General features: G+C 45.8%; 143 protein-coding genes and 9 pseudogenes (2 of these 152 running past the window's edge). 102 read left to right on the top strand and 50 right to left on the bottom strand.

Annotated elements, in window-relative coordinates; all coding sequences use genetic code 11:
• The 14 genes and pseudogenes from AADZ70_RS04420 to AADZ70_RS04485 form a co-directional block, all read left to right on the top strand.
• A protein-coding gene (locus tag AADZ70_RS04420) for a competence/damage-inducible protein A (protein ID WP_342007776.1) crosses the window boundary here: on the top strand, positions 1-1,131 show its 3' portion. Its footprint begins 120 nt before the window's first position; the window shows 1,131 of its 1,251 coding nt (coding positions 121-1,251); the start codon falls outside the window, past its left edge; the stop codon is at positions 1,129-1,131.
• Positions 1,132-1,302: 171 nt separating this feature from the next.
• Positions 1,303-2,346 carry a recombinase RecA gene (gene recA / locus AADZ70_RS04425; protein ID WP_016936063.1) on the top strand — a complete coding sequence of 348 codons (1,044 nt, stop codon included), beginning with the start codon at positions 1,303-1,305 and terminating at the stop codon, positions 2,344-2,346.
• Positions 2,347-2,512: 166 nt separating this feature from the next.
• On the top strand, positions 2,513-3,694 hold the full coding sequence (locus AADZ70_RS04430) for a serine hydrolase domain-containing protein (protein ID WP_016936062.1): 1,182 nt from the start codon (positions 2,513-2,515) through the stop codon (positions 3,692-3,694).
• Between the two features lie 292 nt (positions 3,695-3,986).
• Positions 3,987-5,546: a ribonuclease Y gene (gene rny / locus AADZ70_RS04435; RefSeq protein WP_016936061.1), complete on the top strand. Its 1,560-nt coding sequence runs from the start codon at positions 3,987-3,989 to the stop codon at positions 5,544-5,546.
• Between the two features lie 60 nt (positions 5,547-5,606).
• Positions 5,607-6,401 (top strand): TIGR00282 family metallophosphoesterase, encoded by a 795-nt coding sequence (locus AADZ70_RS04440; protein ID WP_049628495.1) that lies wholly within the window; start codon positions 5,607-5,609, stop codon positions 6,399-6,401.
• 200 nt (positions 6,402-6,601) lie between these two features.
• Complete coding sequence (spoVS, locus tag AADZ70_RS04445) at positions 6,602-6,862, top strand: stage V sporulation protein SpoVS (protein WP_003154135.1); 261 nt, start codon at positions 6,602-6,604, stop codon at positions 6,860-6,862.
• Positions 6,863-7,118: 256 nt separating this feature from the next.
• Positions 7,119-8,165 carry an L-threonine 3-dehydrogenase gene (gene tdh / locus AADZ70_RS04450; RefSeq protein WP_269775067.1) on the top strand — a complete coding sequence of 349 codons (1,047 nt, stop codon included), beginning with the start codon at positions 7,119-7,121 and terminating at the stop codon, positions 8,163-8,165.
• Between the two features lie 12 nt (positions 8,166-8,177).
• On the top strand, positions 8,178-9,356 hold the full coding sequence (locus tag AADZ70_RS04455) for a glycine C-acetyltransferase (protein WP_095240705.1): 1,179 nt from the start codon (positions 8,178-8,180) through the stop codon (positions 9,354-9,356).
• Positions 9,357-9,497: 141 nt separating this feature from the next.
• Complete coding sequence (gene miaB / locus AADZ70_RS04460; protein ID WP_003154116.1) at positions 9,498-11,027, top strand: tRNA (N6-isopentenyl adenosine(37)-C2)-methylthiotransferase MiaB; 1,530 nt, start codon at positions 9,498-9,500, stop codon at positions 11,025-11,027.
• A gap of 2 nt (positions 11,028-11,029) precedes the next feature.
• Positions 11,030-11,461: a RicAFT regulatory complex protein RicA family protein gene (locus AADZ70_RS04465; RefSeq protein ID WP_016936057.1), complete on the top strand. Its 432-nt coding sequence runs from the start codon at positions 11,030-11,032 to the stop codon at positions 11,459-11,461.
• A 255-nt stretch (positions 11,462-11,716) separates the two neighbouring features.
• On the top strand, positions 11,717-12,262 hold the full coding sequence (gene cotE / locus AADZ70_RS04470; protein ID WP_016936056.1) for an outer spore coat protein CotE: 546 nt from the start codon (positions 11,717-11,719) through the stop codon (positions 12,260-12,262).
• Positions 12,263-12,379: 117 nt separating this feature from the next.
• Positions 12,380-14,965 (top strand): DNA mismatch repair protein MutS, encoded by a 2,586-nt coding sequence (gene mutS / locus AADZ70_RS04475; RefSeq protein ID WP_099744063.1) that lies wholly within the window; start codon positions 12,380-12,382, stop codon positions 14,963-14,965.
• Positions 14,966-14,980: 15 nt separating this feature from the next.
• Entirely contained in the window at positions 14,981-16,861 is a 1,881-nt protein-coding gene (gene mutL, locus AADZ70_RS04480) for a DNA mismatch repair endonuclease MutL (RefSeq protein WP_342007777.1), read from the top strand.
• Positions 16,862-16,943: 82 nt separating this feature from the next.
• Positions 16,944-17,165 (top strand): annotated as a pseudogene (locus tag AADZ70_RS04485) (tyrosine-type recombinase/integrase); the annotation flags it as partial.
• A 395-nt stretch (positions 17,166-17,560) separates the two neighbouring features.
• On the opposite strand, the gene AADZ70_RS04490 reads toward AADZ70_RS04485, so the two are convergent.
• Positions 17,561-17,770: a hypothetical protein gene (locus AADZ70_RS04490; RefSeq protein ID WP_064778929.1), complete on the bottom strand. Its 210-nt coding sequence runs from the start codon at positions 17,768-17,770 to the stop codon at positions 17,561-17,563.
• 741 nt (positions 17,771-18,511) lie between these two features.
• Between AADZ70_RS04490 and AADZ70_RS04495 the strand changes: the two genes are divergently transcribed.
• The 13 genes and pseudogenes from AADZ70_RS04495 (at position 18,512) to AADZ70_RS04555 (ending at position 89,506) form a co-directional block, all read left to right on the top strand.
• A complete protein-coding gene (locus AADZ70_RS04495) occupies positions 18,512-19,189 on the top strand; it encodes an MBL fold metallo-hydrolase (protein WP_327814262.1) in 678 nt (225 codons plus the stop codon).
• 314 nt (positions 19,190-19,503) lie between these two features.
• The gene (fabD, locus tag AADZ70_RS04500; protein ID WP_342007778.1) at positions 19,504-20,373 is read left to right on the top strand and encodes an ACP S-malonyltransferase; all 870 of its coding nucleotides are present in this window, start codon (positions 19,504-19,506) and stop codon (positions 20,371-20,373) included.
• A gap of 134 nt (positions 20,374-20,507) precedes the next feature.
• On the top strand, positions 20,508-21,482 hold the full coding sequence (locus tag AADZ70_RS04505; RefSeq protein ID WP_342007779.1) for an acyltransferase domain-containing protein: 975 nt from the start codon (positions 20,508-20,510) through the stop codon (positions 21,480-21,482).
• Position 21,483: 1 nt separating this feature from the next.
• Positions 21,484-23,724 carry an ACP S-malonyltransferase gene (gene fabD, locus AADZ70_RS04510; protein WP_342007780.1) on the top strand — a complete coding sequence of 747 codons (2,241 nt, stop codon included), beginning with the start codon at positions 21,484-21,486 and terminating at the stop codon, positions 23,722-23,724.
• 67 nt (positions 23,725-23,791) lie between these two features.
• A complete protein-coding gene (locus tag AADZ70_RS04515) occupies positions 23,792-24,040 on the top strand; it encodes an acyl carrier protein (RefSeq protein WP_016936047.1) in 249 nt (82 codons plus the stop codon).
• Between the two features lie 51 nt (positions 24,041-24,091).
• Entirely contained in the window at positions 24,092-25,354 is a 1,263-nt protein-coding gene (locus tag AADZ70_RS04520; RefSeq protein WP_342007781.1) for a hydroxymethylglutaryl-CoA synthase family protein, read from the top strand.
• Complete coding sequence (locus AADZ70_RS04525) at positions 25,351-26,124, top strand: enoyl-CoA hydratase/isomerase (protein ID WP_342007782.1); 774 nt, start codon at positions 25,351-25,353, stop codon at positions 26,122-26,124. The genes AADZ70_RS04520 and AADZ70_RS04525 overlap by 4 nt, the downstream gene beginning before the upstream one ends.
• A 9-nt stretch (positions 26,125-26,133) precedes the next feature.
• Entirely contained in the window at positions 26,134-26,883 is a 750-nt protein-coding gene (locus AADZ70_RS04530; protein ID WP_049628507.1) for a polyketide synthase, read from the top strand.
• A 28-nt stretch (positions 26,884-26,911) separates the two neighbouring features.
• On the top strand, positions 26,912-41,842 hold the full coding sequence (locus AADZ70_RS04535; protein WP_342007783.1) for an amino acid adenylation domain-containing protein: 14,931 nt from the start codon (positions 26,912-26,914) through the stop codon (positions 41,840-41,842).
• A gap of 1 nt (position 41,843) precedes the next feature.
• Positions 41,844-55,233 (top strand): annotated as a pseudogene (locus tag AADZ70_RS04540) (SDR family NAD(P)-dependent oxidoreductase).
• A gap of 20 nt (positions 55,234-55,253) precedes the next feature.
• Positions 55,254-65,753 carry an SDR family NAD(P)-dependent oxidoreductase gene (locus AADZ70_RS04545; RefSeq protein WP_342007784.1) on the top strand — a complete coding sequence of 3,500 codons (10,500 nt, stop codon included), beginning with the start codon at positions 55,254-55,256 and terminating at the stop codon, positions 65,751-65,753.
• Positions 65,743-82,038: an amino acid adenylation domain-containing protein gene (locus AADZ70_RS04550; RefSeq protein WP_342007785.1), complete on the top strand. Its 16,296-nt coding sequence runs from the start codon at positions 65,743-65,745 to the stop codon at positions 82,036-82,038. The genes AADZ70_RS04545 and AADZ70_RS04550 overlap by 11 nt, the downstream gene beginning before the upstream one ends.
• A gap of 13 nt (positions 82,039-82,051) precedes the next feature.
• Positions 82,052-89,506 carry a beta-ketoacyl synthase N-terminal-like domain-containing protein gene (locus tag AADZ70_RS04555; protein ID WP_342007786.1) on the top strand — a complete coding sequence of 2,485 codons (7,455 nt, stop codon included), beginning with the start codon at positions 82,052-82,054 and terminating at the stop codon, positions 89,504-89,506.
• A gap of 139 nt (positions 89,507-89,645) precedes the next feature.
• On the opposite strand, the gene AADZ70_RS04560 is transcribed toward AADZ70_RS04555, so the two are convergent.
• On the bottom strand, positions 89,646-90,857 hold the full coding sequence (locus tag AADZ70_RS04560; protein ID WP_064779007.1) for a cytochrome P450: 1,212 nt from the start codon (positions 90,855-90,857) through the stop codon (positions 89,646-89,648).
• Between the two features lie 357 nt (positions 90,858-91,214).
• Between AADZ70_RS04560 and AADZ70_RS04565 the strand changes: the two genes are divergently transcribed.
• Positions 91,215-91,583 (top strand): NucA/NucB deoxyribonuclease domain-containing protein, encoded by a 369-nt coding sequence (locus AADZ70_RS04565; protein ID WP_223152250.1) that lies wholly within the window; start codon positions 91,215-91,217, stop codon positions 91,581-91,583.
• A gap of 60 nt (positions 91,584-91,643) precedes the next feature.
• Complete coding sequence (locus AADZ70_RS04570) at positions 91,644-92,399, top strand: YoaK family protein (RefSeq protein ID WP_095240688.1); 756 nt, start codon at positions 91,644-91,646, stop codon at positions 92,397-92,399.
• Positions 92,400-92,433: 34 nt separating this feature from the next.
• On the opposite strand, the gene AADZ70_RS04575 is transcribed toward AADZ70_RS04570, so the two are convergent.
• Both AADZ70_RS04575 and AADZ70_RS04580 read right to left on the bottom strand, forming a co-directional pair.
• Positions 92,434-92,796: a hypothetical protein gene (locus AADZ70_RS04575; RefSeq protein WP_016936035.1), complete on the bottom strand. Its 363-nt coding sequence runs from the start codon at positions 92,794-92,796 to the stop codon at positions 92,434-92,436.
• Between the two features lie 181 nt (positions 92,797-92,977).
• Positions 92,978-94,306 carry a S8 family peptidase gene (locus AADZ70_RS04580; RefSeq protein WP_342007787.1) on the bottom strand — a complete coding sequence of 443 codons (1,329 nt, stop codon included), beginning with the start codon at positions 94,304-94,306 and terminating at the stop codon, positions 92,978-92,980.
• A 164-nt stretch (positions 94,307-94,470) separates the two neighbouring features.
• Here AADZ70_RS04580 and AADZ70_RS04585 point away from each other — a divergent pair, with 164 nt between their 5' ends.
• From AADZ70_RS04585 to AADZ70_RS04595, 3 genes are all read left to right on the top strand, one after another.
• Positions 94,471-94,704 carry a hypothetical protein gene (locus tag AADZ70_RS04585; protein ID WP_016936033.1) on the top strand — a complete coding sequence of 78 codons (234 nt, stop codon included), beginning with the start codon at positions 94,471-94,473 and terminating at the stop codon, positions 94,702-94,704.
• A 254-nt stretch (positions 94,705-94,958) separates the two neighbouring features.
• The gene (locus AADZ70_RS04590; RefSeq protein ID WP_045926688.1) at positions 94,959-95,666 is read left to right on the top strand and encodes a poly-gamma-glutamate hydrolase family protein; all 708 of its coding nucleotides are present in this window, start codon (positions 94,959-94,961) and stop codon (positions 95,664-95,666) included.
• Between the two features lie 60 nt (positions 95,667-95,726).
• Positions 95,727-96,179 (top strand): OsmC family protein, encoded by a 453-nt coding sequence (locus AADZ70_RS04595; RefSeq protein ID WP_045926687.1) that lies wholly within the window; start codon positions 95,727-95,729, stop codon positions 96,177-96,179.
• Positions 96,180-96,192: 13 nt separating this feature from the next.
• Here the strand turns inward: AADZ70_RS04595 and AADZ70_RS04600 are convergent, their stop codons facing one another.
• The 3 genes from AADZ70_RS04600 to AADZ70_RS04610 all read right to left on the bottom strand — a co-directional run bounded on the left by AADZ70_RS04600 (position 96,193) and on the right by AADZ70_RS04610 (position 97,343).
• On the bottom strand, positions 96,193-96,546 hold the full coding sequence (locus AADZ70_RS04600; RefSeq protein WP_223152198.1) for a multidrug efflux SMR transporter: 354 nt from the start codon (positions 96,544-96,546) through the stop codon (positions 96,193-96,195).
• Between the two features lie 17 nt (positions 96,547-96,563).
• Positions 96,564-96,878, bottom strand: a complete 315-nt coding sequence (locus AADZ70_RS04605; protein ID WP_064778945.1) for a multidrug efflux SMR transporter — start codon at positions 96,876-96,878, stop codon at positions 96,564-96,566.
• A gap of 138 nt (positions 96,879-97,016) precedes the next feature.
• Positions 97,017-97,343, bottom strand: a complete 327-nt coding sequence (locus AADZ70_RS04610; RefSeq protein ID WP_049628517.1) for a hypothetical protein — start codon at positions 97,341-97,343, stop codon at positions 97,017-97,019.
• Positions 97,344-97,444: 101 nt separating this feature from the next.
• On the opposite strand from AADZ70_RS04610, the gene AADZ70_RS04615 reads away from it, so the two are divergent.
• From AADZ70_RS04615 to AADZ70_RS04655, 9 genes are all read left to right on the top strand, one after another.
• On the top strand, positions 97,445-97,849 hold the full coding sequence (locus tag AADZ70_RS04615; protein WP_016936026.1) for a YmaF family protein: 405 nt from the start codon (positions 97,445-97,447) through the stop codon (positions 97,847-97,849).
• Between the two features lie 98 nt (positions 97,850-97,947).
• Positions 97,948-98,892: a tRNA (adenosine(37)-N6)-dimethylallyltransferase MiaA gene (gene miaA, locus AADZ70_RS04620; RefSeq protein ID WP_016936025.1), complete on the top strand. Its 945-nt coding sequence runs from the start codon at positions 97,948-97,950 to the stop codon at positions 98,890-98,892.
• Between the two features lie 39 nt (positions 98,893-98,931).
• The gene (hfq, locus tag AADZ70_RS04625; protein ID WP_003154064.1) at positions 98,932-99,153 is read left to right on the top strand and encodes an RNA chaperone Hfq; all 222 of its coding nucleotides are present in this window, start codon (positions 98,932-98,934) and stop codon (positions 99,151-99,153) included.
• 95 nt (positions 99,154-99,248) lie between these two features.
• On the top strand, positions 99,249-99,524 hold the full coding sequence (locus AADZ70_RS04630; RefSeq protein WP_045926683.1) for a YmzC family protein: 276 nt from the start codon (positions 99,249-99,251) through the stop codon (positions 99,522-99,524).
• An 82-nt stretch (positions 99,525-99,606) separates the two neighbouring features.
• Positions 99,607-99,822: a hypothetical protein gene (locus AADZ70_RS04635; protein WP_016936023.1), complete on the top strand. Its 216-nt coding sequence runs from the start codon at positions 99,607-99,609 to the stop codon at positions 99,820-99,822.
• 259 nt (positions 99,823-100,081) lie between these two features.
• Complete coding sequence (gene nrdI, locus AADZ70_RS04640; protein WP_016936022.1) at positions 100,082-100,474, top strand: class Ib ribonucleoside-diphosphate reductase assembly flavoprotein NrdI; 393 nt, start codon at positions 100,082-100,084, stop codon at positions 100,472-100,474.
• The gene (gene nrdE / locus AADZ70_RS04645) at positions 100,434-102,536 is read left to right on the top strand and encodes a class 1b ribonucleoside-diphosphate reductase subunit alpha (RefSeq protein ID WP_007611605.1); all 2,103 of its coding nucleotides are present in this window, start codon (positions 100,434-100,436) and stop codon (positions 102,534-102,536) included. Before nrdI ends, nrdE begins: the two co-directional genes overlap by 41 nt.
• 17 nt (positions 102,537-102,553) lie before the next feature.
• The gene (gene nrdF / locus AADZ70_RS04650) at positions 102,554-103,543 is read left to right on the top strand and encodes a class 1b ribonucleoside-diphosphate reductase subunit beta (RefSeq protein ID WP_045926681.1); all 990 of its coding nucleotides are present in this window, start codon (positions 102,554-102,556) and stop codon (positions 103,541-103,543) included.
• A gap of 48 nt (positions 103,544-103,591) precedes the next feature.
• Positions 103,592-104,212, top strand: a complete 621-nt coding sequence (locus AADZ70_RS04655) for a hypothetical protein (RefSeq protein ID WP_342007788.1) — start codon at positions 103,592-103,594, stop codon at positions 104,210-104,212.
• A gap of 48 nt (positions 104,213-104,260) precedes the next feature.
• Here the strand turns inward: AADZ70_RS04655 and AADZ70_RS04660 are convergent, their stop codons facing one another.
• Positions 104,261-105,019, bottom strand: coding sequence for an N-acetylmuramoyl-L-alanine amidase (locus tag AADZ70_RS04660; RefSeq protein WP_016936019.1), 759 nt, complete (start codon positions 105,017-105,019; stop codon positions 104,261-104,263).
• A 307-nt stretch (positions 105,020-105,326) separates the two neighbouring features.
• Between AADZ70_RS04660 and spoVK the strand changes: the two genes are divergently transcribed.
• The 5 genes from spoVK (at position 105,327) to glnA (ending at position 110,874) form a co-directional block, all read left to right on the top strand.
• Positions 105,327-106,295, top strand: a complete 969-nt coding sequence (spoVK, locus tag AADZ70_RS04665) for a stage V sporulation protein K (RefSeq protein WP_032864740.1) — start codon at positions 105,327-105,329, stop codon at positions 106,293-106,295.
• 128 nt (positions 106,296-106,423) lie between these two features.
• Positions 106,424-107,686, top strand: a complete 1,263-nt coding sequence (gene hflX, locus AADZ70_RS04670; RefSeq protein ID WP_016936016.1) for a GTPase HflX — start codon at positions 106,424-106,426, stop codon at positions 107,684-107,686.
• 16 nt (positions 107,687-107,702) lie between these two features.
• Complete coding sequence (locus AADZ70_RS04675) at positions 107,703-108,968, top strand: aminotransferase class I/II-fold pyridoxal phosphate-dependent enzyme (RefSeq protein ID WP_342007789.1); 1,266 nt, start codon at positions 107,703-107,705, stop codon at positions 108,966-108,968.
• A gap of 109 nt (positions 108,969-109,077) precedes the next feature.
• Complete coding sequence (locus tag AADZ70_RS04680; RefSeq protein WP_007410366.1) at positions 109,078-109,482, top strand: MerR family transcriptional regulator; 405 nt, start codon at positions 109,078-109,080, stop codon at positions 109,480-109,482.
• A 57-nt stretch (positions 109,483-109,539) separates the two neighbouring features.
• Complete coding sequence (glnA, locus tag AADZ70_RS04685) at positions 109,540-110,874, top strand: type I glutamate--ammonia ligase (RefSeq protein WP_016936014.1); 1,335 nt, start codon at positions 109,540-109,542, stop codon at positions 110,872-110,874.
• A gap of 149 nt (positions 110,875-111,023) precedes the next feature.
• Here glnA and AADZ70_RS04690 read toward each other — a convergent pair whose 3' ends face one another.
• Positions 111,024-111,191, bottom strand: a complete 168-nt coding sequence (locus tag AADZ70_RS04690) for a hypothetical protein (protein ID WP_338390479.1) — start codon at positions 111,189-111,191, stop codon at positions 111,024-111,026.
• Positions 111,192-111,356: 165 nt separating this feature from the next.
• Here AADZ70_RS04690 and AADZ70_RS04695 point away from each other — a divergent pair, with 165 nt between their 5' ends.
• The gene (locus tag AADZ70_RS04695; RefSeq protein WP_342007790.1) at positions 111,357-111,791 is read left to right on the top strand and encodes a hypothetical protein; all 435 of its coding nucleotides are present in this window, start codon (positions 111,357-111,359) and stop codon (positions 111,789-111,791) included.
• A gap of 94 nt (positions 111,792-111,885) precedes the next feature.
• Here AADZ70_RS04695 and AADZ70_RS04700 read toward each other — a convergent pair.
• The 4 genes and pseudogenes from AADZ70_RS04700 to AADZ70_RS04715 all read right to left on the bottom strand — a co-directional run.
• Positions 111,886-112,319, bottom strand: a pseudogene (locus AADZ70_RS04700) (dUTP diphosphatase).
• Positions 112,316-112,543 carry a hypothetical protein gene (locus AADZ70_RS04705; protein WP_047474851.1) on the bottom strand — a complete coding sequence of 76 codons (228 nt, stop codon included), beginning with the start codon at positions 112,541-112,543 and terminating at the stop codon, positions 112,316-112,318. Before AADZ70_RS04705 ends, AADZ70_RS04700 begins: the two are co-directional and overlap by 4 nt.
• Before the next feature lie 82 nt (positions 112,544-112,625).
• Positions 112,626-112,808, bottom strand: a complete 183-nt coding sequence (locus tag AADZ70_RS04710; RefSeq protein ID WP_342007791.1) for a glutaredoxin domain-containing protein — start codon at positions 112,806-112,808, stop codon at positions 112,626-112,628.
• Positions 112,805-113,072, bottom strand: a pseudogene (locus tag AADZ70_RS04715) (ribonucleotide-diphosphate reductase); the annotation flags it as partial. The pseudogene AADZ70_RS04715 and the gene AADZ70_RS04710, both read right to left, overlap by 4 nt.
• Before the next feature lie 363 nt (positions 113,073-113,435).
• Between AADZ70_RS04715 and AADZ70_RS04720 the strand changes: the two are divergent.
• Positions 113,436-113,603, top strand: coding sequence for a hypothetical protein (locus tag AADZ70_RS04720; RefSeq protein WP_342008041.1), 168 nt, complete (start codon positions 113,436-113,438; stop codon positions 113,601-113,603).
• Here the strand turns inward: AADZ70_RS04720 and AADZ70_RS04725 are convergent.
• Positions 113,547-113,849, bottom strand: a complete 303-nt coding sequence (locus AADZ70_RS04725) for a helix-turn-helix transcriptional regulator (RefSeq protein ID WP_342007792.1) — start codon at positions 113,847-113,849, stop codon at positions 113,547-113,549. The two genes, AADZ70_RS04720 and AADZ70_RS04725, sit on opposite strands and share 57 nt — an antisense overlap.
• A 98-nt stretch (positions 113,850-113,947) precedes the next feature.
• Here AADZ70_RS04725 and AADZ70_RS04730 point away from each other — a divergent pair.
• From AADZ70_RS04730 to AADZ70_RS04745, 4 genes and pseudogenes are all read left to right on the top strand, one after another.
• Positions 113,948-114,462, top strand: a pseudogene (locus AADZ70_RS04730) (hypothetical protein).
• A 32-nt stretch (positions 114,463-114,494) separates the two neighbouring features.
• On the top strand, positions 114,495-114,764 hold the full coding sequence (locus tag AADZ70_RS04735; protein ID WP_047474849.1) for a group-specific protein: 270 nt from the start codon (positions 114,495-114,497) through the stop codon (positions 114,762-114,764).
• A gap of 843 nt (positions 114,765-115,607) precedes the next feature.
• Positions 115,608-115,862, top strand: coding sequence for a hypothetical protein (locus AADZ70_RS04740; protein WP_342007793.1), 255 nt, complete (start codon positions 115,608-115,610; stop codon positions 115,860-115,862).
• A 119-nt stretch (positions 115,863-115,981) separates the two neighbouring features.
• Entirely contained in the window at positions 115,982-116,515 is a 534-nt protein-coding gene (locus tag AADZ70_RS04745) for a GNAT family protein (RefSeq protein WP_047474846.1), read from the top strand.
• Positions 116,516-116,884: 369 nt separating this feature from the next.
• On the opposite strand, the gene AADZ70_RS04750 is transcribed toward AADZ70_RS04745, so the two are convergent.
• Positions 116,885-117,979, bottom strand: a complete 1,095-nt coding sequence (locus AADZ70_RS04750; protein ID WP_342007794.1) for an L-dopachrome tautomerase-related protein — start codon at positions 117,977-117,979, stop codon at positions 116,885-116,887.
• A 555-nt stretch (positions 117,980-118,534) separates the two neighbouring features.
• Here AADZ70_RS04750 and AADZ70_RS04755 point away from each other — a divergent pair.
• Both AADZ70_RS04755 and xynB read left to right on the top strand, forming a co-directional pair.
• Positions 118,535-119,926 carry an MFS transporter gene (locus AADZ70_RS04755; protein ID WP_095240678.1) on the top strand — a complete coding sequence of 464 codons (1,392 nt, stop codon included), beginning with the start codon at positions 118,535-118,537 and terminating at the stop codon, positions 119,924-119,926.
• 41 nt (positions 119,927-119,967) lie between these two features.
• Complete coding sequence (xynB, locus tag AADZ70_RS04760; protein ID WP_064778953.1) at positions 119,968-121,569, top strand: xylan 1,4-beta-xylosidase; 1,602 nt, start codon at positions 119,968-119,970, stop codon at positions 121,567-121,569.
• Positions 121,570-121,680: 111 nt separating this feature from the next.
• On the opposite strand, the gene AADZ70_RS04765 is transcribed toward xynB, so the two are convergent.
• A complete protein-coding gene (locus AADZ70_RS04765; protein ID WP_016936010.1) occupies positions 121,681-122,835 on the bottom strand; it encodes a xylose repressor in 1,155 nt (384 codons plus the stop codon).
• Between the two features lie 241 nt (positions 122,836-123,076).
• Here AADZ70_RS04765 and xylA point away from each other — a divergent pair, with 241 nt between their 5' ends.
• From xylA to ppsA, 3 genes are all read left to right on the top strand, one after another.
• Complete coding sequence (gene xylA / locus AADZ70_RS04770) at positions 123,077-124,414, top strand: xylose isomerase (RefSeq protein ID WP_045926673.1); 1,338 nt, start codon at positions 123,077-123,079, stop codon at positions 124,412-124,414.
• Positions 124,415-124,529: 115 nt separating this feature from the next.
• Entirely contained in the window at positions 124,530-126,032 is a 1,503-nt protein-coding gene (gene xylB / locus AADZ70_RS04775) for a xylulokinase (protein ID WP_342007795.1), read from the top strand.
• Positions 126,033-126,406: 374 nt separating this feature from the next.
• Complete coding sequence (gene ppsA / locus AADZ70_RS04780; protein ID WP_342007796.1) at positions 126,407-129,004, top strand: phosphoenolpyruvate synthase; 2,598 nt, start codon at positions 126,407-126,409, stop codon at positions 129,002-129,004.
• Positions 129,005-129,235: 231 nt separating this feature from the next.
• Here ppsA and AADZ70_RS04785 read toward each other — a convergent pair whose 3' ends face one another.
• Complete coding sequence (locus tag AADZ70_RS04785; protein WP_016936006.1) at positions 129,236-129,331, bottom strand: YjcZ family sporulation protein; 96 nt, start codon at positions 129,329-129,331, stop codon at positions 129,236-129,238.
• A 475-nt stretch (positions 129,332-129,806) separates the two neighbouring features.
• Between AADZ70_RS04785 and AADZ70_RS04790 the strand changes: the two genes are divergently transcribed.
• The 3 genes from AADZ70_RS04790 (at position 129,807) to AADZ70_RS04800 (ending at position 131,824) form a co-directional block, all read left to right on the top strand.
• Entirely contained in the window at positions 129,807-129,992 is a 186-nt protein-coding gene (locus tag AADZ70_RS04790; protein WP_016936005.1) for a hypothetical protein, read from the top strand.
• A 352-nt stretch (positions 129,993-130,344) separates the two neighbouring features.
• Positions 130,345-131,259, top strand: coding sequence for a YafY family protein (locus tag AADZ70_RS04795; RefSeq protein ID WP_342007797.1), 915 nt, complete (start codon positions 130,345-130,347; stop codon positions 131,257-131,259).
• A gap of 64 nt (positions 131,260-131,323) precedes the next feature.
• Entirely contained in the window at positions 131,324-131,824 is a 501-nt protein-coding gene (locus tag AADZ70_RS04800) for a DinB family protein (RefSeq protein WP_342007798.1), read from the top strand.
• A 113-nt stretch (positions 131,825-131,937) separates the two neighbouring features.
• On the opposite strand, the gene adhP is transcribed toward AADZ70_RS04800, so the two are convergent.
• Entirely contained in the window at positions 131,938-132,954 is a 1,017-nt protein-coding gene (gene adhP, locus AADZ70_RS04805) for an alcohol dehydrogenase AdhP (RefSeq protein WP_342007799.1), read from the bottom strand.
• A gap of 266 nt (positions 132,955-133,220) precedes the next feature.
• Here adhP and AADZ70_RS04810 point away from each other — a divergent pair, with 266 nt between their 5' ends.
• From AADZ70_RS04810 to AADZ70_RS04855, 10 genes and pseudogenes are all read left to right on the top strand, one after another.
• Positions 133,221-133,853, top strand: coding sequence for a carbonate dehydratase (locus AADZ70_RS04810; protein WP_342008042.1), 633 nt, complete (start codon positions 133,221-133,223; stop codon positions 133,851-133,853).
• A gap of 239 nt (positions 133,854-134,092) precedes the next feature.
• Positions 134,093-134,206, top strand: coding sequence for a hypothetical protein (locus tag AADZ70_RS04815; RefSeq protein ID WP_064778960.1), 114 nt, complete (start codon positions 134,093-134,095; stop codon positions 134,204-134,206).
• A 52-nt stretch (positions 134,207-134,258) separates the two neighbouring features.
• Positions 134,259-134,549, top strand: a complete 291-nt coding sequence (locus AADZ70_RS04820; RefSeq protein ID WP_342007800.1) for a YozQ family protein — start codon at positions 134,259-134,261, stop codon at positions 134,547-134,549.
• Positions 134,550-134,855: 306 nt separating this feature from the next.
• Positions 134,856-135,275: a UPF0715 family protein gene (locus tag AADZ70_RS04825; RefSeq protein WP_342007801.1), complete on the top strand. Its 420-nt coding sequence runs from the start codon at positions 134,856-134,858 to the stop codon at positions 135,273-135,275.
• A 48-nt stretch (positions 135,276-135,323) separates the two neighbouring features.
• Positions 135,324-136,085: pseudogene (locus AADZ70_RS04830) on the top strand (GNAT family N-acetyltransferase).
• A 173-nt stretch (positions 136,086-136,258) separates the two neighbouring features.
• Positions 136,259-136,801 carry a GNAT family protein gene (locus AADZ70_RS04835; protein WP_342007802.1) on the top strand — a complete coding sequence of 181 codons (543 nt, stop codon included), beginning with the start codon at positions 136,259-136,261 and terminating at the stop codon, positions 136,799-136,801.
• A 190-nt stretch (positions 136,802-136,991) separates the two neighbouring features.
• Positions 136,992-137,075 (top strand): annotated as a pseudogene (locus AADZ70_RS04840) (hypothetical protein); the annotation flags it as partial.
• Between the two features lie 307 nt (positions 137,076-137,382).
• Positions 137,383-138,030, top strand: coding sequence for a DUF3885 domain-containing protein (locus AADZ70_RS04845; RefSeq protein ID WP_342007803.1), 648 nt, complete (start codon positions 137,383-137,385; stop codon positions 138,028-138,030).
• Positions 138,031-138,201: 171 nt separating this feature from the next.
• Positions 138,202-139,275, top strand: a complete 1,074-nt coding sequence (locus AADZ70_RS04850) for an LLM class flavin-dependent oxidoreductase (RefSeq protein WP_342007804.1) — start codon at positions 138,202-138,204, stop codon at positions 139,273-139,275.
• A gap of 209 nt (positions 139,276-139,484) precedes the next feature.
• Complete coding sequence (locus AADZ70_RS04855) at positions 139,485-140,105, top strand: lytic polysaccharide monooxygenase (RefSeq protein WP_099744017.1); 621 nt, start codon at positions 139,485-139,487, stop codon at positions 140,103-140,105.
• Positions 140,106-140,265: 160 nt separating this feature from the next.
• On the opposite strand, the gene AADZ70_RS04860 is transcribed toward AADZ70_RS04855, so the two are convergent.
• Positions 140,266-140,355 carry a YjcZ family sporulation protein gene (locus tag AADZ70_RS04860; protein WP_016935991.1) on the bottom strand — a complete coding sequence of 30 codons (90 nt, stop codon included), beginning with the start codon at positions 140,353-140,355 and terminating at the stop codon, positions 140,266-140,268.
• 142 nt (positions 140,356-140,497) lie between these two features.
• Between AADZ70_RS04860 and AADZ70_RS04865 the strand changes: the two are divergent.
• Positions 140,498-141,044: pseudogene (locus tag AADZ70_RS04865) on the top strand (GNAT family protein).
• Positions 141,045-141,422: 378 nt separating this feature from the next.
• Here AADZ70_RS04865 and AADZ70_RS04870 read toward each other — a convergent pair.
• Together AADZ70_RS04870 and AADZ70_RS04875 are read right to left on the bottom strand one after the other, a co-directional pair.
• Entirely contained in the window at positions 141,423-141,617 is a 195-nt protein-coding gene (locus AADZ70_RS04870) for a hypothetical protein (RefSeq protein WP_342008078.1), read from the bottom strand.
• 168 nt (positions 141,618-141,785) lie between these two features.
• Positions 141,786-144,203 carry a peptidase G2 autoproteolytic cleavage domain-containing protein gene (locus tag AADZ70_RS04875; protein ID WP_342007805.1) on the bottom strand — a complete coding sequence of 806 codons (2,418 nt, stop codon included), beginning with the start codon at positions 144,201-144,203 and terminating at the stop codon, positions 141,786-141,788.
• Positions 144,204-144,477: 274 nt separating this feature from the next.
• Here AADZ70_RS04875 and AADZ70_RS04880 point away from each other — a divergent pair.
• The 5 genes and pseudogenes from AADZ70_RS04880 to AADZ70_RS04900 all read left to right on the top strand — a co-directional run bounded on the left by AADZ70_RS04880 (position 144,478) and on the right by AADZ70_RS04900 (position 147,336).
• Positions 144,478-144,625 (top strand): annotated as a pseudogene (locus tag AADZ70_RS04880) (NINE protein).
• 164 nt (positions 144,626-144,789) lie between these two features.
• Positions 144,790-145,224 (top strand): dUTP diphosphatase, encoded by a 435-nt coding sequence (locus tag AADZ70_RS04885; RefSeq protein WP_342007806.1) that lies wholly within the window; start codon positions 144,790-144,792, stop codon positions 145,222-145,224.
• 208 nt (positions 145,225-145,432) lie between these two features.
• A complete protein-coding gene (locus AADZ70_RS04890) occupies positions 145,433-146,257 on the top strand; it encodes a poly-gamma-glutamate hydrolase family protein (protein ID WP_269775024.1) in 825 nt (274 codons plus the stop codon).
• A 106-nt stretch (positions 146,258-146,363) separates the two neighbouring features.
• On the top strand, positions 146,364-146,513 hold the full coding sequence (locus AADZ70_RS04895) for a hypothetical protein (RefSeq protein ID WP_016935984.1): 150 nt from the start codon (positions 146,364-146,366) through the stop codon (positions 146,511-146,513).
• Positions 146,500-147,336 (top strand): prohibitin family protein, encoded by an 837-nt coding sequence (locus AADZ70_RS04900; RefSeq protein WP_342007807.1) that lies wholly within the window; start codon positions 146,500-146,502, stop codon positions 147,334-147,336. Before AADZ70_RS04895 ends, AADZ70_RS04900 begins: the two co-directional genes overlap by 14 nt.
• Before the next feature lie 26 nt (positions 147,337-147,362).
• Here AADZ70_RS04900 and AADZ70_RS04905 read toward each other — a convergent pair whose 3' ends face one another.
• Positions 147,363-147,812 carry a YndM family protein gene (locus AADZ70_RS04905; RefSeq protein WP_047474802.1) on the bottom strand — a complete coding sequence of 150 codons (450 nt, stop codon included), beginning with the start codon at positions 147,810-147,812 and terminating at the stop codon, positions 147,363-147,365.
• Between the two features lie 156 nt (positions 147,813-147,968).
• On the opposite strand from AADZ70_RS04905, the gene AADZ70_RS04910 reads away from it, so the two are divergent.
• On the top strand, positions 147,969-148,397 hold the full coding sequence (locus AADZ70_RS04910; protein ID WP_047474799.1) for a hypothetical protein: 429 nt from the start codon (positions 147,969-147,971) through the stop codon (positions 148,395-148,397).
• A gap of 340 nt (positions 148,398-148,737) precedes the next feature.
• On the opposite strand, the gene lexA is transcribed toward AADZ70_RS04910, so the two are convergent.
• Positions 148,738-149,358 carry a transcriptional repressor LexA gene (gene lexA / locus AADZ70_RS04915; RefSeq protein WP_007611720.1) on the bottom strand — a complete coding sequence of 207 codons (621 nt, stop codon included), beginning with the start codon at positions 149,356-149,358 and terminating at the stop codon, positions 148,738-148,740.
• 152 nt (positions 149,359-149,510) lie between these two features.
• Here lexA and yneA point away from each other — a divergent pair, with 152 nt between their 5' ends.
• The 6 genes from yneA to AADZ70_RS04945 all read left to right on the top strand — a co-directional run bounded on the left by yneA (position 149,511) and on the right by AADZ70_RS04945 (position 153,861).
• Positions 149,511-149,822 (top strand): cell division suppressor protein YneA, encoded by a 312-nt coding sequence (yneA, locus tag AADZ70_RS04920; RefSeq protein ID WP_016935980.1) that lies wholly within the window; start codon positions 149,511-149,513, stop codon positions 149,820-149,822.
• 15 nt (positions 149,823-149,837) lie between these two features.
• On the top strand, positions 149,838-150,488 hold the full coding sequence (locus tag AADZ70_RS04925; RefSeq protein WP_016935979.1) for a recombinase family protein: 651 nt from the start codon (positions 149,838-149,840) through the stop codon (positions 150,486-150,488).
• A 68-nt stretch (positions 150,489-150,556) separates the two neighbouring features.
• A complete protein-coding gene (locus AADZ70_RS04930) occupies positions 150,557-150,790 on the top strand; it encodes a DUF896 domain-containing protein (protein WP_003153997.1) in 234 nt (77 codons plus the stop codon).
• 165 nt (positions 150,791-150,955) lie between these two features.
• Positions 150,956-152,959 (top strand): transketolase, encoded by a 2,004-nt coding sequence (gene tkt, locus AADZ70_RS04935; RefSeq protein WP_342007808.1) that lies wholly within the window; start codon positions 150,956-150,958, stop codon positions 152,957-152,959.
• A 151-nt stretch (positions 152,960-153,110) separates the two neighbouring features.
• The gene (gene sirA, locus AADZ70_RS04940; RefSeq protein WP_047474793.1) at positions 153,111-153,557 is read left to right on the top strand and encodes a sporulation inhibitor of replication protein SirA; all 447 of its coding nucleotides are present in this window, start codon (positions 153,111-153,113) and stop codon (positions 153,555-153,557) included.
• Positions 153,558-153,642: 85 nt separating this feature from the next.
• On the top strand, positions 153,643-153,861 hold the full coding sequence (locus tag AADZ70_RS04945) for a YneF family protein (protein ID WP_003153994.1): 219 nt from the start codon (positions 153,643-153,645) through the stop codon (positions 153,859-153,861).
• Positions 153,862-153,934: 73 nt separating this feature from the next.
• On the opposite strand, the gene AADZ70_RS04950 is transcribed toward AADZ70_RS04945, so the two are convergent.
• Complete coding sequence (locus tag AADZ70_RS04950; RefSeq protein ID WP_012117647.1) at positions 153,935-154,108, bottom strand: aspartyl-phosphate phosphatase Spo0E family protein; 174 nt, start codon at positions 154,106-154,108, stop codon at positions 153,935-153,937.
• A 201-nt stretch (positions 154,109-154,309) separates the two neighbouring features.
• Here AADZ70_RS04950 and AADZ70_RS04955 point away from each other — a divergent pair, with 201 nt between their 5' ends.
• The 3 genes from AADZ70_RS04955 to AADZ70_RS04965 all read left to right on the top strand — a co-directional run bounded on the left by AADZ70_RS04955 (position 154,310) and on the right by AADZ70_RS04965 (position 156,034).
• Complete coding sequence (locus AADZ70_RS04955; protein ID WP_016935976.1) at positions 154,310-155,017, top strand: cytochrome c biogenesis protein CcdA; 708 nt, start codon at positions 154,310-154,312, stop codon at positions 155,015-155,017.
• A gap of 84 nt (positions 155,018-155,101) precedes the next feature.
• Positions 155,102-155,464, top strand: coding sequence for a response regulator (locus AADZ70_RS04960; protein WP_016935975.1), 363 nt, complete (start codon positions 155,102-155,104; stop codon positions 155,462-155,464).
• Positions 155,465-155,542: 78 nt separating this feature from the next.
• Positions 155,543-156,034, top strand: a complete 492-nt coding sequence (locus AADZ70_RS04965) for a CcdC protein domain-containing protein (RefSeq protein ID WP_095240656.1) — start codon at positions 155,543-155,545, stop codon at positions 156,032-156,034.
• A 27-nt stretch (positions 156,035-156,061) separates the two neighbouring features.
• On the opposite strand, the gene AADZ70_RS04970 is transcribed toward AADZ70_RS04965, so the two are convergent.
• The 4 genes from AADZ70_RS04970 to sspO all read right to left on the bottom strand — a co-directional run bounded on the left by AADZ70_RS04970 (position 156,062) and on the right by sspO (position 157,512).
• On the bottom strand, positions 156,062-156,490 hold the full coding sequence (locus AADZ70_RS04970) for a DUF2621 domain-containing protein (RefSeq protein WP_045925794.1): 429 nt from the start codon (positions 156,488-156,490) through the stop codon (positions 156,062-156,064).
• 232 nt (positions 156,491-156,722) lie between these two features.
• The gene (locus AADZ70_RS04975; RefSeq protein WP_045925795.1) at positions 156,723-157,094 is read right to left on the bottom strand and encodes an Hsp20/alpha crystallin family protein; all 372 of its coding nucleotides are present in this window, start codon (positions 157,092-157,094) and stop codon (positions 156,723-156,725) included.
• A 94-nt stretch (positions 157,095-157,188) separates the two neighbouring features.
• A complete protein-coding gene (locus AADZ70_RS04980) occupies positions 157,189-157,335 on the bottom strand; it encodes a small acid-soluble spore protein P (RefSeq protein ID WP_003153984.1) in 147 nt (48 codons plus the stop codon).
• Positions 157,336-157,365: 30 nt separating this feature from the next.
• The gene (gene sspO, locus AADZ70_RS04985) at positions 157,366-157,512 is read right to left on the bottom strand and encodes an acid-soluble spore protein SspO (RefSeq protein ID WP_003244839.1); all 147 of its coding nucleotides are present in this window, start codon (positions 157,510-157,512) and stop codon (positions 157,366-157,368) included.
• A gap of 231 nt (positions 157,513-157,743) precedes the next feature.
• On the opposite strand from sspO, the gene acnA reads away from it, so the two are divergent.
• The 7 genes from acnA (at position 157,744) to AADZ70_RS05020 (ending at position 162,537) form a co-directional block, all read left to right on the top strand.
• Positions 157,744-160,470 (top strand): aconitate hydratase AcnA, encoded by a 2,727-nt coding sequence (gene acnA / locus AADZ70_RS04990; protein ID WP_045925796.1) that lies wholly within the window; start codon positions 157,744-157,746, stop codon positions 160,468-160,470.
• A 60-nt stretch (positions 160,471-160,530) separates the two neighbouring features.
• Positions 160,531-161,040, top strand: a complete 510-nt coding sequence (locus tag AADZ70_RS04995; RefSeq protein WP_099744009.1) for a redoxin domain-containing protein — start codon at positions 160,531-160,533, stop codon at positions 161,038-161,040.
• Positions 161,041-161,118: 78 nt separating this feature from the next.
• Complete coding sequence (locus AADZ70_RS05000) at positions 161,119-161,244, top strand: FbpB family small basic protein (protein WP_012117651.1); 126 nt, start codon at positions 161,119-161,121, stop codon at positions 161,242-161,244.
• A gap of 63 nt (positions 161,245-161,307) precedes the next feature.
• On the top strand, positions 161,308-161,454 hold the full coding sequence (locus AADZ70_RS05005; protein ID WP_013352427.1) for an acid-soluble spore protein N: 147 nt from the start codon (positions 161,308-161,310) through the stop codon (positions 161,452-161,454).
• Positions 161,455-161,478: 24 nt separating this feature from the next.
• On the top strand, positions 161,479-161,721 hold the full coding sequence (tlp, locus tag AADZ70_RS05010) for a small acid-soluble spore protein Tlp (protein WP_032864748.1): 243 nt from the start codon (positions 161,479-161,481) through the stop codon (positions 161,719-161,721).
• Between the two features lie 85 nt (positions 161,722-161,806).
• Positions 161,807-162,223, top strand: a complete 417-nt coding sequence (locus AADZ70_RS05015; protein WP_016935968.1) for a YbgC/FadM family acyl-CoA thioesterase — start codon at positions 161,807-161,809, stop codon at positions 162,221-162,223.
• A 14-nt stretch (positions 162,224-162,237) separates the two neighbouring features.
• Positions 162,238-162,537: a hypothetical protein gene (locus tag AADZ70_RS05020; RefSeq protein ID WP_047474770.1), complete on the top strand. Its 300-nt coding sequence runs from the start codon at positions 162,238-162,240 to the stop codon at positions 162,535-162,537.
• Between the two features lie 32 nt (positions 162,538-162,569).
• Here AADZ70_RS05020 and AADZ70_RS05025 read toward each other — a convergent pair whose 3' ends face one another.
• Both AADZ70_RS05025 and plsY read right to left on the bottom strand, forming a co-directional pair.
• The gene (locus tag AADZ70_RS05025) at positions 162,570-162,857 is read right to left on the bottom strand and encodes a HesB/YadR/YfhF family protein (protein ID WP_016935966.1); all 288 of its coding nucleotides are present in this window, start codon (positions 162,855-162,857) and stop codon (positions 162,570-162,572) included.
• 86 nt (positions 162,858-162,943) lie between these two features.
• Positions 162,944-163,525, bottom strand: a complete 582-nt coding sequence (gene plsY, locus AADZ70_RS05030) for a glycerol-3-phosphate 1-O-acyltransferase PlsY (protein WP_016935965.1) — start codon at positions 163,523-163,525, stop codon at positions 162,944-162,946.
• A gap of 151 nt (positions 163,526-163,676) precedes the next feature.
• On the opposite strand from plsY, the gene AADZ70_RS05035 reads away from it, so the two are divergent.
• From AADZ70_RS05035 to parC, 3 genes are all read left to right on the top strand, one after another.
• Complete coding sequence (locus tag AADZ70_RS05035; protein ID WP_016935964.1) at positions 163,677-164,084, top strand: CoA-binding protein; 408 nt, start codon at positions 163,677-163,679, stop codon at positions 164,082-164,084.
• 423 nt (positions 164,085-164,507) lie between these two features.
• Entirely contained in the window at positions 164,508-166,475 is a 1,968-nt protein-coding gene (gene parE / locus AADZ70_RS05040; protein ID WP_016935963.1) for a DNA topoisomerase IV subunit B, read from the top strand.
• Positions 166,476-166,477: 2 nt separating this feature from the next.
• Positions 166,478-168,901, top strand: coding sequence for a DNA topoisomerase IV subunit A (parC, locus tag AADZ70_RS05045; protein WP_045925799.1), 2,424 nt, complete (start codon positions 166,478-166,480; stop codon positions 168,899-168,901).
• A gap of 69 nt (positions 168,902-168,970) precedes the next feature.
• Here the strand turns inward: parC and AADZ70_RS05050 are convergent, their stop codons facing one another.
• Both AADZ70_RS05050 and AADZ70_RS05055 read right to left on the bottom strand, forming a co-directional pair.
• Positions 168,971-169,096 (bottom strand): hypothetical protein, encoded by a 126-nt coding sequence (locus AADZ70_RS05050; RefSeq protein ID WP_013352436.1) that lies wholly within the window; start codon positions 169,094-169,096, stop codon positions 168,971-168,973.
• Between the two features lie 24 nt (positions 169,097-169,120).
• Positions 169,121-169,474 (bottom strand): hypothetical protein, encoded by a 354-nt coding sequence (locus tag AADZ70_RS05055; RefSeq protein ID WP_016935961.1) that lies wholly within the window; start codon positions 169,472-169,474, stop codon positions 169,121-169,123.
• A gap of 378 nt (positions 169,475-169,852) precedes the next feature.
• On the opposite strand from AADZ70_RS05055, the gene AADZ70_RS05060 reads away from it, so the two are divergent.
• The 4 genes from AADZ70_RS05060 to AADZ70_RS05075 all read left to right on the top strand — a co-directional run bounded on the left by AADZ70_RS05060 (position 169,853) and on the right by AADZ70_RS05075 (position 174,472).
• A complete protein-coding gene (locus tag AADZ70_RS05060) occupies positions 169,853-171,271 on the top strand; it encodes an alanine/glycine:cation symporter family protein (protein WP_342007809.1) in 1,419 nt (472 codons plus the stop codon).
• A 156-nt stretch (positions 171,272-171,427) separates the two neighbouring features.
• The gene (locus tag AADZ70_RS05065) at positions 171,428-172,240 is read left to right on the top strand and encodes a hypothetical protein (RefSeq protein ID WP_342007810.1); all 813 of its coding nucleotides are present in this window, start codon (positions 171,428-171,430) and stop codon (positions 172,238-172,240) included.
• A gap of 1 nt (position 172,241) precedes the next feature.
• The gene (locus AADZ70_RS05070) at positions 172,242-172,850 is read left to right on the top strand and encodes a DUF4166 domain-containing protein (protein ID WP_342007811.1); all 609 of its coding nucleotides are present in this window, start codon (positions 172,242-172,244) and stop codon (positions 172,848-172,850) included.
• Positions 172,844-174,472: a YndJ family transporter gene (locus AADZ70_RS05075; RefSeq protein WP_342007812.1), complete on the top strand. Its 1,629-nt coding sequence runs from the start codon at positions 172,844-172,846 to the stop codon at positions 174,470-174,472. The genes AADZ70_RS05070 and AADZ70_RS05075 overlap by 7 nt, the downstream gene beginning before the upstream one ends.
• 600 nt (positions 174,473-175,072) lie before the next feature.
• Here AADZ70_RS05075 and AADZ70_RS05080 read toward each other — a convergent pair.
• The 18 genes from AADZ70_RS05080 to AADZ70_RS05165 all read right to left on the bottom strand — a co-directional run bounded on the left by AADZ70_RS05080 (position 175,073) and on the right by AADZ70_RS05165 (position 229,689).
• The gene (locus AADZ70_RS05080) at positions 175,073-176,209 is read right to left on the bottom strand and encodes a choline esterase (RefSeq protein ID WP_342007813.1); all 1,137 of its coding nucleotides are present in this window, start codon (positions 176,207-176,209) and stop codon (positions 175,073-175,075) included.
• Positions 176,210-176,511: 302 nt separating this feature from the next.
• On the bottom strand, positions 176,512-178,011 hold the full coding sequence (locus tag AADZ70_RS05085; protein ID WP_342007814.1) for a cellulase family glycosylhydrolase: 1,500 nt from the start codon (positions 178,009-178,011) through the stop codon (positions 176,512-176,514).
• Positions 178,012-178,516: 505 nt separating this feature from the next.
• The gene (locus tag AADZ70_RS05090; protein WP_342007815.1) at positions 178,517-179,788 is read right to left on the bottom strand and encodes a glucuronoxylanase; all 1,272 of its coding nucleotides are present in this window, start codon (positions 179,786-179,788) and stop codon (positions 178,517-178,519) included.
• Between the two features lie 76 nt (positions 179,789-179,864).
• On the bottom strand, positions 179,865-181,403 hold the full coding sequence (locus AADZ70_RS05095) for a glycoside hydrolase family 43 protein (RefSeq protein ID WP_342007816.1): 1,539 nt from the start codon (positions 181,401-181,403) through the stop codon (positions 179,865-179,867).
• Between the two features lie 307 nt (positions 181,404-181,710).
• On the bottom strand, positions 181,711-189,570 hold the full coding sequence (bamC, locus tag AADZ70_RS05100) for a bacillomycin D non-ribosomal peptide synthetase BamC (protein WP_342007817.1): 7,860 nt from the start codon (positions 189,568-189,570) through the stop codon (positions 181,711-181,713).
• 83 nt (positions 189,571-189,653) lie between these two features.
• Positions 189,654-205,742: a non-ribosomal peptide synthase/polyketide synthase gene (locus tag AADZ70_RS05105; protein WP_342007818.1), complete on the bottom strand. Its 16,089-nt coding sequence runs from the start codon at positions 205,740-205,742 to the stop codon at positions 189,654-189,656.
• A gap of 45 nt (positions 205,743-205,787) precedes the next feature.
• A complete protein-coding gene (locus AADZ70_RS05110) occupies positions 205,788-217,736 on the bottom strand; it encodes an amino acid adenylation domain-containing protein (RefSeq protein WP_342007819.1) in 11,949 nt (3,982 codons plus the stop codon).
• 19 nt (positions 217,737-217,755) lie between these two features.
• A complete protein-coding gene (gene fabD, locus AADZ70_RS05115; protein ID WP_167872605.1) occupies positions 217,756-218,955 on the bottom strand; it encodes an ACP S-malonyltransferase in 1,200 nt (399 codons plus the stop codon).
• Positions 218,956-219,558: 603 nt separating this feature from the next.
• On the bottom strand, positions 219,559-220,332 hold the full coding sequence (locus AADZ70_RS05120) for a 3-hydroxybutyrate dehydrogenase (RefSeq protein WP_316100460.1): 774 nt from the start codon (positions 220,330-220,332) through the stop codon (positions 219,559-219,561).
• A 24-nt stretch (positions 220,333-220,356) separates the two neighbouring features.
• Positions 220,357-221,013, bottom strand: a complete 657-nt coding sequence (locus tag AADZ70_RS05125; RefSeq protein WP_016935945.1) for a 3-oxoacid CoA-transferase subunit B — start codon at positions 221,011-221,013, stop codon at positions 220,357-220,359.
• Between the two features lie 17 nt (positions 221,014-221,030).
• The gene (locus AADZ70_RS05130) at positions 221,031-221,732 is read right to left on the bottom strand and encodes a CoA transferase subunit A (protein ID WP_342007820.1); all 702 of its coding nucleotides are present in this window, start codon (positions 221,730-221,732) and stop codon (positions 221,031-221,033) included.
• A gap of 24 nt (positions 221,733-221,756) precedes the next feature.
• Positions 221,757-223,202, bottom strand: coding sequence for a GntP family permease (locus AADZ70_RS05135; protein ID WP_342007821.1), 1,446 nt, complete (start codon positions 223,200-223,202; stop codon positions 221,757-221,759).
• Between the two features lie 311 nt (positions 223,203-223,513).
• Positions 223,514-224,710, bottom strand: coding sequence for a cytochrome P450 (locus tag AADZ70_RS05140; protein WP_342007822.1), 1,197 nt, complete (start codon positions 224,708-224,710; stop codon positions 223,514-223,516).
• 1 nt (position 224,711) lies between these two features.
• The gene (gene bioB, locus AADZ70_RS05145; protein WP_342007823.1) at positions 224,712-225,731 is read right to left on the bottom strand and encodes a biotin synthase BioB; all 1,020 of its coding nucleotides are present in this window, start codon (positions 225,729-225,731) and stop codon (positions 224,712-224,714) included.
• A gap of 2 nt (positions 225,732-225,733) precedes the next feature.
• Entirely contained in the window at positions 225,734-226,435 is a 702-nt protein-coding gene (gene bioD, locus AADZ70_RS05150) for a dethiobiotin synthase (RefSeq protein WP_342007824.1), read from the bottom strand.
• Positions 226,432-227,532, bottom strand: coding sequence for an 8-amino-7-oxononanoate synthase (bioF, locus tag AADZ70_RS05155; RefSeq protein ID WP_342008043.1), 1,101 nt, complete (start codon positions 227,530-227,532; stop codon positions 226,432-226,434). The genes bioD and bioF overlap by 4 nt, the downstream gene beginning before the upstream one ends.
• A gap of 43 nt (positions 227,533-227,575) precedes the next feature.
• Entirely contained in the window at positions 227,576-228,922 is a 1,347-nt protein-coding gene (gene bioA, locus AADZ70_RS05160) for an adenosylmethionine--8-amino-7-oxononanoate transaminase (protein WP_342007825.1), read from the bottom strand.
• Positions 228,919-229,689: a 6-carboxyhexanoate--CoA ligase gene (locus tag AADZ70_RS05165; protein WP_016935936.1), complete on the bottom strand. Its 771-nt coding sequence runs from the start codon at positions 229,687-229,689 to the stop codon at positions 228,919-228,921. The genes bioA and AADZ70_RS05165 overlap by 4 nt, the downstream gene beginning before the upstream one ends.
• 245 nt (positions 229,690-229,934) lie before the next feature.
• On the opposite strand from AADZ70_RS05165, the gene AADZ70_RS05170 reads away from it, so the two are divergent.
• Together AADZ70_RS05170 and galU are read left to right on the top strand one after the other, a co-directional pair.
• On the top strand, positions 229,935-230,342 hold the full coding sequence (locus AADZ70_RS05170; protein ID WP_095240637.1) for a GtrA family protein: 408 nt from the start codon (positions 229,935-229,937) through the stop codon (positions 230,340-230,342).
• Between the two features lie 6 nt (positions 230,343-230,348).
• Positions 230,349-230,686: the beginning of a UTP--glucose-1-phosphate uridylyltransferase GalU gene (gene galU / locus AADZ70_RS05175; RefSeq protein ID WP_099744131.1), read on the top strand. The gene runs 556 nt beyond the window's last position; the window shows 338 of its 894 coding nt (coding positions 1-338); the start codon lies at positions 230,349-230,351; the stop codon falls past the right edge of the window.

The raw sequence follows: 230,686 nt of genomic DNA on the forward strand, positions 1-230,686 counted from the left end.
TTTTACCACACCGCTGTCGGTGACAATCCGGAGCGGCTTAAGCAAGTCATCCGCATTGCCGAAGAGCGCTCGGACCTGATTATTTTTTCAGGCGGCCTCGGACCGACCAAGGACGATTTAACAAAAGAAACCATTGCAAACACGTTGGGACGCCCGCTCGTTCTGAATGACGAAGCGTTCCGGTCGATTGAAGAGTATTTCGCGAAAACAAAACGGACCATGTCGCCGAATAACCGCAAACAGGCGCTCGTTATTGAGGGCTCGGACGTTTTGGCGAATCATTTCGGCATGGCGCCGGGAATGCTTGCAGAGCACGGATCAAGGCTTTATATGCTGCTTCCCGGACCGCCGAGCGAGCTGCGTCCGATGTTTGAAAATGAAGCGAAGCCGCTGCTTCTTAAAAAGCTCGGTTCAAATGAGAAAATCGTTTCAACCGTGCTGCGGTTTTTCGGAATCGGTGAATCTCAGCTTGAAGCTGATTTAGAAGATATCATTGACGCGCAGACGAATCCGACGATTGCGCCGCTTGCCGCTGACGGCGAGGTTACGCTTCGTTTAACGGCGAAACATGCCGATGAAAAAGAAACAGAACGGCTTTTAAAAGAAACGGAAGCCGCCATTTTAGAACGTGTCGGTGAATTTTTCTACGGATATGATGATACGTCCCTGGTGAAGGAGCTTTCAAAAGCATGCAGACAGAACGGAATCACGATCTCCTCTGCCGAAAGCTTTACAGGCGGACTGTTTTCAGAGTGGGTGACTGATTTAAGCGGCGCGTCTCAACTTTTTGCAGGGGGCGTGGTCTGTTATTCCGACAGCGTGAAACAGCATGTGCTCGGTGTGAAAGCCGAGACGCTCACAGATAGCGGAGCGGTCAGCAAAGAGTGCGCGCGCGAGCTTGCCGCCGGTGTCAGAAAGCTGACCGGAAGTGATATCGGTATCAGCTTTACAGGAGTTGCGGGTCCGGATCCGCAGGAAGGGCATGCCCCGGGCCGCGTCTTTATCGGCATTTCCGCGGAAGGAAAAGAAGAGGTGCATGAATTTAACTTTGCCGGATCAAGAACCGGCATCAGAAAGCGTGCCGCTAAATACGGCTGCCATCTCATTTTAAAAATGCTGGATCAAAAATAAAGTTTTAAAAGGGCGTTTTCTCTGATTTTTAATTTTTACGAAGGGAATTATGTTCTTTTGAAGAAAAGCGAACGCGGAAAAAATCCGAATATGCGTTCGCTTTTTTCTTGGCAAATGTCAGTAAACAAGGTATAGTATATGTAGTGGCAAGATAAAGGAGGAAAAAAATAAATGAGTGATCGTCAGGCAGCCTTAGATATGGCTCTTAAGCAAATAGAAAAACAATTCGGCAAAGGTTCCATCATGAAGCTCGGGGAAAAAACGGATACAAGAATTTCAACGGTGCCGAGCGGCTCCCTTGCACTTGATACCGCTCTCGGAATAGGCGGATACCCGCGCGGACGGATTATTGAAGTGTACGGACCTGAAAGCTCAGGTAAAACGACCGTAGCGCTTCACGCAATCGCTGAGGTTCAGGAAAAAGGCGGACAGGCAGCATTTATTGATGCTGAGCATGCCCTTGATCCTGTTTATGCGCAAAAGCTCGGTGTCAATATCGAAGAGCTGCTTCTGTCTCAGCCGGATACGGGAGAGCAGGCGCTGGAGATTGCTGAAGCGCTGGTGCGAAGCGGAGCTGTTGATATCGTAGTCATTGACTCTGTTGCGGCGCTTGTTCCAAAAGCTGAAATTGAAGGTGACATGGGTGACTCACACGTCGGTTTACAGGCGCGTCTCATGTCTCAGGCGCTCCGTAAGCTTTCCGGGGCCATCAATAAATCTAAAACAATCGCAATCTTTATTAACCAGATTCGTGAAAAAGTCGGCGTTATGTTCGGAAATCCGGAGACGACACCGGGCGGACGCGCGCTGAAATTCTATTCTTCCGTGCGTCTTGAAGTGCGCCGTGCCGAGCAATTAAAGCAGGGTAACGACGTGATGGGGAATAAAACGAGAATTAAAGTCGTAAAAAACAAAGTCGCTCCTCCGTTCCGTACGGCTGAAGTGGACATCATGTACGGTGAAGGAATCTCCAAAGAAGGGGAAATCATCGACCTTGGAACTGAACTTGATATCGTGCAAAAAAGCGGCTCGTGGTATTCTTATGAAGAAGAACGCCTCGGACAGGGCCGTGAAAATGCCAAGCAGTTCTTAAAAGAAAATAAAGACATCATGCTGATGATTCAAGAACAAATCCGTGAACATTACGGTTTGGACAATAACGGTGTTACGGAAAAATCGGAAGAAACTCAGGAAGAGCTTGAATTTGAAGAATAAAAGCACGATCAAAAGGGCGGAATAAGCAATTTCCGCTCTTTTTTTGTGTGTTTAAAAAAACACTGGCTGTTTCGGAAAATTTTATCTGAAATGTTACAACTTTTTTCACCCTTCACTCGTCTAACATCATGGCGAAAGTTGAAATTATATCTGAGGAGGAAAAAAGATGACGAGCCCCCGCCGCACAAGAATTAACAAAAAAAGAAAGAAGAAATTGATGAAAACGGGAGGGCTGTTTCTTTTTCTGCTGCTTGTCACTGTTTTTATTATGATCTGGACCGTCACAGCGCATCACCGGGAGAAGGATTCTGTTAAAAGTGCTCCCGCCGCTCAATCTGATTCTTCAAATGACCAGACTCAACAAAAAAAAGAAAAGACGCAAAAAGAGAAAACACCTAAATCAATCGATCACAATAAACGAATCAGCAATTACTTGCAACAGATCGGGTTCAGCGGCACAGCAATGGTCGTAAAAGATGGAAAAGTTGTGCTGAAAAAAGGTTTTGGCTATGCGGACCGAAAACAAAAAATCAAAAACAATCCGGAAACATCATATTATATCGGTTCTTCACAAAAGGCGTTAATCGCAACGGCTGTCCTGCAGCTTGAAGAAAAAGGGCTGCTTCAGACGAGTGACCCCGTCAGTACATACTTGCCGAATTTTCCTAACGGCACGCGCATCAAACTGAAAAACCTGCTCAATCATACGTCCGGCATAAACGGACATATTGAGGGTCAGGGACCGATTTCTCCCATTGATTTAATTAAGGATATAGAATACCGCGGAATTAAACGGCAGCCTGGGGTTTGGGATTATAGAGATTCCAATTATTCAGTGCTCGCCTATATCGTATCTCAGGTCAGCGGGGAGTCATACGAACAATATATAAAAGACCACGTATTCAAACCGGCCGGAATGAAACATGCCGGATTTTACAAAACATTTGCTGAAGCCAAATATCCTGCCGTCGGCTACAAAGTTGATGAGAGCGGACAGCTTGTAACGCCTCACATTTTGGACTTATCGCAGCTGTATGGGGCGGGCGACATGTATATGAGTGCTGAAGATCTTTATAAATTTGATAAAGCGGTCGTCAACGGTACGCTTCTTTCAAAACAAAGCTTTACAAAAATGTTCACAGCCGGAAGCAGTGCCGCTTACGGCATGGGATTTTACATTGATCCGGGAAGCTATTCCAATCACGGTGTAATGCCCGGTTACAACATTTTGAACAGCTTCAGCCATTCGGCAGGCAAATATGTCATTTTACTGTCAAATATTCAGAATAACGCCAAATTAGGGCAGGTAAACAATAGAATTTACCAATTGCTTAACCAGCCGGACTAAACGAGCCTTCATTTGCGAAAAGCAGATGAAGGTGTGGTATGATATATACATGGCGAAGATTCTGAGCCGAAGGCGAATCGTTAAGCTGGCAAGCTTGACAAGTATTTCCGACACAATTACAATGAAGTTGTAACATTTGTTTTTTTAACATGATTGTTAAACCATTTAAACTTGACAAGGGCATGAGAGATTCATTCCCTGTGAAGGTTCTGTATGTTGAGAAAATCTGACAATGTACATGCCGGCACTTATTTAAGCAACAACCAAGTTCATAGCAAGAGGAGGTGAAAGTATGACCCTAATGACGGTTCTCATCTCCATTTTGCTGACTCTGCTCGGTTTAGTTGTTGGCTACTATGTTCGTAAAACCATTGCCGAAGCAAAGATTGCGGGCGCACGCGGTGCTGCCGAGCAAATCCTTGAAGATGCAAAGCGTGATGCTGAAGCACTGAAAAAAGAAGCTCTGCTTGAAGCAAAGGACGAAATCCATACACTTCGAATAGATGCTGAACAGGAAGTTCGTGAAAGACGAAATGAGCTTCAAAAACAAGAAAACCGTTTACTTCAAAAAGAAGAAAATCTTGACCGTAAACATGAAGGAATTGATAAACGGGAAGCGATGTTGGAGAAGAAAGATCATTCTCTGAATGAACGACAACAACATATTGAAGAGATGGAAAGCAAAGTGGATGAGATGATTCGTATGCAGCAGTCAGAACTCGAACGCATTTCGAGCCTGACACGGGATGAAGCGAAACAAATCATTCTTGACCGGGTTGAAAATGAGCTTTCACATGATATCGCCATCATGACAAAAGAAACCGAAAACCGTGCGAAAGAAGAGGCGGACAAAAAGGCGAAAAACATTCTGTCGCTTGCTTTGCAGCGCTGTGCAGCAGATCATGTTGCCGAAACGACGGTATCGGTCGTCAATCTTCCGAATGATGAGATGAAAGGACGTATCATCGGCCGTGAAGGGCGTAACATCCGTACGCTTGAAACGCTTACAGGTATCGACCTGATTATTGATGACACCCCTGAAGCAGTCATTCTTTCCGGATTTGATCCGATCAGACGGGAGACGGCAAGAATCGCTCTTGATAAACTCGTGCAGGATGGCCGTATTCACCCGGCGCGCATTGAAGAAATGGTTGAAAAATCCCGCCGCGAGGTTGATGACTATATCCGGGAAATGGGTGAACAGACGACGTTTGAAGTCGGCGTTCACGGACTTCATCCGGACCTGATCAAGATTCTCGGCCGATTGAAATTCCGTACAAGCTACGGGCAAAACGTACTGAAACATTCCATGGAAGTGGCGTTTTTAGCCGGTTTAATGGCTTCCGAACTTGGAGAAGATGCAAAGCTTGCCAAGCGGGCCGGTCTTCTGCATGACATCGGAAAAGCAATTGACCATGAAGTGGAAGGAAGCCACGTGGAAATCGGAGTGGAGCTTGCGACCAAATATAAAGAGCATCCAGTCGTCATTAACAGTATTGCGTCACACCACGGAGACGAAGAGCCGACTTCCATTATCGCCGTTCTGGTCGCTGCCGCTGATGCACTGTCAGCCGCAAGACCGGGTGCGAGAAGTGAAACGCTCGAAAACTATATCCGCAGACTTGAAAAGCTTGAAGAAATCTCCGAGTCTTACGAAGGTGTTGAAAAATCATTTGCGATTCAGGCAGGCCGTGAAGTTCGCATCATGGTGAAACCGGACTCCATTAATGATTTAGAAGCCCATCGTTTGGCGCGTGATATCCGTAAACGAATTGAGGACGAGCTTGATTATCCGGGCCACATTAAAGTGACCGTGATCAGAGAAACTCGAGCCGTAGAGTATGCAAAATAAAGTGATGCTTAGCGCATCACTTTATTTTTTTGAGCCCCAGAAAAGAAAGGAATGGAATTTATGAGAATTTTATTTATCGGGGATGTTGTCGGTTCTCCGGGCCGCGACATGGTAAAAGAATATGTCCCGAAACTGAAAGCGAAACATAAACCGCATTTTACGATTATTAACGGAGAAAATGCAGCACACGGAAAAGGACTGACGGAAAAGATCTACCACAGCCTGATGGAAGCCGGAGCCGATGCCATTACAATGGGAAACCATACGTGGGATAAAAGAGAGATCTTCGACTTTATTGATGATGTGCCGCATCTTGTCCGGCCGGCGAACTTCCCGGAAGGTACGCCGGGCAAAGGCATTACCTATATTAAATCGAACGGAAAAGAGCTTGCCGTCATGAATTTACAGGGGCGGACGTTTCTTCCGCCGCTTGATGATCCGTTTGCTAAAGCGGATGAGTTAATAGAAGAAGCGAAAAAGCGCACGCCGTACATTTTTATTGATTTTCACGCCGAAGCGACAAGCGAAAAAATTGCGATCGGCTGGTACACAGACGGAAGAGCCTCTGCCGTGGTTGGCACACATACACACGTACAAACGGCAGATAACCGCATTTTGCCGAAAGGAACGGCATATATTACTGATGTAGGTATGACGGGTCCGTACGACGGAATCCTCGGTATGGACAGAGAAACGGTCATCAAGCGGTTTAAAACCAATCTTCCTGTCCGGTTTACCGTTGCGGAAGGGAAAACAACGCTGAGCGGAGTGCTCATCGACATCGATGAGCAAACGAAAAAAGCCGTAAATATCGAACGGATTTTAATCAACGATGACCATATGTTCTTTGAATAGGTGATCATGTGTTTATTTTATAAAAATATTAAAAGGAAAAGCAGGAATATAGCAACTTCTTAGTGAATATAGTAGAAATGGAAGGTAGCCCGCTATTTTTGAAAAGCATTGTGGGGGATGGCTTTTTGGATAGCAACATCTAATAATGATTGTTCTAATGAACACTCACTTATCCATTGTAAAACTAAGGGGGAGCAGAAATGGAAATCTTAAAAGTTTCAGCGAAATCAAGTCCAAATTCAGTGGCAGGCGCGCTTGCCGGCGTATTAAGGGAACGCGGAGCTGCCGAAATTCAAGCAATTGGGGCGGGTGCCTTAAATCAGGCTGTTAAAGCGGTTGCGATTGCCAGAGGCTTTGTCGCGCCAAGCGGCGTAGATTTGATTTGTATTCCGGCTTTTACAGATATACAGATTGACGGAGAAGAAAGAACGGCGATTAAGTTAATCGTCGAACCCCGTTAAACCAAAACCTGTTCATTCTCAACCTGCTTGCATAAGGCGAGCAGGTTGTTTTTATTGCTGTCATATTTTCTCACAATATTATATTGATAGTACGAAGAGATGATAAATGGCTTTATTCATATAATATTCAAAAAAAATCCCGCCCATTTTTCCGGACGGAAGCAATTGTATTTACTGAATAGACACTGCTGTTTACCTCCTTCTTAAGCCATGTTACAATCCAGTTATTACAGTGTTTTTTTGAGGGGGAGTGTACATGTTGGAAGGAAAGATGAAAGCTGTCGTCAAAAATGAAAACGCTTTCGGAGCAACTTTGAAAGAAATTTCCATACCTTCCATTAATGAGAATGAAGTTCTCATTAAAGTACAGGCCGCATCTATATGCGGTACAGATGTGCATATTTATAATTGGGATCAATGGGCGCAGGAACGAATCAAAACACCTCAAGTATTCGGACATGAATTCAGCGGTATCGTAGCAGAAACAGGCAAGCACGTCACAAATGTCAAAACAGGTGACTATGTATCGGCGGAAACCCACTTCGTCTGCGGAACTTGTGTCCCCTGTTTAACAGGAAAACATCATGTGTGCACTCATACAAAGATCCTTGGCGTGGATACAGCCGGATCCTTCGCTGAATATGTCAAAGTGCCGGCTCAAAACATTTGGAAAAACCCTGCTGACATGGATCCTGCCGTCGCCTCAGTTCAAGAGCCGCTTGGCAACGCGGTGCACACGGTGCTGGAAAGCGGCCATCTGGCGGGCGGCACCGCTGCAATTATCGGCTGCGGGCCGATCGGACTCATGGCGGTGGCTGTGGCTAAAGCGGCCGGCGCGTCCCGCATTGCAGCAATTGATAAAAATGATTACAGACTGGCTCTTGCAAAAAAATTGGGAGCCGAAATCACGATTTCAGCTGACAAGGAAGACCCGCTTAAGGTCATTGATGCCTTAACGGGCGGAGAAGGAATAGACCTTGTCTGCGAAATGTCAGGGCACCCTGCAGCAATAATACAAGGATTAAAGATGGCGGCCAACGGAGGAAGATTTCATATGCTGAGTCTGCCGGAACACCCGGTGACGATTGACCTGACAAATGACGTGGTGTTTAAAGGGCTGACCGTTCAGGGCATCACCGGCAGAAAAATGTTTGAAACATGGCGTCAGGTATCGCATTTGCTTGAATCCGGCCTTGTTGATCTGACTCCGGTGATTACCCATCAGTTTCCGCTTGAAGAATTTGAAAAAGGGTTTGACCTGATGAGAAAGGGCCAGTGCGGCAAAGTCATTTTGATTCCATAAAGGGAGGGTTCTATCATGAAAGAATTTGAATATCTAAAAGCAGAGCTTGATAAAATGAAAGAAAATAACACATGGCAGCAAATGAAACAAATTGAAACGAAGCAGGGGCCGTCGGTGGCAGTCAAAGGGGAGAACGTTATTCAGCTTTCATCGAACAATTATCTCGGTCTGACGTCGCACCCAAGGCTTGTCGAAGCGGCCAAACGCGCTGCGGAGGAATTCGGAGCGGGTACGGGGTCCGTCCGGACAATCGCGGGAACATTTACGATGCACAATGAGCTGGAGAAGAAACTGGCAAACTTTAAAAAAACAGAAGCGGCACTTGTTTTTCAATCAGGATTTACAACGAATCAAGGCGTTTTATCAAGCATTCTTACAAAAGAGGATATCGTGATATCTGACGAATTGAACCACGCTTCCATTATCGACGGGATCAGGCTGACGAAAGCAGATAAAAAGGTGTACCGCCATGTCGATATGGGCGATTTGGAAAGGGTGCTGAAAAAATCAATGAATTACCGCATGCGCCTCATCGTCACGGACGGCGTATTCTCAATGGACGGCAACATCGCTCCATTGCCTGACATTGTCAAACTTGCAGAGGCGTACGATGCTTTTGTCATGGTTGACGATGCGCATGCTTCCGGCGTGCTCGGAAAAAACGGAAGGGGAACGGTTAATCATTTTGGGCTTGACGGAAGAGTCCACATTCAGGTAGGCACATTAAGCAAAGCCATCGGAGTTCTTGGCGGATATGCCGCAGGGTCGCAGGTTCTGATCGATTATCTGCGCCATAAAGGCCGTCCTTTCTTATTCAGCACTTCTCATCCGCCTGCGGTAACGGCCGCATGCATAGAAGCCATTGACGTCCTGCTGGAAGAGCCGGAGCATATGGAAAAGCTATGGGAGAACACGGCGTATTTCAAAGACAAACTGGTTCAAATGGGGCTGACCCTTACAAAAAGCGAAACACCGATCGTGCCGATATTAATAGGTGAGGAAGAAAAAGCCCAGGCATTATCAGACCTTTTATTGACCCGCGGCGTCTTTGCACAAAGCATCGTATATCCGACGGTCGCTCAGGGAAAAGCGAGAATCCGCACCATTATTACGGCGGAGCATACAAAAGAGGAGCTTGACCGGGCGCTTGAAGTGATCCGTTCAGCGGCAAAAGAGCTTCAGCTTGTATAAGAGGGAGATGATTCCCTCTTTTTATTTCTTATTGATTCTTATTCTCAATAAGGTGTACAATAATAGGCTGGCGGTTGTGCCAAACGCTTTTAACCAGTATACTTGAGGGTGGAAGTTTCGGTTGAAAGGAGACATTCGAACATGAATGAAAAGCAAAAGCAGGAAAGCGGACAAGTAAATCCAGCGGACAAAAAATCCGAAAAGGATTACAGTAAGTATTTTGAAGCCGTATATATTCCGCCTTCTTTAAAAGATGCGAAAAAACGGGGCAAAGAATCCGTTCAATATCATAACGATTTTAAAATCTCAGAAGAATTTAAAGGTCTCGGTGAAGGCAGGAAATTTTATATCCGCACGTACGGATGCCAAATGAACGAACATGATACGGAAGTCATGGCGGGTATTTTTATGGCGCTCGGTTATGAAGCGACAAATTCGGTCGATGATGCGAATGTCATTTTATTAAACACCTGCGCCATCCGGGAAAACGCTGAAAACAAAGTGTTCGGTGAGCTCGGCCATTTAAAAGCGCTCAAAAAAAATAACCCGGATCTGATTCTGGGTGTATGCGGCTGTATGTCACAGGAAGAATCAGTCGTAAACCGCATCCTTAAAAAGCACCCGTTTGTCGATATGATTTTCGGGACGCACAATATTCACCGCCTGCCGGAATTGTTATCAGAAGCCTATTTATCAAAAGAGATGGTTATTGAAGTGTGGTCGAAGGAAGGGGATGTTATTGAAAACCTTCCGAAGGTCCGCAACGGAAAAATTAAAGGCTGGGTCAACATTATGTACGGCTGCGATAAGTTCTGCACATACTGCATCGTGCCGTATACCCGCGGAAAAGAGCGGAGCCGCCGTCCTGAAGAAATAATCCAGGAAGTCAGAAGACTTGCAAGCGAAGGCTATAAAGAAATCACGCTGCTCGGTCAAAACGTTAATGCGTACGGAAAAGATTTTGAGGACATGACGTACGGACTCGGTGATTTAATGGACGAACTGCGTAAAATTGATATTCCGAGAATCCGGTTTACGACGAGCCACCCGCGTGACTTTGATGACCATCTGATCGAAGTGCTCGCCAAAGGCGGCAACCTGCTTGACCATATCCATCTTCCGGTTCAATCAGGAAGCTCGGCGATGTTAAAAATGATGGCGCGCAAATATGACAGAGAACGCTATCTGGAGCTTGTCGGAAAAATTAAAGCGGCGATGCCGAACGCTTCACTCACTACCGATATCATTGTCGGTTTCCCGAATGAAACGGATGAACAGTTTGAAGAAACACTTTCGTTATATCGCGAAGTGGAATTTGACAGTGCATATACGTTTATCTACTCTCCCCGTGAAGGCACGCCTGCAGCGAAGATGAAAGACAACGTTCCGATGAGGGTCAAAAAAGAACGTCTTCAGCGCCTCAATGATTTGGTGAAAGAAATTTCAGCCAAAAAAATGAAGGAATATGAAGGCAGGACTGTCGAAGTATTAGTTGAGGGAGAAAGCAAAAATAACCCTGACATTCTTGCCGGCTATACAGAAAAAAGCAAGCTCGTCAACTTCAAAGGGCCGAAAGACGCCATCGGCAAGATTGTACGCGTCAAAATCGAACAGGCGAAAACATGGTCGCTTGACGGTGTGATGGCAGGAGAAGCAATCGAGGTGAAATAATAATGACGCTTTACTCTAAGAAAGACATTGTCCAGCAGGCAAGAAACCTTGCGAAAATGATTTCTGAAACAGAAGAAGTTGATTTTTTCAAACGCGCCGAGGCGCAGATTAATGAAAATGAAAAAGTCTCTGCGATTATCAATCAGATTAAAGCTCTGCAAAAGCAAGCCGTTAACCTGAAGCATTATGAAAAGCTTGAAGCTTTGAAACAAGTGGAAAGTAAAATTGACGCCCTGCAGGAAGAGCTTGAAGGAATTCCGATCATTCAGGAATTCAGAGATTCCCAGATTGAGGTCAATGATCTTCTTCAGCTTGTCGCCCATACGATTTCCAATCAGGTGACAAATGAAATCATTACGTCTACCGGCGGCAACCTGCTGACAGGAGAAACCGGTTCAAAAGTAAAACATTCGAACAACAGCTGTTCTCTTTAAACACGGGGCCATCATCGGCCCGTGTTTTTTTGTCTTTCAAGAACTAATTGTTATATGTACTAAATATTCATCTTATCTGTTGTTTCGGCCCATTTTCCCTCAAAAAGTTTTATCAGACTTAAAAGTAAAGTTTCTGGGCGAGGCTGCATACAATGAAACAGAAACTTTGTATTTTTATATTTTTATTATAAAAATGCACATGAGACAAATGCCCAGCATAAGATAACACGAAGAAGAACAAGGAGGCCTATCGGAATGTCTGAATACAGGGAAATTATTACGAAAGCGGTAGTTGCGAAAGGCAGAAAATTCACCCAGTGCACAAATACAATCTCACCTGATGAAAAACCGTCAAGTATATTGGGCGGCTGGATTATCAATCACAAATATGATGCCGAAAAGATCGGGAAGACTGTAGAAATTGAAGGGTATTATGATATAAACGTCTGGTACTCTTACGCTGATAATACAAAAACGGAAGTTGTAACCGAGAGAGTGAAATATGTTGATGTGATTAAACTCAGATACAGAGATACTAATTACTTAGATGACGAACACGAAGTCATCGCCAAAGTGCTGCAGCAGCCGAATTGTCTTGAGGTCACCATTTCTCCTAACGGAAATAAAATCGTCGTTCAGGCCGAGCGGGAGTTTTTAGCGGAAGTGGTCGGGGAAACGAAAGTAGTCGTAGAAGTAAATCCAGACTGGGAAGAAGACGATGATGATGATTGGGAAGACGATCTTGACGAAGAATTAGAGGACATTAACCCTGAATTTTTAGTCGGAGATCCTGAAGAATAAGCAGAGGCTAGGGGAGTCAGCACCCCAAGTCTCTTTTTTATATATAAAGATATCACTCTTTTGTTTATGTTATAATGGGATGCGGAAAACAGAAGATACATAGTGAGGGATTAAATGATGGCTAGTTATACGCCTATGATACAGCAATACTTGAAAATAAAGGCAGAGCACCAGGATGCCTTTTTATTTTTTCGGCTAGGTGACTTTTATGAAATGTTTTTTGAAGATGCAAAAAAAGCGTCACAAGAGCTTGAAATTACACTGACGAGCAGAGACGGAGGTTCAGCTGACAAAATTCCGATGTGCGGCGTGCCTTATCATTCTGCGGCGGCTTATATTGAACAGCTGATTAAAAAGGGCTATAAAGTCGCGATCTGTGAGCAGACGGAAGATCCGAAGGCGGCTAAAGGCGTTGTGAAACGGGAAGTCGTCCAGCTGATCACGCCGGGAACCGTGATGGACGGAAAAGGCATTCATGAGTCGGAAAACAACTTTATCGCTTCCGTTTCCGAATTTCGTGACGGATACGGCCTTGCTTTATCGGATTTAACGACCGGAGAAAACCTGGCCGTATTTATTGAGCGGATTGAAGATGTCATGTCAGAGATTTATTCAGTCGGCGCAAAGGAGATTGTCGTCTCAAGCAATTTTAATGAAAAGACAGCAGCCCAGCTGAAAGAACGGTGCGGCGCAACGATCTCCATCGAAGACGGAGAAATGACAGAACAGATCGAAATCGCAAAGCACTTGCCGGGCGAAGAGCTGACAAAGACGTTTATGCGTTTATATACGTATTTGCAGAAAACGCAAAAACGGAGTCTGGATCATCTGCAGCCGGTTCAAGTGTATGAATTGGAAGAAGCGATGAAAATTGACCTGTATTCCAAGAGGAATCTTGAACTGACGGAAACGATCCGTTCAAAAAGTAAAAAAGGCTCGCTGCTCTGGCTTTTGGACGAAACGAAGACAGCAATGGGCGGCCGGCTTCTCAAACAATGGATTGACCGTCCGCTGATCAGAGCATCCCAAATCGAAGAACGCCAGGAAATGGTGGAGACGCTGATCAATCATCTGTTTGAGCGTGAAGATCTGCGCGAGCGCCTTAAAGAAGTGTATGATTTAGAGCGTCTTGCGGGCCGGGTCGCATTCGGAAACGTCAATGCAAGGGATTTAATCCAGCTGAAAGAATCATTAAAACAGGTGCCGAGCATTAAAGAGCTTGTAGGGTCTCTGAACCATAAAAAAGCAAAAGAACGCGCCGGCTTGATTGATCCGTGCAATGATCTGCTTGATCTGTTAGAGGATGCGCTTCATGAAAACCCGCCGTTATCTTTAAAAGAAGGCAACTTAATAAAAGACGGCTATCACCAGAAGCTTGATGAGTACCGTGACGCCAGCAAAAACGGCAAAGACTGGATTGCCAGACTGGAGCAGCAGGAACGCGCTTATACGGGCATCCGTTCATTAAAAGTCGGCTTTAATAAAGTGTTCGGCTATTATATTGAAGTCACAAAAGCAAACCTTCATCTGCTTGAGGACGGGCGGTATGAGCGGAAGCAGACGCTCACAAACGCCGAACGGTACATTACGCCGGAATTAAAGGAAAAAGAAGCGCTTATTTTAGAGGCGGAAAACAACATTTGCGAGCTGGAATATGAGCTTTTTGCCGAACTGCGGGAAAAAGTTAAGAAATTTATTCCGCGTCTGCAGCGTCTTGCTAAGCAAATGAGTGAGCTGGACGCGCTGCAATGCTTTGCCACGATCAGTGAAAACAGGCATTACACAAAACCCGTCTTTTCTGATAACGAGGTCAAAGTCATTGAGGGGAGACATCCTGTCGTTGAAAAAGTGATGGACAGTCAAGAATACGTGCCGAACAATTGCCTGATGGGCGATTCACGGGAAATGCTCCTGATTACGGGTCCGAATATGTCAGGTAAAAGTACGTATATGAGACAGATCGCACTCTTGTCCATCATGGCCCAGATCGGCTGTTTTGTGCCCGCAAAAGAAGCGGTTCTGCCGATTTTTGATCAAATCTTTACGAGAATCGGGGCTGCGGATGATTTGATTTCCGGACAAAGCACCTTTATGGTGGAAATGCTGGAAGCGAAAAACGCGATTGTAAACGCCACAAAAGACAGCCTGATTCTGTTCGATGAAATCGGACGCGGGACATCAACGTACGACGGAATGGCGCTGGCACAGGCAATTATTGAATATGTTCATGATCATATCGGCGCTAAAACACTGTTCAGCACGCATTATCATGAACTGACGGTGCTTGAAGATAAGCTCCCTCAGCTGAAAAACGTTCATGTGCGCGCCGAGGAATATAACGGCACGGTCGTGTTTCTCCATCAAATTAAAGAAGGAGCCGCAGATAAAAGTTACGGCATTCATGTCGCCCAGCTTGCCGAGCTCCCGGATGATCTGATCAGCCGCGCGCAGGAGATCTTAAAACAGCTTGAGCAGACAGGAGATAAACCGGAGCTTCCGGCGGCACCTGAGAAAAAGCCTGCCGTCAAAGAAGAACCGGCACAACTGTCCTTTTTTGCTGACAGTGATAAAAAACAGAAGGCACCGGCTGTTTCTCAAAAAGAAAAACAAGTGCTTGAAGCTTTCAAGTCAATCAATATTCTTGATATGACGCCGCTTGAGGCAATGAATGAAATGTACAAGCTGCAAAAAAAATTAAAATAGAAAGAGGTGACGGACTTGGCAAAAGTCATCCAGCTGTCAGATGAACTTTCAAATAAAATAGCGGCCGGTGAGGTGGTGGAACGGCCTGCATCTGTCGTTAAAGAATTGGTGGAAAACGCCATCGACGCAAACAGCACAGTCATTGAAATCGATATAGAGGAAGCGGGACTTTCGTCGATTCGGGTGCTTGACAACGGCGAAGGTATGGAAGCCGATGATTGCAAACGGGCTTTCCGCCGCCACGCGACCAGTAAAATCAAAGATGAAAACGACCTGTTCCGGGTGAGAACACTCGGTTTCCGCGGAGAAGCTTTGCCAAGTATCGCGTCTGTTTCTCATCTGGAAATCAAAACGAGCATCGGCGAGGGAGCGGGAACTCATCTCATTCTTCAAGGCGGGAATATCATTTCTGAACAGAAATCCTCCAGCAGAAAAGGAACGGAGATCATCGTTACCAACCTGTTTTTCAATACACCCGCCAGATTAAAATATATGAAAACCGTGCATACGGAACTCGGCAATATTACGGATGTCGTCAACCGGATCGCCCTTGCGCATCCGGAAGTATCCATCCGCCTCCGCCACCAGGGGAAAAATCTTCTGCAGACAAACGGCAACGGAGACGTGCGCCATGTGCTGGCCGCGATTTACGGGACGGCGGTTGCGAAAAAAATGATACCGCTCCATGTCAGCTCGCTTGATTTTGAAGTCAAGGGCTACATTGCGCTGCCGGAAATCACGCGTGCATCCAGAAACTATATGTCATCTGTCATTAACGGAAGATACATTAAGAATTTCCCGCTTGTAAAAGCGGTGCATGAGGGCTATCACACACTTCTGCCGATTGGCCGCCATCCGATTACGTTTATCGAAATTACGATGGACCCGATTTTAGTCGATGTCAATGTCCATCCGTCGAAGCTTGAAGTCCGCCTCAGCAAAGAGACGGAACTGCATGAGCTGATCCGTGACGGGATAAAGGAAGTATTTCAAAAGCAGCGGCTTATTCCGAGCGCCCAGCTTCCGAAAAAATCAGCGCCGGCGCCGGTCAAAAACGAACAGCAATTCATAACGTTCGAGGAAAGTGCCCCTGAGCGGAAACTGCCGGAAAAAATGCCGGAACCGTCGTACTCGCCGATGAAGCTGAGTTCGGTCGTAAAAGAGCCGGCTTCGGTAATAATAGAAGAAGAGTTCCTCCCGAAGGAAGCGGATGATGACGTGCCGTCGGAGATCAGCATGCCGGAACCGGAAGCGCCTGTTTCCGATATTCCGGAGCCTGAAGAGGAGGCTGTCTCTGAAGAGATACGGGAAGAAAGGGTGCCGGTGATGTATCCGATCGGCCAAATGCACGGGACCTATATTTTAGCCCAAAACGAAAACGGGTTATATATCATTGACCAGCATGCGGCTCAAGAGCGGATTAAATACGAATATTTCCGGGAAAAAGTCGGGCAGGTTGAGCCTGAAGTGCAGGATATGATCGTGCCGCTCACCTTTCATTATGCGGCAAATGAAGCGCTGATTATTGAACAGCACCAGCAGGAGCTTGAAAGCGTCGGGGTATTTTTAGAAGCATTCGGCACGAACAGTTATATCGTCCGCTGTCATCCGGCCTGGTTTCCAAAAGGAGAAGAGGCTGAATTGATTGAAGAAATCATTCAGCAGGTGCTTGACGCCAAACGGATCGACATTAAAAAGCTGCGGGAGGAAGCGGCCATTATGATGAGCTGTAAAGGCTCGATCAAAGCGAACCGCCATTTGCGCAACGATGAAATCAAAGCGCTCTTGGACGATCTGCGCCGAACGACAGACCCGTTCACATGCCCGCACGGCCGGCCGATTATTATTCATCACAGCACGTATGAGATGGAGAAGATGTTTAAGCGTGTGATGTAGAAGGGTTCCGTGTGGGATGTATCCCTCGTGCTCACATTTTGCCCACTGATTTTTAACTGTTTAGGTATTCATCAAACCGGTTAATGCTGAATATCTTTTCAAAAGCCGCGAAGGGATCAACAAGCCCATTTCCCGGTCGATGGCCGATAAGATTTTAAGGAATGTCACTGAGCGTGTCGGTTTGGATGATATAGGCACACACACGCTGAGGAAAAGATTCGGATACCATTTTTATAAGCGAACAAAAGACGTTGCCATGCTGCAGGAGATTTTCAATCACTCTGACCAGCGGACAACCCTTTGATACATTGGAATTAACCAGGATGCCATGAACAACGCCATGAAGAAATTTAAAATATAAGCAGGCTCATCTCATAAACAAGATGAGTCTTTTTTTCTGCGTATTTTTATTGATTCCCTTCAAAAAGCAAACGTGGAATTCATTTTAGGGATATTGCTTGAAAACAGAGGGGGAAAGGGCTGAAACATCAGGGGAAACCAAGATTTAAACTTGTTTTAATGTTTAAAGGGTCAAATGATTATAAAAATAATCGGAAAGCTACATGATTATCATGAGTTTTATGAGTACCTCCTTTTACAAATTCACAGGGAGATGGGTGGAAATTTAAATCAAATTGGAACTTGGTGAGCTGACAATTTAAAAAAGTCAAAGGGGACTAGTAATTAGCCCCCCCAAATTTAGTTCTTCCTGCGTTTTTTTCTGTTTTTGATTAAACTGAAAACCACTAAGAGAACGACACCGACAGCAACGACATAAAATGAAATTTCTGCTGCTGGGGTGTTAATATTCTTAAGAACAAGGATAAGCCCTATTAAAACTATAGGAATAATGTAAGTTAGAATTTTTATCGCTTTTGGGCTCGGTTCAGCGTTTCTTTTATTTTCCATAATTACCTCCGTCTAAAGCTTAACACAGATTAAATTTGATCATCACCAACAATAGTCCTGTTTAAAGGGAAAATATAAGAGTTTAAGTCATCCAGCAAGCGGCGTACGTGCCGTTTGGTTCAGAAGATGCTTTATCTTTCTGGCATAAAAGATTACTCAGGAGAGAATGCACCGGCTGTTCCAAGTTTTGGACTGTACTCTGGCAAAAGAAAGTAAAGAAACAACATCTTGTGTATGAATTACGTCGTATTTTTTCTGATTCGAATTGTGGATTAATTCCAGCTCATAAGCATAACATTGAAATTCGGTGTAAGGAACTAAGGTATTCTGATATATTTTGTGGAAGCCGTATGGGTTTAGTTTAGCTTGAAGAAAAGGATTGAAATAAGAATCAAGATTGAGAGCGATTTAAAGACTGACCATACTCTCTGGCTATTTCGGCAATTCCTTTTCCAAATAAAAACTCGATTTGTTTTTATTCTTTTTATCCGGAAATTATACCATTCTTCATTTTCTGAATAAAATCTCCTAAAGTATTCATGTAAATGAATATTCTTATTTACTTATATATTACGATAATAAATGTTAAATACCGACGGCTGGTTCTTTTGGTTGATTTGAACAGTTTTTTATCTTTACCGGAAAATCCATGGAAAAACGTGTTGTCATCTGGTAAAGTGGTTACAGCCGGCTGGGCGGCGGCAGCAGTCTGCCCGGATCTTTTGAATGGGAATGGTGACAATGGATCATACATATGAAGTGCATCAAATTAAAACCTATCACCAGATGTGGTCCAACTATTGTTATATTATCGCAGACCGTTCAAAAAAATCTGCGATAGCGGTGGACCCGTCCTGGGAAATCGACAAAATAACCGATAAACTGCATGAATTGGATGTTGATTTATCAGCTGTTTTATTAACACATTCACATTATGACCATGTAAACTTGGCGGAGCCGCTTCAGCAAATCTATCACTCTGATGTATACATGTCGTCAGCTGAAATCGATTACTATCAATTCCGGTGCAAAAACTTAATAGCGCTTGAAGACGGTCAGACCTTTGCAGCGGGGGGATTTATCATCAAGAGCATACTGACTCCGGGACATACGGCCGGAGGGATGTGCTATTTGCTTTCTGATCACCTTTTTACCGGTGACACCGTGTTTACCGAAGGTTGCGGAATATGTCAGGACAGAGGCAGTTCTGCGGAAGATATGTTTAACAGTATACAGCGGATCAAAGCCTCCATTCCGCCGCATGTGCGAGTATATCCTGGGCATTCTTTCGGGGAGAAACCGGGTCAAAAAATGGAGAGTCTTTTGAAAAACAATATTTACTTTCAAATTGACAAAAAAGAACATTTCGTGAATTTTCGCACTAGAAAAAATCAAAAAGGGCTGTTTCATTTTAAGTAGCGTGTAATTTAGTTCTATTTAACTGCTTTTTCTTTCGGGATTAGAAATGTCTGAAATGAAATGATAGTAATTGCTTTCTTTTTGTCGATTTATGCCTGAGTAACAAGGGTTTGCGGGAAGGAGCGCAGGGTAGGCTGGGTGGGACATTCTGCTTATATCCGTTCCGAAAGACCTAAACACTCCTTCCCTTGGGAAAAAATAGGCATTATTCAGGAGTCCGCATAGGATAAATTAACTTGACATGGTATTTTTGTGAAGTTACTATCAATTTGAACATGCTTCTTAACTGAATCCGAGAAAGGATGGCTGAGAAAATGATTACATACTTATTCCCAGGACAAGGTTCTCAAAAACAGGGAATGGGAAGTTCATTGTTTGATGAATTTAAAGACTTAACTGAGCAGGCTGATGACACACTCGGATATTCTATGAAACGGCTTTGCCTTGAGAATCCGTATTCCAACCTTCACAAGACGCAGTTCACTCAGCCCGCTTTATATGTAGTCAACGCGTTAAGCTATTTGAAAAAAATCCAAGACAATGACATAAAGCCGGATTATGTGGCCGGCCACAGTTTGGGAGAATATAATGCGCTGTTTGCCGCAGGCGCTTTTGATTTTATTACGGGCTTGCAGCTTGTCCGTAAAAGAGGCGAATTAATGAGTATGGCCACTGACGGAAAAATGGCCGCCGTTATGGGATTAACTGCACCTCAAGCGGCAGATGTCCTTCAAACGAACGGATTACATACGATTGATATTGCCAATATGAATTCTCCTCATCAAGTTGTCATCTCCGGACGAAAAGAAGACATTGAAAGAGCCAAAAGCGTATTCGAAGGAATAAAAGATGTGACGATGTTTCATCCGTTAAACGTAAGCGGCGCTTTTCACTCGAGATATATGAGTGAAGCAAAACAAGAGTTCGAAAAATTTTTACAGTCATTTCATTTTTCTGCTATATCAATTCCTGTCATTTCTAACGTCCATGCCAGACCTTATGAACAAGACGAAATCCCCTCCGTTCTGGCTGATCAGATCGACCATTCAGTACGATGGCACGACAGCATCCGCTATCTCCTGAACATCGGGCGGATGGAATTTGAAGAAGTAGGCCCGGGCCATGTGCTGACAGGACTTATTCACCGCATCAAAAAAGAAACTGAAACTTTACCCGCGATGTAGCGGATCATAAGACAAAATTCTTTTCTCACACAACATTGCCCAGTCATACAACATCACGATCACTTCACTTCACGACATCACGAAACACTCACAAATCAATATTTTAAAAAAATATGCAGCGAAAAGGAGAACAAATGAGCCAGCCAATTGTTTTCATGTTTTCCGGACAGGGTTCCCAATATTATCACATGGGAAAAGAGCTGTTTGCACATAACGCCGTTTTTCGGCAGAAAATGCTCGACTTGGACGATTTTGCCGCCAGCCGTTTCGGTGTTTCTGTCCTTAAAGAGATTTATCATACAGCCAATCGTCTGTCCGATCCATTTGACCGCCTTCTTTTCAGCCATCCCGCCATTTTTATGGCTGAGTACGCACTCGCGTATGCTTTGGAACAAAAAGGCATACGTCCCGATTGTGTAATCGGAGCGAGCCTCGGAGAATATGCGGCGGCCGCTGTGTCAGGTGTGCTCAGCCCCGAAGACGCTTTAGATTGCGTGCTGGAGCAGGCCGAAATCATTACGGAAACATGCCGAAACGGCAGCATGCTTGCGGTACTGGGGAATCCGAAATTATACCAAGATGATCCGCTGCTCCATGAAAATAGTGAATTGGCCGCTGTTAACTATCAATCTCACTTTGTCATCTCTGGAGAGCAGGGACACATCAGAAAAATCATGGACGAGCTGAGAGAAAAGCAGATTCCTCATCAGCTGCTGCCGGTATCATACGGGTTTCACTCAGCGATGGTTGATCAGGTGGAGCATCCGTACAAGCGCTTTTTGGCTCAGAAATCAATCCGGACTCCGTTTATTCCGTTCATTTCCAGTGCGACTGGAGAGGCTGAGACGGATATTCAAGCGGACTTTTTCTGGAATGCCGTCAGAAAGCCGATTCGATTCCGCGAAGCGCTTCAATTTGCTGAAAGCCGCGAAAAGGGATTGTATATCGATGCCGGGCCTTCCGGAACATTGGCCGCATTTGCCAAACAGATTCTTCCCGCAGGATCGGCTGAACGCATCCGTACCATTATGACGCCGTTCCATAAAGAACAAACCCATTTGCAGCAAATCGAAGACATCATTTTATCATCGCCCGGAAGGAGACTGTAAGATGATCAGCTTTGTTTTTCCCGGCCAAGGTTCGCAAAGAGTAGAGATGGGAGAGGAGCTGTTCGGCCGCTACCCTGAATTAACCGCTAAGGCCGATCATATTCTCGGATATTCCGTTCAGGAGCTGTGCAGGGACGGAGAACGTCTCAATCAGACTCAATTCACTCAGCCGGCACTCTATGTCGTCAATGCCCTGAGTTATTTGAAAAAAACAGAAGAAACCGGCTTGAAACCGGATTTTACCGCCGGACACAGTTTAGGAGAATATAACGCGTTATACGCCTCGGGAGCCTTTGATTTTGAAGAAGGCTTGCAGCTGGTCAAAAAGAGGGGCGAACTGATGAGCCGCGCAAAAGGAGGCGGCATGGCAGCGGTGATCGGCCTGACTCATGAGCAGGTGACGGACGTTTTAAGAGAATATCAATTACATATGGTTGATATCGCCAACATGAACACACCGCAGCAAATTGTCCTTTCCGGATATAAAGAAGATATTGAAAAAGCGGCATCCGTATTTGAATCTATAAATGGCGTGAAAATGGTTCACCGCTTAAATGTCAGCGGCGCTTTTCATTCCAGATACATGCTCGAGGCGAAGGAGGAGTTTTCACGGTTTATTGAATCTTTCCATTTTAAGCCGCTGTCCATTCCGGTCATTTCAAATGTGACGGCAAGGCCTTATGAGCAGAGTGAGCTGAAAGAGACACTCGCCGCGCAAATAACGGGATCTGTGAACTGGACAGACAGCATCCGTTTCTTAATGGGACGAAAGAACATGAGCTTTGAAGAAATCGGTCCCGGAAAAGTGCTGACCGGGCTGATACAAAGAATTACAGCTGAAGCGAAGCCGATAACAGATGAAATCAAAGCTCCGGCTGCGGCTGAAAAAAGCTCAATTACGGCGGCATCTTTAGGAAATGAAGAGTTTAAACGTGATTATCAGCTGAAATACGCCTATCTGGCCGGCGGCATGTACCGCGGAATCGCTTCGAAGGAGATGGTCGTCAGGCTGGCCAAAAAAGGAATGATGGGCTTTTTCGGAACAGGCGGATTAAGCATCGGACAGACGGAGGACGCCATTTTGTCAATTCAGCATGAGCTTCGTGACGGCGGTTCCTTCGGCATAAATGTTGTACATAATATGAAGCATGCAGATTCTGAAGAAAAAATGGTTGATCTTTTACTGAAGCATGGGGTGCAGAATTTGGAAGCATCAGCATTTTTAACGGTTACTCCCGCTTTAGTCAGGTTTCGCGCTAAGGGGTTAAAGCGAGGTGCTGACGGACAAGTGACAGCGCGTCAGCGGATTATTGCCAAACTGTCCCGTCCGGAAGTAGCGGAAGCGTTTCTCAGCCCGGCGCCTGATCATATGTTGCAAAAGCTTGCAGCCGAAAACAAGATTACCGCTGAGGAAGCGAATCTGATGAGAGAAATACCCGTTGCGCATGACATCTGCGTGGAGGCCGATTCGGGCGGCCATACTGACGGCGGAGCTGCTTACAGCCTCATGCCGGCGATCGTCCGTTTAAGAGATGACATGATGAAAAAATATCGATACGGCAAAACCGTCCGTATCGGAGCCGCAGGGGGAATCGGAACGCCTGAGGCTGCCATGGCCGCATTTATGCTCGGCGCTGATTTTATTGTGACCGGGTCCATTAACCAATGCACCGTTGAAGCGGCGACAAGCATTCCCGTCAAGGATCTGCTTCAGCAGATGAATGTACAGGACACGGCTTACGCGCCGGCCGGCGATATGTTTGAATCAGGCAGCAAAGTGCAGGTGTTAAAGAAAGGACTGTTCTTCCCGACCCGCGCCGCTAAACTGCATGAACTGTATCAGCGTCACGGCTCAATTGAAGAAATTGATGAAAAGACAATCAGACAAATAGAAGAGAAGTATTTTAAGGCAAGTGTAAGCAGTGTTTATGAAAAAGTGAAGGCGCACTATTCGAGAGAAGACATTTCAAAAGCCGAACGGAATCCGAAACAGAAAATGGCGCTCATATTCAAATGGTATTTCAGGCAAAGCTCCGCCTCGGCAATTAAAGGAGATCCCGATGCCAAGGTAGATTACCAGATTCATTGCGGGCCGGCATTGGGAGCCTTTAATCAATGGGTGAAAGGTACGGAGCTGGAATCCTGGAAAAACCGCCATGCCGATGGAATCGGCCTGCGGCTGATGGAAGAGACGGCCTCGCTTTTGAATCAGAAGTTACGTTCATTTTTGCAAACGTGTTGACAAGACGAAATGATAGATTGAAAACATGGAATATTCATAAAAAGGATGAAACAGGGAGGAACTGACAATGAGTAAAGATAGAATCTTTGAATTGCTGCAGAACACAATTTACGAGGTTTTGCCTGATTTAGAAGGCGAACGGCTCTCACATGAAGACCGTTTAGTTGATTTGGGGGCGGATTCAGTGGATCGTGCAGAAATTATCACGATGATGCTGGAGGAATTATCTTTGCAGATCCCGCGTGTGGAGCTGACAGGAGTCTCAAACATCGGCGAATTGGCTGAAAAGCTTTATGAAAAGGTACAGGCCGTCTGATAAAACGGCGCAAAAATCGGAAGCTCAAAATTCATATTGGAGGCGAAGTTCATGACTGCTGCCGGAATAGAAGCGATAAATGTGTTTGGCGGGACGGCATACCTCGATGTCATGCAGCTGGCGGAGTACAGAAACTTAGACTCTGCCAGATTTGAGAATTTACTGATGAAAGAAAAAGCGGTGGCGCTTCCCTATGAAGACCCCGTTACATTCGGCGTTAACGCGGCAAAGCCGATTATCGACCGATTGACAGAGGCTGAAAAAGACAGAATCGAGCTGCTGATTACCTGCTCGGAGTCCGGCATCGACTTCGGAAAATCACTCAGTACATATATTCATGATTACTTAGGTCTCAACCGGAACTGCCGTTTATTTGAACTGAAGCAAGCCTGCTATTCAGGAACGGCGGGCCTGCAGATGGCGCTTAACTTTATTTTGTCCCAGACGTCCCCAGGAGCGAAAGCGCTTGTCGTTGCGACGGATATTTCCCGGTTTTTAATTGCCGAAGGCGGCGATGCGTTAAGCGAAGATTGGTCTTACGCAGAACCGAGCGCCGGAGCGGGTGCCGTCGCCTTATTGATCGGTGAAAATCCGATCGTATTTCAGGCGGATGCGGGCGCAAACGGCTACTACGGCTATGAGGTGATGGATACATGCCGGCCGATCCCTGACAGTGAAGCCGGTGACGCCGACTTGTCATTGATGTCTTACCTTGATTGCTGTGAACAGACATTTCGCGAGTACAAAAACCGTGTGCCGGGCGCTGACTACAAAGAGACGTTTCACTACCTTGCCTTCCATACACCGTTTGGCGGCATGGTAAAAGGAGCCCACCGGACGATGATGCGCAAGCTTGCAAAAGCGAAAAACGCTGAGATCGAACAGGATTTTCAAACAAGGGTAGAGCCGGGGCTCCGCTACTGCCAACGTGTCGGCAACATTATGGGCGCAGCCTCTTTATTGGCTCTTGCCAGTACGATTGACCAAGGGGCATTCGGCACTTCTAAACGGATCGGCTGTTTCTCCTACGGGTCAGGATGCTGTTCGGAATTTTACAGCGGTGTTGTAACGCCTGAGGGACAGGCGCGGCAGCATTCTTTCAAGATAGAAGAGCATCTGAACGACAGATACAGGCTGTCCATGGAGGAGTATGAAGAACTGTTTAAAGGCAGCGGTTTGGTCAAATTCGGAACCCGGAATGTCAAATTGGACATGAATATGCTTCCGAACATCTTAGACCATCATACCGGAAGCCCCCGTTTATATTTGGAAGAAATCACGGAATTTCACCGGAAATACAGGTGGATCCCGTGACCTATGAGACGATAAAGGTCCGTTTTCAGCAAAATGTCTGTTTCATCACCTTTTATCGGCCTGAAGCCAACAATACGATTAATGAGCGTTTAGTGGAGGAATGTCTGCATGTTCTTTCTGAATGTGGGGACTCCATTACCTCCGTAGTGCTTGAAGGGCTGCCGGAGGTATTTTGTTTCGGGGCGGATTTCGATGAGATGTACGAGAAAATGAGACAGGGCATGCAGCATGCGGAATCACAGGAGCCGCTTTACCGTTTGTGGCTGGCATTAAAATCCGGGCCGTACATCACCATCGCCCGCGTGCGCGGAAAAGTAAATGCGGGAGGTGTCGGATTTGCTGCCGCGTGCGATATCGTCATCGCAGACGAGAGTGCTTCATTCAGTTTATCTGAGCTGTTATTCGGGCTGTATCCCGCCTGCGTTCTGCCGTTTTTAATTCAAAGAATCGGATTTCAAAAGGCGCATTATATGACGATTATGACAAAGCCCGTGCCGGCAAGGCAGGCGCTTGAATGGGGGCTTTGTGACGTATGCGTTTCGGACAGCGCAACAGAGCTGAGAAAGCATTTGCTGCGCCTTCGTCCGCTGTCGAAAAAAGCAGTCATCCGCTACAAACGATACATGGATTCCTTAAACGACCTTGTTCATCGTTCGAAATCCGCTGCTTTAGCCGAAAATCAAGCGATGTTTTCAGATCAGGATAACCAATCAGCCATCATCCGTTATGCAGAAACGGGGCGGCTTCCTTGGGAAACGGAGAACAGTTAGGAGGATATCATGCCGAACGCCGCAGTTGAACTGCTCGAAATTGAATCGGAAATTATCCAAGTGACAATGCAGGATAAAACCCACAAAAATGCCTTCTCCAAAGAGCTGACGGATGGATTGATGGAGGCTTTCGCCCGTATTAAAAAATCGTCCGTCTATAAAGCTGTGATTTTAACAGGCTACGGTCATTACTTTGCTTCCGGAGGCACACAGGAAGGCTTACTCAGGATTCAGCAGGGCATCACGAAATTTACGGAAGACCGGATGTACTCTTTGGCGCTGGAATGTGATATCCCCGTCATTTCCGCGATGCAGGGTCACGGAATCGGAGGCGGGTTTGTCATGGGGCTTTTCAGTGATTTTGTCATTTTAAGCAAAGAAAGCGTGTATACCGCAAACTTTATGAAATACGGCTTCACCCCCGGAATGGGCGCTACCTTCATCGTTCCGCAGAAGCTTGGGCCAAGCCTCGGACATGAAATGCTGTTAAACGGAGGCCATTACCGCGGCGGTGATCTGGAGAAAAGAGGGGTGCCTTTTCCAGTGCTTCCGAGGCAGGAAGTATTGGGATACGCACAGGAACTGGCCCGTGAGCTTGCGGAAAAACCGAGAAACTCGTTAATCACATTGAAAAGGCACTTGGTGACGCCGTTTCGCGAGCAGCTTCCGGCCGTCATTGAGAAAGAGTTAATCATGCATGACCAGACGTTTCATGATGATGAAGTGAAAAAACGAATCACGACGATGTACGGAGTATAAGACATACAGATGAAATGGAGGCAGCTCTATGAAAAGTGATATGAAGGCAAGCGGGTTACTCAAGCCATCTGTCAGCTATGGAAAATCATTGCGGCTTTCAGCGGATCAGCCGATGACGATTCCTGAAGTCCTGCATAAAACCGCCGCCGCAGCGAATGATCAAAAGGGCATCACATATATACAGCCTGACGGCACCGAAGTGTATCAGACTTACAGCGGTTTGAAAAAGATCGCTCTTTCGATTGTGAAAGGACTCCGCCAATCAGGCGTGAAAGCCCATGATGAAGTCATTTTACAGCTCAGTGACAATTCTCAGCTGATTCCTGCCTTTTGGGGCTGTGTTTTTTTAGGAGCGATCCCGGTTCCGCTTGCGGCCGCTCCGGCTTATACAGAAATGAACAGCGGGACGCAAAAACTGAAAGACGCTTGGACGCTTTTGAATCAGCCGTATGTCATCACAAGCCGTGAAGTGCTGACGGAGATGACTGAATGGGCGAAGGATCAGGAGCTTTCTGGGTTCTGCGCTTTGGCGGCAGAAGATCTTTCCGCGCATGAAATGGATACAGACTGCCATTATCCCCGTCCGGAAGATCTGGCGATGCTGCTGTTGACCTCGGGAAGCACGGGCACGCCGAAAGCCGTGATGCTCAGCCATGAAAACGTCGTCTGCATGGTCAAAGGAAATATTCAGATGCAAGGCTATACAAGTGAGGATGTCACGTTTAACTGGATGCCTTTTGACCATGTCGGCGGCATCGGAATGCTTCATCTGCGTGATGTTTATCTCGGGTGTGAAGAAATCAACATACCGAGTGAATCCATTTTGATGGACCCTTTAAAATGGCTCGATCTGATTGATCATTACCGTGCTTCGGTCACGTGGGCGCCCAATTTTGCCTTCGGACTCCTCGCCGATTTCGCAGAAGAGATTCAAACGCGGAAATGGGACTTATCCTCCATGCGTTATATGCTGAACGGAGGGGAGGCCGCGGTTGCGAAAGTCGGACGCAGAATTATGGAACTTTTAGAGCCGCACGGTCTGCCGGCTAATGCCATCCGTCCCGCATGGGGAATGTCTGAAACGTCTTCAGGGGTTATTTTCTCAGATGAATTCACGCTGGAAAACACGAGTGATGACGACCGCTTCGTGGAGATCGGTCTGCCGATTCCGGGGTTTAATATGAGAATTGCGGATGACCGCAATCAGGTGGTGGAAGAAGGAGAAATCGGCCGCTTCCAAGTGTCGGGTCTGACTGTGACGAGCGGATATTATGAGCGGCCGGACTTAAATGAGACTGTCTTTACAGAAGACGGCTGGTTTGAAACGGGAGATCTCGGATTTCTGCGGGAAGGCCGTCTGACGATAACGGGCCGCACGAAAGATGCCATCATTATCAACGGTGTGAATTATTACAGCCACGCCATTGAATCAGCCGTTGAGGAATTACCGGAAATCGAAACATCATATACAGCGGCATGCGCCGTCCGGCCGAATCAAAGCACGACAGATGAGCTGGCGATTTTCTTTGTGACATCCGTTCCGTTGGATGAGAGCCGCATGACGAAGCTTCTTCATCACATTCACCAGCATGTGACACAGAGAATCGGCGTCACCCCTGATTATCTGCTTCCGGTCGCAAAAGAAGACATTCCTAAGACGGCGATCGGGAAAATCCAGCGCACCCAGCTGAAACATTCATTCGAACAAGGGCAATTTGCTTCATTACATAATAACGGGCAAGAAGACGGCACTTCGGAATCAGCTTCTAAAGAGAAAGAAATTGAACGGGATTTTATCCGCTTTCTGAAAGAGGAACTTTCCATCGCGGATGAACTTGTTGATTCAAATACACCGCTTCAAAGTCTTGGCGTCAATTCGATTAAGATGATGAAACTCGCCAGATCAATCGAAAAAATGTATCATATCCGGCTGACGGCAAGAGAGCTGCACAAAAACCCGACGATTGGCGCTTTAGCCGCTTATACTGCTGAAAAATCGGCAAGCATGTCCGCTGACCAACACCCGGCAAAAGCCGAACCGCCGGCAGAACGGGAGAGCAAACAAACGGCGCCAGCGCTTTCAGAAGTTCAAAAAGGGCTGTGGACATTGCAGAAAATGTCGCCGGAATCGGCTGCATACCATGTCCCGCTCTGTTTCCGATTCACATCAGAAATCGACAAAGAGAAACTGAAACAGGCGTTTCAGCTTGTATTAAAACAGCACCCGATACTCAAAAGCGCCGTAAAGGAAACAGACGGCGGGTTTTATTTCGCAGAAGCGGCTGATCCTTTTGTATTTTCGGAAGAAGATATTTCTGACGTCAATGAATCACAAATATCAACTCTGATACGAAAAAAAGTGAAAGAGCCGTTTGTCAAAGAAGGCGGGCCTTTGCTGCGTGTGCAGCTGCTTTCAAAATCCATCTCGGAACATTATCTTTTAACGGTCATTCACCATATCGTGTTTGACGGTATTTCATCCATTACATTTATTCACAGTCTGCTGGATCACTATCAGGCGCTGCTGCAGGGAGAAGAATTTACAGCTGGTGCTTCCGTACATTCAGATTACGCGGTTTGGGAAAAGCGGTACTTGGCAAGTGAGGAAAGCAAGAAAGCCCGCGCTTACTGGATGAAACAGCTCGGAGGCGACCTGCCCGATCTTCAGCTTCCGCCGATGCGCACGGACAGCAGTGCTCCGGAGTTTACAGAAGACACGCTGACACGCAGGCTTCCTGAACGGCTGCTGAAGAACGTCACGGCATTTGCCGCAACGCGTTCGATTCATTTGTCCACCGTCATGCTGAGCTGCTACATGGTGCTTTTAAGCAGGTATACGGATAAGGAAGATATTGTGACAGGCATGCCTGCAATGGTCAGACCGGAAGAACGCTTTGACGGGGTGATCGGCCATTTCCTCAACATGCTTCCTATACGGAGCAGAGCCGGACGGAAAGAAACATTTGCTGACTTTGTTCAAAAGGTGCAGGATGCGGTTTTGGATGGACTGGATCACTCATTTTATCCGTTTCCGAAAATGGTGCGTGATGTTCATGCGACACCTCGGCAGAACGGTTCGCCTATTTTCACTAATGCTTTTTTCTATCAGAATTTTTTGCAGCATTCAAGCTATCAATCGATGCTTGATGAATACAAGGAATTCTCCTGTGAGTTTGTAAAAGGTATTCATCAGGAAGGGGAATATGATCTTGTATTTGAGATGTGGGAAGAAGCATCGGGCATGAATCTTACAATTAAATACAGCACTGAATTATTTGATGAAGCCGGGGCAGCCAGACTTTTCAACCAATTTGTACAGGCAGCAGAATCTTTGACTGCAAACGCGGATATGCCGCTTGAGAATGTTTCTCTCATGACAAAAAGAGAGGAGCAAAAGATTTTTAAGACTTGGAATGAGACAAGCCGCGAGTATCCGGATGCCTGCTTCCATGAATTATTCGAACGTCAGGCGGCAGAAACCCCTGATGCCTGTGCAGTTGTGTATGAAAAGCAAAAACTGACATACCGTGAACTTGATGAAAAAAGCACGAAACTGGCGCTCTATTTGCAGGCGCACGGCGCGGGGCCTGATGATCTCATCGGCATTTATACAGATCGTTCATTGCATATGGCTGTCGGCCTTCTCGGCATTTTAAAAGCCGGGGGAGCGTATGTGCCGCTTGATCCTTCTTACCCCGCTGACAGATTGGAATATATGATTGCTGACAGCAGGATTTCAATGTGCCTGACGACAGCTGATTTAGAGCACTCTTTGAACTGGGGAGGCGTGCAGACAGCAGCCATTGATCGGGATTGGTCTGATATTGAAGAGACCGCGGGGGAAAGAATGGCGCTGAAACGGCTGGTGACGCCTGAAGACCTGGCGTATGTCATTTACACGTCGGGCAGCACGGGCAAACCGAAAGGCGTTATGATTCCGCATCGGGCGCTGACCAATTTCTTGATCTCGATGGCGCATGAACCGGGGCTTTCGTCCGAAGATAAACTGCTTGCCGTCACGACATATTGCTTTGACATCGCGGCATTGGAGCTGTACCTTCCCTTAATCACAGGAGCGGAATGCCATATCTGTAAGACAGAAGTCACAAAAGATGCCCGGAAGCTGAAAGAACTGATTAAGGAGTACAAACCGACGATCATGCAGGCGACGCCGTTTACGTGGAAAATGCTCTTTCATTCCGGATGGACAAATGAAGAAAAGGTGAAAATCCTTTGCGGCGGTGAGGCGCTTAGCGAGCAATTGAAGCAGCAGTTTCTCGATACGAAAAGTGAGGCTTGGAATATGTTCGGGCCGACAGAGACGACAATCTGGTCCGGGGTGCAGCGTATAACGGAAAATGAGAGCGCGCTTACGATCGGGCGCCCGATCGCCAACACCCGTGTGTATATGATGGATTCCAACCTCAACCCTGTTTTAGAAGGGGTGCCGGGAGAGCTTTGTATTGCGGGAGACGGATTGGCAAGAGGGTATTTCAACAAGCCTGAGCTGACGGACAAAGCCTTTGTCAGCCACCGGCTGGAACAGGGATCAAAACTTTATAAAACAGGCGATATGGCGCGTTTTCTTCCCGGCGGCCGCATTGAATACATGGGACGGATGGACAGCCAAGTCAAAATTCGCGGCTACCGGATTGAACCCGGAGATATTGAGAGCCGGCTGAATGCCCATCCGGCCGTACAGGAAAGCGTTGTTGTTGTAAACAATCACTCCGGAAATGAAAAGCTTTGCGCATTTTATATCCTGAAAAACGGAGAGAAGCTTCCGTCTTCAAAGGAATTGCGCAGGCATTTGAAACAAGCGCTGCCGGCCTATATGGCGCCAGCTTCCTTTGTCCGTCTTGAAGAGCTGCCGCTTACGCCGAACGGAAAAGTTGACCGTAAGCTTCTTGCAGCGCGCGATTTGACAGAGAAAAAGCCGGAAACAAAAACATTTTCTTCATCTCATATTCAGCAGGCGGTGCTTGCGATTTGGCAGGACGTATTAAAAAGCAGTGACATAGCGCTTGATGACCGCTTTTTTGATGCGGGAGGGGATTCGCTCCTTGCCGTAACTGTCACTGACCGGATGTCGCGGGAACTGGATTGTGATTTCAGTGTGACGGAGCTGTTTGAATACGCGACGGTAAAAGACATCAGCCGGTATATCGCTGAACAAAAACCGCAAGAAACCGTTTTTGCATCTGTATCAGAAAAGAAAATGAATGCAGAAAACCGCGAAAACCTGACGGGAAAATTTCCCGATTATTATGAAGAAAGCGTCGCGGTTATCGGTATATCCTGTGAGTTTCCGGGAGCGAAAGACCATTATGAGTTTTGGAATAACATCAAAGAAGGCAAAGAAAGCATCACCTTCTTTTCAAAAGAGGAGCTCCGCCGTTTCGGTGTTTCTGAAGAACTGGCTGATCATCCCGGCTTCGTCCCGGCTAAAGCCGTTTTAGAAGGAAAAGAAATGTTTGATCCGGGTTTCTTCGGCTTTTCACCGAAAGATGCGGAATATATGGATCCTCAGCTGAGAATGCTTTTGCTCCATTCATGGAAGGCGATTGAGGATGCGGGATATGTCTCAACAGACATTCCGGAAACAAGCGTGTATATGTCTGCAAGCGCCAACTCTTACCGCAGCCTGCTGCCGGAGGAGACGACAGCACAGCTGGAAACGCCTGATGGATATGTGTCATGGGTTCTTGCCCAAAGCGGGACGATTCCGACGATGATTTCTCATAAACTCGGATTGAAAGGGCCGAGCTATTTTGTCCATGCCAACTGCTCATCTTCTTTAATCGGCCTGCATTCGGCTTTTCAAAGCCTGCAGTCCGGCGAAGCCAAGTACGCCCTTGTCGGCGGTGCGACCCTTCATACGGAATCAAGTGCCGGGTATGTTCATCAGCCTGGGCTGAATTTTTCAAGCGACGGGCATATTAAAGCGTTTGACGCGGCTGCTGACGGAATGATCGGCGGTGAAGGGGCCGGTGCCGTGCTTTTGAAAAAAGCGTCCGATGCCGTTAGGGACGGCGACCATATTTATGCGCTGCTGCGCGGAATCGGCGTCAATAACGACGGAGCGGATAAGGTCGGATTTTACGCGCCGAGCGTCAAAGGACAGGCTGAGGTCATTCAGAAGGTCATCGATCAGACGGGCATCCATCCTGAAACGATCGCGTACGTTGAAGCTCACGGCACGGGAACAAAACTCGGCGACCCGATCGAACTGTCCGCGCTTCAATCTGTGTACGGCCGATACACAGATAAAAAACAATACTGCGGCATCGGTTCAGTCAAAACAAATCTTGGGCATTTAGATACAGCCGCCGGAATGGCGGGCTGCATCAAGGTTGTCATGAGTTTATATCATCAGGAAATCGCGCCGAGCATCAATTACAAAGAGCCGAATCCTCATCTTCATTTAGAAGACTCTCCGTTTTACGTTGCGGAAGGGAAAAAAGAGTTAACCCGTGAGAACACAGCACACCGCATGGCTTTAAGCTCTTTCGGGCTTGGCGGAACAAATACACATGCGATTTTTGAAGAATACCCCGAGGTGTCTGAAGCAGCAGAATGGACCGGTCCGTACATTATTCCGCTGTCTGCCAGAAAACAAGACCGTCTGAAGGAGTACGCAAAACGGCTGCTGGCTTTTCTCGATGCAAAAACGGACGCCGATCTTGCGGATATTTCCTACACTTTCCAAGTCGGAAGGGAAGCGATGGAGGAGCGTGCGGCCTTTATCACAAGCAGCGCTGCGGAGCTGAAGCGGCAGCTTGCCGAGTTTATCAATGATAAGCCGGCTGTAACAGGCTGCTTCAGAGGAGAAAAACAGCAGGCAAAAGACATCGCCTGGCTTTCTGATGATGATGACAGCGCTGAACTCATTGAGAAATGGCTTGCGAAAGGAAAAGGTTCGAAGCTATGTGAAATGTGGAGTAAAGGTGTCGCTATCAATTGGCACAAGCTTTACAAAGACAAGCATCCGAAGCGGATCAGTGTGCCGGTCTACCCGTTTGCAAAGGAACCGTACTGGCCGAAAAAAGCTGAAACGAAAACATCTGCCGCACACACCGGAATCTCTGTTTTACACCCGCTCGTGCAGCAAAACACGTCAGACTTGGCCGTTCAGCGGTTCAGCTCACGGTTTACAGGCTCTGAATTTTTCCTGAAGGATCATGTGGTCAGAGAAAAAGCGGTGCTGCCGGGAGCGGCGTATTTGGAAATGTCTTATGAAGCGGTAAAACGGGCGCTTGGCGGCTTATTAAAGGACCAAGACAGAATAACGCTCCATCATACGGTCTGGATGAAACCGATCGTCGTTCACGAACAAGAGCGCCAAGTCCATATTGCGCTGTTTCCTGAAGAAGACGGCATCATCTCGTATGACATTTACAGCGTAAACGCTGACGATGAAGAAGTGTTGCACAGCCAAGGGCGGGCTGAAATCATAAAGGCAGACCGAGAGCCTGAGGCAGACCTTTCTGCCATACAAAGCAGGTGCACAGCGAACATTCTTGATCCGGCGGCCTTTTATCGGGAAGGCAGGAGCAGGGGGATGTTCCACGGAAAAGCCTTCCAAGGCATTAAGTCCGCCTTTATCGGTGAAAGAGAAGTGCTTTCTGCCATACAGCTTCCGGATTCTGTTTTTCATACGAACGGACAATTTACGCTTCATCCGAGCATCATTGATTCGGCTATTCAGACGGCCACGATCTGCATTATGCAGGAGTTTTCCGGACAAAAGCTGATTCTGCCGTTTGCGCTGGAATATCTTGAAGTCATCAAAGCGTGCACGCCGACTATGCGGGCGCATGCACGCTTCAGCGAAGGATATCAAACCGGTGATTCCGTGCAGAAAGCCGACATTGACCTGTACGACGAAACAGGAGCGCTTTGCGTGAAGGTGAGAGGCTTCTCTACGAGAGTGCTTGAAGGCGATGCAGAATCGGCTCAGCCATCCGGCTCGGAAAAGGTCTTGTTTACACCGGTGTGGAAAGAAGCTGCGGCATCCGAGAAAGCTTCTGTCCATGCTGATGAGCATTTGATCATTCTTTGTGAAGATGCAGTTCATCTAAAAGATGAAGCGGCATCCGGCCTGAAAGACGCCGAACTGCTGATTGCGGAAGGTGAGGGCGGAACAGCCGCTGAACGCTTCCAAACCGATGCGCAGATGATCGCTGAACACATCCGGCGGATTATGAGCGAAAAAAGGCAGGGCCGCATTCTGATCCAGACCGTTATTTCAGCAGACGGCAGCCAGCAATTGTTTGCCGGATTAACAGGTTTGTTAAAAACAGCCGAGCTGGAATACGGAAAACTTGACTGTCAGCTCATCGAAATAGATTCAATCGGCAAAATACCTGCTGTCGCTCAAAAACTGAAAAACGACAGTCATCGGCCGCATGATAAACACATCCGTTATAAAGGAGAAAAAAGGTATGTGAAGGCCTGGGAAGAAATGCATCCTGCAGGAAGCGGACCCGTCTGGAAGGACGAAGGCGTATACCTGATTACCGGAGGCGCCGGAAGCTTAGGTTTGATGTTTGCAAAAGAAATCACTGATCGCGTAAAACACCCGAAGATCATTCTGACCGGCCGCTCAAATGTGACAGAAGCCAAACAGCGTGAAATCGCCATGCTTCAACATGAAGGCGCACATGTCGTCTGGAAAAAGCTGAATGCGGCAGAACGGCGGGAAAATGAGGCGCTGATAAAAGAGATTACGGCGGAATTCGGGGAGCTTAACGGAATTATTCACGCTGCGGGCGTGATACAAGACCGCTTCCTGCTGCAAAAAACGAAGGAAGAATTCCGGGAAGTGCTGGATCCGAAAGTGATCGGCACCGCTTATTTAGATGAAGCCAGCAAAGACTGCAGCCTTGACTTTTTCGTATTGTTCTCCAGTGTTTCCGGCGTTCTGGGCAATGTCGGGCAGGCTGATTATGCCGCCGGCAACGCGTTTATGGATGCGTACGCCGCTTTCAGGCAGTCCCTTACGGAGAATGGCCTGCGGCACGGAAAAACGGTCGCCTTTAACTGGACGCTGTGGAAAGACGGCGGTATGCAGGCGGGAGACGAGACGGAGAGAATGATGAAAAAAGCTTTCGGCATGGTTCCGCTTCAAAAGGCGGCCGGCCTGTCTGCATTCTATGAAGGTCTGGCTCAGGAAAAGCCGCAAATTTTAGCAGCTGAAGGCTACAAGGCAAAATTGAAACAGACGTTTCTATCCATTTCTGAAGCTGACAAACAGCAGGAGAAGACGGCAGAGCCTGTATCAGCCGTTTCATCAGGCAAATGGCGCGATTCGCTTATCCGAATGGTCAGTTCGATTTTAAAAGTCAGCCAAGACGAGATTGATATCGATACGGAGCTGAGTGAATACGGCTTTGATTCTGTATCATTTACCGTTTTTACAAATCAATTAAATGAGGCGTATCAGCTGGAGCTGGCGCCGACGATTTTCTTTGAGCACGGCACGGTCCGCAGTTTAGCGGAATATTTGACAGATGAGGATGCCGGCTCTCCTTCTCAGCCGGAAGAAAAACAAGATGAAGAGGAAGCTCTTCCGATGCTTCATACCGCTTTGACAGACATGGTAAGCGGAATTTTAAAAGTCGGCCGTGAGGATATTGAGATTGAGACGGAATTGAGTGAATACGGTTTTGATTCGGTAACGTTCACCGTCTTTACAAATCAATTAAATGAAGCGTATCAGCTGGAGCTGGCGCCGACGATTTTCTTTGAGCACGGGACGATCAGCGGCCTGGCCGGATATTTGGCAAAAGAGCACCCGGGCCGTTTCGGCGAAAAGAAGAAAGAGACGCCGAAAAAAGAGCAGCCAAAAGCCCATAAGCCGAAAACGCAGCGAAGAACGCGTTTCGCGACGGTAATGCACGCTGCGGCAGAGACAAATGAACCGCGCCGCTTTGACCCGGTTGCGATTGTCGGAATCAGCGGCCGATTCCCGGGCGCAAAAGATATAGAGGAATTTTGGCGCAATCTGAAAGAAGGAAAAGATTCTATCACAACGATTCCGAAAGACCGCTGGGATTGGGAAGTGTTTAGTGGCGACCCGAATCTTGAAGGGAATAAAACGAATATCAAGTGGGGCGGCTTTATCGACGGAATAGCTGAATTTGATCCGCTGTTCTTTGGAATTTCACCGCGGGAAGCCCAATATTTAGATCCGCAGCAGCGGCTGTTATTGACTTATGCGTGGCGGGCGATAGAAGATGCGGGCTGTAAGCCGGAGAGCCTTTCCGGCACAAATACGGGCGTCTTTATCGGAACCGGAAATACCGGTTATAAAGATTTGTTCACAAGAGCAGGTCTTGCGCCGGAAGGACATGCAGCGACAGGCAGCATGATTCCTTCCATAGGTCCGAACCGTCTGAGTTATCTGTTAAATCTTCACGGGCCGAGCGAGCCGATTGAAACAGCATGCTCAAGCTCGCTTGTCGCGATCCATCGGGCGGTATCCGCCATAGAAAACGGAGAATGTGACATGGCGATTGCCGGAGGGATCAATACGATTTTGACGGAAGAAGCGCATATCAGCTACAGCAAAGCAGGCATGCTCAGCAAAGACGGAAAATGCAAAACCTTTTCCAAAGACGCCAACGGGTATGTCAGAGGAGAAGGCGCGGGCATTCTGATGCTGAAGAAATTGACAGATGCCGAACGGGACGGAAATCCGATTTACGGCGTCATCCGCGGGACGGCTGAAAACCACGGCGGCCGGGCGAATACGTTAACCTCGCCGAATCCGAAACTGCAGGCTGACTTATTGGTGAAAGCATACCGGAAAGCGGGAGTAGACCCGAGCACCGTCACTTATATTGAAGCGCACGGTACAGGAACGGAATTGGGTGATCCGATTGAAATAAACGGTTTGAAAGCGGCGTTTCACGAGCTGGCGAAAACAAATCAAGAGCCTGAAGTCTCCGGTCACCGCTGCGGCATCGGTTCGGTCAAAAGCAATATCGGCCATTTAGAGCTTGCCGCGGGAGTATCAGGCGTCATGAAAGTGCTTTTGCAAATGAAGCACAAAACGCTGGTGAAAAGCCTTCATTGCGAGACGATCAATCCCTACATTCAGCTGGATGACAGTCCTTTCTACATTGTGCGGGAAAATCAGGAGTGGACCGCTGCGGAAGATAGAAACGGAAATGCGATTCCGCGCCGGGCCGGGGTCAGCTCATTTGGCATCGGCGGGGTCAACGCCCATATTGTCATTGAAGAGTATGTTCCGAAAGAAACCGCTCAGCCTGAGCACGGTCCGGAAAACCCGGCGATCATCCTTCTGTCCGCCAAATCAAAAGAAAAACTGTTTGAACAGGCGCAGCAGCTGCAAAAAGCGATCCGCCAAACGCCGTACACAGATCAAGACTTGGCGGCTGTCGCTTATACGCTGCAAACCGGAAGAGACGAAATGGAAGAGCGTCTGGCCATTCTTGCAGCGACGATGGCGGAATTGGAAACAAAGCTGGAAGCTTTTACGGAAAATGAGAAAAACATCGCCGGACTGTATACCGGCCAGTCCCACCGCAATAAAGATACGTTTGCACTGTTTACGGCGGATGAAGATATGGACATCGTCATTGACGCCTGGATCAGAAAAGGAAAATTCGCCAAGCTGGCAGAGGTATGGGTGAAAGGCGGCGTGTTGAATTGGAACCGGCTGTATGAAAAAGGCACGCCGCGTTTACTCAGTCTACCGTCTTATCCATTCGCAAAAGACACGTATTGGGTGCCTGAGAATCCTGATAAAAATAAGGTCCATACAGAGGAACGGATCAAACGTATTCTGACGAAACAATGGGAACAGAGCCCGCTTGAACTGCGTGCACCGTATACACGCCCCGTTGCGATTTTGACAGGCGGGGACACAATCAATCTCGCAGAAGAAATCGCAGCGCATATACCGAATCACCGTATCATCACCGCATCAGGCTTTACCGGTGAATATGACTGGCAGGCGTTTGACGGAGTCATCGACCTCCTCGGTGCAGCGAAAGAAGATTCTGAAGACATGACCGGTATCAATTGGCTTCAGCAATTGATTGAGCATGGGCATAAAGAAGGAATGACACTGCTTTGTGTCACGAAAGACCTTGAGTCAATAGAAAAAGAGGCCAATCAAATAACAGGAGCAAAACGGGCCGGTCTGTACAGAATGCTGGCGTACGAGTACAGCCATCTGTCATCAAGGCATCTCGACCTTGAAGGAGCGCTTTCGGACGACATATTGGCGAAGCAAATTGCCGATGAGTTTCATGCCCGTACTGATGATGCGGAAGTTTGCCGAAGAGGCGGCGTGCGTTACCGTGCCGTATTGAGAGCCTCAGAAAACATAGAGATGAAAGGCGGGAGAATTGATTTTCCGCACGGCCATGCGCTGCTGATCAGCGGGGGCACGAGGGGGATCGGTCTTTTATGCGCACGCCATTTTGCCGAACATTACGGAGTGAAAAAACTGGTGCTTACCGGCCGTGAGACCCTTCCGCCGCGACATGAGTGGACGGGCGGCCTGAATGGGGTGCAGGATTCTGTAAAAGCGAAAATTGATGCCGTTCTCGACTTGGAATCCAAAGGTGTACAAGTGAAGGTATTGTCCGTCCCATTAGCGGATGAAGCCGGACTGAGACAAGAACTGGATCAGATCAAACAGACGCTCGGACCAATCGGCGGGGTTATCCACTGCGCGGGTGTGACTGATAAAGAGACGCTCGCATTCATCAGAAAAACCGATGAGGATATACAGCGTGTGCTCGAGCCGAAAGTAGACGGGCTTCAGGCGTTATACAATGTTCTCAGCAGTGAACCGCTCAAGTTTTTCGTCCTGTTTTCTTCCGTGTCAGCTGCGATACCGGCGCTTTCAGCAGGACAGGCCGACTATGCCATGGCCAATGCGTATATGGATTATTTTGCAAACTCATACAAAGAGCAGCTGCCGATCGTAAGCATTCAGTGGCCGAACTGGAAAGAAACCGGAATGGGCGAAGTAACGAACAAAGCTTATAAAGAGAGCGGGTTATACAGCATCACGAATGCAGAAGGATTACAGCTTCTTGACGGCATACTTCTTGCATCAGCAAGAGGCCCTGTGCTGCCGGCCGTTTTGAATCCTAAGCTGTGGAAACCGGAGCAGTTCATGCGGCAAAGCAGCCAGGATAAGCCGATAAGTCCGGCTGCGGTAAAACCGAATAAAACAGCTGATTCGGCTGCGGACAACGAACAATTAACAAAGAAAACAGAAGAGTGGCTGACGGGATTATTTTCTGAAGAGCTGCGGATTGACCAGGATCAGCTTGAGACAGACGTATTATTCCAAGATTACGGAGTGGACTCCATTATCCTTGCCCAGCTTTTGCAGCGGATCAATCGGAATCTCTCAGCATCGCTTGACCCGTCCATTCTGTATGAATATCCGACGATTCAATCTTTCGCAAATTGGCTTCTCGATGGATATACAGAAGTTTTGTCAGATCTGTTTGATATGGCGGCGGGGCCTGTTATGAAGGCGCCGGCTGAGCCGGTAATTGAAACACAAGCCGTTAAGGCCGAAGAAGAGCCGGCCGGAAAACAGATTCACGGGGAAGATATCGCGGTCGTCGGCATGTCCTGCCGGTTTCCGGGGGCGGCTTCCTTAGAGGCGTACTGGTCGCTTTTGGCTGAAGGCCGTTCGGCCGTCCGTCCTGTTCCGGCTGAGCGTTGGGGTTTGAAGACACCTTATTACGCGGGAATGCTTGATGGAATTCATCAATTTGATCCGGATTTCTTTCTGCTGGCTGAAGAGGATGTGAAGGCAATGGACCCTCAAGCTTTGGCCGTTCTGGAAGAATGTCTTAACCTGTGGTATCACGCGGGCTATACGCCGGATGAGATAAAAGGAGAGGCAATAGGTGTGTATCTTGGCGGACGGAGCCGGCACAGACCGGGTGAAGAGAAACTGCTGGACGCGAAAAATCCGATCGTCGCGCTGGGCCAGAACTATTTGGCCGCAAATCTCTCTCAATATTTTGATATGCGCGGCCCGAGTGTTGTCCTCGATACGGCTTGCTCTTCTGCTTTAGTCGGAATGAATATGGCCGTGCAGGCCCTTGCAACAGGAGAAATAAAAGCGGCCGTTGTCGGCGGTGTAAGCCTGTTTGAATCTGAAGAAACCCATAAATTGTTTGAACAGCGCGGCATTTTAAGTGCATCGCAGTCGTTCCATGTATTTGACGAACGCGCCGATGGAGTCGTACTGGGCGAGGGTGTCGGAATGGTTCTTTTAAAAACCGTGTCTCAGGCCGTTAAAGACGGAGATTCCATTTATGCCGTGGTGAAGGCGGCCTCTGTCAATAATGACGGAAGAACGGCGGGTCCGGCTACGCCGAGCCTTGAAGCGCAAAAGGCCGTCATGAAGACAGCTCTTGAAAAAAGCGGAAAACGGCCGGAAGACATCACTCATATTGAAGCGAACGGTTCAGGTACGGTCGTCACTGATCTATTAGAACTGAAGGCCATTCAATCCGTCTACCGCACAACAGATGGCGGACCGCTCGGAATCGGATCTGTGAAACCAAACATCGGGCACCCGCTTTGTGCGGAAGGAATTGCAAGTTTCATAAAAGTTGTGCTCATGCTGAAAGAAAAGAGCTTTATCCCGTTTTTATCAGGTGAGCATGAACTTGCACATTTCGACAGAGAAAAGGCCAATATCCAGTTTAGCCGCACTCTGACAGACTGGCCGTCACCAATACCGGCGGCAGGAATAAACTGCTTTGCCGACGGCGGAACAAACGCCCATGTCATTGTAGAAGCGTGGCAGGAAGACGAAGGACGCCGAATCAAGCGCCATCCTTTAACACCGCCTGCATTAAATAAGCGGCTGATTTCGCAGGGCAAAGAAGAAACGAACGAAAAAGCTGCGGCAAACATCTGGGATACCTATGAAGTGGAGGTTTAACGTGAAGAACTTCAATAAGCAAATCACTTTATCGCTGAAAAATCCGTTTATTTTACATCATGACGTTTACGGACAAAAAGTCCTTCCGGGATTGGCTTATATTGATATGTTTTATCAGATTTTCAAAGAGCGCGGGTATTCATATGACGGGCTTCAGCTGCGCCATTTATCCATATATCAGCCGCTTATTGCGAAAGAAGACAGCGCCGTCAAGCTTACGGTTGAATGTACAAAGGTAAAAGAAGGGCGCTGGAAACTGACCGCAAAAGGGGCTGAGGTCAGCGGCGGACGAGTGCAGCCGGACGAACGTATTTACGTCAAAGCGGAAATGCATGAGACGGCTCCCGCAGTATTCAGTGACACGCTTGATCTTGACTCTGTCAAACGCGAGGCGGAACGCACCATCGATTTAAATGAGCTGTATGCACAATGCAGAAGCCAGGAATTGGTTCACAGCGGATATATGAAAGCAGAAGGAGAAGTGTTTGAGGAGCGGGACGGGGTCACCTTTGATTTATCGCTCGGAAAAGACGCGATGGGACAGGCCGAAGGGTTTTTGTTCCATCCGACCCTTCTTGACGGAAGCGGCGTCGGCGCAAACCTATTAATTTCATCGCTGTTAAATGGGGAAAAGAGGCTGTTTCTGCCTCTTTTCTATGAATCTTTTACAGCTTCCGAACCTTTGCAGGCTGGATGCATCACGAGAATCAAACGTTCGTCGCTCCGGCAGGAAAAGGAGCTCATTTACATTACACTGGAGTTTTTTAACGCATCCGGCCGGAAAGTAGCCGAGCTGAAAGATTTCACAAGCAAGCTCGTGCGGGATGCCGAGCTGATCAATACAGACCGAAAGGCTGCTGAGAAGTCTCCTGAAAAAGCCGGTTTACCGGAAGTTGCGGCATCGCTTGAAGGCGGACACCCGCATGAGGAAGCAGAACGGTATGTCATGAATCTGATGGCGGAAAAAATCGGCAAGCCGCTTGAACAGATTGATTCTCAAGTCGGCTACTATGAAATGGGGCTGACATCGTCCGGACTGCTTGACGTCGTCGAAACGATCAGCGAAAAAATCGGCGAAACCCTTTCACCGACTTTGCTGTTTGAATATACGACGGCAGCAGAGCTGGCGGCTTTCCTGACTGAGCAGCACGGGAGCCATTTCAGCGCGCCTCCGGCAAAAATGGAGAAGCAGCCGCAAACAGAAAAAAGGCGGAAAAGCAGTGTGCCGCAAGATGAAGATATCGCCATTATCGGGATGGCCGGACGCTATCCGCAAGCCGAAAATATTCACGAATTCTGGGAAAACCTGAAAGAAGGAAAAAACTGTGTCACCGAAATTCCAGAGTCTCGCTGGGACTGGCGCCGATTTGAAAATGTAAAGTCGCCTTCGGGAAAGAGCATTTCAAAATGGGGCGGATTTATTGATGATCCGGATTGCTTTGATCCTCAATTTTTCCGGATTACGCCGCGGGAAGCTGAAACAATGGACCCTCAGGAACGGCTGTTTTTACAAACATGCTGGGAAACGATTGAGGATGCCGGATATACGCCGAAGTCGCTCGCGGAGGCGCGCGGACAAAATAAGAGACAGCGCGTCGGCGTCTTTGCCGGGGTGATGCACAAGGACTATACGTTGGTCGGAGCTGAGGCTTCTTCTGAAGATCATGTATTCCCGCTGTCTCTTAATTATGCGCAGATCGCAAACAGAGTTTCATATTTTTGTAATTTTCACGGGCCGAGCATGGCGGTCGATACGGTCTGTTCATCTTCGCTGACTGCGGTTCACCTTGCTGTGGAGAGCATTCGGCGCGGGGAATGTGAATCGGCTGTTGCCGGAGGCGTCAACTTGTCACTGCATCCGAATAAATATCTGACATACGGTTTATGGGACATGTTTTCAACAGACGGGGTTTGTCATACGTTCGGGAAAGACGGAGACGGCTATGTACCGGCTGAAGGAATCGGTGCCGTTTTATTAAAACCGCTGCAAGAAGCGGTAAAAGACGGAGACCGGATTTACGCGGTAGTAAAGGGCAGTGCCGTCAATCACGTGGGAACAGTAAGCGGGATTTCTGTGCCGAGCCCGGTCGCGCAGGCCGATTTAATTGAGGAATGTCTGGATAAAGCGGGAATCGATCCGCGCACGGTCAGTTATATTGAGGCGCACGGGACCGGAACGTCTCTCGGCGATCCGATTGAGGTTCAAGGCCTTGTCAAGGCGTTCCGCCAGTACACACAGGACAAACAGTTCTGTGCCATCGGATCAGTGAAGTCCAATATCGGCCATGCTGAATCGGCGGCGGGCATCAGCGGGTTAAGCAAGGTCGCCCTGCAGCTTCACTATAAAACGCTGGTGCCGTCTCTGCATTCCGAGGAGCTGAATCCGTATTTAGATTTTGAACAATCACCGTTTTATGTCCAGCATCAAACAGAAGCATGGCAGCAGCCTTCCGTGACGGAAGACGGAAACGAAACAGTATATCCGCGGCGTGCCGGGATCAGTTCTTTCGGGGCGACAGGTTCAAATGTGCATCTCATTCTGGAAGAATTTATTCCGGAAGAATCACACAGAACAAATGCTGAACCTGCGGAAGGACAGACATTCATTTTCCCGGTTTCCGCCCGAAATGAAGAGCGGCTTAAAGCGTATGTTGCGAAGCTGTCTGCATTTATTCATCCCGGCGTGCCGCTTGAGGATGCGGCATATACACTTCAGGTCGGCCGTGAGCAAATGGAGGAGCGGGTTGTTTTCACCGCACAGAATATAACACAGCTTAAAGAACGGCTGGGAGATTTTCTGGCGGGTCAAACGGCCGGCGGATGCTGGCGGAACAGAGCTGATAAAACGAAACAGGCAGAGCTTGCTCCTGACTTGATACATAAATGGCTTTCTTCCGGGAATCTGGAGATGATTGCTGAGAAGTGGGCCGGCGGAGGAACGATGGATTGGAATCTCTTATACGGTGAAAACAAACCGAATCGGATCAGCCTGCCGACATATCCGTTTGAAAAAACACGGTATTGGGTGCCCGAGGCGTCGAAAAAAGATTTGTTACCGCAAAAAAATGCAGGCATGCTGCACCCGCTCCTGCATGAAAATGTATCAAACATGTCAGGCGTCCGTTTTCGGTCCTCTTTTAGCGGCGGAGAATTTTTCCTCAAAGATCACGTCGTCAAAAACGAGCGGACGTTACCGGGCGCGGCTTATCTGGAAATGGTCCGGGCGGCCGTTGAACACGCGGCAGAAACGAAAGAAGAAGGAACAGTCCGCCTGAAGCATGTCGTATGGATACGTCCGTTTACAGCGGCGGATGAGTCCGCAGAATTGTATCTCCGTCTTTATGACGAAGAAAATGGGGACATGGGATTTACGGTTTATCGTGAATCGGCTTCATCAGAACAAGAGCCCGTTCTCTATGCGCAAGGAAGCGCGGCGTTTGTCCGGGCGGGCGAACCGGCGAAAATCGAGATTGACAAATTGAGAGAATCACGCCGTCTGATCACACCTGACGCTTGCTATCAAGCTTATAAACAGATGGGGATTGAATACGGGGATGCTCACAAAGCGGTCACGGCAATCTATGCAAAAGACAGCGAAGTGCTTGCGAAACTCTCACTCCCGTCATCTGTTTCTCATACAAAAGATCAGTTTGTCCTCCATCCGAGCCTCTTGGATGCGGCATTCCACGCGACAATCGGGTTGATGCTTGATAGAGACGAAACTGACATAAGGCCGATGCTGCCGTTTGCTCTGGAGCAGATTGATGTGCTGAAAAGCTGTAAAAGCAATATGTGGGTTTCCATTGCGTACAGCGGCGATAGCAATCCTGAAGATGCCGTGCAAAAGCTGGATATTGATATATGTGACGAACAAGGCGATGTATGTGTGAAAATGACTGGTTATTCCGCACGGGAAATTGAAACGGATAAAACAGATACACTATTTTTTAAACACGTATGGGAAGAGAAGGCGGCTGTACATGAAAAAGCGCCAGTCCATTTCAAAACCCGTCACGTGATGATATCTGACCGGTTTACAGATCAAATGAACAGCATACAGACAGACTTCAGCTGTCATGTGCTCCGTGATTGGCATAAGAATGAAGACGAACGGTTTGAAGACTGTGCAGTTCAGGCTTTTGAAGAAGTGAAGAAAATCCTCGCTTCAAATTCCGGCGGGCGCGAGCTTATTCAGATTGTCGTGCCTCAAGAAGCGGATACGCAGCTCCTTTGCGGCTTAACGGGGCTTTTGAAAACAGCGGCGCTTGAAAACCCGAACCTGACCGGCCAGCTGATTGAAGCGGAGCCGGACGTCAAGGCAGACACGCTGTCACGATATGTAAAAGAATGCAGCGCTCACCCTGATGACAAGCATATTCGCTATGAAAACGGCAGGCGCTATACTGCGCAATGGCAGGAAACGGGTCTTGAACAGTTTGGCGCCGAAAAGCCGTGGAAGGATAAAGGTGTTTATCTGATCACTGGCGGTGCGGGCGGTCTCGGATTTTTGTTCGCCAAAGAAATCGCCCGGCATGCAAAAGGCGCCGTTCTTATTTTAACGGGGCGTTCTGCGCTGGATAACCGTAAAAAAGCCCAGCTGCAAGAGCTGTCCGGCCTTGGCGTACAAGCCGTGTACAAACAAACGGACATGACAGATAAACAAGAAGTTCAATTGCTCATAGCGGATATCTGCCGGCAGTACGGCGGCTTAAACGGTATCATTCACAGCGCCGGAACGATAAAAGACAACTATATTCTGAAAAAGAACAAAGATGAACTCCGTGATGTACTGGCGCCGAAAGTCTCCGGGCTGGTTCATCTTGATGAAGCATGTAAGGACATAGAACTTGATTTTCTGATTCTTTTCTCTTCCGGAGCGGGAAGCGCCGGAAGCGCGGGCCAAGCAGATTATGCGATGGCCAATGCGTTTATGAACGCTTTCAGTGAAAAAAGAAACCGGCAAAAGGCCCGAAATGAACGCCATGGACACACTCTTTCAATCTGCTGGCCGCTTTGGAAAGACGGCGGGATGACGGTTGACGCCGAAACGGAAGCCATGCTGACAAAAGAAAGCGGCATGGTCCCTATGAAAACAGAAAACGGCATTCAAGCTTTGTACCGCGGGTGGGCAAAAAAGACATCCCAGATCATGGTGACGGAAGGCTACGCCGCAAAAATCCGGGCGTTTCTGAAAAAATCAGCGGAAGATCAAGAAGATACGGAAAGCGAAACAGAAGCATCGGCAGGCTTTTCATCAGGCGGAGAAAACATGCTTGCGGAAAAAACGGAGCATTTCTTGAAACATGTGCTTTCGGAAGTAACCAAACTTCCTGTCGGCAGCATTGACGCCAAGGCGCCTATGGAAGATTACGGAATTGATTCGATTATGATTATGCATTTGACGGGACAGCTGGAAAAGAGCTTCGGTTCATTATCAAAAACATTGTTTTTTGAGTACCAGAATATTGAATCGCTGGCGCAATATTTTATGAAAGCTCACCGCGGCACGCTGCTGGAAGTGACCGGAATGAAAATGGAGGAACCCCCTGCAGCCAAACCGGATCTGCCGGAGAAAACAGAAGAAAAGCCTGTATCCTATCGCAGTGAAGGCAAAAAAGGCTTTGCGCAAGTCCGTACAGACACGCGGGAAAATCCAGTGCCGGAGCGTGAAGATATCGCGATTATCGGTATATCAGGACGATATCCGCAGGCCGAAAATCTCCAGGAATTTTGGAAGAACTTAAGAGAAGGCGTTGACTGCATAACCGAAATTCCAAGCGGCCGCTGGGATCACAGCCTTTATTACGACGCTGATAAAGATCAAGAAGGCAAGACGTACGGAAAATGGGGAGGATTTTTGAAAGACGTGGACAAATTTGATCCGCAATTCTTCTCTATTTCGCCCCGGGATGCAAAATTGATGGACCCGCAGGAGCGGTTATTTCTGCAATGTGTCTACGAAACGATGGAGGATGCCGGTTATACGCGCAAAAAGCTGACCGGAAAATCGAGTGACCTGCAGGGTGCCAATGTCGGTGTTTACGTCGGCGTCATGTATGAGGAATATCAGCTTTACGGAGCCGAAGAACAGGCGCGCGGAAAATCGCTCGCCTTGACTGGAAATCCGTCATCCATCGCGAACCGGGCTTCCTATGTATTCGGTTTTAACGGTCCGAGTATGGCTCTTGATACGATGTGCTCTTCTTCTTTAACAGCCATTCACCTGGCGTGTCAAAGCTTGCGGAACGGGGAATGCGAGGCGGCATTTGCCGGGGGCGTCAATGTATCCATCCATCCGAATAAATATTTGATGCTCGGCCAGAACAGATTTTTATCAAGCAAAGGGAGATGTGAAAGTTTTGGAGAAGGCGGAGACGGTTATGTGCCCGGTGAAGGAGTGGGCGCCGTACTCCTCAAGCCGCTTTCTAAAGCAAAAGCGGACGGTGATCATATTTACGGCCTGATCAAAGGCACGGCCGTGAACCATGATGGAAAAACAAACGGGTATTCCGTCCCGAATCCGAACGCCCAAGCCGCGGTAATCAAACAGGCGTTAAAAGACGCGGGAACCGATCCGAGGGCGGTCAGCTACATCGAAGCCCACGGTACTGGAACTTCACTCGGCGATCCGATTGAAATCACGGGTCTGACAAAAGTCTTTTCAGAACAAACACAAGATAAACAGTTTTGCGCCATCGGCTCAGCAAAATCCAATATCGGGCACTGTGAAAGCGCAGCAGGCATCGCGGGGCTGACAAAGGTGCTGCTGCAAATGAAATACAAGAAGCTTGCGCCGTCACTGCATTCCCGGACGCTTAACCCGAATATTGATTTTCCAAGTACGCCGTTTAAAGTGCAGCAGACGCTTGAAGAGTGGAAAAGACCGGTCATAAATGATAAGGAACTGCCGAGAACCGCGGGGCTTTCCTCTTTCGGAGCCGGCGGCGTCAACGCTCACATCGTCATCGAAGAATATACCGCTGATGAGGATAAAGAGACGGCTTTTGCCGCACCTCATCCGTCGATGATCGTCCTTTCCGCAAAAAATGAGAAACGGCTTCAAGAACGGGCGAAACGGCTTCTTGATGCAATGCGGAGCGGGTGTTACAAGGAAGCGGATCTGGGCCGGATCGCCTATACGCTTCAAACCGGCCGTGAAGCGATGGAAGAGCGTCTCGGTCTGATTGTCAGCAATTTGCGCGAGCTTGAAGAAAAGCTTGACGGATTTACGGGCGGCAAAGATTCAATTGATCAGCTCTACCGCGGACAAGTCAGACAGAATAAAGACACGATGGCGCTGTTTGCGGCTGATGAGGACATGGAAAAAACCATTGAGGCATGGCTTGAAAAAGGCAAAGCCGCAAAGATATTAGAGCTTTGGGTAAAGGGCCTTCCGCTCAATTGGGATAAGCTGTATCAAATGGGCAGACCGCAAAAAATCAGTCTCCCGGCTTACCCGTTTGCAAAAGACCGTTATTGGGTCGACACATCAGCTGATGCAGCTGTCAAAAAACCGGTGGAAACAAAGCCTGCACCGATCGCACCGGCGGCCGTCCCGGAACCGGTCATTGAAGCAGCACCTCTTTGCGAGGAGACTGCGAAAGAAAAACCGTCCAACATTACATTGCAGCCTTTGAGCGGCGCGGAATCAAAAAGAACCGCACAGCCCGCTGACCGTCCGGCGGTTTCCGCTGAAAAAGTAAGTGCCGAATTAACGGAAAGTTTGGCGGACGTTTTATATATGGATCCCGGCGATATCGACGCAGACGACACTTTTATTGATATCGGTATGGATTCAATCACCGGTCTTGAATGGATAAAGGCGGTTAATAAAACGTACGGCACGTCTCTTACGGTGACGAAAGTATATGATTATCCGACCATCAGCCAGTTTGCGTCCTTCTTGCAAAAGGAGCTCGGGACAGAACCGATCCTTGAGGAAGTAACCGAACCGCAGAAAACGGAGGCCGTGAACAAACCGTCCAACATACTTCTGCAGCCTTTAACCGCTCATAAGCAGCCGGTGATACAGGCAGAAGCGGATATTCTCGAGGCGATGTCTGAAACGGCAGCTTCCGCCGAACCGGAAGAACCGATTGAAGCGGTGCATGACGAGTTATCGAAAGCACTTGCTGATGTATTGTACATGGAGCGGCATGAAGTAGATATTGATGAGGCCTTTATTGACCTGGGCATGGATTCGATTACCGGTCTTGAATGGATAAAAGCCGTCAATAAACGGTACGGCACGGACTGTAACGTAACGAAAGTGTATGATTATCCGACCATCCGTCAATTTGCCGATTTTCTGCGCACGCAGCCGTCCGTCCGCGGCAGAAAAAAACAGGCGGTTCCCGTGCGTCCAAAGCCGCTTACGCAGGAGAAAACACCTGCCGAGCCGGAGAGATTAACGGTTCAAAAGGAACCTGAACCTGTGCAGGCCAAACAGGAGCCTAATGACGAGATGGCGGACGCGATAGCCATCGTCGGCATGTCGGGCAAATACCCCGACGCACCGGATCTTAAGACGTATTGGGACAATTTAGTGCGTGCGAAAAACGCCATTCGCGACATCCCGCTTTCCCGCTGGGATGTAAACCAATACTATGATCCGGCCTTAAACAAGAAGGGCAAAGTATACTGCAAATCAATCGGTATGCTTGACGGCATTGAAGAATTTGATCCGCTGTTTTTTAATATTTCTCCGTCTGAAGCTGAACTTATGGACCCGCAGCACCGGATATTTTTACAGGAAGGCTTTAAAGCCTTTGAAGATGCGGGCTACAGCTCAAAAGAATTAAGCGGGAAAAATTGCGGTGTTTATTTAGGGATTATGAACAATGAATACGGCATGATGTTAAATAAACATCAGACAGGAGGAAGCGCAACGGGCAACAGTTTCAGCATCGCGGCGGCCCGCCTGGCGTATTATCTCAACTTGAAAGGGCCGGCGATTCCGATCGATACGGCATGCTCATCGTCTCTTGTCGGGACTCATTTGGCGCGTCAGGCGCTGTTGAATCATGAAATTGACATGGCGCTTGTCGGCGGCGTCACCTTGTATATAACGCCTGAATCATATATCAGCATGTGTGAAGCCGGAATGCTGTCTCCTGATGGCCAATGCAAAGCATTTGATAACAGCGCAAACGGATTTGTGCCTGGCGAAGGCGCGGGGGCGCTCGTTCTGAAGAGGCTGAAAGATGCGGAAGCCGATCAAGACCATATTTACGGAGTCATTATCGGATCCGGAATTAACCAGGACGGAAAAACAAACGGCATTACCGCCCCGAGCGCGAAAAGCCAAATGGATTTAGAGCGCCAAGTGTATGAAACGCACAACATCCACCCTGAGAGCATTACCTATGCGGAAATGCACGGCACCGGCACAAAGCAGGGGGATCCGATTGAATTAGAAGCTTTATCTTCTGTATTTAAGGAAAAAACGGACCGAAAACAATTTTGCGCCATCGGTTCGGTTAAATCGAATATCGGACATACGTCGGCGGCGGCAGGCGTAGCAAGCGTCCAGAAAGTCCTGCTGTCGATGAAGCATCAAAAGCTTGTGCCGAGTCTTCATTTCAGCACGCCGAATGAACATTTTGATTTCGATGACTCGCCTTTATTTGTCAATACCGAACTCAAACCTTGGGAAACAGGCGGAGCACCGCGTCGGGCCTGTGTCAGCTCATTCGGCTACAGCGGCACAAACGCTCATCTCGTCATTGAAGAGTACCAGCCGAAAGACCGGGGCAGCCGAAAACCTGATGAGACAAACATTTTTGTACTGTCGGCGAAAAAAGCGCCGCAGCTAAAAGCCTATGCCGAGTCGATGATCGAATTTACAAAAGCCAATCAGGATATCCATCTTTCAGATATGGCGTACACGCTTCAAACCGGGCGTGACGCAATGGACTACCGTCTTGCGGTTACAGCCGGTTCGAGAGAAGAACTGATCAGCCGTTTAACCGATTTTATATACAGCAATACGGGTGAAGGGATATATGAAGCCCACATCAAAACGGCAAAAAAAGAAATCAAAGCATTTGAAACGGACGATGATATGAAGCAGCTTGTCAGGTCATGGTTCGATAAGAAAAAATATGGCAATATAGCGGAATTGTGGGCAAAAGGGCTTCACGTGGACTGGAACAGACTCTATCAAGGCGAAAAAACCACGCAGAATCAGTCTGCCGGCTTACCCGTTTGCCAAGGAGCCGTACTGGCTGCCTCAAGTGAAATCTGCATCGGAGGAAACGGAAGACCGGCGCGAAGCTGTACTTTTAGAAAAGCAGTGGGTTCCGTGTGAGATCGAGTCTGCCGATGAAAAAAGCGTTCAGAAGGTCATGATTCTGGCTGATGCAAGGACAAGGGGACTTGCCGAAGAGACTGCAAAGCATTTCGATGACTCGTTCATTCACCCGGTCGATTCGGCTGACACGTCAGCTGCCGCTTGGAGCCGCATAGATGGCGCAATCGATCTGACGGGCTGCGGAGACGAAGACCTTTCACTGGAAGGGATCAGCCGGCTCCAGTCTCTGATTGATACGAGCCGCCGTCAAGCGCGGCCGCTGACCCTGCTGTATGTAACAAAAGGCTTGGAGCCGTTTCAGCAGAAAACGATTCATCTCGCAGGAGCGGCAAAAAGCGGCTTGTACAGAATGCTGCAAAGTGAGTATCAAAACGTGACGTCAAGACACCTGGATGCCGATACCGATACAAATCAGCAGACACTTGCCAAACAGGTTGCGGATGAATTTTCAGCGGACAGCACAGAACCGGAAGTCTGCCTCCGAAACGGACAGAGATACCGCGCTGTATTCAGGGAGATTCCAAAATGGGAGCGATCAGAACAACAGCCCGCATCGTTCCCGGAAGATCATGTGCTTTTCATTACCGGAGGGACGAGAGGGCTCGGTCTTTTATGCGCACGCCATTTCACAGAAAAACACGGCGTGAAAAAAGTGGTGCTGACAGGCAGGGAGCCGATTCCTCCCCGCCATGAACGGTCAGCTGTGAATACACGGCTGAAAGAGAAAATACGGGCGATTGAAGCGCTAGAAGCAAAAGGTGTGCAAGTAGCGGTCATCAGTCTGAAATTGTCTGACCGTGATGCGGCGGCAGCGGAAATTGAAACGATCCGGCGCACGATGGGACCGATCGGCGGGGTCATTCACTGTGCAGGCTCGGTTAATTCAGTAAATCCGGCGTTTATCAGAAAGACTGCTGACGACATACAAGAAGTGCTGGAACCGAAAGTCGCCGGGCTTCAAACTTTAAGCAGCCTTTTTACAAATGATCCTTTGCGATTCTTCGTCTTATTTTCTTCCGTATCTGCTGTCGTTCCGGCGCTTGCCGCGGGGCAGTCGGATTATGCGATGGCAAATGCGTACATGGATTATTTCGCGGCTGCTCATCAGCATCAATATCCGATGGTCAGCATTCAATGGCCGAATTGGAAGGAAACCGGATTGGGTGAAGTCCGCACAGAAAGCCTGAAGCAGACCGGACTTTTAGGACTGACGAATGCGGAAGGGATTGACTTGCTGGACCGCATTTTGTCTGAAAACATCCGCCCGGCCGTTCTGCCGGCCATCGTTGATCGAAGCGGATGGCATCCTGACAGGCTGCTCAGTCAAAAGAAAAAACAAAAAGAGGCTGAAGCAGAAATAAACGGTCAAATCGAGGAAAAACAATCAGACTCAGACCTTCTTTTTGATACGAAGGCATGGCTTGTAAAACTGTTTTCTGATGAGCTGAAAATCGCTCCGGATGAACTGGAAACAGACGAACCGTTTCAGGATTACGGGGTTGATTCGATCATTTTAGCGCAGCTTTTACAGCAAATGAATCAAGCGCTCAAAAAGGACTTAGATCCGTCTGTTTTATATGAACATCCGACGATTGACGCGTTTGCCGAATGGCTTGTATCCAACAGTCAGCCGCTGCTCACAAGGAAGGAATCTGATACAGAAACCGCGGTTCCCGCCAATGTGCAAACCGTTCAAGCTGAACAAAACCGATATGCCGAAAATGAAGACATTGCCGTCGTCGGAATGAGCTGCCGCTTTCCGGGAGCGGAATCGTTAGAACAATATTGGGATTTGCTGAGAAACGGCAGGTCCGCGATCGGCTCCGTGCCGGCCGAACGATTCGGTTACGAAAATCAGTATGTTGCGGGCTTGATTGAAAATATGGATCACTTTGATTCCGATTTCTTTTTCATACCGGAAAACGACGCGAAAGCGATGGATCCTCAGGCATTGGCGGTGCTGGAAGAAAGCGTAAGGCTTTGGTGCCATGCCGGCTATACCCGTGAAGAAATCAAGGGTATAGAAGCCGGTGTGTATATCGGAGGCCGCAGCCAGCATCAGCCTGATCGTGAAAGCCTTGCGAATGCCCGCAATCCGATCGTTGCGGGCGGGCAGAACTATTTAGCTGCAAACGTTTCGCAATTTTTTGACCTGCGGGGGCCGAGCATCGTGCTTGATACGGCTTGTTCATCGGCTTTGACAGGAATGAATATGGCCGTACAGGCACTGAGAAGCGGCGATATCAAAATAGCGGTAGTCGGCGGTGTCAGCATGCTGAACACGGATGCGGCGCACCGGATGTTCCAAGAGCGCGGGCTGTTAAACGAAAAACCGGTATTTCATGTATTTGATAAGCGTTCAGGCGGCGTTGTCCTCGGAGAAGGCGTGGGCATGGTGCTGTTAAAAACGGTAAGCCAGGCGCAAAAAGACGGCGACACGATACACGCAGTCATTAAGGCCGCCGCCATGAATAATGACGGCAGAACGGCAGGGCCGTCAGCCCCTAATGTTCAGGCGCAAAAAGACGTTATGCAAAGTGCGCTTTTAAAAAGCGGTAAGAAGCCGGAGGATATCACTTATATCGAAGCAAACGGATCGGGTTCCGCTGTGACTGATTTACTTGAGCTGAAGGCGATTCAATCCGTATACCGCTCAGGTCAGCATGTTCCGCTCGGCATCGGGTCAATCAAGCCGAACATCGGGCACCCGCTTTGTGCAGAAGGGATCGCAAGCTTCATAAAAGTCGTATTAATGCTGAAACACAGACAAACGGTTCCGTTTCTCTCAGGGGATGAACCGATGCCGCATTTTGATATAACAAAGACCGATTTGTATTTTAATAAAACAGCCGGCGAATGGGATGCAGCCAGGCCGTCTGCGGCCATCAACTGCTTTGCCGACGGCGGAACGAACGCCCACGTCATTCTGGAAGCTTGGGAAGAAAAAGATACCCGACTGAAAAGAAAGCCGCTGCCTGCACCGTCATTAAGACGTAAGGGTCTCGTAAAAGAACCTGATGCACCGGTGAAGAAACAAGAGCTTCCTGCCAAGAAAATGTTCTGGAAAGCATTTAATTAAATAGAGAGGAGTGGGAAGAAATGATATCGGAAAAAATCAATATTTCACTGGATCATCCTATCATGAAGGGCCATACGGTCTTTGGTGAGGCGGTATTGCCCGGTCTTAGTTATATCGATTTGATTTATCAGGTTTTTCAGGAGCACGGTTATTCATACAATGAGCTCGAACTGAAGCATGTCACGATTTATCAGCCTTTAACCGTCAGTGAAACGGCTGCAATCATTCTGACCATTCAATGTTCTGAAAGCGGAGATGGAAAGTGGCTCATCTCCCTTTCCGGACAGAAACAGCAAGATGACGAGCTGTCAGACAATATACAATATGCGACGGCTGAAATGGTGAAAAGAGACGCAGTCACATTTGACGAAACCATTGATTTCGGCGAGCTGAAGCAGTCAGTCCGATCTCTGGATCTCGATGACATGTATAACCGCTGCGTGGATCATGACCTGGTTCATTCCGGGATGATGAAATCGAGCGGACGATTATACGAAACAGAAGACGGCATGCTGGCTGAGCTTTCTTGCGAAGAAGGAAAGGATTTCTTTTTATTCCATCCCGCCCTTTTGGATGCGAGCGGCATCGGGGCGAGCGGCTTGCTTTCTGAAACAAACCGGCTTCACCTGCCTTTATATTATGAATCGTTCAAAGCCGCCGGCAGGCTTCAATCAGAGTGTACGGCGCGTATTTCCGCTTCCGGCGTCCGTCAGGAAAAAGAACTTACAACGATGACTATCGAGTACTTCAGCCGTTCCGGACAGAAGGTGGCTGAGCTTAAAAACATTACGGGAAAAGCGGTTCGGCTCGAAGAAGACGGGTACACAGCTGGACAGAATAGACAGGATGCAAAAGAGCCGGAAAGCGCAGATGAAAAAGACATCATGCTGTTTTTGAAGAAGCTTTTGGCTGATAAGCTTGGTCAGCCTTGGGAGACGCTGGACGTTCTTGCCGGCTACTACGAGCTCGGGCTAGATTCATCTTCTTTGCTTGAGGTTGTGCAGGATATCAGTAAAAAGGCGGGTGCGGAACTCGCGCCCACTCTTCTCTTTGAATATACGAATATAAAAGAACTGGCAGCCTATCTGAAAAAGACCGTTTCATTTGAATGTGCGGAACGTGCACCCGAATCACCGGACGCGCCAGAACATCATGAAAACACCGGTGACATTGCGATTATCGGAATGGCCGGCCGCTATCCGAAAGCGAAAAATGTGGCGGAGTTTTGGGAAAACCTTAAGGCGGGCACGGATTGCATCACTGAAGTTCCGAAGTCCCGCTGGGATTGGAAAACATATAAAAACGTAACGTCACCATCTGGAAAGACCGTATCAAAATGGGGCGGTTTCATCGACGATGCCGACTGCTTCGATCCGCAGTTTTTCAGAATCTCACCGCGTGAGGCGGAAATGATGGACCCGCAGGAACGCCTGTTTTTAGAAACCTGCTGGGAAACGATTGAAGATGCGGGGTATACGCCTGAAACGCTTGGAAATAAAGGAGCGAAACAGCATCCGATCGGCGTTTTTGCAGGGGTGATGCATAAAGATTATTCCTTAATCGGCGCAGAACAATTATCGGAAACTGATCCTTTTCCGGTTTCGCTGAATTATGCGCAGATCGCCAACAGAGTGTCTTATTATTGTGACTTCCACGGGCCGAGCATCGCGGTCGATACCGTTTGTTCCTCATCATTGACCGCCGTTCATCTGGCGATTGAAAGCATCCGCCGCGGCGAATGTGAAGCCGCACTTGCGGGCGGGGTGAACTTGTCGCTCCACCCGGCGAAATATCTGAGCTACGGAAGCGTCGGCATGCACTCAAGCGACGGCCGCTGCCGCACGTTCGGCGAGGGCGGTGACGGCTATGTTTCCGGAGAAGGAGTCGGTGCGGTATTACTCAAGCCGCTGGAAAAAGCCGAACAGGACGGCGACAGGATTTACGCGGTCATTAAAGGAAGCGCCGTGAACCACGTCGGGAAAGTAAGCGGGATTACCGTCCCGAGCCCTGCTGCACAGGCAGAAGTCATTAAGACATGTCTGAAAAAAGCAGGGATCAGCCCGCGGACCGTCAGTTATGTGGAAGCTCATGGAACGGGCACTTCGTTAGGCGACCCGATTGAAATTGAAGGTCTGTCAAAAGCGTTCAGCGAAGGGACGCAGGATCAGCAATTTTGTTCCATCGGTTCAGTCAAATCAAATATCGGCCATGCAGAATCGGCAGCGGGCATCAGCGGATTGACAAAGGCGGCGCTGCAGCTTCATCACAAAACGCTTGTCAAATCTCTGCATTCCGCGGAATTAAATCCATACGTGAAATTTGAGAAGTCTCCTTTTTACGTACAGCAGCAGACTGCTCCTTGGAACCAGCCGGCAGCAGAAGAAAACGGAAAAGTCACGTATTATCCGCGCCGGGCCGGGCTCAGTTCCTTCGGGGCATCAGGTTCGAATGCCCATATCATTTTAGAAGAATACATTCAGCCGGAACACAAAGCGCCTGCACCTGAGAACGATGCAGCCAAAATCATCCCGCTGTCCGCAAGAAATAAAGACAGGCTTCTGGCTTATGCGGAAAAACTAGCCGGGTCGCTTTCTGAAAAGACGGTGCTGTCTGAACTGGCTTACACGCTTCAGACAGGACGCGAAGCAATGGAGGAGAGAGCGGTCTTCCTTGCAAATGACACCCGCGAATTGAAGCAAAAGCTGAATGATTTCGTAAAAGGAAGCGACAACATCCCCGGATTTTGGCGCGGACAAGCCGAGATGCCGGAACTGAGCGAACCTGCTCCTGAAACAGGTGATCCGGTACAGCTTGCCGGTTTATGGGCAGAAGGGAAAACAGTAGATTGGAATAAGCTGTACGATGCGGATAAACCGCGTAAAACAAGCGTTCCGACATATTCATTTGCAAAAGAGCGCTATTGGATTCCGCAGCAGAAAAAACACGGGAAAAGCCTGTCAGGCACTGTGCTGCATCCGCTTTTACAAGAAAATACGTCAGATTTTTCACAGCAGCGTTTTACTTCTCTTTTTACGGGAGATGAATTTTTCTTGTCTGACCATGTCGTCAACGGACAAAAAATTCTGCCGGGCGTCGCCTATTTAGAAATGGCCGCAGAGGCGGTGAAAAAGGCCGCGGGCGTGACGGACAAAGGCCATAGCGTCACACTCAGACAGGTCGTGTGGGTCCGGCCGGTCATGATTGAAAACAAACCGAAGGAAATACATATTGCCCTTTATCCAGAAGATAACGGTGAGATTACCTATGAAATATACAGTGAGGCAGAAGTAAACGGCGAAGATCCGGTTATTCACAGCCAGGGTGAAGCGGTCATTACCGCACAGGGCAGTGCTCAGTTAGATATTGAGTCTGTCAAGGCTTCCTGCGATTTAGGGATCGTGACGGCGGAAGAATGTTACAGTGCTTTTGAAAAGATCGGCCTGGATTACGGAGAGGCATACAGGGGCGTACAGCAATTGCTGATCGGGGAAGACCGGTTACTGGCCCGTATTTCACTCCCGGCTTCCGTTCAAGACGATAAAGAGCTGTATACGCTTCACCCGAGTATAATGGACGCCGCTTTTCACGCCTCCGTCGGTCTGCTTGTCCGCTCGATTCATGACGATGCAGACAGCCATGAGCTTTCTTTGCCGTTTGCGATGCAGGAAGTGGAAGTGTTCGGGCCGTGTCCTGAACAGATCTGGTCATATATCCGGTATACAGAAGGCAGCAAAGCAGATGACAACGTAAGAAAATTTGACATTGATATGTGCGATGATGCCGGTACGGTTTATGTTCGGATGAAAGGCGCGTCCGTCCGGGCGCTTGAACCAAGCCAAACAGCGGTCGGTGAAACTTCAGAGGCGCCTGTCGGCCATACGATGATGATTCCGGCATGGGAGCCCGCTGCACTTATAAATACCGGGAAAACGAAAATGGCCGATAAGCAGACTGCAGTTTTCGGAGGAACTGACAGAAGCCACGCGTGCATCAAAGAGCATCTGCCGAATGCTTCTTACTATCCAATCAGAAGCACGGAAGATATCACATCTCTTACGCACTTGCTTGAAGGACAAAAAGAACTGGAGCAAATCATTTGGCTCGCGCCGCAGGCTGAGAGTGCTGACATCCTTAAGGAACAGGAGCGCAACGTTTTTCATGTGTTCAAGCTGATGAAAGCTTTGCTTGCCTTAGGATACGGAGGGAAACATCTGGATTGGTGCTTCGTCACAGCAAATGCCCAGCCGTTTTCAGATCAGGACAGCGCTGATCCGTCACAAGCAGCGGTCAGCGGACTTGCCGGGACAATGGCGAAAGAATATCCGCATTGGAATATCCGCATGATTGACACAGAAACGGACGGCATCTGGCCGATCGGCGAGGCGCTTTCTCTTTCTGCCGGGAAAAACGGAAGAGTTTGGGCATACCGCAATCAAGAGCTGTATGAGCGGCAGCTGATACCGCTTGACAATATGCCGAAAAACGGCACGCTGTACAAAACAGGCGGGGTTTATGCCGTGATCGGAGGCGCCGGATATCTTGGCGAGGCATGGAGTGAATACATGATCCGCCGCTACAAAGCACATATCATTTGGATCGGAAGAAGCACACTGAATGATTCCATACAGGCGAAACTCGACCGGCTCAGCGCATTCGGCCCGGCGCCTGAATATGTTTCCGCCGATGCCGCTGACAGTGCTTCCTTAGAGCGGGCTTATCAGTTTATAAAAGAGCGTCACACAAAAATGAACGGAATCATCCACTCGGCAATGGATCTGTCTGAGCAAAGCTTAAATAATATGAAGACAGAAGAATTCAAATCGGTGCTGCGGGCAAAAGCCGATGTAAGTGTATCTATGGCGGAGGTATTTGGACGGGAGCCGCTTGACTTTGCGCTCTTCTTCTCCTCGCTTGTGGCATTTATCCATAATGTGAAACAAAGCCATTATGCCGCAGGATGCGCCTTCAGTGACGCATTTGCGAAGGAACTTGCTCAGAAATGGAACTGCCCGGTCAAAGTCATGAATTGGGGCTACTGGGGCAGCAGCGAGGCGGCTGAAGACGGCAATTTTATTCAGCTGATGGATCAGATCGGATTGGGATTGATCGAACCGGACGCTGCGATGGAGGCGCTTGAAACCCTTATGACGCTGCGGGTTGACCAGGCCGCTTTCATTCATACGACAAAACCGGTCGCAGTAGAGGGAATGAATGAACGAGAAAAGATGTCTGTTTATCCGCCTCAGCCGCTTGTATCAGGACAACAGCTGAAGGTTGCTCCGCCGGGCGCACGTCTTGTAAGAGAGACCGAGCATCAGGAACTTGATGATTTTCTGTATCAGCTATTGATCGCCCAGCTAAAAGAGGCGGACTTGCTGACGCCGCAAAGCCTTAAAGCGTATGAGCCTGAACACGGCTATTTTAAAAAATGGCTCAATCAAACGATCGCTTTCCTTCTGGAACATGGTTATCTGGAAGGGAATGCGGATTCATATAAATTGTCGGCGCGAGCCGAAGACACAACCGCCTCGCTATGGCAAAAATGGGAGCAGGAAAAAGAGGAATGGCTCAATAACGCCGATACAAAAGCGATGACTGTTTTAGCCGAGACGATGCTTAAAGCACTGCCGGACATTCTGCGCGAAAACGTGCCGGCGACAGACATCATGTTCCCGCACTCTTCAATGGAACTCGTTGAAGGAATTTATAAACACAACCAAGTCGCGGATTACTTCAACGGCGCCCTGTCAGATACATTAACAGCCTATGTGAAAGAAAACATCAGTAAAAATCCAAAAGCCGAGATCCGCATCCTGGAAATCGGAGCGGGCACTGGCGGCACAAGCGCGGGGATATTTGAAAAGCTTAAGCCGTATCAAAACCATATCAAAGAGTACTGTTACACCGATGTATCGAAAGCTTTTCTCGTGCATGCGGAGACAGAATACGGCAAACAGAATCCTTATCTGACTTATAAACTTTTTAATGCAGAAGAACCGCTTTCCGGTCAGGACATAGAGCCGGGCGCATACGACATCGCCGTTGCCGCCAATGTGCTCCACGCGACAAAAGACATACGCCAGACGCTGAGAAACGCCAAAGCCGTTTTAAAAGACAACGGTTTGCTGCTCTTAAATGAGATGGCGGGCAACAGCCTGTTCCCGCATATTACTTTCGGTCTGCTTGAAGGCTGGTGGCTGCATGAAGATTCCGACCTTCGAATTCCGGGATGCCCGGGCTTGTATCCGGAAAGCTGGAAGCGCGTGTTAGAAAGTGAAGGCTGGCATTCTGTCTTCTTCCCGGCAGAAGCGGCACATGAATTAAGCCATCAGATTATAGCGGCAAAAAGCAATGGCATTGTGCGCCAAAAAACGCTTAAAGCTGAGACCGGAAAACGGACCGCACCACAAAAAGCGCCGGAACTTCAGCCGCAAACAACGGCCGAAAAAAGCACAGCCTTAACAGAAAAAAGCACCGAGTACTTGAAAACGTTAATCGGAGAAACGTTAAAAATTCCGCCGGCTCAAATTGATCCGAAAGCGCCGCTTGAAAAATACGGAATTGATTCTATCGTCGTCGTACAGCTGACAAATGCGTTACGAAATGTGTTAGACCAAGTCAGCAGCACTTTATTTTTTGAATACCAGACGATTGAGGCTCTCGTCGGCCACTTAATCAAAACGAAAAAAGACGAGATGATCAAACTGACGGGACAAACGCCTGTTCAGGAAGAACCGGCGGCATCAAAACCACAGGCTGTACAGCCGGATAAGCCGCTTCGCACTGACTGGCGGCGGAAAGGAAAACAGGCAGCCAAAGAGACCGTCCGGCAAAGTTCAGTTCGCGACGTGGCGATTATCGGCGTATCCGGCCGCTACCCCCAGGCCAAAACAGCGGCTGAGCTTTGGGCAAACATTAAAAAAGGAAAAAACTGCATAGAAGAAATCCCGCGGGAGCGCTGGAACTGGCAGGATTACTACGATGAAGAAAAAGGTAAAGAAGGCTCTATTTATACGAAATGGGGCGGCTTCATTGAGGATATGGACAAGTTCGATCCGCTTTTCTTTCAGATTTCTCCTTTGGAAGCGGAGCGAATGGACCCGCAGGAGCGATTATTTTTAGAAACGGCGTATGCGAGTATCGAGGATGCCGGCTATACGCCTGACAACCTGTGCCAAAGCAGAAAAATCGGCGTTTTTGCCGGAGCGATGAACAAAAACTACCCGACAGGCTACGGCTACTGGTCCATTGCCAACAGAGTATCTTACCTTTTTGATTTCCAAGGGCCGAGCATTGCCGTTGACACAGCCTGCTCCTCTTCTTTGACGGCCATTCATCTGGCACTTGAGAGCATATACAGCGGTTCAAGCGAATGCGCGATTGCAGGCGGCGTAAATCTTGTGACCGACCCGGTCCATTATATGAATCTGTCAGTCATGAACATGCTTTCTGCAAGCGACACGTGCAAATCGTTCGGAGACCGCGCGGACGGTTTTGTCGACGGAGAAGGGGTAGGCGCGGTCGTATTAAAGCCGCTGGATCAAGCGATCGCCGATAACGATCACATTTACGGTGTAATTAAAGGAAGCACCATTAACAGCGGGGGCAAAACGAACGGCTACACCGTTCCGAATCCGAATGCGCAGGCCGCCTTAATAAAAGAGGCTTTCCAAAGAGCAAACGTCCCGGCGCGCACCGTCAGTTATATTGAAGCCCACGGCACGGGGACCGCATTAGGCGATCCGATTGAAATTGCCGGATTAACGAAAGCATTTGAAGAGGATACAACAGACAAACAGTTTTGCGCCATCGGCTCTGCGAAATCAAATATCGGCCATTGTGAAAGCGCAGCAGGCATTGCGGGTCTGACAAAAATATTATTCCAGCTGAAAGACCGCCAAATTGCGCCGTCCCTGCATGCGAAAGAGCTGAATCCGAATATTGAGTTCGCGTATACGCCGTTTGCCGTTCAGCAGGAGCTCGGTGAGTGGAAGCGTCCCGTCATCGGCGGAAAAGAGCTTCCGAGAAGGGCGGGGTTAAGCAGCTTCGGCGCGGGGGGAGCAAACGCCCACCTCGTCATAGAAGAATATATGGCAGACAAAGAACCTGATGAGACGCCGGCAGATCAGCCCGCCATCATCGTCCTGTCTGCGAAGAACAGCGAACGGCTCACCAAAAAAGCAAAACAGCTTAGAGACGCCGTCCGTGAAAAAAGATACAGCGGCCGTGATCTGATGAGCATAGCCTATACTCTCCAGACGGGCCGTGTGCCGATGGAAGAGCGTCTCGGCTTTATCGTTCATTCACTGCCTGAACTTGAAGAAAAACTGAATGGATTTATCGCCGGACAAGACAGCGCCGGACTGCACCGTGACGGTACGGAAGAAAACAAACGGATGCTTGCCGTATTTGCGGCCGATGATTACATGGAAACCATCATAGATGCTTGGATCAGCAAACGGAAATATTCTAAGCTGCTTGAGCTTTGGGTAAAAGGATTGGACATCGATTGGGCGAAATTATACGGAGACCGTCCTCCGGTTCGCATCAGCCTGCCTGCTTATCCGTTTGCGAAAGAACGCTTCTGGCATCAGCCGCCTGTACAAAGTAAAACAGTGCCCGTTAAGGCGCCGGCTGATGAAAGTGATCCGGCGGAGCAGTTTGAAGTGATGGCTTTTAGAGAAGTTCTTAAAGAACAGGCTCTGCCTGCTGCCGGAGAAAAGAAAATTAAAACGGTGATTTCTTTCTTAACTGATCAGAAGAAGCAGCAGGAAGCCGTCTCTGTGATCAAATCGTATGACAGTGAAGCTGACGTTATTTTTATCGCTCAGGGAAACCGGTACGAGGGCTTATCAGCCGGACGCTGCCAAGTGGTGCGGGAAGATCCGCAATCATATGTAGACGCTTTTGCGGACATTCAAAAAGAGTACGGTGAAGTATCTGCCATTTTGTATTTATGGGCGCTTGAAGATAAAAGCTGCATCGAAGATTTTTCATGTATCGTCTATATTCTCAAGGCTATGGCCGAGACCGGTCTGCAGCCGGAAAGACTGTTACTGGCGGGTGAATATACATCCGGTCTGGAAAAATGCTACTTGGAATCATGGATCGGATTTGAGCGTTCGCTCGGCATGGTCCTCCCGAAAACGGGCATTACCGGCCTCTTCAGAAAAGCCGGCGCAGCCATGACAGACTGGATGGGAACCATTTGGGACGAGCTGAAGGCTGAAACAGACCACACCGTTTTCCTCGAAGAAGGGAAACGATATGTCTATCACACTGAACCGACCGGATTGACGAAAGAAAACAGCAGGATCAGAACCGGGGGCACATATCTCATTACGGGCGGATTAGGAGGGCTCGGCTACTTATTTGCCCGCCGCCTCGCCCGGAACTATCAGGCAAATGTCATTCTCACGGGGCGATCGCCGATCAATGAGGAAAAGAAAGAAAAAATGAAAGAGTTGGAAAATCTCGGCGCAGGTGTTCTTTACGCCGAAGCCGATGTTTGTGATCCGATCGGAATGGGCGACTGCATCAAACGCGCGAAAGAACGATTCGGAGCCATTCACGGCGTCATTCATGCGGCTGGCATCGAAAGCAGAACATCCGTCTTTGAAAATGAAATCGGGAACTTCCGTAATACGCTTGAACCGAAAATAAACGGAAGCCTGCTTCTTGACGAGTGGCTGAAAAATGAAACGCCTGATTTCATCTGCTACTTTTCATCCACATCGGCTGTTTTAGGAGATTTCGGCTGCTGTGATTACGCAGTGGCGAACAGGTTCCAAATGGCATACGCCCATTATAAAAATGAACAATCAGAAAGCGGAAACGCTTTTGTCATAAACTGGCCGGTCTGGAAAAACGGCGGAATGGCCGTCGGCGGTGAAGAGACGACGGGCATGTATCTGAAATCAAGCGGCCAGCGCCTGTTAGAAACAGATGAAGGCATTGAGCTGTTTGAGCGCATCATTTCTCAAGACAATACACAGTGCCTTGTCATTGCCGGCAAAAGAAGCCGTGCCGAGCGATTTTTAGGCATACGGCGGGACGATTCATCAAAAACGGAAGTTCTTTTGGGAACCGTGAGCCGCCGTATCCCGGAAGAAAGCACAGAAAAACGGCTCGAAGCGGATTTGAAAGAGCTGATACACAATCTGCTGAAAATATCCAAGGATAAGCTCGTTCTGCATAAAAACTGGGCGGAATTCGGATTTGATTCCATCTATTTAGCCAAATTTGCCTCGCTTTTGTCGAGCCATTACGGCATTGAAGTCACTCCGGCGTTATTTTACAGCTATGCCACGCTCGGAGACGTCATCAGCTATTACCTGACAGAACACAAAGAAACGATCGAAACGTTTTACAGAACGGAAGAAACAGAAACCGCGGCTCCGGAAAGCAAGGAGTATACGGATCAGGAGATCATCGCCATGATGAGACAGGTCTCCGAGGGGACATTGGATTTTAAAAGAGTGCAAGACATCATAGAAGGGAGTAAGACCTATGAATCATAAAGAACTTCTCGATGCCTACAGATCAGGAACGCTCACCATCGCTGAAGTAGAACAAAAGCTTCAGGCTTTCAAGCGGACGACTGCAAAACGTCCGCTTTCCGAAGGCCAGAAAGGTTTGTGGATGCTTCAGAAAATGTTTCCGGAGATGAGCGCATACAACATTCCGTTATGCTTTCGTTTTCAAAAGCTGGATATCGAGACATTCAAAACGGCCCTTTTTTCCGTGCAGCGCCAGCACCCTATTTTGACGAGTGTGATAAAAGAGGAAAACGGCCTTCCGTATCAGGCTGAAGATGCGGATCGGCACTTTCCGATTGAAGAAATAGATCTTTCCGAATTAAGCGGGCGTGATGCTCTTTCGTTTATTAAAGAAAAAGCAAAAGAACCGTTCGCGCTTGAAACAGGTCCGCTCCTGCGCGTTCAAGTGTTCCGTCAGGCGGAGCCGATTGTGTTAATCACCATTCACCATATCATCTTTGACGGCGTCTCTCTTATGACGTTTATGTCATCGCTGCTGGACGCTTATGTAAAAGCAAGCGAAGGCAAAGAACCGGAAATGCTTCAGCAGGCCGCAGATTATCATGACTTTGTGAAATGGGAAAAGGAGCTGCTGGAAAGCGAAAAGGGAAAAACGCATCTCTCTTATTGGAAAAAGCAGCTTGACGGACTGCTGCCGGTGCTTGAGCTTCCGGCGGATTACCCGAGATCATCGGTTCAAACGTGCAGGGGGCAGGCGTACCAGCGCTTGCTTCCTGATGAACTGAACCGGCAGATTAAAGTTTGCGCCCGAAAACATAATGTTAATGAATCCGTTGTGTATCTCGCTATTTTCAAAGGCTTGCTCTATCAATATACGAATCAGGAAGATGTCATCGTCGGCATGCCGACGATGGGGCGTTCTGAGGCTCAATTTGAATCTGTGATCGGATACTTTATTAATATGATCGCGGTCAGAAGCAGGGAAACGGGCGCCAAATCCTTTGCCGCGTTTTTGAAGGAGCTCCAGCTGACCCTTGCAGAAGGGCTGGACCATGCCGCGTATCCGTTTCCGGCGCTTGTCAAAGAATTGAAGACGGAACGCTCGCCTGCGGTTTCGCCTGTTTTTCAAACCGCGTTTTTCTATCAAAACTTCTTCCAGACAGAAGGAGCGGAAAAGCTGGCGGAACGATATCAATCACTCGGCATTGAAATGATAGAAGACATTCATCAGGAAGGCGAATTTGAGCTTGCGCTTGAAGTCTATAAAAAAGAAACGGGAACCGTCCTGCAATTTCTGTACAACCCGGATGTCTACAGCCCTTCTTCCATCGAACGGATGGCGGAGCATTATATGAAACTGGCAGAAAAGGTGCTTTCTGATCCGGAGATCGCTTTTGCAGCCTGTTCCGGCCTGCTCAATCAAAAACGGGAGGAAAGCCGTCCATCTCATCAGCCGAATAACTGCTGCATTCATGACGTGTTTGCAGAAAAAGCCGGGCGATACCCTGACAGAGCAGCCGTCACATTCGGTGAGACAAGCCTTACATATCGCGAATTAGATGAACGAAGCACGTCGCTCGCTGTGCATCTGCAAGAAATGGGCGTCACACCGGAATGCCCGGTCGGTATCTGTACGGAGCGTTCTTTTGAGATGGTCATCGGCATCCTCGCCATTTTAAAAGCGGGAGGTGCGTATGTCCCGCTTGACCCGGCTTTTCCAAATGAACGGATGGCACACGTATTGATTGACAGCGGCGTTTCAATTGTATTAACGCAAGCAAAAACACGCGGCGTGATTGAGCGGTTAACCATCGGCGGCGTGAGCACGGTGGAAATTGAAAACAACGGACGCCCTGTCAGCGGAGCGAAACTGATGCCGCGTTCAAAACCGCATCATCTCGCTTATATTCTTTATACGTCCGGAAGCACGGGAAAACCGAAAGGCGTCATGGTAGAGCACAGAGCCATCATGAACACACTGCAGTTTTTAGAAGCGGAGTATCCGGTCGCGCATGAGGATGCCTATTTGTTAAAAACGAATTATGTGTTTGACGTTTCAATTTCAGAATTATTCGGCTGGTTTATCGGAAACGGACGGCTTGTCATTTTGCCGCCCGGTGCAGAAAAAAATCCGCAGCTTTGCATGGAATATATCCAGACTCACCAGGTGACGCATCTGAATTTTGCCCCTGCCGTGTTTAATGTATTTTTAGAAACGGTAAAGCGGTATACGGCATTTACAGAAGGCGGTCCTTTGAAATATGTGATGGTGGCCGGAGAGGCGTTTCCGAAAGACTTGGTCAAAAAGTCGGTTTCCATCTTCAAAAAGGCCAGAATTGAAAATATATACGGCCCGACGGAAACATCCATTTATGCCGCTTACTACAGCTGCGGCGATAAGGACATTACAAGCAGGAATACACCGATCGGGAAACCGATTCAAAACACGAGGCTTTATATCCTCGATGAAAAGCTCAGCCCCGTCCCTGACGGTGTGGCCGGAGAGCTTTGCGTAGCCGGCGCCGGACTGGCCAGAGGCTATTACAATCAGCCTGAGCTGACGGCGGTATCGTTTATTGATAATCCGTTTAGTGAAGGGGAAAAGCTTTACAAAACAGGCGATTTGGCCAGATGGCTGCCTGACGGAAATATAGAATATGCCGGCCGTATTGACAGTCAAGTGAAAATCCGCGGCTTCCGCATTGAATTGGGAGCGATTGAAACAAAATTGAGCGAGCATCCGGACATTCTTGATCAGGCGGTTGTTGTGCAGGAAAAGAACGGACATAAAAAGCTGATTGCTTATTATACGGCCCGCTCCGGTCATTCGGCAGATGAAAAAGCGCTCCGCAGTCATCTTTTATCAGGTCTGCCGGATTATATGGCGCCTGCCCATTTTATCCGTCTGGATGCGCTGCCGTTAACACCGAGCGGAAAAGTGAACCGCAAGGACCTGGAACAGCGCAAGGTGATCGTTCACCGGTCTGAAAGGACGGGCAGACTGCCGTTGTCAGAAGCGGAAGCGAAAGTGACCGAAATATGGGAAGACCTGCTGAATACGGCAGGCATCAAAACCGAAGACGGCTTTTTCGATGTAGGGGGCGACTCGCTTTTGGCTGTTGCGGCGGCAGAACGCATTAAACAGGAGCTGGAGTGTGATTTTACCGTTACGGATTTATTCGAACACTCGACGATTCAGGCGATCAGCCGTTTTATTGTTGAAACAAAACAGGCGGATGAATCAGAGGCGCCCGGCCAAGATGAGAGAGAAAGGGAACAAACACCGCAAAACGGGATGCCGTCTTACCTTGAAGACAGTGTGGCAATAGTAGGGATTTCCTGTCAGTTTCCCGGCGCGAAAAATCATCATGAGTTCTGGAAGCAGTTAAGAGAAGGAAAGGAAAGCGTCCGTTTCTATTCGGAACAAGAGCTCCGGGAAGCCGGCGTCCCGGAAGATTTGATCGAAAATCCAAACTATGTGCCGGCATTATCGGCGATAGAAGGAAAAGATCTTTTTGATCCTGAATTCTTTCACATTTCTCCGAAAGATGCTGAATTTATGGATCCTCAGCTGCGGCTTCTGCTGCTTCATTCCTGGAAAGCTGTCGAGGATGCGGGATATGTATCCAAAGAGATTCCGAAGACAAGCGTTTATATGTCGGCGAGCAATAATTCGTATCGGTCGCTTTTGCCGGAAAAAACGACAGAAGGCCACGAATCACCTGACGGCTATGTGTCATGGGTGTTAGCGCAGAGCGGCACGATTCCGACGATGGTTTCCCATAAGCTCGGATTAAAAGGGCCAAGCTATTTCGTTCATTCCAATTGCTCGTCATCACTGGTCGGTCTTTATTCAGCCTGCAAAAGCATAACGAGCGGAGAATCAGAATACGCGCTCGTCGGCGGAGCAACTCTGCACGCTTCGACCAGCATCGGCTATGTGCATCAAGCCGGATTGAATTTTTCAAGCGACGGGCATGTCAAGGCATTTGACGCTTCAGCCGACGGTATGGCGGGCGGAGAAGGAGCGGCCGTCATTCTGCTGAAAAAGGCGTCACAAGCCGTACAGGACGGAGATCACATATACGCCGTGCTCAGAGGCATCGGTCTGAACAATGACGGAGCGGATAAAGTCGGTTTTTACGCACCGAGTGTAAAAGGCCAGACGGACGTCATCCAGCATGTTTTAGACAGCACGGGCGTTCACCCGGAGACCATTTCTTACATTGAAGCACACGGCACGGGAACGACATTGGGTGACCCGATTGAAATGTCTGCGCTGCAGCAAGTGTATAAACGTTACACGGATCGGGAGCAGTATTGCGGGATCGGTTCCGTAAAAACGAATATCGGCCATCTGGATACAGCAGCGGGCCTAGCCGGATGTATTAAAGTTGCGATGAGTTTATATCATCGGGAGCTGGCGCCTACCCTTAATTACACATCACCGAATCCGAATATCACATTCAGCGGTTCGCCGTTTTATGTGGCGGACAAGAGAAAACCGCTTCCGAAGAGAGACACGCCGCACCGCGCAGCGTTAAGCTCATTCGGACTCGGAGGAACAAACGCACACGCCATTTTTGAACAGTATGAAAACAAAACGATCAGCGGATCAAATGACGGACAGCCGCCTTATATCGTTCCGCTCTCAGCGAGAAATCACGAGCGTCTGACTGCCTACGCGTCTTGTCTTTCTGACTTTCTGAATGACGCCGAAAACGATGTGTCCTTGCATGATGTGGCATTTACGTATCAGACCGGACGTGAAGCGATGGAAGAGAGAGCCGTTTTTATCTGTCATGATCGTCACGATTTGAAGCGGCAGCTGCAGGATTTCATCAATGGCAATGACCAAAACATCTTACGGGGCGAAAAGGTGAGAAATAAAGAAGCGTCATCTCAGGAGCTGGATGAGCTTGCGGCATGTCAGACACGGGATGAAAAGCTGAAAGCACTTGCGGCGCTTTGGATAGAAGGGGTGCGTGTCGATTGGGGCTTATTGTATGAGGATTCCGCGCCGCAAAAAATCAGTGCGCCGACCTACCCGTTCGCAGAGGAGCGCTTCTGGCCGGAAGAAACCGTGAAGCAAACAGATGCGAAGCTTTTGCATCCGCTGGTACATCAGAATACATCCGTTTTGCAGGAGCAGCGGTTCAGTTCGGAATTCACGGGAAAAGAGTATTTTATTGCCGAGCATATCATTAAAGGAATGGCGATCGTGCCTGCTGCCGTCACCCTTGAGATGGCACGGGCCGCGGCGGAGAGAAGCATCGGCGGGGTAACAGACGAATCTCTGGGCCTGCGTTTAAAGAATATCGTATGGGTCCGCCCGGTGATAGCCGATCAGGAGGCTGTCCGTGTTCATATCGGACTTTATGAAGAAGAAGACGGGCAGATTCAATACAGAATGTACGGCGGGAATGATTCAAGCGGTGAAGCAGACCTTCTTTATAATCAGGGCATCGCTGAAATCATCCGGAAAGAACCGGAAGAAACAGCGGATCTTGATGAGCTGAAGCGCCGATGCACGCAGGGAACAATCGAATCTCAAGCGTTTTACAAAGGAATGATCGGAGCTGATTACGGGCCGGGCTACAAAGGTGTCCAGCTTGTATATAAAGGCGAAGACCGGATGCTTGCTAAATTGAAGCTTCCTGAATCCGTCTCTCATACAAAAGCTGATTATATCCTTCATCCGAGTATGATGGACGGTGCGCTTCAGGCCGCCGAATATTTGCAGAACGTGACAAGAGCGCAACTTGCAGAAAGCGGAGAACCATTCAAAGCCGCATTGCCGTTTGCTTTAGAGGAGCTGGACGTTCTGGAGCCATGCGCTGATGACATGTGGGTGCACGTCACATTCAGCGCGAACAATAAAGCCGGCGATCCTATTCAAAAAGCCGATATTGATTTATATGACAATAACGGCGTGCTTTGTGTGCGGATGAGAGGTTTCTCAACGCGGATTATGGAAGAAAACGCGGGTGCCGGCGTTTCGGTCAGCCGTACCGAGACATTGCTGGCTGAACCGGTCTGGAAAGAGCAGCCGGAACCGGCGGACCGCGAGCCGTCGTATGAACAGCATATCATTTTCCTCTGTGAGTACGATGAGGCCGTTAAACAAGCAGTCGAAGCAAAGCTTAAACATGCAAGCGTCTTGATCTTGGACGAGCGTCCCGCATCCATTGCAGAGCGGTATCATTCTTATGCGGGCCAGCTGTTTGCCTGTATGAAAACCATCATGAAAAATAAGCCGAAAGGCCGCATCCTTCTTCAGGCTGTCACGCGGTCAGCCGGCTTACAGCAGGTGTTCTCAGGCATTACCGGTCTTTTCAAAACGGCATGTCTTGAACAATCCAAGCTGATCTGCCAAATGATAGAAGCCGATGAGAAAGAAAGTGCTGAAGGCATAGCGGAAAAAGCGGCGGAAAACCGCAGGCCTGCCGAAAGCGTCCATGTGAAATATGAAAACGGCAAGCGCTTTGTCGCTGATTGGAAAGAACTGGACATTTCTGAAGCGGAGCCTGACATTCCGTGGAAAGATAAAGGCGTTTATCTCATTACAGGAGGTGCGGGAGGTTTAGGCCTGATCTTTGCAAAAGAGATTGCAACCCGCACAAAAGGCGCCGACATCATATTAACCGGCCGATCCGCTCTCGGAGAAAAGCAGAAAGACATGATGGAAACAGTGCGTTCTGCCGGTGCATCTGTCTTTTACGAGCAGACCGATGTCACAGATGAAGCAGAAGTATACCGTCTCATCCGCAATATCCGCAAACGGCACGGCAAGCTGGACGGGATTGTACACAGTGCCGGTATGATTAAAGACAACTACATGGTGAAGAAGACGGCGGAGGAATACCAAGATGTTCTCGCTCCGAAAGTGAAGGGTCTTGTCTATCTTGACGAAGCGTCACAGCACGAGAAATTAGATGTCTTTATTGTCTTTTCCTCCTTATCGGGTGTGCTTGGAAGCGTCGGCCAGTCTGACTATGCGTCCGCAAACGTCTTTATGGAGATGTATGCCGAGTACCGCCGTTCTTTGCAAGTCGCAGGACAAAGATACGGAAAGACGCTTTCTGTCAGCTGGCCGTTATGGAAAGAAGGCGGAATGCAGGCTGGAAAGCAGACGGAAGATATGCTGATGCAGGAGGCGGGAATCGCACCGCTCGGCACAGAAGCCGGCATCAAGGCCTTATATCAAGGCTTGATGAGCGGGACAGCCCGGATGACGGTTCTTGAAGGAGATGGGAAAACCATGAAAGAAAAGCTGTTCCGCAAAGAAGATGAACGTCCGGAAGCAGAGACCGGCGTACGTCATGACATTGATGCTGACAGCCTCCTTGAAAAAGTGAAGCATCTGTTAAAACAGCAGACGGCCTCACTGTTAAAAGTGAAGCTTGACAACATTGATCCTCATGAAGAAATGACAAAATACGGGCTTGACTCAATTTCGATGACCGAGTTTACGAACCGGTTAAATAAAACGTACCGGCTCACGTTAACGCCGACGATTTTCTTTGATCATCCGACGATCCATGAATTCGCCGTTCATTTAATCAGTGAATACGAAGAGGAATTTGCCGGACGGTTTGCGGTAAATACCAAAACAGTCCAATCGGCAAGATCGGTAAAAGAAGCTCAAAACACGCGCCCGTCCGTTAAGCGCCGCCGCACTCTGCCTGAGACACCGCCGCAGTCAGTGCAGCGGAACCAAAAGCCGGAGCCGATCGCAATCGTAGGCATCAGCGGAATTTTTCCGATGGCCGAAGACATTGAAGCTTACTGGCAGAACCTGAAAGAAGGCAAAGACTGCATGACCGAGATTCCGAAAGACCGCTGGGACTGGCGGGACTACTACGGGGATCCTGCAAAAGAAGCCAATAAAACAAACGTCATCCAGGGCGGATTTATTGACGGAATTGCAGAGTTTGATCCGTTATTTTTCGGAATCTCGCCCCGGGAAGCGGAACAGATGGACCCTCAGCAGCGTCTCTTGCTGACGTATGCGTGGAAAGCGATTGAAGATGCCGGATATGCGTCAAAGAGTCTATCAGGCACAAAAACAGGTGTATTTATCGGGACTGGAAATACCGGTTACGGATCTCTTTTAGCCAACGCCGATGCGACGATTGAAGGGTCGTCCGCAGCCAATACAAGCCCGTCTGTCGGCCCGAACCGTGTCAGCTATACGCTCAATCTGCACGGACCGAGCGAACCGATTGATACGGCTTGCTCAAGCTCACTCGTTGCCATACATCATGCCGTTTCTTCAATTGAAGAAGGGACGTGCGACATGGCTTTGGCGGGAGGAATCAATACAATCATTCTTCCGGATGTGTATATCAGCTTTGACAAAGCAGGGGCGCTGAGCAAAGAAGGGCGATGCAAAACATTCTCCGATCAGGCTGACGGTTTTGCCCACGGGGAAGGAGCCGGGCTCTTTTTCCTCAAAAAACTGAAAGCGGCGGAGGCGGATGGAGACCATATATACGGCGTCATTAAAGGAAGTGCGGTGAATCATGGCGGCCGCGCGGCATCTTTAACAACGCCTAACCCGAAACAGCAGGCGGAAGTCATTAAAGCCGCATACAAAAAAGCGGGCATTGATCCGAAAACGGTCTCTTATATCGAAGCGCACGGCACGGGAACAGAACTTGGAGATCCCGTTGAAATTAACGGTCTGAAGCAAGCATTCAGCTCATTTACAGACGGAAAAGAGAAAGCGTCCGGCTATTGCGGCTTAGGCTCAGTCAAAACGAATATCGGCCATTTATCCCTTGCGGCGGGAGCAGCGGGAATCATTAAAATCTTGCTGCAGATGAAGCATCGGACATTAGTAAAAAGTCTTCATTGTGAGACGGTAAATCCGTACATCCAGCTTGAAGACAGCCCGTTTTATCTGGTGCGGGAAACGATGGAATGGAAGACGCAGACGGACGAACACGGAAACGATGAGCCGCGCCGCGCGGGCATCAGCTCATTCGGCATCGGAGGGGTAAACGCCCACGTCGTCATCGAAGAATACATTCCGCAAGAAAAAGCGGAAGCAGATGATTCGCATATCAACCCATGTCTTTTCGTTCTATCCGCTAAAAATGAAAAACGCCTGAAAGAACAGGCAAAACAGCTGAAACGTGCGCTTACGGAAAAACGGTACGATCAATCCAGCCTCGTTTCTATGGCATATACCCTCCAGATCGGAAGGGACGCCATGGAAGAACGCCTGGCGGTTATTGCCGGATCTGCAGAAGAACTGCAGGAAAAACTGTCACAGTTTATCAACGGGGATAAGAACGCGGACTTGTACAGAGGAAGAATAGACAAAGGCACACTGCAAATGCTGACGGAAGATGAAGACATTCAAGAAGCCGTTGAAAAATGGATGGCACGCGGCAAATACGCGAAGCTGCTTGAATTATGGGTCAAAGGGCTGAACGTCAATTGGGCGAAGCTGTATGGAGACCGGCCGCCTAAACGCATGAGCCTGCCGTCGTATCCGTTTGCAAAAGACCGCTATTGGGCGGAAAATCGTACCGGAAAACACGAAAAAACAGCCATTGTTTCAGCGGGAAAACTAGACGTGCTGCATCCGCTTCTGCACAGAAATACATCAAACCTTGCCGAACAGCGGTTCAGCTCCATCTACACAGGGGAAGAATTTTACCTTGCGGACCATGTTGTACAAGGCGTGCCGATTTTACCGGGAGTGGCACATCTTGAAATGGCGCGCGCAGCAATGGAACAGGCATCTGAAGTGCCGGCCGGACAAGGAAGCATCAAACTTAAGAATACGGTTTGGGTGCGGCCGATCACCATTGAAGACGAGCCGGTCCATGTCAACATCCGCCTCGTTCCCGATCCTGCAAACAATGTTCAATTTGACATTTACAGCGGCCGGGAAACAGATCAGCCGTCCGTTTACAGTCAAGGTTCAGTATCAATCTGCCCTGACGCCAAGGCACCGGTCATTGATCTGCAAAAACTGAGATCACGATCCGCCGAGGCACCGTTTTCTGCAGACGAAGTGTACGATATGTACCGCAAAATCGGTTTTGATTACGGCCCGGCTTTTCGGGGTGTCAAAGCGATTTATACAGGTGCCGATTTCGTACTGGGCAGACTGTCGCTTGATCCGGCTTGTTCAGACACGGTACGGCAGTATGTCATGCATCCGGGCTTAATGGACTCTGCGTTGCAGGCATCAAGCATATTAACCGGAACAAATGATGAAAAGCTGATGCTTCCGTTTGCGGTTCAGGAGCTCGAAGTATTCAGCGCATGCGCTGCCGAGATGTGGGTTTACGCCAGACTTTCCGAAGACCACAAAGCCGGCCAGGTTGAAAAACGCGATCTTGATATTTGTGATAAAAATGGCAAGGTTTGCGTCAGGCTGAAAGGTTTGTCATTCAGAACGGCAGAAAAAGAACCTGAGAAAAAAGAAAAAGCTTCGGAAACGCTCATGCTTGAGCCGGTATGGACCCGAAGCGATGAAGCTGCCGTTCAAACGGAACCGGTTTTTGCCCGGCATATCGTGATGCTTTGTGACACAGACGCCGGATTGAAACAAGCCGTTGAAGCTGCGGGGGCCGAATGCATTGAACTGACCTCCCCGCACGGGAAAGCGGCGGCGCGCTTCCGTGATTATACAGGGCGGATATTGGAGACGCTGCAAAAACTGCTGAAGGAAGAGACGGAAGGAGACGTCCTCATCCAGACGGTTCTCACTAAAACAGATAAGCATCAGCTGCTCTCAGGGATTTCAGGTCTGTTAAAAACAGCCGGCCTGGAACATAAAAAACTGAAAACCCAGCTGATTGAAATAGAACCGGCGGAAAACGGCAGAATCACAGACATCATCATAGAAAATAAAACACGGGCTGATGACAGCCATGTCAAATATGAAAACGGCATCCGATACAGCGCAGATGTCAAAGAAACGGCCGTCTCCGGCAATAAAATACGCATTCCGTGGAATGACGGAGGCATTTATCTTATTACCGGAGGAGCCGGGGGCTTAGGTTTTATTTTTGCCAAAGAAATCGCCCGCAAAGTCAAAGAGCCGACACTCGTTCTGACAGGCCGTTCCGCGTTAAGCGAGTATCAGCGGAAGCAGCTGCAATCGCTTGAATCTCTCGGAGCAAAAGCGGAATACAGACAGGCTGATGTGACAAACGCTCAAACTGCGGCAGATCTGGTCAATACAATTGAAACGGAATACGGCGGCCTTCACGGCATCATTCACAGCGCGGGTGTGATGAAAGATCAATATATCGCAAAGAAAACAACCGAAGAGTTTTACAGTGTATTGGCGCCTAAAACCGACGGATTTGTCAACCTTGATGAAGCAACCGAGCATTTAGCGCTGGACTTTTTCATCGTTTTCTCATCCATATCCGGCGTCACCGGGAATGCGGGACAGGCGGATTATGCGGCGGCAAACGCATTTATGGACAGCTATGCGGCATACCGCAACGCGCTGGTTAAGGCAATGTACCGCCATGGACATACATTGTCGGTCAATTGGCCGCTTTGGAAAGACGGCGGAATGCAAGTCAATGAAGAAATGGCGAAGCTCACCGAAAAAAGAACCGGTGTCGTGCCGATGCGCACTGAAACCGGAATAGAAGCTCTTTACAACGCATGGAGCACGGGGAAAACAAGCGTGCTCGTCATGGAAGGAAACCGCGCCGTAATGCGGGAGAAACTGCTTCAGAAGACGCCTGCAGCCGCTTTTGCACCGGTTAAGAAAACGGAGGAAACGCCTGCACCGAAGGACTTGACGGCGAAAATTCAGGAATTGCTGGCAAAAGAGGTTTCCGCACTTCTGAAAATAAACATTGATGAAATCGATATTGAATTGGAGTTCAATCAATACGGGTTTGATTCCATTACGCTGACGGAATTCGCCAACAAGCTGAATGACACTTATAAGCTTGATTTGACACCGACCGTATTTTTTGAATATGCGACGATTCAAGCCTTGGCACATCATCTGGCTGAAGACTATCACACACAATTTGCCGGCAGCACACAGCCGAAAGAAGAGAAACAAAGCCGCATAACAGATGACGGCAGCATGAGACTGACAGGGAACAAGCGCTTTGCAAAAACTGCCGTACAGCCTGTTCAGACTGCGGTTGAACATAAACCGGAACCGATCGCCATTGTCGGTATGAGCGGAGTGTTTCCGAAGGCCGCAAATATTGATGAGTATTGGCGCAACTTAGAAGAGGGAACAGATTGCATAACAGAGGTGCCGGCGGATCGCTGGGACTGGCGGGAGTATTACGGCGACCCGCTTAATGAAGCCAACAAAACAAATGTAAAGTGGGGCGGATTTATTGACGGAGTTGCGGATTTTGATCCGCTGTTCTTCGGAATTTCGCCGCTGGAAGCCGAACAGATGGATCCGCAGCAGCGCTTGTTAATGATGTATGCGTGGCAAGCGATTGAAGATGCGGGATATTCCGCTAAAAGCCTTTCCGGCACGAAAACAGGCCTTTACATCGGCACGGGAAACACCGGATACGGCTCACTGTTTTCTGACTTGGATATCGGCGGTGCATCAGCCGCAAATATGAGTCCGTCTGCGGGACCGAACCGTGTCAGCTATATGCTCAATCTGCACGGGCCGAGTGAACCGATCGACACTGCGTGCTCCAGCTCGCTGGTCGCGATACATCACGCAGTGTGCGCCATTGAAAACGGGAACTGCGACATGGCGATCGCAGGCGGCGTGAATACCGTCGTCACACCGCAGGGCCACATCGCTTATGATAAAGCCGGCGCGCTGAGCAAAGAAGGGAAATGCAAAACATTCTCCGACAGGGCGGACGGATTTGCCGTCAGTGAAGGTGCCGGAATTCTGTTTTTGAAAAAGCTGTCAGAAGCAGAAAAAGCGGGCGATCATATCTATGGCGTCATTAAAGGCAGTGCGGTCAATCACGGCGGACGCGCGAACTCCTTGACGACGCCGAATCCGAAAGCCCAGGCGGAAGTCGTCAGAACGGCTTATGACAAAGCCGGCATTGATCCGAGAACTGTCACTTATATTGAAGCGCACGGAACCGGAACGGAGCTTGGCGACCCGGTCGAAATCAACGGACTGAAATCGGCCTTTCAAAAGCTGTACGAAAAAACCGGCGATCCCGCCGTTTACGCGAGTCACTGCGGTCTGGGCTCGGCAAAAACCAATATCGGCCATCTGTCGCTTGCAGCCGGTGTCGCGGGTGTGATCAAAGTGCTGATGCAGATGAAGCATAAAACCCTTGCAAAAAGCCTCCACAGCGAGGTCATCAACCCGTATATCAAACTGAAAGACAGCCCGTTTTACATCGTACAGGACAAAAGAGAATGGACGGCATTGAAAGACGAAAACGGCAGCGATCTGCCGCGCCGTGCGGGAATCAGTTCTTTCGGCATCGGCGGCGTAAACGCCCATGTTGTCATTGAAGAATATATCCCGAGGGAAGAAAGAAAAACAGCCATTTTCACACACCCTCAAATCTTTGTGCTGTCGGCCAAAGAAGAAGACCGTCTGCAAGAACAGGCACACCAGCTGGCACAAGCTTCTTTTACCGATGAGGATCTTACGGGTATTGCTTACACGCTTCAGCAGGGACGTGATGCCATGGAAGAGAGAGCGGCCGTTATCGCTTCCTCCGCCGAAGAACTGCGGGACAAGCTAAAGAGCTGTGCGAAAGGGAATTATGACGCAGCGGGCATCTATAAAGGAAAAGCGGGTAAAGCCGCGCTGAAATCCATTATGGCAGGCGCAAACGGCGAACCGGATACAGAAGAACTGATCAGCCGCCGGGAGAATGACAAGCTTGCGGAATTATGGGTGCAGGGTGCCGATATCAAATGGGACGGCCTATATGCTGATATCAAGCCCCAACGGATGAGTCTTCCTGCTTATCCGTTTGCGAAAGAGCGGTACTGGATCACAGACAATCGGCCGAAAGCAGAAAAACCGCAAGCTGTGCCGACGGCGCGGGTGCTGCATCCGCTGCTTCACGAAAACGTATCGGATTTAACAGAACAGCGGTACCGATCTGAATTTACGGGGCAGGAGACGATTTTCACCGATCATCTGATTAAAGGCAAACCGGTCATGCCGGGCGTCGCCTACTTGGAAATGGCTAGGGCAGCAGTTGCTCAGGCGGTCAAAGGGCAAAAAGAACGTCCGTCTGTCATCCGCCTGAAAAACATCGGTTGGGTTCGGCCGATCGAAGCGGGAAGCCGCCCGATTGAAACGCAGATCAGCCTCGTTCCGAGGGAAAACGGTGAGATCGTGTATGACATTTACACTGCTTCACAAACAGAAGCAAGCGGCAGGCAAATACACTGTCAGGGGGCTGCCGGCATTCTCGGCGCCGTTGAGACTCCGCATCGTGATATAGGTGCCCTGAAAGCTCAATGCAGCCGCAGCATGCTGACTTCTGAGCAGTGTTACGGCTTATTCGGAAAAATCGGTATTGACTACGGTCCAGGACAACAAGGAATCAAGCAGATTCATATCGGAAGCAATCAAGCATTGGCTGAGCTCCGGCTGCCTTCCTTCCTCGAAGAAACGGCAGATCAATATGTTCTTCACCCGTGTATGCTTGATTCAGCTTTGCAAGCGACAATCGGGCTGAAGCTGCACGCAGATGATAACCAGCTGTCACTGCCGTTTGCTCTCGAGGAACTGGACATTTTCAGTCCGTGCACGACAAGCATGTGGGCGTATGTCAGCTCACGGGGAACGGACGAGAAAATACAGCGGCTGGACATTGACTTATGCGATGAGACAGGCCGGGTCTGTGTCAGGATTAAAGGGATTTCTTCCAGAATGATGGAAGGCCCTGCGCCGGAAACATCATTAAATGGAGCAAACCTTCTGGCTCCGGTATGGGATCTTGCGGAATTCAGTGACCGAAGCCCGGCATATAAGACGGAAGAGGTTGTCTTTATCGCGGGGGATGAGGAGAGCGCAGCTTTTCAATTGCATCATCCTTATGCGAAAAGGCTTCATATCACCCCGGAGGATAAAATAGAGGCTGTTGCAGCAAAAATGAAAGCAAGCGGGCCATTCGGCCATATCGTATGGATCGCCCCTGTTCACAGCGCTGCTGACATGGTGAAAGCTCAGGATACCGGCGTCATCCAGATGTACAGAGTGATCAAGGCCATGCTTGCTTTAGGATATGGAGGCAAGCGAATCAGCCTGACTGCAGTCACCATAAAAACACAGTCCGTACAGCCGGCGGACATCGTTGATCCGGCTCACGCAGGCCTTCACGGTTTAATCGGCTCGCTCGCAAAAGAGTATCCGAACTGGCAGACAAGGCTGATTGATGCCGGATGTCCGGAAGATGTTTCAAAGGCGGAGCTGTTCTCGGCGCCGTTCGATGAGCAAGGCAATACATGGGCGTACCGGAACAATCTCTGGTACAAACAGCGCCTCATTCCTGTACAGCAGCCGATGTCAAGCCGGCCCGCTTACCAAAAAGGCGGCGTCTATGTCGTCATTGGCGGCGCCGGAGGTATCGGCGAGGCATGGAGCGAATATGCCGTAAAAACGTATCAGGCACGCGTCGTTTGGATCGGCAGACGAAAACATAACAGCGACATCCAGGAAAAAATCGACAGACTCAGCCAGTTCGGCCCGGCTCCGATTTATGTTGAAGCAGACGCGGCAGATCAGGATGAACTCACACGGGCGTATGAAACGATCAAACGCACGTACCCGCAAATAAACGGAATCATCCATTCCGCAATCGTTTTAGAGGATCAAAGTCTGGCGAATATGCCGGAAAGCCGTTTTAAAAGCGTGCTCGCTGCAAAGGTCAATGTCAGCGTGAATATGGCCCATGTTTTCCGAAATGAGCCGCTGGACTTTGCTTTGTTCTTCTCGTCTGTACAATCATTTGCACGAGCGGCCGGACAAAGCAATTACGCCGCCGGATGCAGTTTCAAAGATGCCTTTGCCGCTCATTTGGCTCAAACGCGGCCGTATAAGGCGGCGGTGATGAATTGGAGCTACTGGGGCAGTGTCGGAATCGTCTCATCTGCCGACTATCAAGAACGGATGAAACAGGCGGGAGTCGGATCAATTGAAGCGCCCGAAGCAATGGCGGCGCTTGAACGATTGCTCGGCGGCCCGTTGAACCAGTTCGTCATGATGAAACAGGCGGAAGAGCCTTTGGAAAAACCGGAAGAAATGATAGAAGTATACCCAGAACATCACGGCTCGGCGATGCAAAAACTGCGAAGCTATCAGCCTAAAGTAACTAGACGTGCACAACAATTGAGTTAAGGAGGGGACGGCTTTGCAAAACACTGAAGATCTTCTTTACAAACTATTGGCAGGCCAGCTGAAATCTGTCGGATTCTTTACAGAAAATGAGACACAGCCTGTATTGCAGGGGTTTTACGGCAGGTGGCTGGAAGAAAGCATCTCCATCTTGGTGCAAAAAGGCTTTTTGAAACAGTCAGGCAGTACGTATGTGTTAACAGGTCCGATAGAGCGTGCAGACGTGCTGTGGAAAGAATGGGATGAAAAGAAAGCTCCTTTACTCAAGGACAGCAGCAAACAGGCGATGATCACTTTAGTGGAGACAGCCCTCAGAGCTTTGCCGGATATTTTATCCGGCAGAGTTTCTGCCACTGATGTTCTGTTTCCTGATTCCTCAATGGAATTGGTAGAAGGAATTTATAAAAACAATGAAACGGCAGACTACTTTAATGAAGTGCTCGCTGACACATTGACGGCTTTCATTGATGAACGCCTGAAAGAAGACCCGAACGCAGAAATCCGGATACTAGAGATCGGAGCTGGGACGGGCGGGACAAGCGCGACTGTTTTCAAAAGATTAAAAGAGTACAAACATCATGTAAAAGAATATTGTTATACCGATCTGTCAAAGGCCTTTTTCATGCATGCTGAAAAAGAATACGGCCCCGACAATCCGTATTTGACTTATAAGCGCTTTAATGTGGAGGAGCCCCCGGCTTTGCAGGGTGTAGAGGTAGGTGCATATGACGCGGTGATTGCGGCAAATGTGCTTCACGCGACAAAAAATATTCGGCAGACGCTTCGCAATGCCAAAGCGGTGCTGAAAAAGAATGGGATTTTGCTATTAAATGAGATCAGCAGCCATTCGGTTTATTCTCACCTGACATTCGGTCTTTTAGAAGGCTGGTGGCTGTATGAAGACGCCGAACTGCGTATTCCCGGGTGCCCGGGGCTGTATCCTGAAGCGTGGCAGTCCGTGCTGGAAAGCGAGGGATATCGGTACGTTACATTTATGGCGGAACCGTCACATCAGCTCGGCCAGCAGATCGTGGCGGCAGAAAGCGACGGCGTCATCAGGCAAAAACAGCAGGATGCGCAGGCGGCTGAAGAAACTGCAGCTTCCAAAGAGCCGGCTGATTTCACAGAACCGGCTTTCTCAGTGACAGACCGGACCGTGCAATTCATAAAAGAAACGTTAGCCAATTCGATAAAGCTTGCTCCCGAGCGCATTCAGCCGGAAACGAGCTTTGAAAAATACGGCATTGACTCCATTTTGCAGGTGAATTTCATCCATGAACTGGAAACATTGACGGGCGAGCTGCCGAAAACGGTCTTATTTGAACACACCAATACGAAAGAACTTGCCGAGTATTTGCTGGAAACTTACCCGGATAAGCTTCAACAGGCATTTGGAGCTGAAGAAGCGCCTCCTGAAACGGAGCATCCGGAACCTGTAATGGCTGAACCGGTGCCGCTCGTCACGGAAACGCGGCGATTTATCACTGAACCAAAAGAGCCGGACGCGCCAAAGCCAGAAAAAGAAACCGCCGCCGCTGATCGATCTGAACGTGACGACATTGCCATTATCGGCATCAGCGGCCGCTACCCGGAGTCTGAAACCCTCGATGAGCTGTGGGAGCATTTAAAAGCCGGAGATAGCTGTATTTCAGAAGCCCCGGAAAACAGATGGAAATCCGGTCTTCTGAAAACAATGGCAAAAGAAACACGAAAAGAAGATCGCAAAACAAGGTACGGCGGATTTCTGCAGCATATTGACGCTTTTGACCATCACTTGTTTGACGTTAAGGAAGACCATGTGATGGAGATGACGCCTGAGCTCCGGTTAAGCCTTGAAACCGTATGGGAAACATTTGAAAACGGCGGCTACTCGTTAGAAAGATTAAACAAATGGCAGGAATCAGACAGCGGCATCGGTGTATTTATGGGCAGTATGTACAATCAATATTTCTGGAATATCCCGTCATTGGAAAAAGCAGCGCTCAGCTCTAACGGAGGGGATTGGCATATCGCCAACCGCATTTCTCACTTTTTTAATTTAACGGGTCCGAGCATGGGCGTTACGACCGCATGCTCCAGCTCACTGAGCGCCATCCATCTCGCCTGTGAGAGCCTGAAGCTTAACAGCTGTTCCATGGCGATTGCCGGAGGGGTCAATCTCACGCTTGAACCGTCTAAATACGATGCGCTTGAACGGGCGAATTTGCTTGAACAGGGAAGTGAAAGTAAAAGCTTCGGAACCGGCACAGGCCTGATGCCGGGAGAAGGGGTCGGGGCAGTGCTATTGAAGCCGCTCTCCAAAGCGGTTGCCGACAGCGATCATATTTACGGCGTCATTAAAAGCAGCGCATTGTGCCATAGCGGCGGAAGGCAGATGTACACGGCTCCGGATCCGAAACAGCAGGCGAAGCTCATGGCGGCTTCCATCAGCAAAGCCGGAATCAATCCGGAAACAATCAGTTATGTTGAATCAGCGGCAAACGGCTCTGTATTGGGAGATCCGATTGAGGTCATTGCCCTGACAAACGCGTTCTCGCAATATACCGGTAAAAAACGTTTTTGCGCGCTTGGATCCGTCAAGTCAAATCTCGGCCATTTAGAGGCGGCTTCCGGTATGTCCCAGCTCACGAAAGTGCTGCTGCAAATGGAGCGGGAAACGTTAGTTCCGACGATTAACGCAAAACCGCAAAATCCGAATATCTCGCTTGAAGAAACGGCCTTTTATCTGCAGGAGAAAACCGAGTATTGGGAGCGTCTGAAGGATACAGAGACGGGAGACATCATCCCGCGGAGAAGCATGATCAATTCCTTCGGGGCAGGCGGGGCATATGCAAACCTGATCGTAGAAGAATATATCAGTCCGAATTCCGATCATGACCGTCACGGCAATGAGGAATATATTTTCCCCGTGTCAGCGAAAACGAAATGGAGTTTTGAAGCCTATCTTGACAGGCTGGCGGCTTTTTTAGAAAAAACGCCATCTCTTCATCCGGCCGCCATTGCATCCGCTCTGCAAAAAAGAACGCATCATTCGGAGTATCGGGCGGCATTTACGGCTTCTTCCGTACAGGAACTGCTGAACGAGCTGGCCCCTTACCGCGCGGATCAGCCGGGGCGGAGCCGCTCCGATTCTGCCGTCGGCCATCGGGCGCGGCAATGGGAAAAAGGAGAGAATATCGCATTTGATCAGTTGCAGCAAGAGCACGCCGTTCATCTGCCTGCTTATGCTTTTGACCGCCGGACTTCTTTTCAGTTCGGTGAATCAGAAAACGCTGCCGGCGTTCAGGTGATATACAGTGATGATGATCCATATGTGCAGGGGCATCAATTTAGCGGAGAACCTGTCCTCGTCGGCGCAACATACAAAAGCCTGGCAGCCGAGCAGTTTTATCATCTCTTTCCTGAAGCGGAAGGAGGACAAATTAAAAAACTGAATTACGTCAATCCCATTGCCGTAAAAAAAGGCGATCGCATCGAGCTGAAAACTGAATCGAAGCAAAACGGGGATGCATTTGAACTGAGCATGATGTACCGCAGCCGCACGTCTCCTGATTGGAGCATAGCGGCGTATGCCGAGTGCAGTCCGTATCCGTTTCAGAAGCAGCACGTAGATCTGGCGGCCATTCAGCGTTCTTACCGGGAAGCGGGGATAGATAAGTTATACGGCGACGGCACGGGAACCGTCGTGTGGGGAGAAGAATTTAAAACGATCACACGCCTGTACAAAGGCACTGATGCGGTGTTAGCAAAGCTGAACGTGAATAATATCGGCTCACAACAAGCGCATCATTACGCCATAAACCCGTTAATCGCCAACAGTGCTTACTTGGCCGCGCTGTCTTTATTAGACCAAGCCGATGCGGAAAGCTATCTGCCGTTCGGCATTAATGCCGTCACCTTCAGCAGCCCGGCAGATCTCGATGATTGCTGGCTGCACATCAAGCTGGCCAAACAAACAGGGGAAATGATCCTGTTTAACGCAAATGTCATCAGCAGCCGATCTGAAGTGGTGATGTGTTATGAAGGCTATGCCCTGAAACGGTTCCGTCCGGAAGCCAAACAGATCAATCAGCCGGCCCGAACGGCTCTTAAAAGCCCGGGGGATCTGGTTTCTGCCGGCAGTCTGACAGATCATATCCGCAGCTATGTCCTTGGCAAGCTTGCCAAGATGATGAGTGAACCTGTGCCATCCCTGCGTTCTGATGTAAATATTATGGAATTGGGGCTTGATTCAGCGAGCCTGATCGGACTGACAAAAGAGATCGGCCAAGAGGCAGAAATCGATGTGAATCCGACATTGTTTTTCGAGTACCCGACGGCAGAAGAGCTGACCCGCCACTTCGCGTCAGCGTATGAGAGCAAGTTTTCTCAATTGCTTGCCGATCACAAACATACAGAAGAGGCTAAGGTCACGGAAACAGAAGAGCGCACTTTGCCGAAGGAACAGCATCGGCCTTGTGATAACGGTAATATCAAACAAGGAATCGCCATTATCGGTATGTCAGGCCAGTTTCCGCAATCTCCGGATATCCAGTCTTTTTGGGAGCACATTGTAAACGGAGATCACTGTATTTCAGAAATTCCGGCGAACCGCTGGGACTGGCGCCGTTACGCCGATGATGAGGATGACACAGGTCTCAAATGGGGCGGTTTTATTGACGGCGTCGGAGAATTTGACCCGCTCTTTTTCGGAATTTCTCCTAAAGAGGCTTCACAAATGGGGCCGGAGCAATTTCTGCTTTTGATGCATACATGGAAGGCAATGGAGGATGCGGGCCTGACGAGTAAGACGTTATCAAGCAGACCGACGGGCGTTTTCGTTGCCGCGGGCAATAGCGACCCGAACAATGGAACAGCCATTCCGTCCATTATTCCGAACAGGATATCATATGCCTTGAATTTACAAGGACCGAGTGAATATTACGAGGCGGCCTGCACGTCAACACTAGTGGCTTTGCACAGGGCGGTTCAATCAATCCGTCATAACGAATGTGAGCAGGCTGTCGTGGGCGCCGCCAATATTCTGCAATCGCCGAAGGGCTTTATCGGTTTTGATTCAATGGGATATTTAAGCAAAAACGGCCGGGCGAAATCCTTCCAAAAAGATGCCGATGGCTTTGTCAGAAGTGAAGGCGCGGGCGTCATCATTATCAAACCGCTTGAGGCGGCAATTGAAGACGGCGATCATATTCACATGGTCATAAAAGGAACCGGGGTGTCGCATGGCGGTAAAGGCATGTCGCTTCACGCGCCGAATCCGGCGGGGATGAAGGCTGCGATGAAAAAAGCGTACGAAAACACCGATGTTGACCCGCAAACCGTCACATACATTGAAGCACACGGCATCGCCTCCGAAATGGCAGATGCGCTTGAGTTCAATGCAATCCAAGCGGGTTACGGCGATTTTACGAATGAGGAGGAAAGCGCGCCTTGTTACATCAGCACCGTGAAACCTTGCATCGGTCATGGCGAACTCGCTTCCGGACTGGCCGCCCTTATAAAAGTGGCGATGGCCATGAAACATCATACCATCCCGGGGATTCCCGGTTTCACAGCCGCAAATGAGCAAATGACCAATCAGCAAAGCCGCTTCCGATTCACTGAAGACAATCAAGAATGGACACAGCTTACCGACCGTACAGGCAGTCCGATTCCGCGCAGGGCCGCAATTAACAGCTATGGATTCGGCGGCATGAATGCGCATGTCGTTTTGGAACAGTACAGTCCGAGCCCTAAAGACAAAGAATCTGTGCATGAACCGCAGCTTATCGTGCTTTCTGCTAAGAGCGAAGGCCGACTTAAGGCGGCCGCAGGTCAGCTGGCCGATTTCATACAAGCTGAACATACTCCGTCACTGCGGGATATTGCTTATACGCTCCAGACCGGCCGCGAGGCGATGCATTGCCGCCTGGCATTTGTTGCCCGCAATCAAGATGAACTGCTGGAAAAGCTGAAAGATTACAGAGAGTTTTCAGGAGAAAGCAATGGAGTGAAAAGCTTCTTTACCGGCAGTCAGCAGACTGGAGCAGGAGACATCGGCATTTTACTGGAAGGGACCCTCGGTACAGTCGTCACGGAGACGCTTTTGGCTGAAAATAATCTGGAAAAGCTGGCATTTTTCTGGGTGAAAGGTGCGGATATACCGTGGGACAGACTTCATCAAGGCAAATCTGTTCAAAGAGTGCCGCTTCCGACATATCCTTTTGAAAAACAGAAGTATTGGAACGGCAGTCAGACAGAAGACATCAGCCTTGAACCGATTCTAGAGAATCAACAGTTCCGCCGCGGGGGCGCGGCTGAAATAGTGGCTGACATTTTAGGAATGGACGCAGCGGAAATGGACCCAAATAAGCCGCTGACTGAATACGGCTTCGATTCAATGTCCTGTATTCAGCTTCTGAAAAAACTTGAAGACACAGACTGCCGAGTAAGTCTGGAAGCTCTTCAGAACTGCGGCACTCTTCAGGAGCTCAGCTTGCTGTTAAAAACGAACCAATCGCAGGATGGGGAAGGGAAATTTCCCGAACTCGTCAAGCTCAATGAAAGAGAAACAGGACGTCCTGTTTTCTGGTTTCATGGAGGAACGGGAGGCGTCGAAGCGTATCAGCCATTCGCCAAAAAAAGCCAGCGTCCTTTTTACGGCATTCAGGCAAGAGGTTTGACAGGGAAAGATCCGCTGCAAGGAATCGGAGAGATGGCCGCTTCTTATGCGAGAATCATTCAAGCGGTACAGCCGAAAGGCCCTTATGACCTCGGCGGATATTCCTTGGGCGGAATGCTCGCATATGAAACGGCGCGCCTTTTGCAGGAGGAAGGTCATACGGTGAAAAGCGCCGTCATGATTGATACCCCGTATAGTGAAAAATGGAAAGAAAGAAAACCATCTGTCAAGTCAGTCATGCTGCAAACGATCAATACGATGCTTACGGCATATCTCAAGCCTGAAAATCCTGAAGACGCATTAATCAGCAGGGAAGACATTAACGTGCAGGCTGGGGAAGAGGCTGTATTGAATGAATTGATCAGCCTTGCCAAAGAGCGCGGACTGCCAAAACCGGAAGATGCGATCCGGATGCAGCTGGAGCAAATGATGAAGACGCAGCTTGCTTACGGAATGGAAGAGTATGATATGAAGCCGCTGCCGCATCCGGAAACGCTGCAGTGCTACTATTTCCGTAATAAAAGCGGCTTGTTCCTCGGAGATCTTGAACGTTATCTGACAGCAGAGGAAGAACAAAATCTGTTAGACCATGAGGCGTATTGGGAAGAATGGGAACGGCAGATAAAACAATTTCACCTGCTGGATGTTCATTCTTCTAATCATGTTACAATGCTGTCGGAATCAAAGCCGCAAAACGCCATTAAGGCATTCTGTGAAAAACTGTACGCAAATAAAGGAACGATAAGCGCCAATTTCCTTAATTCTTTCAGAAAAAAGCTGGACGAAACAAATGAGTTGGTAAAACGGTAATATAGAAAGAGCTGCCGGAGCAATCCGGCAGCTCTTTTTGACTAATGAGAACTAAATTTACTATGTACTAAATTTTCATATTAATTTGTTGTTTCCTGTTAATAAGATATTTAAAAACCCCCAAATATGGGGGCGGATATTATAATCTGACAGGCAGTGCTTCAAGCCCTCTTAAAAACACATTCTTTCTCCATGATAAATCCTCAGGCGCTCCCTTCAGCTCTATATTCGGAAACCGTTTTAAAAGCGCTGTAAAGGCAATGGATGCTTCCATCCGGGCGAGCGGAGCTCCGAGACAGAAATGAATGCCGAAGCCGAAAGAGATATGGCGGTTCGGTGTTCTCGCTATATTTAATGTATCAGGATCATCGAAATATTCCGGGTCCCGATTGGCTGAACCGATGCCGATAAATATCATATCGCCTTTTTTAATGGAAACATCTTTATAGGTGAAATCTTCAATCGCCCAGCGATTCGCCATCATGATGACGGGAGAGGTATAACGCAAAAGCTCTTCGACCGCCGTCTGGATAGTTTCAGGCTGCCGCTTTATATTCTCCAGCTGGTCTTTGTGCAAAAGAAGCGCCAGTGTGCCGGAGCCGAGGAGGTTAACCGTTGTTTCAAGTCCGGCAACAACTAACAAAAACAGCATGGAATAAAGCTCTGATTCACTAAGCTTTTGGCCGTCCTCTTCTGCGTAAATCAGCTTGCTCGTCAAGTCTTCACCCGGATGTATTCTTTTTTCTTCGATCAGTGTTTTCATATATTGTTTAAACTCTCTGAGCGCCTGATTGGTCGCTTCTCGTCCGCTTTCTGACGTGTCGACCATCGCGTTTGTCCACACCTGAAATGAGGCGCGGTCCTCTTTCGGAATTCCGAGCAGCTCTGAAATGACGATAAACGGAAGCGGAGCGGCGAAATCTCTCATGATATCAGGATCTGTTTTTGTTTCCATTTCATCCAGCAGCTCTTCTGTAATCCGTTCTATCCCGGTGCGAAGCTGCTCAATCATCCGGGGAGTGAACCCCTGATGCACCAAAGACCGCAGGCGTGAATGATCCGGCGGGTCCTTTGCCAGCATATGCTCTGATACAAAATCTATATCTTCACTGACATTCAGCTTTGCGATCAGCTCCTTCGGCATGACCCGTTTTACATCTCTCGTAATTCTGCTGTCCTTTAAAAACGCCATACAATCATCATAACGCGTGATGAGCCAAGCCGGAAAGGTGCCTCCGAAACGCTGCAGTTCGAATTTATGTATGGGATCCTGCTCTCTGAATGTGCTTAAAACCGCAAAAGGGTTCTCGTGAAACTCGGATGAGTGTGGATGAAACATTATTTTTTCCATCGTGATTTCCCCGCCTTCATGTTTTTAAGAAAGACTTAAGACATAACAAACTGCCGGTGCCTGCCGGCCGATCGGCATTCCTCCTTTTATCCGCTGAAGACACTGATTACAACGGCGCATAAGTATGTCTAATATATAAGGAATCAGAAGCTTGTTCAATAGAAAAACCGTAAAGCCGTCATTTTCGTTGGTTATCACCAAAACAGCAAACTTTTTTTACCAATTCATCATGTGTGCCGAATCCGGCTAATATACATATTTACGCTTCATATCAACTTCTTAAGGAGGCTGTGAATGACTGCGTTTATGAAATGGGCGGCAAGTCTGCTTTTGGTGATCTCTCTTCAGTTCAGCTTTATGAGCGCCGGCACTTCGGAGAATACTGCCCGAGCCGCGTCCAGATACGATCAGGTGCTTTATTTCCCGCTGTTAAAATATCCGGAGACGGGAAATCATATAAAAGACGCCATTTCGGCAGGGCACTCTGACATTTGTACAATTGATCGCGGCGGAGCTGAGGATAGAAGGAAAGAATCATTGAAAGGAATTCCGACAAAGCCCGGATTTGACCGTGATGAATGGCCGATGGCGGTCTGTACAGAAGGCGGAGCTGGAGCTGATATCAGATATGTAACACCTTCGGACAATCGCGGGGCCGGCTCATGGGTTGGAAATCAAATGAGCAGGTATTCCGACGGCACGAAAGTATTATTTATCGTTCAGTAATCTTCTCCGGCGCGCCGGAGTTTTTTTATGCTATGAAAAGGCGGCGTACCGGCTGGACATATGAAATGGCGAAGAGTAAACTTATATGTTGGACTCAGCATGAGAAAGGATTGGATCACATTGCCGGTGACTACATACCGAAATATTGCACTTTTGCTTCTTTGTTTAACTGCGGGAATTGTGGATGTGATCGGTTATTTAAGTTTAGGACACGTCTTTACCGCCAACATGACGGGGAACATCGTTTTGTTCGGCATGGCGATCGGCAACTCATGGCACCTTGCCGTACTCAAATCTTTAACCTCGTTAATCGGATTTATTGCAGGCGTTATTGCCGCGGCTTGGCTTGTCGGCAATAAACAGAAATCATTCTGGCCCCCTGCGGTCACTGCCGCATTGATCATTGAAGGGGCTGTTTTGCTTTTGTTTGCTCTGTTCTCCTGCTTTTTTGCAGAATCCATTTCTGTTTATGTGCTGATTATGCTGCTCAGCTTCGCAATGGGAATGCAGACAACAGCCGCGAGAAAACTTGGTGTAGCCGGGATTTCCACGACTGTATTAACGGGGACGCTTGCTAATTTTTTTGAAGATCTCACCGCAAGGTTTTACAAAGCGGACAAGCGGAAGCAGTTTACGAGAGATGCGGTATTGCGCGCGCTTGCCTTGGTGCTGTATTGCTTTGGGGCGGTTATCGGCGCATTTGCCGAACCGAATTACAAATTCGCCGTGATCTGGCTCCCGATTATCATTATTTTAGGTATTATGCTTTGCGCATTTACAATGTTCCACGGTTACTCGGAAGAAAAAAAACAATAAAAAAACGCCGCTGATTCACGGCGTTTTTTTCGTTTTATTGCTCTTTTCGGGTCCCGATTGTATAAACGGCCCGATCTGTATGTACCTTTAATCCGTCTTGCTCTTTTTGGATGGTAATCTCGCCGAGCAAAGGGATTTCATACGCATCTTGAGGGAGCGGGACATTTCCTTCCTCCGTATAGGTTGTGCCGTGTCCTTTTAGGACGAGTTCTTCGTCAGCTACATAGTCATCGGGATGATTTGTCCGGCGGACGAGAACATCATCAAGGTGAAGCATGATCTGGTCCATATCAGAAATCTCGTTCCGGCTGTCTGTCAGCTCTCCTTTTCTGATATCAAGCGTTTGTCCGATCTGCTTTTGCAGCCATTCTGACAGTTCGGTGTTTGTAAGTGCCATTGATATTCCTCCTTTTATCTACACCATACTTATTCCCTATTTTTTTAGAAATACACTGCTCCGCTTAATCTTTTTTTCTGACAGCCGGTTTTAAGAGTTACTAGTTTCTTCATTATAATTGTTTACTAAAAACGGGGTCATCTTCCGGTGCAGACGACCCCGTTTACTCATCATATAAAGATTATTCTTTCGGCACGGCGTTTTCGGCGTTCACTGCACCCGCTCCGTAAATGTTCGGATCTTCATTTGTCCATTTATCCGGACTTTCCTTGATCAGTGTTTTCACTTCGTCAGGCGTAAGCTGCGGGTTCTGCTGGAGGATTAAAGCAGCAATGCCCGCACAGATCGGAGTGGCCATCGACGTGCCCGACAGACTGAAATACAATGACCCTACACGATTTGATTTTTGTAATTTGTCAAGGTATGAACGAGGTGAACGAAGGGACACGATATCGACTCCGGGCGCGAGAATATCAGGCTTTTCTTTTCCGTACACCGTCGGGCCGCGGCTTGAGAAAGAAGCAGCCGTATCGTCTTCATTCGCGGCCGTATCATTGTCATCATAGGCGCCTACCGTGATGACCTTCTCACTGACGCCGGGGCTTGAAATCGTTTGAGCTTCCGGACCGGAATTGCCCGCAGCGACGCAGACGACGATTCCTGCGTTCCATGCTTCTTCAACGGCCTTGACGAGCGGATCGTCCGTTTCTTTGTCATATCTGAGCGCTTCTCCGCCCAGTGACATGCTGATGATCCGGATCGGATTGTCAGTGTGTTTTTTATTATATTGTATGCACCATTCCACACCTTCAATGATATCAGCCAAGGTTCCCGATCCGGTTTTGTTTAAAACTTTGACACCGATCAGATTGGCTTCCGGCGCGGGTCCCTGATATTTTCCGGAAGACGATGCGCCGCTGCTCGCGATATCACCGGCGCAATGGGTGCCGTGGCCGTTGTCATCATACGGTTCCGTCCTTTGATTCACAAAGTCTGCAAATCCGGTAATTCTTCCTTTTAAATCGGGGTGCTGATAGATTCCGGTATCAATGACGGCAACGGTTACGCCTTTTCCTGTTAATACGGTTCCGTTTCGGGTCACTTCTTTTGCATGGGTTGATTCGGCTGCCGTATCGAGAAGTGCTTTTACTTCCCGGTTTAAATAGACTTTACGGATATCCCGGCATTGAGAAAGAAGCATGTGAAGGGCGGCCGGGGTGACTTCAGCGCTGCAGCAATTAATTGTGTGAAACTGCTTTTTGATCGTGCAGCGTTTCTCATTTGACAGGACCTGGCCTGTGCTGTGAAACCCGGATTCATGGCAGCCTTCCTCGAATTCAATGATGACTGACATTTTCTTTCTGTTTTTCACCTTTTTTTCGAAAAAACGATGGAGAAAGCAAGGCGTCCATTTGAAAGGTTTATATAACTGTAATACATTTTCTCTGAGCGGCCCGTCCAGCTTATGAGCATTTGACCGAACCATTTGTACCATTGAGTAACCAAACATATATATTTTTCCTCCCATTCTGGCGATTCTCTCTATACCATATGAACAGGCAGTATATTCGGTCCGTTTGTTTGTCCTTTCAGAGAGCTGGTTACTTGCGGCTTTTTCATTTGAAAAAGAACGTTTGTTCGCTTATAATGAAACCGACAGAAGGAGGTATATACATGAACATAATATTGAGACATTCCTTGGAAAAGCAGCTTCCGATTGATATTATATATATGAAAAAAGACGGCTCCATTTCAAAACGGACCATTATTATTAAAAAAGGGGATGAGCGGGCTGTAACGGCATTTTGCTGTACAAAAAGGCAGATGAGAACTTTTTTGACGGGCTCCATTCTGTCCTGCGCATTTGCTTCGGGAGACGGATATTCATTTTTAAAAGCGTATTCTTGATGCCGGATGTTTCCGGCTGTGAATCTCCCGCCCCTGAAAATTCGGGCGTTCCTCCCTTTTTTTTTGCCTCTCTCAACCTTTTTTCACTGATGCCCGGCATTTGAGCGCCTGAACCGTGACCATCAATTGATTTTTCGAAACCGGGAAGTTTTTCACTGATGATAATGTTAATAGAATGTTAAGATAAGACCTATTGACAAAAATCCAAATAATGAATATCTCATTTTTCAGAAAGGAGCAAAGAAGGAGAGCTGATGAAAAGAATTATACTTAATGTCATCATTATCGTAGCAATGGTCTTACTAATAAGATGTGCTCACTATGCGTCAGACCCTGATCCCTCGAATTCTTCAGATACATACACAGATTTTAAAGATCTGGCTGAACATGAAGACCCCGATGATTATCATATATCGTACAATAAGCGAGAGGGGAGCCCTGTATTGATCATGTCGCCGCACGGAGGGAGGATTGAGGGCGGGGTGAGCGAGATCGTCCGCTCTTTCAGAGATGATTATTCAACCTACCTGTTTGAGGGGTTAAAAGCGCATGATAACCAGACTCTTCATATTACGAGCACCAAGTTCGATGAGCCTTTAGCAGTCGAAAGCATTAAGCAGCACCATTATGTGATCGCAGTTCACGGTTATAAAGGCGACGAGAAAAATACCCTTGTCGGAGGAAGCGACCGGAAGCGGGCGGAAAAATTGGTGAGAGCTTTCAAACGAAATGGATTTCCTGCAGAATTGGCAACCTCAAAAACCGGTCTGGCCGGGGTTGACACAGAAAATATCAATAATCAGGCGCAAACAGGTCTGAGCATACAGCTTGAGATCAGCAGAGAACAGCGGGAAGCGTTTTTTGATAATTTCGACTACCGTGAAAGAGAATTCACAAAAACAGACGAATTTTACCGGTTTGTCCGTACGATAAAAAGAGTGATCAATCAAGAGTATTCATGAGCTTATCATAAGACAAACCAGTGAAAGATGAGTAAACTTGAAAAAAAGGAGGATGGTCCCTTGGCAAAACATCATTTTTATTTAAAAGCAAATTGGCCGGGAAATCGGAATGACGTCGGCGACATTAAAAGCGGCCGGCTGGAAACGGCTGTGTCCATTCCTAAGGAAATGGACGGTCCGGGAGAAGGCACAAATCCTGATGAGATGCTGCTTGGAGCGGCCGCGACCTGTTATATTATAACGCTTGCGGCAATGATGGAAAGAAGCGGTCTGGATAAAGAAGAGTTACATATGGAATCTGAAGGAATTGTAGATGTAACAAACGGTGTGTTCACGTATCAAAAAATCATTCACCGCCCGTTTATATTATTAAAGCCGGATGCAAACGAAACGGATTTTGCACTGGCCAGGAAGTTAGCGCAAAAAGCGGAATCGTCGTGTATGATTTCACGAGCGGTTCAGGGAAACGTGGAGATGGAGCTTGAGGTTGAAGTAAAAGCCGCCCGCGCATGACGAATTCAAACGGTCAGCTCCGGGCCGTTTGATTTTTTTTCGTTTTTTGAGATTTGGAACGGTTGAGCAGGATGACGCCCGTGATGACCAACACAAGACCGGCCATCATTTTGATCGTCATGGCTTCCTTAAAAACAATAAAGCCGACGATTGCAGTTAAAGCCGTGCCGACACCTGACCATGTTGCGTATGCGGTGGATAAATCAAGGCTTTTCAATGAAAAGCTCAAAAACATAAAAGAGGCTCCGATTCCGGCAATGACGCCGAGAGCGGGCCACAGGTGCGTAAAACCGTCCGACAGCTTCAGCATCGTGCTCCCGAACACTTCTGATACAATGGCTAATGCCAAGCAAAGTAATCCTTTCATCAGCATGCCTCTCCTTTCTACCAATTCATCAAAATGACACCGGCCAATAAGAAAAAGAGTCCGAAGACAGCCTGCTTGTCCAATTTTTCCTGAAACCACTTCGCTCCGATAATGGACGCAAGCACCGTTCCGGCCCCGCTCCATGTGGCATAGGATAAGCTGAGCGGAATAAGATTCAGTGTCAGTGAAAGCATATAAAAGGCCAATGAATAGCCAGCCACTACAAGCGCGCTCGGCACAAACCGCGTAAATCCGCGGGAGACCTTCAGCATGGCCGCACCCATTGACTCTGATAAAATAGCAATTGTGAGGAAGATATAACCCAGAATCATATCCAATCCCCTCTCATCATCATCTTTCATGCCTTTTGTTTAAGGCATTAAAATAAAATAATATCCGAACTTTACCCGGCAAGTCAAGACATTCGGCCTATATAAAAAGGCCCCTGAAAGGAGCCCTTTTTGATTGTCTTAGTAGTAATACGGATAACCTCCGTACGGATAGTAAGGGTAGCCGTAACCTCCGTACAAATACGGATTGAACAAAGCGCTTCCGACAAGTCCCCCGACAAGCCCTCCGACAAACGGTCCGCCGTAAAAACCAAACGGCCGTCCGAACCCGCCAAACCAAGGCCGGCCAAAACCAAAACCCGGCCGTCCGAATCCGAATCCGAATCCAGGCCGTCCGAATCCGAATCCGGGACGTCCGAACCCGAACCCTGGCCGGCCAAAACCAAATCCAGGCCGTCCAAACTGTCTCATATCACTATCTGCTGCGTATGCGTATTCTTCATTCATAATTAAGGTACCTCCAAGAATAAATTTTAGATGATAACAGAGTATTCAGCCCACCAATTTTTGATTGGGCGTTTATCAAAAAAATAAAGGAGTGAGCTTTTGTGGGCCTGTATCAGTCCGATTGGTCAAAAAAACCTCCGCACACACACGCTTACCGGGCTGTAACGGATGTTGTGCAGGGGCATTACCATTTGATCGAAGGCTTCTCACAGCCTGAGAATGGCAGCAATACAGATCAGCATACACATTTCTATACGGGCATCACCTCATTTGAAAACGGCCATTTCCACAGATATTACGGTATTTCCGGTCCTGCCATTCCGAGAGCTGACGGAACGCATTACCATGAGCTTTCAGAGACCACCTTTGCCGCCTACAATGAGCCGATTCAGATCCAGTACGGCGGCGTCGTTTACGATCCGCGGGAGGAAGGCCGGAAAACGCACCGCCACACGCTCAAGGGAAAAACGAAAGAGGTTGTCGGCAACGAGCCGATCGGGTGGTAATTGACGTTTAGCGCTCAGGAAAAAGGGCAAAATGGATAGGTGCATGGAGCAATGAATGCTATAATTAGGGGGAGATTTATAAAAGAGAGTGATACATATTGAAAAATACAAAACAGCCTGTCGTCATACTTGTCGGCCCGACGGCAGTCGGAAAAACAAAACTGAGCATCGGACTCGCAAAAATGCTGAATGCGGAAATCATCAGCGGGGATTCCATGCAGGTATATAAAGGGATGGACATCGGAACGGCCAAAGTCACCGAAGAAGAGACAGAAGGCGTGCCGCATCATCTGATTGATATTTTGGAGCCGTCCGACACGTTTTCAACGGCTGATTATCAAAAAATGGTGAGAGAAAAAATCAGCGAGATTGCCGCCAGAGGAAAGCTCCCGATGATTGTCGGAGGGACGGGTCTGTACATCCAGTCTGTGCTGTATGATTATACGTTTACGGAACACTCCGGTGATCCTTTATTCAGGGAGCGCATGGAGAAACTGGCTGCCGAAGAAGGGGCTGAGGCTCTTCATGCCAAACTTGCGGCGGCCGATCCGGAAGCGGCGGCAGCCATTCATCAAAACAATACGCGAAGAGTCATCCGCGCTCTCGAAATTCTGCACATATCGGGCAAAACAATGTCAGAACATCTTAAAACTCAAAAACGGGAGCTGCTTTACAATGCGGTGCTCATCGGTCTTACAATGGACAGAGAAGTGCTGTACGGCCGGATTAACGAGCGTGTTGACCTGATGATGGAAGCCGGCCTTCTTGAGGAAGTCAAGCGGCTGTATGATATGAATATCCGGGACAGCCAATCGATTCAGGCGATCGGCTATAAAGAGCTGTATGAATATCTTGATGGAAAAGTGCCGCTTTCTCAGGCCGTGGAGCAATTAAAACAAAATTCAAGACGTTATGCGAAACGTCAGCTGACCTGGTTTCGCAATAAAATGTCTGTTTCATGGACCGATATGACGCCGCCTGTTGATCTTGAACAGAAAAAAAAGGAAATTTTCGAGTGTATAGCAGGAAAACTGGAAATTTAATCGAAACAGTATTGTATTGAGAACCAAGGAGGACGAAACATGAAACCGATTAATATTCAGGATCAGTTTTTGAATCAAATCCGAAAAGACAATACGTTCGTCACGGTATTTTTACTCAACGGCTTTCAGCTTCGCGGCCAGGTAAAAGGCTTTGACAACTTTACCGTCTTACTCGAAACGGAGGGGAAGCAGCAGCTTATTTATAAACATGCCATCTCCACGTTCGCCCCGCAAAAAAACGTTCAGCTTGAGCTTGAATAAACTTTTGCCAAAGACCATGAACAATGGTCTTTTTCTATGCGCATCTGTATATTGCCGGCTGTATATCGGCAACATAAAAGGGGGCTTGGAAAGCGATGTTCGAAAGTGAGAATGAACTGAGAAGAATCAGGATAACGCTCGTCTGGATCGCTGTTTTTTTGCTGTTTGGAGCATGCAGCAATCATGAAACGGTGGTGACGGATGATGACGGCGGCTCGGCGGATGCCGAACCGCAGACAGAAGGCACGGTGCAGCTGGAGCATAACCATTTCGGCGTCGTCGAAGACGGTTATTTAAAAATATATCGTTACGACGAAAAAACGAATAAAGTCAAACTGAAAAAAGAAACGACGTTAGATGAGCTTGAATAAATTTCACAAGCTTTCGAATTTACAAAGCGGGCCGCACAAGCTACACTAGGTACTGACATTGATCATGCAGAGGGTGAGACGATTGAAACACAAGGTGATAATCAACCATTGGGAAGAAACCTGTGAAGATGATTCCTGCTATGAATATGGAACCAGCATCATTGTTGACGGCAAAGAACTGCTCAGAGAGGCTTCCATCACAAGCGCTCTGAAAGCTGTGCTGAAAGAAATCGGTGCTGATGCGGAAATAGAAGAGACCGTTGAAAGCGAAAAAAAATGTGATTCTTACAAAAAATAAGAATAAAAGTCTAGACTACTAAGCAGTTTTTTTTCATGTTATGATAGACATCGGCTTACACATGACACCTTGAGTAGGATGAGAGATGATTCTCGTTCTGCTCTCTTTTTTGGGCGTTAATCGGGGCAGAACCAAGGTCCGCTCTTTCAAAAATATGAACTTTTTATAAATCGATCTCAATATGTTGTGTTTTTCTGAGAGGTTAGTATACTATATATAGTGTTAAGAGATTCATTATTTTTGATAGGTCGTGATAAGGATGGTTCAAATCATATTTGATTCAAAGACAGGGAATGTTCAGCGTTTTGTGAATAAAACAGACTTTCAGCTGATCCGCAAGGTGGATGAAATGGACCACGTGGACACTCCGTTTGTTTTGGTCACCTACACGACAAACTTCGGCCAGGTACCGGCATCAACACAATCATTTCTCGAAAAATACGCCCATCTCTTATTAGGAGTCGCTGCGAGCGGCAACAAAGTATGGGGCGATAACTTTGCAAAAAGCGCCGATACCATTTCAAGACAATATCAGGTGCCGATCTTGCACAAATTTGAACTCAGCGGCACAGCGAAAGACGTTGAATTGTTTACTCAGGAGGTAGAAAAAGTTGTCACAAAACCAAGTGCCAAAATGGATTCAGTTAAATAACGAAATTATGATCCAACAAGATGGAAAATTCCAGTTTGATAAAGATAAAGAGGCTGTACATAGCTATTTTGTTGACTATATCAACCAAAACACAGTTTACTTTCACGATTTGAAAGAGAAGCTGGATTATTTAATTGAAAACCAATACTACGAAGAAGAATTCTTAAGCCTGTATTCTTTTGAAGACATTAAAGAAGTGTTTAAGACAGCTTACGCAAAGAAGTTTCGTTTTCCTTCCTTCATGAGTGCGTTTAAATTCTATAATGACTATGCTTTGAAAACGAATGACAAAAAAAGAATCCTCGAGCGTTACGAGGACCGGATCTCAATTGTTGCGCTGTTCTTCGCAAACGGCGACACTGAGAAAGCGAAAGAATATGTGAATCTGATGATCAATCAGGAATATCAGCCGAGCACACCGACATTCTTAAATGCGGGCCGCAAACGCCGCGGAGAGCTTGTCAGCTGTTTCCTCTTGGAAGTCAATGATTCCTTAAACGACATCTCAAGAGCGATCGACATCTCCATGCAGCTTTCTAAACTGGGCGGCGGGGTTTCTCTTAACCTGTCTAAGCTCCGTGCGAAAGGTGAAGCGATCAAAGATGTGGAAAACGCCACAAAAGGCGTCGTAGGCGTGATGAAGCTTCTTGATAATGCGTTCCGCTACGCTGACCAAATGGGGCAGAGACAAGGCTCAGGCGCGGCATACCTGAACATCTTCCACCGGGATATTAATGATTTTCTTGATACGAAAAAAATCTCGGCTGATGAAGATGTCCGCGTTAAAACCCTTTCCATCGGCGTCGTGATTCCGGACAAGTTTGTCGAGCTTGCGCGTGAGGATAAAGCCGCTTATGTCTTTTATCCGCATACGATTTATAAAGAATACGGCCAGCATATGGACGAAATGGACATGACGGCGATGTATGAGGAGCTTGTCGACAACCCGCGCGTCAAAAAAGAAAAAGTGAATGCGCGCAAATTGCTTGAAAAGCTTGCCGTTCTCCGTTCTGAGTCAGGCTATCCGTACATTATGTTCCAGGATAACGTAAACAAAGAGCACGCGAATAACCACGTATCAAAAGTGAAATTCTCGAACCTTTGCTCTGAGGTGCTTCAGGCGTCACAGGTTTCAGCTTACACAGATTATGACGAGGAAGACGAAATCGGCCTGGACATTTCCTGCAACCTTGGTTCTTTAAATATTTTAAATGTCATGAAACATAAATCGATTGAGCGCACGGTGAAACTCGCGACGGATTCCCTGACTCATGTATCCGAGACGACGGATATCCGCAACGCGCCGGCAGTCAGACGCGCAAACAAAGCGATGAAGTCGATCGGTCTAGGCGCGATGAACCTGCACGGCTACCTTGCCCAAAACGGCATCGCTTACGAAAGCCCGGAAGCAAGAGACTTCGCGAATACGTTCTTTATGATGGTGAACTTTTATTCCATCCAGCGTTCAGCTGAGCTTGCAAAAGAAAAAGGCGAAACGTTTGAGCATTATGAAGGCTCCACTTATGCAACGGGAGAATATTTCAATAAATATATCGAAAAAGAGTTCTCACCGGCATACGAAAAAATCGCTGCGCTCTTTGAAGGCATGCACATTCCGACAATCGAAGACTGGAAAGAGCTGAAGGCGTTTGTCGCTGAAAACGGCATGTACCACAGCTACAGACTGTGCATCGCGCCGACAGGCTCCATTTCCTACGTCCAATCCAGCACGGCATCCGTTATGCCGATTATGGAACGGATTGAAGAAAGAACATACGGAAACTCCAAAACGTATTATCCGATGCCGGGGTTAGCGTCTAATAACTGGTTCTTCTACAAAGAAGCTTATGATATGGACATGTTCAAAGTGGTGGATATGATCGCGACAATCCAGCAGCATATCGATCAGGGAATCAGCTTTACCCTGTTTTTGAAAGATACGATGACAACTCGTGATCTGAACCGTATTGATCTGTATGCCCACCATAGAGGCATCAAAACCATTTACTATGCAAGAACGAAAGATACCGGGCAGGACAGCTGTCTTTCTTGTGTCGTTTGATTAAAGGAGAGTTTACAGTGACAAAAATTTATGACGCAGCAAACTGGTCAAAGCATGAAGATGATTTTACCCAAATGTTTTACAACCAAAACGTAAAGCAGTTCTGGCTTCCCGAAGAGATCGCATTAAACGGCGATCTCCTCACTTGGAAGTACTTGGGTAAAAATGAGCAGGATACGTACATGAAGGTGCTCGCCGGCCTGACACTGCTTGATACAGAGCAGGGGAACACGGGCATGCCGATTGTGGCCGAGCACGTAGAAGGCCATCAGCGAAAAGCGGTTCTTAATTTCATGGCGATGATGGAAAACGCGGTGCACGCAAAATCATATTCAAATATTTTTATGACACTTGCTCCGACTGAAACGATCAACGAAGTGTTTGAATGGGTAAAGCAGAATAAGTACCTGCAGAAAAAAGCCCAAACCGTTGTCGGACTGTATCGTGCCATCAAAAAAGACGATGAGATTTCGCTGTTTAAAGCGATGGTTGCTTCCGTTTACTTAGAAAGCTTCCTTTTCTACAGCGGTTTCTATTATCCGTTATATTTCTACGGACAGGGAAAACTGATGCAAAGCGGTGAAATCATCAACCTGATTCTTCGTGATGAAGCGATCCACGGCGTCTATGTCGGACTGCTTGCCCAAGAAATATACAATAAACAAACAGAAGCGAAAAAGGCGGAACTTCGTGAATTTTCGATTGAGCTTTTAGAAGAGCTTTATCACAATGAGCTTGAGTATACCGAGGATCTGTACGATCAAGTCGGGCTGTCTCATGACGTAAAGAAATTCATCCGCTATAACGCCAATAAAGCTTTGATGAACTTAGGGTTCGATCCTTACTTTGAAGAAGAGGATATTAATCCGATCGTATTAAACGGATTAAACACCAAAACGAAATCACATGATTTCTTCTCCATGAAAGGGAACGGCTACAAAAAAGCGACGGTAGAACCGATTAAAGACGAGGATTTTTATTTCGGCCAAGATGAAGAGCAGATATAATATCTGCTCTTTTGGCTTGAATGGAGAGGTATGACAGGAGGAACCGACATGGATAAAATGGATGAAATCATCTTAGCTGCGCCGCGGAGTGACGTCTTCCAAAATGAAACGCTGACCTTCCAGGGAGTCAACAGCGAAGATGAGCATATCGTGAAGATTATGGCTCAAATTGAGGAGCATTTTTTAGAAATCAGAAGAGGCGACGCGGAAGAGGACCCGCGTTTTAAACAGCCGATTCCGTATGTCGTCATCCGGTGCGATGATGAAGTGTTTGTGTATGAGCGGCTCGCGGGCGGCGGAGAATCGCGCCTTCATAATAAGCTTTCCCTCGGCTTCGGCGGACACATGAATCCTATGGAGGGAGCGGCCTCATTTGCGGAGGTGCTGAAACAGAATACCGACCGGGAGTTAGCAGAAGAACTGCACATTCTTGAGGAAGACAAACAAAACATTGTCACGCTCGGTTTAATCAATGATGATGAAAACAGTGTCGGAAAGGTGCATATCGGCATCCTTTCTGCGCTCCAATTAGTGTCTGGAGCACAAGTCGAAGTGAAAGAAAAAGAGCAGATCGCCGGCCGCTGGATGAAAGTGAACGAATTAAAAGAAGAAGACGTGTATCAGCGGCTTGAAACTTGGTCTCAGTTTGTCGCCGATATTCTTCAATAACAGAAAAACCCCTGTTCCTCCTAAATAAGGGAGAACAGGGGTTTTTCATTAGTTTAACGTAATGACAGTATCAAATCCCGCTTTTTTGGCCTGCGCTGCTAAAGATTCAGCATAATCTCTGGAAGAGAATGCGCCAATCTGTACTTTAAATAAGCCGTCTTTCGGAAGCACAATCGCATCAAAACCTTTAGACACCGCATTGGCGGCAAGCGCATCAGCATTTGCTTTCACATTGAAAGCGCCGATTTGCACTTTATACAAGTCAGTCTTTTTTTTTAGCCCGAAAGCCTGCTCCAAGCCCTTGGCATGTCCTCTTGCAAGGCTTTCAATAAAACTGGCTGTTTTCAGTTTATTTGCATCAGCTGCCGTATCAACAAAACCATTCTCCGTCAAAATCGCCGGCATACTTGTCTCTCGCAGCACATGGAAGTTGGCTGTTTTTTTCCCTCGGTCATTAAAACCGGATGCTTGGATGACTTGCGTGTGAACGGCTGACTGGTAAGTCGAAGTCGGCGCTCCGACACCGGGATAAATATAGCTCTCAAATCCGGTTCCGCCGCCTGAGTTAATATGAATGGATAAAAAATAATCTGCGCCCCAGCTGTTGGCGGCATCCGTTCTTTCCGTCAGACTGACCGTCTTATCGCTTGTCCTGCTCATCGTGACAGAAACCCCTTCATACTCATTCGTCAGAATCGTACGCAAAACCAGCGCGATCTCCAGCGTGACCGCTTTTTCCTGAAGCCCATTTCCGGTTGCGCCTGAATCAGTTCCGCCATGACCAGGGTCTATAAAAATTTTAACCATTCTCCATCACCTCATTACAGCATATGATGATATTTAAAAGGTGCTTGTACGGCTGTCATTCATGAAAAAAATGAGAAATCCGCCCAGCATTTCCCGGAAAATAAAAATAAATGGTTTGTCCTTCCGTTTCAGCTGAATACAATAAGAAATGAAAAATATTTCTCGGGAAAGCGCAGGATTCAGCATCATTCCCGAAGAGAACGGAAAATGCGACAGATAAAAGGGGTAATCGGGCCTCATGATGATAGGCGGGTGTCACGGAACGCCTTTATCATGAATAAGATAAAGAGAGAACAGAGAGGTGAGCATGTTGGAGCGCGCTGTAACCTATAAAAACAACGGACAAATTAACATCATTCTTAATGGCCAAAAGCAAGTGCTGACAAATGCGGAAGCTGAGGCGGAATATCAGGCCGCCCTGCAAAAAAATGAAGCCAAGCACAGTATTCTGAAAGAAATTGAAAAAGAAATGAACACATTAGTGGGTATGGAAGAAATGAAGCGCAACATTAAAGAAATTTATGCGTGGATATTCGTCAACCAAAAACGGGCCGAACAAGGGCTGAAAGTCGGAAAACAAGCTCTTCATATGATGTTCAAAGGCAATCCCGGCACCGGAAAAACAACCGTCGCGAGACTGATCGGCAAGCTTTTCTTCGAAATGAACGTGCTTTCCAAAGGACATCTGATCGAAGCAGAACGTGCCGATCTGGTCGGTGAATACATCGGACACACGGCGCAAAAAACGAGAGATCTGATTAAAAAATCGCTCGGAGGCATTTTATTCATTGATGAAGCATACTCACTTGCAAGGGGCGGAGAAAAGGATTTCGGTAAAGAGGCGATTGATACGCTTGTCAAGCATATGGAAGACAAACAGCATGAGTTTATTCTGATCCTGGCAGGGTACTCGAGAGAAATGACACATTTCCTGTCATTAAATCCCGGCCTGCAATCGCGTTTTCCTATCAGCATCGATTTTCCGGATTACTCTGTCGCTCAGCTGATGGACATTGCAAAGCGCATGATAGCGGAGCGGGAGTATCAATTAAGCCAGGAAGCCGAGTGGAAGTTAAAAGATTACTTAATGACGGTGAAAAGCACGACAAGCCCCATTAAATTCAGTAACGGACGTTTTGTCAGAAATGTGATTGAAAAATCAATCCGCGCTCAGGCTATGAGGCTTTTAATGGGGGACCAATACTTAAAAAACGATCTGATGACGATTAAGAGTCAGGATTTATTTATAAAAGATGACACGGCAGCTCATGAATAATCCTCTCAGCCGGTTTGAGAGGCCTTTTTTTATTTCTCTCTTTAAAACCCGCCGGATGTGTGGTATACGTCCTGCGGGTTTGGTATGATAGTACTACTGCCCAATACGACACAGAAAGGAACATCCATTTGAACGAACAGGAAGAAAAAAAAGAAACGGTCATTTTAGTCGGCTGCCAGCTTCCGCACATGACCGACGAGCACTTTGAACATTCCATGGACGAGCTCGCTTCATTGACAAAAACGGCTGACGGAACGGTGCTGACCCGGATTACGCAAAAACGGAACAGAGCGGATGCCGCTACATATATAGGCAAGGGGAAAGTAGACGAGCTGAAGGCACTGTGTGAAGAGCTTGAAGCGGATCTGGTCATTTTTAATGATGAACTGTCACCGAGCCAGCTTAAATCACTCGCCACGGCAATTGAAGCGAAGATCATCGACCGCACGCAGCTTATTTTGGATATTTTCGCAAAAAGGGCGAAGACGAGGGAAGGAAAGCTTCAGATCGAATTGGCCCAGCTTCAATATGCACTGCCGCGTCTGAGCGGACAAGGAATCAATCTCTCCAGACAAGGCGGCGGAATCGGGACGAGAGGGCCCGGTGAGACAAAGCTTGAAACAGACCGGCGCCACATTAGAAACCGCATACACGAAATTAACGTGCAGCTGTCAACGGTTATCCGCCACAGAAGCCGTTATCGGGAGAGACGCAAGAAAAATGGTGTGCTTCAGGCGGCGCTCGTCGGATATACCAATGCCGGGAAATCAACGTGGTTCAATAAATTAACAAGCTCAGACAGCTATGAAGAAGATCTGCTGTTTGCAACACTTGATCCGATGACAAGAAAGATGGCGCTTCCAAGCGGTTACAGCGTCCTTTTGTCTGATACGGTCGGCTTTATTCAGGATTTGCCTACGACGCTCATTGCCGCTTTCCGTTCAACGCTTGAGGAAGTGAAGGAAGCTGACTTGATCATTCATGTCATTGATTCTTCCAATGAAGATTATGCCGGGCATGAACAGACTGTTCTCGGACTGTTAAAAGAGCTTGAAGCAGATGATATTCCGGTGTTAACCGCTTATAACAAAAGGGATGAAACACTTCCTGACTTCATTCCGACAGCAGGGGAAGGCCACATCATGATCAGCGCCAGAATCGCCGGGGATGAAGCGAAATTGAAAGCGGAAATCGAAGCTTATTTGCGCCGGGAGCTGATGACGCCGTATGAAGTTCATGTACCCGCCGCTGAAGGCAAATTGATGTCGCGCATTAAATCAGAGACTATGATCGACAGCCTTTATTTTAATGAAGAAAATGAACGCTACGAAGTCTCGGGTTATGTGCAAGAAGAACAAAGCATACTTGGAGAACTGAAGAAATTCATGTAAGGAAGGTATACACAACATGTTTGAGACACTGACACACGGCACTCTATTGCAAAAAACCGCCGAAGAAACAGAAGCGGAAATCGCCGCCGTTCATAAAAGAATAGAAGAAATCAGTGAACGGAATGAATGGAGAGTCCTGCAAAGCTACAGAAAGCATAAAGTAAGCGATACGCATTTTACACCTTCAACCGGATACGGTTATGATGACATCGGCCGGGATACTCTGGAAGAGATCTATGCTGATGTGTTCGGAGGAGAGGCGGGGCTCGTGAGACCGCAAATCATCTCGGGGACGCACGCGATCTCAATCGCGCTGTTCGGTGTGCTGAGACCCGGAGACGAATTGCTTTATATCACAGGCAAGCCGTACGACACCCTCGAAGAAATCGTCGGGGTGAGAGGCGGGGAGTATTCAGGCTCGCTTAAAGAATTTCAAATCGGGTATCATGCAGTCGATTTAACCACAGAAGGCAAAGTGGACTTCGAAGCGGTCCGTGCTGCAATCCGTCCGACTACAAAAGTAATCGGTATTCAGCGTTCAAAAGGATATGCGAACCGCCCGTCTTTCAGGATAAATGAGATTGAAGAGATGATTCGTTTCGTAAAAGAAATCAAAGAAGATGTCATTGTTTTTGTGGACAATTGCTACGGAGAATTTGCGGAAGAGCGGGAACCCTGTCACGTCGGAGCGGATCTTATGGCCGGCTCCCTGATTAAAAACCCGGGCGGCGGCCTTGCCAAAACGGGGGGATACCTTGTGGGGAAAGCCAAGTGGATTGAGGCCTGCTCTTACCGGATGACCTCACCGGGAATCGGAAGCGAGGCCGGCGCATCGCTGTATTCACTGCAGGAAATGTATCAAGGGTTTTTTCTCGCTCCGCACGTAGTGGCGCAAAGCTTGAAGGGAGCGGTATTTACCGCCCGTTTTCTTGAAAAGCTGGGATTTTCGTCAAACCCTGCATGGAATGCGCTGAGAACGGATCTGATCCAATCTGTTGAGTTTCAGGACCCTGATAAGATGATTGCTTTTTGCCAGGCGATACAATATGCGTCCCCGATTAATGCGCATGTGACGCCTTATCCGAGCTACATGCCGGGATATGAAGACGATGTCATTATGGCAGCGGGCACTTTCGTACAGGGGGCGAGCATTGAATTATCGGCAGATGGCCCTATCAGACCGCCTTACGTCGCATATGTCCAAGGAGGATTAACCTATGCGCACGTGAAAAATGCGATTTGCAGCGCAGTTAATGCTCTAATGGAAAAAGGGCTGATCTGAGCCGTTTGCAATTTTCAAAGAATTTGATGTTAAGATTCCTTACATTTTGTTGACACAAAATATAACATCACCTATAATGAGACTAAGATAAGAAAAGGAGGAAATTGAGATGAGTGATAACATTCGCCGCTCAATGCCTTTATTTCCAATAGGAATTGTCATGCAGTTAACAGAACTTTCTGCCCGGCAAATTCGATATTATGAGGAAAATGGACTGATATTTCCAGCGAGAAGCGAAGGAAATAGACGATTATTTTCATTCCATGATGTAGATAAACTGTTAGAAATCAAAAATTTGATTGAACAAGGCGTCAATATGGCGGGGATCAAACAAATTCTGGATAAGGCATCTGCCGAACCGGAAGAAAAATCCGAAAAAACTGCCAAACCGATGAAGCACAATCTGTCTGACGACGAACTCAGAAAGCTTCTGAAAAACGAACTGATGCAGGCAGGCCGATTCCAGCGGGGGAATACCTTCCGCCAAGGTGATATGTCCCGATTCTTTCATTAATCCGTTAGCAACTGTTTTGCTATATACATTTACCTTTTAGAGGAGGAGTTTTACGAAATGGCAAAGTACACAAGAGAAGACATCGTAAAATTAGTAAATGAGGAAAACGTAAAGTACATCCGCCTTCAGTTTACAGACATTCTCGGAACGATTAAAAACGTGGAAATTCCTGTGAGCCAGCTTGAAAAAGCACTTGATAATAAATGCATGTTTGACGGTTCTTCCATCGAAGGTTTTGTCCGCATCGAAGAATCTGATATGTACTTATATCCTGATCTGAACACATTTGTTATCTTCCCATGGACAGCTGAAAAAGGTAAAGTAGCACGCTTCATCTGTGATATCTACAATCCGGACGGCACCCCGTTCGAAGGTGACCCGCGTAACAACCTCAAACGGATTCTGAAAGAAATGAAAGAACTCGGTTTCAGCGATTTCAATCTTGGACCTGAGCCTGAATTCTTCCTGTTTAAATTAGATGAAAAAGGCGAACCGACACTCGAATTAAACGATAAAGGCGGATACTTCGACCTGGCTCCGACTGACTTGGGAGAAAACTGCCGCCGCGATATCGTGCTTGAGCTGGAAGAAATGGGCTTTGAAATCGAAGCATCTCACCATGAAGTGGCTCCCGGCCAGCACGAAATCGATTTTAAATACGCCGGTGCCATCCGTTCTTGTGACGACATCCAAACTTTCAAACTTGTCGTCAAAACGATTGCCCGCAAACACGGTCTGCATGCGACATTCATGCCAAAACCGCTGTTCGGCGTAAACGGTTCCGGTATGCACTGTAATCTATCACTCTTTAAAGATGGCGTTAACGCATTCTTTGATAAAGACGCTGATCTTCAGCTGAGTGAAACAGCAAAACACTTCATTGCCGGTATCGTAAAACACGCGACAAGCTTTACAGCTGTCACAAACCCGACAGTGAACTCTTATAAACGCCTTGTTCCGGGCTATGAAGCACCTTGCTACGTGGCATGGAGCGCGCAAAACAGAAGTCCGCTGATCCGTATTCCGGCTTCCCGCGGCATCAGCACGCGTGTTGAAGTCCGCAGTGTAGACCCGGCGGCAAACCCGTATTTGGCATTAAGCGTATTGCTTGCAGCAGGCCTTGACGGAATCAAAAATAAACTTGAAGCGCCGGCTCCGATTGACCGCAACATCTACGTCATGAGCAAAGAAGAGCGCATGGAAAGCGGAATCGTGGACCTTCCGGCGACACTTGCGGAAGCTCTCGACGAATTCAAATCAAACGAAGTCATGGTTGCAGCTCTCGGTGAGCATCTGTTCGAACACTTCATCGAAGCAAAAGAAATCGAATGGGATATGTTCCGCACACAGGTTCATCCGTGGGAGCGCGAACAGTATATGTCTCAGTATTAATCTCTCAATCCCTTGGCACTATTGGTGTCAGGGGATTTTTTGATTTGTTAACAAATTTAATAATTTAATATAAATCATATACCACCCACAAAACACCCACAAAAAATCAATAAAAAATTACTCCATAATTGTGGAGATATAATCCTCTATCATTTAAGTATTTCATATGGACTGTTAATTCTTTCGCTAAAAACTGCTGCAACTCTATACCTTTGGTCTTCTTCATAAGCTGCAACTTGTTTCATATGCTCAAAAAACACATCTTCAACCCCATGTTTTTGAATAAAACCTAAACACAGACCATTCCTGAAGAGCATGTTGTCATATTTTGCTTGCAAATCTTTATAACTGTTATTGTTTATGGTCTTTTTCCTCCTTATTGTTTTAGATAAAAGTCTTCTTTTATTTAGCCCTTTTTCCTGATTACTGGTATAATATACTTGTCTTAAAATTCTCAATATACGAAAAGGTGGTAATATTTAATGAGCATTACTCAACATCCTATTATTCAAGGTTCCATTAAAAATGTAGGTTTCCATAGCAAGAGCGAGTTTACCTACACATATGAAATGGACAAGGAAATTCTTCATGTTTATGACAACTTAAAACATAAAAGCACATCTGCCATCAATTGCATTGAAGAAGTTGTTTCGTTGCTAAAAGAAACACTTCAACCAAATAAAACTGGTGTTAGTAGAATTTTAGAAGTAATTAAAAATGCAATCTCACCTACTTCTTCATTTAAGAAGGTCATTATTTATACGGAGATGGATGAATTTGCATCAAACTATACCAATAAAGGTCAGCAAGTTAATATTTCCGCATATATTCCCGAGCAAAAAGACTTTAATGGCTGGGAGGATTCAGAGCTTTACCAATTGTATTGCGATAATGCCAAACAAGAAGCAAAATCTTAATCTTAATAACAGGGTAATTTATAAAGAGTCCTGACTGCGACCCTCCACTGGATAGACATACATCATTAAGACCTCAGTCAGGACTTGACTTGTATTACTTAGTTCTAGTCGATCCGTGACCACCTCGATCATCGTTGCCTAGATGATCTATCTCAATCAAATCAACTGCAGGCATCTTCTTCATAATTCTGAACTGACAGATACGATCCCCTTTTTTAATTTCTGTATCTCGTAAAGCATATGCAGGAAAGAACCAAAAATCTTTGTCTCCCTTGTATGACTCATCAATAACACCCATTGAGTTTGTTTCAATAATACCGAAGTTTTTAAATGTGCTTGAACGAGGAACGACATGAGCTTCATATCCTTCTGGCAGCTCCAATGCCACTCCTAACGGGATAAGTGTGAATTCATCCTTTTTGATGCTACATCTTCAGATGCTCGAAGATTAATCTAATCCCATTGCTCAATTTTGTTAATTCTTGTTTGTGTTTCATCTAGGTATTTGATTTTAATTTGAAATGTCATTCTGACTCCTCTTTGGTAATAGTATCTTTTACTTCTTGAACTGTATTTGAAATTTTCGTCAATCCTTCGGTAATTTGATTTCTTAAATTTTGCTCAGTTTTAACATCATTATTTTCATTCAAGAAATCAACCATTTCGTTTACTTTGTCATAGATTTGTTCCATTGTTGTTTTTGCTCCGCCTTCATCTCTAGAAAATTTAATATTAAGTTTTTCAATAGTCATTTATTCCCTCTCCTTTTAAATTGTTTTTATAATTTGGAAATTAAATCTTCTAATTCTTCAGGTTTAAAACCCGTACTGCGTTTTACTTTACCTCCCTTGCTATCAATAAGAATTGTAACTGGAACCCCATCACTCCATATTCTGCTCCGACTTCAGGATTTTCTATTACATTAATAATATTATACTCTACACCCATATCTTTCAAATAATTAGTTACCATTCTACATGGATTGCAATTAGGCTGCTCTAATTTAATCCGTCTCATGAAATAACTCCTTTTTTATCGAAAAAGAAATCAGAATCCTTTAATGGCTCAACAGTTGATTTTTTGTCCCCATTCCCTTTTAACGAGAAGAAATCAAAGGACTTGGTTTTAATGCTTAATCCATTAATAACAATAGGGTTAACGTCTTCTTCCTCGAACAGATGATCGAATCTAAGCTTGTTTAAAGCTTTATTAGCATTGTTTGTATCTGATGAATTTCTTCACAACTGGAGCTAAGCCAACCTGATCATAGACATCTTTGGTTGTAAAACATTTGGGTAAAATCATCTTCATGCCTTGATCAGTTTGCAGCTTCATAATTTTTGTCAATTAGCTATATCCTCTCTACACAAATTTATTTTCGGAAAGCCGGAGAAATATGCCGGATTTTTAAAAATCTTCGGACGAACTCCTATATTACTGTCAAACAGACCGAAAAGGTGAAAGACAGTGATTGATTTTCTACAGTCTTTATGGAATGCTACTGAACATTTGGATGGACTGAGTGGCTTGTTACAAAGAGGTAATTGCTTCAGACACTGGAGCAGTTTTTTGCAAAGGGAATGATTATGGAATACCACAGACGCATTATAAGGTTATTTAGAATAAAAATAAAATGAGGAAGATATAAACGAGGGATATAAAACAATTCAAATACTGTTCAACAAAATGGAAAGACAAATGAGTAGGGTTAAAGAAGCTATTGGGAATAAAGATTACGAAAGAGCCCACCGTAACCTAATCAACCTTTCGGATAATAATGAAGAATTGATGCAGGAAATCAGATGGACTTGAAAAGGGATTAAGATTTAACTTTTCTTCTTCCTCATGGTTCCATTTGTACAGCCCTTCAATTGAGCAACCAATGGCATCAGCAAAAGTCATGCCAGTAGCTAAGTTCATATTTGCTTTGGCTCCACTTATATAATCGTGGATACGTTGTCTCGGGTATTCTGTGCGTTTGAAAAGGTCATCAACTGTGAGGTCATATTCAAACATTAATTCATTTAAACGAGGGCGCAGGGGTGTCCATTGCTTCATTTCGTACACTTCTTTCAATGCTAATTAACATAAAACAGTGTAGCAAAGGTTTATTTTAATTTCAATTTTTGGTTTCAATATTTTAGGAGAGTGATTGATTGGGGACAAACCAAGGTAAGGTTTTTGAAGCAAATATAGAAAAATCAGCTACAGATCAAAAGCTGTTTTTCTACAGAATTAAAGATGTTAATCCAATGTTTTTAAAAAGGAGAGCTGCAGTATCAAAAAACAAATATGATTGCTTTCTACGCTTTAAAGGATATCTGTTTCCTTTTGAACTAAAATCAACAAAGAACAAGTCTGTGTCATTCAGTGAAAAGATCATAAAGTCACAGCAGATTAAACACTTAAAAGAGGCAACGCAATATCCAAATATAATTCCTGGTTGTCTCTTTCACTTTAGAGAGACAGAGAATAAGGTTTATTTCGTACATATTAATGATTTCATTACATATAAGAACATAGCTGAAAATCAGTTGCCACATACATATAAGAATAAAATAAACAAGTCCAGCATTCCGATTTCCATATGTGAAGAGATCAGCACTGAAATACGCTGAATTAAGAAAAAAGTTAACTATACATATATTTGAACAAGCTTTGCGATGATTGAATTAAGAAGGTGGAATAAGTGAGGAGGGTTATATGCTAGAAGTTAAGGTGAATGAATCGGAGATTAAAAAACTATACCTTGAAGAATTAGAAAATCATTTAAATAAGCTGGATAATGAATTGCTTTTCTGGAATACTGATGATTTAATTAAAAATACAAAAGTGTGCTGGAATACAATACAGGAGAAATTCTTCTTTGACCCAAGATTTCCAAAAAGAAAAGTGGGGAGAAAGTGGATGTTTCCTGCGAAACAAACAAAAGAATTCCTTCTTAAATGGTTATTAGAACAACCGACTGAATAGGAACGAATTTTGTTAAATCCCTCTTGGCGAATAGAGGGATTTTTTGCTTGCCTTTAGTCGAAGGCTTGACCACCATCATTGACAATCGGTACATTATAATTAATGAAATTTGATGAAAATATAACCTCTAAACAAACTTGAAAACCTTGTTAAATCTTTTTGAACCTTGATAATAAAAAAGATATGTTCCGCACACAGGTTCATCCGTGGGAGCGCGAACAATCATGTCTCAATATTAATCTCTCAATCCCTTGGCACTATTGGTGTCAGGGGATTTTTTGGTTTTGGTCATAAGATTAAAAGAACAATATTTTTGGTCCTTGACCAAAATATGACCAAAAAAATTTGAAGTTATGAATCTAACTCCGCAATTGATGACTCGTATTTCTCGTGATTCTTTATTCGGTTTTGGTCTGAGTAGACGGCTTCTAAAAATGGGGGCAGCTAACAACGGAAGTGATGGCTGTTGCGGTCTGAAAACAGTAACTGTGAAACGTATATATGGCTTGTCTGCTGACGGAGTGTCCGACCAAAAACTAAAGCGAAAATGTTGTCTCTTCTGAAATAAATGAAACAGACCTTTAATAGTACTGTCAGGGTACAGTGGAACGGTGAAATGAAAAAATGAACAAGACTTCCAATCCTTCCACCTCCTCTTTGAAACTGAAGACGCCAGGTAAGACGTTCTTTCGTAATATTTTTTTACAGCTTTCACTAAAACGATTTCACAACATTCTGATCTGAAAATTGGGGCAATTAATTTTCATTTTCCTTAATATGTTATTTTGTGCAAGCTCTATGTTAAAATTTAACTTAGTACATAGACGGAAGGGGAATGTAATTTTGCTTGGGATTAAAGTTGAAAAATCTGATGGAACGTTAATTATCAATTGGCAGCTATCTAAAATTGAAATTCCAATCAAAGAAATCAACGATGTATTTCTTGATCCAAACTATGGGGGACAGGAGAAAAATGCAGTAAGGATAGGGTTTCCTTATGGTTCTACGGATAGGATAGTAATTAAAATGGCAAAAAACACTTATATCTTGTTTACTTCTAATGCTGCTTCAATTATGAATAAAATTGTTACTGATTAACAAGTTTGTATCCTCAGTAATTATTCTGAGAAATATGGAGGCGATTTTATTGACTAACTTTGTATATAAGACTATCAATGGTTTGAAAAGTTTAGGGGATGAACGGAGGAAAAGTTAAAATGGCAGTTACTTATTGGGCAGGGGAAAGTGTTACACTACGAGCGATTAAATCTGAAGATATCGTTATATTTGAATCATTAGATGATGAAATCCTGCGGAATATGGACTCGCTTCATTTTCCTCGTTCGGATAATAAAATGAGAAAATGGTTAGAAGAACAATTGGAAAAAGATGAATTTCGCTTTATTGCAGTTGATAGAGATGATAATATCGTGGGTATGATTGAAACCTTTGAGTGTGACAGGAAAAATGGGACCTTCGATTATTATTTGGCTGTATTTGAACCACATAGGGGCAAAGGATATGCCAAAGAAATGATTTTAATGGTTCTTCGCTTTTACTTTTTGGAACTTGCTTATCAAAAAGTAAATACAACCGTTTATTCTTTTAATAATAACTCCATTCGGCTGCATGAAAAATTAGGTTTCATGAAAGAGGGACAACTAAGAAATGTCATTTTTACTAAAGGAGCCTATTATGATAACATTTGTTTTGGAATGACTAGAGAAGAATTTGAACTGAATCATGGATAGTATCACTTGTGTATGATAAAGTCCTGCGTGCCAAGTAAATAATAGTTTTATCCAGTAAACAAAAGTATTGCAAATCCTTTCAATAGTTTCATTTAATGTGTCGTAATCAAACTGTAAAATACAGACGGGTTACAGTGTTTTTCCCTTAATAAAAAGACCAGGGTGTTGGTATCACCCCGGCTCTGTAATAAAAGCTGCCCATCAAAGGGTTTGCTCGATGTGGTTTCATGATAGACCTAACCCTTCAGGTTTCCAGGCTCACGGGTGGTCTGTTTTTTTCTTATATACGTCAACAGGCCGATTATAAACGGCTCGAATAACCATTTATATTTAATGAGGATATTATATGATTTCCTTCATTTTTCATTTTCAATAGGAAGGAGCAGGTAATTCATCGATTTTTATACGAAGTAAACTATAAGGTTTCTGTCGTAAATCTTCTCCATAATGAAATCTAGCCTGCCGATGTAATTGGTTCACGATGACGTATAAGTATCCATCCGGACCAATCGAAAAAGTATCCGGCCATAAAATACGCGGATCATGTGCGATGGTTTGCATTGTGCCATTCGGCAGTATTTTTCGAATACTATTGTTCTCGTAATCTCCGGCATAAACGGCTCCTTTTGCATCTGTAATCATTCCATCAGACGCACCTTTTTCTCCCCAATACGCCACATGATAAAGTAAATCCATGTCCGGTATATTTCTATCTCTCAGGGCTTCTGTTGAGATCGAGAACAAATGGCGGCTGGTCAGTGGACAAAAAAATAATACCTTTCCGTCAGGAGAAATCGCAATACCGTCGGATGCCAGCCTAAATGGGGAAGTTGAACCATCCCTGTTACGATTCATCAAAATGTTGCCTTCTACTTTCGGTATAAAATAGAAATCCGGTGAAGTTGGATTTGCTCCATTTAACCGTCTGCATGCATTTCCGGTTTCCAAATCAACGACGATAATCGCTCCTGGTCCTTTGGAAGAAGAATCCGTTATATAGGCATAACCTGCAGTTCCAACACGAAAATCAAATCGGACATCATTCAGGTAAGTTGTTGGCAGGACAACATCTTCTGTAAAGGTATACACTCTTCTGATTGTATTGGTTTTTAAATCAACAGCGACTAATTTTGCCCCGCCTTTAATTGGTTCAGAAAAATTGGGCGCCGCTGTATCTAGTACCCAAAGCGTTCCCCTTCCATCAGCAACTACACTTTGGACACTGATGAAACTCATTTTGATAGTCTCGGGGTTAACCAAATTGGTTTGTAAATCAGGATAGGGCTGCAATTTATCCCCAACTATTTCCGCGACCGTAAAGTTAACATCGTCTCCCCATTTCGGAAAACAAATGAAAATACGACCAGTTTCCGAAACCGTAACACCGGTAGGCATAGCTCCATAAAATGCATAAACCAGTTCTAAATCACCGAAATACTTTTCAAAAGGCAGCATAGGTTTCATAATATCCTCCTCAACCAATTAAACGGGATATCACTTATATATGATTCGCATTTTTTCTAGTGCCTGTTTATTAATACGTTTTTCTAAACGAAAAGGTGATGATCAGTCAGCCACAAGGGATTTTTACTTATACGTCTGTCGAAGCAGTTGGCGATTACACTATGGTATGCCCTTGGCTGGTTTTAAATTTTCTGAAAAAGGAGTTGAAAAAGCAGATCAGATTTTATAAGATTAAATCAAGTTAGTTTGTTTACGCAACAAACTAAGGAATCCGATTAAATTACCCGTAATTTAAATGCATGATGGGAGGGGGATAAGGGGCTCGAAAGAAGAATTTAAAAAACGAAAGCACGGGGCTTTTATCCTTTCCGGGCATATAAGATGAAATTGCAGCCATCTGATCACCATTTATCTGATGAAAACGCTCTGTGAAAGTCATCGGCTATTATTTTATGAAAGCGCTTTTATGAAGTGCGCACTGCCCAATAAATTTGAAGACATGTTATATCCTTTCATACTGGTTCCTTATGAAAGATCGAAAAGGGGGAGGAAATCATGCTCAGTGAAAATGTAAAGAAGATCAGCATGGCTGAAAAAGTTGGATATGCGTCTGGGGATTTTGCATGTAATTTAATTTATGCAACGGTGTCTACTTATCTTTTGTTCTTCTATACAGATGTATTTGGTTTATCGGCAGCCGCCGCCGGTACGATGTTTTTAGTGGTCAGAATCATCGACGCCCTCGCTGATCCTTTTATCGGAACAATAGTAGACAGAACAAATAGCAGGTTTGGGCGCTTCAGACCGTATCTTTTATTCGGAGCTTTTCCATTTGTCATACTGGCCATCCTCTGTTTTACAACCCCCGATTTTTCAGATATGGGGAAATTAATATATGCCTATATAACATATGTCGGCTTGTCGCTTACATACACAGCGATAAACGTTCCGTATGGCGCGTTAACTTCTGCCATGACCAGAAATAATCAAGAAGTTGTTAGTATAACATCTGTCCGTATGTTATTTGCGAATCTTGGGGGACTTGTCGTTGCATTTTTTGTTCCCTTACTGGCTGCTTATTTAAGTGATACTTCAGGCAGCGAATCTCTTGGCTGGCAGCTAACCATGGCCATTATGGGATTCATAGGCGGGTGTCTTTTAATCTTTTGTTTTAAAAGCACAAAAGAGCGTGTCACTCTTCAAAAATCTGAAGAAAAAATTAAATTTTCGGATATATTCGAGCAATTTCGTGTTAATCGGCCGCTTGTGGTATTAAGTATTTTCTTTATTATTATTTTTGGAGTGAATTCAATAAGTAATTCGGTCGGCATCTATTACGTAACGTATAACTTAGGAAGAGAGGATTTAGTGAAGTGGTACGGTTTGTTAGGAAGTTTGCCCGCTCTGGTCATTTTACCTTTTATTCCAAAGCTTCATCAATTATTGGGGAAGAAGAAATTACTAAACTACGCATTATTACTGAATATGATCGGCCTTCTAGCTTTATTGTTTGTTCCGTCAAGTAATGTATTCCTTATCCTTTCCTTTCGATTACTGGCTGCTGCCGGAAGTCTCACTGCCGGGGGATATATGTGGGCGCTTATTCCTGAAACAATAGAATATGGAGAGTACAGAACCGGGAAAAGAATGGGCGGGCTCATATACGCTATTATCGGATTTTTCTTTAAATTCGGCATGGCCTTGGGAGGGGTTATACCTGGGCTGGTTTTAGATAAGTTTGGATATGTGGCAAATCAGGTGCAAACGGCGGAGGCATTGACGGGAATTTTAATTACAACCACCATTATTCCCGTGTTCTTACTGGTTTTAGCCATGATTGATATTAATTTCTATAACTTAGATGAGAAAAAATATAAAAACATGGTTCGAGAATTAGAGAATAGAGACAAGGTTTATTTGGATCATATTGATGATTTCAAAGCTTAAAACATGATGAGTCAACAGAAAATAGCTAAGGAGGCGTTCCGATGAAGATTATCAATCCGGTACTTAAAGGATTTAATCCCGATCCGAGTATTTGCAGGGTCGGAGAGGATTATTATATCGCCGTATCTACATTTGAGTGGTTTCCGGGAGTCCAGATACACCACTCAAAAGATTTAGTGAATTGGCACTTAGTTGCACATCCATTACAGAGAGTTTCTCAATTAGATATGAAAGGAAACCCTAATTCAGGAGGGGTCTGGGCGCCATGTTTAAGTTACAGCGACGGAAAGTTTTGGCTGATCTATACGGATGTTAAGGTAGTAGATGGCGCCTGGAAAGATTGCCACAATTATTTAGTGACTTGTGACACGATTGATGGTGATTGGGGGGAGCCGATCACATTAAATAGCTCGGGATTTGATGCTTCTTTATTCCATGATACGGATGGAAAAAAATATTTATTAAATATGTTATGGGATCAGCGTATTGATCGGCACTCTTTCGGAGGAATTGTCATGCAGGAATATTCTGATGAGGAGCAAAAATTAATTGGAAAACCGAAAGTAATATTTAAAGGAACTGAAAGAAAGCTGACGGAAGCGCCGCACCTTTATCATATCGGGAACTATTATTATTTATTAACTGCAGAAGGAGGAACGCGGTTCGAACATGCTGCTACAATTGCCCGTTCTGCAAATATTGAGGGGCCATATGAAGTTCATCCTGATAATCCTATCTTAACGTCATGGCATGATCCCGAAAATCCGCTGCAAAAATGCGGGCATGCATCCATCGTTCAAACACATACAGGTGAGTGGTATTTAGCTCATTTAACGGGACGTCCTATTCATCCGGACGATGATTCAATTTTTCAGCAGCGAGGTTATTGTCCTTTGGGCAGAGAAACAGCTATTCAAAAACTCTATTGGAAAGATGAATGGCCTTATGTAGCTGGCGGAAAAGAGGGAAGTTTGGAGGTGGAAGCGCCTTCTATTCCTGAAACCATATTTGAAGCAACGTACCCGGAAGTTGATGAATTCGAGAACTCAACATTAAATATCAATTTTCAAACGTTAAGGATTCCGTTCACGAAAGAATTAGGCTCATTGACTCAAGTGCCAAATCATTTGCGGTTATACGGCCATGAATCATTAACCTCGGCATTTACTCAGGCATTTGTAGCCAGACGCTGGCAAAGTCTCCATTTTGAAGCGGAAACAGCTGTAGCGTTTTTCCCGGAGAATTTTCAACAAGCCGCTGGATTGGTGAACTATTACAATACAGAGAACTGGACGGCTCTTCAAGTCACGCATGATGAAGAACTCGGCCGTATTCTTGAATTAACAATATGTGATAACTTTTCTTTTTCACAGCCATTAAAAAATAAAATTGTGATCCCCGGTGAAGTAAAGTATGTCTATTTAAAAGTGAATATCGAAAAGGAAAAATATTATTATTTCTATTCGTTTAACAAAGAAGACTGGCATAAAATTGACATTACATTAGAATCGAAAAAATTATCAGATGATTACATCCGCGGAGGAGGATTCTTTACAGGAGCTTTTGTAGGGATGCAGTGCCAAGATACCAGCGGTCACCATATTCCGGCTGACTTCAGATATTTTCGTTATAAAGAAAAATAATGCGCACAAGAAAAAGGAGCTTCTATTTTAGAACTCCTTTTTCATATCGTGTCCTATGTGAAAAATTCCTTCAGAAATACTCCTGTTCAGCATGTAAAAACAACGTAAAACTTAATGATTAACCATATCAAGAAAATGATCAATTACAATAGAGGACATTCCCAATGCCGATGCATTTTTTCCTAAAACAGATGGTAATAATTCATAACTATTGCCTAATTGGGAATAAACCCGGGACGACACTTCGCTTCTGATTGAATTTAAAACCATAGGATGCGATTCAATGATGCTGTTTCTTAAAATGATGGCTTGCGGATTGAATGTATTCAAAATATTGGTCAGGCCTATCCCTAAATAGAAGCCGAAATTCTGTAAGGCACGTAAAGTTCCAACATCATTCAGATGGGCGAGGTCTATGATATCTTGATTGGATACTTTTTTTTCTTTCGTCTGAAGAGATTTTAATAAAGCCTTCTCTGAAGCATACAATTCCCAGCAGCCCCGGTTTCCGCAGCTGCATTTCGGACCATTAAAGTCTATTGTCATATGTCCCATTTCTCCAGAGAATCCGCCAACCCCTCTATATAAATCATTATTGATTATAACGCCGATCCCTATCCCTGTACCGATACTTGCATAAATCATGTTATCGTGATTTTTTGCAGCGCCGAATACTTTTTCTCCATATGCGCCGGCATTTGCCTCATTTTCAATAAAAACAGGCACATTGAACTTCTCTTGGATGATAGGTTTTAAGTCAATATTTCTCCAGTTGGAGTTCGGAGTAAAAACAATTTTTTGATTTTTATCAATTAATCCGGGAACGCATATGCCTATACCGATAAGCCCGTACGGAGATTGCGGCATATTCGCAATAAAGTGATGAATCATCTCAATTAAAATATCTTTCGTTATTTCAGGAGAGCTGCATTCCAAATGATGGTGTTGATCAAGGACGATCGTCCCTTCAAGGTCTGTTAAAATGCCGTTAATATAATCCACTCCGACATCTATTCCTACGGAATATCCTGCTTTTTTATTAAAAACAAGCATGACAGGTCTTCTGCCGCCGCTTGATTGTCCCTGACCGATTTCAAATACAAGGTTTTCTTTCATTAATGTGTTTACCTGTGATGAAACAGTAGATTTATTTAATCCGGTCATTTCAGATAATTTTGCTCTTGAAATAGGTGAGTTTTTAAGGATTTCTTTTAATAATAACTTTTGGTTTACTTTTTTGACAAAGGCTTGATCAGCGATATCCACTTCATCCACTCCATTTGTATAATCTTTAAATTAAGTTGAGTTTTCTGTGTTATCATGCGAAGCGTCACACATAGCGAATCCAACCTTATTATATCTAATGTATTCGTGAAAAACTAAAAAAAATATTGAAAATACTGATGAGGTTATATAAGATGAAAATATGTTAGTTTGTTTAAGCAACAAACTAACATGCGAATATGACATAAAATGCGCTTGAATTTATTTTTAAGGGGGAAATGTCATGGCTCAGTCTCATTCCGGTACAGCCGGCTATTTTGAAAGCGTAAACAAAGTGATTTATGAAGGGAAAGATTCCACGAATCCTTTAGCATTTAAATATTATAATCCTCAAGAAGTAATCGGCGGAAAGACAATGAAAGAGCACCTGCGGTTTTCTATTGCTTATTGGCATACATTTACCGCTGACGGTACAGACATGTTTGGAGCAGCTACGATGCAAAGACCGTGGGATCATTATAAAAGCATGGATCTGGCGAGAGCGAGGGTAGAAGCAGCATTTGAGATGTTTGAAAAACTGGATGCGCCATTTTTTGCTTTCCATGACCGGGATATCGCACCTGAAGGAAGTACGTTAAAAGAGACAAATCAAAATTTAGATATTATCGTGAGCATGATGAAAGAATACATGAGAACGAGCGGCGTGAAGCTATTATGGAATACTGCAAACATGTTCACGAATCCCCGTTTCGTCCATGGTGCCGCGACTTCTTGCAATGCAGATGTGTTTGCGTATGCCGCAGCACAAGTAAAAAAAGGGCTGGAAACAGCAAAAGAGCTTGGCGCCGAAAACTATGTATTTTGGGGCGGACGTGAAGGATACGAAACATTGTTAAATACGGATTTAAAATTTGAGCTTGATAATTTGGCCAGATTCATGCATATGGCAGTGGATTATGCGAAGGAAATCGAGTATACGGGGCAATTTTTGATTGAACCAAAACCAAAAGAGCCGACCACTCATCAATATGATACAGATGCGGCAACAACTATTGCCTTTTTGAAGCAATATGGCTTAGACAGTCATTTTAAATTAAATCTCGAAGCCAATCATGCCACATTAGCCGGGCATACATTCGAACATGAATTACGAATGGCGAGAGTGCATGGCCTTCTTGGATCTGTTGATGCGAACCAAGGTGATCCGCTGTTAGGCTGGGACACAGATGAATTTCCGACAGATTTATATTCTGCGACATTAGCCATGTACGAAATCCTGCAAAATGGCGGCCTTGGAAGCGGCGGATTAAACTTTGACGCAAAGGTCAGAAGATCTTCTTTTGAGCCTGATGATTTACTTTATGCCCATGTTGCTGGGATGGATGCATTTGCAAGGGGATTGAAAGTCGCTCACAAATTAATCGAAGACCGTGTGTTTGAAGATGTGATTCAGCATCGTTACCGCAGCTTTACCGAAGGGATCGGTCTTGAAATTGCAGAAGGAAGAGCTGATTTTAAGACACTTGAGCAATATGCGCTAAACAATCAGCCAATTAAAAACGAATCAGGGAGACAGGAGCGGTTAAAAGCGATATTGAACCAATACATTTTAGAGGTATAACAAAGAAGCTTGATCCGCTAAAAAGTTTTAGCAGGGAAAGCCGAGCTGCCCCGGAACTTCCCGTTCTGGCGGGGAGTTTCAATGGGGATCTATTGAGAGGGAAAGGAGTGAAAAAATGAAGTATGTCATTGGGATAGATCTTGGAACGAGCGCCGTTAAAACCATTTTAGTCAATCAAAACGGCAAGGTTTGTGCAGAAACGTCCAAAAGATATCCGCTTATTCAAGAGAAGGCGGGGTATAGTGAGCAAAATCCCGAAGACTGGGTGCAGCAAACAATTGATGCCTTGGCTGAATTGGTTTATGAATCCGGTGTTCAAGCCGAAGATATAGACGGGATAAGCTATTCAGGACAAATGCATGGGTTAGTCCTGCTTGACCAAGATGGGCAGGTGCTGCGTCATGCGATTCTTTGGAATGATACCCGAACGACGCCTCAATGTATGAGGATGACCGAGACATCTGGCGATCATCTGCTTGATATCACAAAAAACTGTGTCCTGGAAGGGTTTACATTGCCTAAAATGTTATGGGTGAAGGAACATGAGCCTGAACTTTTTAAAAAAACTGCTGTTTTTTTGCTTCCGAAAGACTATGTGAGATTCCGTATGACCGGTGCCATTCACACTGAATACTCCGATGCAGCGGGAACGTTACTTTTAGATATTACCCGCAAGGAGTGGAGCGATGATATTTGCAATCAATTTGGTATTTCTGCAGATATTTGTCCTCCGCTTGTTGAATCCCATGATTGTGCAGGATCGCTGCTTCCGAACGTCGCGGCGGAGACAGGGCTGATGGAACAAACAAAAGTGTATGCCGGGGGAGCAGATAATGCTTGCGGTGCAATTGGAGCCGGTATTCTTTCATCCGGAAAAACATTATGCAGTATTGGGACGTCAGGGGTCATACTTTCCTGTGAAGAAGACAAAGAAAGGGACTTTAAAGGGAAAGTGCACTTTTTTAATCATGGAAAAAAGGATTCTTTTTATACGATGGGAGTCACACTCGCTGCTGGATACAGCTTAGACTGGTTTAAAAGAACGTTTGCGCCAAACGAATCGTTTGAACAATTATTGGATGGGGTGGAAGCTATTCCGATAGGAGCAAATGGACTGCTGTATACTCCTTATTTGGTTGGTGAAAGAACGCCGCATGCTGATTCATCTATTCGGGGAAGCTTGATCGGAATGGATGCGGCCCATAAAAGAGAGCATGTTATGAGGGCGGTAATGGAAGGCATCACATTCTCTTTGAATGAATCAATTGAGCTATTCCGCGAAGCGGGAAAATCAGTTGATTCAGTTGTCTCTATTGGCGGGGGAGCTAAAAATGTAACGTGGCTTCAAATGCAAGCTGATATTTTCAATACGCGGGTGATTAAGTTAGAAAACGAACAAGGTCCCGCCATGGGAGCTGCTATGTTAGCTGCCTTCGGGAGCGGGTGGTTTGAATCCCTTGAAGAATGTGCAGAGCAATTCATACGTGAGGCTGCTGTATTCTATCCGGAAGAACAAAATGTTCAAAAATATAAAATACTATTCGATTTGTATAAGAACATTTACACTCACACAAAGGATCTCAATACAGCATTGAAGAGTTTTCGGGAAAATGAATGATAAGTGCGGTTCGTCAAGAGAGTGTTTTTGCCGGGAGATCAATGAAAAACAATTAACAGCTAAAAAGCTTTGATGGCAAAGCTGCTTATAAATAATGTCATTTGTCGGAGGAAACAGATAATCATTCGGACTCCGTGGGGATACCTTTTTGCAATGGATTCACAGCTATCATTCAACTTCAGGAGTTCCTTAGGAAATTAAAAAAGAACCCCGCCAAATTGGCCAGGTTCTTTTTATATTGCACAAAAACAGACACGGTGATATAATCAGATCACGCGTGCTTTCTGTGTGAAAAGTCATAGTCACCCATCTTATATTATGATTATATCATGCTGAAAAGCTCTTGTCAATTTTTTTTGAAGGGGAGATATAGAATGAGTTCTTTGGTTCTCGGTATTCACGAAATTGAAAAAACACAGCCTTTGCTCGTTGGAGGAAAAGGGTTGCATTTAGGGGGATTATCAAAAATTCAAGGAATACAAGTACCAGAAGGCTTTTGTGTCACAACAGCAGGATATCAAAAAGCCATTGAACAAAACGAAACGTTACAAGCGCTGTTGGATCAACTGACCATGCTGAAAGTGGAGAATCGGGATCAAATCGGTAAAATCAGCAGGGAAATTCGGCAAACCATTATGGAAGCAGAAATTCCTTCCGATGTAGTTAAAGCAGTTGCTTGCTATCTCTCCCGGTATGGCGAAGAACATGCCTATGCCGTGCGTTCTAGTGCGACTGCTGAAGATTTACCGCACGCCTCTTTTGCCGGTCAGCAAGACACCTATTTAAATATTACCGGTGTCGATGCAATCTTGCAGCATATCAGTAAATGTTGGGCGTCCCTATTTACTGATCGCGCGGTCATTTACCGTATGCAAAATGGATTTGATCACAGCCAAGTTTATTTATCCGTTATCATCCAAAGGATGGTTTTCCCTCAGGCTTCGGGGATCTTATTTACCGCTGATCCGGTGACCGGAAACCGAAAGCTGCTATCCATTGATGCCGGTTTTGGACTTGGTGAAGCACTGGTCTCTGGCTTGGTATCCGCCGATTGTTATAAAGTACAGGACGGGCAAATCGTCGATAAGAGAATAGAAACTAAAAAAAAGGCTGTCTATGGACGAAAAGAAGGCGGAACGGAAACACAAGCGATTGATCTTGATCAGCAAAAGATTCAAACACTGACTGATGAACAAATTTTACAGCTGGCACGTATCGGGAGGCAGATCGAAGCTCATTTCGGCCAGCCGCAAGATATCGAATGGTGTTTGGACCGCGATACTTTTTATATTGTCCAGAGTCGTCCGATCACAACGTTATACCCCGTTCCTGAAGCGAACGATCAAGAAAATCACGTCTATATCTCTGTTGGTCATCAACAAATGATGACGGATCCCATAAAACCCCTTGGATTATCTTTTTTTCTATTGACGACTTCTGCACCCATGCGTAAAGCCGGCGGTAGGCTATTTGTTGATGTCACACATCATCTGGCATCCCCTAAAGTCAGAGAAGTTTTCTTAAAAGGCATGGGGCAGCACGATCCGCTCTTAAAAGACGCACTTATGACCATAATAGAGCGACGTGATTTCATTAAGCCGATACCTGATAAAACGGCACCGATTCCCGGAAAAGGCAATGCCGATATGCCGGATCAAACTGAAAACGATCCGGCAATTGTTTCTGATTTGATTAAGAGCAGTGAAACATCGATAGAAGCTTTAAAACAAAACATCCAGACGAAATCAGGATCTGATTTATTTCGTTTTATTTTGGATGATATCCAGGAATTAAAGAAGATTTTATTTAACCCAAAAAGTTCGGTGTTAATTCGAACTGCAATGGATGCTTCATCATGGATTAACGAAAAAATGAACGAGTGGTTAGGTGAAAAAAACGCAGCAGACACGCTTTCTCAATCTGTACCCCATAATATTACTTCAGAAATGGGGCTTGCGCTATTGGACGTCGCCGATGTGATCCGTCCTTATCCAGAAATAATTGCTTATTTAGAGGATGTAAAAGATGATTCCTTTTTGGATGAGCTGGTGAAATTTGAAGGCGGACAGGAAATCCATGACGCCATCTATGCTTTCCTCAACAAGTACGGAATGCGATGTGCCGGAGAAATTGATATGACAAGAACTCGATGGAGCGAAAAACCAACTGCACTTGTCCCTATGATTCTTAATAATCTCAAAAACTTTGAGCCAAATGCCAGCCGGCAGAAATTTGAGCAAGGGCGGCAGGAGGCATTGAAGAAAGAACAAGAGTTATTAGATCGATTGAAGCAATTACCGGATGGTGAACAAAAAGCCAAAGAAACCGAACGAATGATCCGCATCATCCGGAACTTCAGCGGCTTCAGAGAATATCCAAAATACGGAATGGTCAGCCGCTATTTTGTTTATAAGCAGGCTTTACTGAAAGAAGCCGAACAACTCGCTGAACCGGGTATTATTCAAGAAAAAGAAGACATATACTATCTTACTTTTGAAGAACTTCAAGAAGTCGTACGCACAAATATATTGGATTACCAAATCATCAGTACACGAAAAGACGAGTACAAAGTATATGAAAGACTATCTCCGCCGCGTGTTATCACGTCTGACGGCGAAATCGTTACAGGCGAGTACAAACGAGACAATCTCCCGGCCGGAGCGATTGCAGGGCTTCCTGTTTCCTCGGGAGTCATAGAGGGGCGGGCACGTGTTATTTTAAACATGGAAGATGCCAATTTGGAAGAAGGAGATATATTAGTTACCACCTTTACCGATCCCAGCTGGACACCATTGTTTGTATCCATAAAAGGCCTGGTCACTGAAGTTGGCGGACTGATGACCCATGGAGCGGTTATAGCGCGTGAATACGGCTTACCTGCAGTTGTTGGAGTTGAAAATGCAACCCAATTGATAAAAGATGGGCAACGAATCCGCGTACATGGAACAGAAGGCTGTATTGAAATATTATAATAGCGGGTGTTTGCAGCGGGACATCAAGTATTCCCCGCATTTGTACCAATGGTAATAACAAAGGTCGAACAATAAGAAAAGCCGGAACCTCTTAAATGAGGAGTCCGGCTTTTTTTATGCGAAAATGACTTAATGTCAAAAGTGAAAACGCCATAAAAAGATCTTATGGCGTCTGTCCGAACTGTGAGATGCAATTTTCTTGGGAGACGAATATGGTTCGTCAATGTGCTATTAAAGGAAAGCAGCACCTACAATGATTAACAAAATGAAAAGCACAACGATCAAGACGAAAGTGCTTCCGCCATAATTTCCACCGTAGTATCCCATATTGCCACCTCCTCTTGTTAGGATAGTATATACTATGCCGCACGATAAATTTCGACATGGATTTTAGTCTAAAGGAGAAAAAATGAAGTTTTTGTCTAAATGAAGGGCTGATGAATGAAATATCATTTTCGGTTCTCCTTAGGCTATGGCATGTTTAGTTGAGAGTAAGAACCTTTAGGATATGCCGTTTTACTTCACGATGGAAGCGAAGTTATCCTCGCACGAAATGAATTAGATAATGAGAAATAATCCAAGAAAGAATGATTCATCATTTCCCGGGCAAGCGCAGTATACGACAAATAACAAGTATTTTCCTTTTTCCGTTTTGGAAGGGGACGCATTAAAGTGAACGAACAAGATTGGACACAGGGGAAGGTGATGCCTGTTGGGCGGGCACAGATCAACCGGAACGAAGTGAAACTTTTATAAAGCAGTAACGTATTACTTTTATAAAGATAAATAAGGGGGCTTCTGAATGGGATTAAAACATTTCTTTAATATAGAGTTAAAATGCTCCATCTGCGGGAAAACATTAAAATCTGGTGATGGGCTGACAGCTCATATTACCCTTCCGAGTGAGAAGATGATGCCTGTGGGGAGAATGGACAAAGTGTTAAGTAAATTCGCTGATAAGGTTTACTGTAAAAAGTGTAGTGAGTAGATCGTCAGTGTCATGAGGAAGCTCTGGCGGGTTTCCTCATGATATATATCTGTCAATTCAAATTAGAAAAAAGCGAAATTGTAATGACTAAAGTAGACAAAGAACCCAAGGATACCAAAGAGATCATTTTTCGTTTACTTTGCTTTTTGGAAGGTTTGCTTAGTTCGTGGATCACTGCACCCCATAAAAGCATGGATGCTAGAATAATAAGACTCATATGTAACAGTGCTCCTTTGCTTGTTTTAAGAAATTTTACCATCTATAAGGCGGAAATGTCGATGAAATGAACAAAACAAGATCTTAATAACTATTACCGCTGATCTTAATCAATGATGAGGAAAGGAATTGAGAGTTGAAATTAGAACGTTTATTATCAATCATATTCAAGCTCTTACATAATGAAATTTTATCTGCTTCCAGTTTAGCTGATGAATTTCAAGTATCATCGCGGACAATTTATAGAGATATCGAAGCGATTTGTGCTGCTGGAATACCGATCGTTTCATATCAAGGTGCTAACGGCGGTTTCGGGATTATGAAAGGATACAAATTTGATAAAAGTTTAATCGGATCTCACGATGTATTAAATCTTATCACTGTATTAAGCAGTTTATCGAGTCTTTTTGAAGATAGGGAAGTTGAACATACGATAGATAGATTAAAATCTCTGGATACTAGCGGCAACAACAGAACGTTGTATGTTGAGTTGGAAAGCCTTAGAACAGAACCGAATTCCTTAAGGCATCTGCGAAAAGCTATACATGAAAAAAAGGTGGTACGCTTTGATTATGTCAGCAATAAAAATGAATTTACCTCACGTGAAGCAGAACCAATCCATCTCCATTATAAGTTCCGTAATTGGTATGTATATGGTTACTGCAGAGAACGTCAAGATGTTAGAGAATTTAAAGTATCACGTATGATGAATATAACGCTGACTCAAGAGGAGTTTATGCACAGTCACAAAGTGAAAGATGATTCATCTTATTCAGACTCCAATGCGGAAGGGTTTGAGGATGTTGTCATTTGGGTTAATCCCAATTCTCTGGCAAAAGCTTTAGATCAATTTCAGAACGCGTCTAAAGTTATGAACAGTGATGGAAGTATGACGTTTACCATTTCTGTTTATCAGCCTCTGCATGCCGGATGGCTTATATCAATTCTCTTAAGCTTTGGCAGCGGAGCTAAAATGATAAAACCGGTGCAGCTGCAATCAAAATTAATCGCTGAAGCCAAAAAAATAATGAGAGTTTATCAAGATGTATGACGATCTGCTGTCATATATCTTTTTTTATAATCATAAGTATCAACTTTAAAGGAGAAGATGTTAAATGAACCATGCAAAAAATATGTATCATTACCATGTTTGGGCGAATAAAGCGTTATTAGAAAGAATAAAGGAATTACCAAGTAACGTTCTTTATGAAGAAGTTCGCGGTTCATATCCTACAATTGCTCAAACGTTCAGTCACATCTGCGCGGTGGATGCTATGTGGCTGCAAGTACTTAAAGGAATAGACATGCAGGAAGCAGTGGAAGGTTCTGCGGCTTATGCAGAAAGGACTCATTTATATTCTGCAGATGAATTTGCGGCGTCTTATGATGAACTGGCTTCACAGTTTGAAGAATGGATGAATAACCAAACAGATTTAGAACAAAAAATGAACTTACATAATCCTTGGTTAGGTTCCAGAGAAACTGCTTACTCAGAAATTTTATTCCATGTTGCCAATCATGGCACTTATCATCGGGGCAGCATAACAGCTATGTTAAGACAGCAGGGTTACGCTTCAGCAATGAATGACCTTGTATTATATTGGTATCAGGATTAGTTCAGTACTTGCAAAATGCCCGCCGATTGGTCAGAACTAAAATGACAAAGGTGAGGGCGCTGTGCAAGAATAGAGCTCAAAGGCTGCCGTATCATTCCCGGCAGCCTTAATCATTAGGAAGTAAAATCTATAACCATACGGCCGGTCACTTTCCCTTGCTCCATTTCTTCAAATATATCATTCACGTCTTCAATCGGGCGTTTTGTCACTTTAGGTACAACTTTACCGTCTGCAGCAAATTGAAAAGCTTCCCTCAGGTCTTCTCTGGTTCCTACTAATGAACCTACTACTTGAATACCATCTAACACAAGACGGGGAATATCTAATTCCATCTTGTCGACCGGTAAACCGACAGCCACTACACGCGCACCGGCTTTTACAACATCAATCGCTTGATTGAAAGGGATTTTTGAGACAGCAGTAATGACCGCGGCATCCAGACCTAAATCGCCGGTCACTTCTTTAGCCTTCTTGACAGGGTCTTCGTTTAAACTGTTTACAACCGCGTCAGCGCCTAAGCTCTTAGCAAAGTTCAGTTTTTCATCGCTAATGTCGAAAGCAATCACTTTAGCGTTAAAGACATTTTTTGCATATTGAACAGCCAAGTTGCCCAAACCGCCGACTCCAAATACACCGATCCACTGACCGGGTTTAATTTCACTGACTTTTACTGCTTTATAAGTTGTGACACCTGCGCAGCTAATGCTGCTTGCGGCTGCCGGATCTAAATGTTCAGGCACTTTCACTGCATAATCAACCGCCACAATTGCTTCTTCAGCCATTGCGCCATCAACTGTATAGCCGGCATTTTTCACATCCCGGCACAAGGTTTCACGGCCTGTTAAGCAATATTCACAGCGGCCGCAGCTTTCAAACATCCACGCAATGGAGACGCGGTCTCCTTTTTTCAGGTTTGTTACGCCTTCACCAATCTCGGTTACAATGCCTACTCCCTCATGACCTAAAGTGACGCCTGTCACATCCCCGAAATCAGCATTTTTAACATGCAAGTCAGTATGACATACACCGCAGTATTCCATCTTAACTTTGGCTTCACCGTGTCGCAAAGGACGCAATTCTTTTTGTACGATCGCTATATTTTTGTCCTTCGTTGCTACTACTGCTTTCACAACATACACCCCTTTCAAATATTTGCAGAAAATTGGTACTTATCGTACAATTTAGCACAATACTCTTCTTTTGAAAACCCTTACATAACTTTGCAGACAAGTATCTCTAAAAATTTATTGAGGGCGCACGCTATAAAGATACTAGAAATTATTTGTTATCCGAATAGTGTTTAAATAGGAGTTTGTCGTCTCTCTATGAACGGAATTTACATAGTATATATAATAGTACGTTTTCAAAGGAGGTCTTTTTTTTGAGTGATAGAAAGCTGACGGAAGAAAACCTTGATAATCACCAGCCCGCTAACTTTGCGCCATTTATCAGCCCTAATCCTGTTACATCATTTAATCCGGTTCGGAGATACCCTAAAATTGACAAAACATCATTCATCAGTCCATTTTCCAGTGTGATAGGAGACGTGAGAATAAAGGACAATGTTTATGTCGGGCCGAATGCTGCTGTTCGCGCAGATGAAGGGACGCCCTTTTATATTGGGTCAAATACAAACCTTCAAGATGGGGTCATTTTACATGGTTTGTTAAAACAATTTGTTTCAGTCAAAGATAGGGCATATTCCATTTATATCGGAAACAATGTAAGTGTCGGACATGATGCCCTTATTCATGGCCCTTGTTATCTTGGAAATTACACGTTCGTCGGTTTTAAAGCCATCGTGTTCAATGCGATTGTAGGCAAAGGATCATTTATTTCATACAATGCTGCCATAACAAATGGTGTACGGATTGCACCGAATCGGTTCGTTCCTCCCGGTGCCGACATAGATACACAAGAAAAAGCTAACAGACTCAGAAGAGTGACAGAAGAGGAACGTGAATTTGCACGGGAAGTGCAACGCGTCAATCAAGAATTTCCCGCTTCTTATCATGCGTTATTTAGTTGAAGCAAAAACTGATAACTCCCCATCTCGGAAGGAGGGGATTTTTTATGAAGTGCGGTTATTGGGTGTGATGGGCTGATTGATAAGGAGAATTTATAGGCAAAGGTTATCTTTGAAAGCCTTAATTCAAAGCGATTGTCTGAAGCTTCTTTTTAAGAAAATCCACCGAATAGTGTATGAATATAATTCCCATAGACACAATAAGAACGGTCTATATTCTATTTGAAAGGGAGTGAGAACCAGTGAGCAAAAAAGGAATCCAAAATTCAAGCATTGAACAATTAAAAAAAGACCATGAGACCGAAACCGCTTTTAAAGCAGATGATCCCAAAAAAGTTCAAACCAAAAACAAATGAAAACACTTAGTTACACCCGTCAAACAAAATTGATCAATATGGAGTGAACAACATGGCTGAACAACATGGCGCAGACAGACCGGACGATTACAAAAGATTTTCTTCTTTGGACAAGGACTTTGATTTTCAGCAGCAATCTTTAGCCGGCGATACCAAAGCAAACCAGGCAGACACGGAAACACAAACTCATCATAAAAAAACTGACACAACAAATACGGAAGGGAAATATTTTGACACATCAGATTATGAGGGAAATACGCAACTGGAAAAAGGATTGGCTGAAACACATGAACAGGTCAGCGATGACTATTTTGAAGGAACGATTGATCAAAATTTGGAATAGTCATATAACGGAACTTTCTTGCAGAAGTCAGTTCCGTTATATTGATACTTACCGGTAAGCTGGTACGGTGATGCAATTAAAGATTACAAAAAAAGCCGGCTGCGGTGACATGTGATTAAGGGCTTTGGATTTGAATATGATGAATCGGATGAAGATTATAGTCAAGGTATCTCCTTGACCTTTTTTATGGGCAAAAAAAGATTTCAAAAAATATAGATCTTTTAAAGTGATCAATATATACTGATTTAAATAACAGGAAGAAAATGAAAAATTAGAGAACTGAATTTTAAAAAGCGGGTGAAATAAATGGAAGGGGCAGCGCGGAGCAGCTTAAAATGTTATGCTTTCACATTGGCGTTTTCAAGCATGTCTTTTGGTCTTGTTTTTGGATTGTATATGTTTGTATACTCGGGTTTTGTGCCATTCGCATTAGTCACTGTAGTTATCATTGCTTTTTACGCTTTCGTCACTTACTTTTTATTTGCTGTTCCTGTGCAATTTTGGTTAAGAAAGAAGCCGAAAAAGTGTAGTTTGATTCATCTTTTCATTTATACAGCAGTCGCTTTTTTAGCTGTGTTCTTGTTCTGGTGCATGGGTAGTCAGTCCATTGATGTTAGAGTTTTCGAGAATTTCATTTATTACATGATGAGCATTACTGCTGCGTTAATCTATTGGTTTTGGGACTCTATATTTCTGCGAAAGCAGTTTTTTATAGAAAAATCATGAGCTTAACAATTTCGGGTTAAACGCTGATCTTGGAATGGGGAGATCATAATGGAATACATTGAATTGAAAAAGGACAATATTGATGACAATCATATTTGCTGCGCACTAGGTGCGAAACAATATGAGAAGGCCGTAACGGAAAAGAAAAGCTGGCTTAAAGATCGAATGGCTGATGGTTTGGTGTTTTATCGATTAAACGAGCGGGCAAAAGTTTTTATTGAATATTTACCTGCAGAAAAAGCGTGGGTTCCGATAAGCGCTCCTAATTTTATGTATATTAATTGTCTTTGGGTCTCGGGGAGATATAAGAACAGCGGACATGCGAAACACTTGTTAGATAAATGTGCGGAAGATGCCAAATCCCGCCGTATGGATGGAATTGTTCATATAGTTGGTAAGAAAAAACTTCCCTATTTAAGTGATAAGCATTTCTTCGAGCATATGGGATTTACTTTGTAAGATGAAGCAAAACCCTATTTTCAGTTAATGTCATTGATCTGGAATGAGCATGCAGCTCCTCCTGTATTTAAAAAACAGGTTAAAAGTTGTTCTTTTAATGATGAGGGGATCACAATATTTTATACAGCTCAATGTCCATTCGCAGTCGGAGTGTTAGAGGATTTGAAGGAACTGACTGAAAAGAAAGGGCTTCATTTTCAGGCTCATCGATTATCCTCCAAAGATAAGGCCCAAACATCACCGGCAATCTGGACAACTTTCAGCGTGTTTTATAATGGAGAATTTCTCACTCATGAAATGATGAGCGTGAATAAGTTTGAAAAGTTACTCAATAAGCTTTTAATGGCTTAACTGGTTCTTCTCCCTATTCTGGGTAATGAGGTTCATTAAAAAAAACCGTCAGCATTAAACATTATTGATTTGGACAAAAATGATAACATATATAGTACAAATAGATTGAGATCGTTCTTTAACAAACGGGCGAGGCCTGTTGAAGAAACATTTCAAAAAAAGGAGACTAACAAATGCAAAAAATTGAAACCCCACGCTTAGTTTTAAGAAATTTTAGCGAGGAAGATTCGCACGGCCTTTTGGAATATTCGGCACATCCGAGAGTGAACTGCTTTCTTGATGACAGAATTTCTACGATAGAAGAAGCAGTCTTAAACGTTCAAAAAAGAAGCAGAGATGATTCTTATATTGCTGTTTGTTTAAAAGAGAGTAATGATCTGATCGGGGAACTATTTTATTTAAAAGAAGAGCCTGATACATATTCCGTTTGTTGGAATTTCAATGCTCGATTTGAAGGGGTGGGATACGCCAGTGAAAGTGCAAAGGCTTTCTTTGAGTATCTCTTTATGCAAAAAGAAGCAAGAAGACTTTATGCATATGTTGAAGATGATAATGACAAGTCACAAAAATTATGTGAAAGATTAGGTATGCGTAAAGAAGGTTATTTTATTGAGTTTATTTCATTTACAAAATATGAGGATGGAACACCCAAATATGAAAACACTTTCCAATACGCCCTGCTAAAGAAAGAATGGTTAAAGCAAAAACATAGTTAACGCAAAAAAACTCGCCGAGGGCAGTTTTTTTGCGTTTAAGTTAAATCCTTCAATAAATTTACCGATATTACCAATAGATTACGGAATTGAAAAATGCTTAGTTTAGTAACGATCAAATGAGATTCAGGTTTGGAAAAGCAGTGAAAATCATTTATCGTAAAGTTGTTAAATTCGAGAGAGGGTGAATGTGATGGAAAGCCTAAATAACTCTTACAATATCACGAAAGATCCAAAGTTTTTAGCATTTTGCAGTTTAGCGACAGAAGGTGCAGGAAGTCGTTCGAATCAGTTTTTTCTCGATTTTCTAAATTGATCCGGATCCATAAAAGAGCCACTGCTGCTTATGTATAAGAAAGTAATACCCTGGAAATGTGTAAAAATTAATGAGCAGCTTCGGAAATGGAAGGATCCGCAGTGGAGGTGAGCTTGTGAAAAAAGGATCAGGATGGATGTGACCAGCATCCACCTTGATCAATGGGGTTCACAGTGTTCTATTTCATTGTATTCCAATCGGAATAATATTACAAGGGCGAAAAAGTAAAAAGTGGGTCGATCATTAACAGAAAGTGAGAATGTTTTGAATGAAAATAAAGGATTACCTGAAGGAAAGGTTTCCGGCTTTAAAATTAGTGCCCGGCATTTATCATCAATGGGACGTGGGAATTCATTTTTCTCTCGGCGGCAATATGTATCAATTTAATGAAAGCGGTGAGCTGAATCTTGAGTATTTTCAGTGTGTCCATCATCAAATCATCGAAATTTTTAATGAGCTGTTTGAACAAAACGATGACTTATTCCTTGTTGCAAACATATATAAGCACAAAACTCTAGGTGATGACGCCAGAAAATTAAAAATTTATCAGCCGTTTCTGAAGTGCAAGGATGATTTATATCGGATTCAAGTGGAGACCTGTCCGTATCCGTTTGAAGAAGATGATGCAGAAGAATACGAGATGCAGCAGTTTTCTTTATTATGTAAACGGAAGGATTTACATATTACCCAATTACTTAAGGCAGCTGCTCACGAAGATTTTCCGTTGAAGCCAAGATTCGGGGGTTGCACCGTTGATTATCCCGATGTTTTCTTTGTGAATATTGCAAAAGACATTATTTTCTTTGTATATGATGACAGAGGGTGTGAAGTTATCGCCCTTGATGCCGGAAGATTACGTGCGCTTTATGACCAATATCACGATTGGATTGAAAGTGAACGCATGCATTCGAATTAGCTTTTTCGAGGTGTGTTCTTACTTGCGCGGTTTCGCATTTGTACGTGAGGAATGTAACGGAACTTCTGGGTGCTAAGATGCTGTATTTATTTGGATGAATTCCATTTTGCAAAACGGCTGAATAGAATAACAGCATAAAAGTTTTTTTACACAGTGCAGGAGGAGAGATACGTGAGGGCTGAACATCATGATGGTATGGAAATTGGAATTTATTCATTTGCAGAATTATACCCCGATCCTCTGACAGGGAAAACAGTCAGCGCAAAGCAGCGGGTAGAGGAATTGATAAAGCTGGCGAAATTGGCTGACGACGCAGGGCTTGATGTATTCGGCGTAGGCGAGCATCATCGTCTTGATTATGCAGTGTCGTCGCCGCCGGTCATCTTATCAGCGATTTCACAGCTCACCGAAAACATTAAGCTTACGAGTGCCACGACTGTATTATCCACCGCAGATCCAGTCCGTTTATTTGAGGATTTTGCAACGCTTGATCTGATATCAAACGGAAGGGCGGAGATCATAGCGGGACGCGGTGCATTTTTAGACTCGTTTCCTCTTTTCGGTTATGATGTGGGTTATTATAAAGAACTGTTTGAAGAACACGTTGAGCTTTTTTTGAAAATAAATTCGGGGGAAGAATCGGTCACCTGGAAAGGACGTTACCGGCCGCCGCTGAATGACGCAGAAATTTCCCCTCAGCCTTTTCACGGAAGCATTCCGCTGTGGTTAGGTGTTTCAGGAACTCCAGAAAGTGCGGAGCGGGCCGGAAGAGCAGGCGCCGGTCTGGCATTAGCTGTATTGAGCGGTGATCCGAAATCATCTAAACCGCTTGTTGACAAATACCGAGAAGAGGCTTCTAAAGCCGGTCATCCGCCGGAACATGTGAAGGTTGCCGTAACCGGGCATACGTTCATTTCAAAAACGAATGAACAGGCAATACAAGAATTTTACCCGTATCATTCTAATTATTGGTCTCATGTTCATTCATACCACGGGATTCATGAACCTTTAACGAGGGAAGATTTTGAGCGGGCGTCCGGTAAAGAAACAGCCTTATTTGTCGGAAGCTCACAGCAGATCATTGAAAAAATCATGCACCAATACGAGCTGTTTGGCCATCAGCGGTTTCTTGCGCAAATCGATATAGGCGGTATGCCGTTTAAAAAAGCTGCGGAAAACATCGAACGATTAGCATCAGAAGTAGCACCGGTGATCCGAAGAGAAACCGGCAAATCAAGCGATTAAATGGAGTCAGGCGGAGCGGGCCGGTTTTTGAACATTGCGGACTCGACATCAGAAACGGTCCGGCTTTTTTTATGATTATAAAAAACAAAGGGAAGAGCGCGAACCTCATTGCTTTTTCCTATCAAGAAAAGGAAGGTCATTTCATCCTCCATCGTGAAGTGTATATACTGAAAGGTTGTTATTTACAAAAGAGGGAGGATGATGTAGAGGTGAAGGGTTTAGTCAAAGCTGCAGTTTTAACTGTTACTCTCGGTATTGGAGGCGCTTTCTATTCAAGTGATGCATCTGCACACGGGTATATAAAAGATCCCGTCAGCAGAGCGTACATGGGAGCATTAGAGAAACAGACAATGGGCTGGACGGCCGCTGCTCAGAAATATGGCTCCGTCATTGATAATCCTCAGTCTGTTGAAGGGCCGAAAGGATTTCCGGCTGCAGGTCCGCCGGATGGAAGAATTGCATCTGCAAACGGAGGATCGGGACAAATTGATTTCGGTCTGGACAAGCAGACTGCAGATCATTGGGTAAAACAGAATATACGCGGCGGCTTTAATTCTTTTACTTGGCACTATACCGCACCCCATGCGACATCAAAGTGGCACTATTATATCACCAAGAAAAATTGGAATCCGAATAAACCTTTGTCGAGGGATGAGTTCGAATTAATCGGAACGGTAAACCACGATGGCTCCAAGGCAGATACGAATCTGACTCATAGGATTTTTGTGCCGACTGATCGAAGCGGTTATCATATCATTTTAGGGGTATGGGATGTCGCGGATACTTCTAATGCCTTCTATAACGTCATTGACGTAAACCTTACACAGTAATCTATGAAATGACTGATCGGCTGCATTCATGCATTGCCGATCTTTTTCGTTTGAAAGAGTTAGTTAAATGAGGAAACAGCAAAGCGCCATAATGAATTCATTATGGCGCCTTACGATCATAGAGGTAATGCTGACATGGATGCGGAGGTAAGGGAGACTCTTAATAACCGCCGAGGAAAGAAGCACCGACGATGATTAATAAAATGAATAGCACCACGATTAACGCAAAGGAGCTACCATAACCGCCCATATGATCTCACCTCCCTTAAGAGGATTAATACATATTATGCTGAATGTAAAAGTTTGATAGGGATGCTAGTTTATTTTTGAAAAAAAGTTCGTCTGCATATATTTTCTTCTCACATTTCCATCTTTTAAAGGGGGGGTCGTAAATGCTTCCTGTAATAGAAACGGACAGACTTATTCTTAGAGAAGTTGAAAAGAAAGATGCAAAGCAAATATTTGCTTGTTTTCAGGATGAAAATGTAACACGCTATTACGGTTTGGAACCTTTTGATTCAATGGAACAGGCTGAAAAAATGATTGGCTGGTTTAAAGATCAATATCATGATAAAAAGGGAAGCCGTTGGGGGAATTGAGAGAAAAGATGCGAAGGGAATAATCGGAACTATTGGTTTCAACTCTTGGGTGCCCAAGCATAAGCGGGCAGAGGTCGGTTATGAGATTCATCCGAATTATTGGAGGAATGGCTATACTGTCGAAGCGTTGGAGAATGTTCTTTCTTTTGGGTTTGAAAAGCTTGGGCTGAATCGTATAGGCGCTGTTGTTTTCATTGAGAATGCAGCGTCTCATCAATTATTGATAAAGGCGGGGTTTCAATCAGAAGGAATTTTGAGAGGATATATGTATCAAAACGGACTGCCCCATGATACACGTGTATATTCTATACTGAATGAGGACGTTGATGAGACGCTATAAAGCAATCTTTCAGCTGCGCCTCCTGCAGAAGGAGTTTGATTGTAAGAAACGATTCCAATAATCACCAACAAGATAATCAACACAAATATGCTCCACAGAGTTATTTTTAGACATTTTGACATGACATACCCTCACTTTGAAAGACTTTACCGGATCTGTGATCGAAGACTATTTCAAGTATATTCATTATAAAGGAGAAAAATGAGCAGTATCTCGGTGCAAAAATAAAAAAACTTGCGGTGCGCTGCCGCAAGTTTTTTCACATTATGGTCTGTGGAATTCAATAAGCTGATTATCACGATCAAAATCTTATTTAGAAATGCACATTAACAAAAACACCCGGAGTTCACCGGGTGTAAAAAGCGTTGATATGTCATGTCAGCAACATTTTTTGCATTTTCTTTTATAGACAACGATGTAATCATAATCAAGATGCTTTTTGTCTTGTTTCTTCTTCTTTTTTTGTTTAGGCTGCTTTTCTTCCTTTTTACCGTGATCATAATGTCCGTCCATATCCATTTCCATATCCATATCCATATCCATTTCCATATTCATATCCATGTCCATATCCATACTCATATCCCTCCTTTTTCATCTGACGGTAGTATTCTATGACAGAAGGAACAGATGGCTTGGACAAATGAAACGATATGCTGCAAAAGAGGCGTCTCATCCGGTATAAAAAAACAGGATCATACCCGTCCGATAGATAGGAAAGGAAATGATCCTGATATGAAAACACTATTTGATAACCGCTATTGCAATGCCGTACCCTTTTTCCGGACTGTATAAGGCGGTCAGTTTCAATACCTTCCAGCCTTCCGCGGCTTTTGTACCGATTCCGTTATGGGCCGTGATATAATCTCCCGGGTTTACCGTACTGTCGACCCGTACGTAGTGCCGGCCGCTAAGTCCGACAATATGCCATTCGTCTCTGGCGGCGCGTGCTTCATAGTCAGCTTCAAGAGCCGGACTGCAGTCTGGGTTTTGTTTCGGCACGCGTATCGTTTCCCCTGTTTCTTCGTCAGTCACATTTTCATAAATGAAACCGCCGAACTCGTTTGTCAAAAAACGGCTTTGCCATCCGAAGCTTGCGGCTCCTGATATAAAAGCGGCTGTTTCTGAAATGACGCCGAGCATATAATCACCAACGTGAGCCGGCTCGATTTTTTCTTCCCGCACTGTGACGATCGTCCCGGCGGGAATCGTCTGGCCGTTTACACTTTCAAAATATTCTCCGTACCCTGACAGGGAAGAGGTGACGGCTCCGGCGAAAGTTCCGTGGCCGCCCGCTGAGTCCAGTTTCCACTTAATGGACTGATGCCCTCCGGCAACGGTGTACGGTTCTTCCAATGTAATGCTTTCTGATGACAGAATAGTTCTGGAGACTTTGCTGCCCGTAACATGGACATTGTTTGAAGCAGCGATAAATGCCCTTGAACCTTCAGAACTTGAACCTCCGGAAGAGCTGATGATCGCATTTCTGTCACCCCTTGCCGTAATATCGCCTGTGCCCGCAATAACGGCGCTTGTCGGGTTAAATGCAAAACCCGAGCTTGTCGCAAGCTGTGCGCCGCCTTTTAAATTGACGGGGACCTGCTCGTAAGTCTGTCCTTTTATAGAAGCGGCAGCGCTGTAGCCTTCCGCCTGCACGCCGAGAATGACAGCCTGGCTGTTAGGGGACGTAATTCCGACAGCACCGCCATCTCCGATCATCGTTCCATTCATAATATTTACGTTATATTGCCCTCCGCCAATTGAGATGCCTTTGGGGGAAGACTTGTAAATATCAAAATTTGAAATTTTAACATGATCGGTTTTATTTGATCCGCCGGATATATTGATGTCAACACCGGCTTGTGTAAAACCGCGTATTTTAATGCCGCTGATCGTAATATTTTGACTGCGGTATTGAAGGGCTACGACAGGATTCCCGCCATAATCATATGAAGGATCGCCAATAGCTGTGAATCCGTTTACATTTACATTTTTATAGGCAGAGATAACCAGCGCCCTTGGAGTCACGCTGTCATAGAGAGCGTTGAAGACCGGTTCAATCGCGGTGCAGTCGGTTAAAGTAACATCATAAGCCGTCGTGCTTTCGGGGTCTGAGGCCTGATGGTGTCCAATATGACGAATATCAAACGAACGTACATCACGATACGAAACATGGCCGATAATATGAACATTTTGGGAAGCCGGCCACAGACTGTGCGCCTTTACTTCAATTCCGCGGATATTTCCGCTCGTATAGTTATTCAAAAGCCACACATGTTTAGAGCCGTCATCAATTTCAATGCCATTCGAATTTGCGCTGCCCTCGGCATGCTCTGTGCCGCGCGGGTTCCCTGAATGACAGTTTGAAATGAAAATATATTCGCTGTAATGGGTGGTAATGCCGTCGTCTCCGGCTCCGTATGCCACACAGTTATCTATCCATATATAACGGCAGCCGTCTTTCGTCCATTCTGTTTCAGGCAAATGATCATAAGCCGGGGATGTGATATCGATACCATGCAGACCTGCGTTAACCGCTTCAACATTCTTGACCCAGCCGTATTGTACATTGGCAAACGTTAAACAGCTGGAAAATTGTCCCCCGGGGTTTCGGACTCCGCATTGACGATCAGGATTCCAGTCTAAAGTCATGCCCTGGACAAAAATATTACGATTTCCATTTTCGTAGTTATCATTGGTTATAACCCATTCATATGCGGGAGTGTCCTCATGGAGTTTAATTACGGTAATCCCTTGTCCCTCACCGGAGATGGTAGTCCACGACGGAAGTTTTATCCCTTGAACTAAAAATTCTCCTGCGGGAACATTTACTTTGACGCGGCCGTTCCCGATCGCTCTCCGAAAGGCTTCCGTATTGTCCCGGCCGTCAGGGACCGCTCCGTAATCCTCTACATTCACTTCCCGGGTGATTTTATTCATAAGCATTTCGTATTCTGTATCAAGCCGTTCTTTTAAAAGTGAGGTGACCATTCCTTCCGCCGTCACTCGGGCATCTGCGATCTCAAGATTATCATCTGTTGCGGAATGCTTAATAAAATTTTGCATCCTTGCTTTGAGATGTTTCAATTCAGAGGAATGCGAAGGGTGAGACTGCAATGCGGCGTTTAAAGACGGATCAGGAAAGTTTTTAAATTGAACCATTCTAAAGACACCTCTTTCTTTTGATATAAGCGCTTGACGCAGGGGAGAAGAAAAAAGCCGCGCGCCTTATGCGCTTATTCATCAAATTCTTTGTTGAGAACGAAATCCCTTTTAAAATCAGATTGAATTTCAAAAAAACGCCAATATTTCAGGTGAAAGATCAAAACGAAGAAAGTTTTTGAAAACTAGTATAAAATTTACCTTTATATAGAGTGTGTATTATAAGTGGAGCTGTCCTGTGAAAACGATGGAAAAAGTTTGTTGGGAGAACGTTATGATAAGTAAGAAAAGCAGAATTGCGGCTGCAATATTAGCATTTTTTCTAGGCGGTTTCGGCATTCATAAGCATTTATTGAATGTATTATTTATCTCTGAGGAAAGTATTTGATCAAAAGTATAATGATTATTACGACCAACAGTAATCAAAAGCCTGAGTGGGATATCCCGCTTATCGGTTTCTTCTCAATTAAGCGTTTTCTTTTCTTCGCATTAAATCCTTTCCTCAGCTGCTCAGTTAAAATGGTATAATGGTGCACGGATTGGTCATTAATACGACTAAAATAGGGAATCAAAAGGAGCGGCGAACATGACTTTACAAATTAAAATTAAATATTCAGATGATACACAAACGAGAATCAGTAAAATTGAACAGGGCGATTGGATCGATCTGCGGGCTGCAGAGGATATAACACTCAAAAAAGGTGAGTTCAAACTTATCCCGCTCGGAGTTGCGATGGAGCTGCCGGAAGGATATGAGGCCCATGTCGTTCCGCGTTCAAGTACATATAAGCATTTCGGTATTATTCAGACAAATTCAATGGGTGTCATCGATGAATCTTATAAAGGTGACAATGATTTCTGGTTTTTCCCGGCATATGCACTTCGGGATACCGATATTTCCAAGGGAGAGCGGATCTGCCAATTCAGAATCATGAAGAAAATGCCTCAAGTGGAATTGATCGAAGTGGACAAGCTCGGAAACAATGACCGCGGCGGTCTGGGATCAACAGGCACAAAATAAAACTAAGACTGCTGTTAAGCAGTCTTTTTATTGATTTCGAAGCGCCAGCCGCGCTAGCATATTGATAAATGATTTCCCGATATTCCCTCTTCAGCATTCCGTCTATCTAGAAGATGCTCTGATGTTTTTATTCTTTAAGATGAACGGAGGTCTTGTCCAGCGTATATAATATTGTGACAAAAGTGTAAACAAAAGAAAGGATGATGTTATGAAAAAAAGGGTTAGAAGAGAAGACCGTAAAGCTGCTGACAAAGAGGCAGAGCAGAAGAAACCGTCCAAAGTCACCCTGTTCTGCCGTTCGCTTCAAAGGCTGAAGCATTTGTATTGTAACATAAACATACAATTGCCATCAATAACCAGAAAAGGAATTTTAGTTTTAATTTTATCGTTTTTGTTTCTGCCGTTTTTACGGGCTGATGCCGCTTCAGATACTTACGGCAGTTTCGAGGAATTAAAACTGCATGAGGCCCCCTCCGTTTTTTCTATTTCATCGAAAGAACATGACCCTTCTGTTCTCATATTAGCTATACACGGCGGAGGCATAGAGCCGGGTACCAGTGAGTTGGCCAGAAAAATTGCCGAAAACCGGAGCCTGTATTTATTTGAAGGGCTAAAATCAGCCGGCAATGCTGAGCTGCATTTGACCAGTTCGCATTTCGACGAACCTAAAGCCGTTCAAATGGTGAAAGAGCACTCAAATGTCATTTCATTGCACGGTTACGGCAGCGACGATAAAAAGATAAAAATCGGCGGTACAGACAGAGAACGGGCCGAACTTTTGACAGGTGTGCTGAAACGAAACGGGTATCCTGCCGTTCTTCTTGGCATAAATGATAAATACGCAGGTGTCAGTCCGAACAATCTTGCCAATCAATCTTCATCCGGATTAAGTATTCAAATCGAAATGAGCACCGGTTTTAGAAAATCACTGTTTGATACTTTTACGCTTAAAAGCAGAGCGTCCACACAAAACGATACCTTTCTCCAATTCACAAAAACGATTTCTGATTTTATCAATGACAATTATAAATAAGCACGCCGCTTTTTGCCGGCGGAGCTTTTTCTTTTGAAATTTATGAAACTTTAAGTTCTTAAGATCGTATACATAACTGACAGGATGAAAGAAAAGAGGTGGGCGAATGAAAGTGATGATTGGGTCTGTCATTCTTCTTGCCATCATCGGATTCGGTTTATGGCTGATGCTGAGTCCAATCTTTAAACAAGTGGGAAGCGGAGCCAAAAAATTTAAAAAGTCATGGGAGGAAGAAGATCAGCATGAGCGAAAATAAGCGGAGAAACACAAACACAAAAAAAATACTCGGCGGTGTGATTATAGGCGCAGCCCTTTTAATTGCGGGCGTTACGGCATCATTATTTATTGAAAAAATACCGAATGGTTATGTCGGAGTCGTATACTCACCGAACGGCGGGGTAAAATCCGAAACTTTGGATCAAGGCTGGCACTTAGTCGGTTTGTTTAATAAAGTAACGGAATATCCGGTGCGTATGCAGACCGTGAATAATGAAAATATAAAAGTGGCAACCTCAGACGGTAAAAATATTGAAATGGATATCGCTTACAACTATGTTGTGCAGCCTGATAAAGTAGTCGATCTGTTTAACAAATTCGGGGCGGTAGACGTTGAAACGATTGAAAATACATATTTAAAAACAAGACTGTGGGACGCGGCGCGAAAATCAATCAGCAAATACTCGGTTATTGACACATACGGGCAAAAATCTGCAGAAGCCGCTGCCGATGTTCAAAAAAGGTTTGCTGAGGATATGAAGAACCTTGGATTTTTAATTGATGATCTGACGCTTGGCGTACCGAAGCCGGATAAAGCCACACAGGAAGCCATTGATGCAAGAGTGAAGTCTTCACAGGAGCTTGAACGGACGCAGACTGAAATTAAAATAGCTGAAGCAGAAGCGAAAAAGAAAAAAATTGAAGCGGAAGGGATCGCTGATTATAACCAAATCATAAAAAAATCAATGTCTGATGAAATGATCAAATATAAATGGATTGAAAAATGGGACGGAAAAACACCGAAAGCGACAGGCACAGACTCACTGCTGCAGCTGCCGCTGGACGATCAGAAGCAAAAATAAAAAGGAAGGAGGCGGATGCCTCCTTTTTATGTTTTTTCTTCAGAATCTTTTTCCGGCATTAATTCTTCAGACGCCTCGGTTTGATATCTCAATTGTGTGCTGTCTGTCCCTGTTTCGCCCTGATAATCTTCAGGCAACACAAATTGCTGCAGATACCGGTGGAAAAATGCTTCAAAAACAGAAAGGCAAAATGCAGAAATAACCGCTGCCGCTGCAGGGGAGACATTAAACCCGCCAATGTTCATTAGAAATATCCATAATATAATGAATGAAATTCCGAAATCAGCTGCAACGGCTGTAAAATTGCTTGTTCTCGGCAGAATCATGCAATCACCCAAAAAGTAAGTGATCAAACTTAAAATCAAGGTAATAAAAAGAACGTTTAAAAAAGTTACTTGGTACATCAGATCCAGGACAATGTACAGCAAAGCAAGTGTGAGCGCCGTTTTAGAAGCGAAAGCAATTACATGTTTCATTTGAACCACCTTCGTTATTTCGTTTAGTCTTCATTGTAGGCAATCAGCAAATTTTTAAACTGGTATATAGTGGTTATGAAGTGTGTGTTTTAATAAAATGTAAATAGACATCACCATATTCACAAGTTAAAATATGTAAAAAAGGAGGATGCAAAATTGAAAAAATGGTGGATATGTATTGCTGTTTTTTTATTATGTTTTTGCGGAGTACACTCAGCTGAAGCGGCTACCACTGAATTCGGATCAAAAACAAGCTTCATTATGGAGGGAGATGTAAAAGAGTTTTTTATTGAAAACCCAGGGGCTGTATCAGCTGATGATTACCTATTAGGATACAAGTTCACCATTGTGAACAATTCTTCATGCAATTTAAACGTAAAACTCCAGCGGATGGCGCTGAACGGAAACTTTTATACATTAAGTTCTAAAAGCTACAGCGGCAGCTGGTTAAACCTAAGTGCCCAGGACAAAAAATCAATTGATCCGTATCACAAATACAGGATTCTGATTGAAAGCTCTTCAAACGTCTGTGAACCTGTCCATATTAAAGGGTTATACGGCGTGGAATATTATCATTTTGATTGAAAATAGATACCCGCAAAGGCAGCGGGTTTTTTTTACACCTCATCAAAACTTATTGTACTATGTACTAAATTTTCACAAATACAATGTAATCCGCCCGCTCCAGATAAAAGTAGATGTATATCAAAATCAGCCCGCACAAATACAAAAGTTGAAAAATGGATAAAAAGTTTCCTTTAGGAAACATTATTTGTTGACTTCAAAAGTGAGGTGTCGGATAATAAAGATGTAAGTTTTTCCTCCTTAGCAGGTTCGTTTCTTAAGCCAGGACGAATCTGCTCTTTTTTATGCAAAAGAAAAACCCCTTTCAGAGGGGTTTTACAATAAATAAAGTTTAATAGAATTAATGAACGGCTCTGAATACGCCGATCACTTTCCCTAAAATACTTACGTTTTGCAGGATAATCGGTTCCATCGTCGGATTTTCCGGCTGCAGCCGCACATAATTGTCTTCTTTATAGAAGCGCTTGACCGTGGCTTCATCATCTTCGGTCATAGCCACCACGATTTCCCCGTTATTGGCCGTGTTCTGCTGTTTGACAATGACGTAATCTTTGTCAAAAATGCCGGCGTCAATCATACTTTCTCCCATGATTTCTAACATGAATACGTGTTCTCCCGGAGGAACCATCCGGTCAGGAAGCGGAAAATACTCGTCGATATTTTCAACAGCTGTAATCGGAATACCCGCCGTCACTTTTCCGATGACCGGGACATTGACAACCTGGCTTTTCGGAATTTGGACTTCTTCTTCATCCAATACCTCAATGGCTCTCGGTTTAGTAGGGTCCCGTCTGATCAGGCCTTTTGTCTCCAGCCGCGCCAAATGTCCGTGCACGGTTGAACTGGAAGCCAGTCCTACTGCTTCGCCTATCTCTCTTACAGAAGGCGGATATCCTTTCGTTTTTACCTCTTCTTTAATAAAACGCAGGATATCAAGCTGCCTTTTTGATAGCTTCGTCATATTTCGCACCTCAAAACGTCGATTTTAAGTAGATTATAGCATGATTTTCCTGACAGTACAAACATAGGTTCGAAAAAAACGATTGACAGAAACATTTGTTCGTATATACTGAAAGGTATAAAAAGCGAACAAACATTCTGGAGGTTGTTTAAATGGCGAAGGAATCTATCATATTTGTCGGACTGTTTACTGCGATTTTAAGTGCCGTTATTTTACTTGTTTCATGTGCGGGAAATGATCAGGCGCTCAGCCAATATGTTAAAATAAAGGTTCAGGACGGAGATACTCTGTGGTCACTTGCGGATCAAGTAGCAGAGAAGAAAAATATTAACAAAGAAGATTTCATTGAGTGGGTGACGGAGAATAATCATCTCCAAACTGCTGATATAAAGCCCGGAGACGAACTTATTCTTCCGGTTAAGAAGGAGCATCCGGCCGTATATCAGCTGGCCATTGTCAATTAGAGAGGAAAGAGAGAAATGAAGGCGCTCATTTATGCCCGGGTAAGCACAAACAAAGAACAGCAGCAGACGTCTTTAAAAAGACAGGAAGAGGAGCTCAGTGAGATCGCTGCGGCAAACGGCATGGAAGTCGTAAAAGTCATTTCAGAGAAAGCCAGCGGTTACGAAATGGACCGCGACGGAGTATTTGAAATGCTTGATGAAATTAAAAAGTCACATATTGACGCGATATTGGTGCAGGATGAAACAAGACTGGGAAGAGGAAACGCCAAGATCGCGCTTTTGCATTGTATTTACAGGGAGAACGTAAAGATATATACGACGGCTCATAAAGGCGAGCTGGAGCTTTCCGAAGCTGATACGATGGTACTCGAAATCGTCAGTATTGTTGAGGAATATCAAAGGAAAATTCACAATATGAAAATCCGGCGGGGAATGAAAAGAGCCGTAAAAAACGGTTATAAACCTGAACGGAATCTGAAAAACAGACATGAAAACAGCGGAAAAGAAAAAAAAGAGGTTCCTGTTTCGGAAATTATCAGGCTGAGAGCCAACAAGCTTACCTTTGCAGAAATCGCCGCCACCTTAAGAGGATTCGGCTATGATGTATCCAAAGCCACGGTTCACCGGCGTTTTCAGGAATATATCGCAGACAGTGAAGGCAGCTGACATGCTTCAGTTGTAAAAAAGACTATGTTTTAGTAGTATATAATCAACACGCACCAAAGGAGCTTATTATGATTTCTAAAGAAAAAATCGCAAGAATTAACGAATTGGCTCAAAAAGCTAAATCAAACACGATAACCGATGAGGAAAAAGCCGAACAGCAAAAGCTTCGCCAGGAGTATTTGAAAGGGTTCCGCTCCTCAATGAAAAATACGTTAAAGAGCGTAAAAGTTATTGATCCAGAGGGTAATGATGTCACTCCTGAAAAATTAAAAAGGGAACAACAGAAAAATAATCTTCATTAAACAGAAAGAATACGGCAATACGTATTCTTTTTTGTATATACTAATATCAGGGTGTGATTTGCGACAATTTTCAACAAGTTTATCTCAAATTTAAGCTGAAAGAGTTGAGAAAAAGTCAGCATCGCTTTATGATGAAAAGGTACAACAATAAGGAAGGGGATTATAATGGATACAATTGAAAAGAAATCAGTTGCCACCATACGTACACTATCTATAGACGCAATTGAAAAAGCTAATTCCGGACACCCAGGGATGCCGATGGGAGCTGCTCCGATGGCTTACACGCTGTGGACGAAGTTTATGAATGTAAATCCGCAAAATCCGGGATGGTTTAACCGCGACCGCTTTGTTTTATCAGCAGGACACGGTTCAATGCTTTTGTACAGCATGCTGCATTTAAGCGGGTATGACCTCAGCATTGAAGATCTGAAACAGTTCCGCCAATGGGGAAGCAAAACACCGGGACATCCGGAGTTCGGGCATACAGCCGGAGTCGACGCAACAACCGGGCCTTTGGGACAGGGTATCGCTATGGCAGTGGGAATGGCAATTGCAGAACGCCATTTGGCTGAAACATATAACCGTGATTCATTCAACGTAGTTGATCATTATACATATAGTATTTGCGGAGACGGCGATTTGATGGAAGGTATTTCTTCTGAAGCCGCTTCTCTTGCAGGCCATCTGGAATTAGGCCGCCTGATCGTATTATACGATTCTAATGATATTTCTTTAGACGGCGATTTAAACCGCTCTTTCTCTGAAAATGTAAAACAGCGTTTTGAAGCCATGAACTGGGAAGTCCTTTATGTTGAGGACGGAAATAACATCGCTGAATTGACGGCTGCAATTGAGAAAGCGCGCCAGAATGATAAAAAACCAACATTAATTGAAGTGAAAACGACAATCGGTTTCGGTTCTCCAAACCGCGCGGGCACATCCGGTGTTCACGGCGCTCCGCTGGGACTAGAAGAGAGCAAGCTGACTAAAGAAGCGTACGCTTGGACGTTTGAAGAAGATTTTTATGTTCCAGAAGAAGTATACGCGCATTTCAACGAAGCTGTAAAAGAAGCCGGCGCGAAAAAAGAACAGGAATGGAATGAACAGTTCGCGGCTTATAAGGAAAAATACCCTGAGCTTGCTGAACAGCTGTCACTCGGAATGAAAGGCGAACTGCCGAATGACTGGGATCAGGAAGTTCCTGTCTATGAAAAAGGCAGCAGCCTTGCTTCCCGCGCATCTTCAGGTGAGGTGCTGAACGGCATCGCCAAGAAAATTCCTTTCTTTGTCGGAGGATCTGCTGACCTTGCGGGTTCAAACAAAACGACAATCAAAAACGCAGGGGACTTCACGGCCAAAGACTACGCCGGGAAAAACTTCTGGTTCGGTGTCCGTGAATTTGCGATGGGCGCTGCTTTAAACGGAATGGCGCTTCACGGCGGCCTCCGCGTATTCGGCGGCACATTCTTTGTGTTCTCAGATTATTTAAGACCTGCTATTCGTCTGGCGTCATTAATGGGGCTTCCTGTCACTTATGTATTTACGCATGACAGCATTGCCGTAGGAGAAGACGGACCGACTCACGAACCGATTGAGCAGCTTGCATCTTTACGCGCGCTTCCTAATCTTTCTGTGATCAGACCTGCTGACGGAAATGAAACCGCAGCTGCGTGGAAGCTAGCCGTTCAAAGCCAGGATCATCCGACAGCTCTTGTGTTGACACGCCAAAACCTGCCGACAATTGATCAGCAGGCTGAAGAAGCGTATGCCGGAGTAGAAAAAGGGGCTTATACCGTTTCCAAAGCAAAAACCGATTCACCGGACGCCCTTCTTTTAGCGACAGGTTCTGAAGTCGGACTTGCAATTGAAGCACAGGCGAAGCTTGCTGACGAAAACATTCATGTATCTGTAGTCAGCATGCCGAGCTGGGACCGTTTCGAAAAACAATCGGCCGAGTACAAAAACAGCGTACTTCCTCCGAATGTGACGAAACGTCTTGCAATTGAAATGGGATCAAGCTTCGGATGGGGCAAATTTACCGGTCTTGAAGGAGACGTTCTCGCAATTGACCGTTTCGGTGCTTCAGCTCCGGGAGAAACAATTATGAAAGAATACGGGTTTACTGCAGAAAACGTGGCTGACCGCGTGAAGAAACTGCTAAACAAATAAAGAAACAAAAAGAGGATGAGTCAAATCATCCTCTTTTTCCTGTTTATACGACAAAAATAGAAGGGGCGCCGTAACAGTAATAGACAATTCTTTCTTTTCTCCTTTTGTATAATAGAAAGCAATACGCAGCGCTGTAAAAGGGGATGAGGAAATGGAACGTCATTACTATACGCATCTGATTAAGGATGAGTTTGCGAACCACTACTTCGGGCGGGAAACCGCTATGTTTGAATTGTTTCGAGACTATCATTGGACAAATCTGACACCCCAAGAATATCAACTGACAAAAAAGCAAGTTCACTATATAACAGAACCGATTCCGGTGATACATATGCATCAGCGTCTCCAGCTTCATTTAAACCGAATGAGTTACAGCCGTTTAGATTCAATTTATCAGCTTACACTGCCCGGAGAAAAGGGACGCGCCACCTTCATGATGAAAGACAGCTTGATTGAGATTGCAGCTTCGGGAGATTATGAGGCGGAAACGATTTTCTTTGAGATTCTCCGTAAAATCAGCCCCTGTTTTCTTGCGATGGATTTTAAGACAAGGCGTTATGGGTGGTTAAATCCGGTCAGAGAAAGAAATTTTGTCTAAAAACGAGCAAAAAGAGATGTAAATGTTGTATAATAGCCTTTGGTTTAGTACACTTTAAACTAGACAACATGAAGGAGGAAATAAAATGACTTTATGGGTTGGCATCCTAGTGGGCGTTGTCGCATTGCTCATAGGTGTTGCACTCGGGTTTTTTATTGCTCGTAAATATATGATGAGCTATTTGAAAAAGAATCCGCCTATTAATGAACAAATGTTACGCATGATGATGATGCAAATGGGAATGAAACCTTCTCAAAAGAAAATTAATCAAATGATGAAAGCCATGAATAATCAAGCGAAATAATACGTAAAGATTATGATATAGAGATACATGGTTATAAAAATAAAAAACCCGGAGAGGGTTTTTTATTTTGGCGTCATGTTTCACCCCAACTGCCGGTGTGCAGTTCCTTTTGATATTGTATGAGAAGGTGGTCAAGCTCCTGGCTGAGTTCTATCGTAATGTTTGATGTCATTCCGTTTGTCATGACGATTTTAAGCAGCTCTGCCCGTTTTTTTTCAATTTCATTTAATAGATGCTCTCTAATCACAGGGATATATCCTTTCATACATAAATCTTTCACTTGAATCGCTATTATTATATCCACATTTATACTGTTTTTCAAATAAGAAGGAGTATAATATCTTGATGTCAAATTAAATTATATAAGCTTTTTCTATAAAAAGTAATCCTTCATAGGAAAGTGTTAAAAAAATGAAATGATTTTGTCATAACTCGAAAGGAGTGTGTCATGGTGAGTTTTAATTACTTTCTGACGTTCGGGGCCGGGTTTCTGTCTTTCATTTCTCCCTGCTGTCTGCCGCTGTACCCCGCTTTTTTGTCATACATAACCGGTGTCAGCATGGACGAGGTGAAAACGGAAAAGGTGATGCTGCAAAAACGGGGGCTCGTGCATACACTTTGTTTTTTGCTTGGTTTCTCCGTGATTTTTATTGCACTTGGATACGGCACCTCGTTCATCGGCAGTTTTTTTACCCGTTATCATGAAGCGATCCGCCAGTTTGGCGCTATCATGCTGGTGCTTTTCGGGCTCATTACGGCGGGTGTGTTTCAGCCGAAAATCATGATGAAAGAGCGGCGCATTCATTTTAAGCACCGGCCCGAGGGGTTTATCGGCTCTGTTCTGATCGGCCTGGCGTTTGCAGCCGGCTGGTCGCCGTGCAGCGGGCCTATTTTAGGCGCCGTGTTTTCACTGGCCGGTACAAATCCTTCTTCAGCGGTGCCGTATATGTTTTTATATGTTTTGGGATTCGCCATTCCTTTTCTAGTTCTTTCATTTTTTATTACCAGAATGAATTGGATTCGAAAGCACCAGCTGCTTATCATGAGAACCGGCGGCATTGTTATGATTGTCATCGGAATTATGCTGTTTTTTAACTGGATGAGTTATATTCTGATCGTTCTGTCAAATCTTTTCGGAGGGTTCAAGGGGCTGTAAGAGATTGATAGCTTTTGAACTATTATATACCCTTTCTTTTTTGGTACAATAAGACTAGTTAATGTTAAATATGTGGAGGGGAATATGACACGAGTTTTAGTTGTAGATGACGCCAAGTTCATGAGAGTGAAAATCAGAGAGATTCTGGAATCGGCGAATTATACAGTGGCCGGAGAAGCGGCTGACGGCGAGGAAGCTCTGGCCGTTTATCAAAAAATCCGCCCCGATCTGGTGACAATGGATATTACCATGCCGGTTAAAAACGGAATACAGGCGCTGCAGGAGATTTTAGCTTTTGACCCGAAAGCCCATGTCATTATGTGCACCGCCATGCGGCAGCAGCGGATCGTTCTGGAAGCGATTGAACTGGGCGCTAAAGATTTTATCGTTAAACCGTTTGAAGGGTCTAAAGTGCTGGAGGCCGTAGGCAGGGTAACGGGAACATAAACGTATTTTCTTTTCACATTGGTTTTTTTATGTTTTTGGAGTATAGTATATAGTATCAAACTCCGTGCAAGCAAAGGAATGATAAAGATGATGATTATAATTTCATCCGTTATTGCAGCGGCCATGGCAATCTCTGTAATGATCGTGAGGATTAAATCCTCCGATAAGCCCGCTTCACCAAAAAAAATAATTCTCCCGCCGATTTTCATGAGTACGGGAGCGCTGATGTTTCTTTTTCCGATTTTCAGAGTGACGGGCGAAGAATTTTTGGAGGCCATTACGCTGGGCGTGATCTTCTCTATTTTTCTGATAAAAACATCTAAATTTGAGATTAAAAATAATGAAATCTATTTAAAACGGTCAAAAGCATTTGTGTTTATCCTAATTGGTTTGCTGGTTATCAGAATCGCTATGAAATCCATTTTGAGCACGACGATTGATTACGGAGCTTTAAGCGGAATGTTTTGGATTCTGGCTTTCGGAATGATTGTCCCGTGGCGCATCGCGATGTTTATGTCGTACCGCAAACTAGCCAATGAACTGAAGACCGCTGATATTCAGATGAATTAAAACCTTTCCGTCCGCCGGAAAGGTTTTTTATTTGAGCAGGGTTTGATAAGGAGTAAGGTCAATCTGTTTTTCGCGGAGATGTTTTTTCAAAAACTGGTGATCCCGCTTAGGAGTGGCCAGTATGTAACCCCTGATGATTAAATCCCGGTTTATTTGTTCTGCTTCCTCTTGTAAAGAGATTTCACCGATTTTTCCGGCGATTTTAGCTTTGGCTACATCCCGAAAGAGCTCTGGCACGGGGGCGACCAGTTCATCCAAAAACGCCTTGTCGCCTTCATTCCATAGGTGTCTGCTTTTTTCAATATAATAATCCTGCCAATCCAGTTCTGACCGGCCGTCTTCTTTCGGTAAGCGTTTTAAAAATTTTCGGAACATAAAGAACCCGCCGATGGACAGCAATCCGATCATTACGATGACCCAAAATAAAATAAACCACATAAACCAGCCTTCAAGCATTGTTTTATCTCCTCCTTACTTTAACCATATTGTAAACGAAGACAGAATAGAAGAACACATGAAAAAAGAATAGAAAAAATGATAGATGTCCAGTCAATCCGGTTGCTAGAACATATTCTATCGTATAGTGATTCTGCTATTTGGCCATGGGAGATTCACTTCGAGGGTATATGACTGATATGAACGGACAAAAAAGCCGCTTTCATTGAGGGATGAAAACGGCTTTTTTATGTTATAGAGGAAATTGAAAGGAAAAAGAGGCAGGGGTTTCATTTGACTCCTTGTTCATGGAGACGGTCAGAATATGGTTTGTGAAATCAGTGAAAATATGTTTGTCATTCAGATAAAAAGGCAGCATCATTTGTTTGTTTAACGTCTGTTCAAGCGTTTTAACAGAGAGAATGAACTCATTTCCCGAAAGAGTGACGGTCATCGCCTGCACTGGCTTCAGCGCCGTCAGGTCAGCTTCAATGATGTATTGACGGCTTGTTTCATATAGATCGATCGGAAGCGCCTCGTCATACCAAGCATACGGGTCCTCGTAAAACTGCCGCAGCCATTCTTCGATATCATCAAATTCTTCAGCGTGATTTGAATGATTCATGGAAGCATCCCTCCATATTAAAAAAGCCTTGCTATAACGTATGCAGAAGCTTTGAATGGGTGAAAGCACAAAAAAACAGACACCGAGGTCTGTTTTACATATCGTGGCTTGTATTATGTTTTTGTCTTGTATGGTTGCGGTTTTTCACTTTTTTGCTTCCGCTTAACGGTTCCGGCTGGCCGGGATTATGGCCCTTCGGAGCATTTTTATGCATATCTTTGCTCGTATTTTTATTTGTCATGTTAAAGCCTCCTTTTTTAAGGGGTGACGGCTATTGGTTTGTTTTTCTTTTTTTATTGTTCTGCCGTTCTGCTTCGGTCAGGACAAGCTGGTCATTTTCAATATAACCCGCGCCTTTACCTTGGCTTTTTGCATCATTCATGCCGTTTATCACATGATTGGCTTTTCGTTTTACCATGATCATCACCTCAACTTTAATATGGCTCTTTACAGCCCGTTGTATGAGACATAAAACAGGACAAAATTTACCGGAAATTATTCTGATAAGACGATCTTATTGTATTTAATAAAAACATTGATATTTACTTATGTATGATTTTATACTAAGATGAAATTGTGAGAAAATTGTGATGGAATGTGAACATTCATCTAAAGAACGATCTTGATCTTTGAAGGGGGATTTTGGAGAATGACAAATCAGCAAAAAGTCGCAACACAAGACGTTTTCCAAGCAAGAAAAACATTTTCTTCAAACGGGAAAACATACCACTACTATTCATTAAAAGCATTGGAAGACGCAGGAGTCGGCAATGTTTCAAAACTTCCTTATTCTATTAAGGTTCTTTTGGAATCCGTTTTGCGTCAGGTAGACGGACGCGTCATTACGAAAGAACATGTTGAAAATTTAGCAAGATGGGGTACTGCTGAATTAAAAGATATCGATGTGCCGTTTAAACCGTCACGGGTTATCCTTCAGGACTTTACCGGCGTTCCGGCCGTAGTTGACCTGGCATCTTTAAGAAAAGCCATGGCTTCTGTCGGCGGAGACCCTGATAAAATCAATCCTGAAATTCCGGTTGACCTGGTCATTGACCACTCCGTACAAGTCGACAAAGCGGGTACGGAAGACGCGTTAGCCATTAATATGGACTTAGAATTCAAAAGAAATGCAGAACGTTATAAATTTTTAAGCTGGGCAAAGAAAGCGTTTAACAACTATCAGGCCGTTCCGCCTGCAACAGGTATCGTCCACCAGGTAAACCTTGAGTTTTTGGCAAGTGTCGTTCATACGAAAGATGAAGACGGAGAGCTTGTGACATATCCTGATACTTTGGTGGGAACAGATTCCCATACCACGATGATTAACGGAATCGGCGTTCTCGGCTGGGGTGTCGGCGGTATTGAGGCGGAAGCGGGAATGCTCGGCCAGCCTTCATATTTCCCTGTTCCTGAGGTCATCGGCGCGAAACTTGTCGGAAAATTGCCTAACGGAACGACGGCAACTGACTTAGCGCTGAAAGTCACTCAAGTGCTGCGAGAAAAAGGCGTAGTCAATAAATTTGTTGAATTCTTCGGCCCTGGTGTTGCTGAGCTTCCGCTTGCGGATCGGGCGACTATTGCCAATATGGCGCCGGAATACGGAGCGACTTGCGGATTCTTCCCGGTTGACGAGGAAGCACTTTCTTACATGCGTCTGACCGGCCGTGAAGAAGAGCAGATCGATGTCGTGGAAGCATATTGCCGCAACAACGGTTTATTCTATACGCCTGACGCAGAAGAGCCGATTTTTACAGACATTGTAGAAATTGATCTGTCAAAAATTGAAGCGAACCTATCAGGCCCGAAACGTCCGCAGGATTTAATCCCGCTTTCTGTCATGCAGGAAACGTTTAAAAAACATCTCGTCAGCCCGGCCGGCAACCAAGGATTCGGAATGGATGCTGCTGAAGAGAACAAAGAAATCTCATTTAAACTTAACAGCGGCGAAGATGCGGTCATGAAAACAGGGGCAATTGCAATTGCCGCCATTACAAGCTGCACAAACACATCTAATCCTTTTGTATTAATCGGTGCCGGATTGGTAGCCAAAAAAGCGGTAGAATTGGGATTGAAAGTGCCGAATTATGTGAAAACATCACTCGCGCCGGGATCTAAGGTTGTTACTGGATACTTAGTCAACTCAGGCCTTCTTCCTTATATGAAGGAGCTCGGCTTTAATCTTGTCGGTTACGGCTGTACGACATGTATCGGAAACTCCGGACCGCTTTCTCCAGAGATTGAAGAAGCGGTTGCTAAAAATGATCTTCTGATCACTTCTGTCCTGTCAGGCAACAGAAACTTTGAAGGCCGGATCCATCCGCTTGTCAAAGGAAACTACCTTGCTTCACCGCCGCTTGTCGTCGCGTACGCATTGGCAGGCACTGTGAATATTAACTTGAAATCTGACCCGATCGGTGTCGGAAAAGACGGGCAAAACGTTTACTTCGATGACATCTGGCCGTCAATGGATGAAATCAATTCCCTCGTCAAACAGACTGTGACGCCGGAATTATTCCGTAAAGAATATGAAACGGTATTTGACGACAACCAGCGCTGGAATGAAATCGAAACGACGGATGAAGCACTTTACAAGTGGGATAAGGATTCTACTTACATCCAAAACCCGCCGTTCTTTGAAGAAATGTCTGTAGAACCGGGAAAAGTTGAGCCATTAAGAGGGCTTCGCGTTGTCGGCAAATTCGGAGATTCCGTGACGACTGACCATATTTCTCCGGCCGGAGCGATCGGAAAAGACACGCCGGCGGGCAAATACCTGCAGGAAAAAGGCGTTTCTCCTCGGGACTTTAACTCTTATGGCTCACGCCGCGGAAACCATGAAGTCATGATGAGAGGAACATTCGCCAATATCCGCATTAAAAACCAAATTGCGCCTGGCACAGAAGGCGGATACACTACACACTGGCCTACCGGTGACGTGACATCTATTTATGATGCATGCATGCGGTATAAAGAAGATAAAACGGGTCTTGTCGTCCTGGCCGGCAAAGATTACGGAATGGGCTCTTCACGTGACTGGGCTGCAAAAGGAACAAACCTGCTAGGCATCAGAACAGTCATTGCGGAAAGCTTTGAAAGAATTCACAGAAGCAACCTCGTCTTCATGGGTGTGCTGCCGCTCCAGTTCAAACAGGGTGAAAACGCGGATACACTCGGTTTAACCGGTAAGGAAGTTATCGAGGTGGATGTTGATGAAACTGTACGTCCACGCGACTTGCTGACTGTCAGAGCTATCAGTGAAGACGGTACGGTAAAAACATTTGAAGTCGTTGTCCGTTTCGACAGTGAAGTGGAAATTGATTACTATCGTCACGGCGGCATTTTACAAATGGTGCTTCGCGATAAAATGAAACAGTAGCAGAAAGACAAAAGAGAGAAAGCGGACTGCTTTCTCTCTTTTTATACGGGAGGCCTTGAGATGCTTGCAAAATGGCTGGGCGTATTGTTACTTATCGGGTTGTTAGTGTATGCGGGCTGGAACATTTATTCTGCACAAACAAGTCCGAAAGAAGGGACAGAAGAAGGGATGAAGGCTCCTGACTTTACACTCGGCACACTGTCAGGAAAAAGCAGCTCCCTTTCTGATTATAAAGGTAAAAAAGTGCTTCTTAATTTCTGGGCGACGTGGTGCAAGCCATGCCGGATGGAAATGCCCGATATGCAGGAGCTGCAGAAAGAAAATCCTGATATTGCGGTAGTAGCCGTTAATTTCACGTCCTCTGAAAAAAATATACAGGCTGTGAAATCATTCGCTGATACTTATCAGCTGACCTTTCCAATTCTGATTGACAAAAGCGGGATTAACGGAGATTTCAACGTGCTTTCCTATCCGACATCATACATATTAGACGAAAAAGGAACCATTCAGCACATCCGAGTAGGCACGATGACAAAAAAAGAAATGAAAGAAAAACTGGATCTCAAGTAGAGGTTCAGTTTTTTTTATGCGAAAGGCTTATCTTTTAAAAAATTGGAAAAAATGAATGAAAATACGGAGGTGAGAAGATTGAAAAAAATGAGAAAACGTTCTTTTCATGAATTGGTTATGGAGAATAAACGTGAGCTGATGACCAATACGGAATATTTGAATCAGCTTGAAGAAAAGCTGGAGCAGCGGTTCAAACAAAAATAACCTTTAATTTGCAGTCATGTTTGCGCCTCCTTTTGCGAAATATACTCTTAAGGAGGGATGAACATGGGCACAAACAAGAAAGACGGCCAGCCGCAGTACGCTCCGAGCCACTTAGGGACAAAACCCGTTAAATATAAACGAAACAAAGGGGAAAAGTTTCATGACAAGTCAAACGGACATCCGATTGTCATGCAGACGAAAGGCGAATAATATCATTAAAGGAGAGCTGACATGATGACAAATCATAACCAAAGACCGAACCCGGACGACCGTTCTGATAACGTTGAAAAGCTTCAGGATATGGTACAGAATACAATCGAAAATATAGAAGAAGCGAAAGAATCAATGGAGTTTGCGACAGAAGAGGAAAAACAGCGCATTCAGGAGAAGAATGCCAGACGCAATGAAAGCATTGAATCATTCCGAAGTGAAATTCAGGATGAATCGGCTGCGAGAGAAAACGGCTATCAATCGTAATAAAAACCAGGGAAACCTGGTTTTTTCTCTTTCCGCCTCGTTGTGATAAAATAGGGCTAATCTGATAATAAGGGAGCAGAGAACGTTGCATGTGTCAAAAAAAGAAATAGAAGTGCGTTATGCGGAAACAGATCAAATGGGCATTGTCTATCATGCCAATTACTTAGTCTGGATGGAGGTCGGGAGAACGGCGCTCATTAAGGACCTCGGATTTCTGTACAAGGACATGGAAGAAAGAGGGGTGCTGTCACCTGTAGTGGATATCAGCATTTCTTATAAAAAGCCGCTCCGCTACGGAGAAACAGCAGAAGTACATACGTGGATTGAAGAATATAACGGATTTAAAATCATTTACGGCTACCGCATCTATAATCCGGATCAAGAACTTGCGATCGAAGCGTCATCCTCTCACATATGCGTCGATAAACAGAGCTTCAAACCGATCCAGTTCCGCAAGGCCTTTCCTGATTGGCATGCCGCTTACGAAAAGGCAAAAAAATAAGGAGCGGCTCAGTTATGGCATTTGGAATTACACGCAGAGAACTGGAAAGATGGAAGCGGGATGTATCGGAAGGAAAAATCGCTTTTTTAACGCATTATTGGCTGGACGACCGCTTTCCGGAGGCTAAGACCGTGACGAAGGCCGGGTCAAGCGATCTCAATAAGCTGATCCGATGGGGATCGGAATACGGGCTGAAGTCTGAGTGGATTCATCATAAAAATGCATTTCCCCACTTTGACCTGCTCGGTGAAACGCAGAAACGCATATTAGAAAAAGAACATCTGACTGATCATATCAGAAGGTTCAAACTGTAAAAAAAAGAACGCAGCGGATGCGTTCTTTTTTCTTACACGTAATCAAATACCGGCTCTTCTGACTGATCTGAATATGTGACGGACAGATCGTGATTATCAAAGTACCATAAGTCGCTTTCTTCAATAAAAAAGGTAATGCCTTCAACTTCCGTGCTGATTCCGACGTTCATCGGCTGGTCTTTTGAAACACCGAGAGAAAAGCCTTTCTGGACGCTGCTGCATCCTCCGTAACGGACAAAGAAACGGACTTGATCGCCTGTTTCCAGTTCAAGCTCTTCTTTGTACCAATCCAGCGCGCCTTTCGTTACTTTCATGTTCATCCGGTACACTCCCTTTTTGTTTCTCATAAAGAAATTATCTCTATTATAAACGCATATGGCATTTTGATGTCAAAATTGAAGTTTCATCAAAACCATTTGATTTTCGGTTCTGTTTTGTTCATAATCCGTTTGATGTTTGCCCTGTGTCTGTAGATAACAAACGCGGTCAAGAGCGTCACTACGATTAATAAATAAGGGTCTTTTACAAACAGACAGTAAATAATCGTATAAATCCCTGTTAACATTGAAGACAGAGAAACAAATTTCGTAAGGAATAAAAATACGAAAAACACTGCAACCATCGTTACGAATAACAGCGGAGCATAAAACAGCAGGACGCCTCCTGAAGTGGCTACGGCTTTTCCGCCCTTGAATTTTGCGAACACGGGGAATACATGGCCGATCACTGCCGCCACTCCTGCGAGAAGAGGGTGAATGGGAACGTGCAATAAATACGGCAGCGCCGCGGCCAAGGTGCCTTTTAAAATATCGGCTGCAACGACGACAGATCCCGCTTTAACGCCAAGCGTGCGAAAAGCATTTGTGGCGCCCAAATTACCGCTTCCATGTTCTCTAATATCAATCCCTTTCGCAAGTTTGCCTACGACTAAACCTGACGGGATGCTGCCTATTACATAAGCCAAAATAATCAATAAAGCAATCAACATCTACATTTCTCCTTTTCAATGTCCCTTCACTTTATTTTAACACGAGTTGTTATTGTCTGATGACAAGTTTTTTGAGAATTAAGCTGACAAACCGCTTTTTTTGAATCCGGTGAAGCTGTCGTGTACAATAATACAAAAGGAGATGGTAAAGATGCAAAATCCTTCAAAGTCAGAGATTAAAGAAATTCTTGACCGAAGCAAACGTATCGCCGTCGTCGGGCTGTCAGACCGTCCCGACCGGACTTCTTACATGGTTTCCAAAGCGATGCAGGATGAAGGGTACGAGATTATTCCTGTCAATCCGACGATTGATGAAGCGCTTGGCGTTAAAGCCGTCGCTTCATTAAAAGACGTTGAGGGACCGATTGATATCGTCAATGTGTTCAGACGATCTGAGCAGCTTCCCGGCGTCGCTGAAGAGTTTTTACAGACGGATGCTCCCGTTTTTTGGGCGCAGCAGGGCCTGGCAAATGAAGAAGCGTACCGCATGATTACAGAGAAAGGGCGGACGGCTATTATGGATTTATGTATAAAAGTCGCCCGCGCTGTTATAAAATAGGAACAAAAAAGGCAAAAATCCTTGGCAAATCAGGGGTTTTTGTTTTTTTATTGAAAGAATACTCTTTGCGTATGATGTTGAAACAGATACAATAAAGCATGAACAGCTTTTTTAGAAACCCCTGCATTAAAGGGGGCTGCAGTCTGTTTGCGATGGACGGCATAAATCTATATAATAGAAAGCGAACATAAGTTCTCGTCTTCAGAAAAGAGCACCAAAAAGATGAAAAGCCGTTCGAATGTATGTCTTGCGGCCTAAAAAACGAGCCATTCGCTTAAAGATGTTGCGAAATCAAGCATATTGGTTATAATTGTGAGTCCGAGGAGAATTGGACCGAAGCTTGCGCATACTGAAAAACAAAGACATGAAAACATTTAAAAAGAGAATGATTAAGAGCAGGTTTATTGAAAGGGGTTTGTACGTTTGGCTAGAAAACAGCAATTTGATTACAACGAAGATGCCATACAGGTGCTTGAAGGCCTGGAAGCCGTCAGAAAAAGACCGGGAATGTATATCGGTTCGACGGACGCACGCGGCCTGCATCATCTGGTATATGAGATCGTCGACAATTCCGTCGATGAAGTCCTTGCCGGCTACGGAGATCATATTATCGTAACGATACATAAGGACAACAGCATCTCCGTGCAGGACAGAGGGCGTGGAATGCCGACCGGAATGCATAAGCTCGGAAAGCCGACACCGGAAGTTATTTTCACCGTGCTGCATGCGGGAGGGAAATTCGGCCAGGGCGGCTATAAAACAAGCGGCGGTCTGCATGGTGTCGGCGCATCTGTCGTAAACGCTTTATCAGAGTGGCTGACAGTTACCATTGAGCGTGACGGCTATGTTTATAAACAACGGTTTGAAAACGGCGGCAAGCCTGTGACTTCACTTGAAAAAATCGGTACGACCAAGAAAACGGGAACGCTTACCCATTTTAAACCTGATCCGTCAATGTTCAGCGCAACGGTTTATAATTTTGACACGCTGTCGGAACGCCTGCGCGAATCCGCCTTCTTATTAAAAGGCTTAAAAATAGAATTAATTGATGAGCGGAACAACGTAAAAGAAGTATTTTATTATGAGAACGGAATTGAAGCATTTGTCGCCTATTTAAACGAAGAAAAAGACGCTTTATGCGAAGTGGTTTCTTTTGAAGGCGAGCACCACGACATTGAAGTCGATTTTGCTTTCCAATTTAATGACGGATACTCAGAAAATATGCTGTCATTCGTTAATAACGTCAGAACAAAGGACGGCGGCACCCACGAATCAGGAGCCAAAACGGCAATGACAAGAGCGTTTAATGAATATGCGCGAAAGGTCGCGCTTTTAAAAGAGAAAGACAAAAACCTTGAAGGCGCCGATATCAGAGAAGGGTTGTCCGCGATTATTTCCGTGCGTATCCCGGAGGAACTGCTGCAATTTGAAGGCCAGACAAAAGGGAAACTTGGCACAAGTGAGGCGAGATCCGCCGCAGACGCAGTCATTTCTGAGAATCTTGCTTATTTCTTGGAAGAAAACCGCGATACAGCGACCCTGCTCGTCAAAAAAGCGATTAAAGCAAGCCAGGCCCGCGAAGCTGCCCGTAAAGCGAGAGAAGAAGCGAGAAGCGGCAAAAAGCGCAAAAAATCAGAAGCGACGCTGAGCGGAAAACTCACACCGGCAGGCTCCAGAAATCCGGCGAAGAATGAATTGTATCTCGTGGAGGGAGACTCTGCCGGAGGTTCTGCAAAACAGGGAAGAGACCGGAAATTCCAAGCCGTGCTGCCCCTTCGCGGAAAGGTCATCAACACAGAGAAAGCAAAGCTTGCAGACATTTTCAAAAATGAAGAGATCAATACAATTATTCATGCGATCGGCGGGGGAGTCGGCGCAGATTTTGAGATAGACGACATTAACTATGACAAGATCGTCATCATGACCGATGCGGATACCGACGGCGCACATATTCAAGTCTTGCTGTTAACGTTTTTCTACCGCTATATGAAACCTTTAATTGAGCACGGAAAAGTCTTCATCGCGCTTCCGCCTCTTTACAAAGTCAGCAAAGGGAGCGGCAAGAAAGAGATTATTGAATATGCTTGGTCCGACGAAGAAATGGACGGCGTTTTAAAGAAAGTCGGCAAAGGCTATACCATTCAGCGTTATAAAGGTCTGGGAGAAATGAACGCAGACCAGCTCTGGGAAACAACGATGAATCCCGAGTCGCGAACGCTCGTCAGAGTCAAGATTGACGATGCGGCCCGCGTAGAGCGCCGCGTAACGACATTAATGGGAGACAAAGTAGAACCGAGAAGAAAATGGATTGAAAAGAATGTTGCCTTCGGATTAGACGAGGAAAGCAATATTTTAGAAAATGAAAACTTGTCGGTCGCTGAGGAGGTTTAATAGTGGCACAGCCAGAATTATTTCATGATTTACCGTTAGAAGAAGTAATCGGCGACCGTTTCGGACGCTACAGTAAATATATTATCCAGGACAGGGCGCTGCCCGATGCACGTGACGGGTTAAAGCCGGTGCAGCGGAGAATTTTATACGCCATGCACGCAGACGGAAATACATTCGATAAAAATTTCCGGAAAGCGGCAAAAACGGTCGGGAACGTTATCGGTAATTATCATCCGCACGGAGACAGCTCCGTTTATGAAGCGATGGTGCGGATGAGCCAGGATTGGAAAGTGCGGAATGTGCTGATTGAGATGCACGGCAACAACGGAAGCATTGACGGTGATCCGCCTGCTGCCATGCGTTATACGGAAGCGAGATTATCTTCTATCGCATCAGAGCTTTTACGGGACATCGATAAAAATACGGTTGAATTCGTTCCGAACTTTGATGACACAAGTAAAGAACCGGTTGTTTTGCCCGCTATGTTTCCGAACTTGCTGGTCAATGGATCTACCGGGATTTCCGCAGGCTATGCGACTGACATTCCCCCTCATCATCTGGGTGAGGTCATTGATGCTGTCATTAAGCGGATTGAATCGCCCGATTGCACCGTCGATGACTTGATGCAGGTGATTAAAGGGCCTGACTTTCCGACAGGAGGCATCATCCAAGGTGTCGACGGCATTCGGAAGGCCTATGAAACCGGTAAAGGCAAAATTATTATCCGCGGCAAGGCTGAAGTGGAAGCCGTAAGAGGCGGACGGGAGCAGATCGTCATTACAGAAATCCCGTTTGAAGTAAACAAAGCCAATCTCGTGAAGAAAATGGACGAATACCGCATTGACAAAAAAGTTGAAGGTATTTCTGAGGTCCGGGATGAAACGGACCGCACGGGACTGCGGGTGGTCGTTGAGTTAAAGAAAGAAGCCGATGCAAAAGGCATCTTGAATTTCTTATATAAAAACACTGACCTGCAGACAACGTATAACTTTAATATGGTCGCCATACATAACCGCCGGCCGATGCTGATGAGTCTTACGGCCATTCTGGATGCGTATATTTCCCACCAGAAGGAAGTGGTGACAAACCGCTCCGTCTTTGAATTGCAAAAAGCAAAAGAGCGGCATCATATTGTTGAAGGACTGATGAAGGCACTGTCTGTGCTAGATGAGGTCATTGCCGTCATCCGGGCAAGCAGCGACAAGAAAGATGCGAAACAAAACTTAATTTCTAAATTCGCATTTACGGAGCCTCAGGCGGAAGCGATCGTATCTTTGCAGCTGTATCGTCTGACAAATACGGATATTACGGCATTAAAAGAGGAAGCGGAAGAGCTCAGCAAGAAAATTCAGGAGCTTGAAGCCATTTTAAGTCATGATAAAAAGCTGTTAAAAGTCATTACCAGCAGCCTGAAAAAAGTGAAAAAGACTTATGCCGACAGCAGACGGTCGGTCATTGAAGAGAAGATTGAAGAAATTAAAATCAATCTCGAAGTCATGGTTGCCTCTGAGGACGTCTATGTGACAGTCACGAAAGACGGCTATGTAAAGCGAACAAGCCAGCGGTCATTTGCCGCTTCTAACGGCCAGGATTTCGGGATGAAGGACACGGACAGGCTGATTCACCAATTTGAAATGAATACAACGGATGTGCTCTTGCTCTTTACCAATAAGGGAAGCTATATATATTGTCCGGTTCACCAGCTTCCTGATATCAGGTGGAAAGACATGGGGCAGCACGTCACGAACATCACCACGATGGACCGTGACGAAACCATCGTGAAAGCTATACCGGTAAAAGAATTTGATCCATCTTCATATTTATTGTTTATGACGAAAAACGGTATGGTGAAAAGAACTGAAATGACGCATTACAAAGCGCAGCGTTACTCAAAAGCGCTTGTTGCTCTTAACCTTAAAGGGGACGATGAGCTGATTGATGTTCATGTCACAGACGGCGGCTGCCAGCTGTTTATCGCCACCCGCCTCGGGTACGGCTTATGGTTCGGTGAAGATGAAGTAAATGTAGTCGGAGCCCGTGCGGCCGGCGTAAAGGGCATTAATTTAAAAGACGGCGATACCGTCGTATCAGGACAAATCCTGCATGAAACAGATTCGCTTGTCCTCGTCACACAGCGGGGAGCCATCAAACGGATGAATCTCTCTGAATTCGAACGAACATCCAGGGCTAAGCGCGGTGTCATCATGCTCCGTGAGCTTAAAAAGAACCCGCATCGTGTAGTCGGAGTATTCGCGTGCGCTTTAGCCGACATGATCGCTGCTGAAACCGAAAAAGGCGAGAGAATTGAAACCTCCGTGAAATCCTTGCGGGCTAATGACCGATACAGCAACGGCTCCTTCTTTACAGATGAAAATGAGACAGGGCCGGTCACAGATGTATGGCGTATCCCCGCGTCTGATGTTTAAGAGTAAAAATAAAATAAAGTAAAAAAAACCTCCGCTCAATTGGTCCTAAAGCGGAGGTTTTGCTATTTATTAGCTCTCGTGGCTGCCGAATAAGTCCGTGATAGCGTGAACGACTTCAATTCCCTGCCACACAAATAAATTTAATGCAGTGAATGAAAATAAGCCTAAAATCACCATTCGTAAGATAAACAACATGTTGAACAACCTCCTCATTTTATGTTACATAGATAGGCGATGTTGAACATGAAGCTCATCGAAATACGAGGACTGATAAAATTTAGCGATTAAAAAGCTTTTCTTCCGCTGTCTTCTCCGGGAAGCGGGGCGTTTTCTGTCTGATATCACGATCAGTGAGACAGAAGCGGCAAAAAGCGCCGTCAAAATAAATGAGCCCGTCAGCGATTTTTTCTCATCGTCAGCATTTTGGCCGGCCTTCATTTCGTGCATTTCCTGCTGATCGGCTACGGCTTTAAAATGATGAGCAGTATCAAACGCATGGGGAATGGAGAGCAAATGAAAGCTTGCAATCGCTAAAAATAAAATAGAAGCTTTTAAAAACAAGATTTTTTTCAAATGTTCTCCCCCCTTCATAAGTCTGAATATTTTTATTATAATACCCTAATTTAAATTGAAAGTAAACACATTTATTAAATTTAAAAAATTATTATGTTGGTTAAGTATATACCATTCCGTCCGTCATTTCATCTCTTTTATTCTTAAAGGCCTATTTGTTATGATATGCACGCAACCCTTCTGATGTGACAACATTTTTCAGGTTACAGGATAAAGAAACGGGGCATACCAGCAATAAGCATGATGAAGAAACCGAAACATTTTCTTAAAAAAACTTCTCAACATCTGTTGTTGTGATATAATAATACCCGTTGTGTTAAAAGATCTAACATATGCAGCGAAAATGACAGTAAAAGATATGTAAAAGGGAGGTTAAACATGGAGGCTTTCATCAGTGAAATCATAAATGTTCCAAATGATTTTATTTGGAAGTATCTTGTTTATATTTTAGTAGGAATCGGATTGTATTTCACATTCCGTTTTCGCTTCATTCAATTCCAATACTTTATTGAAATGTTTAGAATTGTCGGGGAGAAGCCGCAAGGAAATAAAGGAGTGTCTTCAATGCAGGCATTCTTTATCTCGGCCGCTTCACGTGTCGGTACCGGAAACTTGACCGGTGTTGCGCTGGCGATTGCAACAGGCGGTCCCGGCGCAGTATTTTGGATGTGGATCGTAGCAATTGTCGGTATGGCTTCAAGCTTTGTGGAAAGTACCTTAGCGCAGCTGTATAAAGTGCGCTCCGGCGATGAATTCCGCGGCGGTCCGGCATATTACATGGCGAAGGGTCTCGGCGCCCGCTGGCTCGGTATTTTATTTGCCGTATTGATTACCGTTTCTTTCGGACTTATCTTTAATGCCGTGCAGTCAAATACGATTTCTGTCGCGTTTGACGAAGCTTTCCATGTGAATAAAACAATTATCGCCATCATCTTAGCTGTATTAACGGCTTTCATTATATTCGGCGGGCTGAAACGTGTTGTTTCCGTCTCGCAATTAATCGTTCCGGTCATGGCGGGTATGTATATTTTGATCGCGCTGTATGTTGTGATTGTGAATATTACCGCAGTACCTGAATTGCTTGCGACGATTGTGAAAAATGCGTTTGGTTTTGAGCAGATCGTCGGCGGAAGCTTAGGAAGCATCATTATTATCGGTGCGCAGCGCGGCCTGTTTTCAAACGAAGCAGGTATGGGGAGCGCGCCGAATGCCGCAGCAGCTGCACACGTATCGCATCCGGCTAAGCAGGGATTAATCCAGACGCTAGGCGTGTTTTTCGATACATTTATCGTTTGTACATCGACTGCCTTTATCATTTTATTGTACAGCTTTACACCTAAAGGCGACGGCATCCAAGTGACACAAGCCGCACTGCAGCACCATCTTGGAGACTGGGCCCCGACGTTTATTGCAATTGCGATGTTCTTATTCGCATTCAGCTCAGTCGTCGGCAACTATTACTATGGTGAAACGAATATCGAATTTATTAAAACAAGCAAAACATGGCTTAATATTTACCGCGTATTCGTCGTAGTGATGGTGGTATACGGATGTTTGGCTGACTTCCAGATTGTCTGGGACATGGCAAACTTGTTCATGGGTCTCTTAGCTCTCATTAACTTAGTGGCAATCTTGCTGCTGAGTAATGTAGCCTATAAAATCTATAAAGATTATGCCGCTCAGCGCAAAAAAGGACTTGATCCCGTATTTAAAGCAGAGAATACTCCGGAACTCAAGCATATTGAAACATGGGCGGAAGAAGAAAGTACAAGCCCTGAACACAAGGCTGCCTACTGAGGAATATGCATATCATTTACGAAACCCTTCACGTTTAATGTGAAGGGTTTTTTATGTTAAAAACCGGCTTCATATTCCTGAAATCTTATTGCGGCATTTCATACATCCCTATGATAATATAGGAATTGTTTACAAAAGAAGGGAAGAGGAGGGGGCATGAAACAGAAGCCGATATATGTCGAAATCAATATGGCGTCTGATATAGAAACGCTTTGGGAATATACGCAAAATCCGGTTCTTCATAAGGAATGGGACCTGCGCTTTTCTGACATTACATATCTTCATAAGTTACCAGATGAACCGCAGAGATTCCTATATGAAACGCGAATCGGTTTTGGGCTGAAGGTGTCCGGCACGGGTGAATCAATGGGTGACATACGGCCTCAATCGTCAGAAAGGGTGTCGGCGCTTGCTTTTGCATCGGATCATCCGCTGTCTCTGATAAAAGACGGCCGGGGCTACTGGAGGTATATAGAGCGGGATAACGGGGACATCACATTTTTGACTCAATATCAATATGAAACGGCCTGGGGTCTGCCGGGAAGATGGATAGACCGGTTTTTATTTCGTCCGCTGCTCGGCTGGGCTACCGCATGGAGCTTTGATGCGTTGCGGCTTTGGATAGAACAAAGCCGACATCCGAAGATATCAGTCCGTTTCGGGTTTGTCTATGTCCTGATGTGCCTCGTATTCAGTCTGTATTGGTTTTTTCAAGGCTTTCATGATAGCTGTGCCGATGCAGAGATCGTGAAAGGAGCGCTGAAGACAGGATTAGGGATATTATGGCTGCTGCCTATGCGGAGAAAGCGGCTGATCCACGCTGGACAGTCAGCCTTCTTTTGTATAACGGCAATGCAGTATTCCGGCGGCGGATTCGCTATTCCATTAGGATTACTTACGGTAGCGGGTATGATTCTTACATTCCTGCTGCCGAGCGCCGCGCATACAAAACGAAAGAGAGAGAAGTGAAATGACGGATTCAATGTATGAAAAAGCGATTATTCATTATCAATTCCTGCATCCGATGCTGCAGAAACGGTACAAGCTTGCCGGATCACGCACGTTTTGCGGAGAAGGGGTTATGTCAGAAATTAAGGGAGGTTCGTTGTTTGTCAGAATGCTTTTAAAGACAGGCGTTTTTTTCAGATGTTTTTTCTCAGAGAGGGGAACAGATATCCCTTTTACCATTGAGAACAAAAACAGGAAAAATGGTGTGGAGTGGAACCGAACCTTTTTCTTTAAAGGCAAAACACGGTTTTTTGATGCGGTCATGGAATATGACGAGCGGGAAAACAGAATTCTTGATTACTTCGGCAAACCTCATATCCTGCTGTCTGAAATGCATTTAGAAGCGTCTTCAGACGGAGGGCTTGTTATTACATCCGGAAAGCAGTGGCTCCTGATAGACGGAAAGAAAATCCCGCTTCCGGCTTGGCTGTGCGGCAGTTCAACCGTTTATGAGGCTTATGATGCGGAATTGAATTGCTTCAGCATAAAGGTTCATGTGAAAAACCGGGTACTCGGCACAATTTTCTCTTACCGGGGGACTTTCCGGGAAACAGAGGGAGAAACATGCTAAAGCGTCATCTCATGGTAGGCGCGGTTTGCTTTTTGGGATTTGCGGCGGCTGAAGCACCGCATATATCAGCTGCTGAGACGTTTGTTTTATTATCCGTACTATTTTTCGTCCCTGCTGTATTCCGCTTTGCGTTTCGGCCGTCAAAGACCTTAGAGAATGTGCTATTACGGTGTTATCCCATTGCCGCTTTATGTGCAGTGCTTGCGCTGATTACAGACTTCAGCTTTTTTGCCTTTGTCTGGCTCATTTATACGCTTGGACTTGCACTGTATGCAGTATGGCGGCTGATGAAAACAAATATCCACAGAGCGGAAGAGATGTCTGTTATGATGGGTTTCGTTTATTTGGCCGGCGGCGGATTTTGGTTTTTTGCATATATCCTTAAGATTCCTATCATGGATTTTGGTCCGCTTATCGTGCTGCTGACGGCGGTGCACTTTCACTATTCGGCTTTTCTCATCCCGATCTTTAACGGATTGCTCGGCAGGATCCTGCGGGAGAACCGCGTTCTTTACAGGCTGAGCACGGCCATCATCCTGATTTCGCCGATCCTTATCGCCCTGGGGATTACATTTTCAAAGACACTTGATGTGATTGCTGTCGCTCTGTATCTGACGGGTCTGTATGTTAATGCGTATCTCGTCTTTAAGGCGCCGTTTGCTGTGAAAACAGCCAGGTTCTTGATCAGGAGTTCTTCGGCTGTGTTAATGATTACAATTGCTTTTTCTTTGATATATTCGTTCGGTGTCTACCGCGAGGCGGCAACGCTCACGATCAGTCAGATGATTTGGATTCACGGGGCTGTCAATGCATTCGGCGTTATTATGCCGGCTTTGGCGGGATGGAGAATAGAAAATCCGAGACCGTTTGATGAGGGCAGTGAAAGAACGTTCAGCCGAATTTACGGGAAGGGAACGATAGGCAAAAATTTTTTGACTGACATTCATGCAGCAAATGAAATCCATTATACCGGCCTTCAGGATCAGATGAGAGAACTGCATTCTGAAGACTTTTCAACTGAAAAACTGGCTCCGGCCGTTATTTCCTTTTATGAAGAGACAATCGATTATGACATCAAGGCAAAAGTGACGTGGAGCGGATGGTTTCGTCCGTTCGCGCGCATATACGAGCCGTTCAGCAGAAGAGCGGGGCAGATCCACCTGTCAATGAATCCGGAGTGGTATACCATGCACACTAGCATGAAAGGAGTCGATTCTGACAGAGACGGCAGAAAAAATGTCCGGGCGTGGATCAGGACAAATGACAAGCAGGAAACCGTTTTTACTGCGCTGTATTCAGCGTACAGGTCAAAAGGGGAGGGATACATGAATATTTCTCTCCCGCTGCCGTATGGCCAAATGACGGGCATTTTAAAACCTTATGCGCATAAGCAGAATCTTGTTTTGACGAGCAGACGCCGAAAAAGCGGAGCGGGTGATGAAGGGATTTATCTGCAGACGAAATGGGGGGCATGCCATCTTCCTCTGGCAGAGACATTTCATATTGCGGCCCAGAGCGAAACAAGCTTGAAGGCCGTTCATCATATGTGGCTGTTCGGCCTGAAGTTTTTAACTGTGCAGTATCGGATCACTCACACTTCCGCAGGTAAGCAAAGCAAATAACAAGCTGTAAAGCCGTCTGTTCAAGACGGCTTATTTATCATGTAAATATAGAGAAGCATCCTGAAATTATGAAATGGAAGCGTTTTTGTAACAGTGTTGTACTTAACATTCGTCATTTGCCGACTTATTTGAAATCGCTGTGCGCAGCCAGTGTAAAAAATCTTCGAAAATGAGCAAGGAAAGAGCAGAAAAGTATTACCAGACATGAATTTTTCATTTGTGTGTTGATTGGATAAATAAAATGAAGAAAAAAAGCCATTCTTTGATCATTGTGCTGTAACCGGGATTAAATTTGTGCGTGACAGATGAATAATAATAAGCGCAAACGGAATATATGCGGTTATTTTGCTATACATTTCTTTTTCGTCTCATTGACTAAAGTATACTTAGTTTATGAGACAGGAAATTCATTCCCTCATTTAACTTCCTAGAATATATATTATGTAAACTAGAAATTATGAAGAGAATATAAAAATGGATTCTAACAGCACTCCCTTTTTGCAGTGTACTATTAAAAAAACTCTATGTCCTTACTCTATGTCCTTAATAAATTAAATTGGTCATAAAGGTTTTTCGGTTTGAGTATTTTAATCGGTTATGTCACTTGATGCCGGTCTTCTTGACCAAGTCCACGCCATCGTATGCCAGACTTTCCACACTTGCAGCCTTCTGCAGTATGTAATGATCAAAAAAGTTCTTCGTATAGTTTGTAACAAGATTCCGCATCTCCATAGCATCCCGTTCGCCTCTGAGTTCCGCATTCACATTAGTAAACACGATGTCGCAGTAATCTAAATGCGCAGCACGATCAACAGAGAAATAATAGGTTTCCATGCTATTGTTAGCGCCAATGATCGCATTCATGTTATAGTTCGGTTCACAAAACAGCAGCAAAAAGGGTTTTTTAAGGTCGCTGCCCTGAAGGCCGAACGCACCGCTATCCAGGCCAATCCCGCAGGCGAATCGGTCGTCATCCCGGCAAACAATCGCTGTCGTAGGCCCTCCGTAAGAATGTCCGACTATGCCCATGCCGATGTCAAGCAACAATCTATCTTTAAAGATAGAATTCAGCTCTCCAGAGTCCAGTTTGTAAAGATAATCGGCTGCATACCTTACATCTTCCGCCTGTAATTCACTATACACTGTTAACTTGTCAAGTATCGGCAGTGTAAGCACGTTACGGCACATCTCAATGGCAGTTTCATCGTTAGGCCGCATCTCCATCTTATCAGCCAACGCCAGCATCTCCGGATCTTCAGAAAACGCCAAAATGGCATCCGAAAAATCCTTTGATACATTAAACATGCGCCCATCTTTACGCTTATACATTGTGCTATTCTGATGGCCGATGCTTACCACAACATACCCCATGCTTGCCAAGTCTGTACAGATCACTGTACCCCATTCCGGAGAACCGCCTCCGCCGCAAACATAGAATAACACCGGATAGCGTTTTTCCTTCCCGGAGAGAGCAAGGTCGTCGTAACATTGGGTCTTGATATCTATAGAGTAAGCATCCTTCAACGCAGTGAGAAGCGGCTGCTCATTAAGCATTTCGGAGACTTCAGGAAACATGTACGTTGATGTAGTCTTCCCTTCGCTGCTGTCGGACGGATAGTACACAAACGCTGTCAGTTCTCTTTTTGAGTGATCTGATGCCGTGTAATCAAAATCCATCTGGGTTCGGCCGACAGTATAGCCGCCAATTGGTTTTGGAAATGTGTCATAAGTTTTCATTCTCTTGTTCCCCCTTAATGAATAAAAGTGGCGGGCGTGAAATACATATTTTGAATACTACATCCTATGTTCAGTGAGTCATATTTACTCCCTTGCTTTCTTGAGATTGCTAAAAATTTCAGAATATTTGTGATATTAAAGCAGCACGTGATCCATAAAGTCAGCAAAGTACTTGCTAATCTTATAGTATAGCCTAGAGTCCTTAATTCAGAAGTTTCATCCGCCACGTAAACTTCTTTGTATTGCTGTTTTTAAGATCATAAAAGCGGACATCGTGTTGCTGATGTCCGCCTAAAGCTTAACTAATTGGGTTCTGTTCCCCAAATCAGTTTTCCTTGATGATATAATGTGATTTTTTTCGTTGTTTTAAACGTATTTGATTGGAAAAAGGAATAATCGCCGCTTTGTGCATAATTGCTCCAGTCATCGTTGTGAAGCCGAAGCTGAATATTCCCTGTGCTTGCTCCCGGTGACAGCGTTCCTTTTTTAAACCCCAGTTCCAGATAGGTATCTGCACCTTGCTTAGGTTTATGCAGCGTCACAAACTTGTGGGTCAGATTGCCGCATCCAATCTGCGCGTAGTCACAGTCAAAGTTTTGGCCTTTGTTTTTCGCGTTATACCAGTAGCGGGCAGTGACATCTTTTAAATCAACCTTGGTATTCCCGTTATTTTTTATGTGAAGCTGAGGGCGGATTTGGTTGCTGTTCACACCCCCATCCCCTGCTTTGTATTGTACAGAAATGCCGTTTTCCTGAGCGGGGTTATCTTGTGCTGGCGTTTCAGGGCGTTCTTTCGTTGAATCTTTGTTGCCGAGAATGTTTTCTCTTACGAATGTTCCTGAAGCAGTTAAATCTGTAAGCGGCCAGCCGCCTGTTTTAGATGCTCCCGGCTTTAACGCCGAGGATGATTCCTGCTTATCAGAAAGATTCCAGTTCACCCAGCTGATTTTCTTGCTGTCGAGATAATTCAGCCATTCCCGCGACTGGTCAAGGAATACACCGCCATTTCCAGACGCGTCGCTTGTTCCCCATTCCGTCACGAAAATAGGCGCTCCTTTACTGAGTGCATAGTTTGCTTTATCCCGTAAAGATTGGCCGTGTGTGCCGGCATAAAAATGAAGCGCGTACATGACGTTTGCATCTTTTAACTGATCATCGGCTGCATCATTCACATCCTGGCTCCATGTACCGGTACCTACAATGATGGGATTGTCTGGGTCATTTTTGCGGATAACGGAAATCACTTCTTCCGCATACGGTTTAATATCCCGCTTCCAGTTCACATCACCGTTTGGTTCATTTGCAATTTCATAAATGACGTTTGGCGTGTTTCCGTAAAGACTTGACATTTCCTTGAAAAATTCTTTCGCCTTCTCTTTATTTTGGTTTGGATTGCCGTCATTTAAGATATGCCAGTCAATGATGACATATATCCCAAGCTCTTTTGCTGCTTCAACCGCTTCTTTCACTTTATTTTTCACAGACGGGTTGTCAATATAACCGCCATCTGCTGTATACATCGCCGCGCGGAAAACGGTGATGCCCCAATCGTCTCTCAGCCATTTTAAGCTGTCTTTATTGACGAAATCGCCATACCATTGCAATCCGTGTGAACTGATCCCTTTCAGCTGTACCGCTTTGCCGTCTCGGTTTACGAGCTGTGTCCCTTTTATGCTAAGCTGACCATTCTTTGCTACTGGCGTTTTTGTCCCTGCTGCAGATGCCGGCGAAGCCAGCATGCCGCCCATTGTCAATACCGCAATCAATAAACACGTAATAAAAATAGAGATTGACCGTTTCATATCTGTCTTTTCCTCCTTCACATCATTTTGGCTCTCACTTCTTATGAGCACGAACTCATTGTAAAAATCTTTCTCATGATTGTCTATCAACCTAATTTCTTGTTTTTGGGAGGTTTAAAAGCCTGTCAATTTGCTCTATCTCTATTGAATAAGATACACCTGACACATATAGAACAAAGAAAACTGGACGGAATCGGGACTTTACACGTCATTTTTCAATCGAATCGAAAAATTAAATTTATTTCCAACGTAGATATGCTAAATGTGATGAGTCTCAATATAGCATTGAATCTTATGATTGCTGTAAGAGGACAAGCCCTTATTCTGTACTGGTTAATTTAAGGTTGATGTAAGGTTCGGATTAATACGGGTTAAGGTTGGAGTTGTACAATGAGATTGTACTTCAGTGAGGGATGCAGTCAGACCCACAGAAAATAAGCCAATTTTCTTTTTGGAGTCAGAAAATTGGCTTATTGCTATGATCTAATTGAACAATCAGGTACCTTTAACGCTTTACAACAAATGTTGTCACGCTTTGAGCCGGCAGATGGGCCCAAAAGTGATTGTCCGTTACTTTGAGATCCGTTCCAGGCTGAAGATTGCTGTTGCTGCTCGTGATCCATCTGGATACTTGCGAAGCAGATCCGTTCTGCAACACAAAGTTTTGGTTGACCCCTGTATTGGTTTTGTTAATGGCGACAATCACGACTTTGTTGTCACCTTTATAGGCTGACACGTAAACATTCGGATTAGGGTTTTTCGTTGCATCAATCCTTACATATCCAGGGCGCACAAATTTAGAGAAATGGGCCATATTGTAGCCGCGTTTGCTGATCGTGCCATCTTCTTTCATAGGACCATATGATCTTCGGATGTACCACCAAACATAAGCTTGAAAATCCCCTTCTACCATCGAACTGTGAATATGTTGTGAAACATCCAAGGCCTCGGGCCATCGATCCGCCGAGTTGTTATCACTGTTTGGATAGTATACTTCCGTCATCCAAAGGTCTTTCCCCGCTCCTTTTTGTTTAAAAAGAGGATAAGGGAATTGACTGACTTGAGTCCCGTACAGGTGGGTTCCGAGAATATCCATATTGGCAAGAGCCTGAGGATCGTTCAAAATCGGGTCCGACAAATTCTTTAAGTATTGAAATGATTCAGGCGCAATGACGCGGGCATTGATCGAGCCGGCGTTTTCTCTCATAAAGCGAAGTATTTCTTGCGGCGTCCACCACGTCCACTCGTGAGCGTAATCAGGCTCGTTTTGGATGGAAATCGCATACAGATTCACACCATTACTCTTCATGAAGTTAACGAAATCGTTAAGATGCTGCGCATATGCGGCGTACTTATCGTATCTCAGCCGCTTAGCTGATGTGTCACCATTATGATTGAAAGTCTCGACCATATCGTTTGGCGGATTCCAGGGAGAAGCGAAAACGATTGCTCCATGTTTGATCGCACTCTTTGCAGTCTCTACTTCTTTGTACCAGTTATTTCTATTTTCATCTACATGAATTCTTAAGATCGAAAAGCCTAACTGGTTCTGCCCATTCCCAAAAGCAGTTTCTCTTTGAGCAGCTGTTAAATCTCCAACCCAAGCCGGGTGGTTCATCCCTCCAAAACCGCGAATCACTTGTCTTTCTGCGGAAATGTTAACTGTTACATCATTTGCCGCCAAGACCTCAGCAGCGCCTGGGCCCATTAACATTACTGACAGCGTAGTGAAACATACCAATAATAGACAAATTGTTTTTTTTACGCTCGACATCATTTTTTCTCTCCTTTATCTGTCTTTTACCGTATTAGAAAAATGTGTTCTGTCCTGCTTTTATATCACAAAACTGATGTTATCTTTGCGTAAATTGCCAATAATCAAAATTAAACAAGTTTCCTGAACCTGTTCCGGTAAATACAAAGAATACGTTGTGCACACCGGCTGCGCCGCTTACCGCAGTTTCTATTTCTCTCCAATTTTGTGTTCCGCCTGTGGAAGGGACATTCAGTGTTCCCGCAAGTTTACCGGTTGGACTATCGAGACGCACTTCTATTTTCCCGCCAAGAGCGGATGCTACATTTGCTTTAAACGTCTTGGCACCGCCTGACCCGAAGTCTGCATTTCCTACAGCAACCCAGTCTCCGTTCTGAATGTTTGTTATATGTTGATTATTTACCGGCCCGCCGGGTGCAGAGGAATTCTCGGTCAAAATCCGTCCATTCCAGGCAAACGTTTCAGCTTCTACCCGGTGATATGGATTCAAGTTAGAAAGCTGTTTTACGCCTGTATAATTTGCCGCTACCTCTTGAATGGATCCGTCTGAATTATGCACAAGCTTATTAATATGGGGAGAACGGTATCCTTTGCCGGCCCCGAACAGAGCGGAGCTGACAGTTTGAGTATGATACACCGTGTACCACTCGTTTTTAAAATTGAAAACAGCATGATGGTTGTTTCCGCCGCCTCCGAAAAATGCACCCGGGTTTTTCAGGAAGTGCCCTCTATATGTAAAGGGACCCATGGGACTTGAGCTGGTCATGTAGCCGATCTCACCTGGGGGTTTATCGGCCGGGTGCGCGCCGCTGAAATTGATGCAATAGGAATAGTAATATGTCCCGTTATATTTGTGCATTCCCGAATCTTCAAACATGAAAGGCGCATCGATCGTAGATGCACTTCCGGCAACACTGGTCATATCAGGCCCTAATTTCATGACTCTTGCTGTTTTAGGGTTTGCCCATTGCTCCTGTGTCGGATTTGAACCTCCGGGGATGCCTCCGCCGGCATACAGGTAACCAGTACCGTCGTCATCTACGAATACTGCCGGATCAAAAAGCCATACAACACCGGACATTCCTGGTGTACTTGGCGTCACCAGCGGTTTTCCGATCGGATCTGTCCACGGACCGGTCGGGCTGTCTGCAGTGAGAACCCCGATACCGCCGCCGCTGTTTGCGAAATAAAGGAAGAATTTGTCCTTGCCATTTATCTTTTTAACGGCGACTGACGGGGCCCAGGACGCACCTGCCCACTTTGCGATCCCCCGGCCGCCATTAGCACCATAGGCACCTGCTACCGGAATGGCTCCGTGGTCTGTCCAGTTCACCATATCCGCTGAAGATATGACGAATACTCTATTCAAATTGGCAAATGAATTATCCTTAATCGTTCCGTTGCTGTTATATTCATAATCATCACTTGACATATAGATGTAGACTCTTCCGTTATAAGTCAGCGCAAACGGATCTGCGCCCAGATGATGATCTATAAGCGGATTTGAATTCCCTGCATGTTTTGCAATTGGAGTGCTTACAGCATTCGCATATTCCCCAGGTAAACAACTCAATAATAAAGCAAGAATCAATAAACATAAGCTACATTTTTTCCTCATTACTTAATATCCCCCTTTTCCTAAAATAAGGGTCCTTTTGGGAAATTGCAGTGTTGGCAGCATACGACGACTTCCCAGATAAGCAACTCAATCATAAAGCAAGAACCCCTAAACATAAGCTACACTTTTTTGTCATGACTGAATATCCTTCTTTTTCCTTAAAATGAGAATTTTCTTTTAACATTTGATGACAAATAGTCATGGAGAACGCATTCGAGGAAACCGTTTCAAATGCATGAGTTTACTCTCTTCTTTTTCGTACAAAATGCCGCTGACTGTCATCCAGCGGCATTTTACACTGGATCATTTACATTTTGTCAAACTTCGTATTTCCCGCAAATGATCCCAATGACAGTTGTTCTTCAAGAACAAGTCCGTGATGATGCCGTTCTTCAATCCTTTTAATAATAGATCGAATTGTATCTGTATTTTCTTCAATATTGTGAGGGTCAAAGATCGTCACATGGTCTCCTTTTAATTTGTACTCAAGGTAATGCTGTGCGGTTGATTGCGTCCATCCTCTATCGGTCAACTCGCCACACAACAAATGATGGATGTTGGCGTTCACCGCGCCGGAATTGATCAGTTTATTGTGATACGTAAGGAAGCTTCTGATTTTATCCTTAATGGAAGGAATGGTTAATAATTCTCTATAATAATCCGGAATGATATCCAGATTCCGATGAATGATCTCTTCGGTTTCCTCTTCCGAAAAAGCATTCACCGAAACGGCTCTTTTTGAATCAAGCATCATAATGTCCGATACGATGCGCCCGCGCTTTTCTAAGGCTTTGGCAACCTCAAAAGCCAAATTCGATCCCGAAGAGTAACCAAGTAAAACAAAAGGTCCTTGTTCCTGAATGTCTATCATGCTTTCTGCATACCGGTCAACGATCTCTTTCTCATAAGACGTCTCTTCTAAGAAATCAGCGGCATAGACAGTGCAGCGGCCGTCAAGTCTTTTCGCCATTTCATTATAGACCAGCCCGTACCCGATTAAAGGCGGGAAACAGAACACAGGGGTGGAACCGTTCTGATTCATCTTGACGAATACGTTATCCGTCTTGGACTCGAAAACTGCCGCTTGAATGGCGCGTGCCATTGTTTCGATGGTAGGAAAATCGTATACGGCTTGATAATGCATTTTGATTCCCATACGGTCGTTAATTTGATGAATAACTTGCAATACTTTGAGCGAATGGCCGCCAACGTCAAAGAAGTTATCTTTAATCCCCGGGTCACTGATAGCTAAAATATCTTTCCATATATCGGCCAGCTGCTTTTCAATTAACGTTCCGGGCGCTGCGTATTCGGTTCCGGTGAGCCTATTTCCCTCAGGAGCCGGCAAAGCTTTTCGATCGATTTTTCCATTTGCGGTTATCGGCATCTTCTCCATTTGGACAAAGTAAGCCGGTATCATATAAGCGGGCAGTTTGTTCAGTAAATGACGCTTCAGCTCCGCTGTATTTAATGGCTCGTCTCCGGACAAGTAGGCGCACAGCTGCTTTGAGCCCTCTTCTTCAATCGCGATGACGACCGCTTCTTTGACAGATTCCAGTTGCAATAAAGCCGCTTCGACTTCGCCAATTTCAATCCGGTAGCCCCGGATTTTCACCTGATGATCAATTCTTCCCAAATACTCGATATTGCCGTCGGGAAGCCATCGGGCGACATCTCCCGTTTTGTACATTTTTTCGCCTGCGGCAAACGGGTGTTCAACAAATTTCTCGGCCGTTAATTCCGGGCGGTTCAAATATCCTCTGGCCAGTCCCTCTCCTGCAACATAAAGCTCGCCCGGTATGCCCATTACCTGAATGCGTTGATATTCGTCCAAAATATACGCTTGCAGAGTAGGAATAGGTTGTCCGATGTTGCTTTTGCCCTCGTTGATTTCCCGTTCCGTGATTTCTTTATATGTGACATGAACGGTGGTTTCGGTGATGCCGTACATATTGATTAGTTGCGTGAAAGGATATTTAAGCTTCCAGTCTTTCAAGAAGGATGGATTTAACGCCTCTCCGCCAAATATGATTTTTCGGATGTTTAAATTGGACTTGGGATCTGCTCTCTCCTCCTGCATCAGTTGATAGAAATAACTTGGCGTTTGATTTAAAATGGTCACAGCTTCCGATTTTAACAATTGCAAATACCTTTCCGGGTTTTTTGCTATTTGTTTCGGAACAATCACTAATTTGCCCCCATACAGCAGCGCTCCGTACATTTCCCACACTGAAAAATCAAAGCAGAAGGAATGAAACAAAGTCCAAGTGTCTGATGCATTAAAATCAAAAACATTTTTGTTGTTAAATAACAGACGAACCACGTTTTTATGTTCAATGAGCGTGCCTTTCGGATTCCCCGTTGTTCCTGATGTATAAATAACGTAGGCTAATTGATTTGGCATCACGCTTAGATTGAGATTAGATGCTTCTGCGCCGTATGATGACGGATCGTCAAGGAAGACAGTATGACTTTGATAATCGGTACCTTCCAGAAGATGATGTTGCAATAATAAGATAGAGACGTTAGAATCCTCAAGCATATAATGGATGCGTTCTTTCGGATAATCCGGATCGATCGGTACGTAAACGCCTCCCGCTTTCAAAACAGCGAGGATGCCTATCACCATCTCCGGTGAACGTTCCGCCATAATGCCAACAAGCTCCTCAGCCTGAAGTCCTTTAGCAACCAAGGTTCGGGCCAGCTGATTGGCGCGTTCATTCAATAGCCGATACGTCAGCTCCTTATCTTCAAAAACAATCGCCGTGTGCTCCGGCGTCCGCTCCGCTTGTTCTTCAAATAATTGATGAATCGTCTTATCCTTTGGATACTCAGCCGCCGTATCGTTGAACTTGTCTATCACAAGCGATCGCTCATCCGCTGTTACTATATCAAGGTCTTGAACGCGAATTTCCTGATCGTCCGCCATTTGCTTCATGATTTGCATGAAATGCATCTGCATCCGTTCGACACTTGGTTGATCGTAAACATCGCGATTGTATACAAAACGAATTTCAATTTCTCCATCCGGCATCACGATGAAAGTAAAATCATAATGAGTATGTTCTTCCATATGAAAATCGAGAATGTCTAATGCATTGTCATCCTGCTTCATATGTTCTATTTGTTTCTCGACCGGGTAATTCTCAAATACCATAATATGATTGATCAACTGCTGCTTTTGCTCAGTTTGAGCCTGAATGTCATACAATGGAAATGTATCATATGCTTGAGAAGCCAGTGCCCGCTCCTGGTTCATTTTCAATACTTGTGCAGCTGTCATTTCAGGCTGCGTATGAATACGTACGGGAATGGTATTGATAAATAAACCGACCATGGTTTCAATTCCCGGAATTTCTGCCGGCCTGCCGGATACGACCGTGCCGAAGACGACATCCTGACTCTCGTTATATCTTTGCAGCAATAAGCCCCATGCGGTTTGTATCCATGTATTGACGGTGACTTGCTGGCGGCTTGCGGCCCGTTTGATTTCGTCTGTGAGCCGCTTTCCTAAACGAAACGCATGTTCACCTTTTTCGTATCCTTTCGCCTGGCCGGAAGATTGTTCTTGTAACAAAACAGTTTGCCCTTCATAACCTTCTAAATAGTTACGCCAATAGGCTGACGCCTGCTTGTGATCTTGTTGATCCAGCCATTCGATATATCGGCTGTATGGAGTGACGGCTCCCCGCTTCGGCTGCCTTTGCTCGAGTATCGCATAATAGGTTTCAAACACTTCTTTCGTAACAAGAGGCAAACACCAGCCATCCATCAAAATATGATGAAAGCTCCATATCAATCGCGCTTGGTCTTCCTCTGTCCGCAGGATCGATACGCGCATTAAAGCATCCCGGGTGAGATTGAATCCCCGCGCCTTATCTCTTCTTGCAAAATCGGCAATAAACTCGCTGCGCTGATGACTGTTCATGCTTCGAATATCTTCAACGGCCGTTTCAATCGGCTTTTGCCGGAATACAATCTGCAAAGGCTGTTCTTTCCATTCTGTATGAAAAAGAGTCCGAAGAATGTCATATTTTTCGGCCAGATGCGCCAAACTCATCCTGAATGCATCGATATCCAAGAAACCTTTCAGATCAAAAGCGGCTTGTTCAAAGTAAGCTTCGGAAGCCGAATCAATCAAGCTATGGAACAACATTCCTTTCTGCATCGGGGTTAATGGGTATATATTTTCAATGTTACCGAGATGCCGCGTTTCTTGCACAAATTGATCCAGTTCACCGATCGTTATACCTTTTAACGAAATATCGCTTGGTGTCAGGTGAATTTGATCTTGAGCATCACAATGTGCGATGACTTGCCGCAGGCTGCTTTTTAAGAGATCGGCACAGGCTTCCATTGTTTCTCTTTGATATTGTTTATCGCAATAGCTGATGGCCAGCGACAATCGGCCGTCTGAAATCATGCCGTTGATATCAAGTGTATAGGTTAAGGGACGATTGTCACTGGCTGTTTTCCCGCTTGAGTAAGGGGATACCTCCACCTTGCCGTTCCGGACATCTTGATCAAATTGACCCAAATAATTGAAACGTATTTCCGGATGTCCGGTCCATTCATGTGCCTTCGGGTGATCGGACAAATATTTGATCAGGCCGTAACCTATTCCTTTTTGGGGGATCTGACGCAAATTTTCTTTCACTGTTTTAATCCGCTGCGAGATATCCTGATCAGCTTTGATTTGAAGCGAAACCGGATATAGGCTTGTGAACCATCCCACCGTACGCGAAATATCGAGATCCGGAATGATAGACTCTCTGCCGTGTCCTTCAAGATGAATGAGAATGTCTTCATATCCGGTCCAACGATGAATAGCAATTCCCAGACCGGTCAGTAATAAATCGTTCATATCGGTCGAATAAGCCCGGTGAGCGTTTTTTAATAACCGTTCGGTTTCCTCAACGGTCCATTGAACGATGACCGTTTCCCGGTCTTTGGCAAGACCGGTCTCCCGTTCATTGTCCTTTGGCAATGTATGCTGCGGATTATGTTTCTGCCTGAACCAGTATTGATTTTCCGCTTCGAATTCCTGACTTTCTGCATAACGATTCAACTGTTCAGCCCATAACAGGTAAGAGTCCGTTTTCTTCGGAAGCCGGATCGCTTCGCCGTTTTGAAGCTGCTCATAAGCTGCCGCTATATCCTCAAGTAAAATCCTCCACGATACGCCGTCGATGACCAGATGGTGAACCGCAATCAGCAAATGATCTCCCTCTTGACACCGGAACAATCCCAGTTTCATGAGCGGTCCTTCAGCTAAATGAATGGATTGCTGAATCTCATTTGAAATGGTTTCTATCGTCCGGGACACATTTTTTTCTTCGCGTAATGAGATCACTTCAAGGCTGAACAGATCACCTTCATTGATCCCCCGATTTCGGGCTTCGTATCCATCTTCTGCCGGAACATAGACCATGCGCAAAGCATCGTGATGCTCTGTGACCTTCTTCATGACTTCCCGAAGCTTCGATTCATCCAGTCCCTCTTTCCAATAAAGCATAACGGCTTGATTATAATGGTGTAATTCCGGATATTTCTGGGCAAAAAACCAATGCTGAATCGGTGTCAGCAGCGCCCGGCCTTTGATTTCTCCTTGTTCTGCGATTCGGGTGACCGGCTCTACGTATGGAACAAGCTCGGAGATCGTTGGGTATTTAAACAAGTGTTTGATTTCAAACTTATACCCGGCTTGGTATAATCTTGAGGACACTTGAATCGACTTAATGGAATCGCCCCCCAATTCGAAGAAATGATCTGAGATTCCTACCCGTTCTAAGCCTAAGACTGACTCCCATACCGCGGCCAGTATTTTTTCCAGTTCTGTGCGCGGAGCTTCATAGTTCATACCTGTAAGATTCTCTCTTGGAGAAGGAAGGGCTTTTCGGTCTATTTTACCGTTGAAAGTAAGCGGCATCTCTTCCAGCTGAACGAAATAAGCAGGTATCATATAGGATGGAATCTGCCGGGACAGCTCTTCACGGAGCTCGCCTGCAGTTAAAGCGTGTTGAGCGGTATAATAGGCGCACAAGGATGTTTCCCCATCGATTTCCCGGGCGATAACGATGGCTTCTTTGATCGCCGGCAGCTGAAAAAAAGCGCCTTCGACTTCGCCGATTTCAATGCGGTAACCGCGGATTTTCACCTGGTGATCAATCCGGCCCAAATACTCGATATTGCCGTCCGGCAGCCATCTTGCCAAGTCTCCCGTCCGGTATATCCGTTTTCCTGATGCAATCGGATGGTTTACAAACTTCTCGGCCGTCAGTTCGGGACGATTCAAGTAGCCCCTTGCAAGCCCATCGCCCGCTATGCACAGTTCTCCCGCCACACCGATCGGCTGCAAATGTTCCAAATCAGCATGTAATATATACAATTGAATGTTGGAAATCGGTTTGCCTATCGGAATTGATGCATACGTTTCTTCTGTCTGGCAATCAAAGTATGATACATCAATTGTTGCCTCAGTCGGTCCGTACAAGTTGATGATTTGAGCCTGGCTCACCGACGTGATGATGCGTTTGAAGCCTGCGACATGTACAGGCTTCAAAGCCTCACCGCTTGCAAACACATGTCTTAATGACGCTAATTTTTGTTTCAACATCCCGCTTGGCTTCTGATCCATGGATTCCAGGAAGGCATGCAGCATCGCCGGTACAAAATGCATTGTGCTGACGCCTTTTTGTGCAATTGTATCTAAAATCAGCTCGGGATTCTTTTCTCCTCCGCTTGGCAGCAGCACCAGTTTAGAACCTGCCATCGTCCACCAGAACAGTTCCCACACTGAGACATCAAAGGTGATCGCAGTTTTTTGCAGAATCGCATCCCGCTCATCCAGAGGGTATTTTTCCTGCATCCACACCAGCCGATTGATGACCGACTGGTGCTCAACCATAACCCCTTTCGGCTTGCCCGTTGAACCCGATGTATAAATAACATAGGCCAGATGATCCGGACCAGCAGCCGGCTCTACATTCGACCCGTCTTCACAAAAGTTTTGAGGATTTTTCATATCCAGCACTTTTCCCGTAAAAGGTACTCTCTCTCTCGATTGATTCTGCACGAGTAACAACTTCGTATCCGAATCCTCCAATATGTATCGAACCCGTTCCTCGGGATAGCCCGGGTCAATCGGTACATACGCCCCGCCGGCTTTCAAGATCCCGAAGATCCCTACAATCATATCCAGGGAGCGTTCGACCATAATCCCGACCGGCTGATCCGGCTGCACGCCTTCAGATTGCAGCGTCCGAGCGAGTTGATTCGCCTTTTCATTCAATTCCCGGTACGTCAGCCGGCTATCATCGTATACAACAGCCGTTTGATCAGGAGTACGTTCCGCTTGTTCCTCCAAAAACTGATGAATCGTTTTTTCTCTTGGATACTCGGCAGCCGTTTGATTATAGGCGATGAGTTTATCTGTCTCTGAGTCTGACAAAATATGAAGCTGGCGGATCATAAGGTCGGGTTGGAATAACAAGCTAGAAAAAATCCGGTTTACATGTTCGATCACTTGCATCATATACTGGCGATCATAAGCTTGTTGATTATAAGTTAACTTTAATTGAATCGAATCATTTCTTATGGAAAACTGAAATAACGTATCAGCAGCAGCAGTTTCTATAAAACGAATGGGGTGAAGCTGATCTAGTGATACGATCGTATGGATCATTGGCAAATGATTTGAATCGTAGTTCAGATTTAATGGACCAGCCATTTTATCGAAAGGAACGTGCTGATTTAAGATGGCTCCGTTCAGCGTATGCTTGAATTCATTAAATATGGATTTAAATGTACTGTCCGCTTTTATGTTTTGTTTGATTAACATGACTTGATCTAAGCGAAGGTCTTCATCAGTTTCGTCTTCAAAGGTCGGTACACCTACAATAACGCCCTCTTCCCCCGTATATTTGTACAAAAGACATTCGATTCCGACCAGGAGAACCATATAAACGGCCATTGGCGATTTATTCGTCATCTTCATGATGCGCAGGGATACATCTGAGTTCAATGAACTGTGAATACAGTTGGGTGCACTCGGCGCATCTTGCTCTATTGTTGAGTCCGACATTTGAAACGAAGGGATTGCACTGGGACGATCTTCCGCATCGAACATGCTGCTCCAGAACAACTCCTGTTGCTTAAATTCTGACATTAATATCCCTCCAGTAAGTTTTAGCCGGCTGATGGCTGTCCCCGTAAAAACATCATGCCGGGGACAGCCGGTACCGGCCGTTTTTAGAAATTCAATTCGATTTCGCTTGCAAAGTGTTCATTTTTGTTTACTTTCTCACTTAATTGAATTTCTTTTAAAGGAATCGATGGGTCTTTTATGATCGCCGACATAATCATGGCGTAATCCTTGCTGAGCGTAGCGATGGTTTTCTGTTTAAACAGCTTCGTGCAGTACTCAAAGCTTCCTTGAATCTCGTGCGGATTCATCACGAAGGTCAGCTGCAAATCAAATTTGGCCGCTGTATTCGTTTGTTCATATGGTCTGACCGCGAGAGAGTCCAATTCAATATCCGTTTGTTCCGTATTTTGCAGAACAAACATCGTATCGAATAACGGATTACGGCTTAAGTCCCGTTTCACTCCCAGTTTCTCAACTAATTCTTCAAAAGGATATTCTTGATTTTCATAAGCTTTCAGCATCGTTTCTTTTGTTTCTGTTACATAGTCCATAAAGGTCTTTTCTCCAGCCGGGGCCGTACGGATGGCCAGCGTATTCACAAACATCCCGATGATATGCTGTAAATCTTCATGCATTCTTCCCGCAATAGGCGTACCGACGACGATATCTTCCTTCCCGCTGTATTTGGCCAGCAGTATGTTATAGGCTGACAGCAAGATCATGTAAGCGGTCGATCCGGTCAATTCTTCCATCTGTTTTATACCCTGGACCACAGTCTCATCGAGAGTGAAATTGTATCGCTTACCTTCAAAGCTTCGAATTCGCGGTCTGGCAAAATCTTTCGGCAGCTCAAATGGCGGGAGTTCCTCATGAAATACATTCAGCCAATAGTTCTCCTGCCTTTTGATGCGTTCCCTCTGTTCTGCCTGCTGCTGCCATACAGTGTAATCTTTGTATTGAATCCGGAGCGGGGTTAATTCTTTGCCGTCATACAATTGAATCAGTTCTTCAACAAAAATATTCATAGAAGCGCCGTCTGAAACGATATGATGCATGTCAAACATGAAAACATGTCTGTCCTGTTCTAATTCGATAAGTCCGGCCCGAAGCAATGGAGCCTGACTGAGATCGAAAGGCCGCACAAAATTGCGGAACAGCTCCTCGACCTGCTCATCAGCTGCTTTGTACCTTTCTATAGAGAATTCCGCCTGCGGCTTGATCACCTGCATCAGCTCTCCGCGAACCATTTCAAATCCGGTTCGAAGCGATTCATGGCGCTGGATCAGACTTTGGAATGCAGATTGTAAACGGTTCATGTCGATCCTGCCTTCCAATGACAAAATCCCAGGCATGTTGTAACTTAGTTCTCCGCCTTCAATTTGTGTAGACAGGTAAACCATCTTTTGTACAGAAGATACAGGATAAGCATCTTTGGCTTCTGCAACAGGGATTTCATCCGGTCCGCTGGTTTCCGCGCCTGTAATGACCCTCGCCATTTCTTCAATCGTCGGGTATTGAAACACTTCTCTCAATGAAATGCTTTTGTTGAATTGCTTATGGATCTTGGTAACGAGCGTCATCCCCCGTAACGAATGCCCGCCGAGATCGAAAAAGTTATCTTTGACGCCAACTTGTTCTAACTTCAATACTTCTTTCCAGATGTGAACCAGCTGCTCTTCCGGTTTTGTCCTTGGAGCAACATAGTCAATGCCGGTCTGCAAGCCTGCTTCAGGCAGCGGTAACGCACTGCGATTCACTTTTCCATTGGAGGTTAACGGCATTTGCTCCAATTGCATCAGGTATGAAGGAACCATGTAGCCTGGTATTTGATCGGAGAGTTTTTCTTTAAGCTGATTGATCGGCAGTGACTTCTCCCCTGTAAAATAGGCATACAAATCGCTTTGTCCCTCTGCATTTTCTCTGGCCAGGATCACCGCTTCTTGTACATGCTCGATGTTGAGAAGAGCGGCTTCCACCTCGCCAAGTTCGATCCGGTAACCGCGAATCTTGACCTGATGATCCTTTCTTCCGGCATATTCAATGTTTCCATCCGGCAGGTAACGGGCAAGATCGCCTGTTTTATACATCCGCTCTCCGATTACAAACGGATCGGCCACAAACTTTTCATCCGTTAATTCAGGCAAGTTCAGATACCCTCGTCCTACTCCGTCTCCGGCGATGCACAGCTCACCCTTTACACCTATGGGCAGCATCCGATCACTGGAATCAACAATATACACACGGTTGTTGCCCAGCGGCTTGCCGATCGGCACGTAACCGCCGTCGTCAGCAGGTGCCAATGTCTCCGGTCCGATATGAAAGACCGATGCATCCACACAGGTTTCCGTCGGACCGTATACATTGGTTATGAGCGGCATTGATGACCCGTTCGAAGCGAACAATTCCAGCAATTGCGCCACCGCCGCCTGCGGGAGCGCCTCTCCTCCAATAAGCATGTGCCGGATCGTTACCCCGTGAAGGACATCTGCAGCGATAAGCAATTGCAAATGTGACGGTGTTCCGTCTGTTACGTCAATGCGGTGGGTGCGATAATAGTTTGACAAGGCATAACCATCTGATACTGATGCTTTAGGCACGATATACAGGGCATGTCCCCCTAACAGTGCTGCGAAAATTTGCTTGACCGATGCGTCGAAATAGTACGGTGCCAACAGAGACAAACGCAATCCCGAATCATAAGCACCGTATACTTGTCCGCGGAGCCCCTCCATCAAATGAAGTACCTGGCGATGCTCAATCAGCGTGCCTTTTGGCTTGCCGGTTGTTCCTGATGTGTAGATCACATACGCCAAGTGATCCGGTCCGGCTGCCGTCACCAGATTCGAGCCATCCCCGTTGTTCATTCGTTCGTCATCAAGCAGTAAAATCTCTCCGGCAAACGATACACGATCTTGTAAATGGGGCTGTGCCAGCAGAACCTTTGCTCCTGAATCCTCCAGAATATAGCGGATGCGTTCCTGCGGGCTGTCCGGATCCATCGGCACATACGCGCCCCCGGCTTTCAGGATCGCCATAATCCCCACGATCATTTCCAGAGAACGTTCTGCCAGAATACCCACAGGCTGGTCAGGCTGCACGCCTTCGCTTCTTAAAATCCGCGCCAGGTGGTTGGCACGCTCATTCAGCTCACGGTATGTGAATCGGCTTTCCTCATAAACTGCAGCCGTATGTTCCGGCGTGCGCTCCGCCTGCTCCTCGAACAATTGGTGAATTGTTTTGTCCCTTGGGCAGTCTATCGCCGGTTGGCCCCATCTCTCCACAATCTGCTCTTTCTCCTTCGCGGTGATCATCTCCAGCGATGAAAGCGGCGCCTGCGGATCATTCGCAATCGCCTCGATCAATTGGATAAAGTGCTTTGCCATGCGTTCCGCAGTTTCCTGCTTGTACAGCGCTGCCGCGTAACTGATCATACCTGTAATTCCGTCTTCATTCTCTGCCGCTTGGAACGTCAGGTCGAACTTCGCCATCGCATGGTTGTCCGGATAAGGGGTAAAACGCACATCATCGAGGCTCAATTCTCCCCGTTCTGTGTTTTGCCATATGAACATCGTGTCAAACAGCGGATGGCGGCTGAAATCCCGGGACACATTCAGCTTGTCCACCAGTTCGTCGAATGGATACTCCTGGTTTTCGTACGCTTTTAATGTATGCTCTTTGACTTCCTGTACGTACTCCCAGAATGTTTTTTCCTCAAGCGGATTCGTTCGTATCGCCAGCGTGCCCACGAACATACCGATTAAACTTTCCAAATCCGAATGGGTCCTTCCGGCAATCGGGCTGCCTACTACGATGTCTTCTTGCCCGCTGTATTTGGCAAGCATGGTCGTATAAGCAGCCAGCAGCACCATGTACAGCGTGCTTTCACTCTTTACCGCCAAGCCTTTCAGCTGTTCTGTCAACGCCGGTCCGATGACAAACTCGATTTGTCCTCCTTCAAAGCTCCGCGCAGCCGGCCTTCCGTAGTCGGTTGGCATATCCAGCACCGGAACCTCTCCGCTGAACACATCCAGCCAGTACGCTTCCTGTTTCTTCATCCGTTCGCTTTGCATATCCGACAGCTGCCACGCCGCATAATCTTTATACTGAATCCGCAATGGCGGCAATTCTTTTCCTTCATATAATGAAACGAACTCTTCAATCAAATTCTTGATAGATACGCCGTCTGAAATGATATGATGCATGTCAAACAGCAGCAAATGGCGGTCTTTTGCAAGCTCGATCAGTCCTACCCGCAGCAGAGGCGCTTTCTCCAAGTCAAATGCCCTCACAAATTCATGAACGAGGTCTTCCGCCTGTTCTTCTTTCGCCTGAGTGAATTCCACCGCAAATTGGAGGTCGTCATAAATCCGCTGCACCGGTTCTCCATCTATCAGTTCAAAGCCGGTACGCAGCGTTTCATGGCGCTGAATCAACTTGCGGATCGCCTTCTCGACAAGTTCCCGATCCAGAGCTCCTTCGACTCTCATGACACTCGGCATGTTGTAGCTCAGCTCTCCGCCTTTCAGCTGATTCAAAATGTACAGCCGTTTTTGCGCCGAGGAGACGGCATAGTATTCTTTTGCTTCAATGGTCGGGATAGATGTATATGCTGTGTGTTTCATTCCGGTAATCGTTTCTGCCATTTCTTCAATTGTCGGCGACCGGAACACTTCCCGCAGCGGCAGGCTGACCCCCATCTCTTTGTGCAGCTTCGCCGTCAGAGTCGTTGCCCGCAGCGAGTGACCGCCGATGTCGAAGAAATTGTCTTTCACGCCGATACGCGGAAGTCCAAGCACCTCTTGCCAGATATGCGCCACCTGTGCTTCCGCCGCTGTACGGGGAGCTACGTATTCGACTCCCGTTTGCACGCCTCCTTCTGGTGCTGGCAAGGCTTTGCGGTCTACTTTTCCGTTTACTGTGAGCGGAATCGATTCAACAAAAGTCCATTTTACGGGAATCATATAGTCAGGAAGGTCTTTGGCCAGATCTGTCCGTAACGCTGAAGGATCAGTCGCTTTTGAGACGCTGCAGTAAGCGCACAATTCATTTTCACCCAAAGCGTTTTTTTGAATAAGGACGGCTGCTTCTTTCACCACCGGGTGATTGGCCAATATGACCTCGACTTCCTTCGGTTCGATCCGGTAGCCCCTTATTTTCGCCTGATCATCAATGCGGCTGATGTATTCGATTTGCCCGTCCTCACGCAGCCTTGCCAAATCTCCTGTGCGGTACATGACGGCTCCCTTTCTGAACGGATCAGACAAAAATTTCTCTTCCGTTAAAGCATGGTTATTCGCATAGCCTCTCCCAGTATTTGCTCCGGAAATATACAGTTCTCCCGCAATGCCCAAGGGCTGAAGCTGTTTGTTCTTGCTGATGATATACATATTGTTATGGCATATAGGTTTGCCGATCGGCGGATACTCAGGAATATCATCTCCCGGTTGAATCGTATACGTCGACACTACATGAGTTTCTGACGGACCGTAATGATTGTGCAAATGAAAGCCGTGTGTGCGGAGCACTTGCTGAAATAAACGGGATACGGTCAATTGTTCTCCTGCTGTAATCAAATGCTTCACACAGCGCGGAAATGAATATGCATAGCTCTCCTCGTTAAAAAGCATTTTGACAAAAGCAGTCGGGAAAAAGACAACGTCAGTCTGATGTTTATTTATAAACGAAAACAGCTGAGCCGCGTCCCGCTTTATTGATTCAGGCACGATGTGGAGTGTGCCGCCGCTGAGCAGGGCTGAAAAGAGCTCTTGATAGCAGACGTCAAATGCCGGAGATGCGTATTGAAGAACATTGGTTTTGAAATCGATGCCTGAGTTTGTAAATTGGTCATACAGCAAATTGGCCATATTTCTATGTTCTAGCAGCACACCCTTTGGTTTCCCCGTCGTTCCTGATGTATAAATGACGTAAAGCAGATCCTCCGCCGTGTTTATCGTCTGTACATTGCTCCCGTCCGGTTCTGTCTGAGCTTCTTCTATGAATGTGACAAGCTGCGTTTCTGCTTCAGGGACTGACCGGTCTTTCTCTGTTACAACATGAGCGCAGCCGCTGTTTTCAATGATATAGCGGATTCTTTCGGCAGGATGGCTTGGATCAATCGGAACAATGGCACCGCCCGCTTTTAAAATACCTAGAACAGCAACCGCTAATGATGGTGAACGCCCGGCGATTACAGCTACCGGCTCTTGAAGCTTCACGCCCCGCTTTCGCAGAATCCGCGCCAGTTTATTGGCCGTTTCGTTCAGGTCTTTGTAAGAAATCTCCGCCTCTTCGTATTGAATTGCGATTTTTTGCGGTGTTTGTGCCGCTTGGCGTTCAAACATAGTATGAATCGTTTCGTATTCAGGTTTTTCTGTTTCCCCGGAAAGCGGAGTGAGCAGCTGTTCTTTTTCTTGCTGCGTCAGAAGTTCCATTTCTTCTATTTTGACAGACGGCTGCTGCAAAATTTGGTGAATGAGCTGTTCGAAATGTCCGCGAATCCGCTCTGTTTCTGATTGTCCATATTCATTTTGGTTAAAATCAAAATGAATGGTGAGTTGTTCGCCAGGGATGACAACTACATTAAAATCGTAATGGGTATGTTCTTCTATATGGAAATTCACGATATTTAAATCCGCAGCATCATGTCCCGTCTCTTCGACCTGCTGCCCGATCGGATAGTTTTCAAAAATCATGATATGGTCAATCAGGTTCTGCTTTTGTTCCGTTTGGGCCTGAATTTCGTATAAAGGATAAGTATCATATGCTTGGGAAGTCAACGCTTTTTGTTGAACCATTTGCATCGTATCAGCAAAAGAGCTGGTCTCATCGCAGCAGACCCGAACCGGAATGGTATTGATGAACAGGCCGATCATCTGTTCCACATCAGGAATTTCCGCCGGCCTTCCCGACACGACACTGCCAAATACAACGTCTGCGGACCCGCTGTATTTCTGTAACAAAATTCCCCACAACGTTTGGATCAAGGAATTTAAAGTCACTTGATGCTGATTTGCGATCTGCTGTAATTGTTTTGTCTGTTCGTGATCAAATTGGCAGATCACATTGGCATAAGCGTATTCTTTTTGTTCATGCTGCGGTGTTTTATGAAGAAGCGCGGTTTCACCTTTATATCCTTCAAGATACTCGCTCCAGTACCGCTTTGCTTTTCCCTGATCTTGGCGGTCAAGCCACTCGATATAGTCGCTGTAAGGAGCTGCAGATGACGGTTCTGTCCCCCTTCCTTCTTGTAAGGCGCTATAATGATCAAACACTTCATTTGTGATAAGAGGCAGACACCAGCCATCCATGACAATATGATGGAAGCTCCAAATCAAATGATAGCTGCGGTCTTCCATACGGAAAATCGCTATGCGCATCAGCGGATCGCGAGCCAGGTCAAATCCTTTTGCCTTGTCTTCTCTTTGATAGGCTGCGATTACATCCTCACGCCGGTGATCCTCTATGTCACGCAAATCTGCAAAATGAATTTGCGGTTTTTGCGTTTTATAGACAATTTGCAAAGGAATATCGTTCCAGTCGCTGTAAAAACGGGTTCTGAGCACGGCGTATCTTTCAAACAATCGCTCCAAGCTTTGTTTAAACCAATCAACCTTTAACTCTCCCTGCAAATCGAACGATGCTTGTTCAAAATAAGAATGTGAGTCCTCGTCCAGCAAGCTGTGGAAGAGCATTCCTTTCTGCATCGGAGTGAGCGGATACACGTTTTCAACCTCACCTGTATGCGGCAGTTGAATGAGGAGCTGATCCAATTCGTCAATGGACATGCCTTTTAACAAAATATCGCTTGGTGTCAGTTCCGATTGTTCTTTCTGAACGCAATGCGTAATGATTGTCCGCAGGCGGCTTTGAATCGTTTCCGATAACCGCTTGATTGTTTCTTTTGCGTACTGTTTGCTGCTGTAGCTGATCGTAAGCTTGAGCCGGCCCTCGGTGATCATTCCGTTTATATTCAATACATACGGTCTTTCTTGATTTCCGCTCGAGTCTGAACCGCAAGAATAAGAAGATAATTGAACCCCATGCTGCTGTAAATCTTGGTCAAACTGTCCCAGGTAGTTAAAGCTGATCTCAGGATTGAGTTTCGATGGCAGTCCGCCGCTTAAGTACCTTGCTATTCCATATCCGATCCCTTTATGCGGAATTTGTCGCAGTCCTTCTTTGGTCGTTTTGATATAATCAGAGATTTCTTTGCCTGGCTGCGCGTGCAGCACAACCGGATACAGACTAGTAAACCAGCCGACCGTGCGGGAGATATCCATATCCTGAATGATCTGTTCTCTTCCGTGTCCCTCTAAATGAATCGGAATCCGGTCAAGCCCCGACCAATGGGATATGGAAAGACCAAGAGAAGTTAAAAGCAAATCATTTATTTCCGTGTTATAAGCGCGATTCGCTTGTTTTAATAAGAGCTCCGTTTCCTCTTTCGTCCATTCCGCAGTTGCTGTTTCACTGTCTTTTGCAGTTGTATGGGTTTCCTGAAAATCTGTAGGCAGCGGTTTTACTTCGGTTTGTTCGATCTTTGTCCAATATTCCTGTTCTTGTTTTATCGTTTCACTTTGCGCATATTCTGAAAGTCTCTTAGCCCATAATTGGAAAGAGTCTGTTTTTTGCGGCAGTTGAATCACTTGCCCGTTCTCGGCTTGCCTGTAGCCGGTCACGAGATCCTCCAGTAAAATGCGCCATGACACCCCGTCTACCATCAAATGATGGATGGCGATGAGCAAATGATCTCCATCTGCACATTGAAACAATCCGGCTTTCATTAACGGGCCATCACTTAAATGCATACTGCTTTGTATCTCATCAGCCTTGGCTTCAATGGTCTGCCCTGGGTCAGATTCTGCTTTCAGATTCAGGACTTCAAGGTTGTACAGCCTGCTTTGGGCGATCTCTGCATGATGTGCCTCGTAACCCTTTTCCGTAGTCTGGAACGTCATCCGGAGCGCATCGTGATGTTCTGTTATCTTTTGCAGGGTTTGACGAAGCGGCGTTTCCCGAAAACCTTCCGGCGCATGCAGCATGACGGCTTGATTATAATAATGCGGATCTATTGTTGTTTGTTCAAAAAACCAATGCTGAATAGGAGTCAGGCTGACTTTTCCTTTGACCTCACCTTGATCGGCTATACGCAGATTCTGCTTGATATGCGGACTCAATTCAGCAATCGTAGCATATTGAAACAAGTCTTTGATTTCCATTTTGTATCCGCTCTGTTTTAATCTGGATGACACTTGGATTGACTTAATGGAATCTCCGCCAAGTTCAAAGAAATTATCAAGAATACTGATATTCTCTGCGCCTAATACCGATTCCCAGGCAGAAACTAATATTTCTTCCGCTTTTGTTCGGGGAGCTTTATACTCTGCTCTGTCCTGCAGCTCGAAATCCGGAGCCGGCAGCCCTTTTTTGTTTATTTTTCCGTTAGACGTTAAAGGCATTTCATCAAGCTCGATAAAATAAGCCGGAACCATATAACCCGCCAGGCTGTGAGACAGTTGTTTCCGGAGCCGGGCTGCCGTTGTTTGCCCGCCGCTCACGTAATATGCACACAATTGTTTAAACCCGTGGGCATCAACTCTTGCTGTAACGACCGCTTCCTTGACCGCTTCTTCTTGAAGCAGTGCTGCCTCGATTTCGCCTAATTCGATACGGTAGCCTCTGATTTTCACTTGTTCATCTATTCTGCCCGCATATTCAATGTTCCCGTCAGCCAGCCACTTCGCCAAATCTCCGGTCTTATACATCTTGGCTCCGGGTTCAAACGGGTCATCGACGAATTTCTCTGCCGTTAATTCGAGACGGTTCAAATATCCTCTTGCTACACCGGCGCCACTGATATAGATTTCTCCCGGTACACCGATCGGCGCGGGTTTCATATTCTCATCAAGAATGTAAATGCTCGTGTTTGCCGCAGCGGTTCCGATCGGTACCGATTCCCGTCTGTCCTTTGCGGCATCGTAACGATAAATCATGCAGCCGACAACGGTTTCTGTCGGTCCGTATTCATTGCATATTTCAATCCGGCCTTCGAACTGTTCATGAATACTTTGGGCTAACCGGGTGCTTAAGTTTTCCCCGCCCACAATCATTCTTCGGACAGACGTTTGATCGGCGATGTTCATTTCCTTCAAAACCTGCAAATGGGCCGGGGTCAATTTAATAATATCCACCCTCGGGTCCTGCACAATCGATTGAAGCAGAGCTGTTTTATCCTCTCCGTCATAGACGATGATTGCATTGCCTGTGATAAGCGGTGTGAAAATAGAAGTCACCGTCAGATCAAAAGAGATGGAGGAATACAGCGGGAAGTTGGTTTTCTCGCCTTTTACATAAACTTCTTGCGCCCACCAAATATAATTGGTCAAGCCCCGGTGCTCGATTAATACGCCTTTTGGCCGCCCTGTGGAACCTGACGTATAAATGACATATGCCAAATGGCTTGCATCACTTATCGGCTCAAGGTCAGAGTCATCTTGGTGATACGACTCTTCATCATCCAGTAAAATCGTGACGCCTTCATAGGAAAGCTGTTCCTTGACATCTCGCTGCGTCAAAACGATTCTGGCTTGGGAGTCATTCAGCATATACCCGATGCGGTCTTGCGGATATTCCGGATCTATCGGGACATAGGCGCCGCCTGATTTTAGAACGGCAAGGATTCCGATCACCGATTCGATGCTGTTTCTGCTGATGATGGCTACCGGATGATCCGTCTGTACACCCATCGCTCTGATCGTCCGCGCCAGTCGGTTTGCCCGCTTATTGAGCTCTCCGTACGTGAGCTGTCTGTCCTTATCGATAACAGCCGCTTGATCGGGCGTACGCTGCGATTGCTCTTCAAATAATTGATATACCGGCGTCTGCGGAAATGGCGCGGCCGTGTCGTTAAGCGTCTGCAGAAGGGTTCTTTTTTCGCCTTCCGTCAACAAATCTACTTGATCCACCCGGATATCCGGATCTGTCACGACCTGTTGCAGGATTTGCATGAAATGTTCCCGAACCCGCTCTATGCTTGCCCGCTCATACACATTGGCATTGTATTCAAAAGAGATGTTCATCTCGTCGCCCGGTATAACGGTCATATTAAAATCATAGTTGGTCTGCTCTTCCATTTGTACGTTGGAAATGGTGATGGATGATCCGTTTTGCCGGCCAATGCTCTCCATATACTGATCAACAGGATAATTTTCGAAGATCATTAAATGTGTAATTAAATCTTGCTTTTGCGTTGTACGTGCCTGAATATCGTACAACGGGTGCGTCTCGTATTGTTGAGATGCTACAGCTCTTTCCTGCGCCTCTTTCATAAGCTCGGCAAACGTTGTCCCGGCTTCACACCTGAACCGGACGGGAATGGTGTTAATGAATAAGCCGATCATTGTTTCCACGTTTGGAATTCCAGCCGGTCTTCCGGATACGACACTCCCAAAAACAACATCTTTGCTTCGGTTATATTTCTGCAGCAAAACGGCCCATGCCGTCTGCAGCAGCGTGTTCAGCGTGACATGGCGCCTGCCGGCCATCTGCTTCATTTTTAAAGTGAGGTCGGTGCTTATGTCACACGTCACTTTCTCCGGAATGTATCGTTCTTCTGGTGCATGGTGATCCTTAGGAAGGGCGGTTTGCTCTTCATATCCTTCCAAGTATTGATCCCAATAAGCCATGGCCTCTTTTGCCTCTTGCCGGCCGAGCCATTCAATATATTGACTGTACGGAGTAATTGGCGATTGTTCAGGCTGTTTTTTGTGAAGCAAGGCAAAATAATGCTCGAATATTTCTTTTGTAATCAGCGGCAGGCACCAGCCGTCCATCAGAATATGGTGAAAACTCCATATGAAACGGTATGTCTTTTCATCTGTACGGAGAATGAGTAACCGCATTAACGCGCCTTTCTCTAAATCGAACCCCCGCATTTTATCTTCTCTGGCATACTGCTGAATCATCTCTTCTCTTTGTGATTCCTTCATCTCGCGCAAGTCAATGAATTCAAAACCGATCTTTTTCGTTTTCAATATGATTTGCAGCGGCTGATCCTTCCAGCCTCTGTAAAAATTCGTCCGGAAAATATCATATTTTTGCGATAAGCCATCCAAGCTTTTTGAAAATGCATCAATGTCTAACTCTCCGTGCAGATCAAACATCGTTTGCTGAAAATAAGCACCTGAATTCGGATCAAATAAGCTGTGAAACAGCATGCCCTTCTGCATCGGTGTTAATGGATAAATATTTTCCGCCTCGCCTAATTCACGCGTCTGCTCTAAAAGCTGTTCAAGTTCGCCGATTGAGATGTCTTTCAACAGGATGTCACTTGGTGTGAGGGAAGTCTGCTGCCGGCTTACGCAATGCGCAATGACTTCTTGCAGACTTTCTTTCAAGTTCCGGGCAAATTGCGTCATAGTCGATCTTTCGTATTGTTTGCTGCTGTAGCTCAGTGTCAGCGATAATGTCCCTTCAGAAATCATGCCGTTTAAATCAAGAACGGCTGTTCTCTCTTGGTTTTCGTTCATCGATAACCCTGTGGAAAAAGGCGACATGCGCAAAGCTTGATGATTCAGGTTTTGATCAAACTGCCCCAAGTAATTAAACGATATTTCCGGATTCAGCTGCAGGATGTCGGCTTCGGGATGTCCGGATACATATTTGATGATGCTGTAATTCATGCCTTTATCCGGGATACGGCGCAGCCCTTCTTTCACGGTCTTAATTCGCTGTGACAAGTCTTTTCCGGCTTCCATCCTCAGGACGACAGGGTACTGGCTTGTAAACCATCCTATCGTGCGGGAGATATCCGCATCCGGGATAATCGGTTCTCTCCCGTGCCCTTCCATATTCACGACAATGTCTTCCATGCCAGTCCACCTGTGAACGGCGAGACCTAACGAAGTCAGCAGCAGATCGTTGATATCCGTGTTGTAGGCGCGGTTGGCTTGTTTTAACAATTGCTCCGTTTCCTCTTTTGTCCATTGAATCGTCACTTCTTCGCTGTCTCTTAATAATGAACCTTCGCTTATTTTGTCTTTAGGCAATGGCTGCGGCTCCGTGCTTGAAAGCTCGGCCCAATAAGCAATCTCCTCTTCCATGTCGGTTTCTTTCGCATATTTGGACAATTGATCAGCCCAGAATGGAAATGAATCTGTTTTTTGCGGAAGCTGGATGGTTTGTCCGCCCTCTGCCTGCTCATAACCGCTTGCAAAATCTTCAAGTAAAATGCGCCACGATACTCCGTCAATCACCAAATGATGAATTGCAATCAGCAAATGATCTCCGTCGGGGCATTGGAACAAACCAAGCTTCATCAAAGGCCCCCGGTCTAATGCCATGCTGCTTTGAATCTCATTCGCTTTATCGGAAATTGCCTGAGCAGGATCGGTTTCGCCTTTATAATTCATCACTTCCAGATGATATAATTCACTTTCATCCGTTCCTGTAATTCGCGGAGCGTACCCGTTCGGTGTTTTTTCAAAAATCATCCTAAGGGCATCGTGATGCGACGCGATCCGTTCCATCGTCCGGCGAAGCGGAGCCTCTTTCAAGCATTCCGCCGAATATAACATGACGGCCTGATTGTAATGGTGAGCTTGCGGCATTTTTTGTTCAAAAAACCAATGCTGTATCGGGGTCAGGTTTGTGCTGCCGGTCACTTCCTCTTGATCAGCCATCCTGCCGATCGGCACGACAAATTGACTTAGTTCTGCAATCGCGGGATATTTAAACAGATGTTTCATATCAACCTTGTATCCGGCTTGATACAATCTGGAAGACACCTGAATTGATTTAATCGAATCTCCGCCATAATCAAAGAAATTATCCAGAATTCCGATACGTTCTGCCCCTAATACTTCTTGCCAGATAGACGCCAGCAGTTCTTCTGTTGTGTTCCGCGGGGCTATGTATTCGTTATCCGTCCGCGTATTTTCTTCATCAGCAGGCAAAGCTTTCAAATCAATTTTTCCATTGGAAGTGAGCGGTATGCGTTCCAAATGGATAAAGTAAGAGGGAATCATATAATCCGGCAGTTTACGGGATAATTCGGCTCTGAACTGCGCAGCCACAGAAGGCTCGCCGACATAATAGGCATACAATTGCTTGGCTCCGTCTGCGCCTTCCCGCGCAATGACTGCAGCTTCACGAACATTTTCCAGATTGAACATGGCCGCCTCTACCTCACCGATTTCGATTCGGTAGCCGCGAATTTTCACTTGATGATCGATCCGCCCTGCGTATTCGATTCTTCCATCTGGCAGCCATCTGGCGAGATCCCCCGTTCTATACATCTTTTGACCGGAGAGATGCAAATGCTGAACAAATTTTTCCTCCGTCAGCTCAGGCCGATTCAGGTAGCCGCGGGCCACCCCCGCTCCTCCGACATACAGCTCTCCCGGTACGCCGATCGGCTGGATTTGCTGGTGCGCTCCTAAAATATAGGCTTGATGGTTCGCCACCGGTTTACCGATTGTGATCTGTTCATCAGCAGACTGAACAGGGTGAAAGGTCGATACCACGCTGTTTTCTGTCGGTCCGTATTCATTATTGATCCGAATGTGAGGCTGCAGAGAATACAGCTTCTCAACTGTGTCTGTTTCCAGCTGCTCTCCGCCTACAACAACATGCTGAACATGAATGAAGTCGTCCGCGTTCATCTCTTCGATCATCGTTTTCAAAAGACGGGGAGAAGTTGAAAAATGTGTAATCCGCTCTTGTTTCAAGACATTTTGAATGGCGAAAAGGTCTTTATTTTCTTCATTCGGCAAAAGGTGCAAAGTCGCACCCGAGATAAGCGGGCCGAAGAAATTTAAAATGAACGCATCAAAAACATACGGGTACAAAACAAGCACGCGATCCGCCGGAGAATGCTTGAAAAAGGCCTTCTTCCACTGGAGCGAATTCACAATACCGCCGTGTTCAACCATGACTCCTTTCGGCTTTCCTGTTGTGCCCGAGGTGTATATAACATAGGCTAAATGGTTGTGTCCCGCTATCGGTGATAACAATGAGGCATTCGCATGGTAAGATGCTTCATCATTTAAATCAATCACCGGGCCGTCAAAGGTGAGACTGTTTTTTAAATGATGCTGAACAAGGAGAACGTCTGCATTCGCATCATGAAGCAAATATTGAAGCCGCTCGTTTGGATATTCAGGGTCCAGGGGCACATAAGCGCCCCCCGCCTTCCAAACGGCTATGATTGACACGATCATCTCTAATGAACGATCAGCCAGAATGGCGACCAATGTATCGGCTTGAACCCCGCAATTACGCAATGTTCTTGCCAAACGGTTCGCCTTTTCATTCAATTCCCTGTACGTCAAATGGTCGTTTTTAAACTTGACGGCCGCATGCTCAGGCGTTCTTTCTGCCTGTTCTTCAAATAATTGATAGACGGTTCTGCTCCCGGAGTAATCTCTGCCGGTATCATTAAAATCAAACAATAGTTTCTGCTTTTCCGCTTCGGGTATCATTTCTGCCGTATGGATCTCCGCTTGAGGGTGAAACAGGATCACAGACAGCAGCTGATCCAAATGGGCTGTCATTTGATCCATATAGCGCTCATCGTACAGATTGCCGTTATAAAAAAGCTTTAAATGAATCCCGTTGTTCTCCAAATCAAAGTGAAACAGCGTATCGGCTGCAATATCTTCTTTAAATTGCAAAGAATGAATTTCGTTAAGCGAAACGACAGTATGAATCAGCGGCAGACGCTCATCATTGTAATGCACGTTTAGATGCTGAACCATTTTTCTAAACGGCAGGTTTTGATTTTTCAGAGAATCATTAACGGCTTCTTTCAGCTGTTCAAACACGGTTTTAAATGTACTCTCGTTTGAAAGCGTATTTTTCAAAAGAACAACGGTGTTAACGGCTGACTGGCTGCTTTTTTGCTTCGATACCGTTGGAATGCCGAGAATCAGGCTCGTTCGATCGGTATATTTATACATTAAGCATTCAATACCTGCCAATAAAATCAAATAGGCCGCCATATCGGAATGATTCGCCATTGTCATGATTCTTTGAGATACTTCCGGAGATAAGGAACGGCAGATGTATTTTTCCTGGTAGCCGGTACGGGCCAATGACGCTTTGTCCGCTGCTTTAAAGTAAGGGAATGCGCTTAGGCCGTCCTCTTCGTCAAACAGGTTTTCCCAGTACGTTTCTTGATTTCTAAATACCGACATTGGAGCACCTCATTTTATATAATTTAAAGAAATAAATACTATTCCCTAAAAGTTCAATTGAATAGAATCAAGCGCGTTCTCTTCTTCCTCAATATTTCCGCTCAATCCGATTTGATCGATCAGAATGTCCGGCTGTTCCAGAATCGCTGATAGGATGTGTAAATAGTCGTTTGATAGAATCTCGATTCTGCTTTTCTTAAACAGTTTTTTTGAATATTCAAACAGCCCGTGATAGTTGTCGTGATCCGCCTGAATCGACAAGGTCAAATCGAACTTGGCAACCGGATGATGAAATGGATACGGCTTGAGCTGCAGGGAATCAAATGTCAATTCAGCCTGGTCGAGATTTTGCAGCACAAACATCGTATCGAATAAAGGATTGCGGCTTGAATCTTTCGGAAGATGTAAATGCTGTATCAATTCTTCCAACGGATAGTCTTGATTTTTATAGGCGTTCAGCATGTTTTCCTTTACTTCGTTTAAGTAGGCATCAAATGTTTTACGGCCCGCCGGGTGATTCCGAATGACTAACGTATTGACGAACATTCCCACAACTGACTCCACATCCAAATGAGTCCGCCCGGCAGACGGCGTTCCTACGATAATATCCTCTTGTCCGCTGTATTTAGATAAAAGAATCGTATAGGCCGCCAATAAAATCATATACAGTGTTGCGCCTGTTTCTTCTTCCATATGGCTTAAACGCTGTTTCAAGTGTTCCGGTATAACAAATTCGAAGGATTCGCCTTCGTAATCGCGTATGGCAGGTCTCTCATAATCCGCAGGCATATCCAGTACGGGAATGTCATCGTGAAACTGATCCAGCCAATACGCTTCCTGGCTCTTAATGTTCCGTCTCTGAATGTCCGATTGCTGCCAAACCGCATAATCTTTATATTGAACTGAAAGCGGGTCCGGTTGGTTCCCTGCGTAGAGCCGGCTCAGATCGTTCATCATAATATTGACGGACACGCCGTCAGAAATGATATGATGCATATCAACCACAAGCACATGCCGCAAAGGTTCAATTTCAATTAATCCCGCTCGCATCAGAGGCGGTTTGGCTAAATCAAACGCTTGGATGAATTCAAGCACACGGTCTTCCGCTTCTTCTTCGCTTGCTTGAATTTGTTCTATTGTAAATTCGACGCTCTGATGAATTCGCTGCGCCGGCTCACCTTCATATAATTCAAAGCTGGTCCGCAACGCTTCATGACGCTCGATTAATTTTTGGAAAGCGTCGTTTAACCGGTCGGGATCAACGTCTCCTTCCACGCTCATGGCACCCGTCATATTGTAAGTCAGTTCGCCGCCTTCTGCGTGACTTAACAAATACATCCGTCTCTGAGCTGAAGAAACCGGATAATAGGACATTTCCTTTGCGGCCGGGATCGGTACATATTGATTTTTGTCCATGTGTAACGTCTTTTCGGCCAATTGTTCAATGGTAGGAAACTTGAATATGTCTTTTAGAGACAGATTCACATCCAGCTCTTTTTGAATTCTGGCGGCTAAGGCCGCTGCGCGAATGGAGTTCCCTCCGAGATCAAAGAAATTATGTTTAATTCCTGCACGGCTTATTCCGAGCACTTCCTGCCATAAATCTGCGAGTTTGGACTCCGCCTCATTGCCCGGCGGAACATATTCAGCTGTCTGCTGAAGACTCGCTTCTGGCGCGGGCAGTGCCTTACGGTTTATTTTCCCGTTGGACGTTAACGGCATATCGTCCAGACGGACAAAATAAGAAGGAACCATATAGTCAGGAAGCTCCGATGACAGTTGTTCCCTAAGCTGCGCAGCCGCTATAGGCTTGTCGCTTACGTAATACGCGCATAATTGTTTTAAGCCGTCTTCTTCTTCTTTCACTGTAACCGCGGCTTTTTGCACCGCTTCCGCGTTATGCATCGCCGCTTCAATTTCCCCAAGCTCGATTCGGTGTCCCCTGATTTTGACTTGTTCATCAACGCGCCCAATATATACAAGATTTCCATCCTTCAATCGTTTAGCCAAATCCCCTGTTTTGTACATCTTCGCTCCCGGTATAAATGGGTTTTCAATAAATTTCTCTGCCGTTAAATCCGGGCGGTTCCAATACCCTCTGGCCACACCCGGTCCGCTGATATACATTTCGCCGATTACCCCGATCGGAACCAGGTTTCTGCTTGCATCGGCCACATAAATATCCGTATTGGCAGCCGGAGTGCCGATCGGTACAAATTCCCGCTTGTCCCGTTCTGCGTTGAAGTGATAAATCATACATCCGACGACAGCTTCCGTCGGTCCGTATTCATTGAAAATGTCCAGCCGTCCTTTAAACTGCTCGCTGACACTTTTAGCCAGACGGGTGCTTAAATTTTCTCCGCCCACAATCATTTTCCGTATTGCCGTGCCGCCTGCTATATTCATCTCCTTGATGACGTGCAAATGTGCCGGTGTTAATTTGATCATGTCTATTCTTGTGTCCCTCATAATCTCAGAAAGCACGGCGCTTTTGTCCTCTCCATCGAAGACAATGATGGTATTTCCTGTAGCCAGCGGTGTAAATATCGAAGTCACCGTCAGATCGAAAGAGATGGAAGAGTATAATGGGAAGTTGGTTTTCTCACCCTTTACATAAACCTCTTTCGCCCACCAAATATAATTAGCCAGCCCTTGGTGCTCAATGAGTACACCTTTCGGATTTCCCGTAGAACCCGACGTATAGATCATGTAGGCCAAATCATGTGCATTGCTATCCGATTCAAGATTCGAGCGGTCCTCATGATATGAACTTTCCTCATCCAAAAGCACAACGTCACCATCATACGGTAATTGATCTTGCAGGCTCTGCAGTGTCAACACAACCTCCGCTTTTGAATCTCTCAGCATATATTGAATCCGATCTTCCGGATATTCAGGGTCAATAGGCACATATGCACCGCCGGATTTCAGAACTGCCAAAATTCCAACAATCAGCTCAAGGCAATGCGGAGAAAGGATGGCAACGAATTGATCCGCTTGTACGCCTTTTATCCGTAACGTCCGCGCCAATTGGTTCGCCCGTTCATTGAGCTGTCTGTACGTATACTGCTCATTGCCAAAAATAACGGCTGCATGATCGGGCCGCTGTGCCGCCTGTTTTTCAAACCATCGGGTTACTGTTTCCTTATGCGGATACGGCGTCTTTGTGTCATTACACTCCGTCAGCAATTGATGCCGTTCGGTTTCAGACAGCATAGGAACGGCAGACAGCGTCATCTCCGGCTGCTCCACAAGGCTGTTTAAAATGCCGGTATAGTGTCTGGTGATCTGTTCAATGGTGTCTTTTTCAAACTGTCCCGATTTAAAATCAAAATGCATCTCGATTTGTTGTCCGGCATCTTCGATCGTGAGCATCAAATCATATAAAGAGACTCCGGGATTTCGCTCTTTCACCTTAAACGTACATTCATCGTGCCGGATTTCATGAAATTCAATATTTTGAAATACAAACATCGTGTTAAACAGCGATGTTCCCGTTGTTTCCCGCTGGACATTTAATTTCTCCACAAGCCTGTCGAATGGATAGTCTTGGTTTTCGAAAGCGTCAAGCGTCTGCCGCTTTACTTCTTCCAGATAATCCGAGAACTTTCGATTGGCGTGCGGCTTCGTTCGGATTCCGATGGTTTGTATGAAAATACCGATGATATTTTCAATATCCGGATGATTTCTGCCTGAAGCAGGAGTGCCTACGACAACATCTTCTTGGCCCGTATATTTATGTAGCAGCACTTTGTAGGCCGCCAGCATCACCGTATAGAGAGTCGTTCCCGCTTTTTGCGCCAGCTCTTGCAGCGAACGGATGACATCCGGCTGTAAAGAGCACGTCACGCGCTGTCCCTCAGAAGACTGCTCCGCCGCTTTTGAGCCGTCTGTCGGCAATTGAAGGACCGGGATTTCGTCTGGAAATTGTTCCAGCCAATATGCCTCCTGCCGCTTCATGGCATCCTCATTCAGCCATTGGTTTTGCCATTCGGCGAAATCTTTATATTCAAATTCAATATCCGCTAGCGGTTTTTGATGATATAAAGCCAGCAATTCATTTGTAAGGATGTTGACGGAATAACCGTCCGAAATGATATGGTGCATATCGATGAGCAGTTCGGCCTGCTCGTTTTCAATCTTGATCAGCTCCGCGCGAACCAAAGGAGCTTGTTCCAAGCGGAACGGTTTTACAAATCGGTCTGCATAAGCTTCAAATTCGTTCCGGCTCATGGTCCGGACTTTAACGTTAAAATCGACTTCGTTTTCAAGCTTCTGAACGATTTCCCCGTCTATCATTTCAAAGTATGTGCGAAACGCTTCATGCCGCTCTATGACTTGCTGAAGGGAAGAAATCAAGGCATGCTCATCGTACTTCCCTATAATTGATATTTGGCCGAACATATTTTGAGCCAGCTGATCCGGCTCCATTTGGTGGAGGAAATATACTCTTTGCTGCGCCGGCGATGTCGGGTAATACGCTTTTTTCTCAGCAGCTTTGATTGGGAGGTGAATGACTTTCGTTTCATTCTGAATGAAACGTGCTAATTCCTTAACAGTCTGGTGATTGAAAAATTGTCCGATGGAAACTTTTTGCTGAAATGTCTTCTGAACTTTGGAAAGCATAAGCGTCGCTTGGAGTGAGTTTCCTCCCAGTTCCAGAAAGCGATCTAATCTGCCAACCCGCTCAAGGCCGAAAAGCTCCTCCCAAATCTGCGCCAGCTGCCGCTCCGTTTCATTTGCCGGCGCCTCGTAGGCATCAGCAAGGTTTTCCGTATTGCTTACGATTGAAGAAACCCGCTTTTGGTGTTCAGCGTAAAGTTCTTGTAAATGATGCTGTTCTTCATCGGAAAACATCACCAAGGCGTTAAGAGGGACTGAATCCCCCTCAACCATCTTTTGTAGCAATGTCGTGAAGCCCGCTCCCCACTTTTTCATGATCTCCGGACTGACGACATTCGTATTAAAATCAAAATCAAGAATGTATTCTTGATCCACATCCGTTACGTTAAGAAACAGATCGTATGAAATGCATTTCATAGGGTAAGCAACGAGCTCAGCTTCCGCCTTTCCGAAGTGAAGCTTTCGAAAAGGCCTGTCCAAATTAAAAATAATACGCATGTCCGGCATATGATCGTGCGGAAGTTCTCTGGCCGCCAGTGTCATCGGAACGGCTTGATGGCGCATGGCTTGATTCACGTTTTCTTTCATCCGGTCCAGATAGCCGGATAAAGTACTTTCTGAAGAAGCCGTGTTTTTTACCGGAATCATATTGACGCAATTTCCCATCAGATCATGCTGTTTCATATGGGATTGACCGGCTGTCGGCATCCCGATTACAAGGCCCGTCTGTTTGGTAAGCCGGTGCAGAAAAAGGTGAAATGCACCAAGCATCGTTACAAATACGCTATTTTTCATCCGAATGCTTAAAGACTTTAAGGCCTCGCTTAAAGGCCGCCCTAGCCGGACGGTACACCGGTCTCCCTCGTATCCGTTCTGATGGCGGGCAGAAGCGGCGCCCGGCAGGACTGCCTGCTGTATCGGTTCTGAGAAATGATGCCGCCAATACCGGACTCCTTCTTCATAATGGCCGCTGTCAATTTGCGCCTGCTGCCAGTCTAAATATTGGCGAAATGAAGCAGCGGCCTCTTTTTGCTGAATTGATTTTCCTTGTACGATTGCCGCGTAGCTGGTCTCCAGCTCTTGAACAAAAACGGCGATCGACCATCCATCAGCAATGATATGATGGAACGTGAGCACAATCAGGTGTTCATTGTGGGCCGATGTAAGCACATGGATTCGAAACAAGGGCTTTTGTTCTTGGAAGTGAAACGGCCGCTTGGCATCTTCAGTCAGCCATTTCTGAATTTCTGTTTCCCGCTGCTCTTCCGGGTGACCGGTAAAATCAATGACTGGTATTTCTATAGTCATCCGTTCCTGCACTTGCTGTACTTCGTCATCGGGATGAATCACCGTACGTAAAGCTTCATGACGGTCGACGATATGCCGGACGGCTTGTTTTAATGGTGTATGCTGCAGTTCGCCCTTTATTTTCAGCATAATGGACTGGTTTAAAGCTGCAGAAGCTTCATTCCCATAATGGGATGCCATGACCAATTGTTTTTGTTCATCTGAAAGCTCGTACGCCCCGGATTTGTTATGCCCGCCGTCATCAGGAGAATCCGGGCCTTCCGGAATAAATCCGCCTCGGCGAAGATCCTTCACCGTGTCTTTAACAGCTTGAATGATGTGTTCAATATCATCCGCGGTATGCGCTGTGGATAGGAAGCAGTTGCGTCCTTCCCACACATAGATCCCTTTATAATTGAGATGGTAAAAGAACAAGTCGTTATCAAGCGATGAGACAAACCGGAATAAAGAACCGAATTGAACCATGCGGATAGGCACTTGCGATTGTTCAAAGAAGCGATTTAGCCGATCAACCAGGGAGGCTGTTTTTTGATTCAGCTGTTCATACAGGTGTTCTCCCTCGGTTTGTAAATGGCGAAGCACGGCTAACGACATTCTCATGGTAAGCGGGTGAGTATTGAATGTGCCGGCCACAAACGTGCGTTTCGCCTCATCTTGCGGATAGGAATCGTCCCCATACTGCCAGGTTCCCCCGTCGATCGCATTCATGAATTCAGCTTTTCCGGCAACAATCCCTAACGGCTGTCCGCCGCCGATGATTTTTCCGTAGGTCACTAAATCAGCCTGAATACCGAACCATTCCTGGGCGCCGCCGAGACCGATCCGAAATCCGGTAATAATTTCATCGATAATCAAAGCTGTTCCGGATTGCTGCGTGATCGCCCGCAATTCTTTCAAAAATGCCCGCGGCTGCAAATCCGGCCTGCGGCTTTGTACCGGTTCCACCAGTACGGCTGCCAATTCATCACCGAGGCTGCGAATCACATCGAGCGAATCGGGATTGTTGTAATGTAAAATAATCAAATCATCCATATAGCTCTGCAGTATACCCGGAGCCAGCGGATTCGCAGACGAGGCTCCGCCTTTAGTGCCGGCAACCCCTAATACGCCGTCAAACGTACCGTGATAAGACCCCGAGAAGGCCACAACTTTCTTTCTTCCTGTTGCCGCCCGCGCTAAACGAAGGGCAACCATGACAGCCTCTGTTCCGGAATTATAGAAAGCGACCCTTTCCACCCCAGTGCATGTGCGGATCCGATCGGCAACTTCTCCTGCGACATCCGACATCGGGCCGAGCGGAGGCAATGATGAACGGACTGAATCATCGATAACCTGTGTAATAAAGGAAGGGTGATGCCCGAAAAGGTTAACCCCGAATCCCATGGTGATATCAATGTATTCGTTGCCGTCAACATCCCACATCTTGGAACCGTCAGAACGTTCAGCGATAATCGGGTACACGATTTCCTTCCAATATGAACGGAAGCTGGACAAGTTGCGATTATTTGCATGAGCAAATCGGGTTTTGTCCGTATACTGTTTGGAACCTTTCGTTTTATCTGCATATTTCACGATGAAATCTTCTAAATATTGTTTTTGCCGTGCGGTATAGTGTCCCTGTTCATGCAGGTTCTGAGGCTGAAAAGGAACATAAGGTTTCGTTTCTCGAGTCAATGTCTTTTCTGCAGTGACAGCCGGAGGCCCCTGCTTGACAGAAGGAATTGATTTCTCTTGGGTTTTATCGTGTTCTTTCACATCGGAATGATGACCGCCGTTTCTCAGCAAATTAAAGCTATTTAACTGAGCTTGCAAGGTGTCCTGGATTAATTGATTCTGAGAAGCAATTATTTTTTCGAGCATATGTCCTTGATGATCTTCTCTGTGACCAGATTCAGGCTGTGCTTCTGGAATGACCAGTGTTTCCTGCGCCCGAACATTCTCTTTAGCCGGAGCGGATGCATGAGATGATGGAACAGTCTCAGCCAAGTAATCGATGACACTTTGAAGGTTGTTCATCGTATCAAAAAAACGATCCATCGGGATGTCTATCCCAAATTCGTCCGCGATAGCTTTTTTGACCTGAGACAGCATGATAGAATCCATTCCGAGCCCGATAAAATGGGCATTCAGATCGAGTTCCTCCGCTCTGATTCCAGAAGAATTGCTGATGACTGTTTTCAGGAAGGATTCAATATGCGCCTTCGATTGATTGATGTTCAATGCGGCTTCTCCTTTCTCTCGGCCCTCGTTTAGGCGCAATTGGTCAGCTTCAGCCCAGCAGCGGTTCCGTTCAAACGGATACAGGGGCAATGGCGTTTTTTGTACGGTTTCACCGGCGTAAATGGCGCTCCCGTCTATTACGGCTCCCTGCACAAATAATTCGGCGGCGCGATTCAGCCATGCGATCCGTTCATCATGCGTTCGTATACGCTGCTCCATCAGAGCGGCTGCTTGTTTATTCAGCTCCTCTTTATGGGCAGGCAGCATTTCCTTCAAGTTCTTATAACCAACGTATACTCCGGGAAGATGTCTGTCTCCTTGGATTACGGAAGTCAGCTTGTCACATAATTCCTGCTTACTGAATACAATCATGGCAATGCCATGATCCAAATGAGCCCTGCCCGTGCCGGCTGTATAGCAAATGGACTTCAATGAAGCTTGGCTGTCATCTGCTACATATTGACGGTACTGCTGTGCGAGTTCATAGAGTGATTTTTCAGTATGAGCAGATAAAACAAATAGGTGCGGCTCATGTTCGTCCTCGGATGCATCCTCATTTTGAGAAGTATATTCCTCCAATACCACATGAGCGTTCGTTCCGCTAAAACCGAACGAGCTGATTCCGCCTCGCAGCGGCTCATCACCGGATGTGAACTCCGCAGCTTCCTGATTCACATAAAATGGTGAAGAGTGAAAATGAATGAGCGGATTAGGTTCATTAAAGTGCGCTAAAGGCGGGTTTTTCTTATGATTCAGCATGAGGACAGATTTGATCAGTCCGACGATGCCTGCTGCTTCAAACAAATGACCGATGTTCGATTTAACAGAACCAATCGCACAAAATTGTTTTTTTGCCGTGTGTTTTTCAAACGCTTTACAAAGCCCGTTGAATTCAACCGGATCACCGAGCTTTGTTCCGGTGCCATGCGCTTCAATGAAAGACAGCGTTTCAGGAGCAATGCCCGCGTCTTTCCAGGCCGTCTCAATGACCTCAGTCTGAGCTGCCGGATTCGGTGCGGTAATCCCGGCGGTCGTTCCGTCTTGATTTATCGCGCTTCCTTTAATCACGCCGTAAATATGGTCTCCGTCGCGAACTGCATCCTGCAAAGGTTTTAACAGGACTGCCGCCGCGCCTTCACCCGAGCCCGTGCCCTCTGAATCTTTGCTGAACGTTTTCGTGTACCCGTCCGAGGATTCCATATCAAGTCCGATACGGATCGGCAAGAGCGATGTCCGGATCCCGCCGGCAAGAGCCATGTCACAATCGCCGGAAATTAAAGATTTGCATGCCATATGAACGGCGGCAAGCGATGAAGAGCAGGCTGTATCCACCGTGACCGCCGGCCCTTTTAAATTTAAGAAATAAGCAATCCGGCTGGCTAACACGGAAGGAAGATTGCCTACTATATATTGCTGAAGTTCCTCCGGATAATTCGCAGAAAGGAGGCGTTCATAATCGTAGCCCACCTTCGAGTACCCCGCATATACCCCGACCCGGCTCCCGTTTATCCCGTCCCCGGCATAGCCCGCATCTTCAATCGCATGCCATGCAGACTGCAAAAACAGTCTTTGGTTAGGATCCATAAACTGAGCGGTTTTAGGCGCTAAACCGAAAAACGAATAATCAAAACGGTCGATTTCATCTAAATAACCGCCCTTCACAAACTGATTCTCATTGAATTCACTTTGGATGGACTTTAAATAATCCGCCGCATCTTTCAGCCGGGATGCAGGGTATTCTCGAATGCTGTGCTCTCCTTTTTCTAGCAAATCCCAAAAATCACTTTTGGTCGATGCTCCCGGGACATTGAGCGACATCCCGATAATGGCAATATCTTTCGGCGTCACACGGATTGGTTTCACTGTCACGTCCTGCTTGATTTCAGCCCGGCTTTCAGACAGATATGCCGCTAAATCAGTAATAGAAGGATACGTAAAGAGGTCGGAGACGGCAAGCTCGCGTCCAAATCTCTGTTCTATACGCTCGGCAATCTGCGATAACTGTAATGAATTTGCGCCCATATCAAAATAACTGTCAGTGAGGTGAACCTTTTTCCCATCGAGCACATCGGAAAAGATAGACAGTAATTCCGTTTCGATTTCATGAATGGGAGTCTGTCCGGAAGTTTTCGGGCTGCTCTCCAAACATTCATTAATGGCGGCAGACTCTGCTGAAAAATTCCCTGCTTCATACTGTCTGGCCAGTTCATAACGTTTCACCTTCCCGCTCGTCGTTTTTGGCAGCTTTTTGATCGGGAGTACTTCTTTTATGCTCCAGCCGCCCCGCTGGTATAAATGCTTTTTGATCTCTTTAACAAGCGGGGCAAATTTTTCAGGTGATTTTTTGTAAACAACAAAGAGCACGATCTCTCCGCTTTGTATCTTTTGGTCATATACACCGCAGGCGGCAACCCTTCCTAAGTCAACCTCTTCCATTTCAATCGCAACCCGTTCAATATCGTGCGGGTAGATATTTTTTCCGTTCACGAAAATAATGTCCTTTTCTCTTCCGGTTACGACTAAGTTGCCACTTTCATTAATGAATCCGAGGTCTCCCGTTTTTACCCAGCCGTCAGAAGTCAGCGCTTTTTCCGTACTCTCGGGGTTGTTATAATACCCTTGAGTCACATTGTCTCCTTTAATCTGAATGTGACCGATGATTCCGTCTTCTGCTCTTTCATTTGCTCCATCGGAGATCCGAAGCTGACAATAGTCAATGGGTTGTCCCACTTCGACGAATGAAGCGCAATGTTGATCCTCTTTGCTGACTTTTACAGCTCGTTCACCAAGATTTAAATAGTCACGATGCAAATAAACAGGAACGAATTCTTTACCTATTTTAGAAAACGCTGCGCCAACCGAAGCTTCCGCTAAACCGTAAACATTCAAAATAGCGGATCTTTTCAGATTGAATGCTGCGCATCTTTTCAAAAATTCGTCACAGAGCTCCGGCAATATCGGTTCTGCACCGTTTGCGATGACTTTGATATGGGATAAATCCCAGTCTGGTTCGTTTTTCAGAAATTTAAGGAAGTAGTTGTACCCGAAATTAGGAGAGGATAGAATACTGGCTTTATGTTCATGAGCTTTTTTCATCCAAAGAATAGGTCTGCGAATAAATAATTCTGTAGGCATTAGATTTTGATTGATTCCGGTTATGAAGGGAACAAGGTGGCAGGCGATGAGCCCCATATCATGCGTTAAAGGCATCCATGATAAGAAAGAGTCTTTCGAATGAATGGCTAGGGCAGTCCCAATGGCGCACGTGTTATGTATTAAGTTGTGATGCGTTAACATGACTCCTTTTGGATCTCCTGTCGATCCGGAAGAAAATTGGATAAAAGCCAGTTCATTCGCATCAGGTTCATAAAACGAAGCGGGGTAATCGTAGGTTTGATCTTGAATGATGTCGGATTTTTCGTTTAATTGATGATGGAAATCCTGTAAATCGTGTTCTGCAGCGTATTTCTTTATTTTGTCCAATACTTTTTCAGAGGCAATCAGAAACGGATGATTTAATATATTCCAAATGCGCCACACCTTCAGCTTATGGTCATCATCTTCTCCGATACTGACCGGTACCGGGATCATTCCTCCTAATATACAAGCCCAAAAAGCAACGACAAATGATTTGTTTTCTTGGATTTGAAATACAATTTCCTGCTTCGGCTGAATGCCGATATGCTGTAAATAGCCAAGAAAGCCTTTCGCTTCTTCAAACAATTGGCGGTAAGAGACAACTGTCTCTTTTTTATCGGATTCGATAAAACGGATTCCGCGATCAGAGATATTGCTTCTTTCCCGAATGACATCTACTAAGGTTTGGAATTGACTGGTATACATAGGTCCCCTCCTGGGCGCTTTATTTTAAAATCCGCAATTCTTCCCATGCCGGAAGCTGTTTAGCCTCGCAAATTAATTTGCATAAATGGATCGAATGTTCGAGCTCTTGTTCTGAGAGCTCATTTTCATGTCTTTCCATTCTCTCTTTCAGCTCTTGGATTTGCGTAAATAATGGGTTCGTCAGGTTGGAATAAGCCAATGAATCCTTGTTGTAATTTCGAGCAATGATGGTTTGAATCATCAATTTATTCAGTTGTTTTTTGCGTAAACGGACAACAAGTTTATTTCTTTCCGCTGAATTGGAAAGCTGGTGAATATCAGATGTCTGTCCAAAGGGATAAGGTACAATGTGGTTCGTTATTTTTTTCAGCAGACCGGATAAGACATTGTTCGGCCCCATTTCGATGACTTCCGTGACTCCTTGTAAAAGCAAGTAATGCATTGATTCCGCCCATCTTACCGGCATCGTCATGTGCTGCTTGAGATGTTCGCTGATCGAATTTTTGCTGTAAGGGCGCGCGGTGACATTTGAAATGATCGGCCATGCGGCATCCCGGATGGAATACTGCTGTAATGCACTCTGGAATTGTTCGGATGCCGATCTTATCATTGAACTGTGAAAAGGTGCACTTACATTTAAATAAGTGTATGCCGCCCCCTTATCCTCCGCCATCCTGATGACACGCTCCACAGCTTGCCGATGTCCGGAAATGACATGCTGCCGGTCTGAATTCATGCAGGCTACATCTGCCGGAAAGTCTTCTGTCGACACTTTCGCACACATTTCTTGCAATGTTTGAAGAGAGAGCCGGGTCACAGCAGCCATTGTCCCCTGCTGCTGGGGATCCGCATTTTGCATAAGAATCCCCCGCCGCCTTACAAGTGTAACGGCATCATGAAAAGAAAGGGCGCCGGCACAGACAAGCGCCGAGTATTCTCCTAAGCTGTGACCTGCAAGAAAGCGCGGCTTAACCCCTATTTCTTGCATATACACTTGAAACGCAATCACACTGACCGTTAAAATAGCGGGCTGCGCATTCATTGTTTTTGTTAATTCATTCATATCACCGTTAAAACACAGCTTTTTTATATCCAAGGAGATCGCGTCGCCAGCTTCTTCAAATAATCTTTTTGCGACCGCAAAATCATTCCAAAATTGTTTGCCCATTCCTACAAATTGAGATCCTTGTCCAGGAAATAAAAAGGCAAGATTGTTCATGAGCTCCCTCCGATCGCATTGAACATTAATCCAATATCATACAATATATCCCTTTATATAACATCGTAGCATGATTATAACAAAGGTGTATAGAATACTTTCGGAGGAGTTATTGTTCGATTTCACAAACGAACTGGTTATAATTGTTCATAAAATATAAGATGGAGCTGACACTGAAAAATCAGTCTTAAAGAGAGGTGATGAGAGCCGGGCCGGAAGCCTGTTTCCGACTCTTCTTCACTTAGGGAGCGCCCTTAATGTTTCATATTTTTTGGGTATATAGGCATAATTGTGTCAGAAATTACATCTTTTCTGTTTATTGTAAAAGTTCATTTGTATATCTGTGAAGGATTGTAAACTGGTTGTGCAGGAATGGGATTGGAAGAGGAAAATCTGCAGTGAAATGCGGTGCAGAACATATGGATGATCCTGCTCCGATACCGATTGATGCATTCTCAATCGATTAAATTCCGGCTGTTTTTTGTTTACATTGTTTTGTAACCTTCCGTCAGCATTCACCATCTTGCTTATCAAGAACCCCAATCTTATTTGGACAGAAAAAAACAGCCGCTCAGAACGGCTGTTTTTTCATGGGTATCAGAACTATTGAGCGGTATACCCGCCGTCCATAACGACGGCCTGACCGGTGACGCCTTTTGCTTTGTCGCTGGCCAAAAATACGGCGTAATCCGCAATTTCCTTCACTGACAGCAGCCGTTTTTGGGGAACGAGCGGAAAGATGACGTCCTCCAGCACCCTTTCGTATGGTACATTCCTTGTTGCGGAAATATCCTTTAACTGATTGCGGACAAGCTGAGTGTCCACATATCCTGGGCAAAGCGCATTGACGGTAATGCCGTCAGCCGCGCCTTCAAGTGCGCCGACTTTCGTTAAGCCAATGACGCCATGCTTGGCGCTGTTATATGCCGCTTTTCCGTAAAAGCCGATCAGTCCGTTGACAGACGCCATATTGATGATCCGTCCGAACTGCTGTTTTTTCATGATGGGGAATGCATGTTTCATGGTGAGAAACGGTCCAGTCAGCATGACACGGATGAGTCTTTCAAACTGTTCCGCGGGAAATTCCTCGATGGGCGCGATATGCTGAATGCCCGCGTTATTTACGAGAATATCGAGCCGACCGAATTCTGTCAGAGCTGTTTGAATCATATCGGCCGTTTGTTTTTCATCTGTTACATCACACGTGATGCTGATGGCATGGGCGCCTTCTCCGCTGAGTTTTGCAGCAGCTTCTTTTCCCGCCTGTTCATTAACATCCGCTATGAGAACGGAGGCTCCTTCACGGGTGAATTCTTGAGCGATTTCAAATCCGATTCCTCTGGCTGCCCCTGTCACTACAGCTGTTTTGTGTTTCAGCATTGAATGCATGATGATACCTCCTTATTTCCGCCGGGACGTTAATGCTTCACTGACAGTGAACCGGCCTTCGGTTTTCTCGAGGACTTCCTCTAATGCCGCGCCTTCCTGCAATTCGGTCAGCGTCATACGGCCTTGGCGGAAATCGAATACCGCCAAATCTGTGATCAGCCGATCGACGACCTGCCTGCCGGTTAAAGGCAGCGTACATTCCGATTTCACTTTGGACTCTCCATATTTATTCACATGCTCCATGATGACAACGATCCGTTTTGCTCCGTGAACCAAGTCCATGGCGCCGCCCATTCCTTTAATCATTTTTCCGGGGATCATCCAGTTCGCCAAATCTCCCCGTTCGGACACTTCCATGCCGCCGAGGATGGCGACATCAATGTGACCCCCGCGAATCATAGCAAACGATTCGGCACTGTCAAAATACGAGGCTCCTTTGACTTCGGTAATGGTTTCTTTCCCGGCGTTAATAAGATCTGGGTCCTCCGTTCCGGCAAGGGGATAAGGGCCGATTCCGAGCAAGCCGTTTTCCGACTGAAGCATCACATTGTAATGATCCGGGATTTCATTGGCGACAAGCGTCGGCATGCCTATCCCCAAATTCACATTCATTCCGTCCTTAATTTCCTTTACTGCCCGTGCGATCATTCGTTTTCTGCCATCTTTCATGAGATCAGCTCCCTTCTTCATGCTTCCCGGACGGTGCGGCGTTCGATCCGTTTTTCTTGTGTTGTGCTTTTGAGCACATGCTGAACAAAGATACCCGGTGTATGAATGTGATCCGGATCAAGCTCTCCGATATCGACGATTTCTTCAGCCTCTGCAATTGTCACTTTGCCTGCCATGGCAGCGAGCGGATTGAAGTTTCTCGCCGTCTTTCTGAACATCAGGTTGCCCAGAGGATCAGCTTTCCAGGCCTTTACGATGGCGGCGTTCCCTGTAATTCCTTTCTCCAGAAGATAGGTGCGTCCTTCAAATGTCTTCTGTTCTTTTCCTTCGGCTACTGATGTCCCGACGCCCGCAGATGTATAAAAACCCGGGATGCCCGCCCCTCCCGCGCGAATTCGTTCCGCGAGCGTTCCTTGGGGAACCAATTCGACTTCCAGCTCCCCGCTTAAAAACTGCCGTTCAAATGTTTTGTTTTCTCCCACATAGGATGCGACCATTTTTTTGATCTGCCGATTTGCAAGCAAGAGGCCCAATCCCCAGTCATCAACACCGCAGTTATTACTGACAACGGTCATGTTTTTCACGCCGCTGTCCCTGATCGCGAGAATTAATTGTTCCGGAATGCCGCACAGGCCGAATCCTCCTGCGATGAGGGTGTCTCCGTCTTTGATCAGTTGAGCAGCTTCTTTAAACGAATCCATGATTTTCCCGTTTCCCATATTCGCTTCCCCTTTCTGTTTTGGCTACACAAGGCCCGTCAGACTGTAAATACCGATGATGACAAACACAGCGGCTGTTTTAATGACGGTAATGGCAAAGATATCTCTGTAGGATTGGCGGTGAGTCAACCCTGTGACCGCGAGCAGCGTAATGACGGCGCCATTATGCGGAAGAGTGTCCATCCCGCCAGAGGCCATCGAGATCACCCGGTGCATGACTTCCGGCGGGATGTGAAATGTATGGATTGCTTCTGTATACGCTGCGGACATCGTACTTAAAGCGATGCCCATTCCTCCTGAGGCCGACCCTGTAATCCCGGCAAGCGCAGTGGTCGTCACCGCTCCATTGACAAGCGGATCAGTAAACGTCTGCGATATGCCGCTGCTGACTGCTTTGAAGCCGGGAAGCGCTGCAATGATGCCGCCAAATCCGTATTCGGCTCCTGTATTCATTGACGCCAGCAAGGCGCCCCCGATGCCCACATTCAGTCCTTCCTTCAAATTGAAGAGCACTTTTTTCCAATCGAACAAAATCGTTGTCATGATACCGATGAACAGTGCGAGTTCTACTGACCAGATCGCAGTGACGGAGGAAAGATCAATCTTTCCGAACGCTTCTAAGCCGAGCGGCGCAAAATCAAATCCCTCGGGATACCAATGCGGGAGCCACATCGTGAAGCATTTGTTCAATACCCCGACAAGGATAAGCGGAATAAAGGCGAGCACTTGCCGCGCGGTACTGGGTTCTGCCTCCTGCGGTAAATCAGGCGTTTTTTTTTCATAAGCCAGACCTGAGGATTCCTTTGCAGCGGAAACTTCAGACGGAAACCCAGCATAGCCTTCTCCTGAATCGGCCGCTTTCTTGCGCCGGAATTCTAAATAAAGCATCCCGGCCGTAAGCACAAACGCTGCACCAATCAGTCCGAGCCAGGGAGCGGCATAAATGTTTGTTTTAAAAAATGCTGACGGAATGACATTTTGAATTTGCGGTGTGCCGGGAAGCGCATCCATTGTAAATGTAAAAGCGCCCAATGCAATCGTTCCGGGTATCAGACGTTTGGGAATATCAGCTTTCATAAATAGGTTTTTAGCAAACGGATAGACAGCAAACACCGCTACGAAGAGACTGACGCCGCTGTACGTTAAAATCGCACCCATTAAGACGATGGCAAGAATGGCTCTTTTTGCTCCCACAAGCCTGACGATTGTTTTTGCGATCGACTCGGCGAGCCCGGATATTTCAACAACCTTGCCAAAAACAGCCCCCAAAAGAAATACGGGAAAATACAGCTTAATAAAGCCAGCCATCTTCTCCATAAATATATTCGAGAAGAAAGGAAGTACGAAGCTCGGATCTGTCAGAAGCACAGCAAACAGCGCGCAAATCGGGGCAAATAAAATGACTGAAAAGCCTCGGTAAGCCGCAAACATCAGCAAGCATAATGCCAATAAAATAATGACAATGTCCACAAATCCCCCTCTTTTCTGCTTCATGATAGCAAACGCTTACAAATTGATTCGAAGGAAGAAAATGCAACAACCATGCCAAGCTTACATCATGCTTCGTTTTTTCGAAAAAAGACGCATGAATTCCGGACAATCGGAAGTTTCCATTTTGGCGGAAAGAAAAGGAAGCCCTTGTTACGTTATATTGAATGGCTGAGCGGTGAGTTTTTTTGGATATGAGAGAGAGGATTTTTGCTTTATAAATATGTATTCTTTTTTCTTTCATTTATTTCCTGCAGGAGGAACCGGTAAAATCCGACCCTCCTGCATGGTCATCAGCCGATGACAACTGGAAGCTCTGTGAGCGACCTAAAACCAATGAGCTTCCGGTATTCAAGCCTGGGTGCGGCCAGCCGAAGCTTAGGCATCCGCTCTAACAGCGTGAGAATGGCTATTTGTGCTTCAATGCGCGCTAATCGTGAACCCACGCAAAAATGGGCGTTCTTTCCGAATGCAAGATGCGGATTCGGTTTTCTTTCAATGTCCATTTTGTGAGGCTGATTGAATATGCTTGGATCGCGATTGGCTGCACCTAAAAGGATATATACCTGCTCTCCTTTTTTTATGATCTTTCCATTTATTTCGCAGTCTTCTGAAGCGGTGCGGGCCGTCAGCTGCGTAGGGCTGTCGTAGCGCAAACATTCCTCGACTGCAGTTTCAATAAGCGAGGGGTTTTCTCTCAGTGCGCTAAGCTGTTCAGGGTGTTTCAATAAAGTATACACACCGTTGCTTATGAGGTTTACCGTCGTCTCGTGTCCGGCTATGATAAGTAATACACATGTCGCGAGCACTTCCTCTTTGGATAGCTGTTCTTCCACAATCAACCTGCTGATCAAGTCTTCCTGAGGCTGGATTTTCCGCTTGTGAATCAAATCTCTGAAATATGACGTCATCCTGCCTGCGGTGCCGCTTGCTCTGACTAACATCTTTCTTGACCGGGTAAAATCAATGGCCTGAATGACGTCTGCCGTCCATTGTCTGAATTGATATCTCTCCTCTTTCGGCACTCCGAGTATCTTCGCAATGATGAGGCTTGCCAATGGAAAGGCAAACTCTGAAACAAGGTCTGCGGTTTTTTTGTTTTGGACTTGATCCAATAAGTCATGCGCCGTTTCTTTTATACAGGGGCGGAGTGATTCCGCCGTCTTTGCGGTGAATTCTTTCCCTATAACCATCCGGATCCGCTTATGGTCTGATTGATTTTTAAATAACAGCATATCGTGCTGGATATGCGATAGATTTTGATATTTCGTTGAAGCTTCCGGAAGAGGAACACGGTTTTTAAACCGGTTGTCTTTCAGAATCGCTGCCGCCTCTTTATACCCGGTGACATACCAGCCCGGATATTTTAATACGGTTCCTTTATAAACAGGATCAATGGCCCGCAGTTTGTCATAAAACGGGTAAGGGTCATTCCAAAAATCTGAATCCGCCTGGAGGGACGGATGTGAAATTGATACGCCCGCCGTCATCTTATACCTCCGTTTTGCAGGCGGATTGTAAGCCGGCTTTCATTTCTTCGACGGATTCAACTTCAAAACCTAGATCATGGAGCATTTTATGATCCTCTGTTTCATGCTGTCCTGAGGTTGTTAAGTAATCACCGACGAATATAGAGTTTGCCGCGTACAGGCCGAGCGGCTGCAGCGAACGCAGGTTGACTTCCCGTCCTCCTGAGATACGGATTTCTTTTGCCGGATTGATAAAACGGAACAAGGCGAGCACTTTCAGGCAATACACCGGATTTAATTCGCTTACTCCTTCTAACGGAGTTCCGTCAATCGCATGCAGAAAATTAACCGGGATGCTGTCGGCGTCAAGCGCTTTCAAGCTGTTCGCCATATCAATGATGTCCTGTTTCGTCTCTTTCATGCCGACGATGACACCCGAACAAGGTGACATCCCTGATTGTTTCGCCATTTGTACCGTATTGACCCTGTCGTCATACGTGTGTGAGGTCGTAATGTTTGCGTGATTCCTTTGTGACGTATTGATGTTATGATTGTACCGGTCGACTCCTGCCTGTTTCAGCCGCTCTGCCTGTTCCGGCTTCAGCAGACCGAGGCATGCGCAGATTTTCAAACCGTACGTTTCTTTTATTTCTTTGACAGCATCAACCACTTGGTCTACTTCTCTGTTTGACGGTCCCCGGCCGCTGGCGACGATGCAGTATGTTCCTATATTCAGGTCATGGGCGCGTTTTGCCCCTTTAAGCAATATATGCTTATCCACCATCCGATAAGACTCAATCGGCGCTTTTGATATTGCAGATTGTGAACAGTACCCGCAATTTTCGGGACACAGGCCTGACTTTGCATTCATAATCATATTCAGCTTTACCTTTTTTCCGTAAAATCGTTTTCTGATATGAAAAGCGGCATGCATCAGCAATAAAAGATCCCCATCAGGACAATTTAAAATGGCCAGCGCTTCCTGGTTCGTTACTTCCGCCCCGTCCAGCACTCTCTCTGCAAGATCCATCCATTGATTCATGTTTATCTCCCCATTTGTGTCAGATTCATGAAAGAGGAAACATCTACATGTTTCTCAATCATGTGTTGAATGTTTTCTGCTGAAACGTGATCCAGCTTAGGTGTCATTCCTAAAATCGGAACTTTGCATAAGGTTTCAATGATGCTCGGGTTTGTCTTTTCGTCCAGCCCCGGCCGGCTCTTTACGCCGTTGATAATGATGCCGAGAACCTCTATCCCCATGTTTTTCGCATATTCAACGGTTAAATACGTGTGGTTGATGGTTCCGAGATCAGGCCTGGCCACAATCACTGCCGGCAATTCCAAGGCTTTTATCAGATGACTGACTAAGTAATTTTCACCAAGCGGGACTGAAATGCCGCCTGCCCCTTCGACGATGAAACACTCATGACGATTTTTGATCTTTCTCCAGTGGGCCGTGACCTCTTCTATGCTCACGGATTTTCCTTCAAGCATGGCGGCTGTGTACGGTGCAAGCGGCTCTTTCCATTCAAATGGTGTAATCTCTTCATGAGACAGTGCGGTTTGTGACATGTTTTTCAACAGCGAGGTGTCACTTTCCGGATGAGTCCGCGGCACCCCGCTTAAAAACGGCTTAAACACTCCGACATCCGCACGTTTCTGCCTGAATGCCGCGGCTAGTCCGCAAGAGACGATAGTTTTTCCGACGCCCGTATCTGTTCCTGTGACAAAAAAACTTCTCATTTGTTTATATTCAGCTCTTTTCTAATGGAATCAAATGCTTCTGTAAGCCCATCTATGTCCTGTAAGCTGCGGTCCGCCGTGACGGTCAGCCTGATTCTGCTTTCACCGTCAGGAACGGATGGCGGGCGGATGGCCGGGGCGCAGATTCCCTTTTTCTCCAGCAGTGCAGCAACTGAAACCGCTGTTTTTGCATCACCGATGATGACGGCGATGATTGGTGTATCTCCGCCTCTTACGGTAAAACCCATATCGGCCAGACGGGTTTTGATCGTTTTGACAGACGACAGCAGTTCACGGCGCGTATCGTACATATCTGATATGATGTCAAATGCCGTATGGGCAGCCGCACAAATTGCCGGCGGAAGGGCCGTCTGAAAAATAAACGTCCGCGCATGATTCAGCAAAAAATCAATGATAATGTTTGACCCCGCGGCAAAACCTCCTTCCGTTCCGACCGCTTTACTTAACGTGCCGATGACAACATCAGGACAAACACCAAAATATTCACTGGTTCCCCCGCCGTTTTCCCCGAGTACTCCGGTTGCATGCGCGTCGTCTGCTATCACAAATGCCTGATACTGCTTTGCAAGCGCCATTATGCGGTCAAGAGGCGCAATGGTGCCGTCCATGCTGAAGACGCCGTCCGTGACGATAAAGCGGCGGTTCCGAGACTGGACGGAGGCAAGTTTTTCCTCAAGATCAGCCATATCAATATGGCGGTACACGATGGTTTCCGCTTTCGATAAACGGCAGCCGTCAACAATGCTCGCATGGTTCAATTGATCGCTTAAAATGACATCGCCTTTTTGCGGCAGTGAAGCAAGCACGCCTATATTCGCCAAGTAACCGCTGGAAAACAATAAAGCAGCTTCCGTCTGTTTAAAATCTGCGATTGTTTGTTCAAGTGTTTCATGCCAAAAAGTATTTCCTGTCGTTAACCGGGAACCGCTGCTTCCCGCTCCGAAGCAGTTTAGCGCCGTTTGCGCGGCTGTGATCAGGCGCTCATCTTTAGACAGGCCTAAATAGTCATTGGATGCCCAGATCTTTTCCCGCTTGTTTTTGAGAGCGGTTTCCTGTTTCCGCAGCGTCCGATACAGCCCGTCTCTTTTCACCGCATCGAGCCTTTCGAAGAGCCATCCGTCAATATCCACGGCCGGTCACCTCGGCTATCGCTTCTTTCATAATGGAGATCATGGCTTTTAACTGATCAGTCGTGCTGGCGAGCGGCGGAAGAAAGGCGATTACGTCTCCGAGCGGCCTCGTCAGCATACCGAGCTCTCTCATTTTCAAAGACACCTTATATCCAACACGCTTTTCAGGCGGATAAGGCTGTTTTGTCCCCTTATCCTGCACAAGCTCTATGCCGCACATGAAACCGAGCTGGCGGACATCGCCGACATGAGGAAGCTGCTTCAGATCATAAAGAAGCATCGCTGCCGTTTTTGATTTTTCGGCAACTTGTTCAACGATGCGCTCTGATTCAAATAAACGGAGATTTTCAATTGCCGCGGCACAGCCCAGCTGATTCCCTGTATAGGAGTGGCCGTGGAAAAATGTTTTCATGTTTTCATAGTCATCATAAAAAGCTTCATAAATCGCTTCTGCGGCAAACGTCACGGCGATCGGCAAATAGCCTCCCGTAATTCCTTTCCCTGCGGCCATCAAGTCCGGCTGGACATTTTCATGCTCACAGGCAAACATTTTTCCGGTGCGGCCGAACCCCGTCGCCACTTCGTCAACGATCATTAACACATCATATGCCGTACATAGCTTTCGTACGCCTGCCAGAAAGCCTTCAGGCATGACGATCATGCCGGATGCGCCTTGCACCATCGATTCAATCGTAAGTGCGGCAATCTCTTCGTGATGCTTTGCGAGCAGCTGTTCGAGCGCGTTCAGACATTCATCCCGGCACTGTACGGGGTCGCCGCTTTCAGATCTGTATACGTAAGGAATCGGCGCTTTGTAGCTTTCAAACATCAGCGGGCCGTATACATGGTGAAAGAGTTCAATAGAACCGACGCTGACCGCTCCGATCGTATCGCCGTGATAGCCGTTCTGCATCGAAATGAATGTCTGCTTTTTGGGCCTCCCTATGTTTTTCCAGTATTGAAAGGCCATTTTCAGAGCGATTTCCATTGCTTCCGCTCCGCTGTCAGAGTAAAAAACACGTGTCAGATTTTCAGGTGTAATGCCCGTCAGCATCTCGGCAAGTTCTGTCGCGGGAACATTCGTCATGCCCAGCAAGGTCGAATGAGCGATTTTTTTAAGCTGTTTTTGAATCGCCTCATCCATTTCTTTTTTGCGGTGGCCGTGTACATTGAGCCATACTGAGGAAAAGCCGTCATAGTATTCTTTGCCGCTTGTGTCTTTCAGCATGATTCCGTTTCCGCTTTCAATCATTAACGGATCCTCATCGTAATCTTTCATTTGTGTGAAAGGCAGCCAAAGATGCTTTTTGCTTTTTTCAATCATTGATTGTTTCATATGTTCCCCTCCCGCTGAATGAATACAGGCTGTTTCTCTAAAAAATGGATACAGCTCTCTGTATCTGTGATTCCATCTGTAAAGAAAATCCGGCAGCCGCTCTCATCGCCGTCATTCTTCATCTTGGTAATCCGCTGATAGCCCAGCTCTTTTGAGGCAACGTAGCCCGTTATGTAATCAGGGTCATCTGACCAGCACACTTCAGCTATGATTCCCGGATGCGCGCAAACCTTTGCCGCGATGGCATGTGCTTCTTTGATTCGTGAATTTTCCGGCATGTTGTGATCTAAAGCCCATTTTTGAAAATCGTGTGCCGGCCAATCCATTCGGGATACCCGCACACCTCTTTCTCTTCTGCCGTCAATGCGTTTTCCTGTCCGGATGTCAAACAGGACCGCTCCTCTTGCTTCTGCATATTCCGCGATGTTTTGATAGGCTTTCTCTATCATGCGCGGAGGAATTCCTGCTTTTTGCAAAAGCGTCCGGGCGATTGCTTGTCCTTTCTCTGCCGTATCTGTTTGATGTACGGTAATCGGCAAAGGGCGGATCGTTTTGATCGGTTCATTGACACTTTCAAGCTGGATCTGCATAAAATCAGGTGTCCCTCTTGAATGCGAGAAGCCTTTATGTAATAAGCCATTCACCGCTTCCTGTATTCCGCTGTAAGTGATAAGCCGTTCTCCGCCGGAAATGTGTTTCCCGCCCTGTTCATGAGAGGCATTTCGGGAAGCTCTCATTCTGACGCTGTAATATGTTTCTTCCTCCATTCCTTTCCCCTCCTTTCTCTTGCCTTGAAAAATAATGTTAACCAAAATAATTAAAGGTTAACACTTATACAGAATATTAGTGCCCCTCTCGAAATATGTCAACCTAATCTATCAAACTGTTAACTTAACGTTTTCATGTTTTGTTCATATTTTAGTCATTGTTTTTTCAAGGCTGTCCGCTAAAGTAATCGATATCAACAAATAGGACAGCCATCCGCATCTTATTATGAGGGGAGGTCACCGTTATGCTGAAAGGAAAAATAAAGACATTAGGCCGTTTCTGTACGGTCGGGGCCGGCAATACGCTGATCGATTTTGGGGTCTTCTTTCTGCTTACCGCCTGCCATGTTCCTTATCTGCCGGCACAGATCTGCTCCTATTCGGCTGGAATGATCAACAGCTATGTGTGGAACCGGAATTGGACGTTTCGTGTAAAGCGCAAGGCTGACGGGAAAGAGATCGTGCGCTTTCTCATCATTAATCTTGCCGCGTCGGGGATCACCTTTTTGCTGCTGTACGCGTTTCAAAAAGGCGGCTGTTCGCTTTTGGTGAGTAAGCTCGCCGCCACTATCGGCGGAATGATGATGAATTTTATCGGAAACCGAATCTGGGTATTCGGAGATTCGCTGAAAAACATACAGGATCAGGAGTGAAGATGAATGAGAAAAAAAGTGAGAAAAGCGGTCATTCCCGCAGCGGGTTTAGGAACGAGATTTCTGCCGGCGACAAAGGCGCAGCCGAAAGAAATGCTGCCGATCGTTGACAAACCGGCAATTCAATATATCGTAGAAGAGGCCGCCGAGTCAGGGATTGAAGATATTCTGATTATTACAGGAAGAAACAAGCGCTCGATTGAAGATCATTTTGACCGGTCGGCGGAATTGGAATTCAATCTGCGGGAAAAAGGCAAGACGGAGATGCTGAAGGAAATGCAGCAGATTGCCGATTTGGCCAATATTCATTACATCCGCCAAAAAGAGCCGCTCGGCTTAGGCCA

This window comes from Bacillus sp. YBsi01, assembly GCF_038406745.1.
GTDB classification, from domain to species: Bacteria; Bacillota; Bacilli; order Bacillales; family Bacillaceae; genus Bacillus; species Bacillus siamensis.

Bases quoted from the DNA above. Each gene is read 5' to 3' on its own strand.
- recA (WP_016936063.1), top strand. From the start codon at position 1,303: ATGAGTGATCGTCAGGCAGCCTTAGATATGGCTCTTAAGCAAATAGAA.
- AADZ70_RS04430 (WP_016936062.1), top strand. From the start codon at position 2,513: ATGACGAGCCCCCGCCGCACAAGAATTAACAAAAAAAGAAAGAAGAAA.
- rny (WP_016936061.1), top strand. From the start codon at position 3,987: ATGACCCTAATGACGGTTCTCATCTCCATTTTGCTGACTCTGCTCGGT.
- AADZ70_RS04440 (WP_049628495.1), top strand. From the start codon at position 5,607: ATGAGAATTTTATTTATCGGGGATGTTGTCGGTTCTCCGGGCCGCGAC.
- spoVS (WP_003154135.1), top strand. From the start codon at position 6,602: ATGGAAATCTTAAAAGTTTCAGCGAAATCAAGTCCAAATTCAGTGGCA.
- tdh (WP_269775067.1), top strand. From the start codon at position 7,119: ATGTTGGAAGGAAAGATGAAAGCTGTCGTCAAAAATGAAAACGCTTTC.
- miaB (WP_003154116.1), top strand. From the start codon at position 9,498: ATGAATGAAAAGCAAAAGCAGGAAAGCGGACAAGTAAATCCAGCGGAC.
- AADZ70_RS04465 (WP_016936057.1), top strand. From the start codon at position 11,030: ATGACGCTTTACTCTAAGAAAGACATTGTCCAGCAGGCAAGAAACCTT.
- cotE (WP_016936056.1), top strand. From the start codon at position 11,717: ATGTCTGAATACAGGGAAATTATTACGAAAGCGGTAGTTGCGAAAGGC.
- mutS (WP_099744063.1), top strand. From the start codon at position 12,380: ATGGCTAGTTATACGCCTATGATACAGCAATACTTGAAAATAAAGGCA.
- AADZ70_RS04490 (WP_064778929.1), bottom strand. From the start codon at position 17,770: ATGGAAAATAAAAGAAACGCTGAACCGAGCCCAAAAGCGATAAAAATT.
- AADZ70_RS04495 (WP_327814262.1), top strand. From the start codon at position 18,512: ATGGATCATACATATGAAGTGCATCAAATTAAAACCTATCACCAGATG.
- fabD (WP_342007778.1), top strand. From the start codon at position 19,504: ATGATTACATACTTATTCCCAGGACAAGGTTCTCAAAAACAGGGAATG.
- AADZ70_RS04505 (WP_342007779.1), top strand. From the start codon at position 20,508: ATGAGCCAGCCAATTGTTTTCATGTTTTCCGGACAGGGTTCCCAATAT.
- fabD (WP_342007780.1), top strand. From the start codon at position 21,484: ATGATCAGCTTTGTTTTTCCCGGCCAAGGTTCGCAAAGAGTAGAGATG.
- AADZ70_RS04515 (WP_016936047.1), top strand. From the start codon at position 23,792: ATGAGTAAAGATAGAATCTTTGAATTGCTGCAGAACACAATTTACGAG.
- AADZ70_RS04520 (WP_342007781.1), top strand. From the start codon at position 24,092: ATGACTGCTGCCGGAATAGAAGCGATAAATGTGTTTGGCGGGACGGCA.
- AADZ70_RS04530 (WP_049628507.1), top strand. From the start codon at position 26,134: ATGCCGAACGCCGCAGTTGAACTGCTCGAAATTGAATCGGAAATTATC.
- AADZ70_RS04535 (WP_342007783.1), top strand. From the start codon at position 26,912: ATGAAAAGTGATATGAAGGCAAGCGGGTTACTCAAGCCATCTGTCAGC.
- AADZ70_RS04545 (WP_342007784.1), top strand. From the start codon at position 55,254: ATGATATCGGAAAAAATCAATATTTCACTGGATCATCCTATCATGAAG.
- AADZ70_RS04550 (WP_342007785.1), top strand. From the start codon at position 65,743: ATGAATCATAAAGAACTTCTCGATGCCTACAGATCAGGAACGCTCACC.
- AADZ70_RS04560 (WP_064779007.1), bottom strand. From the start codon at position 90,857: ATGGAAAAAATAATGTTTCATCCACACTCATCCGAGTTTCACGAGAAC.
- AADZ70_RS04565 (WP_223152250.1), top strand. From the start codon at position 91,215: ATGAGCGCCGGCACTTCGGAGAATACTGCCCGAGCCGCGTCCAGATAC.
- AADZ70_RS04570 (WP_095240688.1), top strand. From the start codon at position 91,644: ATGAAATGGCGAAGAGTAAACTTATATGTTGGACTCAGCATGAGAAAG.
- AADZ70_RS04575 (WP_016936035.1), bottom strand. From the start codon at position 92,796: ATGGCACTTACAAACACCGAACTGTCAGAATGGCTGCAAAAGCAGATC.
- AADZ70_RS04580 (WP_342007787.1), bottom strand. From the start codon at position 94,306: ATGTTTGGTTACTCAATGGTACAAATGGTTCGGTCAAATGCTCATAAG.
- AADZ70_RS04585 (WP_016936033.1), top strand. From the start codon at position 94,471: ATGAACATAATATTGAGACATTCCTTGGAAAAGCAGCTTCCGATTGAT.
- AADZ70_RS04590 (WP_045926688.1), top strand. From the start codon at position 94,959: ATGAAAAGAATTATACTTAATGTCATCATTATCGTAGCAATGGTCTTA.
- AADZ70_RS04600 (WP_223152198.1), bottom strand. From the start codon at position 96,546: ATGAAAGGATTACTTTGCTTGGCATTAGCCATTGTATCAGAAGTGTTC.
- AADZ70_RS04605 (WP_064778945.1), bottom strand. From the start codon at position 96,878: ATGATTCTGGGTTATATCTTCCTCACAATTGCTATTTTATCAGAGTCA.
- AADZ70_RS04610 (WP_049628517.1), bottom strand. From the start codon at position 97,343: ATGAATGAAGAATACGCATACGCAGCAGATAGTGATATGAGACAGTTT.
- hfq (WP_003154064.1), top strand. From the start codon at position 98,932: ATGAAACCGATTAATATTCAGGATCAGTTTTTGAATCAAATCCGAAAA.
- AADZ70_RS04630 (WP_045926683.1), top strand. From the start codon at position 99,249: ATGTTCGAAAGTGAGAATGAACTGAGAAGAATCAGGATAACGCTCGTC.
- nrdI (WP_016936022.1), top strand. From the start codon at position 100,082: ATGGTTCAAATCATATTTGATTCAAAGACAGGGAATGTTCAGCGTTTT.
- AADZ70_RS04655 (WP_342007788.1), top strand. From the start codon at position 103,592: ATGGATAAAATGGATGAAATCATCTTAGCTGCGCCGCGGAGTGACGTC.
- AADZ70_RS04660 (WP_016936019.1), bottom strand. From the start codon at position 105,019: ATGGTTAAAATTTTTATAGACCCTGGTCATGGCGGAACTGATTCAGGC.
- spoVK (WP_032864740.1), top strand. From the start codon at position 105,327: ATGTTGGAGCGCGCTGTAACCTATAAAAACAACGGACAAATTAACATC.
- AADZ70_RS04675 (WP_342007789.1), top strand. From the start codon at position 107,703: ATGTTTGAGACACTGACACACGGCACTCTATTGCAAAAAACCGCCGAA.
- AADZ70_RS04680 (WP_007410366.1), top strand. From the start codon at position 109,078: ATGAGTGATAACATTCGCCGCTCAATGCCTTTATTTCCAATAGGAATT.
- glnA (WP_016936014.1), top strand. From the start codon at position 109,540: ATGGCAAAGTACACAAGAGAAGACATCGTAAAATTAGTAAATGAGGAA.
- AADZ70_RS04690 (WP_338390479.1), bottom strand. From the start codon at position 111,191: ATGCTCTTCAGGAATGGTCTGTGTTTAGGTTTTATTCAAAAACATGGG.
- AADZ70_RS04695 (WP_342007790.1), top strand. From the start codon at position 111,357: ATGAGCATTACTCAACATCCTATTATTCAAGGTTCCATTAAAAATGTA.
- AADZ70_RS04705 (WP_047474851.1), bottom strand. From the start codon at position 112,543: ATGACTATTGAAAAACTTAATATTAAATTTTCTAGAGATGAAGGCGGA.
- AADZ70_RS04710 (WP_342007791.1), bottom strand. From the start codon at position 112,808: ATGAGACGGATTAAATTAGAGCAGCCTAATTGCAATCCATGTAGAATG.
- AADZ70_RS04725 (WP_342007792.1), bottom strand. From the start codon at position 113,849: ATGAAGCAATGGACACCCCTGCGCCCTCGTTTAAATGAATTAATGTTT.
- AADZ70_RS04735 (WP_047474849.1), top strand. From the start codon at position 114,495: ATGCTAGAAGTTAAGGTGAATGAATCGGAGATTAAAAAACTATACCTT.
- AADZ70_RS04745 (WP_047474846.1), top strand. From the start codon at position 115,982: ATGGCAGTTACTTATTGGGCAGGGGAAAGTGTTACACTACGAGCGATT.
- AADZ70_RS04750 (WP_342007794.1), bottom strand. From the start codon at position 117,979: ATGAAACCTATGCTGCCTTTTGAAAAGTATTTCGGTGATTTAGAACTG.
- AADZ70_RS04755 (WP_095240678.1), top strand. From the start codon at position 118,535: ATGCTCAGTGAAAATGTAAAGAAGATCAGCATGGCTGAAAAAGTTGGA.
- xynB (WP_064778953.1), top strand. From the start codon at position 119,968: ATGAAGATTATCAATCCGGTACTTAAAGGATTTAATCCCGATCCGAGT.
- xylA (WP_045926673.1), top strand. From the start codon at position 123,077: ATGGCTCAGTCTCATTCCGGTACAGCCGGCTATTTTGAAAGCGTAAAC.
- xylB (WP_342007795.1), top strand. From the start codon at position 124,530: ATGAAGTATGTCATTGGGATAGATCTTGGAACGAGCGCCGTTAAAACC.
- ppsA (WP_342007796.1), top strand. From the start codon at position 126,407: ATGAGTTCTTTGGTTCTCGGTATTCACGAAATTGAAAAAACACAGCCT.
- AADZ70_RS04785 (WP_016936006.1), bottom strand. From the start codon at position 129,331: ATGGGATACTACGGTGGAAATTATGGCGGAAGCACTTTCGTCTTGATC.
- AADZ70_RS04790 (WP_016936005.1), top strand. From the start codon at position 129,807: ATGGGATTAAAACATTTCTTTAATATAGAGTTAAAATGCTCCATCTGC.
- AADZ70_RS04800 (WP_342007798.1), top strand. From the start codon at position 131,324: ATGAACCATGCAAAAAATATGTATCATTACCATGTTTGGGCGAATAAA.
- AADZ70_RS04820 (WP_342007800.1), top strand. From the start codon at position 134,259: ATGGCTGAACAACATGGCGCAGACAGACCGGACGATTACAAAAGATTT.
- AADZ70_RS04825 (WP_342007801.1), top strand. From the start codon at position 134,856: ATGGAAGGGGCAGCGCGGAGCAGCTTAAAATGTTATGCTTTCACATTG.
- AADZ70_RS04835 (WP_342007802.1), top strand. From the start codon at position 136,259: ATGCAAAAAATTGAAACCCCACGCTTAGTTTTAAGAAATTTTAGCGAG.
- AADZ70_RS04845 (WP_342007803.1), top strand. From the start codon at position 137,383: ATGAAAATAAAGGATTACCTGAAGGAAAGGTTTCCGGCTTTAAAATTA.
- AADZ70_RS04860 (WP_016935991.1), bottom strand. From the start codon at position 140,355: ATGGGCGGTTATGGTAGCTCCTTTGCGTTAATCGTGGTGCTATTCATT.
- AADZ70_RS04870 (WP_342008078.1), bottom strand. From the start codon at position 141,617: ATGGATATGGACATGGATATGAATATGGAAATGGATATGGATATGGAT.
- AADZ70_RS04875 (WP_342007805.1), bottom strand. From the start codon at position 144,203: ATGGTTCAATTTAAAAACTTTCCTGATCCGTCTTTAAACGCCGCATTG.
- AADZ70_RS04885 (WP_342007806.1), top strand. From the start codon at position 144,790: ATGACTTTACAAATTAAAATTAAATATTCAGATGATACACAAACGAGA.
- AADZ70_RS04890 (WP_269775024.1), top strand. From the start codon at position 145,433: ATGAAAAAAAGGGTTAGAAGAGAAGACCGTAAAGCTGCTGACAAAGAG.
- AADZ70_RS04895 (WP_016935984.1), top strand. From the start codon at position 146,364: ATGAAAGTGATGATTGGGTCTGTCATTCTTCTTGCCATCATCGGATTC.
- AADZ70_RS04900 (WP_342007807.1), top strand. From the start codon at position 146,500: ATGAGCGAAAATAAGCGGAGAAACACAAACACAAAAAAAATACTCGGC.
- AADZ70_RS04905 (WP_047474802.1), bottom strand. From the start codon at position 147,812: ATGAAACATGTAATTGCTTTCGCTTCTAAAACGGCGCTCACACTTGCT.
- lexA (WP_007611720.1), bottom strand. From the start codon at position 149,358: ATGACGAAGCTATCAAAAAGGCAGCTTGATATCCTGCGTTTTATTAAA.
- yneA (WP_016935980.1), top strand. From the start codon at position 149,511: ATGGCGAAGGAATCTATCATATTTGTCGGACTGTTTACTGCGATTTTA.
- AADZ70_RS04925 (WP_016935979.1), top strand. From the start codon at position 149,838: ATGAAGGCGCTCATTTATGCCCGGGTAAGCACAAACAAAGAACAGCAG.
- AADZ70_RS04930 (WP_003153997.1), top strand. From the start codon at position 150,557: ATGATTTCTAAAGAAAAAATCGCAAGAATTAACGAATTGGCTCAAAAA.
- tkt (WP_342007808.1), top strand. From the start codon at position 150,956: ATGGATACAATTGAAAAGAAATCAGTTGCCACCATACGTACACTATCT.
- sirA (WP_047474793.1), top strand. From the start codon at position 153,111: ATGGAACGTCATTACTATACGCATCTGATTAAGGATGAGTTTGCGAAC.
- AADZ70_RS04945 (WP_003153994.1), top strand. From the start codon at position 153,643: ATGACTTTATGGGTTGGCATCCTAGTGGGCGTTGTCGCATTGCTCATA.
- AADZ70_RS04955 (WP_016935976.1), top strand. From the start codon at position 154,310: ATGGTGAGTTTTAATTACTTTCTGACGTTCGGGGCCGGGTTTCTGTCT.
- AADZ70_RS04960 (WP_016935975.1), top strand. From the start codon at position 155,102: ATGACACGAGTTTTAGTTGTAGATGACGCCAAGTTCATGAGAGTGAAA.
- AADZ70_RS04965 (WP_095240656.1), top strand. From the start codon at position 155,543: ATGATAAAGATGATGATTATAATTTCATCCGTTATTGCAGCGGCCATG.
- AADZ70_RS04970 (WP_045925794.1), bottom strand. From the start codon at position 156,490: ATGCTTGAAGGCTGGTTTATGTGGTTTATTTTATTTTGGGTCATCGTA.
- AADZ70_RS04975 (WP_045925795.1), bottom strand. From the start codon at position 157,094: ATGAATCATTCAAATCACGCTGAAGAATTTGATGATATCGAAGAATGG.
- AADZ70_RS04980 (WP_003153984.1), bottom strand. From the start codon at position 157,335: ATGACAAATAAAAATACGAGCAAAGATATGCATAAAAATGCTCCGAAG.
- sspO (WP_003244839.1), bottom strand. From the start codon at position 157,512: ATGGTAAAACGAAAAGCCAATCATGTGATAAACGGCATGAATGATGCA.
- acnA (WP_045925796.1), top strand. From the start codon at position 157,744: ATGACAAATCAGCAAAAAGTCGCAACACAAGACGTTTTCCAAGCAAGA.
- AADZ70_RS04995 (WP_099744009.1), top strand. From the start codon at position 160,531: ATGCTTGCAAAATGGCTGGGCGTATTGTTACTTATCGGGTTGTTAGTG.
- AADZ70_RS05005 (WP_013352427.1), top strand. From the start codon at position 161,308: ATGGGCACAAACAAGAAAGACGGCCAGCCGCAGTACGCTCCGAGCCAC.
- tlp (WP_032864748.1), top strand. From the start codon at position 161,479: ATGACAAATCATAACCAAAGACCGAACCCGGACGACCGTTCTGATAAC.
- AADZ70_RS05020 (WP_047474770.1), top strand. From the start codon at position 162,238: ATGGCATTTGGAATTACACGCAGAGAACTGGAAAGATGGAAGCGGGAT.
- AADZ70_RS05025 (WP_016935966.1), bottom strand. From the start codon at position 162,857: ATGAACATGAAAGTAACGAAAGGCGCGCTGGATTGGTACAAAGAAGAG.
- plsY (WP_016935965.1), bottom strand. From the start codon at position 163,525: ATGTTGATTGCTTTATTGATTATTTTGGCTTATGTAATAGGCAGCATC.
- AADZ70_RS05035 (WP_016935964.1), top strand. From the start codon at position 163,677: ATGCAAAATCCTTCAAAGTCAGAGATTAAAGAAATTCTTGACCGAAGC.
- AADZ70_RS05050 (WP_013352436.1), bottom strand. From the start codon at position 169,096: ATGTTGTTTATCTTACGAATGGTGATTTTAGGCTTATTTTCATTCACT.
- AADZ70_RS05060 (WP_342007809.1), top strand. From the start codon at position 169,853: ATGGAGGCTTTCATCAGTGAAATCATAAATGTTCCAAATGATTTTATT.
- AADZ70_RS05065 (WP_342007810.1), top strand. From the start codon at position 171,428: ATGAAACAGAAGCCGATATATGTCGAAATCAATATGGCGTCTGATATA.
- AADZ70_RS05070 (WP_342007811.1), top strand. From the start codon at position 172,242: ATGACGGATTCAATGTATGAAAAAGCGATTATTCATTATCAATTCCTG.
- AADZ70_RS05075 (WP_342007812.1), top strand. From the start codon at position 172,844: ATGCTAAAGCGTCATCTCATGGTAGGCGCGGTTTGCTTTTTGGGATTT.
- AADZ70_RS05080 (WP_342007813.1), bottom strand. From the start codon at position 176,209: ATGAAAACTTATGACACATTTCCAAAACCAATTGGCGGCTATACTGTC.
- AADZ70_RS05085 (WP_342007814.1), bottom strand. From the start codon at position 178,011: ATGAAACGGTCAATCTCTATTTTTATTACGTGTTTATTGATTGCGGTA.
- AADZ70_RS05090 (WP_342007815.1), bottom strand. From the start codon at position 179,788: ATGATGTCGAGCGTAAAAAAAACAATTTGTCTATTATTGGTATGTTTC.
- AADZ70_RS05095 (WP_342007816.1), bottom strand. From the start codon at position 181,403: ATGAGGAAAAAATGTAGCTTATGTTTATTGATTCTTGCTTTATTATTG.
- bamC (WP_342007817.1), bottom strand. From the start codon at position 189,570: ATGTCAGAATTTAAGCAACAGGAGTTGTTCTGGAGCAGCATGTTCGAT.
- AADZ70_RS05105 (WP_342007818.1), bottom strand. From the start codon at position 205,742: ATGTCGGTATTTAGAAATCAAGAAACGTACTGGGAAAACCTGTTTGAC.
- AADZ70_RS05110 (WP_342007819.1), bottom strand. From the start codon at position 217,736: ATGTATACCAGTCAATTCCAAACCTTAGTAGATGTCATTCGGGAAAGA.
- fabD (WP_167872605.1), bottom strand. From the start codon at position 218,955: ATGAACAATCTTGCCTTTTTATTTCCTGGACAAGGATCTCAATTTGTA.
- AADZ70_RS05125 (WP_016935945.1), bottom strand. From the start codon at position 221,013: ATGAAAGATGGCAGAAAACGAATGATCGCACGGGCAGTAAAGGAAATT.
- AADZ70_RS05130 (WP_342007820.1), bottom strand. From the start codon at position 221,732: ATGGGAAACGGGAAAATCATGGATTCGTTTAAAGAAGCTGCTCAACTG.
- AADZ70_RS05140 (WP_342007822.1), bottom strand. From the start codon at position 224,710: ATGACGGCGGGCGTATCAATTTCACATCCGTCCCTCCAGGCGGATTCA.
- bioB (WP_342007823.1), bottom strand. From the start codon at position 225,731: ATGAATCAATGGATGGATCTTGCAGAGAGAGTGCTGGACGGGGCGGAA.
- bioD (WP_342007824.1), bottom strand. From the start codon at position 226,435: ATGAGAAGTTTTTTTGTCACAGGAACAGATACGGGCGTCGGAAAAACT.
- bioA (WP_342007825.1), bottom strand. From the start codon at position 228,922: ATGAAACAATCAATGATTGAAAAAAGCAAAAAGCATCTTTGGCTGCCT.
- AADZ70_RS05165 (WP_016935936.1), bottom strand. From the start codon at position 229,689: ATGGAGGAAGAAACATATTACAGCGTCAGAATGAGAGCTTCCCGAAAT.
- AADZ70_RS05170 (WP_095240637.1), top strand. From the start codon at position 229,935: ATGCTGAAAGGAAAAATAAAGACATTAGGCCGTTTCTGTACGGTCGGG.